We start from the raw sequence: 230,686 nt of genomic DNA on the forward strand, positions 1-230,686 counted from the left end.
CACCTGGGCGTCGAGCATGACGTCGTCCGGGAAGGGAGGCAGGTGGATCCCGAACGGGCGCAGGGCCTCGAGCCCCTCCGCGAGCGCGGCTGGCAGGTCGTTCTTGAGCACCTGCACGTTCATCTTGAGCCGCAGCACCTCGGTGCGGTCGAGCCGGCTCGCGGCCCGCTCCAGGCCATCGGTGAGGATCGCGAGGGCGTCGTCATGCCGGCCGCAGAGCGAGAGCATCAGGGCGGTCCTCTTCGCGTACTCGAGGCGGAGCGGGTACTGTGACGCCCAGGCGTCCTCCGGAAGGCGCAGGAGGCCGAGCTCGAGGTAGCGCAGCGCGGCGCCGAAGGCGGCCGAGTCCTCGGCGCGGCATGCGGCCTCGAGGCTCATGCGGGCGAGGTGCAGGCGCTCCGCGGGGTCCGACACGAGGTCGCCTGCGCTGTTCAGGTGGCCGACGACGTCGAAGAGGCTCTGGCTCTCCGAGAGGTCTAGCTTGCCCGCGAGCAGCCGGCCGATCCGGAGGTGGAAGGCGGGTCGGTCCACCTCCGGGATCATCGCGTAGGCGCCCTCCTGGACCTTGTCATGGGCGAAGCGGTAGCCGCCGCGCCCCGCGATCACGAGCCCCTCGCTCACGGCGAGATCGAGGCGGGCGTACGCGTCATCCGGCGAGCACTCGTTCACCGCGGCGAGCACGTCGAGGTCGAACCGGTTGCCGATCGCCGCGGCGAGGTTGAGCGCCTTCACCGTCGCCGGCGGCAGGCGCGCGATGGTGCGCACCATGAGGTCTGCGACGTTGTCCGTGTACCGGAGCGCGTCGATCGCGGCGAGGTCCCAGCGCCAGCCTGATCCGGCTGCGTACGCGAGGACGCCGTGGTCGTGCAGCGACCGGACGAACTCCTTGACGAAGAACGGGTTGCCGCCGGTCTTCTTCTGCACCGCATCGGCGAGCGGCCCACAGTCGCTGCGCTTGAGGCTATCCGAGAGCATCTCGATCAGGTGCGGGCGCGCGAGCGGGGCGAGGACGATGTTGCGCACGACGAGCCCGGCTTGCTTGAGCTCCTCGATCGCCAGGACGAACGGGTGCCCGGGCGATACCTCGTTGTCACGGTAAGCGCCGCAGAAGAGGAGCGCATCGAGCGAGTCGTCGGCGAGCAGCGCGCGGAGCAGCACGAGGCTCGCGGGGTCGATCCACTGAAGATCGTCGAGGAACAACACGAGCGGGTGCGCGCGCCGCGCGCACACCGAGACGAACAGCAAGAAGCACCGGTTCAGGCGGTTTTGCGCCTCGATCGGGCCGAGCGACGGGACGGGCGGCTGCGGGCCGATCACGTGGGAGAGCGACGGGATGACGTCGCAGACGACCTGCGCGTTCGGCCCGAGCGCCTCGAGGAGCGCGCTCCGAAAGCGGAGGATGCGCGCATCGCTCTCGGTGAGGATCTGCCGCACGAGGCCGTCGAACGCCTGGATCACCGCGCTGTAGGGGGCGCCGCGGTTGTATTGGTCGTATTTGCCGCTCGTGAAATAGCCCTTCTGTTGCGCGAGCGGCTTCAAGATCTCGTGCACGAGCGAGGACTTCCCGATCCCCGAGTAGCCGGAGACGATGACGATCTCACGGCTGCCCTCGAGCGTGCGCTCGAACGCGGCGGTGAGCGCCTCGATGTCCTGCTCGCGGCCGTAGAGCTTCTGGTGGATCCGGAAGAGGTCCTGACGATCGCGCTGGCCCGCGACGAAGGGCTCGATCGTCCCCGTGCCGCGCAGGGCCTCGCGGCAGCGCTCGAGGTCGGCGAGCAGGCCCTCGGCGCTCTGGTAACGCTCCTCGGCGTTCTTCGCGAGCAGCTTGAGCACGACGTCGGAAACGGCCTCGGGGATGGTCGGATCGACGCGGGACGGCGGCGCGGGCGCGAGGGCGAGGTGCGCGTGAATGAGCTCCATCGGGTCCAGGGCCTCGAAGGGGCGCTGACCCGTGAGCATCTGGTACAGGATGACGCCGAGCGCGTAGAGGTCGGTCCGGTAGTCGACGCCGCGGTTCATGCGTCCTGTCTGCTCGGGGGAGACGTAGGGCAGCACGTCGGCGATGACCGCCGGCGCGTAGAGCCGTTCGTGCGCGCGGGTGATCTCGGCGTCGACGCCGAAGCCATTGATCTTGACCGCGCCGCGCGTGCCGACGAGCACGTTCTGCGGGCGCAGATCGCGGTGGACGAGCCCGGCCGCGTGCACCGCCGCGAGACCTTCCGCGAGCGCGGCCGCGAGATCGAGCGCCTCGCCGACCGGCATCCTGCGCGACGGGCGCGCGGCGAGGATCCGCGCGAGATCGCGGCCCGGGAAGTCCTCGAGGACGACGATCAAGGAGCCGGCGAGCGCCTCGACGCCGCGCAGCGCGACGAGGCGGGGCGAGGCGAGGCGCGCGACGCGCTCGTACTGGTGCTTGAAGCGCGCGACCTCGGCGCCGGTCGATCTCTCCGCGCGCAGGACTTTCAGCAAGACCGGGACGCTGTCGCCTTCGCGGCATGCGCGGTACAGGGTGAAATCGGCGGTTTCCTCGATCTTCTCGCGGAGCAGGTAGCCTCTCTCGACGATCATCGCAAACCTTGCTCGCTCGCCCGTTGAGGCGACGCGCTGCGACCAGCCAATTTTATATTCCAAAGGGTGTGACTTGGCACCGGGGGAGTTTGGACAACGCCCAGCTCGTGCGACTCTTGGGTGTGCAGGCGCGTGAGGTCGTCAGGACACTCCGAACGCCGCCCTGGAGTCTGGACGCTCGGCGCACCCCTTGGCGGCCATCGGTCTCCTGGGAGGGGTGTTCTGCCTCTCCCGGAACTTGACGGCCAGCCCGCCGTGCTGCGTAAGGGGGTGCGTTCTGGGTTCACGTCTCCCAAAAACACCGGCGAATGTGACGGATCGCGACGTTCGCCCCCGCGAAGTCATCCCACCAGAAAAATCGATTGATAACGAGCGGCCGCCGGAAACAGCGGCGATTTCATAGTTTCCGCCTGTTTCGCCGCCGAGGGCAGCTCCGGTGTGGCCCGACGGGGCGCCCTCCGCCGCCGCGTCGCCCGCGGTGAAGGGCCGGCCGCGTCACCGGTCCCACGGGATAGCCACGCTGCACCCTCCCCGTCTGCTCTCGTTCCGCGAGGCCGACCTCAGCCGTCGTGTCGAGGGCGATGCCGTCCACGCCCATGTACAGGTCGACGGCGCCGCTCGTGGGTCGACCCAGCTGCCGTCGGTGGCCTTGCAGCTTTGCCACTCCGCGCTCGGGTACGGTGTGGTGGACTCCCGATCTGGGTTGAGCAGCGCGACCTGCACCTCGGGCTTGTAGAACGGGTGAAAGCCGATGATGACCCGGCCGTCGGGCATCTGCTCGACCCGCGCGAGGCCACGTGGCCACGACGCAGGCTTGCCGCCCGCCGACACGTAGAGAAAACGGTCGATGACGAGCGGCCGCCGGAAACGGGCGCGGTTCTCAGCCTGTGCTCGACGCCTTCCGCGCGTGGCTCGACCGCGAGGAGCTGCTCGTGCTGCCCAGGAGCTCCATCGCTGGAGCGATCGGGGTTGCGCGCACCGGCGCAGGCCGCCGTGCGGACAGGTGCATGCGTCTTGAGAGGCACGGGGGCCTCGAGTTAGGCTGAGGCATGAGGAGTCGGAGCTTTCGGAGGGTTGCGGTCGGGACTTGCGCTCGGGCCGCTATCGTGCTCGCCGCTGCCGCCGTGAGCGTCGGTTGCAGGGACGTGCCCCCGGACCTCTTCCGAGACACCGCCGGGGCGACCTCGACGAGCGCCGGCACCCACGGCGCCGGCGCGGGCTCGGGAACCGCCGGCGGCGCGGGCGGCGAGGCTGGCGGGGTCGGCGGCGGGACTGGCGGGGCTGGCGGGGCTGGCGGCGGGACTGGCGGGGCTGGCGGGGCTGGCGGGGCTGGCGGGGCTGGCGGGAACCCGGCCGGGACGACGGCGGGCAGCGGTGGAGCCGGCGGCGGGTGCGACGAGGTCGCGTGGTACTGCGACGCGGACTCCGATGGGCATGGAGACCGGAATGCCGTCGTCGAGGCGTGCGACGCGCCGTCGGGCGGCGACGATGCGTGCGGGGGTCCCTACGTCGCGTCGAGCGACGATTGCGGTCCAAATGAAGCGAACGCTCACCCTGGAGCGGAGGCCTACCATGCCGAGCCGATGGCGCCGCCAGCCCGCGGCGGGTCGGAGTTCGACTTCGACTGCGATGGAACCGCCACACCCGATCCCGAGCAGCTCTTCGGTGGAACGGGCACCCTCGAGTGTGACCGCCTCGATTGCATCCGCCCCAATCCGCCTGAAGGTTACGGCGCGGACGCCGAGTGCGGCTCCACGAGCGAGTACTATCGCTGCGATCAGTCGATCGGGGAGCGGTGCGCCCCTCGAGCGGCGGAGGCCCCCGAACGCCTGCGCTGCAGGTGAGCGGGCCAGGCAATGAAGGCGCGGTGTTGACCCGATCGTCGATGGGCGCCGACATCGGCTGACCACGACCGCTCGACGGCCCCCCGGGTCGAATTCAATCCTCCGGGGAGGCCCTCGACGGCCCCCCGGAGAGGACAGCATCGACGCCGCTCACGTCGATCTCGCCGGAGACGAGGCCGGGGAGCAGCAGATCGCGCGTCACCCTCAAATTGCGGTTCTTCAGGACGAGCCGATGCATCATGTCCACGGAATCCGTGACGATGCGATCAAACCGGCGGAGGAGCCGCGCGGGGGGCAGCGGCAGCGCGACCTGGCGGAGGACGTCCCAGCTCGCGCGCGGCATCTTCGTGCCCTGCGACGTCTGGGTCGCGTGGGCGACGAACGCGTCGCTGGAGACGCAGCAGAGGACGAGGCCGAAGTGCTCGGGCGCCTGCGCTCGCAAGACGAGGATGTCCGACGAGCACACCGCGTCGACCGGCGTCACCCCGACCTTGTGGAAATAGGGCCGGATCTTCCCGAAGAGGATGTCGCCGGCGCGCGCGCGGAGCTTCATGCTCTGCGCTTCCCCGGCGTGCCCCCATTCGCCGAGCGCGACCGAGCGCCGCGGCAGATGCTCGAGCCCGAAGCAGGGGGTCTCGGGCGCCACGGCGCTCGGATCGACGGGATCTCGCACGTCGGCCGCGAGATCACCGAGCCGAGCCACCCCCCAGCCCGCCGGCGCCTCGACGGGGGAGGACGGGACCGGCGTCGCCTCCTCGCGCCCGGGGAACCGGAGGTCGACGAACCACGCGCGGTACAGCGAGCGGGCCATCTCCTCGAGGATCCCGACGCGCTTCGCGTTGTTCTCGATGAGGTCGTCGTAGGCGGAGAGGATGTCGGCGATGCGGCGCTTGACCGCGAGCGGCGGCAGCCGCAGCGTGAGCTTCCCGGCGTCGGGCACGCGCATGTGCTCGACCGTAGCGCCCGAGCCGAGCGCCTTGATCTGGCGTTGCAGCTCATCGCCCCGGAGCGCGTAGAGGAGAAACCGGTTGTCCAGCTTCTTCGGGTCGGCCCTGTAGGAGAGGAGGCGCTGTCCCAGAAATACGGGCTCGCCCGTGCGCAGCAGGCCGACCTCGCCGAGGGGAGCCTCGCGGGTCAGGATGACATCCCCGCGCCGCGGCACCTGACGGCGCGTCCAGCGCTTGTAGACGTCTTCCGTGACGTACTTGACGTCGTCGAGCTCGATCCACCCGCCGCGCACGTTCGTCGTGCGGATCATCTTGTACGGCGTGATCTCGTCGACCGTCGGGGCCGTCTTGTTGACGCAGTCGACGATCGCCTCGCAGACGTCCGAGAGGGCGGCGCGCGGCCACTCCACGCGCGCCATCACGCCTCGAGGAGCGCCGCGACGTTCTCGGCGATCTTCGCCTCGATCTCCCGCGCCTCGCCGCTCAGCCGCGTGAGCTCCTCGTTCAGCCGCTCGAGCCGCTCCTTGAGGTCGACGTCCTCGGGGACCCGGCCGGCGACGCCCACGTAGCGGCCCGGGTTGAGGCTGAAGCCCTGCGCCTCGATCTCCCCGCGCGTCGCCGCCTTGCACAGCCCCGGCACGTCGGCGTACCCCCCGCCGGGGAAGCGCTCCTTCAGGAGCGCGCCGCTCCCGTGCAGGTCCTCCGGCTCCTCGCCGCGGTAGAGCCGCACGATGTTCGCGAGGAGCTCGATCTGCTCCGGCGCCAGGTCGCGATGGGAGCGGTCCACCTGCCGGTAGACGCGCCGCGCGTCGATGAAGAGCACCTTGTCCTCGCGCGCTCCCCTCGCCTTCCCCCGGTCGAGGAACCAGAGCGTGACGGGCAGGGTGACGGTGTAGAAGAAGTTCGAGCCGAGCGCGACCATCACGTCGACGGCGCCGGTCTGGATCAGCTTCCGCCGGAGCTCGAGCTCGCTGCCCCGGGCGTCGCTCGCGCCGTTGGCCATCACGAACCCGGCGCGACCCGAGGCGCTCAGGGCGCTGTAAAAGAGCTGGATCCAGAGGTAGTTCGCGCTGTCGACCGAGGGCATCCCGAACGGGAACCGATGTCTGTCGCCCTTGAGCCGCTGCCGGTCGACCGCGTTCTGGTTGAACGGCGGATTGGCCATCACGTAATCGAACCTGCCGACCTGATCGTGGACGTCCTCGTAATAGGCGTTCGCCTCGCGGATGTCGCCCGAGAGGCCGTGCACGGCGAGGTTCATCCGCGCGAGGCGGAGGGTCTGCGCGACCTTCTCGATCCCGTAGACCGCGATCTCGTCCGACGGCCGCTTCCGGTGCTCGGCGATGAAGTTCGCGCTCTGCACGAACATGCCCCCGGAGCCGCAGCAAGGGTCGTAGATCCTGCCGTGGTACGGCTCGATGATCTCGACGATGAGGCGCACGACCGAGGAGGGCGTGAAATACTCGCCGCCCTTCTGCAGGGTGCGCGGCGCGAAGTTGCCGAGGAAGTACTCGTAGATGCGACCGAAGACGTCGCCCTCGACGTCCTCCGGGATGGCGCCGAAGAGCTGGAGCAGCTCCTTGAGCGTCCTCGCGTCGAAGCGGCCGTACGCCTTCGGCAGGACGTCCTCGAGGTCCTCGTTCTCCGCCTCGATCGCCCTCATCGCGTCGTCGAGCGCCTCGCCGATGTCGGCCCCCTCGGGCAGCCGGAGGAGGCGGCTGAAGCGGGCGCCCTCCGGGACGAAGAGGCCCCCCCCGGCGCGGCCGTCGCCCTTGCCGGCGCCGCCCCGGCGGCGCGACGACGATCGCTGCCTCTCGGCCTCGGCGAAGCGGTGCTCGGCGTACTTCAGGAAGATCAGCGCGAGCACCGGCGTCGCGAACTCGGACGGCTGGAGGGCGGAGTTGGCCCGGAGCTGGTCGGCGGCGGCCCAGAGGCGCTTCTCGAAACCGGCGGGGAGGGGCATCAGGGCATGCTTCTACCCGAGGACGGGGGCGGGGTGCTCGCTCTCGCCGGGGCACCTCGCTGCCCGCCCGCCACGCCTCCGGCGGGCGCGGCCGGCGGCCCGGGCGGCGCCGCCAGTCCCTGGCGCGTCCCTGGCGCGTCCAGCCCTCGAGCGCCTGTCCCGTGCGGCTTCTTCGGTCCACCTGCGACGGCGATGGACATCCGGCGCGCGGCTCTGTCATCTTCCCAGATCGGCGAGGGTGCGCGGATGAGCGAGCGCGGGGGGAGCGTGTTGCGCAGGGAGGCGGCGATCGTCCCCTGGGACGAGCTGACCGAGGAGCAGAAGCAGGCCGGGCGGCAGACGCACCGGCTGCTCGTCGCCATGGCAGAGTCCGACGAGAAGGTCGACGAGCCGAGGCCGGCGTTCCTCCCGCGGCTCGACCGGGCCCGGCGGAGCCGGGTGCTGCTCATCGACGGCGGGCGGGGCTCGGGGAAGACGGCGCTGCTCGTGACGGTGCTGGAGCACTGGCGTCGGCCGTTCGTCGATGACCGCGACGGAGGCCGCGACGGCAAGCCTCCGGCCGACACGAGGCCGGACGGGGTCGACGGGCTCGACGACTGCCGCCGCCGCATCGTGCCGATCGGCCTGCTCGACCTGCACCCGCTGGCGCAGTCGACCAACCTGCTGATGCACGTGGTCGGGCGGTTCGGGCGCGTGGTGGAGGCGCTCGAGGACCGGGGCGACAAGGAGGCGGAGCCGCCGGCCTGGCACCTCGCCAGCGAGGCGACGGTGAGGTCGCGCAAGCGGTGGAAGGCGCTGATACGCGCGGTGGCGGCGGCCTGGGACGACGGCGCCGACGAGCGGCGCGCCCGGATGGACCTGGAGGCGTACACGGTCGAGCTGGAGGAGGCCGAGCGGCAGCGGCTCGACCTGGTGACCGCGTTCACGGACTTCATCGAGACGCTGGTGGCGGAGTTCGCGAAGCGGCAGGGGCCGGCGGCCAAGGGGCCGCCGCTGTTCTTGCTGGCGGTCGACGACGCGGACATGAACCCGAGCCGGTCGGTGGAGCTGCTCGACATGCTGCGGATGCTGTGGCACCCGCGGGTCGCCTTCCTGCTGACGGGGGATAGCGAGCTGTTCGAGCAGACGCTGTCGGAGCACTTCCTCGGGGAGATGCGGAAGCCGCTCCGGGGGCAGGTCATGCTCGAGCGCGAGATCGCGGTCATCGCCGGCAAGCGCCGGGCGACGGCGCTCGCGAGCGACGTGTACGAGAAGGTCATCCCGGCCGGCCACCGGTGCGCGGTGCCTCGCATCCCGCCGGCGCTGCGGCTCTCGTATGCGCGCGTCGACCTCGCCGATGCGCTCGGTGCCGTCCACGCCGAGGAGGAGCCTGGACCCACGCTCGCCTCGTACTTCCAGAGGACTCCGCAGCTCCTCGAGGCGCTCCCCGATCGACTGCGCGGTCAGATCGATCTCGCGGACATCGGCCGTCTGGTCCTCTCGGACCCAGACGCGCCCCCTGCGCGAGCAGCGAGCCGCGTCGTGGAGGCCATCTGGCGACACGCCTTGAGCATGACCTCCGCGCAGATCGAGGGCATCCACGACCAGACCGTGCACACCGACGCAGCGACGGGCGCGCTCCGGGTGAGCCTCGGCCAGAGCGTGGCGGGCATTTGGGCGTCCGATCTTCGCACGGTCGCGCGCACTCCCGAGCAGCCGGTCGGTCCCCAGGTCGTCCTGAGCGCCGTCGATCGCCTCGAGGGCGTCACGGGGAGCGGCGACTATCTCCCGCGCGAGCTGACCGCTGCCCTCATGCTCGCGGCGGACGTCGCTGCGGATCAGACGCATGGAGGCTGGAACACGAGAGATACGAGCCAGAATGGCTATGAAGGCCTCTTCGCCAAATCTCTCTATCAGGCGGTCGGCACGGCGACGTCGCTGCGCTTCGCCTGGCCGGTCCCGCAAGGCTTCTCGGTCCCGTTCTACGCGGCTTTCTCTTCCCGCTGGAAGAGGAAGCTGCTCTCCATGTCGAAGCGGAAGGCATCCTGGGAGGCGACCGAACGAGAGATCGACGAGCTCGCCCGGCATTTCCTCCATCTGGTGGTCTATCTCTGGGGCGAGTCGCGCACGCTCCGCATCGAGGCCAAAGCGCCGGGTTGGTACGACATCGCCCGGCTGGTGGTCGACCTGGGCGCCCGGGGGACCGTCGCCTGGAGGAGCTGGGCATTCATGCGGGCGGGGCTCCTCGCCGCACCCGAGTACGGCCTGCCGGCATCCTCGGCGAACAAGTGGCTGAAAGAGCTCCGGGCGGCCGCTGGCCCGCGCTGGGGCACGTTCAAGGAGGGCCTCATCGACGAGCGACGTCGCCGGGTGGAGGCGACCGGCGAGCTCAGGGTCGACAGGATCTGTCGGGACATCGACGAGACCTTCCAGGGGCACGATTGGAGGTTTGTCGTCGAGGCAGATGAAAGCGGGCTCGCGCTGGCGCGCCAGGAGAACCCGGAAGGCCTCTGAGAGCAGAGGATCTTCAGCAAAGACGCCCATGAACCCCGCAGCGCTGCCCTGACCGCTCCATGCCCCGCCCCGTCTCCCACCCACGCCTGGAAGCCGCGGCCGCCGCCTCCCCCTTCGCCTCCCCCACCGCCTTCGCCCTCCGCCTCACCGCCCTCACCCGCGACGCCGTCGGCGTTCTCGACGGCGGCCCCACCGCCACCCTCGCCGCCGCCCTCGAGGACTTCCTCCGCACCCGCGCCGCGGGCATGTCGCTCGACGTCCTCCGCCAGCTCCGCGACGCCGCCTGGTTCCCGCCCGGGCGCCTCCGCGTCCCCCTCCACGACCACCTCCGCGCCCTCGCCGGCCGGTACCTCGTCCACGCCGGCCGCCGCGTCGCCCTCCGCCCCGACGGCGACCCGGCCGAGCGCGCCGCCGCCTGGCGCTGGGTCTCCCTCGCCCTCCCCGCCGATCTCCTCGTCGGCGCCCTCTGCTCGACGAGCTCCCTGGAGCCGCCGGACGACGCCGCCCTCCTCGTCACCCCGCGCCTCGCCGAGCTGCTCCGCAAGCCGTGCGCGGAGACGCACCTCCACGTCGGCGCCGGGATCCCCTTCGGCCTCCTCTGGGCCGCGCTCATGCGCGACCTCTCGACCTCGCGCCTCAGGCTCAGGGCCGCCACCGGCGCGCCGCCGTTCGGCGACGCCGACGCCTTCACCGGCCACCTCCTCGCCGGCGCCACCGTGCGCCTCCTCCTCGCCTCCTTCCTGCGCCGCCGCGAGCACGCCGGCGCCGCCGAGACGTTCGACGCGTTCCTCCGCGCCCGGCTCCGCCACATCGCCGACGCGGTCCCCTGGGGCTTCGGCGCCCACGAGGCGCACCGCGGGCTCCTCCACGCCCTGCGCCTCGTCGAGCGGCGCGCCGCCCCGCCGCCGCTGGAGCTCGCCCGCCGCCTGTACCAGGCCCTCTCCGGTCCGCCGCACGCGCGCGGGCAGCCCTCCTCCACCGGCGAGGTCATCGCGAACGATCCCCTGTCCACCTGGCTGCCCTGGAGCCCCGGGCTCGCGCTCCCGGAGACGCGCCTGATCTGCCGGGCGCTGCGCTACCTCGCGGACGACGGCGGCGGCGACGGCGCGTTCGCGCTCGCCTTCTGGCAGTACCAGCGCATCCGCTGCATGACCCACGGCTTCCTCGTCGAGGAGCCGGGCACCGCCGGGCTCGACTGGTTCACCCGGCACTACGGGCGCATCTCCCCGCTGCGCGGGACGCTGACGGTGCTCACCTACTCGAGCGCCCTGGAGCTGCAGTCGCGCGACCTCAGCCTCGCCGCCCTCGAGGCGCGCACCTCGCCCGAGCCCGCGTGGACGAAGGTCCGCGACGAGGTCCGCGAGCTCGCCCGGCAGGCCCGCCGCTTCCGCCCGCCGCCGAGGCGCCCGCGGCCCGAGGTCGGCCTCGTCCTGCACCTCATCAAGGAGCACGAGCGCACGCTCCCGACCGGCCAGAAGCGGCTCCACGCCGACCCCGGCCACCCCGCCTTCGGCTGCCGGTTCGGGGCCTGGTTCCACGAGCGGCAGCGGCAGGCGGTGGCGATCGAGACGGCGCTCCAGCGCCACCCCGAGCTGCTCCTCGTGCTGCGCGGCATCGACGTCGCCAACGTCGAGCTCGCCGTGCCCACGTGGCCGCTCGTGCCGCTGTTCCGCCGCGTGCGCGAGGCGTCCCGCCGGGCCAGCGCGCGGCTCGGCCGCGTCCGGCCGCGCTGGGAGGCCGGGCCGATGCGCGCCACCGTGCACGCGGGCGAGGACTTCCGCCGGCTCGTGGAGGGGCTGCGCCGCATCCACGAGCCGATTGAGTTCGGCATGCTCGAGATGGGCGACCGCCTCGGCCACGCCGTCGCGCTGGGCGAGGATCCCGAGCGGTGGGCGGCCGCGGCGCGCACCGTCGCGCAGCCCGCCGAGGAGCGGCTCGACGACCTGCTCTGGGAGCTGGAGCGCTACCGGAGGCGCGAGATCGGCGCGGAGACGGGCCGGCTGGAGCACGTGCGCGGCGAGGCCGTCGCGCTGGCGCGGGAGATCTACGACGGCGACGAGCGCTTCGACCTCGACGACCTGCTCGCGGCGCGGGCGCTCCGGCACAGCGCCGCGGCGCTCGCGCGCGTGGGCTACCCGTTCTTCCGCGAGCGCCCCGTCCGGCGCGCGCCGGAGCGGCTGTTCCAGCGGTACCTGAGCGACGCCGAGGTGTTCGCCCGCGGGCAGCGGCCGGTCCACGTGGAGGCGGACGCGACCGAGGCCGCGATGCTGCGCGCGGCGCAGCGCTGGCTGCGCGGCGCGCTGGGGGCGCGCGAGATCACGGTGGAATGCAACCCGTCGAGCAACCTGCTGATCGCCGATTACCTGGCCCTGGACGAGCACGCGGCCTTCCGCCTCCAGCCGGTCGCCGGGATGACCGCGCCCGAGGGGCCGCCGGTGCTGGTGAGCGTGAACACGGACAACCCGGTGACCTTCGCCAGCTCCCTCGCCGACGAGTTCGCGCACATATACTTCGCGCTGCTCGGGCGCGACGTGCCGGCGGACGCGGCGCTCGCCTGGCTCGACAAGGCGCGGGAGAACGGGCACCTGTCGCGGTTCACGCTGCGCGCGAGCGCGGAGCCGCGGGCGCTCCTGGACCTCTCGCCGCGGCGGCGGTGAGGGTCGGCCGGCGCGGCGGCGGTGGCGAGGGTCAGCCGGCGCCGCCGCGGTGGACGCGGGGAAGGTCCGCCGGCGCCGCGCCGGAGGCGGCGTCGGTCGCGTCGTCCTCGTAGTCGAGCACCCGCTGGTGCGCCGCGAACGCCGACGGGTGCGCCCGCGCAAGGCGCGCCACGACGTCGGCCGGCCCGGCCATGTCGAGGAGGACGCCGATGCGGTGGGCGCGGCCCATCCCGCTGGTGAGCGCGCGGTTCACGGCGGGGAAATGATCGCGGACGAAGCCGTCGAAGTCGCGCGCGTCGGTGAACACGGCGGTGAGGAGCCTGGTGAGCGACGGCCTGGTCGGGGCGCGCTCGAGCCTCGTGCGCCGCGCCGGCGGCTCCGAGAGCGCGACGACGAGCGCGGCGCCGTCCGCCAGCGGGGCGAGGACGCCGAGCCAGCCGAGCGAGGCGGCCTCGTCCGTCGACCCTCCCTGCGACGTCGCGGGGAACGGACGCGACGCGTGGACGAGGGCGGCCGCGAGCCGGTCCAGCCCGGGCCGGCCTTGCAGCTCCATGTGCCGCACCAGGGCCATCGCGCGGGTCGCCGGCGGCGCGGCGCCGCCAGGGATCTCCGCCGCGGCGTCCAGCGTCAGCGCCACCGCCTCGAACGTCGCCGGATCGAGCTGGAGGAGCCGATCGTACAGCTCGTCCGCGCCCCGCTCCTCGATCGAGCCGCGCCGGATGGGGGCCGCGGGCGCGGCCGGTCCGGCGGCCTGCTCGCAAACGCGCCACGCATCGGCGAGCCGCCGATCGTCCGGGCGCCCGCGGCGCGCGACCGTCGCGAGCTCCGCGAGCTTTCCCGCGCGCTCCGCCTCGCTCACGACCGCGTGCCACACGTCCGGCGCCCCGCCCGCGCTCCCCTTGCCCAGCGGCACCCCCGCCTCCCGCGCGAGGCGGCGGGCGTCCTGGGGCGCGCCGTACGCCGCGGCCAGCGCGTCGCGCAGGGCGGCGCGCTCCAGCCGGAACCGCGGCGCGTCCCCCTCGAGCCGGGGAAAGCGCGCGGCCGGGAGCGCCATCGCCCCGTCCGGATCGAGGCCGTCGAGCGCGCCGTCGGGCCGCAGCGCGCCCCGCTCGGGGTCCCACGCCCTCGGGAACACCCGGAGCTGCGCCTTCGCCCCGCGCAGCTCGAGGCGCGCCGCGAGGTACCCGTACCCGCGCGCCCCCGGCCGGCCGCGGCCGTCCTCCCAGGCGTCCATGCCGAAGAACGACGGGCTCCGGAGGTGCAGCCGCTCGCCTTGCTCCACCGGCGGCGCCTCCTCGTGCAGGTGCCCGCTCAGGTGCGCGCAGAAGCGGCCGGCCGGGTTGATCGCGGCCTCGTACCGCCGCCGCTCGTCGGGCGCGAGCCACGCGGGCGCGTGGTGGGTCACCAGGATCGCCGCGTCGTGCCGCGCCACCCACGCGGGCGCGTCGCCGCCCGCCGCGATCAGGAGCTGGTGGGGCGAGATCGCGAGGCGCTCCTCGTAGTCGTCGCCCGTCACCTGGAGGAAGGCCGAGCACAGGCCGGCGATCCCGAGGCGGACGCCGGGCTTCTCGACCGTCGCGGTGAAGTCGCCGGGGAGCAGCCCGTGACGCAGATCCTTCAAGGCCTTCGCGTCGCGGGTGCGGCGCTTCCACCATTGCTCGAACGGCTCGAACGCCCGGTCGACGAAGCGCCGCGCGGGGCTCTCCGGATCGCCCCAGAACTCCGCCTGCACCGCGGGGTCGTCGTGCCAGCGGCGGAGCGCCCGGTGCGCGGAGGCCGTCCCCGCCGTGCGGACCAGATCGTGGTTGCCGGGCACGGCCACGAGGCACGGGTCCGAGCCGAGCTCGCGGAGGCGGGCGATCAGCTCGTCCAGCGAGCGGTCCGCCTCCTCCAGCTCCTCCGCCGAGCCGCGCATGCTCAGATCGCCCGCGACGATCACCAGATCCCACGGCCCGGCCTGCTCGTGCAGCCGGGCGAGATCGTCGAACACCGCCCTCCGGATCGGCGCCGCCGTCCACCCGGAACGGCGCAGCGTCGTGTGCAGATCCGACAGGTGGAGCCAGCCGATGGAGGTCATCGTCGCGCGGGCGCGCCCGGCCGGCGCCGGGCGCCCTCCAACGGTACCACGGCCCGCGGCGGTGCCGCGGTTTCGCGAGCCTCCCCGGATTTACCCCGCCTCTCCCGGACCTCGCGCCCGGGTCGGGCTCGCTTGGTCAGCGCACGTCCCACCCGATCGGCACGCCGCGGCCGTCGAGCTTCGCGCGTAGCGCGTGGGCGAGGGCGCGCACCCGCGTCGGCGGATCGTTGTATCGAACCGCCTCGGGAGGGGGCGGGATGCCCGCAGCCTCGTCGCGCCAGGCCTCGCGGCTGACGTCGGGCCTCGCCCACCAGCGCTCGTAGCGCAGCAGCTGGCGGCGCAGGGCGAGCGCCTCCCAGGCAGTCGGCCCAACGAGGCCAAGGAGGCGATGGATGTCCTCCTCGGCCTCCGTCTTCACGTCGAGCTCCAGGGACGGATTGATTGAATTGGGCGCTGGGAGCAGCTGCCCCAGCACACGGAGCTCGATCCGGGCGGCGAGCGCGTCGGCCTCCTCGGCTCGGGCGAACGCACCGGCCCGGAGCCGCTGATCGGCGAGCCAGACGAGGCCGCACCACTCTTTCTCGTCCTTTGGCGAGAAGGGGACAGCCTCCCCGGAGCGGCGGAGCCGCTCGACGTACCAGCGGAGCGCGAGCGCGTTGATGCCGGCCCAGAGGAGCCTCGGATCGCGCGCGAAGACATGCTCGTAATGATCGATCGCGCGCTCGATCGAGGTGCGCTCGTCGGAGTCGGCGAGCGAGGGGAAACGCCGCTCGCCGCTCGAGATGCGCCGCGGCGGACATCGCCACGCGCGCCGGCGCGAGAGCTCGTCCCCGGCTCGCTCCGGATCCGGCTCGTCGCACGGCCCCGGCGGGCCCGCGCGGGCGGGCTCGCGCGGATCGGGCCAGTCGGGATCGCACCAGCGCACCGCGACGCTGGCGAGGAGGCTGTCGACGGCTTGCGCCCGCACGGGATCCGCTGCCTTGCCCTGCTCCTCGAGCGCGTCCGCTGCGGCGCGGAAGGCATCCAACTCGCGGCCGCTCGGTTGGCCGTGGCGGTTGAGCCACGCCATGCCGGAGTCGACCGCGATCTTGTGGTGGGCGAAGCGCACGCGATCGAACTCGCGCCGCGGGTCGGCCGGCAGGTTGGCGTACACGACGAGGCTCGCCCAGTCGTGGTGCGAGCGCTGCTCCCGGAAGAGCGCCTGACGGGTGACGTGAGACGCGAGCCGAGGGTCGGTTCCGGAGAGCAGCTCGTGGTACAGCGTCTCGGCCATGACCACGGAGCCCTTCATCGAGAGCGGGAGCTGCGACGCGATGACGAGGCTCACGCCGCTCTCGTGGAGCGCGTGCGCGACGCTGCCGTTCTCGACGAGCAGCGAGCCGACGTTGCCGGCGTCGCACGACGCCAGCGTGACCACCGTCGGCACGGCGTTCCCGCCCGCGCGGAGCGCGCTCGCGAGCAAGGCGCCGGAGACCGGGACGATGTCCGTCGTCGAGCCGTCGGCGTGCAGGGCGAGCGCGTAGCGGCGCTCCCCCGTGTGCGGCTCCACGTCGTCGGTGCCGTGCGCGAGCACGTGCACGTGGGTGTAAGCGCGTTCCGCGCACGCCGCGGCGATGCTGCGGACGCTCGCCGCGGGCAGGACGGTAAGGTAGCGATCGAGCTCGTCGGCGTCCTTCCCATCCAGCGCCCAGCCGGTCCACGGTCGGAGCGCGCGGGCCAGCGCGAGCAGGTGCGCCCGGACGAGGCCCTCGGGCACGTCTGCATGGGATACGTGGGCGAACAGGATCCTCGGGTTGGTCGGCCAGGGCGGCGGGGGCGGGCGGAGGCGCCGGGTCTCACGGGTCACGATCACCGGCTTCGTGCCCTGGACCAGGCAGAGCGGCAGCCCCTCGCCGGGCAACCCGCGCGGGGTGTTCGCGAGCTCGAAGGGGAGCATCGCGAGCTCGGTCGCCGAAAGCACGAGCCTAAGGTGGATCATCTCGGCGGACGCCCGCTCGATCGCGCCGGGAAGCGCGCGCACCTGATCGAGGATCCGCGTCATGTCGCGCGCCATGTCCTCGAGCGCGCCGGCGCGCGCTGCCTCGGTGTTCAGGCCCGGAGCGCCGCCGACGCCGTACCGAAGCGCCGCGAGCCGCCGCTGGAAGTCGCGCTGATCGAGCGGCAGGAAGACGGCCTCGGCCGGGCCGTTGCCGCAGAGGGCCAGGTACGGCGTCGACGCGGAGAGGAGCTGCCCCCCCGACGGCCCCTGCCGGAGCAGCTCCAGCGTCACCGTATCGATGCCTCCGTTCATGCTCATGCGCCCGCTCCCGTCGTCGCTTTCGCGATCTGCTCGAAGCTCCCGTCGTCGTGCACCGAGCCGAGGTACCCGACGACCGCGCCGTCCGATTCCTTCACGATCTTCACGGCGTTGCGAGGCGAGCGGACGATCTCACCGAGCGCGTCGAGCGCCGCGATCGTCGGCGCCTCCAGCACCCTTCGCACGAGGGCCCAGCGGGCCTCGACCTCGACGTCTTCGCGGTGGAGTCGGACCAGGCGGATCCACGTCCCGGAGTTGAGATACCACCCCGTACCCTGGCCGCCGCGCCGGCGGGCGCAGCGCGCGATGTGCGTGTGGCCCGCGACGAGGAAGTCGATGTCCGGGCGGTAGACGCGATCGATCTCCTGATCGTCTTTCGCGAGCCTCTCGTGATGATCGAAGTCCGGGTGTGCACCCAGCCAGTCGCGGATACCGTCGCGCATCGCCTCGTCGCGCTCCAGGCCGAACAGGGCCCGCGCGATCGCGGTGGGGAGGCCCAGGAGATCGGCGCCGGTCGCCTCGCTCACGAGGTCGAGCGGCCGGCGGTCGTCGCGGAGATCGCGGAGCGTCTGCTCGAGCCTGCTCCTCGCCGAATGAGGGAGCGCCACAGGCACGCCCGGCACGTCGCCCGGAGCGCCGGCCCCGGCGCGGAGCAGCCCGCGGCTCCGGAGCGCCTCGAGGAGCGGCGTCCCCAGCGCCTCGCCTCCGGGCAGAAACGGCAGCGCGGCAGCGACGTTGAGCGGGTTCAGCGCCAGGACGATCGCGATGAGCGCGTCGGGCGACTCGGGCTTGAGCAGATCGATGAACGGGCGGCGCGCCTTGATGAAGTTCAGCACGTCGACCACGAGCCGGGTCCCGAAGTTCGGCGACCATCCGCGCTTCGCCTCTCCATAGGCCCTGTCGGCCTTCTCGATCTCCCGAGCGCTGCTCGTCGCGCTGTTCTGGAGGCGATCGCGCTCCTCGTATGCGGCGATCACCCGGTCGAGCGGCAGTTGGTCCACGTAGTTGTGCTCGTCCTGAGCGTTGCCGTGGATCACGAACACCCGCTTGCCGCCCACCTCGCACGACAGCGCCTCGGCCCGCTGCAGGCGCGTCGCGTCGATCCGCTTCTTCCTGTCGCCGACGCCGCCCGAGAGCTTCTCGACGAAGTGCTTGCTGACCCACGGAAGCGCGAGCTCGACGTCGTGGTTGCCTCGCAGCAGCACGAGGCGAGCGTGCTCGCTGTCGAGGAACGTCTTGATCGCCTCGACGATCGGCGCGACGCCGGCGAGCGCCGCGTCGAGGCAGCCGATGGCGCCGTCGGGATTGAAGTAGACGGCGTTCGGTCCGGCGATGAAGTCGACGATGTCGCCGCCGAGCACCAGCGCGACCCGCCGCGCCTCGCTCACCTGGGCGAGCGACGCGATCCACCGCGCCATGGCCTGGGTCCCGGCGAAGATCTCCCCGCCGGGAGGGCCGCCCCAGTGCAGGTCCGAGACGATGTAGACCTCGTCGTACTCCTCGTCGCTCTTCGGCTGCTCGCCCATCCCCGCTCTCCCCGGCCGAGCGAGCAGGCTAGAGGGGCGGCTTTCCGCTCGCAAGCACGGTCACGCGGCGCCCGCGCCGCCCGACTTCAGGGCGAGCGATCGCATGAACGCGATCGCTCGCGCGGTCGCGTCGTCGAGCGAGGCGCAGCGGGTCATCCAGCCCGGATAGAGCGCCATCTGCGCCCACAGGTAATTTCGTCCTTCGACGTCCGGCGCCACGTGCGCGAAGGTGCGAATGCCGCGGCCGGCGAGGAAGCCCAGCTCGCAGCGCGAGGCCAGCGCCAGGGTGGTCTCTCCGGTCGGGACGCCGCCGATGACCTTCCGGCGGGCGAGGTGGAAGATCACGCAGGACGCGCCGAGCATCCCGCGGTGCTCGCGCGCGACCAGCGCGTCGATCTCCGCCTGCCGCGCGTCGCCGTTCGACGCGTCGATGGTCGCCCAGCCGTCGTCGCTCGGCGCGAACCAGGAGAGGCCCGCCGCGGCCAGCGCCGCGATGATGCCGTCGCGCCAGTCGCCCGAGTTGCTCCCATAAACAGCGACGTAAGGCGTCGACGGGATCTCCATGGCGCGGCAGCGTCCCCGCGATGGCCGGCCGCGGCAAGCCCCTGGGGGCAGCGGCGCTGCCGCGGCGCCGCGCCGCTCCTTCGGCCCGCCGGCCGGCGCACATCACATCTCCTCGAGCTCCTTGCCCTTCGTCTCGGGGATGAACGCGACGACGAACACCAGAGAGGCCGCCGCCGCGGCGGTGTAGAGCCCGTAGGCGATGCCCAGCCCGGCCACCTTGAGCGCCGGGAACGTGGCGGTCACGAGGAAGTTCGCCAGCCATTGCGCGGCCGCCGCGATCGAGAGGGCGAGGGCGCGAATGCGGTTCTCGAACATCTCCCCGAGCAGCACCCACGTCACCGGACCCCAGGACGCCCCGAAGCAGAAGACATAGAGATTGGCCGAGAGCAGCGCGACGGGGCCGGCGGCGCCCGTCAGCACCGGGTTGCCCGCGGCGTCCTCGCCCGCGGCGCCGAACACGGCCGCCATCGCGCCGAGCGTCAGCGCCATGCCGATGGAGCCCGCGATGAGCAGCGGCCTGCGCCCGACGCGGTCGACCGTCGCGATGGCGACGAGGGTCGTCGCGATGTTGGTGACGCCGGTGATGACCGTGATGGCGAGGGAGCTCCGCTCGGAGAACCCGACCGCCTGCCAGAGGACGCTCGAGTAATAAAAGATGACGTTGATCCCCACGAGCTGCTGAAACGCCGATAGACCGACGCCGATCCAGACGATGCGGAGCGGCCCGGGGCGCCCCCGGAGGTCCGCGAGCCTCGGCCGGCGCTCGGACGAGAGCGTCCTCTGGATGTCGAGGAGCTTCTCGCCGGCGGCTCGGCCGAGGAGGCCGCGAAGCACGGCGAGCGCCTCGGTCGCGCGCCCCCTCGCCGCGAGGTAGCGCGGGGACTCGGGGATCAGCAGCGCGCCGAGCCCATAGAGGAGCGCCGGCGGGATGGCGCTCCAGAACATCCATCGCCAGGCGCTGGCGCCGAGCCAGAACGGGCTCGACGCCGAGCCGGCGGACGACGCGATGGCGTAATCGCCGAGCAGGGCGACGAAGATGCCGAGCACGATCGCGAGCTGCTGGAGCGATCCGAGGCGGCCGCGCAGGTGCGCCGGCGCGACCTCGGCGATGTACGCCGGGGCGACGACGCTGGCCGCGCCGATGGCTGCGCCGCCGAGCACCCGCCACGCGCTGAAGTCCCAGGGCGAGACCGCCGCCCCCGAGCCCGCCGCGCTCACGACGAAGGCCAGGGACGTGACCAGCATGGTCCGCGTGCGGCCGTGGCGGTCGGCCAGCCTGCCCGCGAGCACCGCGCCGGCGGCCGCGCCGAGCAGCGCCGAGGACACGGACAGGCCGACCGCGACCGTGTGCGCCGTGAACACCTTCTCCAGCGCGCCGACGGCGCCGTTGATCACGGCGGTGTCGAACCCGAAGAGGAAGCCGCCCAGCGCCGCGACGGACGCGATAAGGACGACCCGTACCGTGGACGGCGGCTTCTCACCGCGTCCGTCCCCCTGCTGCGCTGCGGGCACGCCCATGCTCGCGGTGAACCACGAAGCGTGCCGCCGGCGCCTCGACCGTCCTGAGGCGCCGCAGCGACGGACGGGCGCCGCCCGCGCGCCCGGCGCGCTGGACGGGCGCTGGACACGGGCCTCCGCGCGCGGGCGCCTGGCCGGCGGAGCGTTCCGCGGGTACACAGGCTCTTCATGACCTCGACGCTCCTTGCCTTCTGCGGCGCCGCGCTGGTGCTGGCCGTGATCCCGGGGCCGAGCACCGCCGTCATCGTGCGGCAGGCCCTGCGCGGCGGGCGCCGCGCCGCCCTCGCCGCCATCGCCGCGAACGAGCTAGGCCTCCTCTTCTGGGCGCTCGTCGCGGCGCTCGGGGCCTCCGCGCTCGTCGAGGCCTCCGCGGTCGCCTACGACGTGCTCCGCATCGCCGGCGCGGTCGTCCTCATCGCGCTCGGCGCTCAGTCCATCCTGGGTCGGCGCCGGGCCGGCGACGGCGATGCGGGATCGGGCGCCCGCGAGCCCGCTGCCGGCGGGTGGAGCGCCTTCCGCATCGGCCTCCTCACCATCCTGGCGAACCCCAAGGCGGCCGTGTTCGCCGCCTCCTTCCTGCCGCAGTTCGTGCCGGCCGGCGCGCCGACGCTGCCAGCGCTGCTCGTCCTCTCGCTGGTGTGGGTCGCCGTGGACACGGCCTGGTACCTGGCGCTCGTCCTGCTCCTCGGCCGGCTCCAGGCGGCCATGTCCGGCGGCCGCGTGCGCCGGACGCTCGAGGCGGTCTCCGGCGTGGTCCTCGTGGCGCTCGGCGTGCGGATGGTCCTGGAGCGCCCCTGAGCGGAGCGCGGCCGCTCCGCTCACCGCGCGACGAGCGGCCCTTACGGCTTGGTCACCTCGAAGGAAGCGACGTTCACCGAGCCGCCGAGCGACTGCGTGGCGTAGTTGAAGATGCCGAAGCGATAACCGAGGAAGAACTGCCAGTTCTTGTTCATGTTGAGCGTGTTGCCCAGGCTGGTGAACCGGGCGCCGTCCGTGCTGTAGGAGAAGCGCGCTTGCCCGCCCCCGCCATCCGAGCGGACGTTGGCCTCCACGCGCAGCCAGATCTTGCCGCCGGACACGTCGGCGCCGGCCACCTCGTTCCCCTTGCCCGTCGTGGTCCAGGAGGTGTTCATGTTGACCCCGCTGGTCATCACGACGCGCGTCGCCCCGTTTGCCTTCTTGACCCCGATCCACGCCGACACGTCGCGCAGGGCGGCGAGGCCGGCGACGTCGCCGTTCTGCATCTTGGTGTAGTCGAGCTCGATCGTCGCGATCGAGACCGGCCCTTCGACGCGGCGGGTCAGCGTGTTTCGAGCGGCATAGAGGTCGTCGGTCACCGTCGCCGTTTGCAGGGTCAGCCCAGCCCCGGAGGACCACTTGCTGTTGTCGGGGTTGTGGTTCCACTCCCACTCGGGCCTCAGGGTCTCTTTCGCGAAGGTGTCCTTGCTCGGCGGCGGCTTCACGCGATTCGATCCGCAAGGCAGGTCCGGGAAGGGGTACGTACCGCCCCATTTGCCGTCCACCAGGGTGACCGAGGGCCAGCCGTCGGTCCAGGTCATCGGGGCCATGACCGGGATGCGGCCAGCGGGGTACGAGTCGTTGAATCCCATGTAGTACCAATCCCCGTTTTGCGTCTCGACGACGCCGCCTTGATGCGGGGATCCGCCGGAGCCCGGAGCGCCAGCGTAGGGCAGCTTCACCGCGAAGGGCCGCAGCTCGTAGGGACCGAACGGCCCGTTCTTCGAGCGCAGCACATACTCGCCATTCGCATACTGCGTGACGAAAATGTAGTAGACTCCATCCTTCTTGATGAAGCGGGATCCCTCCAGCGGCCCCGAGATGTTCCCCGGCGTCTGGAACACGTTCTGGCTCTTGACCTGGCTGAAGCCGTCCGCGCTCAGCTGGGCCACGCTGATCGTGTTGTTGCCGTACGCCACGTACATGGTGTCGTCGTCGTCGATCAACAGCCCCATGTCGTAGTAACAACCACCTTTGTGCTTCTCCCACGGGCCCTCGGGGGACTTGGCGGTGAAGACCCAACCGCCGCCCGCGTTGTGCATGCAGCCCATCCAGTAGAAGGTCTCGTTGCTCTTCCGATACTGGAGCGTGGACGCCCAGATGCCGTTCACATAGGATCGACCCCTGGTCAGGTCGTACGACGCGTCGAAGTCGAGCACGGGAACGGAGTGTGAGACGTATTCCCAGTGGACCAGGTCGTAGGAGCGGAGCAGGGGCGCCCCAGGCGAATAGTGGAACGTGGACGCCGTGTAGTAGTAGGTGTCGTCGACGCGGATGACCTCCACGTCGGGGAGGTCTTCCCAGATGACAGGATTGGAGTAGGTGTCAGGGCAGACGGCAGGGGCGACGCCGCCGCCGCTGCCGCCGCTGCCGCCGTCGCCGCCGGCGCCCTCACCGCCGCTGCCGCCGTCGCCGCCGCTGCTGGCGCCGGCGCCGGCGCCCTCACCACCGCTGCCCGCCGGGGCGCCGGTGCTGGCCGAGCTGCTGCTGCTGGAGGTCGACGACGAAACGCCCGTACCAGAGGAGGCCGCCGCCTGCGGCTCCGGGTTGTCCTCACCGCCGCAAGCCCCGAGCAATGCCGAAACCACAAGACCAGTCACCAGGCTCGAACGAGCGTGATCCATGTTGAGCACCTACTTCATAAGTTGATTCGACACGCATGCATGGCGACGGCGATCGCCATGACGCCAAGCGGTACGGCCTGGTCGCGTGGTCGCCGTAGGTCATTCGGTGGAAGGGCCCGAGGTGCCTGCTCCACCTCCTCCTCCGTCGCCCGGCTTCGTCGAGATCCAGGGTTCCGGCGTCTATTGTTAACGTTAACACGGTGATGTCAACAAGAATTCGCCCGCGGCCGAGCCGAACTGTTAACGCTCACACGAGACCGCGTCTCACAAGGATGAATTTGCGAAGTGTAGGCGGAACGGTCGTCGACCACGCCGCCGCAGTGGTCGTGCACCCTGGACGGCTGCGGGTGCTCCTCCCACGCGAGCTCGTCCGCCGCGAGATCGATGCTGAGGAACGTCTCGTGATGGGTCTCGGTCGCCGCGCCGCCATCGATCTTCCAGCCGCCGGTGACATAGAGCGTGGGCCGCCTGCGCCGCCCGGACGGCACCCCCGTCAGGCTCGACGAGATGCCTTCGAGCCGGGCGATGCGGGGCGAGACGATCCCCGGTGAGGAGATCGTCATCCACCGGGACGGCGGCGCGTGCCGGACCTTCCTCATCGCCGCCGCGCCGCTCCGCGACGGCGAGGGGACGATCACCGGCGCCGTAGTCGCCGGCGAGGACATCAGCCCTTTGAAGGAGCTGGAGCGGATGCGCGAGGAGTGGACCAGCGTCATCGCCCATGAGCTGCGCCAGCCGATCAGCGCGATCGTCTTCAAGGCCTCCATGCTCGCGAAGCAGGCGCAGTGCAGCGACAGCGCGCGGCACATCCTGGCGAGCGCGATGCAGCTGAGCCGGATGATCAGCGATCTGCTCGACGTCTCCCGCCTCGAGTCGCGCCGGCTGGAGCTCAGCCGCGCGGAGGAGGAGCTGCCTAGGCTCTTCTCCCGCTACTACCGGACCCGAGAGGCGAAGACAGGAGGCGCCGCCGGGCTGGGCCTCGGGCTCTACATCGTGCGAGGGATCTGTCGAGGCCCATGGCGGGCGGGTCTGGACCGAGAGCGCGCACGGGAGGACGACGTTCCGGCTCGCGCTGCCGCTGCCGTAGCGCGCCGGCCTTCCGACCGGGCGCGCTGGTGACATCTCAGCGCCGCGGACAAGACGGCGCGGCGGGATTTGCCTCCGGCGCGGCGTCACCGCCTGCAACATCTCGTCGACGCGGGCTGACCCGGGGAGAGATTGCCCGCGGAGACGCGCCCTCGCTGCCTGCTCCTGGCCACGGGGGTTGCCCGTCGCAACCGCCCGCCGAGCGGGATTGTATGGATTCACGCGCTTGCCGAGCGCTGGCGCAGCCGTTGCAACGCTCGCCGGATGTCGAGACGGCCATCGGGGAGCTCGCTTCATGGAGTGTTTGCATGCGATCCGGATCGTGAACGGTGACAGCGCACCAACCCGGCTGGCCTGGAGGGGGCCGAGGAGCTCCCCTCGGCGGTCAACGCTTCCGGATCGGGACGGGCAGAGTTTCTGGAACCCACAGGCGCGAAAGGTACTGTGCACATGCACGCCGAGAACGAGGAAGCCACGAGCGTCGACGTGAGCCCACAGATCGTCTTCCAGCTCGTCAATGCCGCGGGCCCGGGGCTGACCGCCAACGTCATCTACATCACGACCGACGCGACGTACAACCAGCTCACCTTGCAGGTTGGCCTGACGTCGGGCTCGGTCACGTTGACGCCGGGGGCGATCACCGACCCGTCCACACCGCCCATGTCCGGGACCGTCTTCTACCTGGATCTCTCCCAGCTCCAGCTCTCCGCCCAGGTGCTCGCCGGATTGAAGCTCTCGGCGGACGGCTTCACCTTCAAGACCTTCCCGGCCTCCAGCGTCGTCGGCATGACGCCCACCGTCGCGAAGAGGTTGTCTGCCGGCACCTCGGGCGGCCTCTCCATCACGATCAGCGGCATGGAGGTGCCCAAGGCGCTCGGCACTCCCACGGTGCAGCTCTACGTGACGTACTACGGCGTGCCCGCCGTCCAGGGCATGTTCTCGAGCTTCCAGGTCGCGCTCGTGGCCCGCCCGGACGAGCCTTCCGGCTTCCTGCCCGACGTCCTGGCCGTGGGCCTCGATCAGAGCACGATCGTGAGCAGCGATCTCCCGCTCCGCCGCGCCGAAAACGCGATCTCCCTCCAGCTCTCGCCGGGCGCGACGGGCACGGTCGTCAACGCGGGGCCGAGCACCGTCTTCTCGGTGAGCTTCGTGTACGGCGCGACCGGGGACAGCTTCGGGTTCGGCGCCCTCACCGACGTCACGAACGCCTGCAGGATCGAGGCGAAGGCCGGCCTGAACGCGGACGGCTGGTGCATCACCGCGCACCGGAATGAACAGGCCCCATCCTGGACGCTCCAGCCGCCCGAGGGCGCGCCCATCGTCGGCAGCGGCGTGCTGGCGATCGTGGCCTTCGACTTCACCAACATCGTGACGACGTACCAGCCGGGGCCAACGGCGATGGTGATCGCGTTCGCGAACGTGCCCGGTTATGCCGACGGCGTCTACACGCTCGTGCTCAACAAGGTCCCCCACGTGGCCATCGACTCGCTGGAGGTGACGCCGAACCCCACGTACTTCCGGAACGGCAAGGCCACGGTGACGGTGTCGTGGAGAGCGCGGTACGCGACGAGCCTCACGTTGGCCTATAACGGCAAGCAGCTCGAGGTGACCGGAGAGACGCACACGCAGGTCAACCTCACCGCGGAGTCCACCGTCTTCAACCTCACCGCCACCGGCCGGGGCGGGGGCGCGGTCAACAGAGACTCTGCGCCTCAGACGGCCACGGCGCTCCCGGTCATCAACTCGTTCACGGGAGCGCCCCTCGATATCTACTGCGGGTCGGCCTCCCACGACGCGACCTTCGCGTGGGCCGTCGACATTCCGGACGGCGTCCTCGTGTCGCTCACGAGCACCGGCGACGCGTTCGGCGGACAGACGTTCAAGGCCACCGGCACGACGAACGCGACGCTCACGGGGCCGCAGGTCATCACGCTCGCGCCGAACCTCGCCACCCCGAACCCGGCGCTCACGCGGAAGCTCGTCGTGTCCGCGTTCAAACCCCAGGTGTCCACCCAGCCGCTGCCGGACGCGACGACCGACGTGGTGTTCTCGCCCACCGCGCCTTTCGTGGCGTTCCTGTCCCAGAGCCAGAACAGCATCCTCGTCATGGATACGGTGAGCTACGAGATCCAGCGGACGCTGCAGGTCGGCACCCGACCGACGTCGCTCGCCATCTCGCGGGACGGGGCGCTCCTCGTGACCACCAACAGCGACAGCAACGATGTCTCGCTCATCGCGGTGACCGCTCAGGGGACGGGGCTGCCGGCCTTCTCGGCCGCGACCTCGGTCAAGCTGCCCGCCACGCCGAGCCGCGCGGTCATCACGCCGGATCGCCAGCGCATCTTCGTGACCGTGGGTACGCAGGCCGGCGCCTCCGGACAGGTGGTGTCGCTCGTCCGGTCCGGCGAGGCGTACGTGATCGAAGGGACGGTGGACGTCGGCGCGGCGCCCGCCGGGATCAGCTTCGACGCCTCCGGGAACCGGCTCTTCGTGGCGAACTCGTCCGACGGAACCGTGTCGGTCATCGCCCTCGATCCGCGCGGGGCGCTCGGCTTCGTGGTGGAGGTCATCGGGGGGCTGCCCGGCTCGCCCGTCGACGTGGCCGCGACGTCCAGCGGCAAGCAGCTCCTCATCGCCTGTCCGCAGCAGAACGCCATCGTCGTGGTCGACCCGAACTACCCGGGCACCGCGCCTCGCAACACCGTGACCGTGGGCAATGGACCGCGGGCCATCGCCCTCACTCCGGGCGGCGGATACGCGTTCGTGGCCAACCAGTTCGACTCCACGGTGTCGCTCCTGAGCACGTGGGGCCCGCCGGCGTCCGCCGCGGCCGCGGGGGACCCCATCCCGGTCGGACAGAGCCCGTACGGCTTCGCCTACGGCATCGCCGCTTCCCAGGACGGCCTGATGGTGGCCGTCGCGACCGAGTACGCGACCGGCTTCGGCCTCATCACGCTCGGTACGTACGTCGCGGCGCCGGAGACCCTCTCGATTCCCAATCAGCCCACCGACGTGGCAGCCGCGCCCGATGGGTCCGTCGTCTTCGCATGGCACGACGCGGCGGTGCCTGCGGCCGGTCACCTTCCGCCCGGGATCCTGGTCTACAACCTCACGCACGGGCAGATCTCCGCCGTCCTCGCGAGCCAGCCGATCCTCGGGTGCGTGTTCTCGCCCGTCGCCTCGGACCAGCAAGCGATCGCGATCACGCAGGGCGCGGCGGCCCTCTCGTTGATCCGCACGACCGACCTCACGGTCACGAGCGTCGATCTCTCCTCCGCGATGAAAGGCGCTTTGCCCCTGTCGATCGCGATCTCCGGCGACGGACAGACGCTGTTCGTCCTGCTCGGCACCTCGTCGAGGCGCTACGGCCTGCTCGTGCTCACCAAGAGCAGCGGCGCGTGGACGCCGGGCCAGACGGTATCGCTCTACCAGGGCAGCGGCGCGGGCGTCGTGATGCTCCGGTCCACGCCGGATGGCTCGGCGGTGTTCGTCGTGGATCCGGCCGCGCCCGCGGTACGCGTCGTGCGGAGGGCCTCGGACGGCACGTACAGCCTCGATCCCACCGTGGTGCCCGCGGACGCGAGCGCCCTCGACGCCACGATCCTGCCCGACGGATCGACCGCGTACGTGCTCAACGCCGGCGCCCAGTACAACACCGTCACGGTGGTCGACGTGGCGACGCTCGCCGTGCGCACGGGGGCCATCCCGCAGGCGTTCGTGAACCTGCGCGGCCTCATCGCGTCGCCGGACGGCAGGCGCCTCTACGCCACGGACGCGAACGCGGCCGCGCTCCGCATCCTGGACCCCGCCTCGCTCCGGATCCTGCAGACGCTGCCCCTCAACACCGAGCCGTCCGCGGCGGCGGGGGCGGACGGCCTCGCGATCCTGCCGGACGCGTCGCGCATCTTCACGGCGAACACGCGCGGGCAGGGGAGCGGCGGGGCGGGCGCGCAGGGCAGCCTCGCCGTGATCGACGCCGTGCAGATGGGGATGTAGAGCGGCCTCGGGGCGGCGGCATAAGGGAGGAAACGATCTCCATGGGAAGCTATTCCGGCCTTTTTTTGCGGCACGATCTCGGGCAGACGCCGGGACAGGCATCCTCCGGGTGGTCCGAATCTCCGGATCTGATCGCCTACCAGGTCGACGGGGAGCCGGCGATCCAGCCGGACCTCACCCAGTTCACGTCCCCCGGGGGGTACGATAACCCGTTCAGCGCCAACGTCATCGAGAACAACCCCAATTACATCTACATCCGCGGCCTCAACACAGCGAACGGAGCGCAGCAGTCGCGCGTGTACTTCTACTACACCGAGAGCGACCTGATGAGCTGGCCGGCGAACTGGCGGAGCGACAACATCAGCGTGGCGAACGTCGCCCAGAACTGGATCGACATCGTCGCGACGAACGCCAACCAGCTCGTGGTCGGGCAGCTCCCGCTCGTGTGGGTTCCGCCGACGCTGACGGGCAGCCAGTGGGATCACTACTGCATCGTGGGATGGGCCGACAACAGCATGAGCCCGCAGCCGCCCGTCCTCCCGAGCTTCAGCAGCGTCGACGACCTCGGGCAGTTCATCATGGCCCACCCGAACATGGCCTGGCGCAACACCACCGACTACTCCTCGCCGCCTCCCGACTTCGTGTACGGCACCAACCTGACCATGCCCTCGAGCGGCGGCACGATCTACCTCTCGGTGTCGTTCTTCAACGTCCCCGGCGACGGGATCTTCTCGGTCAACTTGCAAGGCACGGACTCGTCCAACACCGTGTCGCTGCAGGGCGCGAGCGTCTCGGACTACCGGGGTGGGTACATGCCGCGCAGCGCGCTCTCCTACCCGCCCGATTTCCAGACCTCTGTCCTCGTCACGCACATACCGGGCGGGACCCCGCTCCCGGCGAACGCCAAGATCACGGTGGCCCCGCTCCTGCAAGTGGGACCCTCGCTGATGGCATTCCACCGGACGGTGAACGCGCCGAACGGCATCCCGAGCCCCTTCTTCACGACCAGCGCGAGGGACGACGACCTCAACCCCGTGCAGGTGACCGTGATGCCGGTAGGATCGCAATCGTACAACCTCAAGTTCGGCGGCGCCGGCGCGCCCGGCAAGAAGGCAGCCTGATCATGATCACCACCACCGCGAAGAGACAGGCCGCCGTCACCGGCATCGTCCTCCGCCAGAAGCTCGGCCAGGCCCCCGCGGGCCCGGCTCAGTACAGCGCATCTCCGGATCTGCTGCTCATCGGCGCGGCGGACGCGTTCGATACGACGGTGTTCACCGACCCCGCGGGCTACGACTGGTACTTCTTCCAGGCGCCCGTCATCGGCGAGCCGAACTACCTCTACGTCCGCGGCATCAACAAGAACCCCGCCGGCATCCAGAAGGCGCGCGTCTACCTCTACTTCGCGCAGAGCGACGAGATCCTGAATCCGTGGAAGTGGCAGTCCACGGGCTTCACCGTGAACGGGAACGCCCAGAGCTACCAGGACGTCAGCGCCGTGTCGCAGTGGCAGTACGTCGCGACGACGACACCCTTCCTGTGGACTCCGCCCACGCCGAGCACCTCGGGCGCGTCGTACTACCTGATCGCGTGGGTCGACAACTCCGCGAGCCCGAGCCCGCCCACCTGGCCCACGACGCCCTTCGCGAGCATGGACGCGCTCGGCGCTTACATCCAGCAGAACGGCAACATGGTCATGCTCGACACGCTCTATCGCGGCGGGTTCGTCCGTCAGTTCCCCGGACAGACCATCGCCGCGGAGGGTACCGGCGCCCAGACGAGCCCGGACATCATCGTCTTCGGCGCCGCCGCGGCGCAGGACGTGGCCGCCCTGGCCAGCCAGAGCGACTATGACGGCGGCACGCTCCGGCAGACCCTCGTCATCGGCCAGCCCAACTTCCTTTACCTCCGGGCGCTCAACACGGCGAGCGGCGCCGGCACAGCGCGCGTCTACCTGTTCTGGGCCACGACGGGCCAGCTCTCGCCGACGGGCTTCTCCGGAGCGGGGTTCACCGTGGCGGGCGTCCCCCAGAACTGGGTGGACCTCACCGCGACGGCCAGCGGACAGGTGATGGTCTCGACCGTGCCCATCGTGTGGAATCCGCCGTCGCCGCCCGCGGGCCAGTCGTACGTGCTCATCACGTACGCGGACGCGAGCGCGAGCCCGCAGCCGCCGGACTTCTCCCCGTTCGGGTACATCGACCCCGCGGGGGCGACGCAGCTCCTCGCCACGCACCCGCAGATGAGCTGGCTCTCCACCACGGCGTCGTCGCCGGCCCGGCCGACGGCGAGCGAGGTGGCGGCCATCAGCACGCCGGCCGCGGCGCACAGCTATTACGTGGGCGTGCAGCTCACGAGCATCCCCACGGACGGCGAGCTGTCCGTGTCGATCCCAGGTCCCGACGGCGCGAACACGGTCGTCGCGACGTCCATGAGCATCCCGGCGCCCGGCGCGCTCATCGCGTGGCCGGTCCAGTACCCCGCGTCCTTCCAGACGAGCGTGGTGTGGTCGTACTGGCAAGGCGCGACCGCGCCCTCGGGGTCCTTCGGGATCTCGGTGACGCTCCTCATCCTCCTCGAGCCTTGAGGGATCATGTCGACCCGCGACGAGCACAAGGCTGCTTTCCGGCAGCTCCTGGATCTCCTCCACGCGTCCCTCGACACGTGCGCGGCCGCGATCCGCGCGCTGCCGGGGGCCCCGGAGCAGGCGGCGCTGGAGGCGCACTTCGAGGTCCTCCTCGATCGGCACGCGGACCTGTACGGCATTGGCACGTACGAGAACAACGTGACCAGCGCCATCTTCTCGTCCGCCGTCCACAACGAGGCATGGATGGCGCTGGAGCACGAGGCCGAGGCCTCGCGGCCGCGCGTCACGTCCGAGGAGGAGCGGCAGGAGCTCCTCGCCAGGGCCTCCTTGCACCGGCGGCGCGCCCACGCGCTGATCGACGCCTGCCGGCGCGGCCCGCGGCTGCGGGTGCCTCGGGGCATCCCGCACGTGGATCCCTATCGCGGCGTGTACATCGCGCCGGACACCCCCGAGGTGCGCCGCCTGCTCATGTACGATCGAGAGCCGTTCATCCGCTTTCGAGACGGCGTGGTCGCGACCGTGCGCGACAGCCGGATCGCCGATCTCCAGGCCCTGGGCGCCGCGGTCATCGTGCTTTACCTCGATGGCGACGCGCTCCACGACGCCGCCGTCGAGGCGACGCAGTCCGCGGCGGGGCAGCCCGCGCTGGAGCGAGACCTCGCCGCTCGCCTCGAGTACTCCGAGCGGGAGGGCCAAGGGGTCGGTGAGCCCTTCGCCGCCCAGACGCGGCGCGCGCTGCTGCACCAGAGTCACGTGCTCCGCAACCTCGGACGCCGCGCGGCCTCGGAGCACCCTGCCGCGCACGAGGCGATGTCTCCGGTGTTGCGGGAGCACACGGCCATGCTCCTCGATGCGCTCGCCGCGTTCCCGGTCGCGCCGGCCGCGCGCGGCGGGCCGGAGGCGCTGCTGTCCGCCGTCGTGGACCAGGAGCGCCGGATGACCGCCCACGCGGCCACCTGGGCAGTTCGCGCCAGCGCGGAGGACGCCGCCGGGCTCCGCGCCCACTTCGAGGCGGCGCAACGCCCCTCCGACGCTCTCACCCCCTTGGTCCGAAACACCGCCCACTGAGGACGAACGATGCCGCCGCCCCAACGCACCGCCTCCGATCATTACCACTTCTACACGTACGACTACCCCGCCTCGGCGGCGCCGTGGACGCTGTCGCCGGCGGTGGTCACGAGGAACAACATGCAGTTCTACAGCATGCAGCAGGATCTCCAGGGGCTCGCGGACTACGCGGCCACCCGGGGCGTCCCCGGCATCCACATCTTCCGAGCCGGCGCGACCGTGCCCGACGACGTCGGCGTGGACCGGGACATGACCGTCCTGGCCTTCGGCGGTGGGTTAGGGAGGCCGGCGGCCATCATCACCGGGGGGATCCACGCGCGCGAGTGGGTCGCCCCGGCCATCGCCTACCTCATCGCGGAGTACCTCATCGTCAACTACACCGCTGCTCCGGTCGGCCGCTACCAGACCGCGATCCGGAACCTGGTGGACAACCGCCGGCTCTACTTCGTGCCGATGCTGAACCCCAACGGCAACTGGTACACGGTGTACAGCACGGCCGCGAACAGCCGCTACTGGCGCAAGAACCGCGACACGCTGCCGACCACCCAGGCGGGGTGGCTCGCCGCGCTCCAGCGCGGCGTGCCGCCGGCTCCGAATCGGCCGTTCGTGAACGTGGCGGCGACCGGGGCGAACGTGAGTTATGAGACCCCGCTCTACGCCCGGCCCCTGCCGGGGCGCAACAGCCCCTTCACCATCGTGCCGGCGGCGGTCTTCGGCGTGGACCTGAACCGCAACGCGACCACGACGTACAGCGGGTACAACACCTTCTACAACGGGCGCCCGGACAACAACACCGACCCCACGAGCGAGAGCTACTTCGGACCAAGCCGGGCGTCCGCCCTCGAGACCCGGAACATCGAGGCGACCATCGCCCACATTCGCACTAACGTGAGAGTGAACGTCGATACGACGATCGACTACCACTCCTACGCGCAGCAGATTCTCTATCCCACGGAGGCATCCGACCGCGGCTTCGTCGACGCGAGCTACAAGAGCCTGGGGCTCATCCTCCAGGCCCTCATCGCGACGTCGCTGTCGTGGTCCTGGTCGTACCAGTACGGGCTCGGCACGCCGGTCAGCCAGATCAAGTACGACGCCGTTGGCACGCTCGCCGATCACTGCGCGACCCAGGCGAACGCGCGGGCGTTCGTCATCGAGCTGGATCCGTCGGGGAATCTCGGCCTCGCCGGGTTCGAGCTGCCGGAGAACAAGATCATGGGGGTGTTCGAGAAGAACATCCGCGCGGCGCTCGCCCTCATCGCCGCGGCGGGGCAGCCCTCCCAGGCCACCGCGCGGCGGATCCTGTACCACTCCATCAACTCCGCCTCAGAGCAGGAGTTCATGGACTGGGACGTCTTCGGCCGAGGCAACCAGCTACCCCTCTAGAAAGCTCCGAGGAGATAGCCATGTCCGACGGCACCGCATCCCAACTCCTCCAGACGCTCCTGACCTCGCTGTCGCAGGCCCAGGCGGGCAACCCGAACCACGCCCTCCCGCTCACCCCGCCGACGCTCGGCGGCACCGCGGGCGCGCACCTGCTCGACGTCTTCCGGCTCCTCCAGCTCGCAGGCTTCACCCTCACGTCGAACGTGAGCTTGCCTGCCTCCGTGACGTCGAACGTGCTGGTCGTGAGCGGCCAGGGGCAGGGCCTGGCGCTCACCGTCACCTTCGAGGACCTCGGGAACGGCGACGTCGCCATCGAGACGCTCTTTCAGGCGCCCGCGCTGGCCACGATCACTGGCACGTTCGGCGCAGCGCTGCCGTCCGGGTTCTACAGCGGTATCGCCACGAGCGGGCCGTCGCCCACGGTGCAAGTGCCCGGGCTCGCCGCCACGCTGACGTTCGCCAATGCGGTTTACGGGCTGGTCGCCGTCGCGGCGCCGCAGAGCGGTCTATGGACGTACGCGCTCGTGCCCCAGATCCAGGGCGACGTGTCGCCGCCGGGCGGAGCGAAGGGCCTGGGCGTCGCGCTCTCGACCGCCACGAGCGGGTACGAGCTGAGGCCGGTGGACGGGCAGAGCTGGTCCTTCGACGACCTCGCGTGGCTCCTTCCCTCCGGGCTGGACCTGCTCGCCGCCTTCCCGGCGATCATCGGCACGACGGGGCTCGGCCTCCGGTCGTTCGGCCTCTCCCTCTGGCCGAACGCGCCTTTGCTCTCGAACGTGACGCTCGACGTCGCCGACACCTCGGATCCCGCGAAGGCCCTCTGGACCGCGGCCGGCGGGAAGATCGCGCTCACCGACGTCGTGGTCTCCCTGGGGCTCGACTACACCCAAGCGGGACAGGGCGTCGCGCTGGGCCTCTCGGGGTCCGGCTACGTCCGGGGCAACTTCGTGCTGGGCAGCCTCACCCTGGAGGCGGAGATCCCGTTTCCGCTGGACCAGGGAGTCTGGTCGATCACCGCGCGCCCGAACATCGCCTTGCCGGACCTCGGGGACATCGCGCACCTGCTCTCCGGCGGCTCGATGGACAGCCTCCTCCCAGCGGGCCTGTCGAAGGTTGGCGGATTCACGTTCCGGTATCTCCGCGTGGCCGTGGCCGCGCAAGGGTTCGCGCTCCAGGAGCTCACCTTCGCGCTCTCGTCCACGAGCCCCTGGCCGCTCCTCCCCTCGAACGGCCTCACGCTCTCGTCCCTCTGGATCCAGCTCACGATCGACGCGCAGAACGGCGTGCTCGGGACCGTGGGGGGCATGTTCGCGATCGGCGAGCAAGGGCAGGTGCTGGTGGAGTTCGGCCGGAGCGCGTCCACCGCGCCGTGGCGCCTCGACGTGATCTCGCCGGTGATCGCGCTCCCGTCGATCGGAGAGATGGCCACGCTGGCGAACGGGGCGGACCTCGGGAGCTACATCCGGGCGTCCGGCCTCGATCGGCTCCACTTCCTCATCCAGAACCTGAACCTCGGGCTCACCGTCTCGCCCACGGCGCTGACGAACCTCGGGATGACGATCGCGCTCGCCAGCGCGGCGGATCCGCTCACGCCGACCCTGGACTGGGAGGTGATCCCCGGCGTGCTCACGCTGACCGAGTTTTCGGTCGGCTTCCAGCTCGCGTGGAGCCCGTCGTTGACCGCCGTCGTGCAGGGCGCCTTCACCGCGAACGGGTTGACGTTCGAGATCGGCTTTGGAAAGGGCGGCAGCTCGGACGCGTTCGTGGCGGCGTACACCCACGGCGCAGGCACGGGCACGATCGACGTCAAGCAGCTCATCGCGACGATCTCGCCCGGCGTGGCCTCGATCCTGCCCGACGGGCTCGTCATCGACATCGCGGACGCGCTGCTCGCGTATATCAACGCGAACGGCACGAAGAAGTACCTGTTCGCGATGGACATCGCGGTCGAGCTCCCGCTGTCGAGCCTCCCGCTCGTCGGCAAGGCCCTCCCCGCGGACGCGATGGTGGGCATCAAGAACGTGAAGCTCGTGGTGACGTCCGACGCGTTCACGGCGGCGGACGTGGCGGCGGTCAATCAGCTCATGGCCGACCTCCAGGTGCCGGTGAAGCCGCTCCCGCCGACGAGCGCGGCGGCCAACGCGCAGGCCATCCCGAAGGGCTTCTCGATGGCGGCCGAGCTCGTGCTCGGCAGCCTGAGCCTCCTCGTGACGAGCCCGCCGCCCGCGCCTCCTTCCGCGCTCGCCGCGACGGCGCTCGCGGGCGCGGCCGCGCCAGGCAGCGACGTGATGTGGATCGACGTGCAGAAGGCGTTCGGTCCGGTCACCTTCCAGAAGATCGGTTTTTCGTACCAGCACGGGTCCCTGTTCGTGCTCACGAACATGGCGCTCGCATCGGGAGGCCTGAAGATCGACCTCCTCGGGCTGGGCATCGGCTCGCCGATCGCGTCGCCGCGCGTGGAGCTCACGATCCAGGGGATCGCGGTCAGCTTCCAGGAAGGACCCATCAGCATCCAGGGTGGGCTGCTCGGCACGCTGTCGCCGGTGAACTTCGTGGGCGCGCTGTCGGTGCGCGTGCCCGAGCTGGCCCTCGCGGCGTTCGCCGGATACGCGGAGTACCAGGGTCACCCGTCGTTCTTCCTGTACGGCATCCTGAACGCGCCGCTCGGCGGGATACCCGCGTTCTTCGTCACCGGGGCGGCGGTCGGGTTCGGCTATAACCGGCAGCTCGTCATCCCGGACGTGAGCGGCGTCGCGAGCTTCCCGCTGGTCGTGTGGGCGACGGGCGGGGACGACCCGCCGACGATGGACCCCACGCGGCCCATCGGCGATCAGGTGCAGGAGGTCCTCGCGCGGCTCGTGTCGTCGGGCGTGGTGGCGCCGAGCGTCGGAGATTACTGGCTCGCCGCGGGCCTCAGCTTCACGAGCTTCACCGTCGTCGACTCCTTCGCGCTCGCCACGGTCACGTTCGGGAACACCTTCGAGATCGCTCTCCTCGGGATCTCGACCCTCCAGATCCCGCCGGACGCGCCGGTCGCGGAGGTCCAGATCGCGCTCGAGGTGTCCTTCTCTCCGTCCACGGGCCTGCTCGCCATCGCCGGACACCTCACCCCGAGCTCGTACATCCTGTCGAAGGACGCGCGCCTGACGGGCGGGTTCGCCTATAACCTCTGGTTCTCGGGCGAGCACGCCGGGGAGACGGTGCTCACCTTCGGCGGTTACGACCCGAATTTCACGGTCCCGAGCTACTATCCTACCGTCCCCAGGCTCGGGCTGAGCTGGCAGGTGACCCCCGAGCTGGCCATCGTGGGCGGGCACTATTTTGCGCTCACGAACAACGTGATCATGGCCGGCGGGCAGATGAGCGCCACCTGGAGCAGCGGGCCGGTCCGCGCCTGGTTCACGGTGTGGGCGGACTTCTTGCTGCAGTTCAAGCCCTTCCACTACTTCATCGACGCGGGCATCGATCTCGGCGCATCCTTCAGCGTCAAGATCTGGTTCGTCCGCGTGTCGATCACCGTCCACGTCGGGGTGGGCATCCAGATCTGGGGACCCCCGTTCGCCGGGAAGGCGACCGTGGACCTCTCGATCATCTCGTTCACGATCTCGTTCCCCGCTTCCGCTTCGTCGCAGGACACCTCCACGACGGTGCCGTGGCGCCAGTTCGTGTCGGATGTGCTCCCCGGCCAGACGGGCGCTTCGTCGCATGCCGCGCGCCCGCGGAGCCGGTTCGCGCGGCCGGGCGCCTCGCGGCGCCTCGGCTCGGGCGTGCAGGCCGGGACGTCTCTCGGGGACCCCACGACGTCGCCGCTCGTCCGGTTCACCGTGTCCCAGGGCCTGGTCCGGGTCCTCGACGATACCCCCTCGGCGCCCGTGTACCTCGTCAATGGGGAGACGTTCCGCGGCCACGTGAAGACCATCATTCCGATCAAGACGAGCACCTTCTCGGGGCAGGTGTCGCTCGCGCCCGACAGCGAGCAGCCGCAGGACGCGCAGGGCAACGTGATCGCCCCGAACGTCGCCTTCGGCGCGGGGCCCGCTGGCATCGGCAATGCGGACTTCCAGCCCGGGCTCGCGCTCGCGGTGCAGTCCTCGGAGCTGTCCACGTTCCACGCGGTGCGCGCGCTCGTGAACGCGCCCAAGGCGTTCTGGGAGCTGAAGACCTTCGACGCGCACGGGGTCCCCGTCGTGGATCCGGCCACGGCGCTCACGTCGAGCACCATCGTGAACGCGCTCGGCGGCTACGACCTCGTGCCCGTCGTCGCGCCGCCGGACATCACCCTTCCGGTCCCGCTCGAGGCGCTGCTCTTCACGCTGGACGATGACATCCAGCCGTTCTCGTGGACGAACGCCGTCATCCCGACGAAGGACCCGTTCACCACCGAGACCGTGGCGCAGACGATCGCGACGCGGACCGTGAACACGGTGCGGAGCGCGCTCATCGCCGCCATGGCAGGGCAGGGCGTGACGGTGGATCCCAACGTGCACGTCACCTCCCTGTCGGACCCCGCGAACGACGACCTGGACGCCGCTCCGCGGCTCCGCTTGCTCGGTGAGATGCGCTCGGCATGACGAAGCGTGATGAAGGAGGAGACGCGGTGAGGAGCACGAGCACAGCCCAGAAGTACGTGACGTTCATTCAGGACGACACGCCGCCGCTCCGGACTGGCACCTACGTGGTGACGGCCGAGGAGAACATTCCGAACCAGAGCCCAGGCACCTTCTCCGCGCAGGCGACGCTGGTGGTGAGCGGCGAGCGATTCTCCCTCGCCCCGGAGGACATCGCCAGCGTGTTCCCGCCGAACCTCGCGAACGGCGAGTTCGACGGCGTGCTGCCCCACGTAATCTTGCGCCGCCGGACCCTGCCGTGGGAGCGGATGCTCAAGAACGGCGATTCGACCTACGACCAGGATCCCTGGCTCGCGGTGCTCGTGCTCGCGGACGGCGAGAACCCCATTCCCGCGGCCATGCTCGCAAAGGACCTCGTCCCCGCGGGCACGGCCATAACGGTGACGGAATCCAGCGTGACGGGGACTGGCACCCTGCCCGCGTCGATCCTCTCCTACGGCGCGGCGACCCTGAACCCGATGGGATACGGCGAGACGCCGGACGACCCGTGCACGGTGATCGACCTGCCGCTCGCCACGTGGAACAAGGTCGCGCCGTCGGCCGCCGACGTGCAGTACCTCGCGCACATCCGCGAGGTGGACACGACCGAGGGCGTCGACGGCACCACCACGACGGAGCTCTGCGCCGTGGTGATGGCGAACCGCATCCCGTCAACCACGGCGGTCACGCACGCGTTCCTCGTGTCCCTGGAGAACATGGCGGACTACCTCCCGGCGGACGACGGCGCCCAGAGCCCGTCGATCCCGGCGGGGACGACGGCCGTGCGCCTCCTTTGCTATCGCGCCTGGTCGTTCACGGCGAACGCGATGGACCAGACGCTCGAGGCGCTGCTCACGAACCTGAACCGCGCGCCCGATTCGAATGCGCTGTCCACCCTGGCCTTGCCCCTGAACGGGCCGCCTCCCAGCGCGGCCGACATCCAGCGCGCGCTGGCCAATCAGGCCCTCGGCACCCTCTCGGCGGCGGACGCCGCGGTGCTCGTCCAGCAAGCGCTGATGCTCGGCTACGTGCCCATGACTCACCACCTGCGCCACGGCGGTCAGACCGTCTCCTTCTACCGCGGACCGCTCCTGCCGGCCCCGAACCCCGCGCCGCCCAAGTCCGCCGCCCTCTACTCGGGCCCAGACGCGGCGAACGCCTACAACCCGGACACGGGCATGTTCGACGTCTCGTACGGCGCGGCGTGGCAGCTCGGCCAGCTCCTGATGCTAGAAGCCACGGGCGTGGCGAACGCGCTCTACCGGTGGAAGCTGTCCGTCATCCAGTCGGACGCCATCGCCGCGGAGGAGGCGCTGCTCCAGGCGAGGCTCGGCGGAGCGAAGCTCTTCCCGAGCTTCCTGGAGAAGCGCGCCGCCCGGGCCGCGGGCGCTGCGCCGCCGCTCCCTCCCGAGGTGCTCGACTGGCTGGCTCAGCTCGCGACGCTGACGGGCGTGCCCTTCAACTACCTCGTCCCCGACGAGCGGATGCTGCCGCCGGAGTCGATCCGCTTCTTCTACGTGGACGAAGGGTACGTGGACGCGCTGCTCGACGGCGCGTTCAGCGTGGGGCGCCGCACGGCGTCGGCGGACGCGCTGGAGACGGTGCATGCGCCGCGAATCCGGCGCGACGCGCGCCGCCACATGCGGACGCTCCGCAAGAACGACCCACGGTCGCGCGCCGCATGGCTGGCCGATCCCGCGCCGGACGCGAGCGGACCGATCACGGGCTTCCTGCTCCGGTCCGCCGCGGTCTCCGGCTGGCCGAACCTGCGTTTCCGCGGCTTCTCGGACAGCGCGCGCACCACCGAGATCCCGCGGGTGGCGGTGCGGCGCCTCTCGGACAGCGTGACGATGGCGCTGTTCCGTGGCGTGCTCGGCTCGCTGCTCGTCCAGGAGCCGCCCGAGCAGCTCCACTCCGGTGTGGAGCTCGGCCCCTCCGGCACGTACTTCACGACCTTGCGCGAGGTGAACCCTCCCACGCCGGGCCGGCAGTACACCACGAACCCGACCACCAAGGCGACGCCGTGCGATCCCTCTGGCACGCGCGCCGTCGCCTGCGTGACGACCCGGGCGGACGGGCAGACGCTCCAGGTGGCCAGCGCCGCGGCGACGATCGCGTCGCGGCTCACCGGCGACTTCGGCCAGACGCTGCCAAACGGGGTGACGTCGGCGGAGTGGGCCCTGGAGATGAGCAAGGGTGTCGTGGAAGTGGCCTTCGCGCAGGTGTCGTCATGAGGAGCATGGGTGTCGCGGGCACGACGGGTCTCATCGTCCCGCTCGACGTGGAGGCCTATTGCGTGGGCGCGGTGGACGCGCACGAGCAGACGGTCCGCTTCGCTGGGGCGACGACGACGTACGCCGAGCAGACGACCGATCCGCTCCCCGCGTTCCTCGGCGTCAACGTGTGGCGCGACTACGACCAGCCGCCGCTCTGGCCCCTGGAACAGGGCGTCCACCTGCACTGGGCCATGCCGGACGCGCTGACCCGGGCGGACTCGACGGACCTGGCCTTCCCTGCGCTGCCCAACCGCTGGCTCGTGACGCGCGTCGTCGTGTCCGGCGGGCCGCGGGCCTCGAAGAGCTGGATCGTGATGAGCGACGCCCTCTCCACCGTGCGCCCGGATGGCAAGAACGCGCCCACGTTGCCGGTGAAGGAGCCTGCTGCCGCGGCGGGCGGCCCGCCGGGTCGCGGGTTCCGGTACCTCGGCGCATGGCAGCTGTTCGATGGGAGCTGGACCGATCCAACCCCACCGCCGGGCACGAGCATCGTCGATCTGTGCGGCACTCCGATCCACGCGGCGGCCAGCGGCGACATCGCCTTCGCGGCGTTCTACCCGAACGCGCGCAACGTGTTCGGCTTCTGGGACGACCTCTCGGACGTGGACACCAGCCAGGGTGCGGTCAACCTGATGTACGTCGTCACCGGTTATTACAGCGACCCGGCGAACGACCCCGTGGCCGGAGGCAAGGACGCTGCCTCTCTGTCCGACGAGCGCGGCTGGAAGCTCCTGGCCGCCGCGAGCCCGGCGTCATACTCGCTCTACAGCGGATTCGCGCAGGACGTCGTCTGGAGCCCTTCGACGCGATACATCTCGCAACAGGGCGCGCCGCTCGCGCTCGACGTGGCCGTCGGCAACCACCCGGCGGAGGCGCTCTCTGCGTACGTGGCCGGCAAGAGCCAGCCGCAGCCGGCCGCGTTCGAGGACCTCTTGACCCTGTTCCAGCTCGGTCTCCTGAGCAGCCTCGCCGCGCCCGTGCCCGGACAGCTCGCCGCCCTCGACGAGGAGCTGCTCGCCCGTCAGTTCGGCGCCACGCCCGCCGGCACGCTGCACACCATCGTGGCTGCGGCCGACAGCGCCCCGGACGGGGCGGGGTCGGCCACGCCGCCGCCCCTGCCCATCCCCCTGGCCGACGCGCTGAACCTCCTCAACGAATACCAGGCCGAGGCGGACGAGATGGCGCGGATCGTGACCGCGTTCAAATGGCAGCTCTTCGCCGACTGGTACCGTCTCTTCCAGGTGACGCATGACAACGAGAACGAGGCATTCAACGCCTTCTCCACGCGAGCTGCCAGCTGGTCCACGACGCAGGGCCTCTCGACGGACGCGCAGAGCAAGCTGGCTGCCCAGCTCCAGGCGGTGCGCCAGATGCTGCCGGCGGGGTATGCCTTGCAGCAGGTCCCGGCGCAGGCGTCCCTCGCTCCCACCGAGCCTGTCGTGCTGCTCGCCGGCGACGCGGTCCGCCTGGCGGCGCGGTACGGAGGCGACGGCCGGTTCGACCCCGAAGGCAAGCTCGCTTGCCGCACGAACGACGCCGTGGTCACCGCGGTGACGCTGCGCAAGGTAGGCGGTGGCACCGTGACCCTGAGCGCGAGCCAGGTTGCGGCGCTCGGTCCGCCGTCGCCGAACCACCTCCCGTACGCGTCGGACATGGCCGCGCTGGTGCTCGAGGCCGTGCTCCTGAACACGCAGATCGCGGCGGCGGCGAGCGGGAACGCCGACGCGGCCCTCACGACCGCGCTGGACGCTGCCCTCAAGGGCGGCGCCCCCAGCGGCGCGTACCAGGCTTTCACCGGCACCCTACCGTCTCCGGTCGCCGTGACGTGGTGGGAAGGCGAAAATCCTTGGCTTCCTTTCCAGGTGCTGTGGACCGCGAACTACCATCCGCTGTCCCCGACGGTCACCTCCTCCGGCGCGCTCTCGCCCTATGGCCCTGCGGTCGTGACCGGCAACTTCACGCTGGATACGGACGACCCGCGGTTCATGGCATACGCGCCGAACGGGCCCGGCAGCATCGACGTGGATCCCTCCAAGGTGTCGTTCGATCCGACCCTCCCCGGCTCGGGCACGGTGGCGTACACGGGCGCCGGCGTCCTGTCCTCGAAGACGGCGGAGAACCTCGCCGATCAGATCACGAAGTACCTCGCGAGCCACGCCGACCCGACGCTGTCCGCCGTCCTGTCCGAGCTGCAGGCGACGCCGATCGCGATGCAGGCGATGACCGGCCTCAACAGCGCTCTCCTGATGCGCGCGCAGGCGCTCCAGCTCGACATCGGCGTGTCGTCCGCCGCGCCGATGCCGTTCCAGGTGGCCACGCGACAGACCGCGTCGATCATCGCCCATCGCGACGACATCCCGCCTCTCTCGCCCCTCTTCAACGGCGCCTTCTCCCCGCTGCGCGCCGGCTTCATGAAGCCGAGCCTCACGGCGCTCGACGTGTTCGGGCAGAAGCGCCCTGTCCAGATCCAGAACCTCTACATCTCTCGCACGCTCGCCACCACATACCGCGGCGAGGCCGTGCCGGGCGTCGTGACGCTGCCGCCGCGCCTCGTCCAGCCGTCGCGCCTCCTCTTCCGGTGGCTCGCAGCGGACACGGCCGAGTACGCCGAGATGAACGACCACCCCGCGACCACGCCCATCTGCGGCTTCCTCCTGCCGAGCCACCTCGTCATCGGCGTGTTCTTCTACAACGCCCTCGGCGCCCCGCTCGGCGTGCTGTCTCTGACCGGCGACAAGACGAGGGTCGTCTGGCAGGCCACCCCCGGGGACGACGCGACGGTGGACCAGGACGTGGCCACGGTCATGGCCTCACAGAACCCGCACCTCCGCGACCTCGCCGTCGCCCTCGGCGCGTCCACGCCGGCCTTCTTCGAAGCGTTCTGGACAGCCCTCGACGCCGCCGCGCGCTCGACCGCGCCGTCCACGCTCCCGAGCCAGTCCGGCTTGGCCCTCCTGGTGGGCCGCCCGGTGGCCCTGTGCCAGGCGACCCTGCGCCTCGCGCTGTCCGAGACGGTCGCATATAACCAGTCCTTCTCGACGCTCGTCGACGGCCAGACGTTCGAGGACACCGACAGCGGGATCAGCGGCCTTCGACTGCCGGTGGTGCTCGGCGACCTGAAGCAGCTCGACGACGGCCTGGTGGGCTATTTCAAACAGGGTGCCGAGGGCGCATACGACCTGTCCACCTTCTACACCGAGGCAGCGACCTTCGGAGCCAAGTCTGGCGTGGTGGTGCCGTCGATGACGAACCTCCTGCTCAGCCCCTCCGCGCCGCCAGAGGGCACGGCCCCTTCGCCTTCGCTCGGGGCGCAGAAGGTGCTGATGTTGCTCGATCCGCGCGCGGCGGTCCACGCAACCACGGGCATCTTGCCGACAGCGACCCTGTCCATCCCGCCGGATCAGTATGCGGACACGCTCGCGGATCTGGACGTGACGTTCCAGGTCAGTCCGGTGCTCCAGCCGGCGCCGGGCGTCTCTCTGCCGCTGCCCACCATCGGCGGCGCGGAGCTCTCGTTCATCGAGGAGGAGACGCTGCCGAGCGGCAAGACCTGGCGGGTGATCGCCGACATCGCCGCTCCCACTGCGGGCGCCGTCTGGCAGTACAGCCCCCAGACGCTCACCGAAGGGTGGCTCCGCGTGAACCCGACGGTGCTCCGCTTCGCGCTGACGAACGCGAGCGGCGCGCCGGTCGTCCAGTCCGGAGCCGCCGCCAGCTTGACGTTGACGGTGACCAACCTGCGGAAGGTACCGGCCACGTTCTCACCCGGGAAGATCGTGAACGAGGACGCGGCCAAACAAGGCTCGTCGATCTACATCCACTTCGGTCAGCTCGTGCCCGACGACGCGGTGTCTTCGATGTCCCTGACCGCGGCGGGGTGGACGTTCTCTGCCCTCTCGGACGACGTGCGAGGCAGCTACTGGGCGGCCACCCCCACCTCGGAGGCCGTCACGCTCGCGCCCGGGGCGAGCTTCACGGTGGCGTTGACCAACATGACCATCGCCTCGGGCATCTCGCGAGCGAAGGTGTACTTCGACTACTACGGGATCACCCCCGACGCCGACGGCGTGGACGTGTCGCAGCTGGCGGTGCGATGATGTCGCTGCGATCGGAGAGCTTCGGCTCTTCGCACGGTGAGGAATCCATGCGAGCGGCCGGCGCCGTGCGCGTGGTCGTCACCGACGCGCACGCTCCATGGTGCCGGCGTCAGCCGGCCAGGCTCGCGTCGAGGCGCCGGAGCACCACCTCGAGCCGCTCGATCGCCGCCTTCAGGTCCGCCCGGTATTCTCGATTGTCGGTGTGGACCAGCTCTTCTCGCATCCCCACGAGCCGGATCGACAGGGCTGTCCTCACGTCTGTCGCTTCGCGCTGCTCGAGCTCGAGCTGAAGCCTGGCCATATCTCTCTCCCTGGCGAGCGGCATGTCCTCAGGATCGAGGGGTGCACGGGGTACCTGGTGACGCGACGCTTCGCTGTCATCGCCACCGCGGTCGATCCTCGAGGGGCCTCGCCCAGGCGAGAAATGCCTGGGCGGGCGATGGTCCTCGCGCCGGACGCGATCTCGGCGCACGTGAGGCCGCCTGGCGACGCGAGCAGAGCGCCCCGGCGGCGTAAGGCGCCGCGCCTGGCGAGACAATTGCACGCTACGCCGAGCGCCGCCGGCGATCCCGGCGATGCCGGGATGCGATGCCGGGATGCGATGCCGGGATGGGAGAGGGAGACATGCCGTTTCGAGATCGGGCCGACGCCGGCCGCCAGCTCGCGCCGCGGCTGGCCGCCTACGCGGGGCGGGAAGACGTCACCCTCCTGTCGCTGCCGCGAGGCGGGGTGCTGGTCGGCTTCGAGATAGCGAAGCTCCTCCGGGTGCCGCTCGACGTGCTGATCGCGCGCCGGATCGTGGCGCCGGTCAACCACCGCATGACGATCGGCGCCGTCGCGAGCGGCGGCGTCCGGGTCGTGGACGAAGAGCTCTGCCGAGCGCTGGGCGTCTCGGACAAGACCGTCCAATGGCTCGCCGATGCGGAGGCCCGGGAGGTGGAGCGCCTGGAGCGCGTCTACTACGGCTGCCACAGGGCGCCTGGCATCCGCGATCGAACGCTCCTCCTCGTCGACGACGGCGTGGCGACCGGAGCGAGCATGCGCGCCGCAGTGACGGCCGTCGAGCAAGGACGACCGGCGGGCATCGTCATCGCGGTCCCCGTCGCGTCGTACGCCGCGTACGCGGAGCTCTCCCGGCGCGCGCGCGAGTTCGTTTACTGCTACATCCGGGATCCCGTCTATTCGGTCGGGCTCTGGTACGAGGACTACACGCCGGTGTCCGAGCAGGAGGTCTGCCGGTTGCTCGGCGAGGCGCTCGACCCGAGCTCGCCGCGCGCGCCGCAGGCGCCCTGAGGGGCCCCCGCGCCGGCTCGCCGGGGGCCTCCGCGTGGTATCGCTCAGGCGAGCGCGAAAAAGTGGCTTTACAGAACGCGCAAATGGTGGATCATGCGGCCGCCACGCGACTGTGGGATGGATGGCCTTCAGCGCTGCGCCGCGCGTGCTCGCGCACGTCGCTCGGGCGCGGACGAGGGGGCCTGTTAGGGAGGCGCGGACATGAAGCTGTTTCGGTTTGCGGGCGATGGAGGGCCACGGCTCGGGGTCGAGGACGAGCGGGGAGCGCGCCACGACCTCACGGCGGCGTCCCCGGAGGCGTTCGCGTCCGTCGCCTCGTGGCTCGCGCTGCCCGATCCCCTCGGCGCGGTGCGCGACGCGCGCGCCGCAGCCCGCCCCCTCCCGCCCGACGTCCCGCTGCTCGCCCCGATCGACGTGCAGGAGGTCTGGGCGGCGGGCGTCACCTACGAGCGCTCGCGCAACGCGCGCAAGGAAGAGAGCGCGGGCGGCGGCGATTTCTACGACCGCGTGTACGACGCCGAGCGCCCGGAGCTGTTCTTCAAGGCGACGCCCCGCCTGGTCGCCGGTCCGGGCGCGCCGGTGCGCATCCGGCGCGACTCGAGCTGGAACGTGCCCGAGCCGGAGCTCGCGCTCGTCGTGTCCGCGGCGGGCCGCATCGTCGGCTACACGGCGGGCAACGACGTCTCGTCGCGGTCCATCGAGGGCGACAACCCCCTCTACCTGCCGCAGGCGAAGATCTACGACGGCTGCTGCGCGCTCGGCCCCGCCATCGCGCTCGCGGACGAGCCAGGGCTGGACCTGCGCGCGCTCTCCATCCAGCTCGCGATCCGGCGCAGGGGCGAGGCGGTGTTCGCGGGGGAGACCTCGACGGCGAGGATGCGGCGCGCGCCCGAGGAGCTCGTCGCCTACCTCACGCGCGAGCTGAGCTTCCCCGCGGGCGTCGTCCTCATGACCGGGACCGGCATCGTGCCGCCCGACTCGTTCACCCTGGAGCCTGGCGACCTCGTGGAGATCACGATTCCCGGCGCCGGCACGCTGGCAAACCCGGTATCCGCAGGTTGACGAGGCGCATCGTATGAAGATCGAGACATCGAGACGTTCATCTCCGGCCCCGCGCTGAAACCATGGAATTCTTCGCCCACAACGCCGCCACCGGGGAAAAGCTCGGCGCCTACCGCGACGCCACCGCCGCCGAGATCGATGCCGCCGCGCGCGCCGCCGCGGCGGCGGCGCAGGCCTTCGCCGATCTCGCGCCGGAGCTGCGCGCCCGGTTCCTGGAGACCGCCGCCGACGAGATCATGGCGCTCGGCGAACCCCTGATCCAGACCGCGCACCGGGAGACCGGGCTGCCCGTCGCCCGCCTCGAAGGCGAACGCGGCCGCACCACCGGCCAGCTGCGCCTCTTCGCCGCGGTCGTGCGCGAGGGCTCCTGGGTCGACGCGCGGATCGATCCCGCGCTGCCGGACCGCAAGCCGCTCCCGCGCCCCGACCTGCGCCGCATGCTGCGGCCGATCGGCCCGGTCGCCGTCTTCGGCGCGAGCAATTTCCCCCTAGCGTTCTCCGTTGCGGGCGGCGATACGGCCTCCGCCCTCGCCGCAGGCAACCCGGTCGTGGTCAAGGCCCACCCGGCGCATCCCGGCACCTCCGACCTCGTGGCCTCGGCCCTGCGCTCCGCCGTCCAGAAGGCGGGCCTGCCCGCGGGCGTGTTCGGCATGGTGCACGGCGCCTCGCCCGAGGTCTCGCTCCTGCTGGTGCGCCACGAGGCGATCCAGGCGGTGGGCTTCACCGGGTCCACCCGCGCCGGCCGCGCCCTCTGCGACGCCGCGGCCGCCCGCCCGCGGCCGATCCCCGTCTTCGCCGAGATGAGCAGCATCAACCCGCTTGTCGTGCTGCCCGGCGCGCTGCGCGAGCGCCGCGACGCGATCGCCGAAGGGCTGACCAACTCGTGCACGCTCGGCGTCGGCCAGTTCTGCACCAAGCCGGGCCTGGTCCTCGGGTTGGCCTCGCCTGAATGGGATGCGTTTGCTCAGTCGGTCGCCGGCCGAGCCCGCGCCGTCGCTCCCGGCGTGATGCTGCACGCCGGTATCCAGGAGTCGTTCGACCGCTCCGTGCGGGAGCTGAGAGGCGTGGAGTGGCTGACCGACGCCGGCGCGCGCGTCGCTCGCGTCTCCGCCGCCGACTTCGCGCGGCAGCCGCACCTCGCGCACGAGATCTTCGGACCGTACGCGCTGCTCGTCACCGCATCGAGCCGCGCAGAGTTGCTTCAGCTCCTCGGCGCGCTCGAAGGCCAGCTGACCGCCACGCTCCACGGGACCGCCGAGGATCTCGCTGACGCCCAGGACCTCGTCGATGTCCTAAGCCGGGTCGCGGGCCGCCTCGTCTTCAACGGCTATCCGACGGGCGTGGAGGTGTCGCACGCCATGCACCACGGCGGGCCGTATCCGGCGAGCAGCGACGTGCGCTTCACCTCGGTTGGGACCGCGGCCATCTTCCGCTTCGCGCGCCCCGTTTGCTACCAGTCGTGTCCGCCCGCGCTGCTCCCGCCGGAGCTGCGTGACGACAATCCGTTCGGGATATCGCGCCTCGTCGACGGCCAGGCCACCCGCGCTCCCGTCGCTCCCCGCGCATGAGCCGCGATCCGGTATTCGAGTCTGGCAGCGAGGCGATCTACGCCCTGCGCACCACCGCGCCCGGGCCGTCGGGGCGCCTCCCGCTCGGGGCCGAGCAGCTGCGCGCCATGTCCAGCGGCGAGCTGTTCGGCTGGACTCAGAACGCCGGGATGGGGTGGGATCCTGCGCGCCTGCGCGGCAAGCAGTTCCTCGTGCTCAGCACGCAGGGGGGCATCCGCGCGCCCGACGGCGCGCCGATCGCGCTCGGGTATCACACGGGACACTGGGAGGTCGGGCTGCTCATGGAGGAGGCCGCCCGTACATTCACGGCCAGCGGGGGCATTCCGTTCGCCGGTTATGTCAGCGATCCGTGCGACGGGCGGACCAATGGCACCGTCGGCATGCTCGACAGCCTCCCTTACCGCAATGACGCGGCCATCGTATTTCGAAGGCTGATACGCTCGCTGCCCACGCGCCGGGGCGTGCTCGGCGTCGCCACGTGCGACAAGGGTTTGCCGGCCATGTTGATGGCGCTCGCCGGCACACCCGACCTCCCCACGGTGCTCGTGCCGGGAGGCGTCACGCTCCTCGCGGAGGAGGCGGAGGACACCGCCAAGGTCCAGACCCTCGCGGCGCGCTATGCGCGCGGGGAGGTGAGCCTCGACCACGCCGCCGAGATGGGCTGCCGCGCCTGCGGCTCCCCCGGCGGCGGCTGCCAGTTCATGGGGACGGCCGCGACGAGCCAGGTCGTGGCGGAGGCGCTCGGCCTCGCCCTCCCGCACGGTGCGCTCAGCCCGTCGGGCGCCGAGATCTGGCGCGACCTCGCCCGCCGTTCCGCGCACGCGCTCATGGCCCTCGAGCGACGCGGCGTGACCACGCGGGACATCGTCACCGACGATTCCATCCACAACGCCATGGTGCTGCACGCCGCCGTCGGCGGGTCGACGAATCTGGTGCTCCACGTGCCGGCGATCGCCCATGCGGCCGGGCTTCGACGCCCCACGGTGGACGACTGGGCGCGCATCAACGCCCTCATTCCGCGCCTCGTGGACGTGTTGCCCAACGGGCCACGACATTATGCCACGGTTCAGGTCTTCCTCGCGGGAGGCGTCCCGGAGGTCATGCTCCACCTGCGCGAGCTTGGCCTGCTGCGGCTCGGTGCGCTCACCGTCAGCGGCCGCACCTTGGGCGAAAACCTCGAATGGTGGGAGCGCAGCGAACGGCGCCGGCGCCTGCGCGACAAGCTGCAGCAGCTGGACGGCATCGACCCGGACGACGTGATCATGTCCGCCGGGAAGGCCCGCGAGCGCGGTCTCACCAGCACGGTGACCTTCTTGCGCGGCAACCTCGCGCCCGAGGGAGCGCTCGTGAAGAGCACCGCGATCGCTCCTCAGGTGATCGGACCGGACGGCGTTTATCTGCACGAAGGGCCTGCGCGCGTGTTCGGCAGCGAGGACGCGGCGATCGAGGCGATCAAGACGGGCGCCGTGCAACCGGGTGACGTGATGGTGCTGATCGGCATCGGTCCCGGTATCGGAATGCCGGAGACCTACCAGATCACCTCCGCCCTCAAGCACGTGAAGGACGGGCACCGTATCGCCCTGGTCACGGACGGTCGTTTTTCGGGCGTGTCCACCGGGGCGTGCATCGGCCACGTCAGCCCGGAGGCGTGGGCGGGTGGGCCCATCGGGCGCGTGCGCGACGGCGACCGCGTCCGGCTTCGGATCGACACGCGCAAGCTGGAGGGGACGGTGGACGTCGTGGGCGTGGAGGCCGGCGGTCTTGCCGCCCGCTTGCCCAATCCAGCCCTGAAGCCCGACGACCGCGTGAGCGCGGATACGCGGCTATGGGCTGCGCTTCAGGATGCCAGCGGCGGCAGCTGGGGTGGGTGCGTCTATGATGCGGAGCGCATCATCGGGCTCCTCGGCCGCGCCACGGCGGCGGAGCGCTAGCGCGCGGCGCCGCGGGTGTTCAGGTAGACCGCGTACAGCGAGGTCGTGCCGCAGATGAACAGGCGGTTGCGCTTGGCGCCGCCGAAGCAGACGTTGGACACCGTCTCGGGGATCAGCACCTTGCCGAGCAGCGCGCCGTCGCTCGCGTGGCAGTGCACGCCGTCGCCGGCCGACAGCCACAGGTTGCCGTGCACGTCGACGCGGAAGCCGTCGTACACCCCGACCGGGCAGGTCGCGAACACCTCGCCGCCGGTCAGCGCGCCGTTCGCGTCGACGCGGAACCTGCGCACGTGGTGCGGGCCGTCCTTCGCGTGCGTCGCGCCGGTGTCGGCGACGTACAGCAGCGACTCGTCCGGCGAGAAGGCGAGGCCGTTGGGCTGCACGAAGTCGCTCGCGACGACCGTCAGCGCGAGGGAGACCGGGTCGAGCCGGTAGACGCGCTGCGCGCCCTGCTCGTTCGGCGACGCGTCGCCCTCGTAGTCGCTGTCGATGCCGTAGCTCGGGTCGGTGAACCAGATGCTGCCGTCGGACTTCACGACCACGTCGTTCGGCGAGTTCAGCCGCTTGCCCTCGAAGTGCGACGCGAGCACCGTGCGCGAGCCGTCGTGCTCGGTGCGCGAGACGCAGCGGCCGCGGTGCTCGCACGAGACGAGGCGGCCCTGCAGGTCGACCGTGTGGCCGTTGGCGTTCATCGCGGGCTGGCGGAACACCGAGACCGAGCCGTCGGTCTCGTCCCAGCGCATCATGCGGTCGTTCGGGATGTCCGACCAGACGAGGTAGCGCCCAGCCGGGAACCACGCGGGCCCCTCCGCCCAGCGGCAGCCCGTGTACAGCTTCTCGACGTGCACGTGCGGGAGCGCGACCTTGCGGAAGCGCGGGTCGATCACCTGGAAGCTCGGCGTCAGCTCGATGACCATCGGGTCCTCAAAACACCGAAAGCCCGACACCCCCTGGGTCGTCGGGCTTTCGAGCATCTGTCCCGCGCTGCTTCTTCGATCGTTCCAGCCGCTGTCCCGGCTGTCTCAGCCAACCCCTCGGGCTGGCTGGATTCCTCAATCATCTCGGGTGGGCCATGAAGGACTTGAACCTTCAGCCAATGGATTAAGAGTCCACTGCTCTACCAATTGAGCTAATGGCCCGAGTAGTTTGTCAAACCGACGGATTCTGGAACAGTCCCCGGGATCTCGCCGGACCGCTTGCGTCGTCCGTTGAGCCCGGCACGCCCGGCCTGATTCGAACAGGCGACTTTCGGATTCGAAGTCCGACGCTCTATCCAGCTGAGCTACGGGCGCTCCTGCGCGCCCCTCGGCGGGGCTCGCGGAACGCTTCTAACCGCACCGGAGCCGATATGTCAAGGCGATGAAGCATCCCGATGCGCAATTCTCAGGCCGCCGCCCCCGCTGAACCCGGACGGGCGTCGCCCTGCGCTCGCCCGCGCCCCGCCGGCGACGGCGGCGAAAGAAGTTTTCTGCCCGCCGCGCCGCGGGGTAGGGTCCGCCCCCGTCATGCCGTTGCTTCGACCGCTCACCCGCCGTTGCTTCGCGTCCCGGGGCCCTGTCGCCGCCCTCCTGCTCGCGCTCTCGGTCGCGGCGCCGGCCCTCGGCGCCCCGGCGGGCGCGCGGCCGGCCTCGGTGGAGCAGCCGCCGGACCGGCGCCCGCAGGGCAAGCGCCCCGCCGCGCGCCGCAGCTCGACCGGCGACGAGGGCGGATCGCGCGCCGCGCGCGGCGCCGGGGCGAAGCGGACGGCCGCGGACCGCGCGAGCAAGAAGCGCGCGGCGCGGCGGGACGAGACCTCCCGCGCGGCGCGCGGCGGCACCGCCGCCGAGGCCGACGAGCGCAAGCCGCTGTCGAAGGGGGCGCCCAACCGCGGGCGGCTGAACGGCGCCGTGCGGCTCCGGTCGTCGCGGCACCTCAAGACGCGCGAGGGCGCAAGGACCTGGGGGCTGCCCGTGCTCGTGAAGGCCCTGCGGCGCGCCTCCTTCCAGGTGGCCAAGAAGCACGGCGACTCCGCGCTGCTCGTCGGAGATCTCTCGGCCAGGACGGGCGGCCGCCTCGACGGGCACAACTCCCACCAGACGGGGCGCGACGCCGACGTCGGGTTCTACGTCGTGAACTCGAAGGGCAAGACGCTGCGCATGGACCGGTTCGTGGCGTTCGACGACAAGGGCGACGCCATCGGCCTCCCCGGGGCGCGCTTCGACGACAAGCGCAACTGGGCGCTGGTCGAGGCGCTGCTCCAGGACCGCCAGGCAGGCGTCAAATACCTGTTCGTGACCGACGCGCTGCGGGCGCGGCTGCTCGCGTACGCCGCGAAGACGCGCGTCCCGGCGGAGCTCCGGAGCCGCGCCGCCGCCGCGATGATGAGCCCCAGGGACGCCGACCTGCACAACGACCACTTCCACATCCGCGTGGCGTGCCCCCCGTCGATGCGCGCCGCCTGCGTCGAGGAGTCGCTGGCGCGCCCGGCGTGCGACGCCGACGCGGCGAAGAAGCCCCTCGAGGCCACCGCGCCCGCGGCCGCGGCCGACGGCGCGGCGCACGTCGCAGCCGCGCCAGCGGCCGACGGCGCGGCGCACGTCGTAGCCGCGCCCGCCCCCCGCTGACGCCCGGCCGCGCTCAGACCGCCGGCGCGGCCCCGGGCGGCGCCGCGCCGTCCGCGAGCTCCACCACCACCGGCGCGTGATCCGAGGGGCGCTGGAGCTCCCGCGGGCGCGTGTCGATCGACACATCCGCGCAGCGCTCGGCCAGCGGGCGCGTCACCAGCGCGAGATCGATGCGGAGGCCCTTGTTGCGCCGGAACGCGCCCATCCGGTAATCCCACCAGCTGTACGCCGCCTTGGCGGGGTGACAGGCGCGGAACGCGTCGACGAGCCCCCACTCCATCAGGCGGCCCAGCGCCGCCCGCTCGTCGGGGTGGAAGAGCACCTGCCCTTCCCACTTCTTCGGCTCGGCGACGTCGATCGGCTCGGGCGCCACGTTGAAGTCGCCGCAGATCAGGAGCTGCTGATCGGGCCGGTAGCTCGCCTCGAGCTCGCGCCGGAGCCGCTCCAGCCACGCGAGCTTGTACGCGAAGGCCGGCGTCCCCACCGCCTGCCCGTTGGGCACGTAGACGTTGATGATCCGGACCCCCTCGACCGTGGCCGACAGCATCCGCCGGGCGACGTCTTCCTCGTCGCCGTCGAGGCCCTTCTTCACGTCGTCCACCGACAGCCCGAAGCGCGCGGCGATCGCGACGCCGTTGTAGGACTTCTGGCCGAAGATGATCGAGCGGTAGCCCACCTCGGAGAGCGCCGCCTCGGGGAAGCTGCCGTCCTCGACCTTCGTCTCCTGCATGCAAACGACGTCGGGCGCGGCGCGGACCAGCCAGCTCGTGAGCTGCTCGAGCCGCGTGCGGATGGAGTTCACGTTCCAGGACGCGATGCGCATAGGTCGCCTCACCGATAGTGGATGGAGAGCAGGACGAAAAGCCTGGATCCAGGCGCGGCCGCGCCGCGCGCGGGGCTCAGGCGATCGCGGACGATCACAGGGCCGCCCGGATCGCGTCGAAGAGGCCGTCCGGATCGTCGACGTGGAGCCAGTGGCCGGCGCGCGGGAGGACGTGGACCGAGAGCCAGGGCGCGCGCGCCGCGAGCGCCTCGAAGCGGGCGCGCGACTCCGGCGAGACCGACGCCGACCTGCCGCCGAGGACGACGTGGAGGCGCCGCGCGTCGACCCCGGCGCCGGCCGGCGCCGGCGGCTCCTCCAGGACGTGCCACAGATCGCGCGCGAAGTAGTCGGTGAGCAGGTCGTTCAGGACGTCGAGGTCGAGCCGGATGCGAAAGCCGTCGCCCTCGCGGCGGACGTTCATCGCCAGCCACTCGCCGATGCCGCGGCTGAAGCCGGCGGCCTGCACCGCCTCGAGGAACGCCTCGCGCGACGCGATCGGCTGCGGGATGGCGCGGAGCAGCTCGAGCACGCCGGGGCTCTCCGAGCCGCTCTCGCCGGCGGGCCTGGCGCTCGGATCGACGTCGAGGATGAAGCCGCGCTCGATCTCCGTGGGCCCCGCGCGCCGGCGATCGAGGTAGGCGAGGGCGACCTTGCCGCCGAACGAGTGGCCCATGACCCCGCGGATATCGAGGCCGAGGCGATCGCCGAGCCGGAGCAGGTCGTCGGCGGCCGCCGCGATGGTGTGGGGCGCCGGCGGGCTCTGCGACAGGCCGTGCGCCCGCAGGTCGACCAGGATGAAGCCCCACGGCCGCGCGGCGGGGCCGGGCGCGCCGCCGGTGGCCTGCGCCTCGGCGAGGCGCCGGACGAAGGTGCGCCAGTTGGCGCCGGAGCCGAAGATGCCGTGCAGCACGAGCATCCAGCGGGCAGGCGCCGCGGAGGGCGCGGAGACGAGGGCGTGGTGGGGCACGAAGGCGTCGGGTGCGTTCATGGCTCTCCGGGCGGCGCGAGCGCGCCGCCTGCGCCTAGCGCTAGCATGGACCCATGGCCAAGAAGCCCCCCATCGCGCCGTCGAATGCGGACGCCGCGGAGCGCGATGCCGCGGCGTCGCCGAGGCCCGCGCGCTTTCACGGCGCGACGCTCGCCGGGGCCGACTTCGACGACGCCGACCTGCGCGGCGCGCGCTTCCACAACGTCGCGCTCGCCGAGGCCGAGCTCGACGATGTGGACCTGCGCGGCGCGCGCTTCCACAACGTCGCGCTCACGGAGGTCGACCTCGACGACATCGACCTGCGCGGCGCCCGCCTCCACAACGTCGCGCTCGCCGAGGCCGAGCTCGACGACGTCGATCTGCGCGGCGCCCGCCTCCACAACGTCGCGCTCGCCGCCGCCTCGCTCGACGACGTGTCGCTGGCAGGCGCGCGGATCGACAACGCCGACGCGGCGGGGACGCGCTGGTCCGACGTGACCTTGCGCGGCGCTCGCCTCGAGGCGTCGGACCTCCGCGAGGTCGAGATCACCGGCTGCAAGATCGACGGGCTCACCATCGACGGCGTGCGGATCGACCGCCTGCTCGAGGACGCGAAGCGCCGAGCGAGCGCGAGCCCCACGCCGGAGGCGGCCACGAAGGAAGCAGCGCCGGGGAAGAGAAAGGCGAAGCGCCCCGCTCCCGGGCGGTGAGCGGGCGGGGCGCCTCGCGCGATCGCGGGTGGCCTACGCCTCGATCAGCCCGGTGCGGACCGCGATGCGGGTCAGCTCGACCGCGCTCTTACATCCGAGCTTCGCGTAGATGCGCACGCGGTGGGTCTCCACCGTCTTCGGGCTGATCGTGAGCCGCGCGGCCGTCTCGCGCGTCGACACGCCGGCCGCGAGCAGCCGCAGCACCTGGCGCTCGCGCGGGGTCAGCGCGTCGAGGCCGCCGGAGCCCTCGCTCGCCGGCTTGCGCATCGCGCGTACGACGGCGCCCGCGATGCTCGAGGACAGCGGCGCGCCGCCGGTCGCGATCCGGCGGATGCCCTCGATGACCTCCTCGAGCTTCGAGGTCTTCACGAGGTAGCCCTGCGCCCCCGCGCGGAGCGCCTCGGCGACGCGGAACTCGTCGTCGTAGCCGCTCAGCACGAGCAGCTTCGCCTGCGGCAGCTGCGCCCGCAGCGCCCCGAGGAGCTCGATGCCGTCCCGGTCGGGGATGTTGAGATCGACGAGCACCACGTCCGGCTTGCAGCTCGCCGTCTCGCGCAAGGCGTCGGCTGCTGTCCCGGCCTGGCCCACGACGACCATGTCGGGCTCGTCCGAGAGCGCTCGAGCGAAGCCTTCGCGGACGACGGGGTGATCGTCGATCAGATAGATGTGCAGCTTGCTAGCAGGGGTTTCCGCCATGATGACCACAGGGGGATTGGAGTGTCCTTCGGACCACAATTCGATACCCGCGAGCAGTTCAAGTCAAGCTGCTCGGGTCGTCCTGGGAGGAACCTTACAGGGGTATCAGGTGCTCAACGATCTGCAAGCAGCGGCGCGGCGGCAAGCCCAATTGATGAGGAAAACTCCGTCCTGAGCGAGTTTCGGAGCTCAGCGGAGATCTGCGCCGTGGGAAGCGTTACGCCGCGCGCCATGCGCCACGCCGCGCGCCATGCGCCATGCGCCACGCCCGGCGCCATGCGCCACGCCCCGCGCCAAGCGCCACGCCCCGCGCCAAGCGCCACGCCCCGCGCCACGCCCGCGCGACCTGCCCCATGCGGTCGCGGCGGCCGTCTGGTATCCTTTGCGCGGCTCATGCGCCGAAAAGGCCAGCGATCGAGAGAAACTGGATGAGCTCGCCGGGCCCTTCTCCGTGCCTGGCCGGCGCCTCGCCGCCCCCGCGCGCGGAGATCTTCGTCGTCGACGACGACCCGGCGCTCGTCGACTCGCTGATGGAGCTGCTCGCCGACGAGGGCTACGGCGTCCAGGGGTTCACGCGGCCGCTGGAGGCGCTCGATCGCCTCGCCCGCGGCGCGCGGCCGCGGGCGGTGCTGCTCGACTACGTGATGCCCGAGATGACGGGCGAGGAGTTCCTCGCCGCGCTCGCCGCGGCGGGCGTCGAGGTGCCCGTCCTCCTGCTCTCCGGCGTGAGCGAGCCCAGCATCCGCGGCGCCGTGGCCGGCGTGCTCGCGAAGCCGTTCGACGTCGACCGGCTCCTCGGCGTGCTCGATCGGCTGACCGCCGACGTGCAGCGCTAGCCCACCGCCGCCGCGCCCCGCCCTGATCCCGGCCTGCACAGGCGCGGCGGCACGATCCTCGCGTACCCCGGCCCCGGGGAGGAGCCGAGGATGTCGTCTCTCCAAGACAGCGCCGCCGGGCCGCCCGTCGCCGCGCGGGGCGGGCCGAGCAGCCCCGGCCTCGCGGGCGCGCCGGCGGCCGCGATCCGGCTGCCGGCCGAGCTGCACCACCGCTTCCGCTTCGTCGTCCTCGACGCGAGCGTCCTCCCGGAGGCGGCCGGCGGCCCGGAGGCGGACGGCGGCGCCGCGGCGCTGCTCGACGCGCTGCTCGCGATGGGGGTGCGCGTGGCGCTCCTCGCCCGCGAGGGCGTGCCCCACCTCGCGCGGCGGCTCGAGCGCGGCGCGCGCGCGGAGAGCGCGGCGGACCGGAGGCGGCTCTTCGTCGGCGCGCTCGAGGGCGCCGAGCTCTACGGCTTCGATCGCCGCGGCGCCGCCGTCGCGCTCGCCGCCGCGGCGCCGCCGGACGGGCGCTCCGCGCTGGCCGCGCTGCTCGCGCAGGTGATCGCGCCGCTCCGCATCGCGCCGCGCGACTGGCTCGCCATCTCGCCGGAGCCCGGCGGGGGCGCGCCGGCGGCGGGCGCGCGCGGGCTCGCAGGCGCGCGCGGGCTCGCGGGCGCGCCCGAGCTCGCGGGCGCGACCCACGCGGCGGCCGGCGCGCGGCGGCTCGGCGAGATCGTCGCGCTCCAGCGGGACCTCGACCGGGAGCTCGGCGCGCTCGCGGCGCCGCGCGACGCCGCGTGGATCGTCGAGGAGCCGGGGTTCGACGTGGCGCGCGAGCACGAGATCGAGTCGCTGCTCGCGATCGCCAACGGCTACCTCGGCTCGCGCGCGTCGCTCCCGGAGGGGTCGAGCGTGTCGCGGCCGGCGACGTTCATCGCGGGCGCGTTCGAGCCCTCGGCCGACGTGAGCCGCGTCCCGGAGCTCGTGATCGCCCCCGACTGGGGCCGGCTGAGCGTCGCCATCGAGGGCGAGCCGTTCTCGGCGGAGACGAGCGGCGTGCTGCACCACCTCCGCGCCCTCGACCTGCGGCGCGGCGTGCTGCTGCGCGAGTGCCTGCGGCGCGGCGAGGCCGGGCACCTCGCGCACGTCCACACGCTCCACGCGGCGTCGCTCGCGGACCGCCACGTCCTCGTCGAGGCGCTCAGCGTCGCCCCCATCAACTTCACCGGGACGATCCGCGTCGACGCGATCCTGAGCGGCGACGTGAAGAGCGCGAGCGGCGCGGCGCACTGGGCGCGCTTCTCGGCGGACGCGCGCGCCGAGAGCCTGCTCCTCGTCGGCCACACGCACGGCGGGCTCGAGACCGCGATGACCTCGCACCTGCGCGCGCTCCCGGGCGAGGCCGCCGAGGGCTCGCCGCCCGAGGTCCCCGACGGCGCGCGCTGCGAGCGCACCGAGGGCGCGCGCTCCATCGCCGAGCGCTGCGACATCGGCGTCCGCGTCGCCGAGCGGCTCCGCCTCTTCCGGACGACGACGCTGCACACGTCGCGCGACACCCCCGCGCCGCGCGAGGCGGGCGAGGCGCTCCAGGCGGAGCTCTCGCGCCGCGCCGCGGGCGACGTGCTCGGCGAGCACGCGCGCGCGTGGGCGGAGCGATGGCGCCGCGCCGACGTCGAGATCGACGGCGCCCCCAAGATCGAGCGGGCGCTCCGGTTCGCCCTCTACCACCTCATCGGCGCCGCCAACCCGGACGACCCGCGCTGCTCCATCGGCGCGCGCGGGCTCAGCGGCGAGGCGTACCGCGGCCACGTCTTCTGGGACACCGAGACGTTCCTCGTCCCCTTCTACACGCACTGCTACCCCGAGGCCGCGCGCGCGCTGCTCCTGTACCGGCACCGCACCCTCGCGGGCGCGCGCCGCAAGGCGAGGTCGCTCGGCTACGAGGGCGCCCTCTACGCGTGGGAGTCGGCGGACACGGGCGACGAGACGACGCCGCCGCTCCTCGTCACGCCGTTCGGCGAGGTGGTCCGGGTGCTCTCCGGCGAGCAGGAGCACCACATCAGCGCCGACGTCGCGTACGCGGCGCACGCGTACGGCCGCGCCACCGGCGATCTCGAGTTCGAGCGCGGCGAGGGGGCCGAGATCCTCGTCGAGACGGCGCGCTTCTGGGCGAGCCGCGCCGAGACCGGGCCGGACGGGCTCGCCCACATCCGCCGGGTCATCGGGCCGGACGAGTACCACGAGGCCGTCGACGACAACGCGTTCACGAACTGGATGGCGCGGTACAACCTCCGCGCCGCCGCCGCGGTCGTCCGGCGCGGCGTGGCGCGCGGCGACGTGCTCGCGGCGCTCGACCTCCGGCCCGAGGAGGTCGAGCGCTGGTGCGACGTGGCGGATCGCATGGCCCTCGGGCTCGACCCGCGCACGGGCCTCATCGAGCAGTTCGCCGGCTACTTCCGCCTCGAGCCGTTCGCGATCGCCGACTACGCCGTGCGCAGCGCGCCGATCGACGTGCTGCTCGGTCGCGCGCGGACGCAGGCCTGCCAGGTCGTGAAGCAGGCGGACGTCGTGCAGCTCGTCGCGCTGCTCTGGGGCGCGGTGCCCGCGAGCGCGCGGCGCGAGAGCTTCCTCTACTACGAGCCGCGCACCGCCCACGGGAGCTCGCTGAGCCCGGGCGCCCACGCGCTCGTCGCCGCCCGGCTCGACCTCCACGCCCACGCCGCGCGCTACTTCGACCAGACCGCCGACATCGACCTCGGCAACACGATGGGCAACGCCGCGGGGGGCGTGCACGTCGCCGCGATGGGCAGCCTCTGGCAGGCGGTCGCGTTCGGCGCCGCCGGCCTCACGCGCGTCCCGCGGAGCGCGCTCGCGGCGCGGCTCCCGCCCGCGCCGCCGTGGCCGGACGAGGACGAGGCGATCGGCGTCGAGCCGCACCTCCTGCCGGGCTGGCGTCACCTCAAGATCCCGATCTCGTGGCGAGGCCGCGCGCTCGAGATCCACGTGGAGGACGGCGCGGTGGAGGTCGCGCTCGAGGGGAGCGCGCCGCTGCCGATCGCCGCGCTCGACGCGGGCGCGGTCGCCTGCGCCGTGGTGGCCGAGCCGGGCCGGCGCTACGCGGCGCGGCGGGTCGGCGGCCGGTTCCAGACATGGGAGGAGGTCACGACATGCTGAGCGCCGTGCGCGATGGGTCTCTCGGGGAACGTGGGGCGCTGTCCGGGCCGGCTTCCGCGGCCGATCCGCCCCTCGGCGCGCGCGAGGGGGGCGACGAGCCGTCGCCGGAGAGCGGCGCGCGGAGCAGGAGCGTGCTCGTCGCGCTCCACGGCCGCCGCGCCCACCAGGGCGCCCTCGGGCTCGGGCGGCTCATCGCCGGCGCGCTCCACGCGCCGCTGCACGGGCTCCTCGTCTGCGCCGAGCCGCTCGAGGCGAGCGAGGTGCCCGCCCACCTCGGGGTCACCCCGGAGGCGCTGCAGGGCGTGGTGCTGCACGTCGCGGCGAGCGAGGATCCGCCGGGCGCGCTCGCGGCGGCGGCGAGGGGCCGCGGCGCCTCCCTCGTGGTGGTGGCCTCCGAGCCGGAGGAGGTCGTGGACGAGCGCCTCGGCGTCGGCCGGCTCGCCGCGCGCGCGCTGGAGGCCGCCGCCTGCGGGGTCGTCGTCATCGGCCCGGCGGCGCCGACGTCGTCGCGGATCGAGCGCATCCTCTTGCCGCTCGACGGGACCCCCAGCACGGCCGCCGCCATCACCCCCGCCGGAGAGCTCGCCCGCAGGCTCGGCGCCGAGCTCGACATCGTGATGGTCGGCGGCGCCTCGCCGCGGGAGGCCGACGACGCGCCGCCCGTCTCGACGCCGTTGCCCTCCGAGCCGGGCGCGATGGTGGCGCCCCTGTACGTCGATCAGCCCCAGCACGAGTGGCCCGCGTTCACCGAGGAGTTCCTGGCCCGGTTCCTGAGCGCGATCGGCCACTGCCCCCACGACGTCGCCACGCGGTTCTTCCTCGGCAAGGGCGAGCCGGCGGCGGAGATCCTGCGGCTCGCCGGGCAGCTGACGAGCGACCTCGTGGTCCTGGTCTGGCACGGGCAGCTCGAGGATCACCACGGCGGCGTCTTCCGCGACGTGCTCTGCGGCGCCCCCTGCCCGGTGATGGTCCTGCGGCGGTAGCGCGCGCTCTTCAGCGTGTTCTCCGGCGCGGCCGCGCCCCGCCGGGCGGGCTCCACGCCAGCGGGCGTCGAAAGGCGCTATGGTGCGCCGCCATGGTCGCCCGCAAGCTGCCCGCCAGCGAGTGCCGCAAGATCGTCGACCCCCAGACCTTCCGCTTCTCCACGACGGATGACGTCGCGCCGCTGTCCGCGGGCATCGGCTCGCAGGAGCGCGCCCTCGCCGCGCTCTCCTTCGGCCTCGAGATCCGCCAGCCCCGCTTCCACGTCGTCGTCGTCGGCGCGCCCGGCACCGGCCGCACGTTCTGCGCGCGCGCCGTCGCGAAGCGCATCGCCGCGAGCCGCCCCACGCCCGACGACATCCTCCTCTTGCCGAACCCCCACCGCCCGAGCGAGCCCACGGTCCTGTCGCTCCCCCCGGGCGAGGGCCGCCCGTTCGTCGCGGCGATGGAGGAGCTCCACGAGAAGCTCGTCGACGCCCTGCGCGGCGCGACCGAGGGCGAGCGCTTCAAGCAGGCGCGCGGCAAGATCCAGCGCCGGGTCAACGCCGAGGAGCGGCGGCTCGAGGAGCAGCTCAAATCCGCGGCGCGCGAGCTCGGCCTCGATCTCGTCCGCGGCGACGACGAGGTGCAGATCACCTCGCTCGACGACGCCTCGAACGCGCCCGACGGCGAGGCCCTGCACGCCATCGCCGGCTCCATCGAGGAGTTCGAGATGCGGCTCGCCACGGTGCAGGACGAGGCCGACGCCGAGCTGCGCAGCGTCGTGAAGCAGCTGCTCAGCGACGGCGTGAAGGGCTGCTTCCAGCCGGTGCGCGCGCGCTTCGAGGGGCGCGACGACATCAGCGCCTTCCTCGCGGACGTCGAGACCGTCGTCTCGAAGGAGTTCCGCCTGCTCGTCGACGAGGCGCGCGGCGAGGAGGGCGGCGCCACCCTGCCGCGCGGCGTGGTCGTCCCGACGCTGCTCACCGAGCACACGCCCGACTCCGGCGCCCCCGTCGTGGAGGTCCCCTACCCCACGCTGAGCGCCCTCTTCGGCCGCACCCACGCGCCGCCCGACTCCGGCTTCCCGCCCGAGCCGGGCTTCGCCGTCGCGGGCGCCCTCCACGAGGCGGCCGGCGGCTTCCTCATCCTGCCCGCGGGCGCGCTCCTCAAGAACGAGGCGCTCTACGAGCAGCTCAAGGCCTGCCTCCTCGCCGGCAAGTTCATCGTGCCCGAGCACAACCCGTCGTACTTCCGCGGCACCGCGGAGGAGCTGCTCTTCCCGCCCATCTCGATCGACGTGAAGGTCGTCCTCGTCACGAACCCGCAGCTCTACCAGGACCTGCACGACGCCGATCCGGAGTTCTCGCAGCTCTTCAAGGTGCAGGCGCGCTTCGAGACGACGATCTCGCTCGACCAGGCGCTGCTCACCTACCCCGCGTTCCTCGCCGGCTTCGCGCACGATCGCGGCCTGCCGCCGATCACGGCCGACGGCGTGACCGCGCTCCTCTTCCACGGCGGCCGCCTCGCGGAGAGCCAGACCAAGGTGAGCGCGCAGCTCGGGCTCATCGCCGAGGTCGCGACCGAGGCCGGCTACCGGGCCCAGCGCCGCGGCCGCAAGGTCGTCGACGGCCCCGAGGTCAACGAGGCGCTCGAGGCGGCCCGCCGCCGCGGCAGCCACTTCCGCGACCACGTGCACGAGATGCTCTCCGACGGGACGATCCGCATCGACGTCACCGGCCGGCGCGTCGGGCAGGTCAACGCGATCTCGGTCCTGTCCGACGGCCCGCAGACGTTCGGCCGCCCCTGCCGCGTGACGGCGGTCGTCTACCCGGGCCGCGAGGGCCCGGTGAACATCGCGCGCGAGGTCGAGATGTCCGGCCCGCTCCACAGCAAGGGCGTGCTCGTCCTCACGGGCTACATCGCCGCGCGGTTCGCCCAGCACCGCCCGCTCTCGTTCGGCGCCTCGCTCGTCTTCGAGCAGACCTACGAGCCCATCGAGGGCGACAGCGCCTCGTCGAGCGAGCTCTACGCGCTCCTGTCGGCGCTCTCGGGCGTCCCCATCCGGCAGGAGCTCGCCGCGACCGGCAGCATCGATCAGCAGGGGAGCATCCAGCCCGTCGGCGGCATCAACGAGAAGATCGAGGCCTTCTTCGATCTGTGCGCCGCCAAGGGCCTGACGGGCGAGCAGGGCGTGCTCATCCCGAGCGCCAACCGCGACGCGCTCATGCTGCGGGGCGACGTCATCACCGCGATCGAGGCCGGCCGCTTCCACGTGTACGAGGTGAGCTCGGTCGAGGAGGGCATCGAGATCATCACCGGCGTCCCGGCCGGCGTCGCCGACGCGGACGGGAGGTACCCGGAAGGGACCGTGTTCCATGCGGCGGACCAGCGGCTCGAGCGCTTCCACCAAGCGATCGCCGACACGATGAGAGGGGGGCCGAGCGCGGATCCCCGGGGCATGCTCCGGGGTCGCTGAGGAGGACCGATGGCCGCGAAGCGCACAGCCAAGCCGCGGGCGCCGAAGGAGCCGAAGGCCGCGCCCGCCCCCCGGGCGCGGCGGAAGAAGGCGGCGCCGGCCGCGGGCACGCGCGGCCTCGACGCCGCCGAGCTCGCCGCGGGCGCGCCCCCGCCGGACGTCGCCGCGCTCGCCGAGGCGATCCGGAGCGACGGCGGCAGCGTGCTCGCCGTCTACCGCGAGCCCGTCGGCGGCGCGTGGGCGGTCCTCGCCGGCCTGCCGCTCGATCGGGTGGAGCCGACGCCGTTCCAGCGCGACCTCTCGGAGGCGCACGTCGCGCGCCTCGGCGAGGTCATCGACAAGCTCGACTGCTTCCTCGATCCCATCATCGCCGTGCGGACCCCGCTCTCGTCGGGGCCGGGCCGGGCCGGGCCGTCCGCGCCCGGCGAGGGGAGGTACTGGACCCCGAACGGCAACCACCGCCGCGCCGCGCTCACGCGCCTCGGCGCGAAGAGCGCGGTCGCGCTCGTGCTGCCCGACGAGCGGATCGCGTACCGCATCCTCGCGCTCAACACCGAGAAGGCGCACAACATCCGCGAGAAGGCGCTCGAGGTGACGCGGATGGCGCGCTCCCTCGCCGATCTCGATCCGCGGCCGGAGCAGGAGTTCCGCCTCGAGTTCGAGGAGCCGAGCCTGCTCACCCTCGGCCTCTGCTACGAGCAGCGCCCCCGCTTCTCGGGCGGCGCCTACCAGTCGGTCCTCCGGCACATCGACCGCTTCCTCGACGAGCCGCTCCCGGAGGCGATCGAGACCCGCAGGGCGCGCGCCGAGCTCCTCCTCGCGGTCGACGACGCGGTCGCCCAGGCCGTCGACGCGCTCAAGGCGCGCGGCTTCGAGAGCCCCTACCTCAAGGCGTTCGTCGTGGCCCGCATCAACCCGCTCCGCTTCCAGAGGTCCCCGGACGCGCCGTTCGAGCCCACGCTCACCAAGATGCTGGCGTCGGCGCAGCGCTTCGATCCGGCCGCGGTCCGCCCCGACCAGGTCGCGCGCGCCGCCGGTCCGCCCGAGGAGCCCGCCGGATGATCCCGGCCGGCGCCGCGTGCGCGATCGCCGCCGTCGCCGCGCTGCTGCTCCTCCTCGGCGGCCTCGTCCGGGCGAAGCGCGCCGCGCGGCCCGCCCGCCGCGCCGAGGCCCCCGCGCCCGCCGGTCGGCGCCGCTGGGCCGCTCGTCCGGCCGCGCGCGCCGGGGAGGCTCCCGCCGCGTCGCCGCCGTCCCACCGCGGCGATCCCCGGGCCATCTACGCGTACGCCGCGCACGTCGTCGGCCAGTCGCTCGCCTTTCATGGCAGCTACCGGGCGGCGGCCGCGTCGCTGCGCGACGTCCCGCTCGACTGGACGCCGCCCGGGGTGCGCTTGCTCCTGATGAGCAACCTCGCCCAGTGGCAGCTCTGCGCGGGCGACGTCGAGGCGGCCAGGCGGCTCCTCCCGGACCTCTGCGAGGAGCGGGCGCCCGCGTCGGTGCGCCCGCTCGTGCGGGGCGCGCGCGCCGCGGTGCTCGTGCGCACGGGCGACGCCGAGGGGGCGCTCTCGCTGGTCGGCCGCTCGGACGGGGAGCGGGACGAGCCGTCCGAGGTGCGCCAGCGCTACCGCATCACCCGGGCGCACGCGCTCGCCGCCCGGGGCGAGCTCGCCGCCGCGCGCGCCGAGCTCCGCCGGGTGGTCGACGACGCCGGCATCGACGAGCTCTGCCGCTGGATCCCCGCGGGCGGGCCCGCCCGGGCTACCATGATCGAGCTCATCGACGCGGGGTGACGGACTCGCGATCTCCCGCCCTCGTCCGCCGCGCGCGGCCGGCGCGTCGCTCCCTCCGGGGCTCCCGACGAGGCGGTGAGCGCCGCGCAGCCCCGGCCACTCACGCCCTCGTCGGACCGCGCGGCGCCGCGACGCCTCGATTCTCCGGCAGATATCGAGTCGGTGGACTCGCCATCAATTCGGCAGATCGTCCGATTGTCAATCCTCATTTACCTGATTTGTCGCGCAGGAGCTCCCGTACGCTTTTTCTGGAGATCCGGCTCGATCGAGCGACCTGGTGGGCTCGTGGCGGGGATTCCGCAGGACGGTGGGGGGCGCAACGTTGCGGGCGACTGGCATCTGGTAGAAAAAGGATGCTGTACGCAAAGTGCATCGGGCCAGGTAGGCTTCTCGCGTCGGCGGGGGAGAATGCATGCCAACCTGCACGGGTGGCCAATGAGGGTGGGGGCGCCGCGGGGGGGCGTCTGCGGGTGCAGCACCGGTTCTGCCACGACCACGCGCCCGGCCGGGGCGGCTGCCCTCGTTGACGGGAGCCTGCCTGGGAGGCTCCCATGAACCGCCCAACGGACACGCCGCCTCATCGCATCCTCATCGTGGACGACAGCCCCACGTACCTGCACCAGGTCGCGGCGGCGATGCGCGACGAGGGCTACGTCGCCGTGCTGGCCCACTCCGGGGAGGAGGCGCTCGCGCGACTCGCGGCGGCGCGCGTCGACGGCATCCTGCTCGACATGGTGATGCCGGGGCTGTCGGGTCCTGCCACCTGCCTCCGCATCAAGGCGAACGCCGCGTGGCGGCCGATCCCGCTGCTCATGCTCACCGGCCGGGACGACCACAAGGCGATCCTCGACGCCCTCTCGGCCGGCGCCGACGACTTCGTCACGAAGTCGGGCGAGCTCACCGTGCTCAAGGCCCGCCTGCGCGCCCAGCTGCGCCGCAAGCACTACGAGGACGAGAACCGCAGGATGCGCGAGCTCCTCCTGCGCCGCGAGATGGAGGCGGCCGAGGCGCGCGCCGACAAGCGCCTCAAGCAGAGCGAGGAGCGGTTCCGCCTCATCGTCGAGGGCGTCCAGGACTACGCCATCTTCATGCTCGACCCCGCGGGCCGCATCGCCAGCTGGAACCCGGGCGCCGAGCGGATCAACGGCTACCGCGCCAACGAGATCATCGGCCGGCACTGCTCGGTCCTCTTCCCGCCGGAGGACGTCGAGCTCGGCAGGCCCGCCGCGGAGCTCGAGTGCACGGTGGAGGCCGGGCGCTCGGTCCAGGAGGGCTACCGCGTCCGCAAGGACGGCACGCGCTACTGGGCGAACGAGGTGATCAACGTGCTCTTCGACGAGGCCGGGCGCCTGCGCGGCTTCGCGAAGGTCACCCGCGACGTGACCGAGCGCCGCCGGGTCCACGAGGCGCAGCGCATCCTCGTCTCGGCCGGGCAGATCCTCGGCGAGTCGCTCGACTTCGAGGAGACGCTGCGGCGCGTGGTCCGCGTCGCCCTCCCCGATTTCGCGCAGATCTGCGTGCTCCTCCTGCAGGACGAGTCCGGCGCCACCGAGCGGCAGGTCACCGCCCACGCCGACCCCTCGATGGCGGCGGCCGCCGAGCTGCTCGGCAGGCTCACGGCCGACTCCTGCGCGCGCGGCATCGGCAGGGTCCTGCGCACGGCGCAGCCGGAGCTCATCCCCCGGGTGACCGACTCGTTCGTCCGGGCGATCTCCTTCGATCAGGCGCACTACGAGGCGCTGCGCTCGCTCTCGCTCGCCTCGCACCTCACCGTCCCGCTGACCGCGCGCGGCCGGACGCTGGGCACGCTCTCGTTCGCCTCGACGCACCGGCGCTACGACGCCGTCGATCTCGACCTCGCGCAGGATCTCGCGCGGCGCGCGGCCCTGGCCGTCGACAACGCCCGGCTCTACCGCGAGGCGCGGCTCGCCGTGCGCGCGCGCGACGATTTCCTCACGATCGCCTCCCACGAGCTCCGCACCCCGCTCACGCCCATGCAGCTGCAGGTCGACGGCCTCCTGCGCGCCGGCAAGCGCGGCGACCTCACCGCCGAGCGCGCGACGCCGCGGCTGGAGATGATCAAGCGCCAGGTCGAGCGGCTCGCCCGGCTCATCACGAACCTGCTCGACATCTCGCGCATCTCCGCGGGCCGCCTGCAGCTCGAGCTCGAGGACGTCGATCTCGCGGCCACCGTGAACGACGTGCTGGATCGGTTCCGCGAGGAGCTCGCCGCCGCGGGCTGTCCGGTCGATCTGTCGGCCCCGGCCTCGGTCGTCGGCCGGTGGGATCGCCTGCGCCTCGATCAGATCGTCACGAACCTCCTCTCGAACGCGATCAAGTACGGCGCCGGCAAGCGCATCGACGTCGCGGTCTCGGACCTCGGCGACCGCGCCCGCCTGGTGGTGCGGGATCGCGGCATCGGCATCGCGCCGGACCAGCAGGCCCGCATCTTCGAGCGCTTCGAGCGCGCCGTCTCCAGCGAGAACTACAGCGGCTTCGGCATGGGGCTGTGGATCGTGCGGCAGATCGCCGACGCCCTCGGCGCGACGATCGAGGTCGAGAGCCGCCCGGGCGAGGGGGCGACGTTCACCGTCGACCTGCCGAAGGTGCCCACCTGACGCGCGCCCGCGCCGCGCGCGTCACAGCGCCCGGCGCACCCGGCGGCGCTGCTCGATCATGTGCTGGGTGATCTGCTGCCGGCCCTCGGCGCGCTCCACCAGCGTCCACACGTTGTCGCCGCGCTCCCTGCCCGCGCAGTCGAGGAGCGCGTCGGCCGCCTGCTCGGCGGGGATGAGCCCGTCGTGCCGCCCCGGCAGCTCCACCACGGCGACGCGCGTGCAGAGCCCGCCCATCGTCGCGAGCATCCGGCGCACGACCTCGCGGAAGATCGCCTCGTCGAACGCGTCGCGCCGGCCGGCGCCGAACAGGACGAGCTTGTCGAAGGCCATGCGCGGCTTGCACGGGATCATCACGACCTCGCCGAGCTCGCAGGTGATCTGGCCCTGCCGCCGGAGCTCCGAGATCCGGCCGCCCAGGCGCCAGTCGCAGAGGCCGGCCACGCCGTGGGCGGGCAGCGCGTCGCTGAACGGGGCGCACGCGAGCACCTCCGAGTCGAGCTCGTCGAGGCTCTGCAGGTCGGGGGGGACGAACCGGAGCTCCACGGGTCAGACGCTGATTGCGCCCTTGCGGAAGTCGCTCTTCGCGATCTTCACGTTGACGCAGGCGGGCTTGCCGCACCGGAATGCCTCGTCCAGCGCGGGCCCGAGCTCCTCCACGCGCTCCACGAAGGCCCCGAAGCCCCCGAGCGCCTCCACCACGCGGTCGTACCGGGTGAGGTCGAGCGACGTCGCGGGCGCGCGGCCCTCGCCGTAGAGCTCGACCTGCCCGCGCCGGATCTGCGTCCAGGCCGCGTCGTTCCCGATCACGCTCACGACGGGGATGCCCTGGCGCGCCATCGCCTCGAACTCGAGCGCGTGGAACCCGAACGAGCCGTCGCCGTACACGAGGACGACATTGGCCTCGGGCCGCGCGAGCTTGGCGGCCATCGCGTAGCCCGGCCCGACGCCGAGGGTCCCGAGGGGGCCTGGGTCCATCCAGAGCTGCGGCCACTCGAGCTTCAGCACGTTCGCGGCCGTCGCCACGAAATCCCCGCCGTCGCCGATCACGATGTCGTCCTTGCCGAGCCGCTTGCCGATCTCGGCGCAGACGCGCAGCGGGTTCGGCGGGTCGCTGTCGCTCGCGATCTCGGCGAGGATCTTCGCGCGCGCGCGCTCCTCGGCCTCGCGCACGGCCGCGAGCCACGCCTCGGCGGATTTGTCGGGCACCTCGGCGAGCAGCTGCTCCAGCACGACGCCGCTGTCCCCGTCGATCCCGAGGTCGACGCGGCGGTTCCTTCCGAGCTCGCTGCCGTCGAGATCGATCTGGACGACCTTCGCGGCCGGGCCGACGGCGCGGCCGTACTCGAGCCGGAAGTCGAACGGGGTCCCGAGCACCACGCAGAGGTCGGTCTGCGCGAGGGCGAAGCGGCGCGAGCGGCTCATCAGCCCGGGGTGCGCGTGGGGCAGCGCGCCGCGGGCCATGCCGTTCAGGTAGAAGGGCGCCTTCACGGCGTCGGCGAAGCGGCACAGCGCGTCCCGCCGCGGCGACCAGCGGAGCTGGCTCCCGACGATGAACATGGGCCGCTCGGCTTCCCGCAGCATGGCCGCGGCGCGCGCGACGGCGGCCGGGTCGCCGCCGGGCCGGGCCGGGGGCGTGGGCGCGGTGGCGGGCGCGTCGTCCCCCGCGAAGCCCATCAGCAGATCGAGCGGGATCTCGAGGAAGACCGGGCCTGGCACGTTCGCCTGGGCGACGCGGAAGGCCGAGTCGACGTACTCCTGGATGCGGTCGGTCGACGGGACCGAGGCGCTCCACTTGGAGATGGGGCGCATCAGCTCGACGTGGTTCATGTCCTGCAGCGAGCCCATGTCGGCGAGGGCGCGCGGGCCGGCGCCGCCGAGGACCACCATCGGGATCCCCGCGCGCTGCGCGTTGGCGACGGCGGTCACCACGTCCGTGACGCCCGGCCCGGCGGTGACCGCGCACACCCCGGGCCTCCCGGTGACCCGCGCGTACCCGTCGGCGGCGTGGCCGGCCGTCTGCTCGTGCCGCACGTCGACGACCCGGATGCCGTCGTCCAGGCACCCGTCGTAGATCGCCTGGATGTGCCCGCCGCACAGGGTGAAGAGGTGGGTCACCCCGTGCCTCGCGAGCGCCTTCGAGACGAGCTTGCCTCCGTGCACCTGCGCCATGGGGCCGGCATATACCATGTGCGCCCCAGCGTCCTCCCGGCGAGCGGGCGATTCGTGCGCCTCCGCGGCCGCCGGCGCCGCGCGCCGGGCAAGCTGCCTCACCGGGCCGGGCGCTCGGCGCCGCGGACCTCGGCGGAGACGACCCCGGCAGCCGCGCGTGTGGCGCCGTGTTCGGACGTGCGCCCCACAGCCGCGCTGACCTCCGAACCGGCGTCCGGTGTTCACTGCGAAACGGCCAGGACGAGTCTTAGTTTAGTGTTTTTCCTAACCTCCAACGTCCTTTGAGCGCGCCGAGGCGGCAACGCACCTGCCGGCGGGTGCGCGCGCCGCCTCCTTGCCCGGAAACCACGCTATCGCCGGCGCCCGTCGTCAGGCCGCACCCGAGAGGAAGCCCACGCGCAGCGGGTGACGCTGTAAAAATACAGCGTTGCTACAGGGTCGACTCCGCCCCTGCTGGGATATCGTCGCCATCTCGGCGCGAGCAGCGCCGTGCTGGCCGCTGCCAGATGCTGTTCTCTCCGGGCGATGAAATGATATAGTTGGCTCCTTATTGCAGCTGCCACCTCCACACCGCCATCTCTCTCGGCCTCACCCCGGTGCCCCTGCCCTGCAGCCGCCGGCCTGGGAGAAGGCACCGGACCTCTCCGGGCGCGGATCGCGGCCGAGCCCGGCGCCGTCGCCGACGCTCGCCGTAACCTTCCTGCAACGTGGCGGAAACAATTCGTCCCGCGCCGAGCGCGCGCGAGAATCTGTGAGGAAGTTAACCGGTTCAGGGGGCGATGGGCACGGCGGGCGCACGGTGATTGGTGAGAAGGAGCGTATCCCGGTGGCCGTCCTGGAGGAGGCGTGCGCGGTCGTCCGCGATGACACGCGATCTCCTTTGCGTATGCGCGCCAACTTCCTTGAGGTGCAGCAACCTCGACGGCGGGAGGCGCCCTGGCGCCGGGACGGCCGTTTCGCTGGATCGATGGGGGAACGCGAGCCAATCGTGTGTGGCGCTCTCGTGGACGCTGGGTTCACTGCCTACGTCCCGAGCGGCGTCTACCACGTGCGCTTCATCTGTCCGGGTGTCCCTGATGCCCGCATCCGGGGATGGACTCCGTCCCCGGTACATCATTTCATTGACGTGCGATCGGCCAAGGCATCATCTGCCGTTGCTGCTGGGCCAACATTTCGGCCGACATCCGCGCCGCGTGGGCGGTAGTGCGCTGGCGCCTTGCTTCTCGCAGCGTTCATTTCAAATATCCTGCTCTCACAGAACGTTACCCAATACACCAAAATGACGCGTGACTGCTTACATGAGCTTGCGAGCTTGTTGTTTTCTATTTCGGGAAAGCTCTGTATCGGTTATGCGGGATAAGAGGACGCGCAATAGCGCTTCGCTGGAGTAGCATCTTCCTATGTCGGAGCCCCCTAGTAGCAGCAGTCAATTGATCCGGATACCCATCGTGCTGGCGCTCGACTGCAGCCCCGGTTTTCTGGCCCGTTGCCGCAGGGTTGCGGCGCGGGCTCGTTTCCTCGTCCGCTCGTGCGAGGCGGCGTCGGCGTGGGCGATGGCGGTCCGCCTCCGCCCGCTGGCGATCGTCCTGCCGAGCCACTTGCACGAGCGCGCGCCGCAGACGTTCGAGCTGCTCGCGGAGGACGCGGGAGCGCGCCTCGTCGTCGTGGAGTCCGAGCAGCTGCCCGCGGGCGAGCTGGAGGGGCACATCACCCACGCGATCGGCGAGGCGGCCCGCGCCCGAGGCGCCTAGCCGCGCCCCAGGGTCCCGCGCCGCGCCCGAGGCGCCTCGAACGTGCCGGAGGCGCCTCGAACGTGCCGGAGGCGCCTCGAACGTGCCGGAGGCGCCTCGAACGTGCCGGAGGCGCCTCGAACGCGACCGCCAACGCCTGGCCCCGGCCGCCGCGTGGATCGGCCGCTGCCGGGCCTCGGCGGCCGCGCGTCTCGGCCGCCGAAGGCCTCAGTCGGTGCGGACACCCGCGGTGAGGTGGAAGCCCCAGGTGTGATCGAGCGGCGGGCCGAGCTCCTCGTCGAAGGGAAGCAGCAGCCCCGCTCGGAGGAACGCGGCCTTGCGCTCGATCGCGAGGAACGGCTCGAGGGCGAGCACGTACAGATTGCGCGCGACGGCGTGCCGGATGCCCACGTTGTCGAACGTGGGCAGCGCGACGCCTTGCACGCGCAGGCCGCCGGCGATCCCGTGGCCGATCTGGACCTCGGCGGCGTGCTGGATCGCGACCTCGTACTCCTCGTTGCGGCCGAGCGGGATGTAGAGGAGCGGCTCGATCTGAAGGCGCGCGATCACCGGGCCGAGGTGGGCCTCGGCGCCGAGGCGCGCGTGGATGGGGAGGATGCTCGGGAAATACTCGTGGAGGTCCCAGTAGGCGCGGCTCGCGCCGACCGGCTCGTAGCTGCGGTGGTCGTGGGTCTGGGCCGAGAGCGTCGCCAGCCCGACGGCGCCGCCCACCGTGATCCAGAGCTTGCGGCCGGCGCGGGCGACGTGGTGGGCGCCGAGCATCACGTTGCCGAGCACGGCGTCGGTGCGCTCATCCATCGCGAGCCCGAAGGGGACGCGGACGTCGAGGAACGTCTGATCGGCGAACGGCATGCGGGCGAAGAGGGCGACCGCGAGCCCGGAGACGTCGCTGTCGCCGCCGCTGAACGCCGAGGTCTCCAGGCCGATCGCCCCGCGCTGGGCGAGCGGCACCGTCCCCCCGCCGAGCGCGCCTTCGTCGGCGGGCGCGGGCAGCGGCCCTTGCTCGGCTTCGGAGAGGGACGAGGTCCAGTCCTCCATGCTCTCCCACCGGCCGGCCCGCCGCGCGGCCGGCGTCCTGGCGGGCGGCGCGGCGTCTGCCGGCGGTTCGGCAGCTCCCGGCTCGGGCGTCGCTCCAGCCGGCCCGGGCGGCGATCCCTCCGGCGCTGGCGCATCCGCTGCCGGGGCGCCGGGCGCTGCAGGCGCGGGGCTCGCCGGCGGCTGCGGCGCGCCGGGCGCGGCAGGCGCGGGGCTCGGCGGCGGCTGCGGCGCGCCGGGCGCGGCAGGCGCGGGGCTCGCTGGCGACTGCGGCGCGCCGGGCGCTGGCTGCGGCGCACCGGGCGCCGGCGACTGCGGCGCGCCGGGCGCTGGCTGCGGCGCGGACGCTGGCGGCGTCCCCGCCCGCGCCGGAGGAGCCGGCGGCGTTCCCGCCGGCGCCGAGGCGGTGGGCGCGGGGCGCGTCGCCGGCGGAGGCGTCACGGGCTGCGCGGCGATCGGCGCGGCCGCGAGGATCGCCGTCGCCAGCCAGGGAAGCGAGGACAAGACCAGGATTCGACGTGGCATCGTGTCTCCTTGGGGCGCGCATCCTATCGCCTCGGAAGGCGCGCGCGTCTGCTCCAGCAAGCGCCGGTCGCGCTTCGCCCTCCCGCGCCCGGGCAGCGCGCCGCGACGCGGACCCGGACCGACGGCTCGAGCGCGAGGCGAGCGCCGCGCGCCCCCCGGCGGAGCTGCCCCGGCGGAGCTGCCCCGGCGGAGCGGCGGCCCGGAGGCACGCCCGGGCTCCCCGCGCGCTACAAGAGCGCCGAGAGCGCCGCCGCGAGTCGCTCGTACTGCGGCCGGTCGTTGTAGATCTGCGCCGAGATCCGGAGGGCCCGCCCCGGCGACGCGGGCCAGGGGAACACCGGCACCTCGATGCCCCATTGCGCGAAGAGCGCGTCCTGGAGCGGGTCGAGGCGCAGCGGCGACGACGGCGCGTCCGGGAGCGGCACCGTCGCGAGCGCGCCGATCATCGCGTCGGGGCTCGGCGGCGGGCAGCCGAGCGCCGTGCAGAGCAGGTCGCGCGCGGCGAGCGCCGTCGCCCGGTTGTGGGCCCGGAGCTCGGGCCAGCCGCCGGGCAGGAGCGCTCCCATCGCGCGGATCGCGTCCGCGACGCAGAGGGCCGCGCTCGGATCGGAGGTGCCCGTCCAGTCGAACTCGAGCAGGAAGCGCGACCGGTCGGTGCGCGGCGAGTTGGCGCCGTGGCTGATGCAGAGCGGGCGCACCGAGCCCTGCCGGTCGCGCCGCACATGGAGGAACGCCGCGCCCTTGGGCGCGCACATCCACTTGTGGCAGTTGCCGGTGTAATACGCCGCCCCGAGGGCGCGGAGGTCGAGCGGCAGCATGCCGGGCGCGTGCGCCCCGTCGACGAGGAGATCCACGCCGCGTCCGGCGAGCTCGGCGGACAGCGCGGCGACCGGGAACACGAGCCCCGTCGGGCTCGTCACGTGATCGATCAGCACGAGCCGCGTCCGCGGCCCCACCCGCGCGAGCACCGCCTCGACCACCTGCTCGGGCCCCTCGATCGGGAACGGCACCGGCGCGACCACGACGCGTGCCCCGGCGCGGGCCGCGACGACCTCGGCCGCGTTGCGGCAGGCGTTGTACCCGTGGTCGGTGACGCAGAGCTCGTCGCCCGGCCCGAGCGAGAGCGACCGCAGCACCGTGTTGACCCCGAAGGTCGCGTTGGGCACGAACGCGAGGTCGTCCGGGTCGGCCCCGACGAAGGCGGCGAGCTCGCCGCGCGCGGCGTCGAGCAGCGGCTCGAGCTCGCGGAGGAAGAAGCGGACCGGCTCGCGCTCGAGCTGGTCGCGGTAACGCTGCTGCGTTTCGAGCACCGCGCGCGGGCAGGCGCCGAACGAGCCGTGGTTCAGGAAGGCGACGGCCGGGTCGAGCGGCCAGAGCTCGCGCGCGGCGCCGGCGCGCGACTCCGGGAAGGCGTTCGGGTTCATGGCGGAGGTCGAGTGCCCTGGGAGGCTGAGGCGTCGGAGGGCCGGTGACAATGTCGCGCGTGGCCACGCCTCCTGTCGAGGGCGTCGAGGGCGTCGAGGGCGTCGAGGGCGTCGAGGGCCACGCGAGGCGCATCGATGGTGGATCCATGGTGGCTATATCGATCAACGTTGATTCATGGATCAATCGTGACCGCCTTCCGGCAAGGATGCAGCGCTCGGTCAACCCATCCATGATGGACGCATCCACGGTCCATCATGGACGGGTTGGCGGGCGGCGCCTCGATGGCGCCGCTCAGCGGCCCATCCAGAGCGGGGAGGCGCCGTTCATCTGGAGGGCATCCATGCGCCGCGCCGCGGGCGGGGCCGCCGCGGCCGCGCGGGCGGTCTTCCGCGCGCTCGCCACCGCCGAGGCGGCGCCGGCGATGCGCGCCTTCTCCTTGGCCGACTGCGCGCGCGCCGCCTGCTCGCGGAGCCGCTCCTCCGCCGCGGCGAGCTTCGCCTCGGCCGCGCCGAAGTCGCCGGAGCCCACGTCCTGCGCCGCGGCGAGCTGCGTCATGCCCGTCTCGATCACCGCCGCGAGCGTCTGGGTCCGCTCGTTCTCGTGCGCGGCCACCTGGGCCGGGTCGCTCGTCACCTCGTAGCGGGCCACCACCTCCTGCACGCGCGCGACGTTGCCGTTCTCGGGGTCGCGGAAGTGGAGGCGCACGCTCGCGAGCGGGTGCGAGCCGGCGGCCGGCGCGGTCACCCGCACCCGCACGAGCATCTCGCGGTGCTGCCCGCCGAACATCGTGCCGAGCAGCACGCGGACCGCGTCGCCGGACCGGTCGGCGCGCTCGTTCGGCACGCCGATCACCTCCACGCCGGGCGCCGGGACGATCTCGACGAAGGCGCCCGTCGCCGCGGTCGTCTGGAGCAGGGCGAGCTCGCGCTCGAGGACGGAGGACATCTGGCGGGCCTCGGTGAGGTGGTGAAGCCGGCCGCTGGAGCCGAGGGCGAGCGCGTTGAGCGTGCGCTCGTCGTAGTCGGCGCCCACCCCGATCGACGTGATCTGCACCCCGTGGGCGGCGCCGCGCTGGGCGAGCGCGCCGAGGAGCTCGGGCGACGACGGGCCGATGTTCGCCTGGCCGTCGGAGATGAGCACCACGCGCCGGACGGCGTGCGTCGACGGCGCCGCGGCCGCGTGCCGCTCCGCGAGCCGGAGGCCCTCGAAGAGGTTCGTGCTGCCGTCGGGGCCGAGCGCGGCGATGGCGCGCGCCACCGCGGGGCGCGTCTCGGGGCCGAGCACGGCGGGCGCCACGCGCTCCACGGCGGCGTCGGCGAACGACACGAGCGAGACCAGGTCGCCGTCGGGAAGCCCGTCGACGAACGCCTGCGCCGCGGCGCGGGCGTGGTCCATCTTCGGCCCCTGCATCGAGCCGGAGGCGTCCACGAGCAGCGCGACGGCGGCCGGCGCGCGCGCCCCGCGGCGGGCCGCGGGGACGTCGACCCACACGCCGAGCTGCGTCTCGCGCGTCCCCGGCAGCACGAAGTCGCTGGCCCCCGCGGCGCCGATCCAGACGCCGCGGCTCGCCTCGGCCCGGGATCCCGGCGCCTCGACCGCCGCAGGCGCGGCCGCCGCCGCGGCCCCGTCAGCCGCCGCGGCCCCGTCAGCCACCGCCGCGGCCCCGCCGGCCGCCGCCAGGGCCGCGGCGACCGCCGGCGCGCCCTCCTGCCGCGCCCCCGGGCCTGGCGAGACCTCCGCGGCCGCGGCGCCCGTCTCCGGAGGCGCCGCCGCGCCGGCCGCGCAGCCCAGAGCCGCAAATCCCATCAGCACTCCCGCGAGCATCGTCCGCATCGAGAAGCTCCTTCCGCCGCAAGCCCGAGCCAAGGCGCGGCCCACGGGGGACTCGCGTCCTCCGCCGCGATCTCCTCGACCCCCGCAGCGCGCGGCTTCTACGGACCTAGCCGAAAAAAGATCTCCGGGAGAGCTCGCCGCCGCGCCGCCGTCCCTCCCGGCCGGCCCGCCCCGGAGCCCCCACCGAGCACACCTCATGCGTCGCCGGCGCATCAGGCCAGGGCCCCTATCGAGATCTCGCGACCGATGCGGCTCCCCGCGTCCCTCCGCCGATGGTCCGCGTCTTGCTGATTCACGATCATGGACGGGCGATCGCCGGCGCGCGGCGCCCGGACACGATGCGCCGCCTTCGCGGCGATGCCGGAGGAGGTCGATCCGATGAAACTCGTACGAAGCAAGTCTCCAGCTCTTCTCGCCGCCTTCGCGGCGATCTTCCTGGCTGTCGCGAGCCTCTTCGCTTTGCCGGATTACACGCTCACGGGCAGCGGCGTCCGCGTGAGGACGGTCGGCACGGCCAAGATCGATGTCTATCGGATCAGCCATTACATGGAACAGCTCCCCTCCACGCGGTCCAAGCAGGCCGTCATCGAGATGGATACGGGGAAGAAGTTCGTCTGGACGATGCTGCGCGACGTCGGCCGCGAGAGCATCGTCAAGGCGCTGAAGGACGCCTATGCGATGAACGGGTACGCCGATCAGACGAAGATCGCGAGGTTCGTCTCGGCGTTCGAGGGCGACCTCAAGACGGGCGCGGAGGTCACCATCGAGTACGACGCGCGCGCGAAGACGACCACCGCCAAGGTCGCCGGCGGCGGGACCGCGACGGTGGGCGGCCTCGATTTCATGAAGGCGACCTGGAAGATCTGGTTTGGCAAGATCGACCAGCCGACGCTGAGCGACGAGCTCATCGCCAAGCTCCCCTGACGCCGGGCGCCTCGTCAGCCCGCCGGCTCAGCGCGCGGGGAGCACGCGACGAGCTCCCGCCGCCCGCGGACCGCGCCGAGACCGCTGCTCCCGCGGTCCGCCGCGACGCCGCGGCTCGGCGTCTCCTCAGCCGTGCTTGCGCTCATGCCTCTTCAGCGTCTTGTCGACCTTTTCCAGGGCTCTGAGGATGCGATCCTTGATCGGGGCTCCGCCGTTCTCTCGAGCCGTGAGCGTCGCCGTGTGGGCGGCGCAGAGGTTTTCGGCGTCATGGAAGCGAAGCGCCAGCTCCTCGGCCCATCGCCGAAATTCCAGCGCTGCCCCGGGGCGCTCCTCGAGCGCCTGCGACAGCATGGGAGAGAAGCTCAGGACGTCGTTGAGCCCCAGGAGGCGCATCGGGGACGGGAGGCGGACGTACATCAGCGTGTCGTCGACGTGGATCGTCCTCGACGCGCGGTGCAGCACGAGGACCGACGAAAAGTGCACGTTCTCGTTCGAGGAGACGAAATCGACCCCGCGCGGCACCGAGAAGTCGAGGTCGCCAGCGAACAGCGCGTGCGCCGCCGGATCTTCGATCAGCGTCTCTTCCCACGGGAGGTCCGGGAAGCGGGATAGATGGCGAAATGTGCCGTAAAGGCGCGCGTGCGGATAGTGGGCATGCATGGCCTTCGCGTGCAGCGTGTGGAAAGGGTGAACGTTGATGATGGCCTCCACGTCCCTTCCGCCATGGGTGATCTCGTCGATGTGCCGCTTCTCCTCGACCCCGAGCGTGTAGGAGTCGAGAAAGATGTACTTGCCGTTCTCGCGCCGGACGAGGGACGCGTGCGTACCGACGTCGATGATCCCGCCGATCTTGAACGATCCGCGAATGTTCCAGAAGCCGTCCGCGACCGGGATGATCCGATGGTTCATTCGAGCCTCCTTCCCTGGAAACACGCCCCGAGCGCCGCGGCTCGCTGCGGCTCGCTCATCGATGTCGTTCCGCCCGAGGGTGCGCCGGCCGAGACGAGCGCGGTGGGGCTCGGCGAACCGTCGTCCTGACCGCTGAGGAACCGCTGGCGCCGGGTCGCCGTCAATCCGAGGGCTTGTCGCGCACCACGAGCACCGACCGGCTCGTGTGGTTCACGACCTTCGCCGCAGTCGTCCCGAGCACCTTGTCGATGCCCGAATAGCCGTGCGACCCGATCACGATGAGGTCCGCGTCCTCCTCGTCGGCCGTCCGGCAGATGACCTCCCACGCGACGCCGACGTGGACCACGACCTTCGCGACGAGCTCGGGCGGCACGCCGCGCGCGAGCTGCTCGAGCTCCTCCCGGTCGCCCCGCTCCAGGATCTCGGGGACGCGCGTCGGCGACTCGTTCATCGCCTCGGCAGGCAGGCTGTGGTGCAGCCCGATGCCGCGGACGAGCACGAGCTTGCCGCCGAGCTTCTGCGCGAGATCGACGCCCTCCGCGAGGATGAACGGCGCCCGGGGAGAGCTGTCCAGTGCAACGAGGATGGTCCGGGGGTGCTTGAGGCTCATGGCGTCCGCCTTTCGTGCGGTGGCGTTCCCGGATCTCTTTAGCCGACTCCGCGCCTGGCGCGCAGCACGTCCCGCGCGGCGGCGCCCGCGCGGCGCACCACCCCGGCCGCCCGCGCAGCGGCCCGGTGCGTCCGGCGTGGATCAGGCGCGGATCGCCACGCCGTGGCCGCGGTCGTCCGTGAGGATCTCGAACGCCGCGCGCCGCGCCGTGGTCAGCGTCTCGATCCCGACCTCGCGGCCCAGGCTCTTCCGCCGCAGCGTGAGGCTGCAGGCCCCGATCTTCGTGTTCAGGCAGTGCTTCACCCCGCCGGGAGGGTTCCTGTAAGCGAGGCCCACGACGTCGGCGGCGCGCGCCGAGATCTCCCCCTCGACGCTCAGCCGATCGGTCTCGGTCCGGAAGCGCCAGGTGAAGTAGTCGAACGAGGCCTCGGCGCGGACCGCCTGGACCAGCGAGCTCAGCGCGATCTCCTCGCCCCGGTGCCGCAGGACCAGCGGCGTCATGCTCGGCGTCCAGAACGGCCCGACCTTGAGGCGGGCCGTGGCGACCTCGAGGAAGCTGTCCGGGTGGCTGTCGAACCCCGCGACCTGCCCCCAGGCGTAGAGGTCCGTGTGCTTCGTCCCCCAGTTGTGGTTCTGGCTGCCCACCCAGCCCGAGACGTCCACGTCGCGCCCCGCAGCGCGGAGGACGCCGCGGTAGACCGCCATCGGCGCGCCGACCAGCGCCTTCGCCTTGGGCAGCGGGGCGTCGTAGAGGGCCGCCGGGAGCAGCAGGAGCGGCTCCCCGCCGCCCTCATACGCGAGATCCCAGGCGATGGCGCCCTCCCCCTCGCCCGCCGCGCCGGCGAGCCGGCCCGGGCGCAGCTGGGCCCCGTCGATGTCCACCGCGAGGCCGTCGCGGGCGAAGGAGCAGCGCCCGGCGAACGGGACCTCGCGCTTGGCGACCGCGTGGCGCCCCGACTCGCCGTCGAAGTAGATGGCCCAGAGCTCGCCCTCCGCGGCGTCGGGCCGCCCGGCCGGGCTGAAGAGCGTGTAGCGGATCCAGAAGGCGAGCGGGCGCGTCGGGTGGTTCGCGCGCTGGAAGAAGCTCTCGTAGAACCCCTCCCGCTGCCCCGGCCGGTAGCGCGCGTGGTTCGCCCGCGCCCGCGTCGCCCTCGCGTCCGCCATCTAGTGCCCCCGCTTCTGCCCGCCGCTGAGGAGATCGGCGATCACCCGCTCCAGGTCGTCGAGCGAGATCGGCTTCGCGATCTTCGGGTTGTCCACCCGCTCGACGAACTCGCGCGCGCTCGGCGTGAACGCGCCGCCCGACATGAAGGCCATCTTCGGCTGGAGCTGCGGGAACCGCTCGCCGATCTCGTCGTAGAGGGCCATCCCGCTCATCTGCGGCATCAGGAGATCGCAGACGATCGCGTCGATCCGGCCGCCGCGGTCCCGCAGCAGGTCGAGCGCCTCGTGGCCGCTCTTCGCCACGAGCACCTCGTGCCGCTCCTCGAACGCGCGCGCGAACGCGTTGAGGAGCATCGGCTCGTCGTCGACGAACAGGATCGTCCCGCGCGACGACAGGCGCGGCGGCTCCGGCGGCGGGCGGAGCGCCGGCAGATCCGCGGGGTTCAGGCCCGTCAGGCGGATCGTGAAGACCGTGCCGATGCCGGGCTTGCTCGACACCGTCATGGTGCCGTGCTGCTCCTCGACGATGTTGCGCGACACCCAGAGCCCGATCCCCGGCCGCGCGCTCTCTTCCTTGGTCGTGAAGAACGGGTCGAAGATGCGCTCGACGACCTCGGGGGTCATGCCGCGCGCGTTGTCCTCCACCTCGACGTGGTGCACCCCGTCGTCGAAGCGCGCCGTCACGCGCACCAGGTTCTCGTCGCGCGGGCGGTTCGGCATCGCCTGGGCGGCGTTGATGAACAGGTTCACGAACACCTGCGAGAGCTTGCCCGGGTAGCCGACCAGCGGGGGCATCTCGCCGTAATGCCGCTCGATGCGGCAGAGCTGGCTGAGCTGCGGCCCCGTCATGCGCAGCGCGAGCTCGATCACGTCGACGAGATCGACCCGCTCGGGCTTGCGCTCGCTGCTGCTCGAGAAGAGGTTGAGGTCGGTCACGATGTCGCGCATGCGCTCGACGCCGGCGAGCGCCTCGTGGCACGACCGATCGATGAGGTCGATGGCGCGGAGCAGGTCCTCGTAGGAGCCCGACGCGACCGGGCGCGCCGCCGAGACGAGCTTGTGCGCCCCGCTCCGGATCTGCTCGAGGTTCGCCATCACCCACGCCATGGGGTTGTTGAGCTCGTGCGCGACGCTCGCCGCCACCTGGCCGATCGAGGCGAGCTTCTCGCTGTGGAGGATCTGCGCGCGGCGCGCGACCTCCTCGGTGACGTCGCGCATGAGCGCGAGCGACGCGTCCTCGCCGTAGAGCCGCGTGATCCGGACCGTCATCACCTTGGTCAGCCCGGCGCGCGTCCCGCAGCGGATGGTGGCCTCCCGAGGCGCCTCGGCCCGGGACGCGGACATCACCAGGGCGCGCAGCGCCGGCACGTCCGCCGCGACCGCGAGCGCGGTGATCGGCCGGCCGATCCACGCCTGCCGCGAGTGCCCGAAGAGCACCTCGAAGCGCACGTTCAGCCGCGTCAGCATGCCCTCCTGGTCGATCGTCGCGAGGACGTCGGACGAGAGCTCGACGATCTCGCGGTAGCGCTCCTCGGAGGCGAACAGCGAGCGCTGGGCGTACGCCTCGGCGAAGCGGTGCTCGAACTGGAGCAACAGCGCGTCGACGGCGCGGAGCACGTCGATGGAGGACGTGCCGTCCGCGTCGCCGTCGTCGTGGGTCGTGTCGAGGACGCCCGCGACCGCGGTGCGGAACTCGGAGGCGGCGATCAGCGGGCCGCTGATGGAGTACCCGGTCGCGTAACGCTGCTCGACCAGGTGCGTGATGAACTCGTCGAGCAGCGTCTCGCTGCCGTCCTCGAGGATCCTGGTGAAGGCGGCGAGCCAGGAGCGGACGTTCTCCGTCACTTCGCCGACGGGCCGGTCGGTGTACCGACCGCGCTCCGGCGGCAGCGCCAGCACGTTCTCGATCCAGTCGTCGATCAGCTCGTCCTTGTGCCGCTTGCAGAGCTCGAGCAGCCGACGGCGCGCGAGCGCCATGGAGGTCTCGGTGGGGGTCGACGGCGCGTGGACCTGCGGGCGGCGCTCGCCCTCACCGAGCTCGCGCCCGCCCCGCGACTCCGGCAGCTGCGAGCGCCGCTCGCCGTCGCCAAGGTCGCGCCCGCCCCGCGACTCCGGCAGCTGCGAGCGCCGCTCGCCATCGCCCGGCTCGCGCCCCCGCCGCGACTCGGGGAGCTGCGAGCGCCGCTCGCCCTCGCCCGGCTCGCGCCCTCGCCGCGACTCGGGGAGCTGCGAGCGCCGCTCGCCCTCGCCCAGCTCGCGCGCGCCTCGCGGCTCCGGGAGCTCGCGTTTGGCCTCCTCGTCCGCTCCCATCGCCGCTACCTGCCGCTGAGGACCTCGCAGCCCATGAACGCCCGGAGCGGCTCCGGCACGACGACCGTCCCGTCCGCCTGCTGGTACTGCTCGAGGATCGCGATCACCGTCCGCCCCACCGCGAGCGCCGATCCGTTCATCGTGTGGACCAGCCGCGGCTTCGCCTTCGGCTCCGGCCGGTAGCGGATCTGGGCGCGGCGCGCCTGGAACTCGCCGAAATTCGAGCAGCTCGAGATCTCCCGGTAGACCCCCTGGCCGGGCAGCCACACCTCGAGATCGTACGTCTTCTGCGAGCCGAAGCCGAGATCGCCGGTGCAGAGCGCGGAGACGCGGTAGTGGAGGCCGAGGCGCTTCAGCACCTCCTCCGCGTGCGCGGTGAGGAGCTCGTGCTGGCGGGGCGAGTCCTCCGGCGCCGAGAACCGCACGAGCTCGACCTTGTCGAACTGGTGCTGCCGGATGAGCCCCCGCACGTCGCGCCCGTGGCTGCCCGCCTCGCTGCGGAAGCACGGCGTGTACGCCGCGTACGCGATCGGCAGCGACGCGCCGTCGAGGATCTCGTCCGCGTGGAGGTTCGTGACCGGGACCTCGGCCGTCGGGATGAGGTAGAGGTCGTACGCCCGCTCCGGGTCGCTCTTCTGGGTCTTGAACAGGTCGTCGGCGAACTTGGGCAGGTTGCCCGTGCCGAACAGGGCCGAGTCCTTGACGAGGAACGGCGGGAGCACCTCGAGGTAGCCCTGCTCGCGCGTGTGCAGGTCGAGCATGAACGAGATCAGGGCCCGCTCCAGGCGGGCGGCCGTGCCGAGGAGCACCGTGAACCGCGCGCCCGAGAGCTTCGCCGCGCGCTCGAAGTCGAGGATGCCGAGGGCGGTGCCGATGTCCCAGTGGTTCTTCGGCGTGAACGAGAAGCTCGGCTTCTCGCCCCACGTCCTCACGACCACGTTGTCCTCGTCCCCGGCGCCGTCCGGCACCGACGGATCCGGCAGGTTGGGGACGACGGCGAGCAGCTCGGTCAGCCGCTTCTCCTGCTCCGAGACGACCTGCTCGGCCTCCTTGATCTTCGCGGAGAGGGCCTTCAGCTCGTCGCGCTTCTGCGCGAACTCCGGCGACTTCTTGTCGAGGCGCGCCATCGCGTCGTTCGCCGCGTTGCGCTCTGCCTGCCACCGCTCGAGCTCCTGGATCCTCGACCGGCGCGAGCTGACCGTGGAGGCGAAGTCGTCTCCGAGGGTGGCGGCGGCGGCGGGCGAGCGACGAGCGAGCGCCGCGCGCACCTCATCGAGGTGATCTGCGACGTGGCGGGGATCGAGCATGCCCCAGGGTCTAGCCGATGCGTGCACGCGCGTCAGCAGGCGCGACGCGCGGCGCCGCATTCGGGCGGGGGGGGCCGCGCGCCGTCCCCGCCGCTCCGCGCCGCGCCGGGCTGCGGGGAGCGGCGCGGCGAGGAGCGCTAGGCCGTGGCGCCCAGGCTGCGCAGCACGAACTGGAGGATGCCGCCGTGCTGGTAGTAGTCGACCTCGTTCGGCGTATCGATGCGCGCGGTGACCGTGAACGTCGTCGTCTTGCCGCCCTCCCCGGTCGCGACGACGTTGAGCTTCTTGCCCGGCGTGAGGTTGTCCGCGATGCCGGCGATCTCGAACACCTCGCGCCCGGTGAGCCCGAGCGTCCCGGCGTCCTCGCCCGGCGCGAACTCGAGCGGGAGCACGCCCATGCCGACCAGGTTCGACCGGTGGATGCGCTCGAAGCTCTTCGCGATGACCGCGCGCACGCCGAGCAGCTTCGTCCCCTTCGCCGCCCAGTCGCGCGACGACCCGGTGCCGTACTCGGCGCCGGCGATCACGAGCAGCGGCACGTCCTCCGCCTTGTACCGCATGGCCGCGTCGTAGATCGTCGTCTTCTCGCCGTCGGGCAGGTGCACCGTGATGCCGCCCTCCTCACCGGGGCGGAGCAGGTTCTTCAGGCGGATGTTCGCGAACGTGCCGCGCATCATCACCTCGTGGTTGCCGCGGCGGGCGCCGTACGAGTTGAAGTCGGCGGGCGCGACGCCGTGCTCGACCAGGTACTTCGCGGCCGGGCTGTTCTTGGCGATGTTGCCGGCCGGGGAGATGTGATCGGTGGTCACCGAGTCGCCGAGCAGCGCGAGCACGCGCGCGCCGCGGATGTCGCCGAGCGGCGCCGGGTCCTTCGACAGCCCCTCGAAGAACGGCGGCCTGCGCACGTACGTCGACGACTCGTCCCACACGAACGTCTGGCCGCCCGGGACCGAGAGCTTCTGCCACTCCTCGTCGCCGGCGAACACGTTCTCGTACTGCGCCTGGAACTGCTCGGGCCGCACCGCCGTGCGGATCGCCTCGTTGACCTCGGCCGAGCTCGGCCAGATGTCCTTCAGGTACACCGGCTCGCCGTTGCGATCGGTGCCGACCGGCTCCTTGAAGAGGTCGGCGTCGACGTCGCCGCGCAGCGCGTAGGCGACGACGAGCGGCGGCGAGGCGAGGAAGTTCATCCGCACGTGCTGGTTGATGCGGCCCTCGAAGTTGCGGTTGCCGGACAGGACGCTCGCCACGACGAGATCGTTGTGGCGGACCGTATCGCCGATCACGTCCGGCAGCGGCCCGGAGTTGCCGATGCACGTCGTGCAGCCGTAGCCGACCAGGTGGAAGCCGAGCGCCTCGAGGTACGGCAGGAGCCCCGCCTGCTGCAGGTAGTCCGAGACGACCTTGGACCCGGGGGCGAGCGAGGTCTTCACCCACGGCTTCACCGTGAGCCCGCGCTCGACGGCCTTCTTCGCGAGCAGGCCCGCGCCGAGCATGACCGCCGGGTTCGAGGTGTTCGTGCACGACGTGATCGCGGCGATCACGACCGAGCCGTGGCGCAGCGTGTAGCGCGTGTCGCCCTCGGTGATCTCCGCCGGGCGCATGACCTTCTCGAGCGCGGGCGCGCGCGCGGCGGCCGCGCCGCTCTCCTCCTCGAGGAACGCCTTCACCGCGGCCGGCTCGGCGGCGGCGAACTCCTTCTCGAGCATGCCCTGGAGCGAGGCGCGGAACGCGCGCTTGGCGTCGCGCAGCCGGACGCGGTCCTGCGGCCGCTTCGGGCCGGCGATCGACGGCTCGACGTCGCCCAGGTCGAGCGCGAGCGTGTCGCTGAAGACCGGATCCGGGGTGTTGTCCGTGCGGAACAGCCCCTGCTCCTTGTAGTAGGCCTCGACGAGCGCGACGAGCGAGGCGGGCCGGCCGGTGAAGCGCAGGTAGGCGATCGTCTCGTCGTCGACGGGGAAGAAGCCGATGGTGGCGCCGTACTCGGGCGCCATGTTGGCGATCGTGGCGCGGTCCGGGAGCGAGAGCGCGCTCAGGCCGGGGCCGTAGAACTCCACGAATTTCCCGACGACCTTCTTCTGCCGCAGCATCTGCGTCACCGTGAGGACGAGATCGGTCGCGGTGGCGCCCTCGGGCAGGCTGCCGTGGAGCTTGAAGCCCACGACCTCGGGGATGAGCATCGAGAGCGGCTGGCCGAGCATCGCCGCCTCGGCCTCGATGCCGCCGACGCCCCAGCCGACGACGCCGAGCCCGTTGATCATGGTGGTGTGCGAATCGGTGCCGACGAGCGTGTCCGGGTAGACCAGCGCGCCCTGCCGCATGACGGCGCCGGCGAGGTACTCCAGGTTGATCTGGTGGCAGATGCCCTGGTCGGGCGGCACCACGCGGAAGTTGGTGAACGCCTGCGCCCCCCAGCGGAGGAAGGCGTAGCGCTCCTGGTTGCGCTCGAACTCGAGCGCCGCGTTCACCTTGAGGGCCGTCGAGGACGCAAACTTGTCGACCTGGACCGAGTGGTCGATCACGAGGTCGACGGGCTGGAGCGGGTTGATCTTGAGCGAGTCGCCGCCGAGCTTCGCGAGCGCCTCGCGCATGGCCGCGAGGTCGACCACGGCCGGGACGCCGGTGAAGTCCTGGAGCAGCACGCGCGCCGGGTGGAAGGCGATCTCCTGCGAGGGGCGGGCCTTGGGGTCCCAGTTGAGGACGGCCTCCACGTGATCCTTGCGCACCACGCGCCCGTCCTCGTGCCGGAGGAGGTTCTCCAGGAGAATGCGGAGCGAGAACGGGAGCTTGTCGATCGAAGCGCCGCCTTGCGCCAGCGAGGTGAGCTTGAAGTAGGTGTACGTATCGGCTTGAACCGTCAGCGTGCTCTTCGTGCCAAAGCTGTCGACCATGCGGCCTCCTCCAACGTCCGGAGCGCCCTTGTAGGCGCGCCGATGGCGCTAATCTAGTGGTATGTGCGCGCGCTTTACCCTCGCCGTTCCGGACTTCGCATCCCTCGTCGCCATGCTGGAGGCGTACCTCGGCGCAGGCGCCGCGGACGGCGGCCCCGCTCGGGCGCTCGCCGCCGACCCGAAGGCGGCCGCGCTCTACCGGCCGCGGTACAACATCGCCCCGTCGACCGTCCACCCCGTGCTGCGGGCGCAGGGCGGCCAGCGGGAGCTCGTGGCGGCGACCTGGGGGTTCGCCGGCCGCTTCGCCGGGGGCGGCGCGGCGCCTTCGCTCCTCGCCAACGCGCGGGCCGAGGGCGCGCGGACGAAGCCGACGTTCCGCGGCGCGTTCGCGGCGCGCCGCTGCGTGGTGCCCGCGGACGGCTTCTACGAGTGGAGCGGGCCGAAGGGCGCGCGGCGGCCGACGTGGTTCCACCCTGCCGGGGGCGGGATGCTCCGCATGGCCGGGCTGTACCAGCTGGCGAAGGACCCCGACGCGGGCGACATCGACGTCCGCTTCACGATCCTGACCACCGAGGCGAGCGCCGACGTGGCGCAGGTCCACGACCGCATGCCGGTCCTCCTTGCGCCCGAGGACGTGGATCTCTGGCTGGGCGTCGGCGACGAATCGGACGCGGATCGCGTCGAGGCGCTGCTCCGGCCGGCGCCGCGCGGCTCCCTCGCGGCGCGCGCCGTCTCGACGCGGGTCAACGCGGTCGGCCACGACGACCCTGCCCTGCTGGAGGAGGTCGCGGCGGAGGCCGCCGCCCCGAAGGCCGCTGCTCCGAAGGCCAGCCCGGCGAAGGCCGCCGCCCCGAAGGCCGGCGGTACGCTCCCGCTCTTCGACCTCGATGCAGGCGCGGGACCCGCCGTCCCCTCCGGACGGACCCCGCGCCGCTGACGTTCGCCGGCGCCCGCCGGCATTCCCCGGCGTCCGCCGCGTCCGCCGGCATTCCCCGGCGTCCGCCGGCATTCCCCGGCGTCCGCCGGCATTCCCCGACGTCCGCCGTCATTCCCCGACGTCCGCCGGCATTCCCCGGCGTCCGCCGCATTCCGCGGCGCCCCCCGGTGTGCCGCGATCTCAGCGTGCGGAGGCGTTGCTCGTGCGACCGCCCTTGCGGCCCGTGCGGCTCGTCTTCGCCGGCCGGCTCGCCGGCGCCCGGCTCGTCGTCGCCCGGCCCGTCTTGCGCGCGGGCGCGGCCCGCCCGGTCTTCGCCGGCGCCGCGTCTGCCGCCTTCTTCCGTCCGGTCGTGGCCGCGGCGCCGCGGCGGCCCTTCTGGGCGCCCCGCGCCGGCTCGGCGCGCTGCGTCGGCGCGCGCTTCGCGGGCGGACGCTTGGCCGCCGCCTTGCGCGCCGCAGGCTTTGCGGCCCGCGTGCGGCGGCCGCCGGCGGCGGGCATGCTCTTCGCGACGTTCTGGCTCAGGAGCGCCTCGACGTTGCCCTCGCGCACCTGGTCGAAGCGCGCCTCCAGGCGGGCCCCGAGCTCCTCGAGGCGGTCGGCGCCCATGGCGCGCTCGGCCTGGGGCAGGAGCTCCTGCTCCTCCTCCTCGACGTGGTGTCGCACGAGCTCCTTGAGCACACCCAGCCTGGCGTGAAAGGTTTCGTCACCCGGCTCGGTGCTGAGCAATTTCTGCAACATGATCTCGACCAGGGAGTGCTCCTCGTACGAGGTCGGGATCAGGGGGGAGGCGCCGAGCGCCTCCCGGGTCGCGGGGTAGAAGAGCTCCTCCTCGATGGCCGCGTGGCCCACGAGGCTCGCCACGAGCTCGTCCCGGAGCGCGCCGATCTCGTTGGTGTCGGCCTGCGCGATGCGCTCGAAGAGCTCGTCGACTTCCCGGTGCTGCTCCTTCAATAGGTCGGTCGCCTTCATGCGGGGACTCCTCTCACGGAAAGATGAAGCGCCATCGAGGCGCTTTGCCTGTGCGGTCTGCGGCGTTTGCGCGAAGCATGCCAGGCGCCCGGCGCGCGCGGAGCGAGCGCATCACGCGCACGCCATCGCGCGAGCGGCGGGCGCGCGACGCGCACGCGCGGGCGCGGGCGTACGTCGGCCGATGGGTCGCCGATGGGTCGCCGATGGGTCGATCGCTCGATCGATCGACGCCGCCCGCGGGGAGCGCGGAGCGGGGCATGCTGCCTCGCAGCGGGGCAGATGGCGTCGCGGAGCGCGAGCGTGCGCGGCCTGCGCGATGTCGCGGACGCCCTCGCCCGCGCCCGGCGGCGGCGCGCGCCGCCGGGCGCCGTCAGCGGGTCATCGTCATCGTCGGCGCGACGCCGCGCCGGCGCGGCGTCGCGCGGGCGTCACTGCGCGCCCCATACGTTGAGCACGGCCGCCGTCTCCGCGTCGATCGTGGCCGGCTCCCGTTGCGCCGCGGGCGCGCGTACGGACAGGTCGAACGTCACGGTGCGCCGGAAGAGCGAGAGGGTGGCGAGCGGCATCACCTCGCGGCGGTTGAACGCGCAGGTCGGGTCCACGTTGAGGTCGCAGAGGAAGGGGGGGACGCCGAGCCGCCCCGAAAGCACGAGGTTGCCCCAGCGCGTGGAGTAGCGATCGCCGAGGGCGGCGATCTGGGGGTCGCGCTCGACGCCCTGGAGGCCCGAGGCGACGGCCGCCAGATCCTCCCCGAGCGGTTCGCGGGCGAACGAGAGGCCGAGGGCGGCGACGGCGGTGCGCGTGATGTCGATGATCTCGGTCGGGGCAGAGATGCGCTGGCCGGCGTAAAGATCGCCGGGAAAGTGGACATAAAGCGGGAGCGTCAGGACCGGCTCCTGGAGGTCGAGGCTCTCGGCGTAGAGCGTGCCGTCGGAGCGACCGCTGGCCAGGTCGCCGGTGACGATGAAGAGGGTCTCGTCCCACAGGCCGGCGGCCTTGAGGGTCCCGATGAGGTTGCCGAGCGCGCGGTCCTGGCCGGCGAGCGCGATGGAGAAGAGGTCGCGGATCCGGTCCCGATCGTCGGGGCTGAGGACGTCGCGGCGCCGGTTGCGCAGCCTGGCCAGGATCTGGGCGGCGCGGCGCGGCTCGATCGGGCCGGCGTAGTCGGCCGGCTTGAGGGCGTTCAGCTCCTTCGGGCCGACCTCCCAGGGCGGGTGGCCGCCGCGCGCGTGGACGAACGCGAGCAGGCGGTTGCCGGCGTCCTGGCGAACGGTCTCGCTGATCCAGGCGGCGGCGGCGTCGATCGGCGTGGTGGCCGGCTCGCCGCTGGTCGGGGGGTGCTCGAGGACGCGGGACCAGCCGGGTCCGAAGCCGAACGCCCGGAAGGTGGTGGGGACGCCGGTGAAGAACCCGGTCCGGATGCTGCTGTCGCTCGCGATGGCGCCGATGGTGGTCATGCGGGCGGGGAGGCGGGCCCCGGTGTCGGTGACGGTGTGGGCCGCCGGCGGCAGCCCGGTGAGCAGCGACGCGATCACGGCGGACACGACCGTGCTCGGGCCCCGGTGGTGATCGAACGTCGTCGCGGACGTGGCGAGCTCGGCCAGCGTCGCGAGGTGCGGCTCGGGGCGGCCGCTCCAGGGGGGCAGATCGGGCCGCTCGACCCCGTTCAGGGCGACGATCACGACGGCGCGCGCCGCGCGCACGGGCGGCGGGGGCTCCTGCGATCCGGCGAGGACGGGGTCGCCGAAGAGGATGCGGCCGCCGCGGGCCGCGGCGGTGGCGCGGAGCTCGAGGGTGATGAGGGAGCCCTCGAAGGGCGCGAGCGGCAGCTCGACGTCGGTCCAGGTCGCCTTGTCGCCGCCCTCGACATGGACGCGGTGGAGCGGGAGGGGCTCCTGGCCGTCGCGCAGGACGCGGATCTCGGCGTCGCCTTCGCCGGCGCCCAGCACGCCGACGGCCGTGCGGAGGCGGGTCACCTTGGACGGGCGGAAGGTGCACCGGACGGCGCCCGGGGCGCGCAGCGCGATGGACCGGTGCGGGACGCCCGACAGCGCCGCGGCGGGCGCGACGACGTCGCGCAGGGTCGGAGGGCCGTAGGTGGCCGGGTCCTCGTCGGGGATGCCGACGCGGACCCAGTCGATGTCGGCGAACGACTCCCCTTCGCGGAGCCGGCCGGAGAACCGGATGGTGAGGGTGTGCAGGCCGGGGTCGGCCGGGAGCGTGGTGGTCGGGGTCGAGGCGATGCGGATCTGGTCGCGCTGGAAGCGGAGGGTCCCGAGGAGCTGGTCGTCCAGCGAGATCGTGGCGTACCGGGAGGCCAGGCCGACCGCGCGGGCGGACACGAAGATGGGGCTCGCGGACGGCAGGAGGAACGTGAGCTTGATCTGCCGCTCCGAGATGCGCGCCCAGGTGGATCCGGCGTGCTCGACCGCGGTGATGCCGGTGGGCACGGTCCCCTGCCAGGCGAAGCGACCGAGGAGGGCGTTGGCGCCGGTGTCGAACAGGAGCCCCCGGTGCTCGATGTCGCAGTTGCGCAGCTCGTCCACGAGGTGCACGAGGTCGCGGGCCGGGGGCAGCGGGGTGGCTGCGGGGCTCGCGGACGCAGGCGCCGTGGCGCCGGCCGGGAGCTCGCGGGTCGACGTCTCGCACCCGGTGCAGCCGGAGAGGAGCGCGGCCGCGGCGGCGAGGAGCGCGGCGGAGGGGTGGCTGGGTCGGATCACGCGGGCGCGCACGGGGCGTGCTCTACCACGAGCGGGGATCGCGCGACGCCTTCACGGGCGTCGGGCGGCCCACGGCCGCCCCGGCGGCGGAGGCGAGCTCGACGGCGCGCGTCATTCATCTTCGTCCGCAGTCCGGAGCGCGAGCGGTCCGGAGCGCGAGCGGGTGCTTCACGTCCGTCCGCCCGGATTGGCGTGCCGGTGGGCCGGAAGGGCGTAGGGGGCGATGTCCCCGGCCGGGGACAGCGTGATCGGTCGGGGCACGGCCGAACCGGGCCCGGCCGGCCGAACTCGAGCTGGTCCCGGAAGCGCTGTCCTGCCGCGCACCCCGTGTTACGAAGAGCTCGGCCATGGCAGACCTGTACGACGAGCTCGAGTTCCCTCCGCGCGCCGAGTACCTGGACCAGTACAAGAACTACCAGGTCGACATCGCGCACTGGCAGCGGCTTGCCGGACAGTTTCAGAAGGCTTTCCGTCAGGTCTATGCGCGTCGCAGCGCCGCCGTGCTGCTCGTTCACGGGCCGCAGGGCTCGGGCAAGTCGATGTTCAGCGCGCGTCTGGCGCAGGACCACGAGCGCACGCGCGGCGGCGCCTTCGCGCCGGACCTCCGCAACAACCTCTGGCACGTGCTCGTGGCCACGGACCAGCCGGACGAGCGTGCGATCGAGGATGTGACGAGGGACACCGTGCTCAGGCTGGTCGACGAGCACAAATCGCAGAATTGGCTCGAAGAGCTGCGGGGCTTCGCCACATCGGACAGGTCCCGGGTACGGCTGATCGTCTGCGACGACATGCACAAGGACAGCATGATGCGCCCGTGGACCGAGATGTCGCCCAGGGACTTCTACGAGGCTCGCCAGGCTGGTCCCGACGCCATCCTCGCCTACCTCGCCGAGCGGCTCAACGACGCCTGCCGGCACGAGTTCCAGCGCTCGATCTTCGTGATGCTCTCGAACGACCAAGCGTGGATCGAGAAGCTGCACGGGCACCTCGAGCGCTGGTACCAGGGCCTCTCTACCGTGCTGACGCTGCCGGTACCGGAAGCGCCGACGCTGGAGAGGATCGTCCGGATGAACACGAACCGGCTGAACAAGGTGAGCTACTGGTACTGCCTCGACGCGGCACAGACAGAGCAGCGGAAGGAGGTGCGGCGCGTGCTCATGGAAGGGAGCGGTTTCACCAGCTCTTTCCATGCGGTCAGCCAGTCGCTCGATGCCGCGTCGCGGCGCATGGGTCGCCCCGGCAACCCCAACGTCTTGACGCTTGTCACCCTGGGCTCGGAGTTCGCCGAGGTGCAGACATTCCTGAACGATCGCGAGATCGATGCCGAGCCGGGACACGGGGCGAGCCCACGGCACCTCGGCGTATGGGAGATGCGCGGGCCATGGGCCTCGAAGATCGTGCGTAAGCCGAGTCGGGAGCTCCTGCGCCGCGCCCGGATGCTGGAGTCCGAGTTCATGCTGCGCTGGGTGAGCCTGGATATGGTCGGGACCTACGCGCTGCTGCAGCCGCCAGCAGCCGGCGACCTCGGCGATGAGCTCCTGCTGCTCATCCTGCGGCGGCCGTCGATCGGGACCCTGAAATCGACCGGCGATGCGTGGCGATCGGAGTGCGCCGCGCTCGACACCAGGCTCGACAATCCCCCGTTCGCCGCGGTGGAGGTGGAGAAGCTCTTCAAGGATTTCATGACGCTCGGGCAGCGCCGCAGCACATTGTATGAACCGGCCCTCCGCCACCGTGCGGGCGCGGCCAGGCTCTTCAGTCGAGGCTTCGCCGTGTACGCGTCCCTCAAGCCGGACATGATCGTGGAAGACCCTGGGCCGCCCAAGCACGGCGAGTACGCCGTCTGCGCGCTGACGAGCGCGGACTCGGACGATCCCAAGGACATCGCCGACGCGATCCGCCGCACCGGGCACAGCGTGGAGTTCACGGCCTTCCTGCGGAACAACCTGGTGGGCATCGAGGACTACCTGCGCGACAAAATCGAGCGCTACGCGGGGATGCTGGAGTCGGTCTGACGTTCGGCGCGCCCGTACCGCACGGAGAACGAGCGCCGCCTCAGCGGACATCGCCGGATCCCGAGGGCAGATCGTCCCTGCCTGCATCGCCTCCTGCCGCCTCGCTCACCGTCGCGCGTGCCCAGCAGCGTCCGGCAGCTCCTGCAGGAGGCCGCGCAGCCGCCGACATCGCCGTCGACGCCGCATCGGAGGCCTGCGCGGCGCCCGACATCGCCTCTGGCGCCGCGTCAGAAGCTTGCTCGGCCGCCGACATCCCCCCTGGCGCCGCGTCAGAAGCATGCTCGGCCGCCGACATCGCCCCTGGCGCCGCGTCAGAAGCATGCTCGGCCGCCGACATCGCCCCTGGCGCCGCCTCGCTCGGTTGACGAGCTCGATCGCTCTTCTTAGCCTCTGCGATCCTCGACGCTCGCTTGGCGCTCCGCCGGCCGCGGTCGAAGGCAGAACGAGAGGGGAATCCATGACCATCAACACCATCCATCACGACGACTCCCTCGACCATATCTGGAGCGTGCTGGTCTACGAGGAGGCGCGGCTGCTCAAGGACAAGGACGCGAGCGATCTCGCGCCCGAGGCCGGCGCGCTCGTGGAGCGCTGGGCCCAGGTGAACGCCGGGCAACGGAGCGCGTGGCGCGCCGAGATCGTCGCGCAGGCGGGCGTCGACACCGAGGACGACCTGCTCGACGACACCGTCGACGAGCTGGACAACGAGCTGCTCCGGGCCTTTCGCGACCGGGACGCGCCGCAGCGCAGGCGCTACTTCAAGAAGGCGCGCCACGAGATCGTGCGGCTCGGGCTGGAGAGCCAGCTCGAGGTGGTGCGCGCGTGGCCGGCCTCGCTGAAGTCCGAGCGCGAGGCCGCTCTCCAGGCGCTCGGCGCGCGGCTCGAGGAGGACATCGCCCGGGGCGACGTCGCGGTCGAGGAGCGGCTGCGCGCCGCCGCGGCCACCGCCGATCAGCGCGTGCGCGAGATCGTCCGGTTCGTGGACGACATCAACGCCGCGCGGCGGACACGCTACGGCCTGCTGATCCAGCGCGCGGAGGAGCGGCGGCTGCCGAAGGACTGGCCGGGCCGGTTCTTCAAGAAGAGCTCGCAGGGGTCGAAGAAGGCCAAGGCCGCCCCCGCCGTCGAGAACCCGCCGGCATAGGAGTAGCGCGATCGGTGCTGGAGCGGTTTTCGCCCGTCTCTGGCACATGCGTTACAGAGCGGCGTTCACCCGCACAGGAGACGGGTCCAGCTCGGCGTTTTCGGCGCGGAAGCGCGCTCCAGTGCGCTGAGCACCGAAAACGTCGAGATGGGCCCGTATCCGAAGCGGGTGAACGCCGCTCAGCGGCGCCAGGGCGGCGCGATGCGGAGCCGGGTGAGGCGGCCGGCCTTGACGAGCGCGAAGCGCACCCGCTCCTCGTCCCGGAGCTTCGCCCGGATCTCGTAGGCGCCGTCCTTCGGCGCGAGCGGCAGCTTGACGCTGCCGGTGCCCACCTTGCGCCCGTCCACGAAGAGCGTGTCGCCCGACCCGGCGATCACCTCCAGCATGCCGTGCCCCTCGGGGACCTTGTGCCCGGCGGCGAGCGGCAGATCCTCGGGCAGCACGGGGTTCGTGGTCGTCTCGCCCACCGGCCCGGCGGCAGCCGCGGCCGGCGCCGCCGCGGCGACGGCCGTGCCGGCGGCGCCCGGCGTGGCGGCGCCCGGCGTGGCGGCGCCGGGCGCCGCGGCGGCCGGCGGCTCCGCCGCGGGCGGGCTCGGCGGCTCGGCGGGCGGCGGGGCGCCCTGCAGCTCGTGATCGCGCGACAGCCGCGCGGCCACCGCGAAGACGAAGGCCGCCACCGCGAAGAGGACCCACATGGTCATGCGGTTGTCGCGGGCCGGCGGCGGCGGCGTGGGCACGTACGCCGACGGCCGGCGCACCCGGCGCGGCGTGGGCGACTCGTCCACGGTGGGCGCAGGGCCGGACGCCGCGCCCCGCGCCGCCAGGGGCGCGGGCGCTCGGAGCGCCGCGGGCGGCGGGGCCGGCGCCTCGACGACCGGGGGCGGCGGGAGCGAGCCGAGCGTCAGGAGCCGCTCGGGCTTCGGGACCTCGAGCGCGGGCAGCGTCGCCTCCGGCCTGCGCGGCGCCGGCGCCGGCGCCACGCCCGGCACGGCCGGCGTCACGCCGGCCGCCAGCGCCGCGGCCTCGGCCGGCGTGGTCCACGTCGCGCGCGCGCTCGCCACATCGCCTTGGAGCTCGGCGAGATCGCTCGGGATCCTGGCGCTCGCGAGCGCCCTGCGCGCGCTCGGGGCCGCGATCTCGTCCTCGCCGTCGACCGACACCGTCGGGATCGACGCCGCCGAGCCGGACGCCGGCGACGCCGACACCACCGGGATCGACGCCGCCGACCAGGACGCCGGCGCCGCCGACACCACCGGGATCGACGCTGCCGACCCGGGCGCCGACACCACCGACACCACCGGGATCGACGCCGCCGCGCCGGACGCCGGCGCCGCGGCGACCGGCGCCACCGAGCCGGGCACCACCGTGAGCTGGTCGTCGCCGAGCTCGACCGGCGCGCGCGACGACGCGGCGCCGCCCTCGCCGAGCTCCGGCGGCAGCGTCACGGCCGGCGCAGGCCGCTCCGAGGCGCGCCGCACGCCGCGGAGCGTCTCCTCCTCGCGGACCACGGCGGGGGCGAGCAGATCCTCGCCCTCGCGGCCGATCACGCGCCGCACCCAGCCGCGGGCCGCGACGTCGTTCAGCACGTCCTCGACGAGGCTCGCGGCGAACTCCCCCGACGTGATGATCGACCGCGGCGAGCTCCCCCGGGCGAGCGTCCTCAGCAGCGCCCGCGCCGGCTCGGGCGTCGCGTCGGTGGTGGCGCCCATCCCCTCCAGATCGACGATGACGCGCTCGACCTGCATCAGGGGCGGCCCGTGGAGCAGCCGCTGCGCCGCCCGGGCCGCGGCGATCGCGGGCACGAGCTGCTCCGCGAGGGTCCCCTCGAACCCGGGGCGCGGCGGGGCCCGGAGCTCGTCGTCCGGCGCGGGCGCCACCGCGAAGCGGCCCGAGCCGACGCCGAGCAGCGCCGCGAGCACCGAGGGGCCGCGGTGGAACGTCCCGTCCTGCGCCGTCCGGGTCGCGGCCGCGGGGCGGCCGTCCTTGATCAGCACCTCGTAGAGGAACGCGGCGTCGCGCACCGACACGAGCGCGTCGGGCCGGCGCGCGCACGCGAGCGACAGCAGCGTCCGCGTCGTCATGCCGTCGAGCCGCCCGCGCACCTCGCCGCCGGTCGCGATGCGCTCGGCCACGCGCCGCCTGCCCCGCAGGACCTCGTTCACCCGCTGCACGAAGGCCGCCGCGCTCGCCTCCTTGCGGAGATAACCGTCGGCCTGAGCGCCGAGCTCGCGGAGCCGCTGGAGCAGGTCCTCCTTCCAGGACAGCAGGATCACCGGCACGTCGCGCAGCGCCACGTCGCGCTTGAGCGCGCGGCACAGGGCGAAGCCGTCGAGGCGCGGCATGAGCACGTCGCTCACGACGAGGTCCGGCGTCGTCTGGTACGCGAGGTCGAGCGCCCGCGCGCCGTCGTGGGCCTCGTGCACCTTCGCGCCCGCGGCCCGGAGCACGCCGGCGAGGAACCACGTCACCGCCGGATCGTCGTCCGCGACCACGATGTCCATCGCGTCGAGCGCCGCGTCGATCGGCGCCGCGGCGCTCGCGGCCCCGCGCGCCGGCGCCTTCGCGCGGATCTCGCTGTGCAGCCGCGAGCGCTCGCCCTCGGGCGCGCCCGGCGCGGTCATCCACGGCGCGAGCGGCAGCGCGCCCTCGGGCCCGTTCGGCGTGAACCGCACGCCGCCGTGCGAGCGGATCGTCACGAGATCGCGGATGCGCGCCACCGCGCCCCAGAGCGCCGCGAGCACCTCGGCGCCGTCGCCGAGGTCCACGTGCGCCCCGCGGCTCCTCGGCTCGGCGGCGTCGCAGAGCCCGCGGCGCAGCTCCTCGGCGAGGCGCGCCCCGAGATCGTCGAGGCTGACGGCCCCGAGCGGCGCGCGCGCGGGCTGGCGGAGGCGCACGCAGCTCGCCGCGGCCTCCGCGGCGGCGCGCCGGAGCGCGTCGGGCGACGCCGGCTTCGCGAGCGCGCGCGCGGCGCCGAGCGCCACGTACGGGGCCGCGTCCTCGGGCCGCGCGAAGCGCCCGACGGCGACGACCGGGACCAGGTCGGTGAGCGGATCGGCGGCGAGCGCCTCCGCGAGCGCGCGCGCGCCCGGCAGATCCGCGTCGAGCAGGACCACGTCCGGCGCGAACGCGCGCGCGAGATCGATCGCCGTCTCGATCTCGTCGGTGCGCTCCACCTCGAACGACGGCCCGGCCCCGGCGCCCTCCGGATCGAGCGCGTCGGCGAGCGGCGCCCCGCCCACGACGAGGACGGTGATCGGCGTCTCGAGCGGCGCGGCCTCCTGGGCCTCGACGGCGCGCGCCTGCTCCGCGCTGCGCGGCGAGGACGGGCGCGCGCTCGCCTCCTCCTCGTCGTCGAGCGTGAGCGGCGCGGGGGCGAGCGCGCGGCCGTTGCTCACGCCCGCGATCCAGGTCGAGGCCTGGCCCTTCGCGCCGCCCGCGCCCGCGGCCTCCTCCTGCCCTGCGCCGGCGCTGCGCGCGCCCGCCGCGCCCGCGCGCGCGCCCTGCGCCGCCGCCGGCTCGCGCGACGCGATCACCTGCTCGCGCGACGCCATCGCTTGCTCGCGCGGCGCCGCCGCCGTCTCGCCGATCGCCGCCTGACCCCACGCGAGGGCGGGCAGCTCTTCGAGCACCTTCCCCAGGACGGCGGCGGCCTCGCCGGTGAGCCGGCCGCCGGCGGAGGCGACGAGCGCCGACTCTCCCTCGGCGAGGCGCTCGGCGACGCGCGCGAAGCGCAGGAGCCGCGCCCCGGCGCCGAGCGAGTGCAGGCGCCGCTTCAGGTCCTCGATGAGCCGCGGCGCATCGTCGTCCGCCTCGATCCGCCGGAGCGCCGCGCGGAGCTCCGCCACACGGCGACCCAGGTTCGCCACGAACTCGGCCCGTGCCCCGCCCAGCCGCTCGTGCCGAGCCTCGCCCGCTGCATTGCTCCGCGGCCCCGCGTGCTCCACCGCCGTCGATCCTACGCCCATTGGCGGTCCCGTATCACAGGAGGATCGGACACCCGAACTTCTCGGCGATCGTGCCCGCGCGGCCGCCGCGCCTGGCCCGCCGGGTCAGCCGAACTTCTCGGCGATCGTGACCGCGCGGCCGCCGCGCCTGGCCCTCCGGGTCACCTCACGGCGAGCCCAGCTCCGCGGCGATCTGCTCCCGGACCCAGGCGCCTGCGGCCCGCGTCCCGAGGGTGCCGCCGACGTCGGCCGTGCACATCCCCTGGTCGAGCGCCTGGGAGACCCAGCGCTCGATGCGGCGCTCTTCCTCGGGCCACCCGAGGTGGGCGAGCAGCAGCCCGGCGGTGAGCATCGCCGCGAACGGGTTCGCCACGTCCTTGCCGGCGAGCGGGGGCGCCGACCCGTGGACCGGCTCGAACAGCGCGACCCGCGCCGGATCGGACGCGTGCACGTTCGCGCTCGCGGCCATGCCGAGACCGCCCTGCAGCGCCGCGCCGAGGTCGGTCACGATGTCGCCGAACAGGTTGTTCGTCACGATGACCTGGAACTGCGACGGATCCTGGATGAGGTACAGGCACAGGGCGTCCACGTAGACGTGGTTCGACTGGATCTCCGGGTACTGGGCGCGCACCTCGTGGAAGACCCGCAACCACAGCTCGTGCGCGTGTCGCATCGCGTTCGACTTGTCCGCCATCGTGACCCGCGTCCGGCCGGTCGCGCGCGCGTAGTCGAAGGCCGCGCGGATGATCCGCTCGACCCCCTTCCTCGTGTTCACGTCCTCGTTGATGGCGACCTCGTCCGGGGTGCCGCGCTTGAACTGGCCGCCCATCCCGACGTAGATGCCCTCGGTGTTCTCGCGGAACACGACGAAGTCGATGTCCTTCGCCGCGCGGCCCTTGAGCGGGACGAGCCGATCGGACAGGGCCCGGACGGGCCTCACGTTGGCGTAGAGGTCGTATCCGAAGCGCATCCCGAAGAGGATGTCGCGCGCGTGCTCGAGGTTCGGCACGCGCGGATCGCCGAGCGCGCCGAGGAGCACCGCCGAGCACTCGCGCTGGATCGCCACCTGGATCTGGTTCGGGAAGGTCGTCCCGTCGCGCAGGTACCGGTCGGCGCCGAGGTCGAGGTCCCACAGGTCGATCGGCAGCCCTGCGCGCGCCTGGTAGAGCTCGAGCAGGAGCCTGGCCTCGGCGGTGACGGACGGACCGATGCCGTCGCCGCCGATGATCGCGATCTTCTTCTTCTTGCCGGCTGCCACAGGGTCGCGCTCCGGGATCAACCGAGCGCGCGTTCGACCGGCACGTACTCCAACCGGTGGGCTGCGGCGACGGGGCCGTAGGTCACGTGTCCGCCGTGGGTGTTGATGCCGAGCGCCACGGCCCGGTCCGCCTTGGCGGCGGCCGCGATGCCCTGGTTGGCGATCGCCACGGCGTAGCCGATCGTCGTGTTCGTGAGCGCCCAGGTGCTCGTGTGCGACACCGCGCCCGGCATGTTGGCGACGCAGTAGTGGACGACGCCGTGCACCTCGTAGGTCGGGTTGTCGTGGGTGGTCGGGCGGCAGGTCGCGATGCAGCCGCCCTGATCCACGGCGACGTCGACCACGACGGTCCCCTTCTCCATGCGGCGGATGTGGTCCTCGGTCACGAGCAGGGGCGCCTTGGCGCCGGGCACGAGCACCGCGCCGATCACCAGATCGGCGCGCTCGCACATCGTCTCGATGTTCTCCGCGTTCGAGTAGAGCGTCTCGATCGCGCCCCCGAAGACGTCCTCGAGGTAGCTCATCGTCTCGGCGCGCACGTCGAGCACGGTGACCTGCGCGCCCATCCCGACCGCGATGGTCGCCGCGTTCCGCCCGACCACGCCGCCGCCGAGGATCGCCACGCGGCCGCGCCGCGTGCCCGGCACGCCGCCGAGGAGCACGCCCTTGCCGCCCCGCTCCTTCTCGAGGCACGAGGCGCCGACCTGGACCGCCATCCTGCCGGCCACCTCGCTCATCGGCCGGAGCAGCGGCAGCGAGCCGTCCTCGAGCTGGATCGTCTCGTACGCGACGCCGGTCACGCCGCGCCGGGCGAGCTCCTTCGTGAGGTCGGGCTCGGCGGCCAGGTGCAGGTAGGTATAGAGGACGAGGCCCGGGCGGAAGTGGCCGTACTCCGAGGGGAGCGGCTCCTTCACCTTCACGACCATATCGGCGCTCCACGCCTCCGCCGCCGATCGCGCGATGACGGCGCCCGCGCGCGCGTAGGCCTCGTCGGACAGCCCGCTGCCCTCGCCTGCGCCGGACTCCACGAGGACCCTGTGCCCGTGGCCGACCATGGCCCGGACTCCCGCGGGCGTCATCCCGACGCGGTACTCACGTGTCTTGATCTCCCTGGGGACTCCGATAAGCACGATCGCGCTCCTCTCCTCGCCGAACTGCTGAAAGCGAGGGTGTCGGACGACGATAGCAGAAACCCGCCCTTGCAACGCTGCAAGAGCCGATACGGCGGCTATTTTCGAGGCGAGAAACCTCGGAAGATCCGTTCGAATCAACCTTCGTGTCGGCCGCTCACACCCCGGCGGCGGCCTCGAGCGCGGCGCGGACGAGCAGCGTGATCTGTCCGGGAGAGGCCAAATCGAGCGGACCCATCATCGCCTCTGCGTCGAGCAAGAGGAGCTCGAGCGCCTCGCAGTGCGCTGCCAGCGCGTCCTCCCTGGCGTCGCCGAGCCGGACGACCGCGGCCGCTCCGTGCAGGGCGAGCGCCCAGGTGGGCGCGAAGCTCTCCTCGGTGGGGAGGCCGATCAGGGCGAGCTCGACCCCGTCGCCGAGCCGGATCACGCCGAGCGGCCTCGGGAGCGCCGCGTGCGGCGGCGGCTCGGCCGGGACGTTCGCGTCCGCGATGCGGCGGACCGCGTGGGAGAGCATCGTCATGCGGCGCGCGCTCGCGGCGATGACGAGGTGCGGCGGCGGCGCGAAGCCCGGCCGGGAGAGGCGCGTCACCAGCGACCGGAGCACCGGGAAGTGCTCCGGCGGCGCGAACGGCGTGGTGAGGTCGGCGAGCGAGATGCGGCGGATCTTCCCGGCCTCCGTGAGCTCCATCAAGACCTCCAGGATCAGGAGATCCGGCGCGCCGATCTCGTCGAGCAGCTCGTCGAGGTTGTGCGGCATCTGGAGCAGCGCCGTGAGCTTCTCGGCCACGAGCGCGCGCTCCGTCGGCTCGCCGAGCGACGGCGGCGGCGCCGTCGGCGAGCGCGTCGCCTCGGGCTTGGGCGCCGTCGACTCGGCCGCGCGGAGCGTCGGCGGCGGCGGCATCGAGCCGCGGCCGCCCCGCGGCGCGCTGGCCGGCATCGCCAAGGGCGCCGGCGCCGTGATGTCGGGCACGGAGGTCGCGGCGCTCGCGTCGTCCGCCGCGAGGGCGCCGCCGGAGATCGCGACGGCGCTGAAGAGCTCGTGGCTCGGGAGCGGGGTCAGGTCGAGATCGTCGCTCGACGGCTCGGTCACCAGGAAGGCCTCGCCGGCGGGGGCGAGCTCGGCGCGGCGGCGCTGGACCTCGTCGACCTGGCGGAGCGCCTCCATCAGGAGCCGCGACGTCGGCGCGATGAGCCGGCGCGCGCTCGTCGGCTCGCCGGGGGAGAACGCGAACTGCCCGTCGCGCTCGCCGAGCAGCCGGTAGAGCGCCTTCTCCCCCTCGAGGCGGCGGTAGACGGCGTCGATCACCTCCCCTGCCGCGAGCCGGAGCTCGCCGGCGCCGGCCGGCGTGGTGATCCCGAGGACGCCGCTCCGGCGGTTCATCGCGAGCAGCTGGAGCAGGTCGACGAGCGGGACCTGCTGGAGATCGCCGCGGATCTCCTGCAGCGCCGTCGGCTTGGAGCCGCGCGGGGACGCCTCGGTGATGCGCGAGACGATGTGATCGACGTCGCTGCGCAGGACGTCGTCGGGGCCGAGCTCGCCCTCGGCGCCGTCGACGACGAACAGGATGGGGGTCTCGGCGAGGTCGGGGACGGCGGCGAACGCGTCCGCGAGCGCGCTGTCCTCGTCGAGCGCCCGCGCGGCCAGCACGACGTCGGGGCGGCGCTTGAACGCCTGCTCCACGGCCTCGAACGCGCCGTTCGCGTTGGTCACGGTGAGACCACGCGCCCTGAGCGCCGACGCGAGCGCGCCGAGCGCGTCCACGTCCGAATCGACCAACAGCACCCTTCGAGACACTGGACGGCGCCCTCCGAGTCAGCCGAAGACCCGCAGCCCGGCCGCGCGGCCGAGCCGCTCGGCGAGGAAGTCCGCGAGCAGCGGATCGGCCGCGTGGATACCCTTCACGAAGCCTCCCTGGTTCCGCCCGACGAGCGCGTACGCGCCGTGCTCCGCGAGGACGCAGAGCGCCTCGATGTCGTCGCACCCCGGCGCCGAGCGGAGGTCGAGGGCGTGCACCACCACGTCGTCGCGCGGCGACGCGAGCAGCGCCTTGACCTGCGCGCCCAGGCTGAGCCCGTCGTGGTGGGCGACAAGGATGAGCACGGCGCCCCCGCGGAGCGCGTTCCGGATCACCGAGGTCGCGAGCAGGACCGTATCGGTGACCGACAGATCGAGCGCCCGGGGCGCCGAGATCGCGGAGGGGCCCTCGGCGCTCGGGGCCTCGCGCACGAGCAGGCTGAAGATCTCGCCGATGCTCCGCCGATCTTGGGGGATGCGGTGCAGGATCGAGGACTTGGTGGCCTCGGCGCGCCGCCGGGCGATGCGCAGCAGCTGCGCGAGCCCCTGGCCGTCGTGGGGGAAGGTGGCGATGCCGACGAGCAGCCCCTTCGGCAGGTACCCGGCCCGCTTCTCGCTCCCGGCGACGCGCGAGAGCATCCGGCGATGGCAGGCGTGGGCCTCCAGCCCGGCGGTCTCGGGCATGAGCAGGTGGAACTCGTTCTCGTCGACGCGGGCCAGGATGTCCGTGTCGCGCACGGCGCGGAGCAGGTGCTCGGCGACCTGACCGGGGTTGAGCCCGTTGGCCGGGGGCGGCGGCGTGGCGCGCCAGTAGGAGAGGTCGTCCTGGCGCTCCGGCGCGGCGGTCGCGTCGGGCTCGATGACGATGGTCGCGATCGTGAACCGGCGGCCGTGCCGCTTGGCCTTGTCGATCTCCCGGCCGGCGACGTCGACGTAGTACGCGAACGAGTAGGCGCTCGACGCCGGGTCCTTCATCGCGGCGCCGCCGGTCGAGCGCTCGCGCTCGCCGAGCAGGGCGAGCGCCGTCGTCGCCTGCGTGGCGAGCAGCTTGACGAGGCCGTCGAGGAGCGGGGCGCGCCGGGACGTGGAGACGCTGCTGTCGGGGCGCCTGACCGACGGGAACGCGGAGCTGCGGCCGGGCTCCTTCTGGAGCAGGAGGTGCCCCGCGGACAGCCTGCGGAGGGCGAGCGGCACGACGATGAGCTGCTCGCGCCGGGCGAAGTCGAGGATGTCGGCCTCGCTCCCGTAGGCCGGCGCGCGATCGAGCGGCCCGGTCAGCGCCGAGCGGGTCAGCTCGGTGGAGCGCTCTCCGACCGTCAGGTACACGGCGGCCGCGGCCGCGCCGGTCGCCTCCACGAACACCTCGGCGACCTGCTGGGCGGCCGCGTTGCGGTCGCGCGCATCGGCGAGCTCGGCCACGCGGGCGATCCACCCGGCTGCCCGCGCGCTGCGCGCGGACTCCTGCTCCAGCTGCACCCGGAGGGCGCGCTCGACGAAGCGCACCCGCACCGAGCCGACCGCGTTCAGCACCTCGTCCCCGCCGAGCGGCAGGAGGAAGAGCCCTGCGCCACCGAGCGCGACCGCGTGGGCGCCCGCCTCGAGCTGCGACCGCGTCGCCAGCGCGAAGACGGTCGCCTCGGGCGCGAGCGCCTTCAGGTGGTGGACCATCGCGAGGCCGGCCCCGTCGCCGAGCCCGACGTCGATGAAGGCGACGTCGGGCGCCGCGGTCTCGGCCAGGGCGATGCCCTCCGCGAGATCGCTGGCGAGCATCAGCTCGTCCGACGTGATGACCCGCGAGAACAGCGTGTGGGTCGCCTCGTCGGCGATGACGGCGAGCACCTTGAGCGAGATCTCGTGGACCGGCGCCCGGCTCGGGCTCCAGACCCCCTCGACCGAGGCGGTCACGCGATCACCACCTCGCCCGAGAACGCCCGGCGCGCCGGGCCTTGCATGAGCAGCTCCAGGGACCCGGGGGCGACGGTGATGCGCAGCGAGCCGCCGGGCAGCACCACGCGGAGGGGCGCTCCGTAGGGGGCGCGGCCCTGCGCGCACGCCGCGGCCGCCACGGCGCAGGCGCCGGTGCCGCACGCCAGCGTCCGGCCCACGCCCCGCTCCCAGACGGTCACGTCGATGCACGCGCCCTCGGCCTGCTCGGTCGGCCGAGCGCGGCAGAACTCGACGTTGATGCCCTCGGCCGGCGTGGTCGCCACGATCGGCCCGAGCTCGTCGATCGCGTCCTCGGTGTAGGGGTCGAACGTCACCGCGTGCGGGTTGCCGACGTCCACGGTCGCGAACCGGTGCTCCGCGCCGAGCGCGGTGACCACGAGCGGCTCGCCCAGGCGGGCGCGGCCCATGCCGACGAGCACGTCGAAGCGGTCCCCGGCCCGGGTGACCTCGCAGCGTTTGTCGCCGGCGTCGGTCGCGATGGTGACCGCCTTCTGGGGCGTCCCTCGGGAGACGAGGTAGGCCGCGACGCAGCGGATGCCGTTGCCGCACATCTCCGGGCGGCTCCCGTCGGCGTTCCAGACGTGCATCGTGGGCCGCTCGCGCCGCTCGCGATCGATGACCAGCACGCCGTCGGCGCCGATCCCGAACCGGCGGTCGCAGAGGCGCCGCGCCGCCTCGGCGGTCATCGGGACCGCCTCGACGAGGATGAAGTCGTTGCCAAGACCTTCCCACTTCTCGAACCGGACGACGTTTTCCTTCATCGCTTCGCCCCGGCGAGCCGCGCTCGCGCCTCGGTCTCGTTGAGCCCGCGGACGGCGACGACCTTGCTCCTGCCGCTCGCGCCGAGGGCGATCTGGACATCGCTCTGGCGCACGTCGAGCGCGCGCGAGAGCAGCTTGACGAGCTCCGCGTTGGCGGCGCCGTCGACGGGCGGCGCGGTCAGCGACACGTCGAGCGCCCCTTCCCGCACCCCGGCGATGGCGGAGCGCGACGACTTGGGGCGCACCTGGACCGAGATGCGCACGCCTTCGGCGCGCTCGGTGATCGCGAGGCGGCTCCACGCGGCGACGGGATCGCTCTCCTCGGGTTTGCTCATCGGGCCGCCGGCATCGTAGCGTATCTCGAGCTCACGCGTGGTCCCCGCGAGGCGCGGTCAACGTCGCTCGGTCACGCCGGTCACGCCGGTCACGCAGCTTACGTCAGCTTCGGCGGCGTACGGCCACCGCGAATTTGCCGCTCGGCGCGCCGACCCGCTACTCTTTTCGGCCAGGTCGTGGGTCGGCTCGCGCAACACGATCCGGCAGGGGCGACTTGCGTCAGCGGTTCTCGATAATCACCGCTGATGCTCATTTCCGCGGTGGAGGCGTTTGCCATGGCTGATGAAGGAGAAGGGTCGGTGGCCGCCACGTCCGGCCTCGCGAGGAGGCTCTGTGCGCTCGCGCTGCTCGCGGTGTCTGGCGGCCTGCTCGCGTCTGCATGCGCCGATAACGAGAGCAGCCTGTTCGTCCGGATGCGCATGGCGCGGACGGGGGACTGCACCGTGACCTGCGGCCCTGACGAGCCGTTCTGGACCGAGGACGCGGTCGACGCCGCGTACGTGGGCAGCCACAGCGCGACGCTCCTCGTGGGCAACCAGATCGTGCAGCGCGGCGACCCGGACGTGCTCCGCACCGAGACGTCGCGCGTTCACCTCTACGAGGCGGAGGTCCGCGTCGACGACATCGAGGGCAACGCCGTGACCGAGGGCTACGTGGTCCCGATCACGGGCACCATCGACCCCGGGACGGGCAGCGATGCCGGCTACAACTGCGCCGAGGTGCTCCTGCTCGACGGCGCCACGATGGACAACCTGCGCGGCCAGGCCGCGAGGCTCGGCCGCGACGTCCAGGTGGTGGCGTCGGTGGTGGTGCGGGGCAGGACGCTGGGTGGCCAGGAGGTCGAGACCGCCGAGTGGTCCTACCCGATCCGGGTCTGCTTCGCGTGCAGCCGGTGCGTCGATGTATCGCCGGCGGCCTGCTGCGCCAGCTCCGCCAGCGAGGAGTGCGAGGACAACGAGGACGTCGAGGCGACCTGCCCCGGCCAGCGAGGGCCGCAGGACTGCCGCAACCTCGGTCAGACCTGCGCCGAGTACATCAACAGCTTCGGCCTGTAGCCGCCGCGGCCCCCTCGAGGGCTCTCTGCCAACCCGGAACGCCCACCCGGCGCGCTGGCGCGAGGCGCGGTCACCGCGCCGATGCAGCGCGCCGCACCGGGGCCGCTTCCGGTGACGGTCCCGTCAGCACATTGAAGAGATAGACGAACGGGAGGCCCAGCAGCGCGACGTCGAGCTGGGCAGCGAGGACGATCGCGGTTTCTTTGGAGGCGCCGAGCCCGAGCCGCATCTGGGCGAGCAGCCCCGTGCTCATCACGTAGGGCGAGTGGAAGTTGTAGCTGCGGGCTCCCCAGAAGACGGCGGCGGCGATCCCCGGCTCCAGCGCGTCGGCGTCGGCGCTCCACCGGCCGTAGACCCCGGTGGAGACGATCAGCGGAAACAGGTCGAGGACAGGTGCGAGCGCCGAGACACCCGCGCCGGCCTGGAGCTCGTCGAACCCGTGGGTGAGCACCTCGGCATAGGGGCCGACACCGAAGTCGTCGTTGGCGCCGCGGCCGAACAGGACATCGCCTCGCAGCCCCGCGTGAAAGGCGGTGGACTCCCACCACCGCCGCTCGAGGCCCGTGCCGGCGGCGCCGAGGGTGACGCCGACGCTCGCCTGCGGTTCGGCGCGAGCCGTGCCGTGCGCGAGAACGACCCCCAGGAGGGCGGCAACCAAGGCAGCTGGGCGGCCCGCCGTAGGCATGATGGGGCGATGCTACAGGGCGCTGCCGGGGGGCGCGCTGGAATTCTGCGATCCGCGTCGGCCTACGAGGCTGTCGAGGGTCCGCCGTCGGGTCGACGTCGGTCGGATCTCGGCGCGCGCTCCGGGTCTCCGGCCAGGTCGCGGAGCGCGTCGCTCCGGGCGAGCTGCGAGTGTGACTGTGACTCTCCGGCGGGATGAAGGAGCGCGCCTTCGGGTCTCTGGGCGCTCGTCGGCCGCGTGTGTCATCGGCAAGTCACTCCGTTCGCACGGTGCAGCCCGCTCTGCGCGCCCGGCGGGGTTCATGGTAGCGTCCGGGGGCTATGGCGCGCCGCACCGTGCAGCTACGGGTGGGGGGTCAGACCTACCGCGTGGTGACTTCCGCGAGCGATGAAGAGCTCCAGCGGCTCGCGGCTGTCGTCGACCAGAAGCTCGCCACGGTTGTGCCCGCCGGCCGCGCTATGACGCCGCAGGCCATGTTGCTGGCGGCGATCGCGCTCGCCCACGACCTGGAGCAGGAGCGGTCCCGGACGGCCATGATCGCCGGCCGTGCGCGGGATGCGTTCGGCCGGATCCTGCAGCGGGTCGACGCGGTGCTCGGCGTCGGCCCGGATTCGCCGTCTTCGGGCGAAGCGAACGGCAGCACGCCCTGAGCGTGATTCCTCATGCGCCGCGCGGTCCTACGGACTGGCCCGGCTGCCCAAGGAGATGGCATGCCTGCATCCATGGATGAAGCTCCCCGCCCGCCCGCGTCGACGCCCGAAGGGGTGAACGCCCTTCGCCACCTGCAGGACGAGCTCTCCGAGCTGGACCGCGCGGGCCTGCTGCGCACTCCTCCGGTCACCGCGGCTGGTCCGGGGATGCTGGTGCTGTGTTCGAACGACTATCTCGGGTACGCCGCTCTCCCCTGGTTGTCGGAGGGAGGCGCTGCGAGCGGCGCGGGCGCGTCCCGTCTCGTGAGCGGGACGCACGAGGCGCATTTGATGGCCGAGCGCGAGCTCGCCGCGTGGCTGGGCATGGAGGCGGCGCTCCTGTTCTCCTCGGGGTACGCGGCCAATGTCGGCACCGTCGCCGCGTTGGCCAGGCCGGGGGATGTCATCGTCTCGGATGCCCTGAACCACGCCTCGCTCATCGACGGCTGCCGCCTCTCGGGAGCGGCCATCGACGTGGTCCGCCATCTCGACGCGGAGGCGGTCGAGAGCGCTCTCGTGCGCGGCCGGGGCGCCCGCCGCCGGTGGGTCGTGACCGAATCGCTCTTCAGCATGGATGGCGACAGCCCCGACCTGCGCTACCTCCGCGAGCTGTGCGACCGTCATGACGCCGCGCTGGTGGTGGACGAGGCGCATGCCCTCGGCATCCATGGGCCGCGCGGCGCTGGCCTGTGCTCCGAGGTCGGCGTTCGCCCCGACGTCCTCATCGGCACGCTCGGCAAGTCGATCGGACTCCACGGCGCCTTCGTCGCGGGCTCCTCGACTCTGCGGACTTACCTGTGGAACCGCGCGAGGAGCTTCGTGTTCTCGACCGGCATCAGCCCCATGGTGGCGCTCGCGTCGGTGGACCGCGTCCGTCGTGCCGCCGCCGACGACGCAGGTCGGTCACGACTGGCCACGGTCACGCGCCAGCTCCGCGCTGGCCTGCACGCGCTGGGGGCCCCGCTGCTCCCGGGTTCGTCGGGCCCCATCCTCCCCTGGCTGTTGAAGTCGCCGGGTGCCGCGGTGGAGATGTCCCAGCGCCTCGCACGGGAGGGCATCCTCGTCCAGGCGATCCGCCCGCCGACGGTGCCGGCGGGTACATCGCGGCTGCGCATCACGGCGAGCGCGTCGCTCTCGGAGGCCGATGTGGAGCGTGCCCTTGCAGGATTCCGCGAGGCGCTGCGATGAGGGGCCGCCCTGTTTCACGTGAAACAGGTCAGGTCCGGATTGCCGTGGTCGGAACCGGGACCGGCGTGGGCAAGACACACGCGACCGGCGCGCTCGTCGCCGCACTGGCAGCCCGCGGCGACAAAGTCTGCGGCCTGAAGCCCATCGAGTCGGGGGTGGACGGCGTCTCGGCGAGCGATGCCGATCAGCTGGCCGCGGTCAGCTCGGTTCAGCCCGAGCCGGCGCCGTACCGCTTCCGGGAGCCGGTCTCACCGCACCTCGCGGCGCGCCGCTGCGCCAGCATCATCTCGCTCGAAATCGTGGCGTCGTGGGTCGCGAGGCAGAAGGCGCCCTGGGTGTTCATCGAGGGCGCCGGCGCGCTCCTCTCCCCTCTCGGGCCGCGGCTGACGAATGTCGATCTCGTGCGCGCGCTCGCTCCTGATGCCGTCGTGCTGGTGGGCCTCGACCGGCTGGGCATTCTTCATGAGGTTGCCAGCGCCGTGCTGGCCCTGCGCGCTTTCGCCCCCGGTTTGCCGCCGGCGCAGGTGGTGCTGAACCCGCCGGCAGCTCCCGATGCTTCGACCGGCACCAATGCGGGAGAGCTCGAAGCGCTGGGCATCGCCACAGGCGCCGTGGAGATGCCGCGTGCGGACCCCACAGCGCCGGCATCGCTCGCCGCAGCCGAGCTTGTTCTCGCGCGACTCCGTACCTGACTCCGTCCGCCATCCGGCCAGTCAGGTCACGTCCAAACGCGACCGGCTCTGCCGCTGGTTGCCGACCCGATCCCCGCTACGTCTGGTTCCAGCATCGGGGCGCGTTCCAGGCGTGCCCTTCCAGGAGTGCGCGAGGCGCGCTGCCAGGTGAGGCCGTCCTGTTTCACGTGAAACAAGCGCCGGGTGGCGGTGGTCGGAACCAGGCCCGGCGTGGGCAAGACGCACACGGGCTTCACGCTCGTCGCTGTCCCGGCAGCTCGCGGCGACGAAGTTTGCGGCCTGAAGCCCATCGGTCGGGCGTGGACGGTCTCTCGGCGAGTGACGCCGATCAGCCAGCCGCTATCGGCTCGGTTCATCTCGAGCCGATGCCTTACCGATGGGTACGCTACGGTCAGCGCGTCGCGTAGCTTTCCGGAGCGGTCTCACCGCACCTGGGACGCGCCGCCGCGCCAGCGCCGTCTCGCTGGAGGTCGTGACGGCGTGGGTCGGGCGGCAAAAGGCGACCTGGGTGCTCACCGAGTGCGCCGGCGAGCTCATCTCCCCTCTCGGGCGGACTGAGAAGCGCAGCTCTCGTGCGCGCGCTCGCTCCCGATGCTGCCGTTCTGATGGGCCTCGCGGCTGGGCATCCTCATGAGGTTGCCATGCCGGACTGACCCTGCGCGCTCGCCCCCGGGTCTGCCGCCGAAGCAAGTGCTGCTGAACCCGCCGGCAGCTCCCGATGCTTCGACCGGCACCAATGCGGGAGAGCTCGAAGCGCTGGGCATCGCCACAGGCGCCGTGGAGATGCCGCGTGCGGACCCCACAGCGCCGGCATCGCTCACCGCAGCCGAGCTTGTTCTCGCGCGACTCCGTACCTGACTCCGTCCGCCATCCGGCCAGTCAGGTCACGTCCAAACGCGACCGGCTCTGCCGCTGGTTGCCGACCCGATCCCCGCTACGTCTGGTTCCAGCATCGGGGCGCGTTCCAGGCGTGCCCTTCCAGGAGTGCGCGAGGCGCGCTGCCAGGTGAGGCCGTCCTGTTTCACGTGAAACAAGCGCCGGGTGGCGGTGGTCGGAACCAGGCCCGGCGTGGGCAAGACGCACACGGGCTTCACGCTCGTCGCTGTCCCGGCAGCTCGCGGCGACGAAGTTTGCGGCCTGAAGCCCATCGGTCGGGCGTGGACGGTCTCTCGGCGAGTGACGCCGATCAGCCAGCCGCTATCGGCTCGGTTCATCTCGAGCCGATGCCTTACCGATGGGTACGCTACGGTCAGCGCGTCGCGTAGCTTTCCGGAGCGGTCTCACCGCACCTGGGACGCGCCGCCGCGCCAGCGCCGTCTCGCTGGAGGTCGTGACGGCGTGGGTCGGGCGGCAAAAGGCGACCTGGGTGCTCACCGAGTGCGCCGGCGAGCTCATCTCCCCTCTCGGGCGGACTGAGAAGCGCAGCTCTCGTGCGCGCGCTCGCTCCCGATGCTGCCGTTCTGATGGGCCTCGCGGCTGGGCATCCTCATGAGGTTGCCATGCCGGACTGACCCTGCGCGCTCGCCCCCGGGTCTGCCGCCGGCGCAAGTGCTGCTGAACCCGCCGGCAGCTCCCGATGCTCCGACCGGCGCAAGAAGGCGGGAGAGCTCGAAACACCCAGCATCACCACAGGCACGGTGGCGATGCCGCGCCGCGTGCGGAACCAACAGCACCGGCATCGTCCCTGAAGCCGAGCTCATCCTGACGCGCCACCGTACCTAGCTCCGCTCGCCGGAGGCTGGCCAGGACACGTCCGAACGCGACTTGCTCTGCGGCCAGCTGTGAACCCGACCCGACTCTCGCTCCGTCTTGGCCCAGCGCCAGGGCGCATTCCAACCGTGCCCTTGCAAGGGGTGCGCGAGGCGCTGCGAGGACAGGCTCTCCCTGTTTCACGTGAAACGGCTGCGGGTGGCGGTAGTCGGAACCGGGATCGGCGTGGGCAAGACGCACACGATGGTCACGCTCGTCGGTGCGCTGGCAGCTCGCCGCGACGAAGTTTGCAGCCTGAATCCCATCGCGTACGGCGTGGACGGCCTCCAGGCGCGCGACGCCGATCAGCTGGCCGCCGTCAGCTCGGTTCAGATCGAGCCGGCGTCGTGCCGATCGGGCACCTCACGGCGAGTGCATCGCGGCGCTTCTCGGAACCGGTCGCATCCCACCTGGCGGCGCGCCGCTGCGCCAGCGCCGTCTTGCTGAAGGTCGTGACCGCGTCGGTGGGAAGCCAAAGGGTGCCCCGGGGCCTGCAACGAGAGCGGCGGCGCTCTCGTTGAAGACCCCGGCGCGGGCACCGACGAACGCAGAGCTGGTGTGCGCGCTCGCTCGTGATTCCGTCGTGCTGACCTGTCTCTGCCCCTGCGCATCCTTCAAGAGGTTGACCACGCCGTGTTACCCCGCCGGCGCTCGCCCTGGTTGGCAACCGGCGCAGGTAGCGCTGAATTCACCGCCAGCTCCCGATGCTTCGACAAGCACCGACGCGGGAGAGATCGCGCCGCGAGCTTCGGCCCAACCCCAGCCGCTCCCCGTCTGGAGAGGTCGCGCCGTGAGCTTCGGCCCCACCCCAGTCGCGCCCCGTCTGGAGAGGTCGCGCCGTGAGCTTCGGCCCCACCCCAGTCGCGCCCCGTCTGGAGAGATCGCGCCGCGAGCTTCGACCCAACCCCAGTCACGCCCCGTCTGGTTCCTGTCTCAGGCGCGTTCCCAGAGTCGCTGGCCCACACGGTTGCCGAGCTCGTCACAAGCCTGCCGGAGAGGAGGCTGGCCGGGTCTTGAGGGAGAGCTGCTGGGCGAGCCCCAGGACCGCGCTGTGATCGTCTTCGCCCAGCGGACGTTGCAGCGCTACGGGCCTGAGAGAGCGTTACGAGTGCGTAGAGGAACAGGTGAACCGAGCGGTTTGCTCGACGTCGCGCTCTATCCCGGAGCGCGGCTGCTCCGAGCCGATCGCGCCCTACTCTTAGCATCACGCAAGGTGCCCGCGAGCGGCGCGCCGTCGCGCTCGACAGGGTCGCCGGGCGACATTCTCTGCTCGGTGCTGACCAGCACGTCGTTCCTGGGACCCACGAACGCACGCCACGGCAGGGCGCACGGCGAACGGCGACGGCAGCCTCGTACCTTGCCTTGCACCGGCGGTCGCTCACCTGCCGCTGCGACGTGCAGGCGCAGGCGTGGCGTGTACGCTCGGCGAGCCGGCAGAACGTGTCGGCGCAGGCCGTGCCGCCGACAGCGAGAATGCGCAGTGCCGAGCTCGCGCAGCTCGGCGACGAGATGGCACGGATGCTCGGATGGACGACGGCTCCGGTCGGGAGCGGTCGCGAGGTGGCTCAGGTCGCGTCGGCGACGACGCGACCGCGCTCCAGCACGACACGCGCGGCAGCTCGATGCCGGAAGACCTCCGGCTCGTGCGAGACCACAACCACGGCGGCGCCCCGCGCCACCTCGGCTTCCACCACCGTGAGCAGCCGCGCGACACCGGACCGATCCAGGCCGGTCGTGGGCTCGTCCAGCAGCACCAAGGAAGGCTGATGCACAAGCGCCCGCGCGAGCGCGATGCGCTGCCGCTGGCCACGCGAGCACGTCCGCAGCGGGCGAACCGCGAAGCTCCCGAGCTCGAAGCGCTCCTCCGCTCGACGCCACGCTTCCTGCGCATCGAGCCCGTGGAAGCTGGCCGCCAGCTCGACGTTCTGCTGGCCGGAAAGGTCCGGGTACGCCAGCGACTCGTGAGACAGCCAGCCGATGGTGCCTCGAACCCGCCCCGTGTCGTCCCCGAGCGGCTCGTAGCTGACGTCGCCCGACGTCGGGCGAATCACGGTGCCCAGGATCCCGAGCAGCGTCGACTTGCCCGACCCGTTCGCCCCTTCGATGAGCGTCAACCGGCCCGATTCGATGGTCGCGGTCACGCCCCGCAGCGCCGCCGTCGTTCCGTACGTCTTCACGACGCCACGCGCCACCACGCGCTCGATCGCATCCACTGCGCTCACCTCGCTCCTGCGCTCACACCCGTGTCAGCTCTTGTCGCCGCCCCGCGCGCGACCCTCACCGCGGACGACCGTGGGCATGTCCTCCGGGAACGCAGGCGGATCAACCACCGTCGCCTCATTGTCGTCCGAGAGCTCCGCCCCCCTGAGCGGGCCCAACGAAGGGATCGTCGGCCGATCCTCCGTCTCGTCGTCCCGAGACGGCCCGTCCACCACCTCGGCGACCGGCTCGCTCCGCCTGCGCACCGCCCCAGCGTCGCTCGCCGCCCCCGAAGCCCGCGTCGACCACGCGCCGTGACGCAGCGCAAGCCCCTTCCCGCCGTCAGCGACCTGAGCACCCTTCCTCGCCACCTCGGGCGCTGAGCGGCCGCTCGCGGCGACGATCCGACCGGGCTCGCCGGCGTCCTGCTCGCTTCCCAGCCGCGCGAACATCATCGTCCCGTCGTCGTTCCGCTCCTCGATGAGGCTCTGCACCGCGACGCGCTCCACCCGGCGCTTCTGCGACACGGGTACCTCGTTCTTGAACCGCCGCAGCGCCTCCTGGAACTCACGGGCGCTCTGGAAACGCTCGTCGCGCTCCTTCGCCAGGGCGCGATCCACCAGGCGCGAAAGCCCCGGCGGGATCGTGGGATCGAGCTCCGTGACCGGGCGGTGCCAGAGCGTCAGGATCTGGACGAGCAGCGCATTGTAGTTGCGCGCGACGAACGGGCGCTGGCCGGTCAGCGCCTCGTAGAGGATCACGCCCACCGCCCACAGATCGAGCCGGTGGTCAAGCTCGACATCGCCTCGAGCCTGCTCGGGCGCCATGTAGTACGGCGTTCCCATCACCATGCCGGTGCGGGTCAGATCCATCGTCCCATCCATGCCGGACGCCTGGGAGATGCCGAAATCGAGCAGCTTGGCAACCGGCAACATGCCGGCGCGCTCCGAGAGGAAGATGTTCTCCGGCTTCAGGTCGCGGTGAACGATGCCCCGCTCGTGCGCGGTCACCAGCGCGGAGAGGACCTGCAGCATGATGTCCACGAGCTCGCTCGGCGGTACGGGCCCCCAGCGCTCGATCCGCTGCGCCAGCGTCTCACCGTGGAGGCGCTCCATCACAAGGTAGGGGCTGCCGTCAGGGAGCCACCCCATGTCGTAGACCTCGCAGATGTTCGGATGACCGATCCGCCCCGCCACCCGCGCCTCGTGCTCCAGCCTCGAGATCGCCTCGCGCTGCTGCGTCTCCCGCGGGTGCATCACCTTGACGGCGACCAGCCGCCCGATCTGGAGGTGCTCGGCCTCGTACACCGCGCCCATGCCCCCCTCCCCGATGATCGCGGTGACCCCGTACTTGTCGCCGATCACATGCCCGAGCAGCGAACGCCCCGACGACGCGCTCGCCGCGTCTCTCCTCGGCCACGCCTCGACCCGCGCATCGCCGCGGCTGGACAACGGCCCGCGCGGCGGCGTGGATCGCGCCTCGGGACGCGGCGTCGGCGCGCTGCGCGCCGACGAGCTCGGTCCCACGCCAGGCGAGCCCCTCGGCGACGGCGGCGCTGATCTCGGCGGCGGCGGCGCTGATCTCGGCGGCGGCGGCGCTGATCTCGGCGGCGGCGGCGCTGATCTCGGCGGCGGCGGCGCTGATCTCGGCGGCGGCGGCGCTGATCTCGGCGGCGGCGGCGCTGATCTCGGCGACGGCGGCGCTCCCCGCGACGGCTGCGGTGCAGCAGGTCGGGGGACAGGCTGCAGCGGAGCCGCCACGACGCGCCGGCCCCCACGGGAAGACGAGGGTGCCTCGCGCGATGCGATGACGAGACCGGTCGACGGGCACACGATCGCCGCAACGTCGTGGTGGCTACCGCAGTGGATGCACCGCACCGAACTCAAGTACGTACATTTTGCAATACTCCATCCAGGTGCCGCTCGGAACTGCACAGCGCATCAGGTGAGAGCGTGACCGGCCGCGCTCGGTTGTACATTCCCGAGCACCCCCTGGTGGATCTTGGGGATAACCCCCTCGACAACCCTGGGGGCAAAACGGGGGAGACACGCCGCCCGCCAGCTGTCCCCCGTCCTCCTACCCCTGAGCACGGTCCATTTACCCCAGGGCGCTCGCTTCTAACTGCTCGGATTCATTGAGCAATCTGAGTTATCCCCGCCCTCCACAGCGCCTACGACGAAGACGATGTCTTTATCTATCTATTTCATGGAAAGAAGAGGCGTCCCGCAAGGTCACCGGAGCGCTCATTTCCCGCCCACGCCCGGGCAATAACCCTGCTAAAGGGAGCGGCTCCGGAGTCGGCTATGGACCTTGTGATCCCCAAGAAAGATCTGCTTCGCCTCGTCGCGCGCTGCCAAGGCGTGGCGGATAAGAAAAGCGCCATGCCTGCGCTCGCCAACGTCCTGCTCGCCGCCGATGGCAACGCCGTCCGCGTCGCCGCGACCGACCTGTACCTCGGGGTCACCGGCCAGACCCACGCGGACATCAAGACCGGCGGCACCGTCGCGGTCCCCGCCAGGGACCTGCTCGAACGCGTGAAGGCCATGCCCGATGGCCCGATCCAGATCACCACCACCGAGGGCGCGCACACGTCGCTCAAGGCCGTGGGATCGCCCCGGCGCTACACCCTCCCCGGCCTCCCCGGCTCGGAGTTCCCGCAGCTGCCCGCGCCGTCGCGCGACGCGCCCTCGCTGGAGCTCCCCGTCGAGCAGCTCGCGCTCCTGATCGCCAGGACGCACTTCTCGATCTCCACCGACGAGACGCGCGCCCATGTCAACAGCGCCCTGTTCGAGTGGGCCGGCGACCGCGTCCGGATGGTCACCACCGACGGCCACCGCCTGTCCAAGATGGAGGCGACCGTCTCCGGCAGCTCCGCCACCGCCACCATGCTCATCCCCCTCAAGGCGATCACCGAGCTCCGCCGCCTCGCCGAGGAGGCGCGCGCCGAGAAGGAGACCCCCATGGTCGCCATCACCCAGAGCGGGCCGAACGCCTTCTTCAACATCGCCGGGATGCAGTTCTCGGTGAAGCTCGTCGACGCGCAGTTCCCCCCCTACCAGCAGGTCATCCCGTCCGTCACCGAGCGCTCGGTCCGCGCGCCCCGCGTCCAGTTCGCCGAGGCCCTCCGCGCCATCGCGCTCGCCGCCAACGACCGCACCGGCGGCGTCAAGCTGTCGATCGCGCCGGGGACCCTCCGGATCACCAGCGAGAGCCCGGACACCGGCGCCGGCTTCGACGAGGTGGCCGTCGACTACGCCGGGCCCGAGGTCACGATCGGCTTCAACGCCAAGTACTTCCTCGACGTGCTCGGCTCCATCGACGACGAGGAGGTCATCCTCGGCATCTCCGGGGAGCTCGACCCCGCCGTGCTCCGGCCCGGCAGCGAGTCGAACCAGCAGAGCTACGTCGCCGTCATCATGCCGATGCGGATTTGAGCGCGCCCGACGACGAGCGACGGGAACGCCTCCCGAGCCTCCTGCTCGAGCGGCTCCACGTGCGCGAGTTCCGGAACCTCGGCCGCATCGACGTCGAGCCGGCGCCGCGCCTCAACGTCATCGCCGGCAACAACGGTCAAGGCAAGACGAGCCTCCTCGAAGCGATCTACTTCGCGGCCACCTCGAGGAGCTTCCGCACCCACCGCGCGGCGGAGCTCGTGCGCCACGGCGCCGACGTCGCGAGCGCGCGCGCGCGCTTCATCGAGCGCAGGGACGCGCTGCCGCCCCTCGCGCGCGAGCAGACCGCCGCCGTGGAGCAGAAGCGGTGCGTGGTGCGGATCGACGGCAACCGGCCCCCGAGCCTGTCGAGCTTCGCGACGCGCTCGCCCGTCGTCGCCTTCCACACCGAGGAGCTCGCGCTGTCTACCGGGCCCGCGAGCGCGCGGCGCACGCTGCTGGATCGGCTGGCGCTCTTCATGGACCCGCAGAGCGCCGACCACCGCGCCCGGTACGCGCAGGCGCTCCGCGCGCGGCACGAGCTGCTCCACCGCGGCGGGGGCGCGTCGCCGCAGGGGGGCGCCGAGCTCGACGCGTTCGAGGAGCTCTGCGCCCTGCACGGCGCGGCGCTGACCCGCGCCCGCGCGGCCGCCGTCGAGGCGCTCGCGCCGGAGCTCGCCCACGCCTTCGCCCGCATCGCGGCGCCCGACCTGACCCTCGCCGCGCGCTACGCGCCTGGCGGCGCCAGCGACGCCGCGCAGGCGCGCGAGGCGCTGCGCGAGCACCGCCGGCGCGACGCCCACCGGCCGAGCGCAGGCTTCGGCCCCCACCGGGACGACCTGGTGCTCGAGCTCGACGGCCACCCCGCCCGCGTGGTCGCCTCCCAGGGGCAACACCGGGCCCTCACCCTCTCGCTCAAGGCGGCTGAAACCGCCGCCATTGCGTCCGTCCGGGGTGTAGAGCCCATTCTCCTGCTCGACGACGTGTCCAGCGAGCTCGACCCCGACCGGACGGCCGCGCTGTTCACGTTCCTCGGCATGGCGCGCGGACAGGTGTTCCTGACGACCACGCGGCGCGATCTCATCGTCACGCCGGGCGTACCCGCGTCGGCGCGGCGCGATTTTCACGTCGAAGGCGGCGCGCTCAGCTGACGTGCGCCGCGGGGGCGGACGCGGCGCGGCGGGGGCGCGGCGAGGCCTGCCGCGGCCGCCCCGAGACGCGTTGATCCCGCCCCGCAGGGCACGAGTTGGGATGCTCCGGACGCGCCCGCGCCAGGCGTCGAAAATACGGTGTTACGAGGCTTCCGGACTCGGCGAAACGCTTGCCCGAGCGGCTGATTTCGGCTACATTTCCGCAGTCTTTACGGGGCATCGACGAGCGGTCCGCGCATGAACGCTCGTGCCCTCGGAATCGATCCGGCGCCGCGGCTGCCGCGACCGGGTCCCACCAGACGAGCTGCCCATCGCGCCGGCCCCTCCACTGCAAGAACTCCGGCAATCCGAGCGGTCTCCGCCGCTCTGCGCCCCCCGGTGAGAGGCGGCGGGCGCGCCCACCAGGACCGAGATGACGGAACCCACCCTGAGCCAGCCGACCGACCTCACCAAGGCGTCGTACGACGCCCACAGCATCACGGCGCTCGAAGGCCTCGAAGCGGTGCGCAAGCGCCCCGGCATGTACATCGGCGATGTGCACGACGGATCGGGGCTGCACCACCTGGTCTGGGAGGCCGTGGACAACGCCGTCGACGAGCACCTCGCCGGCGCCTGCACGGAGATCAGGGTCACCGTCCACTTCGACGGCTCGGTGTCGATCGAGGACAACGGCCGCGGGATCCCGGTCGGGATGCACGCGAAGGGCGTCAGCGCCGCCGAGGTCGTCATGACCGTCCTCCACGCCGGCGGAAAGTTCGACAACTCCAGCTACAAGGTCTCTGCGGGCCTGCACGGCGTCGGCGTGAGCGCGGTGAACGCCGTCTCCGAGTGGCTCAAGGTCGAGATCAAGCGCGAAGGAAAGCTCTGGTTCCAGGAGTACGGCCGGGGCGTGCCGAGGGCGCCGCTCAAGGCGATCGGCGTGACGGACAAGACGGGGACGAAGATCACCTTCAAGCCCGACCCGATCATCTTCAGCACGGTCGAGTTCAGCTTCGACGTCCTGGCGAGCCGCCTGCGCGAGCTCGCGTTCCTGAACGCCGGGCTCATCATCCACCTCGACGACCAGCGCCCCGACGGGAGGGCCGAAGCCTACGAGTACAAGGGGGGTATCGCGGAGTTCGTGGCGCTCCTCAACAAGACCAAGGAGCCGATTCACGACGAGGTGATCAGCTTCGTGTCGCAGCACGAGCTCGGCGCGGGGGGCGAGGCCGGGAACGGCCGCGCGAGCTCGGCGCCGCCGGTCGGCGTGGAGGTCGCGCTGCAGTGGAACGGCTCCTACACGGAGGCGATCTTCTGTTACACGAACAACGTCCACAACAGGGACGGCGGCACGCACCTCACCGGGCTCCGCGCCGCGCTCACGAAGACGATCAACAACTACGGGAGCGCGCACAACCTCTTCAAGGAGCTGAAGCAGGGCCTGCAGGGCGAGGACGCGCGCGAGGGCCTGACGTGCGTGCTCAGCATCAAGCACCCGGACCCGTCGTTCGACTCGCAGACGAAATCCAAGCTCGTCTCCAGCGAGGTCAAGGGCATCGTCGAGGCGGCCGTCAGCGACAAGCTCGCGCAGTACTTCGAGGAGAACCCGCAGAGCGCGAAGAAGATCATCGAGAAGGCGGTCGTCGCGGCCAAGGCGCGCGAGGCGGCCCGCAAGGCCCGCGAGGTGATCCGCAAGGGCTCGCTCGACGTGACGTCGCTCTCCGGCAAGCTCGCCGACTGCCAGTCCAAGGACCCGGAGAAGAGCGAGATCTACATCGTCGAGGGCGAGAGCGCCGGCGGCAGCGCCAAGATGGGGCGCGACCGGCACTTCCAGGCGATCCTGCCGCTGAAGGGCAAGATCCTGAACGTCGAGCGGGCGCGGCTCGACCGGATGCTGAGCTCCGCCGAGGTCGGCACGCTGATCACCGCCCTCGGCTGCGGGATCAACGACGCCGGCGGCTTCGAGATCGACAAGCTCCGCTACCACAAGATCATCCTGATGACGGACGCCGACGTCGACGGCTCCCACATCCGCACGCTGCTCTTGACCTTCTTCTTCCGGCAGATGCCCGAGATCATGGAGAAGGGGTATCTGTTCATCGCGCAGCCGCCGCTCTACCGCGTGCGCAAGGGCAAGCGGGACCTGTACCTGAAGGACCAGGCCGCGCTCGACGAGTTCCTCGTGGGCAACGCCGTGGACGGGCTCGAGATCGTCGCGAGCGGCGCGCAGACGGGCATCGCGGGGCAGCCGCTCTACCGCCTCGCGCAGCGGCTGAAGCGGTTCCGCGCCGTGCTGTCGAACATCGACAAGCGCTGTGACGCGCGGATCGTGGCGGCGGTGCTCCGGTCGAGCGGGCTCGGGCGCGACGACCTGCGGGAGACCAAGAAGGTCGCCGCGGCCGCCGACGAGCTCCGGGCCTACCTGAAGCAGCGCTACCCGGACCTGTTCCCGCTCACGCTGTCGACGCCGCGCGACACCGAGCACGGGACGAGCCGGATCGAGGTCGTGCCGCGCCCTGGCGCGAGCGCGCGAAAGAGCGTCATCGACTGGGATCTGGTGGGCTCGCCGGAGTACCAGGAGGCCTGGTCGATCGAGCAGGACCTGCGCTCCATCGGCGCGCCCCCCTACCGGGCCCGCACCTCGAGCGGCGAGGAGACCATCGAGAACGGCGAGGCGCTCGTCGACTACATCGAAGAGCGGGGCAAGAAGGGTATCGCGATCAGCCGTTACAAGGGTCTCGGCGAGATGAACGCCGACGAGCTCTGGGAAACGACGATGAACCCGGACGCGCGGACCCTCCTCCAGGTCCGCATCGACGATGCGGTGAAGACGGACGAGCTCTTCACGATCCTCATGGGGGATCAGGTCGAGCCGCGGCGCAACTTCATCGAGCAGAACGCGCTCAACGTGAAGAACCTCGACATCTGAGCCTGTGTCCGGGGCGCGCGGCGGACGGAGCCCGCGCCCGCTTCAGCCGAGGACCTCACCGCGCACGGTGGGGTTGACGCGGCGCTGAGGCTGCATCGATCGACCGATGCGTTCGCTCGGTATCTCTGGCAAGACGCTTGCTTGGCCGGCCCCTTGCTAGCGATGGCACACGCCTTAGCTTCGAGGTGCCATGAGAATCGAGCGAATGACGACGAAGGCCCAGGAGGCCATACGAGAGGCTGTCGATTTCGGCAGCCGCCGGGGAAATCCCGAACTCTATCCCGAGCACATCGTGCGGGCGATCGTCGGCCAGGACGGCGGCCTCGGCGCTCCGCTGGTGCAGAAGGCAGGCGCCGATCCCGCGGGGCTCCTGCGCCTGCTCGACGCGAAGATCGACACCTACCCTCGCGTGAGCGGCGGCGCCGAGCCGAACCTGTCGAGGCGCGCGCTCGCGGTCCTGCAGAAGGCCGAAGACGAGGCGAAGGCGCTCAAGGACGAGTACATCTCGACAGAGCACGTCCTGCTCGCCGGGACGAAGACCGACAAGGAGATCCAGTCGATCTTCGAGCGAGCGGGGCTGTCGTACGACAAGCTCCTCGCGTCGCTCGCGGCCGTGCGGGGCAATCAGCGCGTGACGGACCGGGACCCCGAGGGGAAGTTCCAGGCGCTCGAGAAGTACACCCGCGATCTCACGAAGCTCGCCCGACAGGGCAAGATCGACCCGGTGATCGGCCGAGACGAGGAGATCCGGCGCGTGATCCAGGTGCTGTCGCGCCGCACCAAGAACAACCCGGTGCTCATCGGTGAGCCCGGCGTCGGCAAGACGGCCATCGTCGAGGGCCTCGCGCACCGCATCGTCGCGGGCGACGTGCCCGAGTCGCTCAAGGACAAGACCATCGCCGCGCTCGACCTCGCCGCCATGGTCGCAGGCTCGAAGTTCCGCGGCGAGTTCGAGGACCGGCTCAAGGCGGTGCTCAAGGAGATCGAGGGCTCGAACGGGCGCATCATCCTGTTCATCGACGAGCTCCACACGCTGGTCGGCGCCGGCGCGGCCGAGGGCGCCATGGACGCGGCCAACATGCTGAAGCCCGCGCTCGCGCGCGGCGAGCTCCGGTGCATCGGCGCGACCACCCTCGACGAGTACCGGAAGCGGATCGAGAAGGACGCGGCGCTGGAGCGGCGCTTCCAGCAGGTGCTCGTCGCGCAGCCCACCGTCGAGGACACGATCGCCATCCTGCGCGGCCTGAAGGAGAAGTACGAGGTCCACCACGGCATCCGCATCCAGGACGCCGCGCTCGTGGGCGCCGCGGTGCTGTCGAACCGGTACATCACCGAGCGGTTCCTGCCCGACAAGGCGATCGACCTCATCGACGAGGCGGCGTCGAAGATCCGCATGGAGATCGACAGCCTGCCCACGCCGATCGACCAGGTGGAGCGCGATCTGCTCAAGCTGCAGATGGAGGAGCAGGCGCTCAAGCGCGAGAGCGACAAGGCGAGCAAGGCGCGCCTCGACGAGGTGCGGCGCGAGATCGCCGAGCTCCAGGGGCAGCGCGACGCGATGCGGGCGCAGTGGATGCGGGAGAAGGAGCTCATCTCCGAGCTGCGCCAGCTCAAGCCGCAGATCGAGGAGCTCAGGCTCGAGGAGGAGCGCCTGAAGCGCGCCGGCGATCTCGGGCGCGCCGCGGAGATCCATTACGGCAAGATCCCGGAGATCGAGAAGAAGCTCGAGTCGATCCGCACGACCCTCGCCCAGGTGCAGTCGAAGCAAAGCTACCTGAAGGAGGAGGTCACCGACGAGGACATCGCCGCGGTCGTCTCGAAGTGGACCGGTATCCCGGTGTCCAAGATGCTCGAGAGCGAGATGCAGAAGCTCCTGCGCCTCGAGGAGGAGCTGCGGCGGCGCGTGGTCGGGCAAGAGGACGCGCTCCGCGCGGTGTCGAACGCCATCCGGCGCTCGAGGGCCGGCCTCGGCGACGAGCGGCGGCCGATCGGGTCGTTCCTGTTCCTCGGGCCGACCGGCGTCGGCAAGACCGAGCTCGCGCGCGCGCTCGCCGAGATCCTCTTCGACGACGAGCGGGCCATGGTGCGGCTCGACATGAGCGAGTACGGGGAGCGGCACGCGGTGGCTCGCCTGATCGGCGCGCCGCCCGGGTACGTCGGCTACGAGGAGGGCGGCCAGCTCACGGAGCCGGTGCGCCGGCGGCCGTACAGCGTGGTGCTGTTCGACGAGATCGAGAAGGCGCACCCGGACATCTGGAACACGCTCCTCCAGGTGCTCGACGACGGGCGCCTGACGGATGGACAGGGACACACGGTCGATTTCAAGAACACGATCATCATCCTGACATCCAACCTCGGGACGCCCGCGGCCGCGGCGATCGAGGAGCGGGCGAACCTGCCGGCCGACGAGAAGGCGGAGCTCGTGCGGAGGGCCGTCATCGAGGAGGTGCGGAAGCACTTCCGCCCGGAGTTCCTGAATCGCCTGGACGACCTCATCGTGTTCCGGCGGCTGGCGCGCGAGCAGATGGAGAAGATCGTGGATATCCAGCTCGATCTGCTGCGAAAGCGCCTGGATCGACGCGGGCTCCTGTTCACGATCTCGTCCGACGCGAAGGGCTACCTCATCGATCAGGGGTGGGATCCGCAGTACGGCGCGAGGCCGCTGAAGCGCGCCATCCAGCGGAGCATCGAGGACGAGCTCGCGAAGCGGATCCTCGGCGGGGAGTTCAAGCAGGGCGACACGGTGCGGATCGACCGCGGGGACGGCGCGCTCACGTTCACGCGCGCTGCGCCGAACTGACGCTCGTCAGCCCGCGCCCGCGTCAGCGCTCGGGGAGGTTGCCGGCGATGCGGCGGAGGAGGTCCAGGACGGCGTAGGCGGCGCCGAGCTGGACCTCCTCGCGATCCCCCGAGAACACGCGGTCGCGCACGACGAGGCCGCCAGGGTGCGACACGGCCCAGTAGCACAGGCCGACCGGCTTGGTCGCCGTGCCGCCCGTCGGGCCGGCGATGCCCGTGACCGAGATGGCGACGTCGACCTCGCAGAGGCGGCGGACGCCCTGGGCCATCTCGGCGGCGACCTCGGCCGACACCGCGCCGTGGCCGCGCAGGGTGTCCTCCGCGACGCCGAGCAGCCGCGTCTTGGCGCTGTTCGCGTAGGTGACCGCGGCGCCGACCAGGTAGTCGCTCGCCGGGTAGCTGGTGAGCAGGTGGGAGATCAGCCCGCCGGTGCACGACTCCGACACGGCGAGCCGCCAGCCCCGGGCGCGCACGGAGCGCCCGACCATCTCCGGGAAGGCGTCGTCCCCCTCCCCGTACACGGCCGTGCCGAGCCGCTCGCGGACATCGGCCGTCGCCCTCAAGGCCAGCTCGTGCGCCATCGACTGCGTGGCGGCGCGGGCGTGGACCTTCACGTCCACCTCCGGGTAGTGGACGCGATAGCCGAGCGTGATGCCGGGATAGGCCTCCTCCACCCCCTTCAGGAGCTCGCCCGCCGTGGACTCGGGGAGGCCGTAGGTGCGGAGGCGGACCTGGAAGGTGTTGTTCGGAGCCGCCGGCCGCACGCGCGGCAAGACCTGCTCGGTGAACATGGCCTTCATCTCCCGCGGCACGCCCGGGAGGAAGAAGACCGTGGACTCGCCGAGGTGGATCCCGAAGCCGGGCGCGGTGCCAGAGGGGTTCGGCAGGATCTCCGACCCGGCGGGGACCTCGGCCTGCTTCTCGTGGCCCGCGTTCATCGTCTTGCCGCGGCTCTCGACGCGGCGGCGGATGGCGAGCAGCGTGCTCTCGTCGCGCACGAGGTCGGTGCCCGTCGCGCGCGCGGCGGCGAGCGCGGTGAGGTCGTCGGTCGTCGGGCCCAGGCCGCCGGTGGCGATCACCAGCCGGTGCGCGCTCGCGAGCTTCTGGACGGCGGCGACGATGCGATCCACGTCGTCGTCGACGGTGAGGGACTCGCTGACCGTGAAGCCCGCTGCGGTGAGCTCGGCAGCGAGCCAGGCCGCGTTGGTGTTGAGGATCTCGCCCCGGGTGAGCTCGGTCCCGATCGAGAGAAGCGCGACAGTCATTGGGAAGGGGGACTGTAACCCAATCCGGAGCCGACGGAGCGCGTTTCCGGACGGTTTTGCGGTCGTTTGGGCGCGGTTGTCGCCGTTCGCGTGCCATCCCTCCTCCCTCCGCTAGCTCCCCCTCTCCGCTAGCTCCCCCTCTCCGCTGCCTCCCCCTCTGCCCTCCTCTCCCCTCCCCTCCGACACCGCCGTGAGCGGCGCGGCGCGCGCTCATGGCGGATAGGCGCACCGGAATCCGAGATCGGGCGAACGGGTGGATACGGGGACGAGCCGCCGATTCCAGGTGCGTAGCGCCGAGGCCGCCTCGTCGGCCCACGATCCGCCGTGAGTTCCCGACATCCCGTCGTCGGATCGATCGGGCGCCGCCCACTCGGCGACATTGCCGGCCAGGTCGAACACGCGCCCGCCCGCGTGCACGGCGGCGCCGTCAGGGCGCGAGCCCGCGAGCTCAGCGCCCGTCGCGCCCCATCCGCACGGCCCCGCGCGCAGGCCGAAGGCGACGCGACGGCAGACCGCGCCGGTGTCCCCCCACGGGTACCGCCGGCTCGACGGGCCCGCCGCGGCGAAGGCCAGCTGGTTGCGCGAGGGGAGCGATCCGCCCGCGAAGGCGCAATACCGGGCGGACTCTTCCAGCGTGACGCCCGTCACCGGGACGCCGGGCTCGCCGCGCAGCGGCAGCGCCGCGCAGGCGCCGGCCGCGACGCAGGCCGCGTAGCGCTGCTCGGTGACCTCGAACGCGTCGAGCGAGAACGCCTGGACGAACACCTCGCGCGCCTCGACGACGCCCTGCGCCTCCCAGTCGCTCGGCCCGAGCCGCAGCGTCCCGGCGGCGACGCGCACGGTCGCGCCCGGCGCGACGCAGCCGGCGGGGGTCGCCGAGAGGCCCGCGCCGCATCGGCTCGGCGCGCCCGCGCAGCGGCCGGCGTCGTCGAGGCGCTGGCCTTCGCCGCAACATCGCGGGCCGAGCGCGACCATCCCCGGCGCGCAGCGCGCCGGCGGCCCGGCCCGGTGGCGAGCGAGCGCCGTGATGCCGACGATCAGGAGGGCCGCGCCCGCGGACAGGCCGGCCTTCCAGCCGAGCCTCCGTCCGGCGCTCGGCGTTGCCCCCACCTCAGGGCGGCGGCGATGCGGCAGCGTCCGCCTTCCGCCGCACGCCGGACGGCTCCCGCGCGCCGGCGGTCTTCCCGCGCGCCGGCGTGGCCTCGATCATGCTCACGATGCGCGCGAGCGCGTCGAGGAGCGCCGTCCGGACCCGGTCGTACGTCTTCGGGCCGACGTCGCCCCGCTTCCGCGCGCGCTCGAGCTCGACGAACTCGTCGAGCAGCGCGTCGCGCGCCTCGAGCAGCTCTCGCCGCTCCTCCTCGTCGGGCCCGCGATCGTCCTCGCGCCGGCGGACGAAGTTCAGCGCGGCCCCGCCGATCACGGCCGCGCCGGCGAGGACGAGCGCGACCCAGCGGCCCACGCCGGGCGTCGGCAGCCCGCCCAGCGTGATCTCGATGGTCCTCAGCCCGCCCTCCGCGCGGTTGCCCGCCTTCTCGGTGATCAGGATCTTCTTGCCGTCCCGGTTCTGGGTGCGCTGCGCCGCCGGGAAGCCGGCGACGTTCAGCGTCATGGACTTCGACGCCTCGGCCATCACCCGCAGCTGGGCCATGCGCGGCGGCAGCTCGATGCGGATCGTCTGGCGCTCGTCCTGGCTGAGCGGGACCTGCCAGCGGAACTGCCCTTCGTGGCGGCCGGGGCTCACGGTGCCGCGCAGCGCGACGCCGGTGCCCTTCACCTCCTCGAAGCGCATCTCGTCCATGCCCTCGCTCTTGTTGAACGCCTTGTAGTCCGGCGGGAGGGCGAACGTCTCGTTGGGGAGCCAGGCGACGCGTCCGAGGTTGTAGACCTGGAACAGCTGCTCGACCGAGATGGAGTCCTGCCGGAGCTGGAGGTAGATGATGCCCTGCGACCCGACCAGCAGGCCGTTCACGTCCGGCGTGGCCTCGTAGACGTGGAGCACGGCGCGCTTTCCGGCCTCGGCGCTGAGCCCGAAATGCGGGAGCGAGAACGTCCCGCCGTTGCGCGTGACCGAGATGCCGTAGCTCGTGCCGCCGCCAATCGTGAGGTTCTCGAGCCGGACGGTGCCCGCGTCGTCGGTCTCCCGCGTCACGCGCTCGCGCGATTCGCCCTTCGTCACCGAGCTCTGCAGGATGTCGACGTCGACGGCGACGCGAGGGATGGGCTGCCCGTTCGCGTCCTGCACGGTGAGCGCGATGGCGCCGGGCGGAAGGCCGGCATCTTCCTGGACGGTGTCGTCGGGCGCCTCGAACAGGCCGGTCAGCTCCTCGGCGGCGCGCCGGGATGCCGCGCCTCCCGCGGGCGGCTTGCCCACGGGAGGGTGGCCGGAAGGCAGCTCCTGCCCGACCTCGGGATGACCCGGCGGGAGGGCGCCAGCGGCGTCGGGCGCGCCCGCGTCCGCCGCAGCCGTCGAGGCCGCAGCGGGGCTCGCGCTGCCGGCAGCGGCGGCGGCGGCCGGCGGCTTCGCCGCGCTCGGCGCCGTCGTCTTCGCGTCCTGCTTCGGCGCCGCGGCCTGCGCGGGAGCCGCCTTGGGGGCCGCCGGCTGCGCCTGCGCCGCCGGCTGCGCCGGGGTCGCGGCGGCCGCCGCGGGCTGCGCCGGGGCCGCGGGCTGCGCCTGCGCCGCCGGGGCCGCGGTCATGCTCAGCGAGGCGATCGCGGCCAGCGCGGTGTACCTGGACCAGCGCATCACGACGCCCTCCTGCTGTCGCTCTCGTCGACGCCGGCCGCGGCCTCCTCCGCCGCAGCCTGCTCGGCCAGAGGCGCGCCGGGCGCGCACTTCGTCCCGCACTTCTTGCAAAACACCGCGTCCTCGTCGTTCAGCGTGCCGCAGGCCGCGCACGCGAGCGCCGGCGCCGCCGCGCCCTCCGCCGTCGCCTCGGCCTCGTCGCGCTCGCCCACCGCCGGCTCCGGAGCGCGCTCCTGCTCCGGCGGCTTGGCCCTGGCGCGCCTCCGCTTCGCCGGCCTCGCCTCCGAGGCGGCGCCGGCGCCCGCAACCTCGCCCTCGGCGGCGCCCGCGGCCTCGCCCTCGGCGACCTCGCCCTGCTCCGGCGCCTCCACGCCGCCGTCGTCCTGGAGCCCGGCGCGCCGGAGGTGCCTCGCCACGAGCGCGGCGACCTGCTCGCGCCGCGGCTGCGCGTCGGCGTCCAGCACGCGGAGCAGCCGCTTCGCCTCGGCGCGGTACTTCGCGACGAGATCGGCGTAGTCCTCGTCGCTGATCTTGCCGACGCTCCGCTCGAACTCCAGGTCCTTGAGCGCGCGCAGGACGGCCTGCTTCTGCTCCTCCTCGGCGCGCGGCGCGCCGATCGCGTACGCGTCGGCGCCGCTCAGCGGGGTCTCCCCGAGCAGCACCCGGAGGCTCGCCCAGAAGATGGCGATCACCGCGACGAGCGCGCCGCCCGCGAGCACGAGGATCGCCGCGGGCGGCCCCGCGACGAGCCCCGCGACGCCGGCGCCCGCGAGCGCCGCGAGCGGCACCCCGAAGCGAGCGTAGTGCACGATCTGCCGCTCGAGCGGCGAGCCAGAGCCCCGGCTCGCGGCCTCGTGGGCCGTGGCCGAGGCGGCGCTTTTGGCGGAGGTTTCGGCGCTCATTCGCGGTCTTCGCGGTCGAGGTTCTTCAGCTCCTCGTCGAGCTTGTCGTCGTAATCGTCGCGCCCGCCGGGGACAACGCCCTTCGGGGAGCGCTCGACGGCGGCGCGCGCCTCGTCGCTGCGCCGCTTCCATCGGCGCAGCGTGACGATGACGACGCCGGCGCCGGCCATGATGGCGGCGAGCGGGAAGAGGTAGAGCAGCCGCTGGCTGCCCTTGTTCGGCGGCACGGCCAGCGCCTCCGCGCCGAAGCGCTCGGCGTAGGCGGCCTGGATGGCCTCGATCGACAGCCCCGACGCGAGCGCCTCGCGGAGCTGGTCGCGGCGCTCGTGCGCGGTGCCGCAGGTGCACGTCCCGAGGGTCTCGCGCGGGCAGCCGCACGTGCAGATCAGGCTCCAGAAGAGCTTGCGCTCGGTCTCGTTCTGGATGCCGACGGTGCCCGAGCGCTGCATCCCCTCCCCGAGCTGCTGGCCGTGGGCGAACTCCGGCGAGCGCAGCAGGACGACGAGGGCGATGAGGCCCGCGGCGAGGAGGGTGATCCCGTGGATGAGGTGTCGTGTGCGGCTCATTCGAAGGCTGGCTGCCTCGGCTCGGCAGGGGTCGGGAGCATTGCACCGATCGCGGGCGCCCGCCCGGGATCAACCGACGCGCCGGACGCGGGGGCGCCGGCCTCGCCGTCCGCGCCCCCCGGCGCGCTCAGGATCGGCGGCCCGAGCCGCTCCTGGATGGGGTGCCCGTAGGCCTGCGACGGGCCGCCGGCGAGCAGGAAGGCGAACACGACCGACGCCGTGACCGACCCCGCCGCCCGGACATAGCCGAACGCGCCGGCCTCCTCGAGGGCGATGTCGGGCCACATCGCGATGAGCGCCCCGAGGACGAGGATCCCCGCGCCGAACCACATGAACGAGATCAGGTTGTTCACGTGCAGCTGGAAGGAGGCGACCTTCGTCTGCGGGTTCGCCATCCCGATGATCACGTAGAGGTCGTTCTTGAGCGTGATGTGGCGGGCGACCTCGGTCGACGGCGCCTCCGGGGTGGCCTTGTAGATGTACTTCGCCGGGCTGATCCGGCCGACCGGCGCGCCGTGGCGCTCGACGTCGAGGTCGGCGAAGACCATCCGCTTCTCGCTGTCGACCTCCATGCGCGGGCCGGCGTAGACGAGGCGGTACTCCTCGATCTGCACGGCCTCGCCCGGGCGGAGGCTGATCTCCTTGTCGACGCCCCACGCGCGGCCGGCGAACCCGATGAACATCACCGCGATGCCGACGTGCACGATGTAGCCGCCGTAGCGGCGCCGCGACCTGGCGACCAGGTTGTAGAAGGAAGCGAAGAGCGACTCGCCCCCGCGCTTCTGCCGCGCCGCGATGCCGCGGGCGAACTCCTGGATGACGACGGCGATGTTGAACGCGGCGATCGCGACCGTGAAGAACGGGTAGGTCGACGCGAGCTTCGCGAGCGCGTCGCCGAGCTGGCCGGGGTAGATCGGGTCGACGGCGACGAACGGGGCGAAGCCGACCTTCTTGCCGAGCGCGAGGTGGAGCGCCGCGGTGACGGCCGTGGCCAGCACCGGCCAGCGGAAGCTCCTCCGGAACAGCTCCGGCGACGTCTTCCGCCACCCGAGCAGCGGCGCGACGCCCATCAGGAAGAAGACCACGAGCGCGACCGGCGGGAGCCACATGTTGTAGAACGTGGGCCCCAGCGTCGACTTCTGATCGAGCAGCCACTCGCTGATGCGCGGCCACACGGTCGCGACCGCGATGAAGATCATGATGCTGAAGAGGCCCCAGTTGTTGAAGAGGAACGCGGCCTCGCGCGACAGGAGCGACTCGAACTGACCGTCGCTGCGCAGCCGCGGCAGGCGGTAGACGATGAGCGCGGTGCACGTCGCCAGGATCACGGCCATGAAGCCGACGAACCAGATGCCGATGCCGGACTGGGCAAAGGAATGCACGCTCGCGATGAGGCCCGACCGCGTGAGCCAGGTGCCGAAGATGGTCAGGAAGAACGTCCCGCAGATGAGCGAGACGTTCCACACCTTCAGCATGCCGCGGCGCTCCTGGATCATCGTCGAGTGCACGTAGGCGCTCGCCGTGAGCCACGGGAGGAACGCGGCGTTCTCGACCGGATCCCACGCCCACGGGCCGCCCCAGCCGAGCTCCTCGTACGCCCAGAGCATCCCGAGCACGTTGCCGATCGAGAGGAACAGCCAGGAGAAGAGCATCCACTTCCGCGTCGCCACGATCCACTCGCTGTCGAGCCGGCCCGTGGCGAGCGCGGCGATCGCGAAGGCGAACGGGACCGCCGCGCTCGTGAAGCCGACGTAGAGGCTCGGCGGGTGGATGATCATGTAGAAGTTGCGCAGCTGGTAGTTCAGCCCGTTGCCGTCGATCGGGGCGCCCGCGACGCTCGTGCGGAACGGGTTCACCGCGAAGATCATCAGCGCCGCGAAGAAGATGAGGACGCTCATCAGGGTGGCGATGACGTACGGCTGGAGCTCCAGGTACCGGCGCCGCAGCCAGTAGACGCAGCCGCCGGAGAACACCGCGGTCAGGAACATCCACCAGAGCAGCGAGCCGTCCTGCCCGCCCCAGAGCGCCGCGATGAGGTACGGCGTGGTCATCGACCGGTCGCTGTACTGGGCGACGTAGGCGATGCGGAAATCGTGGCTGACGAAGGCGTACGCCAGCACCAGCACGCCGAGCCCGACCAGCGCGATGGTGCCGTACGCGCCGAGCCGCGCCGCCTGGAGCAGCCGCGGCCGCCCGCGCGCCGACGCGAGCGCCACCGCGAAGGTGTACGCCGCGGTGACCAGAATGGCGTAGAGGACGCCGGTCCCGAACTCAGGAAGAGATTGCCACATCGTCGTGGCCGCAAGCTTAGGCTTGCCCGGCGCGCGGGGCCAGCGCACCGCGCCCGCCGATTCGGCCATCGCTGCCGCGGAACCACGCCGCGGCGCGCGCGGCGCTCGCGACCGCCTGCCCCGTCCTCGGCCCGGCGCTTTTTCTGGCGGGGCTGCACCCTGCCCCGCCGACCCCGGTCCGCGCTCGTCGACGCCGACCCCCGCGCGCTCGCCGCCGACGCCCACGCGCACGCCGCCGGCCCGCGCTCGTCCCTCCCGGCGTGACCCCGATGTGACGGAGCATGCATTACGGCGTCACCGCCGTCGTCGCTCGCGCCTTCGCCTGCGCCGTGCGTCATGTCGAGCGCTCCGGAAGAGCTTCGTTTCAGCCTCGGCGTTGAGAACGGCGCACTATACTCCGAGCATGGCGATCGCTGCCGACGCTGGCCGCCCGACCGATCTCATCTACGACTGGAACGAGGTGGGCCGCGTCGGGCGGGTCATCCCGAAGGAGATCGGCTTCTTCGACGAGACCCTGCGCGACGGCCTGCAGAACCCCTCCGTCGCCGACCCGAACATCGAGAGCAAGCTCAAGCTGCTCCACCTCATGGCCAAGGTCGGCATCCACGTCGCCGATATCGGCCTGCCCGGCAGCTCGCAGCGGGCCTTCGAGGACGTGCTCCGGATGTGCAAGGAGGTGGCGGACAACCGCCTGCCGCTCCGCGTCGCCTGCGCAGGCCGCACGGTCGTCTCGGACATCACGCCGATGATCGAGATCTCCCAGCGCGCGGGGATCCCGGTCGAGATCTACGCCTTCATCGGCTCGAGCCCGATCCGCCAGCTCGCGGAGGCGTGGGACGTCGACCTCATCGCCCAGCGCAGCGCCGCCGCGATCGACGCGGGCGTGAAGGCCGGGCTGCCGGTCGCCTACGTCACGGAAGACACGACGCGCTCGCGCCCCGAGGTGCTGGCGACGCTCTTCAAGGTCGCCATCGACCACGGCGCGTCCCGGCTGTGCCTGTGCGACACCGTGGGGCACGCGACGCCCGATGGGGTGCGCAACCTCATCAACTTCACGCGCGCCATCGTCGCGGGGGCCGGGGCGTCGGTCGGCATCGACTGGCACGGCCACAACGACCGCGGGCTCGCGCTCGAGAACGCGATCTGGGCGCTCCAGTTCGGCGCGGACCGGGTGCACGGCACCGCCCTCGGCATCGGCGAGCGCGTCGGCAACGCCGCCATGGAGCTCATCCTGCTCAACATGAAGCTCCTCGGTCTCCTCGAGCACCAGGACCTCACCCACCTCCTCGAGTACTGCACGACGGCCGCGCAGGCGGTCGGCTGGGAGGTCCCCATCAATTATCCCCTGGTCGGACGCGACGCCTTCCGCACGGCCACCGGCGTGCACGCGGCCGCCATCATCAAGGCCGAGGCGAAGGGCGACGCCTGGATGGCCGACCGGATCTACTCCGGCGTCCCCGCCGGCATGTTCGGCCGCAAGCAGGAGATCTGCGTGGGCTACATGTCCGGCGCCTCCAACGTGAACTACTGGCTCAGGCAGCGGAAGATCGAGCCCTCGAAGGAGCTCGTCGACGCCATCCTCGCCAAGGCCAAGGCCACCGACCACATCCTCGGCGAGGAGGAGATCCTGGCCGTCATCGAGCAGCACCACGGCCATCAGGCCTGACCCCGCGGCGCCGGCCGGGGCCCTTTCCCGCCGGCCGGGCCAGACCCCACCGGCCGGGAACGGCCCCCGGGCGTTCGGCGTTTCGGCGGATCCGGAGTAGAGATCCACGCCGTGGCCGAGCAGGACAAGCAACCCGCAGCGGAAGCCGACCGGCCCGAGCGCCGGTCGCGGCTCGATACCGTCCTGGCCGCGATCGCCGCGCTGGTCTGCTTCCTCGCCGCGACCACGCTGCGCGATCTGGGCCCGCGGTTCCTGCCGCAGGCGCCGATCCCCGCGCCGCCGGTGCCCGCCTGGGTCGAAGGGCGCGCGGCCGATCTCACCGCCACCGTGCGCGACGAGCAGGGGCGCCCGCTCCCGGACGCGACGGTGCGCGTCTTCGCGCTGCGCGAGGACCGCGCCTACTTCGCCGGCGAGCAGAGGACCGATCCGGCCGGCGAGGCGCGCTTCGCCGGCCTGCCTTCCGGGGAGACGTGGGTCCTCGCGTACGGCGCGGAGCGGGCCCGCGCCTCGGCGCGCCTCGCCCTCGAGCCGGGCCCCCGCGCCGTCGACCTCGTGCTGCGGCCCGCGAAGGTGCTGGACGTGCAGGTCGTCGACGAGGCCGAGCGCCCGATCGACGGCGCCGAGGTCACGGTCGCGACCGCCGATCCCCTCCCCTTCGTGGCGACGACCGCCGAGGGGGGGCGCGCGCGGTTCGAGCGGCTCGGCGCGGCGCCCTACGTCGTCCGCGCGTCGGCGCTCGGCTTCGAGGACACCGTGCGGACGGGCGTCGTGCCGGGGCCGGTGCCGCTCCGGCTCCGGATGGATCGGCTCGGCGCGCTCACGGTCCGCGTGGTGGACGCGGCGGGGCAGCCCGTCGACGGCGCGACCGTGCTCGCCGCTGGCACCGGCCTGTGGCCGGCGCGCAGCACGACCACCGACGCGACCGGCGCCGCGCGGATCGCCGGGCTCCGCGACGGGGTGTACGACCTCAAGGCGCGGCGCGGGGCGGCCGTGAGCGCGACCGCGCTCGCCGTGCCCGTGAAGCGCGGCGAGGGCAAGGAGGTGAAGCTCGTCCTCGGGCCCGGCCGCCACGTGCGGGTCCTCGTGACCGACGGCGACGGCGAGGCCGCGCCGGCCGTGAAGGGCGCGAACGTCGTGCTCGTCGAGCAGGGGCTGTCGGCGTTCCCGCTGCACGGGCGCACGGGCGACGACGGGTCCGTGACGCTCGGGCCGATCGCGCCGGGCTACGCGAGCGCCTCGGCCCTGGCGGCCGGCTTCGTGCCAAGGAACGCGGTGCAGGTCGAGGCCGACGCCTCCGAGGTCCGCATCCCGCTGCTCCGCGGCGGCGCGCTCGTGGGCGAGGTCGTCGACGATCGCGGCTACCCGGTCCCGGGCGCGACCATCGAGATCATCGGGGCCGACGCCGAGGGGATGCCCATCGACGAGACCACCGCGATGTCCGAGTTCAGGGACGAGCACTTCGAGCGCGCCCTGCCCGGCCCGGCGCCGCTGATCCCGGCGGGAGAGCTCGGGGTGATGCCCGGCCCCATCCCGGACCTGCCGCGCGGCGACGCGATCCTCCCGGTCGCCGCGGCGCCGTCGGGCGACCCGTGGGTCACGCGCGCCGACGGCACCTTCCGGGCCGAGCCCGTCACCCCGGGGCGCGTCCACGCGATCGTCCGGCACCCGGAGTACGTGGAGACGCCCAGCGAGGTCGTGACGCTCCCGCCGGGCGGCGAGGCCCACGTGCGCGTGGTGATGCGCCAGGGCGGCCTGCTCGAGGGCCGCGTCCTCGAGGAGGACCGCAGGCCGGTCGCCGGCGCGCGCGTCGAGCTGGCCGCGACCGCGGGCTCGCTCGAGCGGGTGACGTACTCCGCCGACGACGGCACGTTCGCGTTCGCCGCGGTCCCCGACGAGGTGCTCGTCTCGGTGTCCCGACCCGAGTCGCCCGGGGACGTCGTGGCGCGCCTCGTCGTCGCGGTCCCGGAGCGCGATCGCAAGGAGATCGAGGTCGTCCTCCCGAAGGTGCGCGAGGCCGTGGCCATCCGCGTCACCGACGATCGCGGCTACCCGCTCGACCGCGCCGAGGTGCGCGTCCTCTCGCTCGACGTCGCCGTCCCGCTCCGGAAGACGCTCTTCACGGACGACGGCGGCGACGCGCTGCTGCCCGACGCCGCCGGCCTCCCGCTCCGGATCAGCCTCGTGCGCTCCGGCAGGGCCCCGCGCGTCGAGCAGGTCGACGCCGCGCCGAAGGAGCTGCGGCTCGAGATGCGCGCCGCGCTCAAGGCCACCGGCACCGTGACCGGGCGCGGCGGGCGCGAGCGGCTCGAGGGCGCGCGGATCACCCTGTTCTCTCCGACCGGGCCGCGCCGCGCCACGAGCGACGCGGAGGGCGCCTTCACGCTCGGGGACCTCGCGCCGGGGCAGTTCCGCGTGACGGTGACCCGCGACGGGTTCGCGCCGGCCACGCTGCGGGTCACCCTCGCCGGCGACCCGGATCGCCCGGCGGACCTCGGGCGCATCGACCTGTTCGAGGCCGGAGAGGTCGCCGGCCAGGTCGTCGATCCGCGCGGGGATCCGGTCGCCGGGGTCCGCGTCGCGCGCGACCGCGTGCCGACGTACCTGCCGCTCGGCCCGCTGCCGCCGGGCGTCGTGCTCACCGACCGCGACGGGCGGTTCCAGCTCGGCGGCCTGCCCGAGGGCACGGCGGTGCTCGAGGCGTACAGCGCGGATCTCGGGCGCGCCGAGTCGCAGCCGGTGCAGGTGCGGGCCGGCAGGACGACCGAGCGGGTCCGGATCGCGCTGCCGGGCGACGGCGCGCGGCAGGACCCGAAGGGCGCCGGGAGCCTGGCGGTGACGCTCGGCGAGGAGCGCCGGACCGTGACCGTGGTGTCGGTGCCCCCGGCGAGCGAGGCGGAGGAGGCCGGCATCGAGCCCGGCGATCGGCTCCTGTCCGTGAACGGCGTCGAGGTGCGCTCCATTGAGGAGGCGCGGCGGCGGCTGACCGGGCCGCTGTCGGAGGACGTCGTGGTGCTGCTCGCGCGCGACGGCGAGCGCGGCGAGGCGCGGTGGCTCACGCGGGTGCGGCGGGAGCGGGTGCGGCGCTAGGCGGCCGGGAGCGCGGCGAGGCGGCGGGCGCTGCCCGATCTCAGTTCTTCGCCTTGGCCAGCACGATCGCGCGGCCGTCGCCGATCTCCCAGCGCAGCGTCTGATCCGTGGCGAAGCGGAACTGCGCCTCGTCGAGCCCGCCCTCGGGGCGGAGGAACGCGACGGTCACCTGATCGCCCTCGGCCTTGGTCACCTTGAAGGTGCCGCTGCGCGGCGTCTCCGCGGGCAGGGTCACCGTCACCTTGGCGCCGTTGAACTCGAGCGCCGTCCCCTTGACCCACCCGGTCGCCTTCGTGAGCTGCTCCACGGGCGCGTTCTCGATGGACTCGCCGTACCAGCGCCCCTGAAGACGATCGCGAGGGGTCTTCGAGCAGCCCGACACGGCGGTCAGCGCCATCGCCAGGGCCAGAGCGGTCATGATGCGGTTCTGCATGGGCCTTCCTTCGGGGACTCGAGCGCCCCCGGTGTGGAAAATCCTACGAAGAATGGAACACAATGGTCAACAATGTGGGATGTTTCTGCACACTTACCGACTCGTGGGCCAGGCTTCGGGGGCGGACACCGCGGCTTCTGGGGCGGGTGAGTTCGCGCTATAGGGTTCCGCCCGAGGAGCGGCGCGGGGCGCGCTCCCTCACGGCGCGACGACCTTGAGCACGCTGTTCTACGAGAAGCGCCTCGTCCCCCTCGAGCGGACGCGGCTCCTGGACTCCATCGTCGAGCGGGCGGCCGACCGATCCGAGGGGCCGCCCGTGATCGTCTTCGATCTCGACGGCACCCTCATGGACAACCGGCCGCGGGTGGTCGCGATCCTCCACGAGCTCGCGGAGGAGTGGCGCCGCAAGCACCCGCACGTCGCCGCCCTCCTCGAGCGCGCGTCGCCCGAGGGCATCGTGTACGGGTTCCAGGACAACCTGCGCCGGCTCGGCGTCGACGACGAGTCGCTCCACCTGCACGCGTTCGAGTTCTGGAAGGCCCGCTTCTTCAACGATCCGCACATCCGGCACGACGTCGAGGTGCCCGGCGCGAGCCAGTACGCGCGCGAGTGCCATGCGGCGGGGGCGACGCTCGTGTACCTCACCGGGCGCGACCTCCCGAACATGGCGCTCGGCTCGTTCGCGAGCCTGCGCGACCTCGGCTTTCCCATCGGGGTCATCGGCACGGAGCTCGTCGTGAAGCCGCGGTTCGAGATGCCCGACACCGAGTTCAAGCGGAGCGTCGCCCCGCAGCTCTCGCGGCTCGGGCGCGTCATCGCGGCGTTCGACAACGAGGCGGCGAACTGCAACCTGCTCGTGGACTGCCACCCCCGCTGCACCGCGGTCTTCCTGGACACGCAGTGCGCGCCCGACCCGCCGCCGCTCGACCCGCGGGTGCAGGTGATCCACACCTTCGAGCGGGAGCCGTGATCCACGCGCGCATCGCCGCCATCGGCCTGCTGCTCGCCCCCGCCGGGTGCGAGCCGTCGCGCCAGCAGCCCGCCGACCTCGTGGAGGCCGGGGCGAGCCCGAACGCGAGGATCCTCCCCGCGCCGCTCGCGAACGAGGCGCCGGACCTGCTCGACGCGTCCACGGTCGAGGCCAGCGCGAAGCTCGTGTCCGACGACTACGGCCGGCTGATCATGTCCGAGGCGAGCCAGCAGTCGCCGCTGCCGCTTGCGCCGGCGACTCCCCTGCCCGACGACGCGCTCTCGGCCCGCGAGCTCTCCGGCGTCACGCTCGGGGCGGCCTTCCGCTGGCGCGACGTGCCGCAGCCCCCCAAGGCGCCCGAGGTGGCGGCCGCCGGCGTCCACGCGGCGCAGCGGCTCACCGACCTGTCGTGGAAGGTCGATCTCACGGAGACGGGCCGCATGCGGGTCCAGTTCACGTCGCGCGCGCTCCCGCTGCCGCCCGGCTCCGAGCTCCGCGCCCGCCACGACGTCTACGGGGAGATCCTGCTCTGGCCGGCCTCGGCCCAGTACCGGGTCGTGCCGCCGGGCGCGCTCCGCACGCTGCTCGGCGAGCGGCGCGTCGATGTCACGCCGCTGTCGGCCGGCTCGGCGCGCCCGGTCGGCGAGGGCAAGCGGCTCGAGGTCGACGTCCGCAAGGTCGAGGTGCACGCGAGCCTCGGCGCGCTGTACCTGGAGCTCGGCAGGATGCCGGAGGCCGGCGACGGGGGGCCCCTGCTTTGCCGGGCGCTCCTGGAGATCCTCGGCGTCGATCCGAAGTCGCCCGAATGCGTGGCCGGCGAGGTGCCGCTCTACGCGAGCTATGCCTGGCAGAGCGGCGGCGGCGGCGTCGCGTTCGAGGTCACGTCGGCGGTCCGGCGCACCGACCTGCTCTCGACCGACCTGCTCATGCCGCCCCCGAGCTCGGCGTACACCGCCGCGGGGCTCCCGTCGGCGCAGGGCGGCGTCTTCCTGACGCGCGACGAGCTCGCGGCCATCCGGACCGACCCGCTCCCGCTGCCCGCGAGCGTCGACCCGGGCGCGCCCGGCGAGGGCTTCGTCGCGGTCAACCAGACCGACGCGCTGTACTACCTGCTCGTCGACGGCATCCCCGCGGTCGCGGTGCCTCCGATGAGCGAGCGCTACGTCGCCGGCCCCCAGCGCGGGCGCTACGTCGTCCAGTGGCGCACGTTCCTCGGCGAGAGCATCGACCCGCCGCAGACGGTCGAGATGCCGGCGCGCCTCGTGCGCAGCGGCGCCGACGCGGGCGCGGCGGGCGGCGACTGAGCGGGAGCGGCGGGCGGCGGGCGGCGGCTGAGCGGGCGCGGCGGACGGCGCTAGCTGCCGGGCGTCGTCTCGGGGCTCGACAGGAGCCCGGCGATGTCGTCCGGGATCCGCGTCAGCGTGAGGTTCGAGCCGAGGCACGCGAGGAGGATGTCGCCGTCGCAGATCACGTCCTCGCCCCGGAGGATGCGGTAGCTGAAGCGCGCGGTCACCCGCTGGACCTCGCGGCAGGTCGTCTCGACCACGAGCTCGTCGCCGAAGCGCGCCGCCTTGCGGTACTTGATCCGCAGCTCCGCGACCGCGAGGTGGAGGTCGCGCCGCACCATCTCCTCGTAGGAGACCCCGCGGCGCTTCAGCCAGTCGATGCGGCCGGCCTCCAAGTAGACGACGTAGTTCGCGTGGTGGACGATGCCCATCAGATCCGTCTCGCAGAAGCGGACGGTCAGCGGGGTGCGCGAGGTGAGGTGCGGGGGCGCGTCGGGCGGAGGGAGGGGCTGCATCGCGAGCGGCGCGGAGACTAACCCACTTTCGACCCGGCGGGCGGGGCGGCCGCGCGACCTGGGATCCGCGCGTCCGGAGGCGGCCGGCGGCGCGCGGGGGGCGAGGGCGCGCCTCGGCGCTGGTGGCGGGGGCGCCGCGATGGTAGCGCGGCCCCATGGCGAATGTCCGGACGCTGCTGTCCGCCGAGCAGATCGGCGCCCGCGTGCGCGACCTCGGCGCGCAGATCACCAAGGACTACGCGGAGCGGCGGCTCGTGCTCGTCTCCGTGCTCAAGGGGAGCTTCGTCTTCACCGCCGACCTCGCGCGCCACATCGACCTGCCGGTGCGCATCGAGTTCCTCGGCGTGCGCAGCTACGGCGAGGGCACGGACTCGACCGGCGTCGTCCAGATCACGCAGGACCTGACGCGGCCGATCGAGGGCGAGGACATCCTCCTCGTCGAGGACATCGTCGACACGGGCCTCACGATCTCGCACCTGCTCCAGCTCTTCCGCACGAGGATGCCGAGCAGCGTGAAGGTCTGCGCGCTCCTGCACAAGCCGGCCCGCGCGCGGGTCGAGGTGCCGATCGACTACCTGGGCTTCACGATCGAGGACAAGTTCGTCGTCGGCTACGGGCTCGACTGGGCCGAGCGCTATCGGAACCTGCCGTTCATCGGCGTTGTGGAGGCGACGTGAGCAAGCGGCTGCTGATGCTCGAGAAGATGACCCGGGAAGGGTCGAAGGACCCGTTCCACTGGTACGCGCTCGCGCTGGAGTACTCCGGGCAGGGCCGCCACGACGACGCGCTCGCCACGTTCACCGCGCTCCGGGCGATCGACCCGAGCTACGTGCCGATGTACCTCATGTGCGGGACGATGCTGGTGAAGGCCGGCCGCCTCGACGAGGGGCGCGCCTGGCTCAGCGACGGCATCGGGGCCGCGCGCAGCAAGGGAGATCAGCACGCGCTGAGCGAGCTCCAGCAGGCGCTCGCCGGGGCGGGCGACGGCGACGCGTGACGCGGTGAAGGCGCCGGGCCCGGCGCCGCGCCTCAGCCGCCCTCTCCCCCGCCCTCGCCGCGGATCCGGCGGAGGCGCTCGCCGATCGTCCGCTCGTAGCCGCGGTCCGTCGGCTCGTAGAACCGGGTTCCGACGAGCGGCTCGGGCAGGTAGGCCTCGCCCATCGCGACGCCGCCAGGCTCGTCGTGCGCGTAGCGGTAGCCCTCGCCGTAGCCCTCGTCGCGCATCAGCCGCGTGACGGCGTTGCGCAGCGTGAGCGGGACCGGCAGCGCGCCGTGCTCGCGCACGGCCGCCTGCGCCGAGTGCCAGGCCGATTTGCACGCGTTCGATTTCGGGGCCGTGGCGAGGTACAGCGCCGCCTGCGTGAGCGGGTAAAGCCCCTCCGGCATGCCCATGCGCCGGAACGCGGCGTCCGCCGCGACGGCGACCTCCAGGGCGCGCGGGTCGGCGTTTCCGATGTCCTCGGAGGCGAAGATCATCATCCGGCGCAGCAGGAAGAGCGGGTCGTCGCCGGCCTCGATCATGCGCATCAACCAGTAGACGGCGGCGTCGGGATCGGAGCCGCGCATCGACTTGATGAAGGCGCTGATGACGTTGTAGTGCTCCTCGCCGGCCTTGTCGTAGAGCAGCGTCTTGTGCTCGCTCGCGCCGGCGATGAGCTCGCGCGTGATGGTGGTCGCGCCCGCGCGCGCGGCCTCGTCCGCGGCGATCTCCAGCGTGGTGAGCGCCCTGCGGGCGTCGCCCTGCGCGAGCGCCGCGATCGCCGCGAGCGCGTCGTCGTCGGCCGAGACCGCGCCGGAGAGCCCGGCCGGCGACTCGAGGGCGCGGCGCAGGAGCTCGACGAGCTCCGCGGCGTCGAGGCCCTGGAGGCGGAAGACCTTGCACCGGGACAGGAGCGGCGCGTTCACCGCGAACGACGGGTTCTCGGTGGTCGCCCCGATGAGGGTGATCGTCCCGTCCTCGACGTGCGGGAGGAACGCGTCCTGCTGGGCCTTGTTGAAGCGGTGGATCTCGTCGACGAACAGGATGGTGCGCTTGCCCTCGTACGAGCGCGCGGCGCGCGCCTGGGCGAGGATCTCGCGGAGCTCCGGCACGCCGCCGAGCACGGCGTTGAAGGGGACGAAGCGGGCGTTGGTCGTGTGCGCGACGACGCGCGCCAGCGTCGTCTTGCCGGCGCCCGGCGGGCCCCAGAGGATCATCGAGGGGATCCGGTCGGCCGCGATGGCGCGCGCGAGCAGCTTGCCCTCGCCGAGGAGGTGGCCCTGGCCGATCATGTCCGCGAGCGAGCGCGGGCGCATGCGCTCGGCGAGGGGCACCGCGGCCCGGAGCTCCGGCTCGCGCTGCCGGGCGGCGTCGAAGAGGGTCGGCTCGTCGCCCGCGGGCCGCCGCCGCGCGCCGCCGCCGCCGCGCGCGGCGCTCATTCGAAGACCGACCTCGCGCCGGCGGGGCGCTCCGAGAGCAGGACCTCCACGGCGCGGCGCGCGATCGCCGGATCGCGCCCGACCCACCGCACGGTGCCCGCGCCGTCGACGACGAACGTGAGGGGGACCTGCGCGACGCCGTAGGTCCCGGTGAGCCGCTGGCCGAGATCCGCGACGATGGGGAACGTCGCGCCGAGCTCGTACGCGGCGGCCTCGGCGGCGGCCTCCGAGTCGTCGACGTTCACGCCGATCACGGCCACCCCGTCCGCCTTGCGGTCGCGCCAGAGCTCGTCGAGCGCCGGCAGGGTCCGGCTGCACGACGCGCACCAGGACGCCCAGAAGTCGATCACGGTGACCCGCGTCCTCCGGGTGCCGGGCACGCCCACGGTGACCGCCGCCGTCGACTCCGCGTGGAACTCCGGCGCGGAGCTGCCCACGAGCGGGTGGCGCACCGAGGCGGGCATCGCGCCCGGCCCGCACCCGAGCGCGAGCGTCGCGCAGGCCGCGGCGCTCGCGAGGGCGCCGGCGCGGCCAGCCGAGCCGAGGCGCGCCAGGGCGGAGCGCGCGGACGCCGCGAGCGTCGCGCGGACGCCGCCGACGACGCTGACCGAGGAGGGCTTGTTCGCCGCCTTCGCCTGGAGCACGCGGGGAGTTTAACGTCCCGGCGCGCCATGTCCGAGGGGCGCAGGGCGAAAAAGAGCGCGCGGTGGGCGGAAGGAGCGGCCGCTGCGGTCGGCGCGGAGACCGGCTCGATGGATCGCGGCCGCGCCGGAGGGACCGGGAGCGCGCCGCGCGCGAGGCGCCGGCGTTACCCGCGGGCCCCGAAGATGGCGGTGCCGACGCGGACGAGCGTGGCGCCTTCGGCGACGGCTGCCTCGAAGTCGTGCGACATGCCCATCGAGAGCTCGGGCAGCACCTCGTGGCCACCGTGCGCGTCGCGCAGGGCGCGCAGCTGCGCGAAGAACGGGAGGACGTCGGCCGGGTCCTCGAGGAACGGCGCGATGGTCATGAGGCCGATGGGCCGGAGGTGCGCGCACCGGGCGACGGCGGCGACGAGCGGCGCCAGGTCGCCGGGCGCGCAGCCGCCCTTCGAGGCCTCGCCGCCGACGTTCACCTCGAGCAGGACGTCGAGCGTGCGGCCGAGCGCGGCGGCGCGCCGGTCGAGCTCCACGGCGAGCTCGTCGCGATCCACGGAGTGCACGACCTGCGCGACGCGCGCGACGACCTTCGCCTTGTTTCGCTGGAGCTGGCCGATGGCGTGCCACACGATCCCGTCGAGGTCGGCGAGCGCCTCGGCCTTCTCGACCAGCTCCTGCGCGTAGTTCTCCCCGAAATCGCGCTGCCCGGCCGCGTAGGCGGCGCGGATGGCCTCCGCGGGCTTGCCCTTGGACACGGCGATGAGCCGGACCTCACCGGGCGCGCGTCCGGCGCGCGCCGTGGCGCTCGCGATCCGTCGCCGCACCTCTTCGAGCCGCGGCGCGATGTTCTCCAGGTCTTCAGAAATCACGCCGCACGATACCGCGAGCTGCCGCCTCGGACACGAGGGCGCGCCCCTGCGCCGGACGCGGCAGCGCGGGCCGCGGCGGAGGCCGGCGCGCCATGCCGGATCCCACCGCCCGAGCGGCGTGCCAGAGTGTGCCTGAGGACCGCGACGATCGCCGGTCAATCCCTGTGATTTCAGGGGTTTTCACGTGGCATGTGGATTGCCATACTTCCGCGTACCCGCCATGCGAAGCCTGCTGTTGCTTACCCTGCTCCTCGCGGTTGGATGCACGTTCAATCCGCAGCCTGAACCGCCGTTCCAGGACGAGGACCCCTCGCCGCCGGGGGCGACCGTCACCGGGGCCGGCAGCACGGGGGCAGGGGGCAACGGAGCTGGCGCTAGCGCTGGCTCTGGCGCTGGCGCTCCGGATCCGGCATCGGGCAGCGGAGGCGGGGGCGGCGCCGGCGAAGCGGGCAGCTCCACGAGCACGGGCAGCGGTGATGGCGGCGGTGGCGGCGCCGGCGGCGCTGGCGGCGAGGGCGGTGCCGGCGGCGCTGGCGGCGAGGGCGGCGAGGGTGGTGCTGGCGGCGCTGGCGGCGCTGGCGGCGCCGGGGGCGGTGACGGCGGCGCCGGTGGTGGCGCTGGCGGCCAGGGCGGCGAGACCTGCGGCGACGGGGGCGCTGGAGGTGTGGACTGCGGCTGAGCAAGCGCGCAGCCCGACCTTGACGGCGGCGCCCGCTCCGCGCAGACGCGAGCGGAAGCAGACGGCTCATCGCGCTCGACACCGCGCTCCCGCGGACGAGAGGGCGCTGCGCAAGCGGCAGGGGATTGCGCAGGGTGCTATTGAGGGGAGAGCTTATGCGCAAGCTTGTCGTCCTTCTGATGGGGCTGGTGCTCGCGGGTTGTGGCTTCAACCCACAACCCGAGCCGCCTCTCTCGGGTATCGGGTGCGCGGACTGCGAAGGCGCCAGCGAGACCGGGCCCGGAGGGGGAAGCGACACGGGTGGAACCGATGGGGATGACGGCAGGGGCGGCAGCGGCCTCACCCCCGGTGGGGTCGGCTCGGGCAACGCTGCCGCGACCGGCGCTGGCAGCACCGGTGGGACCGGGACCGGTGGCGCGACCGGCGCGGATAACCCTGTCGGCGCCGGTGGTGCAGGCGGCGCGAGCGGCGAAGCTGGCGCGGGCGGCACGGGCGGCACCGGTGGCGAAGGCGGCGCGGGCGGCACCGGTGGCGAAGGCGGCACGGGCGGCACCGGTGGCGAAGGCGGCACGGGCGGCGCGGGCGGCGAGGCTGGCGCGGGCGGCACCGGCGGCGCGCTCGGCCAGGGCGGCGGGTGAGGCGACCGATGGGCCAGGCGCCCTCATGCCGAGCGCTCGATGCCGCCTCGTAACCCGACGGCGGCGCTGATCTCCCGGGTACGGCCGGGAGACGTTTCCTGAACGCCTTCGCCCTGCGACGCCTCGGTCGCGCGGCTCAGATCCCGGGTCGGCGCGGCCGCGTGTACTCGTCGAGCATGTTCGCGACGAGCTCGGCGAGCAGGCTGTCCGCCACGCGAAGGCGGCGCGACATCTCGCGGGCGATGTTCAGCACGAGGAGGGTGTACGACTTGAGGTCGCGCCGGTAGAGCGCGTCGAGATCGTGGGCGGTGACGCGCATCAAGCGCGACGGGGCGATCGCTCGCACGGTCGCCGAGCGGGGCATCACGTCGAGGATCGACATCTCGCCGAACCAGTCGCTCGGCCCCAGGACCGCGACCCTCGCCTCGACGTCGCGCTTCGAGCGCTTGAGCACTTCCATCTCGCCCGCGAGCAGCACGAACATCTCGCGGCCGCTGTCGCCTTCGCGGAAGGCGACGGCCCCCGGCTGCAGCTCGAGCAGCTCCAGCGTGTCGGCGAGCCCCTGGAGGACGTGATCGCCCAGGCCGCCGAACAGGCCGATCTCGCGCAGCTGCGCGACCAGCTCACCGTCGCGGCTCACGGGGATGCACCGAGGGCGCCTGCGGCGACCATCACGTCGGCCGACCCGACAACGCCTGCCACCACCTCGCCAACGTATCCGCCTTCTCGCATCGCTCCACCTCGCGGCTCCGAGCCGATGTAGCTCGCACAGAGCGTACGCCGCAACATGAGGACGTCAACGCTCGCCCTCGCGGCGAGCGCGGGCCGTCCAGCCGGCGCTCTCGCTGCGGCCTCGTCGCCGCGCGATGCCCGCCCGGAGCGCCGTCGCCTCGTCGAGCCGCCTCGCGCCGCGCTCGTCGAGCCGCCTCGCGCCGCGCTCGTCGAGCCGCCGTCGCGCCGCGCTCGTCGAGCCGCCGTCGCGCCGCGCTCGTCGAGCCGCCGTCGCGCCGCGCTCCGCCCGGACGCTGCGCTGCCGCCGTGCGCGCCTGGCGCGAGCCGTATCAGAGATCCTTGGTGAACACGATCCGCGGGCGCCCAGGCCCGGCGTAGTCCTCGACCTCGGCCGCCGACCAGCCGACCGCCGCGTGGAAGCGCACGGAGCCCTCGTTGCCCAGGGTCGTGATCGCCTTGAGCTGCCGGCAGCCCTCGCGGCGGCAGTCCTCCTCGAACGCTGCATAGAGCATCCTGCCGACGCCGCGCCGGCGGTAGTCGGGATGAATGCCGACGAGGTGCACGTACCCGATCGCCGCGTCCGGGCACCTGAACCCGAGCAGGAAGCCGACGAGCAGCCCGCGATCCTCGACGACGCGGGCAAGCCGCCCGAGCTCGTAGAAGAAGATCGGATGCGCGAGCGCGCTGGTCGGGCCTGCCCACCACCGATCGATCTCGCCCACGATCCGGTCGTAGTCGGGCTTCGTCAGCGGCCGTGTCTCCATGCATCACCTCACTCGAACGGTTCGGGATCCTGCCTTCGGTCTGCAGCGCCGCCGCGCAGGGCACGGGCGCCTCGCGCAGACCTGCGCAGCCTAGCAGCCGCGCCGGCCTCCTCGTAAGCACGCTCGTCGGTGCCCCGCTAGCCGCCACGCGTCACGCCTGCTAGCGCTACCCTGTGCGTCACGACAAAATCATCGTCGCTCCGTCGATCCTGTCGGCTGACTTCGGTCGTCTCGCGGAGGAAGTGCGGGCCGCCGAGGCCGCCGGGGCCGACTGGATCCACGTCGACGTGATGGATGGCCGGTTTGTGCCAAACATTACGATCGGACCTCTGGTCGTTCGCGCGGTCCGCGCCGCGACGCGTCTTCCGCTCGACGTGCACCTGATGATCGTGGAGCCCGAGCGCTACGTGGACGAGTTCGCGGCCGCCGGCGCCGATCGGATCTCGGTCCACGTCGAGGCGTCGCCGCACCTGCACCGGACGATCCATCAGATCCGGGAGGCTGGCGCGCGCCCCGGCGTCGTGCTGAACCCTCACACCTCGGAAGAGTCGATCCGGCACGTGCTGCCCGATCTCGATCTGATTCTGGTGATGAGCGTCAACCCCGGGTTCGGCGGCCAGCGGTTCATCCCGGGATCGCTCTCCAAGCTGCGGAGCCTGCGCCAGGCGATCGACCAGGCGGGCCTCGACATCGCGCTCGAGGTCGACGGCGGCATCGCTCCGTCGACGTCCGGGCAGGTCGTCGCCGCCGGGGCGAGGGCGCTCGTCGCCGGCTCGGCCGTGTTCGGCGCCGCGGCGCCGGGCGAGGAGCTGTCGTTCGACGCGCGCGTGGCGCGATACGCCGAGGCGATCCGGGCGCTCCGCGCGCCCGCCGCGGAGCAGCTGTGACCCAGCCCGAAGTCCGAGCGGCGGCGGCGCGGGGGCTCGCGGCGGCGCGGGGGTCCGCGGCGGCGGCGCGGGGGCCCGCGGCGGCGGCGACGCTCCTCGGGGCGGCGCTCCTCGGGACGGCCGCGCTGGCTGGCTGCGCGCAGCCGGCTGCGCCTGCGGCGCGGCCGGGCGCGCAGACCTCGGACGCGGCGCGCCCTGCGCCGCCTGTCGCGCCTCCGCCGTCCGGGGGCGCAGATCCGGCCGGCGAGGGCGAGCTCGACGACGACGCGGCCCGGCTGACCCAGGACGAGGTCGCGCGCGTGCTCGCCCGCGTGGCGAAGGCGCGCGGCCTGCCGGTGCTCCGCGAGGTGCGGAGCCGCGTGCTCACGCGCGGCGAGATCCTGGCGCGGGTGCGCGCGCACGTGGAGCGCGAGATCCCCGAGGGCGTGCTGGATCACCAGCGCGAGGTGCTCGCGGCGCTCGAGCTCATCCCGGCCGACTACGACTTCACCGCCGGGATGTACCGCCTGCTCGAGGGCCGCATCGCGGGCTTCTACGAGCCAGAGGACGCGACGATGTACCTCGTCGACGATCTCAGCGAGACCGAGGCCGAGGAGACGCTGGCGCACGAGCTCGTCCACGCGCTCCAGGACCAGAGCTTCTCGCTCGGGAGGCTCCTGCGCTTCAAGGCGGGCGACAGCGATCGCCTCGCGGCCACGCACGCGCTCGTCGAGGGCGAGGCGATGAGCGCGATGTTCGATGTGCTGGTCGGCTCGGCGTTCCAGATGGACGAGTCGACGCTCCGGAAGCTCGTGGCGATGTCGACGGCGCTGTCGTCCGTGGGCGACACGCCGCTCGCGCTGCAGGAGTCGCTGGGCGCGCCTTACACGGACGGCTTCGCGTTCGTGCAGGCGCTGCGCCGGGACGGCGGCTGGGCCTCCGTGGACGCGATCTGGCGCGCGCTGCCGGAGACCACCGAGCAGCTGCTGCACCCGGAGAAGCTCGCCGCGCGCGAGCCCGCCGTCGAGGTGGCGGTGCCGACCGCCGCGGCGCTCGGTCCAGGGTTCCGCGTCGTCTTCGACGACGTGATGGGCGAGCAGGCGCTGCGCATCACGTTCGCGGCCTACGCGCACCGCGAGGCGGCCATCGGCGCGGCGGCCGGGTGGGGCGGGGACCGGTATGCGGTGGTGCAGCGGGACGATCCGCAGGACCCGACGCGCCGAGCGTTCGCGCTCGCGTGGCGGCTGCGGTTCGACCGCGCGGCCGACGCGGCGGAGGCGGGGAAGGTGCTCGAGCGCCGCTTCGGCAAGGCGTGCCAGCAGCGCGCGTCGCTCGGGCCGCTCGCGTGGACGGCGCGCGGGAGCGACGTGGCGATCGTCGCCGGGCCGTACGAGCGGCGCGGGGGAGGGGAGGTCAGTGCGGCGGGGACCTGCGCGGGGGCGAAGGCGTGGCTGGCGGAGGTGATGAAGGGCGGGGTAGGCGGGGTAGGGGAGCAGGCGGGGGGCGCCACGGGTGGAGCGGCGACGGCGGAGCAGGGACGGAGGTAGGGGGAGCGCGTGAGGGGCGGGGAGGGGGAGGGGAGACGCCGATGTGGAGGTGGAGCTCTGCCGGATGCGCGCTGGTCGAGCTCAGGGGCGCCCACGGACAGGCGGCGGTGCGCCGTGAGGGCGGCGTTGACAGGCGGCGCGGGAACGGGCACAAAAGCAAGTCGTTCTGAGTATTTGGAGGAGTGGCCGAGCGGTCGAAGGCAGCGGTTTTGAAAACCGCCGTTGGGGCAACTCAACCAGGGGTTCGAATCCCTTCTCCTCCGCTGAAATCTGCTGTGAGTTCCGGCATTTACCGCGGTCGTGGGGTGGGACGGGAGGGGACAGCGGCGGACAGGACTGGACCCGAGATTTGGCAAACTTTTGGCAGGGTGCCCCCTTGTCCGGCGCCCGCTCCGGGACCGTTCCTGTGCCTGAGCCGCTCGAGTCGGACCCCCTGCGAGTTCGACGGCGAACGTACGCGGCGCTCCTGCCCATCGGTCCCCTCGCTTGCCGTACCAGTAACCCGTGCCCGATCGTAAGGGGACGTGTTCGGCGCTCCAGCCTCCCACCATGTTCGGCCGCTTCGTCCCCCCGGGAAAGCAGCGGCGTGGATGTTATCCCGCAGTCGGTGTGGCGCCCCCGGACTGAACTCCTGCAACCACCGCGGGAGGTTGGCGCGAAGCCCCTCCGGCGAGCTTGTGGAGGTCGCCTACGAGTACGAGACGGAGGACCTACGCCAGAGCAAGGTCATCGCCCGCGTGATCTCGGGCGCGAACGCGATGATTGGTCCTCCCCCGGTTCCGCGGACAGTCTCACTATGCCGCGCGCGCGGTCACGTAGGTCTTCAATTCGAACTCGATCGGGCTCATGTAGGCGAGCCGTGAGTGCCGTCGTTTCAGGTTGTAGAAGTTCTCGATGTAGTCTCCGATCGATGCGATGGCGGCCGCTCGCGTCGGGTAGCGCTCGTGCTCGACCAGCTCCGCCTTCAGCGTCGCGAAGAAGCTCTCGGCCACGGCGTTGTCCCAGCAGTCGCCGGCGCGGCTCATGCTCGGGATGAGCCCGTGGGCCCCGAGCACGAGCCGGTAGTCGTCGCTGGCGTAGGGGCTGCCACGATCCGAGTGGTGCACCAGCCCAGGCGCCGGCCGCCGCGTTCCCAAGGCGAACGCGAGCGCGGTGAGCGCCAGGGCGCGATCGTTGAACGCGCTCGCGGCCCAGCCGACCACGCGGCGCGAGAACAGGTCCAGGATCACGGCCAAGTACAGCCAGCCCTCGCCGGTGGGAATGTACGTCACGTCCGTCACCCAGACTTGGTTGGGCGCTCGAGCATCGAATTTCCGCTCGATCACATTCGGGGCGATCGGGCCGTTGTGCCGCGAGTCGGTGGTGCGGCGGAAGCGCCGCTTCCTCCGAGCCGCGAGCCTCTGAGCGCGCATCAGCCGCTCGACCCGTTTCTTGCCGACACGCATGCCGCGAGCACGCAGCTCCGCGTGGATGCGCGGACTGCCGTAGCGGCCACGGCTCTTGTGGTGCACGGCCCTGATCTGCACGCTCAGTTGAGCGTCGGACTTGGCCCGCGCGGACTCCGAGCGCTTGGCCCACGCGTAGTAGCCGCTGCGCGAGACCAGCAGCACCGCGCACAGCACCAGCACCGGGTAGTGCGCCTTCTCCGCGTCGATGAACTCGAACCTCACTCGTTTTCCTTCGCGAAGAAGGCCGCCGCTTTTTTTAAGATCTCGCGCTCCATCTCCAGCCGCTTCACGTCGCGGCGCAGCCGCTGCAGTTCCTCACGCTCCGGCGTCGTCAGCGCCCCCGGCGGGCCGTGGCCCGCGTCGGTGTCCGCGCGCTTGATCCAGTCGCGCAGCGCCGTCTCGGTCAGGTCGAGGTCCTTCGCCACCTGGCCGATGCTCCGGTCGCTCGCCTTCGCCAGCCGTACCGCCTCCGCCTTGAACTCGGGCGTGAACGCCCTCCTCTTTCTCCGTCCCATCCCTGCCTCCTGGTGCCGTCGGGGGTGTCGACGGAAGCGGGGGAGGACCACCCCTGCAGTTCCGTCGAGGCTCAGGCCTCGCAGCCAGTCTGTAAGAACGGATACCCGATGCACGGGCCGCCGTGGCGAGACCGCGCAGGGCTCTCGCGGCCAGGGCTGGTACGCTCGCACGAGCTCCTCCACGATCGGTTTGCAACCGGGCAGACGCCTTCGAGCGTTCCATTACACCTGCCGTCCCGTGAGGACAGGCTCGTGAACTCTTTGGGCGCCTGCGGTCACGCAGTTCCTCCGGCTGCCACAGGGCAACTCGGCCAGCTCAAGCATATCGAGCGCCTGGACCTGAGCTTCGATGCTCGGTCCGGAATGCTCGTATGCCAAGCTGAGCGCCTTCAGGTGCAGGATCTCGTGACGCGTGCTCGCGCGCTCGCGGTAACGTGCCACCTGAAGCCAGCAAATCGCGTGAAGTCACCTGCGCAACGCCTGCCGCGGGTCATCGGGGGAATCGGGCCGGTACCTGCTCGCCTCGATCGCCTGTGAGCCGCCGAGGAGCACGATCTACAGAGATCCTGGCGGTCCTCACAAGGCGCTCAACGGTCGTCCCAGCGGCTCGACGCCGCGGCCGGCCGCGCCGGCCTCGCGTGCACGGCAAGGTACTCGCCGGACCTGTCCGCTTGCCGGACACCTGTCCGTCGGCGTGCGCGGCGAGCGGGCGGTGCGCCTGTGTGGACAAAGCTGCGCTAGAACAAGTAAATGCCCGTCCTCGTATCACTGAACCTTCGGCCAGCATGACACGCGCGCGCGGCATGTGATTTACAAACGTGCGGCTTGAACACACCCCGGCACGATGAGGGCGGCACGTCAACGATCTGGAACTGGGCCAACGTGTGAATCCGCTGCTTGCTGGTTGTTTTTCGTGAGAGGGGGGCAACTTTGAAGTTTGTTCATTGTGCAGACGTTCACCTCGACAGCCCTCTGCGAGGGCTGAGCGCCTATGACGGCGCGCCGGTTGAATCGCTCCGCGGCGCCACGCGCAGAGGGTTTGAAAATCTGGTCAACCTGTGCATCGAGGAAGAAGCGGACTTCCTCGTCATCGCTGGCGACCTCTACGACGGCGAATGGCTCGATTTCAATACGGGGCTCTACTTCGCCAAGCAGATGGCGCGCCTCGGGCAGCGCGGCATCTCCGCGTACGTGGTACGCGGCAACCACGACGCAGAGAGCAAGATCACCCAGAGACTGTCTCCGCCCGATAACGTCCATATCTTCGGCTGGAAGAAGGCGGAGACGGTCACCATCGAGCGGCTCAAGGTAGCGCTGCACGGCCAGAGCTTCGCGAAGCGGGATACGCTCGAGAACCTCGCCGCGAGCTACCCGACGCCGAGAAAAGGCTGGTTCAATATAGGAGTGCTCCACACCGCGCTCGATGGACGCGAGGGACACTCGGGCTATGCGCCCTGCGCGCTCGATCACCTGCGCGCCCGCGGCTACGACTACTGGGCGCTCGGCCACGTTCACAAGCGCGAGGTGCTCTGCGAGGATCCGTGGGTGGTCTTCCCCGGCAACGTGCAGGGTCGCCATGTGCGCGAGTCGGGGGCCAAGGGGTGCACGGTCGTGAGCGTCGATGACGACCAGGTCATCACGGAGCACCGCGCGGTCGACGTGCTCCGCTGGGCCTGTGTGCTCGTCGACGCCTCCGGCGCGGGAACGCCGGAGGACGTGCTCGACCGCGTCCGTGACGCGATCCGTCGCGAGCGCGAGGAGGCCGATGGGCGCTTTCTCGCGGCCCGGATACGGATCGAGGGCCGCTGCGACGCACATGACGCCGTCCTGCGGCACCCGGACCTGTGGAAGCACCAGGTCCGCGCCGCCGGGGTCGAGGCGGGCCAGGACGACGTGTGGGTCGAGAAAGTGGAGACTGCTACCCAGCCGCTCCGCGACCTCGACCAAGTCCGAAGGCGTGACGACGCCATCGGCGAGCTGCTGCGCTCGGTCCGCGAGGTCGTTGAAGACCCGGGCGCAATCGGCGCGCTGGTCGAGGAGATCGACAAGCTCCTGAGCAAGCTGCCCCATGACGTGCGCGAGGCGATGGCGCTGTCCGACCTGCGCGACCCCGAGCAAGCCCGCATGCTGATCGACGACGCCGAGCAGCTGCTCCTCGCGCGCATCGATGCCTGGGGCGCGGCGCCGTGAGGCTCATCGAGCTCCACCTCAAGGCGTTCGGACCGTTCACCGAGCGGACGCTGACCTTCGGTGGCAAGACAGGCGTCGTGCACGTGGTGTACGGCCGGAACGAGGCCGGGAAGACCTCGACGCTTCGCGCGCTCGGCGATCTGCTCTTCGGGTTCCCACACCTCTCGCCGGCCGCGTTCCTGCACGACGAGCGGACGCTCCGCGTGGGGGCCGCCATCGAGAGCGACTCCGGCACCACGCTCCGTTTCCTCCGCCGCAAAGGACGCGTGAAGACGCTCCTCGACCCCGAGGAAGGTGTCCTCGACGACGGCGCCCTGAAGCCGTTCCTCGGAGCCCTGGAGCGCCCCTTCTTCGAGCGGATCTTCGGCCTCGATCACGAGCAGCTCCGCGAGGGAGGCGAAGCGCTGCTCAAGGACGGTGGGGACGCAGGGCTCGGCCTCTTCGAGGCGGGCGCGGGGCTCGCCGGCTTGCGCAAGGTGCTGGAGGAGATCGACGGCGACGCGGGCAAGCTGTTCCGCCCCCGAGGCCAGAACCAGCTCATCAACGAGGCGCTGAAGCGGCTCGCCGAGGTGCGCAAGGAGCTCAAGCTGCGCGCGCTCTCGGGCGACGAGTGGCGGACGGTCCGCGACGAGCTCACAGGTGTCCGGGTGCAGCTCGAGAACGTCAGCAAGCGCGTGCAGGAGCTCTGGGCGGAGCGGGAGAGGCTACACCGGATCCAGCGCAACCTGCTGCCGCTCTCGGAGCGGAGCACGCTGCTCGCGGAGCTTACGTCCCTCGCTCTCGTGCCCGATCTCCCCGACGACGCGCCGGCGCAGCGGCAAGAGGCGGAGTCGTCGCTCGGGGAGGCCAGACGGCGGCTCACCGGGGCCGAGGAGGAGATCGTGCGCCTCTCGGGGCAGCGCGACGCGATCACCCCACGCGAGGCCGTTCTGAGGCATGTTGACGCGATCGAGCGGCTCGCGCGCCAGCGGGGCGACATCGAGAGCAAGCTCGCCGATCTCCCGAAGCGCGAGGCCGAGCTGCGCCAGGTACGGACGGAGATCACACGCCTGCTCGCGCAGGCGGGCTTCAAGGCGAAGGACGCCGAGGTGCGCGAGATCCTGCCCCGGCGCCCCGAGGTCGCCGCCATTCGCGAGATGATCCGCGAGCAGCAGCGGCTCGGCGCAGAGCACGAGCAGGCCCGCAAGACGGTCGAGGGCTACGAGGTCGAGCTGCGCACGGCCGAGGGGGCCCTGGCGCGCTCGGTCGAGCCGAGGGACACGGCGCCGCTCGCCGCCGCCGTGAGTGAGGCGCTGAAGCTCGGAGATCCCGGCAAGGGCCTCCGTGCCGCGCAGACGGAGGCGGCGACCGCCAGCGAGGCGCTCGCGCAGGCGCTGCGCAAGCTGGCCTTCTGGACGTCCGGCGACGTGGAGCTCGAGGCGCTCCCGGTCCCTCCGGACGCGATCATCGACCGCTTCGCCAGCGCGTTCCGTGACGCGCATGAGCAGAAGATACGGGCGCGCGGCGCGCTCGACGATGCGCGCCGGGAGCTCGAGCGCGCCGAGGCCGAGCTGACCCGCTTCGATGCCGCCGGCGAGATCCCGACGGCGGAGGCCGTGCGCAGCGCCCGCCGGCGCCGCGACCGGGGCTTTCGACTCCTGCGCCGCGGGTTCATCGACGGCCGGGAGGACATCGTCGCGGAGGCTGCGGCCTTCGCGCCCGGCCTGCCGCTCGCCGACGCGTACGAGGACAGCGTCGCGGCCGCCGACGAGCTGGCCGATACGCTGCGCGCCGAGGCAGCGCGCGTGGAGCGCCATCGCTCGCTCGTCGCGGAGGTCGCGCGCCGGCGCGATCTGGTCGCAGCGCAGGAGGGCGAGCTCCGGGCGGTCGAGGCAAGCGCGACACGGACCGAGGAGGAATGGCGCGCGCTCTGGCCGTCGCTCGGCTTCGCGCCGCAACCGCCGGACGAGATGCTCAAATGGATCGCGCAACGCGCGCGAGTCCTCGAGCGCCGTGCCACCGCGCGCGCGCGACAGGACGCGCTCCGCGAGCTGGAGGAGGCACACTCGAGCGCACGGCGGTCGATCGGCCGAGCGCTCATGCTCGTCGGCGAGGAGGGCGCGGGCGGCGACGAGGACCTCGCCGCGCTTCTTGCGCGCGCGCAGCGCCTCGTCGAGCAGAGCGCTGCAGAGCGGAGCGAGCGAAAGTCGCTGCTCCAGACGATCGACAGCCTGCGCTCCAAGCGCGACGCCGCGCGGCAAAGCTATGCCTACAAGGAGGCGCAGCTCGAAGGGTGGCGCGAGCGCTGGGGCCTGTTTGCGAACAGGTTCGGACGCGGCGTCACCGTCATGCCCGCGGAGATGGAGGCGATCCTGGATCTCTGCGACGAGACAAGCCGCAAGCTCGATGACGCGGACACGCTCGAGCATCGCATCCGCCGTATCGGGGAGGACAGGATTGCGTTCGAGCGAGCCGTGGGCGCATGCGTCACGGCCGCCGCCCCCGAGATCACGGGGCTAGACGCCGTAGCCGCGGCCGATCGCCTCGCGAAGGTGCTCGCCTCGGCGCGGGGCGACGAGGAGCGGCGCGCGGGCCTGGAGGCCGAGATCGCACACCACGAGCGCATCGTCGACGAGTGCCGCGCGGCCATCGCGCGCCACACCGCCAAGCTCGAGGAGCTCTGCCGAAGCGCGTGCTGCTCCACGCTCGACGACCTCCGCGCGATCGAGCGCACGTGGCAGCAGCGGCGCGACGTGGAGCGCCGGCTTGGCAGCGTCGAGCGGCACCTCCTCGCCGGGGGCGGGGGGCGCTCGCTTCAAGATCTCGCCGCCGAGGCCGCGGGCACGAACGGCGACACGCTGCCTGGGCTGATCCAGGAGCGGGAGGAGGAGGCAAAGCAGCTCGACGCCGAGAAGACGGAGCTCGCGCGCAAGGAAGGTGAGCTGCGCACCCGGTTCGACGCGATGAGCGGCGGCGACCAGGCCGCGCTGGCCGCCCAGAGCGCCCAGGCCGAGATCACGAAGATCCACGAGGGGGCGGAGCAATGGATCCGGCTGACGCTCGCGAGCGCGCTGCTCCAGCGTGGGATCGAGCGCTATCGAGAGAAGAACCAGGGACCGATCCTCGGCCGTGCTAGCGCCCTCTTCGAGCGCCTGACGCTGAGCTCGTTCGCGCGCCTGGTCGTCGAGTTCGGGAAGGACGACGAGCCGGTCCTCCTCGGCGTTCGAGCGGATGGCAAGAGCGTGGGTGTCGAGGGAATGAGCGATGGCACTCGGGATCAGCTCTTCTTCGCGCTTCGGCTGGCCGTCGTCGAGCAGTATGTCAGCCGGAATGAGCGCCTCCCCTTCGTCGCGGACGACATCTTGATTCACTTCGACGACCCTCGATCCGAGGCAGCCCTCCGCATCCTCGGCGACCTCGCGGAACGCACGCAAGTGCTCTACTTCACCCACCACGAGCACATGGTCGAGACAGCGAGGCGGGCGCTCGGCTCCGAGCGGCTCGTCGTGCACACGCTTTGAGGCAGGCATGGCAATCCAAGAGCAGTCGACGGTCACTGTCGAGCTCGAGCATACCCGGACCTTGACGTTCGCCCTCGAGCAGGCGGGAGTGCCTGTCGTCTCTTCCGTGCAGATCCGGAACAGCGGCTCGGCGCCCCTCGAAGGTGCGGTGCTCACCATTGAGCTCGCCCCGGAGCTCGGCGTGCCGGTGCAGGTCCCAGTGCCGACTGTGCACGGCGGCGAGTCCATCGACCTCGGAATCGTGGATCTCCCCTTGCCACCGGAGCGACTGCGCGCCGTCACCGAAGCCGAACGTGCCCGGATCGCATGGAAGCTGGTCGCCGGGGGACAGGCTCTCGCTGGAGGCTCCGGCGCCATCGACGTACTCGCGTACAACGAGTGGCCCGGGCTGCGCGCGCCTCCGGCGCTGCTCGCGATGTTCGTCACGCCGAACCATCCAGTCGTCATGCTCCTGCTCCGCCAGGTTCGCGACCGACTCGGCCGGGCCACGGGCAACAACGCGCTCGACGGCTACCAGAGCCGCTCCACAGCCCGCGTCACGGCCATGGTCACCGCGCTCTACGAGACGCTCCAGAGCTTCGGCATCTCGTATGCCGAGATGCCAGCGAGCTTCGAGGAGGTGGGGCAGAAGGTCCGCTTCCCCGATCGCATCCTGGAGGACCAGCTCGCGAACTGCCTCGATATGACGCTGCTCGCCGTGGCGTGCCTCGAGCAGATGGGCCTCCGGCCGTTGATCGTCACCGTCCACGGTCACGCCTTCCCGGGCGTGTGGCTCGTGGATGACCGCTTCCCGGAATGCGTGGTGAACGACGCGGCCCGGCTGCGCACGACCGTGGCGCTCGAGCAGCTCCTCTTTTTCGACTCGAGCACCATCATCCACTCACCGGCACCCCGTTTCGAGCGCGCAAAGGCGGTCGCGATCGACTACCTGTCACGCGACGAGGAATTCGTCTTTGCCGTCGACGTCCGAGTCGCCCGCATGGATCGCTACCGGCCGCTCCCTCTCCGCGACCTCATGCGCACCGCCTCGGCGCAACCTGCCGTCGCGGCGGCCCCGGGTCGAGTTACCGAGGAAGCCCGGACCCTGCTGCTCGAGGCGGCGCAGATGCCGCTCGAGGAACCCGCACCTGTCGTTGCGCCGCGTCCAGCCGATCCCGTCAGCGCACGACTCAAGCAGTGGCGCGACCGCCTGCTCGATCTCTCGCTCCGCAACCGGCTCTTGAACTTCCGGGCCGATATCAAGGGATCGATCCCGCTCGAGGTTCCGGACGCGGCGGCCTTTGAGGACGCGCTGGCCGAAGAGAAGGCCTTCGACCTGTTCCCGCGGCCGTCCGACGGCCGGGACGCGCGCGACGCCAAGCTCGCCAAGGTGCGCTCCGACGACGCGGAGCTCCACGCGCGCCTGTGCGAGGACCTGAAGAAGGGCATCGTGCATAGCCCGCTGTCGGAGGTAGAGCTTCGGGCCCGGGCCGTTCACCTCGATCGCAGCGCGCGAACGGATCTGGAGGAGGGCGGCGCCAACACGCTTTACGCTGCGATCGGGTTCCTGCGCTGGTACGAGTCCGAATCCAGCGACAAGCCTCGCTTCGCGCCGCTCCTGCTCGTGCCGGTGGGGCTCGAATACCAGCGGACGACGAGGCGCCTCCGCCTGCGCGGCCTGCCGGAGGAGGCAGTACCGAACGTCACGCTCGCCGAGAAGCTACATCGTGATTTCGCCGTCGATCTCGGCGCTCTCGCGAACCTTGACGCGGATGAGCACGGGCGCGACGTCCCGGCGATGTTTCGCGCCGTGCGCCAGGCCATCCAGCGGATGCCGCGCTGGGAGGTGAGCGAGGAGGTCCACCTCGGGCTCTTCACGTTCACCAAATTCCTGATGTGGCGCGATCTGGGGGACAACGCCGCGGCGGTCCTGGAAAATCCCGTCGTGCGCCACATCGCTTCCGGCGCGCAGACGGCTTTCCCCAACGCCGCGCCCGCGATGGATCCGCGCGCGCTCGACGACGCCGTGCCGCCGGCGCGCCTGCCCGTCGTCGTGGACGCCGACTCGACGCAGATGGCCGCGATCACCTCGGCGCTCGCCGGGCGCTGCTTCGTGCTCCAGGGTCCGCCGGGGACCGGCAAGTCGCAGACGATCACCAACCTCATCGCCGCGGCGATGGCGGAGGGCCGCACCGTGCTCTTCGTCTCGGAGAAGATGGCCGCGCTCGACGTGGTGAAGCGGCGCCTCGATCAGGCGGGCCTCGGCGACTTCTGCCTCGAACTGCATAGCCACAAGGCGCAGAAGAAGCAGATCATCGAGTCGTTCGGGAAGAGCCTATCACGCGCTGCAATGACAGCGCCGTCGGCCTGGGAGCAGCGCTCGGCAGAGCTCGCGAAATTGCGAGCAGAGCTCAACGCCTACACGCGTGCGCTCCACGCGCCACGCCCGCTCGGACGCAGCTTCTACCAGGCGAGCGCGCGCCTCCTCGCCCTGGCCAGCGCGCCGAAGATCCCCGTCGCCTTCGCCAACATCATGTCCGCGACCGACGTACAGCTCCGTGGGCTGCTCGAAGCGGCGAACGCCTACGCGGTAGCATCCCGCGATGTGGACCCGATCACCGCGCATCCGTACCGGGACGCACGGCTCATGGAATGGTCGGCGCAAGGCGAGCAGGCCCTACGCGCAGAGGTGGAAGGCGCGATCCGGGCCGTTGGGGCGGTTGACGCGACCGCGCGGCAGCTTGCATCCCTCCTCGGCGTTCCCATGGCGGAGTCGCTCACCGGGATCGACGAGCTTGTGCAGCTCGGGGCCGCGGCCGCGAGCGGCCCTGTGCCCCCTTTGCTCATCGACGAAGCGGGCAGCGCAGATCTGCGTCGGCGGATGCAAGAGTGGATCGGGCGGACGCGGACGCTCGCGGAGTGGCGGTTGCGGCTCGGGAAGCGCTGGCAGGACTCCGTCTACCAGCTGGACCTCGCGGCTCTCGAGGCCCTGTTCAAGCGCTGGGCGCAGAGCTTCTTCCTGTTCGCGCTCCTGTTCCTGTGGGGCGCACGCTCGCGGCTCAAGCCGGTGGCGCGCGGCGTGCTGCCGCCCAATCAAGAGATCTCCAGCGATCTCGCCCTCGCGCGCGCTGCGCTGGGCAACGCGGAGCAGATCGAGCGCGACCGAGCGGGGCTGGTCCACGCCTTCGGCGGCTGCTGGACGGGGAACGACCACGATGATCCTGCCCCTGTGCTTGCGCGGGCCGATGCGTTCCGCACGGCGCTCCGCCGCTACCGTGCCTCCTCCTCGGCTCCGCTCGACCGGGTCGTCGCTCTCACCGACCCCGCGCTCTCCCCGGAGCGCCGCAACGTCGTTGCCGCGCAAGCCCAGGCCCTGTCCGGCGCGATCACCACGCTGCGCACGCACGTGCAGGCCGTAGTTGCGGGGATCGCCCCCTTCGGCGGTGTGTGGCCCGATGACACCCGCCCGGGCTACCTGCACATTGCGCACGAGCTCCTGTCTCGCTGGCATCAGGGTTTTGGCGCGTTCCGGTCTTTTTGTCTTTACCGGAAGCAGGCGGCGCAGTTCACGCAGTGGGGTGCCGGGCCCATCGTCGCGGCACACCAGGCCGGCACGCTCCGCTCGGGCGATGTGGTCGCGTGCACCGAGCGTTCGTTCTTGCAGGCCTGGGTGGACGCCGTACGCGACGCCGAGCCCGCGCTCCGGACATTCGACGGGCCGAACCGCCACCGACTGGTAGAGCGCTTCCGGGGCGCCGACGAGGAGCACATCCAGCTCGGCCGTCAGCGCGTCGCCGAGATCCTCCAGGCGCGGCTGCCGCAGGTGGACGGCGCTCTCTCGGAGGCGTCGGAGACGGGCAGGCTCCAGCGCGAGCTGCGCAAGAAGGCCCGACACCTGCCGATCCGGCGGCTTCTTGGCGAGATGCCGAACCTGTCGACGCGCCTCAAGCCCTGCTTTCTCATGAGCCCGCTTTCCGTGGCGCAGTACCTCCCGGCGGACGGGCGACGTTTCGATCTTGTGGTGTTCGACGAGGCGTCGCAGATCTGCACCCACGACGCGATCGGCGCCATCGCCAGGGGTAGGCAGGTGGTGATCGTGGGCGACTCGCGGCAGCTCCCGCCGACGAACTTCTTCCAGCGCGGGGTCGCCGACGACGCCCCGGTGGACGACAACGACGTCGAGGAGCTCGAGAGCATCCTCGACGAGGCCGTCGCCGCCGGATTGCCACAGCAGATGCTCGGCTGGCATTACCGCAGCCGGCATGAAGCGCTCATCGATTTCAGCAATCAGCACTACTACGAGGGGCACCTGAACGTGTTCCCGGCGGCGCACGGCCGCGTGCCCGAGCTCGGTGTCGAGTGGCACCCCGTACCCGGTGGTGTGTACGACAAGAGCAAGTCGCGTACGAACCGTGCGGAGGCCGAGGCGCTGGTCGCCAATCTCGTGAGCGCCCTCCGCGGCACGCCGCCGGGCGAGCGGAGCTTCGGGATCGTTACCTTCAGCCTGGCGCAACAGCTCCTCATCCAGGATCTGCTCGACGAGGCGCGCGGGAAAAGCGCGGACATCGAGGCGCACTTCGCGAGCAGCCTCACGGAGCCAGTCTTCATCAAGAACCTGGAGAACGTGCAGGGCGACGAGCGAGACGAGATCCTGTTCAGCGTAGGGTACGGCCCGGATGAGTCCGGGCGCGTCTGGATGAACTTTGGCCCCCTCAACCGCAGCGGCGGCGAGCGCCGTCTGAACGTCGCCATCACGCGCGCGCGGATGAAGCTGCGCGTGTTCTCCACGCTGACGCATGAGCAGATCGACCTCACGCGGACGAACGCGACCGGCGCGCGGCATCTGAAGGCATTTCTTCGCTATGTCGCGGAGCGCGGCAGCTCGACGCAGCAGCGCCCGGTGCTGCGCAGCGGCGACTTCGACAGCGACTTCGAGCGCGAGGTGTACGAAGCTCTGCTCGCCAAGGGGTATCGGGTGGACTGCCAGGTCGGGTGCGGCTCGTACCGCATCGATCTCGCGGTGGTGCATCCCGAGCGGCCGGGCGTCTACCTGCTGGGCATCGAGTGCGACGGTGCCAGCTACCATTCGGCGGCGACCGCACGCGATCGCGATCGGCTCCGGCAGCAAGTGCTGAAAGGGCTCGGATGGAAGCTGCATCGAGTCTGGTCTTCCGACTGGTGGTTCCAGCGCTCTCGCGAGCTCGAGCGGCTCGAAGAGGCGGTACGGCGCGCTCTGGAAGAAGGCAGCAGGGCGCCGGTCCCACGTCCACCGGTAGCCATTGCCGCAGCGCCTCTCCAGGAGGCGCGGACACCCACGCCGCCTGTTGCGAGCGTCAACACGAGTCCCAACCTGACACCGAAGCCTCCGCCGGTCACACCCTACGTGAAGGCGGAGCTCACGCCTGCTCCATTCGGTGTGGACGCGATCTATAGCGGAGCTGGAGCTCGGGAGCTGCGCGCGCGCCTACTCGGCATCCTCGCGGTTGAGGCGCCTATCCACCTCGACGAGCTCTCGCGGCGGATCGCTGCATGCTTCGGAGGCACACGGATCACCGATCGCCTGCGGAACCACCTTATCGAGCACATCCGTGGCACCCCGGGCATGGCTGTGATGCGGGGCGATTTCGTATGGCGCGCTGATCAGGCATACGACACGTGGTCCACGTTTCGAGGACCTGCGAGCACTGGAGAGCCGCGCCCTGCGGAGGTCGTGCCGCCCGAGGAGATCGCAGCAGCTGCCGCCTGGCTGCTCTCGCGTAGCCTCTCCACCACCCGTGACGACTTGATCCGGGAGACCGCGCGCCTGTTCGGAATTCAGCGAGCGGGGGCGAAGGTCAGCGAGCGGATCGCCGTTGGGATCGAGCTCCTGAGGCAGTCCGGGCGCTGCGCGATGGAGGGGGAGCGGATCGAGTGGCGAGGTCGCTGAGGACAAACGGTTCACGCAAATCTGGAGCAGATGCGCGACGCGAGAGTGTGCGATGAGCGCCCTCTGGCTCAAGTCATCAGGCGGCTCCGCCCCATCTGCCTCTCCACGGTATGACCCGGGAACCCGGCGTACGGTCCACACGGAGCGTAGTCGTGTTGCGCGTGGCTATTTGCGGATGCTCCATGGAGAGCTTCCTCGATCATAATGAGGACTAGCTAGCTGACGAACGTAGGCTACTGAGGGCACCTTCAGTCTCCACCTTCGGACGGCGACGAAGCCGAAGCGGTCCCATTGGCACTTTCAGTGTTACTGGCCGCGTCTGGATTTCCCTACGAAAGCCAGCGCTTGGGTCGAAGAAGTACCAGACATTGAACTTCCATTCGCTCCGGCGAGTGTCCGCACGCAGATCCGACCATCTCAGGTGCTCGGCTAACGTTTTTCGAACCTCTTGCTTGTATGGCGGCGTTGCGTTGTTCTGCCAGTCGGCCATCGTGGCACCCAGGAGCAGGTCAGCCAACTGAATGCCAGGCGTCAAGCGCGAATCGCGGGTCTCGAGGCTTTTCAGTGGTGCGAGCCCGAGCTCCTTTTTGAGCGTGTTGCCGACGATCTTGAATGCCGCCTCATCAGCGTTCTTATAGCTTGAAGGAAGCGGATCGACTTGTAGCGGCGCAACCTTCGCGCGAGCGCGGCCGAGGACTCTTGCGCGGCGAGGTCGGCGAGCATGTCGCTCGCGGTCGAGAAGCGGACCGTGTGGCCGCGGACGACGGCCTGGTGGGCGAGGTTCTTGAGGATCATGGTCTTGCCGACACCGTTGGGGCCGACGAGCACGGCGTTGTGGCCGGTGGCGAGGAAACCCAGGCCGAAGAGCTCGTCGACGGCCTCGCGGTCGATCTTCTTGGGCCAGGACCAGTCGAAGTCGGTCATGGGCTTGAAGGCGGCAACGCGCGAGTTCTTCAGGCGACGTTCGAGGCTGCGCTTGTGGCGCTCGCGCTCCTCGATGGCCAGCACCTCGCGAAGCCAGGGCTTGTCGGCGAGCTGCTCCCAGCAGGCGAGCAGGCCAAAGAGGCCGAGGCTCTTGAGGCGGTCTTTGGTCTCGGTGGGCGTCAGGTCGGTCATGGCGTCGAGTCCTTCTTCAGGGCGTCGTAGGTAGCGAGGGAATGCGGCGTGACGACGAGGTCGGCGTGCTGGCCGCGGGTGACGGGGGGCGGGGCCGACGGTGCCCCGTGCCCGTGCCTGAGCCGCTCGAGTCGGACCCCTGCGAGTTCGGCGGCGAGCGTACGCGGCGCTCCTGCCCATCGATCCCCTCGCTTGCCGTACCAGAACCCGTGCCCGATCGTGAGGGGACGTGTTCGGCGCTCCAGCCTCCCACGATGTTCGGCCGTGACGTCCGCCCGGGAAAGCAGCGGCGTGGATGTTATGCGGCGGTCGCAGGACAAGGATTCGCCAGAGCGGCCTAATCACCTGCAGGAGGACGTCCACGTCGCGAAGCTGCCCCCGGAGGCCAAGCGCGTCGTGAAGGGCACGCCGCTCGAGAGCAAGAGGGAGCTGCTCGCGCTCGCGCGGCTGCCGAAGGAGAAGCTGGCGATGACGGCGCGCGTGGTGGCCTCGGGCGAGGGCGCGACCGTGGCGGAAGCTATGCAGAAGCCACACGGCGAGGGGAAGGTGTCGGTGCAGTCGAGCCACGCGCGCGGTGGGGGTCTTACCGCACCGACCCGCCGTCGTTGCCGTCGTCGCGCGCACGGTGACGAAGGTCCCCGAGCGGTGCTGGTCGTGTGACGCCCGGGCCTGCACGCCTGCAACGACCGCGGGAGGTTGGCGCGGAGCCCCTCCGGCGAGCTCGTGGAGGTCACCTACGAGTACGAGACGGGGGACCTACGCCAAATCAAGCTCATCGACCACGCCATCTCGGGCGCGAATGTGATGATCGAAGCCCTCGGCGCGATGCCACCGAGCGAGGAACGCGCGAGGCTCGTCCGCGAAGCGGTGGACGTTATCAGGAAGGGGCTCCGGACCCTCAACGGGATCGTCAGCCCGATGTTCGAGCGCGTGCGACGCGCCGCATGACCGGATCCGCGCGGAGCGAGTCACGTCGCTCGACCTCCACATGGCGCGTCCCGACCTGCGGCGTCGTGCTCAGTGCGCCGAGCAAGGGCATCCTCCCCGCCCCTGATCGCGGTCGCGACGGCGCGCTGCTCGCCGCCCGCCACGCCCTCTACCAGCGGGCCCGCCGCAGGACGCCCTGGCGCTGGACCGGCCAGACCCGCAACTGGACGCGCATCGGCACCGTGACCCTCAACCCACACACGCACGAGGCTCAAGCACTCACGACGATGTGACCGAATCAACGGACAACTACCTTGACACCCATCGGCAGGTCCGCCGACGTCCGACGCTACCGCCTTCGGCGCGCCTCTCCGTCGGCGATGGCGTCAGCGACGCGCGCGAGCACCCAGGCGCGGTGGGTATCCATGAAGAAGTGCCCCGCGTCGATCTCGCGGACGGGGGCGCCGCCGCGTACGAGCTCGCTCCACTTCGCCGCCTCGCCCGCGGGAAGGGCCGCGTCGCGGAGCGCGCGAAGGACCGTGACCGGCAGGTCCAGGGGCTCACCGTCGACGTGGACGTGCGTCTCGATCGCTTCCATGTCGGCGCGCATGGGTGGAAGCGCGAGCTCCATGAGATCGCGATCACTTAGGAGGGACCACGGTGTCCCGTATTGCTGGTGCAATGCGGCGAGGAGCTCGGGCTCGGGCAGCGCGTACAAGTTCGTGTGCACGTGGGGCAGGTGTGGTGGGCGACGCGCGGCGACGACGAGCGCGATCGGCGGCGCGCCCAACGCGGAGAGGCGCCGCGCGAGCTCGAAGGCGACGAGCGATCCGAAGCTGTGGCCGTAGAGCGCGAGCGGCGCTGGGGGAAGCGCACCGAGCGCCGCGACAATAGCGTCGACGATCGGCGCGATGCGCGTGAGCGGACGCTCGCGCAGGCGCGACTGACGCGCGGGGAGCTGCACGGCCCGGACCTCGACGTCGGCGGGGAGACCCGACGGCCAGGCGCGAAACAGCGTCGCGCTCGCCCCGGCGTAGGGGCAGCAGACGAGACGGACGCGCGGCGACGATAACGCGCGGTACGCGGGGAGCCAGAGCGACGGCTCCGGGCGTGCGGCGATCGAGGACGATGCAGCAACCACAATGGCCTCTGCCCGCGCGGTGCGCGAGCGTCAAACTGTAAATCGTCGAATCGTGAGTTGATGTCGCCGCTACGCAGGGGCCGACATGACGAACGTCCAGTACAAGATCTCGCGCTCGACGAGGCACCGGTATGTCTTCGAGCTCGGCGTCACGAAGAAGTCCTCGGCGGTGCCCTCGAACGTCTCGGCAGTCTCTTCGGTCACGAGCATCTGCCACGCGGAGAGGAGCGCCTTCGACTTCAAGAACGCGTTGATGTTCGTTGCGTCCTGCGAGCGACGATCGATCGCCCGCACGACGTTCGCCGTGATGTCTTGCGTGCTCGCGATGCGGAAGCCCGCCGCCTCGAACGTTCGCCCGAGCTCGGGCATGTCTTGCGCGGGGCGCAAGTCCGTGAGGAGGACGACGCCGCCCGGCCGTAGAACACGCTTCAACTCGGACGCGAACGTGTCGATCGAGTCGTAGCAATGCGACGACTCGACATTGAGCACGGCGTCGAAGCTGCGGTCGGTGAACGGGAGGTTGAGCGCGTCACCGACCTGGTAGCTAAGACCCGGAGCTTTGTGCGCACGGCGCGCGAACTCGACCGCGTTCTCGGCGAGGTCCATCCCGATCATGCGCCTTGGGCGGTGGTAGCGCGCGACGTACCAACTGCCGCCACCGCGCCCGCTGCCGACCTCGAGGACATCCTTCCCCTCGAGCGGCGCCTTGGTCGCGAGGTGGTGATAGAGCTGGAGCGACGAACGGCCCGCTTCGTCCTCCGGCCGTAGCACGGGGGCGACATCGTCGGCCGCGATCGGCTCGTAGCCGTGGTTCAGGAAGCGCCAGTCGAGCATGTCTCGTCCGGAGATCTCGTGCCCACGGATGTTGAGCCACTTTTCGCTTCCGGAGAGGAAATTGTACCACTTACGCCACTGCGCTTGCGACGCTTTGAACTGGGCTGAATCCACGAGAGCTCCATTGCGTTGATTGCGGCGCGTTCGGCCGCGAACGTGCGCGGCGCGCGCCGCTCGGCTACAAATTGCGGCAGACACGCTTGCAGGCGCCGTCGCCCGTGTCCGGCTCGAGCGCGATGCAGCTCGCCAGCGCGCGGTACTTCTCGACGGAGTCGGGGTGCGCGCGCTCGCATGCGGCGCACGCCCCGGTGCTCGCGCACGTGTCGGGGCCGATGCCGATGATACACGTGAAGAGGAGCTCGCAGTCGGACGGCCCCTCGTTCGAAGACGCGAAGCACTCCGTCATCTCCGCGCAGCAGCGCGTCGCGATGCAGGTATCGCACGCTCTGCATGGCGGGTCCTCGAGCGTGACCGTCTCGAAGATGGGGCACGACGTGGCGACGGCGCACGTCTCCGTGTCCTCCCCGCTCGCGTCCGCGTCTCCAACGCCCGCGTCCGCGCTCGGGTCGACGCCCGGGTCTTCGGCGGAACGCACGCACGTGGGCGCGCTCACCAGCGTGCACACGGCCACCAAGGCGCTCGCCACGGCGGGCGGCGCCGGCGCACGGATTAGCTTGAACATGTTCGATGGCTCTTCGCGGCGTTCGTCGCCGCTGATCCACTACTACGAGGGAGAGCGTCGAAGGGTGTCGCGTCGCGCGTCGGATTTCGACCCGCGGATGGCTCGCGTGGGGCGCGCGCTCGCGGTCCGCGTCGCGGCGACACCGACGGGACAGCGCAGCGTTAGTAGCGTCGGTGCGGGCCGAAAGCGGTATGCAACTCCCTGAGGAGACCCTATGAGCGACAACGGCGACGACGCGTACGCGATGCCGCGAACGCGGCTGGACGCGGTGGGCCTGCGCCCGAAGATGCGGCGGGGCTCGCTCCTTCTCGCTTGCGCCGCGGCGCTCGTGGGCGTGCTCGGCACGATGGGCGGTTGCGGTTCGGAGGATGCGGTGGAGCCGGCCGACCCCGGCGCCGAGTCGCGCGCCGCGAAGGCCGAGCACGGGTTCAGAGTGTCGCCCGTCACCGTGTCGACCGAGGGCCTCACCCCCGCCCAGCGCGAGCAGGTCGGCTACGGCAGCTACCTCGTCAACGCGGTCGCAGACTGCAACTCGTGCCACGTCAAGTTCACGCCGACGGGCGCCTATGACGTCGCGTACTACTCGAGCCCAAGATACTTCCTGGGCGGCGGCCTGCCGCTCCCCTTCCCGCCAGCGGAGCAGGAGCTGTACGGCACCGTCGTCTTCGCGACGAACCTGACGCCCGATCCGACGAACGGCATGGACTACACCGAGGACGAGTTCGTCGAAGCGATGCGCACAGGCAAGGAGAAGTCGACCGGGGAAACGATGTATTTCATGCCCTGGCGCACGGCGTACCGCTGGATGACGACCGAGGACCTCAAGGCGATGTACGCGTACTTGACGCGCATCCCGCCGCTCGAGAGCGTCGTCGGCGCGGACCAGAAAACGAAGAGCACGCCGCTCCCGGTCCCCGCGAAGTACGACATGGGCGACGTCGAGCGGCCGCTCCCGCCCGACTCAGAGCCCGACAGAGACGGCAGCGCGCGTGGGCTCGCAATTCAGCCCCTCGCGGAGCCCGCGGGCCTGCGCGACATGACCGAGGAAGCGCGGCGTCAGTACGGGCGCGGCAGCTACCTCGTGAACGCCGTCGCCGGCTGCAACACGTGCCACGGCAACTCCGGCGCGGTCGCGACCCCGCCAGGCAACAAGCTCGACACGGCAAACTACCTCGCCGGCGGGCGCGTCTTCTTCATCGGCGACGGGCTGGACGCGACGTACGGCGTCCGCCGCACGATGGGCGCGAACCTCATCGGTGAAGAGAACGGCTACAAGGCTCCGTTCGAGACGTTCTTCTCGGTGATGACGGAGGGGAAGCAAGTCGATCAGCCTGGGGCGCCCGTCGTCGGCTACCCGATGCGCTGGAACGCGTTCCGCAACATGACGCGCGACGATCTCGAGGCGGTCTACGCGTACATCACGAAGGCGCCGCGGCAGACCGGGGCGAGCGACAAGAGGACGCAGGAGCACGTCCCGGCGTGCCAGGCCGATGCGGACTGCGCGTCGGGATCGTGCAACGTGGAAGCGCACGAGTGCGTCGGGACGGCATGCGCGGTCGACTCCGATTGCCCCGCCTGCCAGGTGTGCACGAGCGAGAAGTGCGCCTCACCGCCGGCGGAGTCGTCCTGCGTGACGCGCGGGATCTGAGCCGACACCACGGATGAGCGACGTTCGCCGAGCGCGGCGCTCTCCTGCCTCACGAGCGCGCCTCGCTCGCGCACGACAAGCGTCGGATCCGTCGCGCCGACGCGGCGCGCTGACTCGCGCCCTCGCGCGCCCTGGCGCGCTTGCCCATGGAACTTCGAACGCACGGATCTTTCATGTCGCACACCACGGACACGGGCGGCGCGCCGGCGCGGCCGAACGAGGGCTCGATTCACGACTGGCTGCGCGCGAAGCTCGGCGAGCTCCTCGGGGTGCCGCCGGCCGAGGTCGATTTCGGCGTTCGCTTTCGTGAGCTCGGGCTCGCCTCTCTCCAGGTCACGACGCTCGTCGCCCGGCTGTCGGCGCACCTCGGACGCGCGCTCGCGCCGACGTTGCCTTGGCAGCACCCGACCCCGAGCGCCCTCGCGCGGCACCTCGAAGGCGCGACGCTCGATGAACACCCGCACGCGGCCGACGGGGCGAAGGCGCGCTCGCGCGGCACGAGCGCGCCCGCCGCGAACGAGCCCATCGCCGTGGTGGGAATGAGCTGCCGTTTGCCCGGCGGCGCGACGTCGCCAGCGGCGTTCTGGGAGCTCCTCTGCGAAGGCCGCCACGGGATCCGCGAGGTCCCCGCCGAGCGCTGGGACATCGAGGCCTTCGTCCACGACGACGTCGCGGCGCCCGGAAAGATGACGACGCGCTGGGGCGGCTTCCTCGACCGGGTCGACGGCTTCGATCCTGGATTTTTCGGGATGTCGCCGCGCGAAGCGCAGCAGATCGACCCCCAGCAGCGCCTCGTCCTCGAGCTTGCGTGGGAGGCGATCGAAGACGCGCGCGTCGATCCGGTCCGCCTCCGAGGTCGCGACGTCGGAGTCTTCGTCGGCGCGATGGGCAGCGACTACGCGAAGCTCACCGCGACGGAGCCGCGCCTCATCGATCAGCACACGGCGCCGGGCGTCGACACGTCGATCCTCTCGGGGCGCGTGAGCTACCAGCTCGGCTTGCAAGGGACGAGCGTCACCGTGAACACGGCGTGCTCCTCGTCGCTCGTCGCGGTCCACCTCGCGTGCCAGAGCCTCCGCTCGGGCGAGAGCACGATGGCGCTCGCGGGCGGCGTGCACCTCGTACTGTCGCCGCACGGCACCGTCGGGATGACGAAGTTCGGCGCGATGAACCCGGCGGGCCAGTGCCGCGCGTTCGACGCGTCGGCGAACGGGTACGTACGCGGCGAAGGCGGCGGCATCGTCGTCCTCAAGCCGCTCCGCGCGGCGCTCGCCGACGGCGACCGCGTCTATTGCGTCATCCGCGGGAGCGCGTCGAACAACGACGGCTTCTCGAACGGGCTCACGGCGCCGAACCCGAAGGCACAAGAGGAGATGCTTGCGCGCGCGTACGAAAACGCGGGCGTGGAGCCCGGCTCGATCGACTACGTCGAAGCCCACGGGCCTGGGACGATCCTCGGCGATCCCATCGAGGCCGGCGCGCTCGGCGCCGTGCTCGGGCCGAGCCACTCGGCCGATCGCCCGCTTCGCATCGGGTCGGTGAAGACGAACCTCGGCCACCTCGAGCCCGCGGCGGGGATCGCGGGGCTCCTCAAGGTCGCGCTGTCGCTGCATCACGGCCTCTTGCCCGCGAGCTTGAACTACGAAGCGCCGAACCCGCACATCGCGTTCGACGCGTGGCGCCTCGCGGTGCAGACGCAGCTCGACGCTTGGCCGTCGTCAGGCGGGCCCGCGCGCGCGGGGATCAGCTCGTTCGGCTTCGGCGGGACCAACTGCCACGTCGTGGTCGAGGAGGCGCCCGGGAGCCGCGCGCTCCTCTTGCCCATCGGCGCCGAGAGCGCCGAGGAGCTGCGCGCGCGCGTCGCGGCGATCGTCCCCGTGGCGCGGCGCCTCCGCGGCCCGCGCGAGGCCGCGGCGATGTGCCGCCTCGTGGCGCGCTGCTGGGGCAGCGGCGGCGCATGTCGCGTCGCGATCGTCGCGCGCTCGGCCGGCGAGCTCACCCGAAAGCTCGAGGAGGCGCTCGCGACGGAGGCCTCGCCTCTCCCGATCACGTCGCCGAGGCCGCGCCTCGCGTTCGTGCTGCCCGGGCACGGCTCGCAGTGGATCGGCATGGCGCGCACGCTCCTCGCGGAGCAGCCGATTTTCCGCGCCGAGATCGAGGCGTGCGACCGCGTCGTCCTGACGCATCGCGGCATCTCGATCGTGACGGAGCTGCTCGCGGACGAGGGCGCCTCGCGGATCGAGGACATCGACGTCATCCAGCTCGCGCTGTTCGCCGTCGAGGTCGCCCTCGCGGCGCTCCTCGGCGCGTGGGGCGTCGCGCCCGAGGTGCTCATCGGGCACAGCTTCGGCGAGATCACCGCCGCGTACCTCGCCGGCGTCCTCTCGCGCGAGGACGCGCTCCTCGTGCTCGCCGAGAGATCGCGCCTCGTGCGCGACGCTGGGGCCGACGGCGGCGCGATGCTCGCCGTGACCGGCGCGGATGACGCGGCGATCGACGCGGTCGTCGCGCAGATCGAGGGGCTGTCGATCGGCGTCTACAACAGCCCGGGGTCGATCGTGCTCTCGGGCGCGCGCTCGGCGATCGCCCAGGCCGAGGCGGAGCTCGCGCGCGGCGGCGTGCGGGTCGATCGCGTGAAGGTCAGCTACGCGTCGCACAGCCCGCAGATGGATCCGCTCGTCGCGCCGCTGCGGGCGTGCCTCGACGCGGTCTCGCCGCGCCCCGCGCGCGTGCCGCTCCGCTCGACGACGCGCGACGCATGGCTCGCGGGCCCCGAGTGCGGCGCCGACCACTGGGCGCAGAACCTGCGCGCTCCCGTGCTCTTCCGACGAGGGATCGAGGCCATCGCGCGCGAGGCGCCGACGGTGTTCGTCGAGCCGAGCCCGCACCCGGTGCTCGTCAAGTCCATCGAGCGCACGGTGCAGGCGTGCGGCGCGAGCGCTCGAGCGCTCCCGTCGTGCTTTCGCGGCGAGGACGAACGCGAGGGCCTCTACGCCTGCCTGGCGGCGCTCTTCGCGCTCGGCTTCCAGCCGGCGTGGGGCGCGGCGCTCGGGCGCGGCGAGGCCGACGCGCTCGCCCCCGCAGCGGAACGCGCGCTCGCCGACGTCCTTGGCGCGCCGCTCGGCGCGGACCGTGGGGCGCCTGACAGGCCGCCCGCGCCGATCCCGTTCGTGCTCTCGGCGAAGAGCGACGCGGCGCTGCGCGCGCAGGCGGCGCGGCTCCACGCCCACGTGCTCACCTCGCGCGACCTCGCGCTCCCGGACCTCGCGTACTCGCTCGCGACGACGCGGACCGGCTTCGACCGGCGCGCGGCGGTCGTCGCGGACGATCGCGCCACGCTGCTCGCGGGGCTCGAGGCGCTCGCCGAAGGATCGGGGACCCGCGATACCGTCGTGGGTTCCGCTGTCCCCGAAGGCGGGATCGTCTTCGTCTTCCCGGGGCAGGGCTCGCAATGGGCGAAGATGGCGGCGGCGCTCCTCGACACGTCGGCCGTCTTCCGCGCCGAGATCGACGCGTGTGAGCGCGCCCTCGCGCCGCATGTGGACTTCTCGCTCCTCGCGGTGCTCCGCGGCGAGGGCGAGGCCGCGGCGCTCCTCGAGCGCGTCGACGTCGTCCAGCCGGTGCTCTTCGCCGTCATGGTGGCGCTCGCCGCGACGTGGCGCTCGATGGGCGTCGAGCCCGACGCCGTCGTCGGACACAGCCAGGGAGAGATCGCCGCGGCTTACGTCGCGGGTGCGCTCTCGCTCGGGGACGCCGCGAAGGTCGTCGCGCTGCGCGCGCGTGCCCTCACGCGGCTCGCGGGCCGCGGGGCGATGGCGGCGATCGAGCTCGGGGTGAGCGAGGTCGAGGCGCGCCTCGAGGGGCTCGTCGGCCGCGTGTCGATCGCCGCGATCAACGGCCCGCGCGCGACGCTCGTCGCGGGCGACAACGACGCCGTCGACGCGCTCGTCCGCGGGCTCTCGGCGGCGCAGATCTTCGCGCGCAAGATCCGCGTCGACTACGCGTCGCACTCCGCCCACGTCGAGGCGATCGAGGGCGCGCTCGTCGCGGGGCTCGCCGACATCGCGCCGCGCGCGAGCGTCGTGCCGCTCTACTCCGCCGTCTCGGGCGCGAGGCTCGACGGTGCGGCCCTCGACGCCGCGCACTGGTACCGGAACCTCCGCGAGACCGTCCGCTTCGAGGCGGCGACACGCGCGCTCCTCGCCGATGGCCATCGCTTCTTCGTGGAGGTCAGCCCGCACCCGGTGCTCACCCTCGCTCTCCAGGAGACCATCGGCGCGTCCGGCGCCTCGGCCGCCGTCGTCGCGACGCTCCGCCGCGAAGAGGGGACCGTCGCGCGCATGGTCCTGTCGCTCGCGGAGCTCGCCACGCGCGGGCGCGCTCTCGGCGCGAAGGCGCTCTTCGGCGGGGCGCGCCGCGTACCCCTGCCCACGTACGCCTTTCAGCGCGAGCGCTGCTGGCTCGACGCGCCGCGCGGCCCCGACGCCGACGTCAAGGCGGCCGGGCTCTCGGCCGCCGATCACCCGCTGCTCGGCGCGGCCGTCGCGGTCGCCGACTCGGGTGCGTACCTGTTGACGGGGCGCTTGTCGCTCGGGGCTCACCCCTTCCTCGCCGGGCACGCGGTGTTCGGCGCGCCGATCCTCCCGGGCACCGCGTTCCTCGAGCTTGCGCTCGTCGCCGCGCACGGCGTGGGGCTCGATCGCGTCGAGGAGCTCACCCTCGAGGCGCCGCTCGCGCTGCCCGCGACCGGAGGCGTCGCCGTGCAGATCCACGTCGGACCGCCCGACGCGCGCGGCGCGCGGTCGTTCGCGCTGCACGCGCGCGACGACGCCGCCGCGCCCGACGCGCCCTGGACGCGAAACGCGCGCGGGATCCTCGGCGCGCGCGCTGCCGCGCCCGCGGTCGACCTCGGCGAGTGGCCGCCGCCCGGGGCCGAGCCGATCGCGATCGACGGGCTCTACGATCGCCTCGCCGAGGCGGGGCTCGCGTATGGGCCTGATTTTCGAGGGCTGCGCGGCGTGTGGAGGCGCGGCGCCGAGCTCTTCGCCGACGTCGCCCTCCCCGACGCGGCGGCGCGCGAGGCGCCTCGCTTCGCGCTCCACCCGGCGCTCCTCGATGCGGCGCTCCACGCGCTCTTCGCCGAGGACGCGTCGAGAGGCGACGCGCGCGTGCGGATGCCGCTCTCGTGGTCGGGCGCGTCGCTCGACGCAGTGCACGCCTCGTCGCTCCGCGTGCGCTTCGCGCCAGGAGCGGACGACAGCGTGTCGCTCGCGATCGCGGACGCCGAAGGGAACCCGCTCGCGTCGATCGACGCGCTCGCGATGCGCGCCGCGTCGGAAGGGGCGCTCCGCTCTGCGCTGCGCGCGCGCGCCGAGACGCTCTACTGCGTGACGTGGACCGCGGCGCCGGGCGACGCCGGCGTCACCGATCCGCGCGGCGCGTGGGCGCTCGTGGGGAGCGACGTCGCGCTCGCGGAGGCGCTCGGATCGCGCGCGCACGTGACGACGTACGCCGATTGGGCGACGCTCGCCGACGCGCTCGCGGGCGGCGCCCAGCCGCCGGTCGCCATCGTCGTCCGCTGCGCTTCGCACGACACGACGCGCGACGTCGCCGCAGCGGCGCACGACGCGACGGCGCGCGCCCTCGCGCTCGTCACGGCGTGGCTCGCCGACGAGCGCCTCGCGACGTGCGCGCTCGCCGTCGTCACCGAGAGCGCCATCGCGACGCGCGCCGGCGAGGACGTCGCGGACCTCGCGCACGCGCCGCTCTGGGGGCTCCTCCGCACGGCGCAGACCGAGAACCCGGACCGCGCGCTCGTGCTCGTCGACGTCGACGATACGATCGCGTCGCGCGGCGCTCTCGCCGGGGCGCTCGACGCGGCCCTCGCCGCGGGTGAGCCGCAGATCGCGCTCCGCGAGGGCCGGCGCCTCACGCCGAGCCTCGCACGCGCGGGCCGCGCGGAGGTCGCGGCTCGCCGCGCGCTCCCCGCGGACGGGACCGTCCTCATCACCGGCGGGACGGGCACGCTCGGCGCGCTCTTCGCGCGTCACCTCGTGCGGGAGCACGGGGCCGCGCATCTGCTCCTCACGTCGCGGAGCGGTCGCGCCGCCCCCGGGGCCGACGCGCTTGCGCGCGAGCTCGAGGCGGAGGGCGCCTCGGTGACGATCGCCGCGTGCGACGTCGCCGATCGCGCCGCGCTCGCGGAGCTCCTCGCGTCGATCCCGCGCGAGCGGCCGCTCGCCGCGGTCGTGCACGCAGCGGGCGCGCTCGACGACGGCGTCGTGACGTCCCTCACCGCGCCGCGGCTCGCGTCCGTCTTGCGCGCCAAGGTCGACGCGGCGGTTCACCTCCACGAGCTGACGCGCGAGATGGATCTCGCAGAGTTCGTCCTTTTTTCGTCGGTCGCGGGCGTGCTCGGGACGCCAGGACAGGCGAGCTACGCCGCGGCCAACGCGTTCCTCGACGCGCTCGCCCACCACCGCAAGGCGCGAGGCCTCGCCGCGCTCGCGCTCGACTGGGGCTACTGGGCCGAGCGGACCGGGCTCACCGCGCACCTCGGCGACGCGGACCTCGCGCGGCTCGCGCGCGGCGGGCTCCGGCCGCTCGCGAGGGACGAAGGGCTCGCGCTCTTCGACGCCGCCCTCGGCCGCGCGGAGGCCGCCCTCGTGCCCGCGTCGTTCGACGTGGCCGCGCTCCGCGCGCGGGGGGGCGGGCCGCTCCTCCGGAGCCTCGCCGGCGCGAAGGACGCTCGTCCCGTCGCGGCGAACGCGAAGACCGCAGCGACGCTCGCGCAGCGCGTCGCGCGGCTCTCGCCCGAGGATCGCGAGCGCGCGCTCCTCGACGTCGTGCGCCCGGAGATCGGCGTTGTCCTCGGGCTCGGGGCGTCGCGGGACCTCGACGTGCACCGGCCGCTCCGCGAGCTCGGGCTCGACTCGCTCATGGCCGTGGAGCTGCGAAATCGGCTCGCGGCGGCCGCGGGGCTGCGCCTCCCGACGACGCTCCTCTTCGATCATCCCACGCCGGCCGCGCTCGCGCGCTTCCTCGCGGGCGAGCTCCTCGGGGGCGGCGAGGCGCGCGACGTGTCGCGCGCGCGCGCGCGCGCGCCATCGACCGGCGACGCGATCGCCATCGTGTCGATGAGCTGCCGCTTCCCCGGCGGCGTGTACACGCCGGAGGATCTCTGGGCGCTCCTGCGCGACGGGCGCGACGCGATCGCCAGCTTCCCCGAAGGGCGCGGCTGGGACACGGGCACGCTGTACGATCCGGACCCGGACGCGCTCGGGAAGAGCTACACGCGGCAAGGGGGCTTCCTCTACGACGCGGACTGCTTCGACCCTGGGTTCTTCGGGGTGAGCCCGCGCGAGGCTCTCGCGATCGATCCCCAGCAGCGCCTGCTCGTCGAGACCGCCTGGGAGGCGATCGAGCGCGCCGGGATCACGCCCGCGTCGCTCCACGGGACGGACACGGGCGTCTTCGTCGGCGTGATGTATGGCGACTACGGCGGGCGCCTCGCGCAGGCGCCGTGCGAGCTCGAAGGTTACGTCGTCACGGGCAGCGCGGCGAGCGTCGCATCGGGCCGGATCGCGTACACGCTCGGGCTCGAGGGGCCCGCGGTCACCGTCGACACGGCGTGCAGCTCGTCGCTGGTTGCGCTCCACCTCGCGTGCAAGGCGCTCCTTCAGGGCGAATGCGCGCTCGCCCTCGCGGGCGGCGTGACGGTGATGGCGACGCCGGCGACGTTCATCGAGTTCAGCCGGCTGCGCGCCGTCGCGCCCGATGGGAGATGCAAGTCCTTCTCGGCCGACGCGAACGGCGCCGGGTGGAGCGAAGGCGCGGGCATGCTGCTCCTCGAACGCCTCTCGGACGCCCGACGAAACGGGCATCCCGTGCTCGCCGTGCTGAGCGGCTCGGCGGTCAACCAAGACGGCAAGAGCCAGGGGCTCACGGCGCCGAACGGGCCGGCGCAGGAGCGCGTCATTCGTATGGCGCTCGCGCAAGCGGGGCTCGCGCCGCGCGACGTCGACGCCGTGGAGGCGCACGGCACGGGCACGACGCTCGGCGATCCGATCGAGGCGCGGGCGATCATGGCGACCTACGGGGAGGGACGCCCGAGCGACCGGCCGCTCTTGCTCGGGAGCCTCAAGTCGAACATCGGCCACACGCAGGCGGCCGCGGGCGTGGCCGGCGTCATCAAGATGGTGCTCGCGCTCGAGCACGGCGAGCTCCCGAAGACGCTCCACGCGGCGCGACCGTCGCCGCACGTCGACTGGTCGGCGGGGACAGTTCGCCTCCTGACCGAGGCGGCGCCGTGGAGGCCGAACGGGGTTCCTCGGCGCGCGGGGGTGTCGTCGTTCGGGATTTCGGGCACGAACGCGCATGTCATCATCGAGGAGGCGCCGGGGGACGCGGACGCGTCCGCGAGCGCGGCGACGGCGGAGGCGTCTGCTGGGCGCGAGCTGCCGTTCGTGCTGTCGGCGAAGACGGAGGCGGCGCTCCGCGCGCAGGCCAGACGCCTCCACGCCCACGTCGCCGCGAACGGCGAGCTTTCGCTCGCCGACCTGGCGTTTTCCCTCGCGACCACGCGGTCGCATTTCGACGAGCGCGCCGCCGTCGTCGCGTCCGACCGCGACGCGCTGCTTCACGGGCTCGACGCCCTCGCGCGCGGAGAGCCCGCGCCCGAGGCGGTCGCTGCGTCGACAGTTTCCTCGGGGAAGCTCGTCTTCGTCTTCCCCGGACAGGGCTCGCAGTGGCCCGAGATGGCCTCCGCCCTGCTCGACTCCGAGCCCGTCTTCCGCGAGCAGCTGCTCGCCTGCGAGGGCGCCCTGGCCCCCCACGTCGACTGGTCGCTGCTCACCGTCCTGCGCCACGGCCGCGACGGCGACGCTTCGCTCGACCGCGTCGACGTGGTCCAGCCCGTGCTGTTCGCGGTCATGGTGGCCCTCGCCGCCATGTGGCGCGCGATGGGCGTCGAGCCCGACGCCGTTGTCGGACACAGCCAGGGCGAGATCGCCGCCGCGTACGTCGCGGGCGCGCTCTCGCTCGAAGACGCCGCCAAGGTCGTCGCGCTCCGCGCCCGCGCCATCACCAGGCTCGCCGGACGCGGGGCCATGGCGGCCATCGAGCTGCCCGCCAGCGAGCTCGACCGCTACCTGGATGGGCTCGACGGCCGCGTCGGCATCGCCGCCATCAACAGCCCGCGCACCACGCTCGTCGCCGGAGACGTCGCCGCCGTGGACGCGCTCGTCAGCGCGCTCTCCGCCGCCCAGATCTTCGCCCGCAAGGTGCGCGTCGACTACGCGTCGCACTCCGAGCACGTCGCCGCCATCGAGAACGAGCTGCTCGGCGACCTCGGCGGCATCAGCCCGCGCGCCAGCGCCCTGCCCATCTACTCCGCCGTCACCGGCGAGAAGCTCGATGGCCAGGCGCTCGACGCGGCGCACTGGTACCGAAACCTACGCCAGACCGTCCGCTTCGAAGACGCCACGCGCGCTCTGCTCGCCGACCAGCACCGCTTCTTCGTCGAGGTCAGCCCACACCCCGTGCTCTCCCTCGCGCTGCGCGAGACCATCGACGACGCCGGCCTTTCTGCCGCCGTCGTGCCGACCCTCCGTCGCGACGAGGGACACCGCGCGCGCTTCCTCCTCTCGCTCGCCGAGCTGCACGCGCGGGGGCACCGCGTGGTGTGGAGCGCCCTGTTCGACGCCCATCGACCCCGCCGCGTTCCCCTGCCCACGTACGCGTTCCAGCGCGAGCGCTTCTGGCTCGATGCCCCTCGCGCCCGCGCCGACGTCGCCGCCGCCGGGCTCGCGTCCGCCGAGCATCCGCTGCTCAAGGCCTCGGTCGCGCTGGCGGGCTCGGACGGGTACCTGTTCACCGGACGCCTCTCGCTGGCCGAGCACCCGTGGCTGGCGGGGCACGCGGTCTTCGGCGAGCCCATCCTCCCAGGCACCGCCTTCCTCGACCTCGCGCTCGCGGCCGCACACCGCGTCGGCCTCGATGCCGTCGACGAGCTCACCCTCGAAGCCCCCCTCGCGCTCCCCGCGACCGGCGGCGTGGTCGTGCAGATGGCGCTCGGGGCCACCGACGACGACGGGCGGCGCTCGCTCACCGTGCACGCGCGGCCGGACGACGCGGGCGACGACGCGGCGTGGACGCTCCATGCGCGCGGTCAGGTCGGATCGCGAAGCGCGCGCGCCGATGCGGCGACCGCGTACGACCTCCGTGCGTGGCCGCCGCCGGGGGCCGTCTCGGTCGCGATCGATGCGCTGTACGATCGCCTCGCGCGCGCCGGGCTCGCGTATGGGCCGGATTTTCGCGGATTGTGCCGCGTCTGGCGGCGCGGCGACGAGCTCTTCGCCGAGGTCGTGCTCCCGGAGGCGACGGCGCGTGACGCCGCGCGGTTCGGCGTCCATCCGGCGCTCCTCGACGCCGCGCTCCACCCGCTGCTCCTCCAGGTCGGCGACGCCACGGGGGTCGTCATGCCGTTCGCGTGGAGCGGCGCCGTACTTCACGCGGTCGGCGCGTCGACGCTGCGCGTGCGTCTCGCGCGACGCGGCGGCGGGGACGGCGCGAGCGCGGACGAAGGCGCGAACGCGACGATATCGATCGACGTCGCCGATGCGGCGGGCGCGGCGGTCGCGACGATCGAGGCGCTCGCCGTCCGCGCCGTCTCGAAGGGAGCGGCGGCGCGGCGCGGCGCGCGCGAAGACGCGCTCTTCCACGTCGCGTGGACCGAGCTCGCGCGCGCGGCCGACGAGCGCGGCGCGGGCTTCGCGCCGGGGGCACCTTGGGCGATTCTCGACGACGGCCGCGCGTTCGCGCGGGCGCTCGCTGGCGCGGTCGGCTCGGACGCGACGAGCTACGACGACATCGGCGCGATCGCGGGCGCGCCCTCCACGCGACCCGCGCCTGCCGTCGTGATCGCGCCGTGCGCCGACGACGCGGCGAACGCGGACGCGCGCGGCATCGTCGAGGCCGCGCACGTGGCCACGGCGCGCGCGCTCGCGCTCCTTCACGCGTGGCTCGCGGAGCCGCGCCTCGCGACGTCGGCGCTCGTCATCGTCACGCGCCACGCCGTCGCGACGTCCGCCGACGAGGACGTCAAAGACCTCGCGCACGCGCCTGTGTGGGGGCTCGTGCGCGCGGCGCAGACGGAGCATCCCGATCGCGCGATCGTGCTCGTGGACATCGATGGCGGCGACGCGTCGCTCTCCGCCCTCGCGACGGCGCTCGACGTGAGCGAGCCGCAGCTCGCGCTGCGCGAGGGGCGGCGCCTGGTTCCGCGCCTGGGTCGGCTGGGCGGCGACGACGCGCTCGTGCCGCCGAGCGCTGCGGCGTACCGGCTCCACGTCGCGGCCAAGGGCACGATCGAGAGCCTCGCGCTGGTGCCCCACGAGGAGGCGACGAGGCCGCTCGCCGAGGGGCAGATCCGCGTCGCGGTGCGGGCGGCGGGGCTCAATTTCCGCGACGCGCTCGACGCGCTCGGCATGTACCCCGGCGACCCCGGGCCCCTCGGCGCCGAGGGGGCGGGCGTCGTGCTCGAGGTCGGCCCGGGCGTGACGGAGCTCGCCCCAGGCGACCGCGTGATGGGCCTGCTCAGCGCGGCGTTCGGGCCCATCGCGCTCGCCGATCACCGCATGGTGAGCCGCATCCCCGCGGGGCTGTCGTTCATCGAGGCGGCGAGCATCCCGGTCGTCTTTCTGACCGCGTACTACGGGCTGGTCGACCTCGGCCGCCTCCGCCCCGGCGAGCGCGTGCTGGTTCATGCCGCCGCCGGCGGGGTCGGCATCGCCGCCGTCCAGCTCGCCCGCCACCTCGGCGCAGAGGTCTTCGCCACCGCGAGCCCGCCCAAGTGGGCCACCCTCCGCGCCCTCGGCCTGGACGACGACCACATCGCCTCCTCGCGCTCGGCCGACTTCGAAGCGCACTTTCGCCGCACCAGCGGCGGGCGCGGGGTCGACGTGGTGCTCGATTCGCTCGCCCGCGAGCTGGTCGATGCCTCGCTGCGCCTGGTCGCCCTCGCGCCCGACGGGCGCTTCGTCGAGATGGGCAAGAGCGACATCCGCGACCCTGTGGCCGTGGCCGCGTCGCACCCGAGCGTCGCGTACCGCGCGTTCGACCTCGCCGAGGCGGGCCCCGAGCGCATCCAGGCGATGCTCGCCGAGCTGGTCGCCCTGTTCGAGCGCGGTGTTCTGCGCGTGCCGCCCATCACCCCGTGCGACCTCCGCCGGGCGCCGCAGGCCTTCCGCGCCCTGGCCCAGGCCCGCCTCGTGGGAAAGGTGGTGCTGACCATCCCGCGCGCCCTCGACCCGCGCGGCTCCGTCCTCGTCACGGGAGGCACCGGCACCCTCGGCGCGCTGGTGGCGCGCCACCTCGTCCAGCGGCACGGCGTGCGCAGCCTGGTGCTCTCTTCGCGACGAGGCCCGGCGGCGCCCGGCGCGGACGACCTCCGCCGCGAGCTCGAAGCCGCAGGCGCCTCGGTCGCGATTGTGGCCTGCGACGCGGGCGATCGCCTGGCCCTCGAGCGCCTGCTCGCCGGCATCCCCGCCGACCGCCCCCTCACCGCGGTCGTCCACGCCGCCGGGACCCTCGACGACGGCGTCCTCACCTCGCTCACCCCAGAGCGCCTGCGCTCCGTCATGAGCGCGAAGGTCGACGCCGCCGCGCACCTCGACGAGCTCACCCGCCCGCTCGATCTGTCCGCCTTCGTCCTCTTCGCGTCGGTCGCCGGCGTGCTCGGGACGCCGGGGCAGGCGAACTACGCCGCGGCGAACACGTTCCTCGATGCGCTCGCGCACCAGCGGCGGTCGCGCGGCCTGCCCGCGGTGTCGCTCGACTGGGGGTACTGGGCCGAGAGGACCGGGCTCACCGCGCATCTCGCCGAGACCGACGTCGCGCGGATGGAGCGCATCGGGCTTCGCCCGATGGCGTCGGACGTGGGGCTCGCGCTCTTCGACGCCGCGCTCGCGCACGTCGACGCCGCGCTCGTCGCGGCGCCGTTCGACCTCGGCACGCTCCGCGCCCACGTGGTCGCGCCGATCCTCCGCGGCCTCGCGCGGGCCGCAGCGCCGCGGCTCAAGGCCGCGACCAACGCTGCCTCGGAGGCCACGCTCGCCCAGCGCGTCCGCGCGCTGGCGCCCGCGGATCGCATGCGCGCGCTCGTGGACACCGTGCGCGCCGAGGTGGGCGTCGTCCTCGCGCTGCCCGCGTCGAAGGCCGTCGCGCCGCAGCGCCCCCTCAAGGAGCTCGGGCTCGACTCGCTGACGGCCGTCGAGCTGCGAAACCGCCTCGCCGCGCTCGCGGGGATCCGCCTGCCCGCCACGCTCCTCTTCGATTACCCGACGCTCGACGCGCTCGCGGCGATGCTCCTCGCAAAGCTCGTGGACGACGAGCCCGCGTCGCCTCCCCCGCTCGTCGTGGAGCTCGATCGCCTCGAGCACGCGCTCGGGACGCCCGAAGGGGACGACGCGACGCGCGCCCTCGTCGCGACGCGCCTGCGATCGCTCCTCGCGCGATGGAGCGTCGGGACACACGGCAACGGAACGAGCGCCGTCTCGAAGGATTTCGAGGCTGCGACCGATGAGGAGCTCTTCGCCCAGTTCGACGCTGGATTCGGGGGACCGAGCCAATGAGCACGACCGAAGAGAAGCTGCGTGCGTACCTCAAACAGGCGATGAGCGAGCTGCGCCAGACGCACGAGCGTCTGCGCGTCGTCGAAGAGAGCAAGAGCGAGCCGATCGCGATCGTCGCGATGGCCTGCCGCTTCCCGGGAGGCGTTCGATCGCCCGAGGATCTCTGGGCGCTCCTCGTGGACGGCAAGGACGCGATCTCGCCGTTCCCCGAGAGCCGCGGGTGGAACCTCGACGCGCTCGCCGGCGGCGGCGCGGCGCGCGAGGGCGGCTTCGTGGAGGACGCCGACCTCTTCGATCCGGCGTTCTTCTCGATCAGCCCGCGCGAGGCGCGCGACATGGATCCGCAGCAGCGCGTGCTGCTCGAGATCGCGTGGGAGACGATCGAGCGCGCGGGGATCGATCCCGCATCGCTGAGCGGCACGAACGCCGGCGTCTTCGTCGGGGTGATGCAGGGCGACTACAGGAGCTCGGCGCCGCGCGCGACGCGCGGTCACGACGGGTACGCCGTCACGGGGCGGGTCGCCAGCGTCGCGTCCGGGCGGATCGCGTACACGCTCGGCCTCGGCGGGCCGGCGATCAGCGTCGACACGGCGTGCAGCTCGTCGCTCGTCACCCTCCACCTCGCCGCGCGCGCCCTCCGCGAAGACGAGTGCTCTCTCGCGCTCGCCGGCGGCGTCACGATCATGGCGACGCCAGACGTCTTCGTCGAGCTCGGCACGCAGCACGCCGGCGCGCCCGACGGGCGATGCAAATCATTCGCGGCCGGAGCGGACGGCGCGGGCTGGGCGGAAGGCGCCGGGATGCTGCTCCTCGAGCGCCTCTCGGACGCGCGCAAGAACGGCCACCCCGTCCTCGCCGTGCTCCGAGGCTCGGCGATCAACCAGGACGGCAAGAGCCAGGGGCTCACCGCGCCGAACGGCCCTGCGCAGGAGCGCGTCATTCGCGCGGCGCTCGCGAGCGCGCGCCTCGCGGCGAGCGACGTACACGCCGTCGAGGCGCACGGCACCGGCACGACGCTCGGTGATCCGATCGAGGCGCAGGCGCTCCTCGCGACGTACGGCCAGGCGCGCTCGAAGGAACATCCGCTCTGGCTCGGAAGCCTCAAGTCGAACGTCGGGCACACGCAGGCCGCCGCGGGGATCGGCGGCGTCATCAAGATGGTGCTCGCGCTGCGCCACGGTCTCCTGCCGAAGACGCTGCACGCCGCGAGCCCGTCGCCGCACGTCGACTGGTCGCCGGGGACGGTGCGCCTCCTGACCGACTCGGTGCCGTGGGAGCCGAACGGGTCTCCTCGGCGGGCGGGCGTCTCGTCGTTCGGCATCTCGGGCACCAACGCCCACGTCATCCTCGAAGAGGCACCGGCGGATGAGGCGCCTCCGGCCCCGGACGCGCGCTCCCATGCCGGCGCTCTGCCCTTCCTGCTCTCGGCGAAGACCGAAGCCGCGCTGCGGGCGCAAGCAACGCGCCTCCACGCGCACGTCGCGCGCGATCCCGACGTCGCCCTCGTCGACGTCGCGGCGTCGCTCGCGACCACGCGGTCGCATTTCGAGCGTCGCGCCGCCGTCGTGGCAGACGATCGCGCCGCGCTGCTCTCGGCGCTCGCGGCGCTCGCGGAGGGGCGCGCGGGGGCAGGAACGGCCGCGGGCGAGGCGCTCCCGTCGGGCAAGGTCGCCTTCGTCTTCCCCGGCCAGGGCTCGCAGTGGCCATCGATGGCGCGCGCTCTGCTGGCCTGCTCGCCCGTCTTTCAGGCCGAGATCGAGGCGTGCGAGCGCGCCCTGGCGCCGCACGTCGACTGGTCGCTCCTCGCCGTGCTCGGCGGCGACGAAGCGCACGCCGCGCCCATGCTCGAGCGCGTCGACGTGGTGCAGCCCGTGCTGTTCGCCGTCATGGTCGCCCTCGCCGCCACCTGGCGCGCCGCCGGAGTCACGCCCGACGCCGTCGTCGGCCACAGCCAGGGCGAGATCGCGGCCGCCTACGTCGCCGGCGCGCTCTCGCTCGAAGACGCCGCCAGGGTCGTCGCGCTCCGCTCGCGCGCCATCACGAAGCTCGCTGGACGCGGCGCCATGGCGGCCGTCGAGCTCACCACCGCCGACCTCGAGGCGCGCCTTGGGCCCTTCGGCGGACGCCTCGCGATAGCGGCGATCAACAGCCCTCACGCGGCCCTCGTCTCCGGAGACCCCGACGCCATCGACGAGCTCGTCGCAGACCTGAGCGGGGCGCAGCTGTTCGCCCGCAAGGTCCGCGTCGACTACGCCTCCCACTCCGCCCACGTGGAGGCCATCGAGCGGACGCTGCTGGAGGCGCTCGACGGCATCGCGCCGCGCCCGGCGACCGTGCCGCTGTACTCCGCGGTCACGGGCGAGAGGCTTGATGGCGAGGCCCTCGACGCCGCCTACTGGTACCGAAACCTGCGCCACACCGTCCGCTTCGAGCAGGCCACGCGCGCCCTGCTCGACGACGGCCACCGCTTCTTCGTCGAGGTCAGCCCTCACCCCGTGCTGACCGTCGCCCTGCGCGACACCATCGACGCCTCGGGACATGACGCGGTCGCGTGCGCGTCCCTTCGGCGCGACGAAGGAGACCTCGCGCGCTTCAACCTCTCGCTCGCCGAGCTCCACACGCGAGGCCTCGCCGTCGACTGGCGCGCCTTCTTCGCCCCCTTCGCGCCGCGCACCGTCGCGCTCCCGACCTACGCGTTCCAGCGCGAGCGCTTCTGGCTCGATGCGCCCGAGGCGCGCCCCGGCGACGCGACACGCTCGGCGGCGAGCGCCGCCGACGACGCGCTCTGGCAGGCGATCGACCGCTGCGACGTCGACGCGCTCGCCGAGACGCTCGGCGTCCGGGGAGACGAGGCGCGCGCCGCGATCACCGCCGTCGCTCCGGCGCTCTCGACGTGGCGGCAGCGGCGGCACGCCCAGAGCACGGCCGACGCGTGGCGGTACCGCGTCGTGTGGAAGTCGACGAGCGCGCCGCGAGACGCCAGCGTCGAAGGGACGTGGCTCGCGCTCACGCCGGCGGCCGGAGGCGAGCTCGCCCGCGCCGTGACCGCCGCGCTCGCCGCTCGCGGCGCGGCGGTCGTCACCGTCGACGTGGCGCACGACGACGCCGATCGCGGTCGCCTCGCGACGCGCCTGCGCGCGGCGATCGCCGACGGCGTCACCGTGCGAGGCGTGCTGTCGTTCGCGGCGCTCGACGAGACGCCGCTGCCCACGCACGCGGCGGTGCCGACCGGGCTCGCGCTCACGCTCGCCCTGGCGCAGGCGCTCGGCGACGCAGGGATCGCCGCGCCGCTGTGGCTGTTCACGCGCGGCGCCGTCTCGATCGGGAGCGCCGACCGGCTCACGCGTCCTGCGCAGGCGATGACGTGGGGCCTCGGGCGCGTCGTCGGCCTCGAGCACCCCGAGCGCTGGGGCGGCCTTGTCGACGTCGGAGAGGCGCTCGGCGCGGGGAGCGCGCTCGGCGCGAGGGGGCTCGCGCACCTCGTCGCGTGGATCGCGCAGCGCGGCGACGAGGACCAGGTCGCGCTCCGTCCCGCTGGTCTCTTCGCGCGGCGGCTCGTGCGCGCGCCGCTCGGCGAGGCCCCGGCGATCCGCAAGCTCGCGCCGCGTGGGGCCATCCTCGTGACGGGCGGCACCGGCGCGATCGGCGCGCACGTCGCGCGCTGGCTCGCCGAGCACGGCGCCGAGCACGTCGTCCTCACGAGCCGGCGCGGCGCCGCCGCCCCGGGAGCCGAGGCGCTGCGCGGCGAGCTCACCGCGCGCGGCGCGCGCGTGACGATCGCTGCGTGCGACGTCGCCGACCGCGAGGCGATCGCGGCGCTCGTGCGCGACGTCGAGGCCGAGGGGCCCGTGACGGCCGTCTTCCACGCCGGCGGCGTCGGCCCGCAGGCGGCGATCGCGGCGACCGACATCGCCGATCTCGCCGACGCGGTCGCCGGAAAGGCCGCGGGGGCTCGGCACCTCGACGAGCTCTTCGGCGATCGCGCGCTCGACGCGTTCGTGCTGTTTTCGTCGGGCGCGGGCGTCTGGGGTGGCGGGCAGCAGGGCGCGTACGCGGCCGCGAACGCGTACCTGGACGCGCTCGCAGAAGAGCGGCGCGCGCGCGGGCTCGCGGCGACGTCCGTCGCGTGGGGCGCCTGGGCCGGCGGAGGCATGCTCGCGGAGAACGCCGAGGCGGACGCGCGCCTCCGACGCATGGGCTTTTCGCCGATGGCGCCGCCGCTCGCCGTCGCCGCGCTCGCGCGCGCCCTCGAGCACGATGAGACGAGCGTCGCCGTCGCGGACATCGACTGGGCGCGCTTCGCCCCGTCGTTCGCGTCGGCGCGCCCGCGTCCCCTCATCGGTGAGATCGCCGAGGCCCGTCACGCCCTCGACGCGCTCGCGGAGCCGGCGGCGGCGCCGCACGGCGAGCCTCCGTTGCTTGCGGCCCTCCGCGCGCTCGACGAGGTCGATCGCCTCCCGCACCTCGTGGCGCTCGTGCTCGCGGAGACGGCCGCCGTGCTCGGGCACGCGGACGCCTCGCGGATCGAGCCTCATCGCGGCTTCTTCGAGCTCGGGCTCGACTCGCTCATGTCCGTCGAGCTGCGCCGCCGCCTTCGACGAGCGACCGGCGTGGCGCTCCCCGCGACGGTCACGTTCGACCACCCGTCGCCCCGCCGCGTCGCGATGTTCTTGCGCGACACGCTGGCCCACGCGCTCGGCGAGGTGCGCCCCGAGCGCGACGCCGGCGCGCCCGAGAGGGCGCGCGCGCCCCTCGACGAGCCGATCGCGATCGTCGGGATCGGCCTGCGCCTCCCCGGCGGCGTGGCTGACACGGACGGGCTCTTCCGGTTCCTCGAAGAGGAGCGCGACGCCGTGGGCCCGATCCCCGCGGCGCGCTGGGACGCGGACGCGGCGTACGATCCCGACCCGAACGCGCCCGGAAAGAGCTACGTCCGACGCGCAGCGCTCCTCGATCGCGTCGATCTCTTCGACGCGGCTTTCTTCGGCATCAGCCCGCGCGAGGCGAAGCACATCGATCCTCAGCACCGCATCTTGCTGGAGACGGCGTGGCAGGCGCTCGAGGCCGCGGGGATCGTGCCGGAATCGCTGCGAGACACGCAGACCGGCGTCTTCGTCGGAGCGGGCGCGAGCGACTACGCCGCGCTCCGCGGCGCCCTCGAGGAGGCCGAGGCGTACGACTTCATGGGGACGATCTCGTCGTTCGCCGCGGGGCGCCTCGCCTTCACGCTCGGCCTCCAAGGGCCGGCGCTCTCTGTCGACACCGCGTGCTCGTCGTCGCTCGTCGCGCTCCACCTTTCGTGCCAGTCGCTGCGCCGCGGCGAGTGCGATCTCGCGCTCGCCGCGGGGGTCCAGGTGATGGCGCACGCCGAGCCGTTCGTGCTCCTCTCACGGACGCGCGCGCTCGCGCCCGACGGCCGCTCGAAGACGTTCTCGGCGAACGCCGACGGCTACGGCCGCGGCGAAGGCGCCGTCGTGCTCGCGCTCGAGCGCCTCAGCGACGCGCGCGCGCGCCGGCATCCGGTGCTCGCGGTCGTGCGCGGGAGCGCCGTCAACCACGACGGCGCGTCGAGCGGGATCACGACGCCGAACGGGACGGCGCAGCAGAAGGTGATCCGCGCCGCGCTCTCCGACGCGCGGCTCACGCCGGCGGACGTCGACGTCGTCGAGTGCCACGGCACGGGGACGTCGCTCGGCGATCCGATCGAGGTGAACGCGCTCGCGGCGGTGTACGCCGAAGGGCGGCCGGCCGAGAGCCCGCTCCTCGTCGGCGCGCTGAAGACGACCCTCGGGCACCTCGAGTTCGCGGCCGGGCTCGCCGGCGTGGCGAAGATGGTGGCCGCGCTGACGCACGGGGTGGTCCCGGCGACGCCGCACACGAGCCCGCCGAACCCGCACATCGACTGGGACGCGATCCCGATCCAGGTGGCCGACAAGGCGCGCCCGTGGCCGCCGCGCGGGCGCCCGCGCCGCGCCGGTGTCACGGCGATCGGGCTCTCGGGAACCAACGCGCACGTGATACTCGAAGAGGCGCCGTCGCCCGCGGAGCCCGAGGTGGACGCGCAGGGCAACGCCGGCGCGGGCGATTCGGCGCTGCTGTTCCTTCTGTCGGCGAAGACCGACGACGCGCTGCGCGCGCAAGCGGATCGCCTTCGCGCGCACCTCGCCGCCGCCCCCGACCTCGCGCTCGCCGACGTCGCGCTGTCTCTCGCGACGACGCGCTCGCACTTCGAACGCCGCGCCGCGATAGTCGCGAAGGACCGCGACGCCCTGCTCACGGCCCTCGACGCGCTCGCGCGCGGCGCTCCGGCGCCGGAAGCTCGAACCGGCGACGCAGCTTGCAGCGGAAAGGTCGCCTTCGTCTTCCCCGGCCAGGGCTCGCAGTGGCCCGAGATGGCCGCGTCCCTCCTCGAGACCGACGCGGTCTTCCGCGAGCAGATCGAGGCGTGCGAGCGCGCGCTCGCGCCGCACGTCGCGTGGTCCCTCGGCGCGGTGCTCCGCGGAGAGGCCGTCGGGGGCGAGACCGCCGCGCCGCTCGACCGGGTCGACGTCGTCCAGCCCGTCCTCTTCGCCGTCATGGTCGCGCTCGCCGCGTCGTGGCGCGCCATGGGCGTCGAGCCCGACGCCGTCGTCGGACACAGCCAGGGCGAGATCGCCGCCGCGTACGTCGCGGGCGCGCTCTCGCTCGAAGACGCCGCGAAGGTCGTCGCCCTCCGCGCGCGCGCCATCACCAAGATCGCCGGGCGCGGCGCGATGGCCGCGGTCGAGCTGAGCGCCGACGAGCTCGAAGCGCGCCTCGCCGCCTTCGACGGACGGGTCTCGATCGCCGCGATCAACAGCCCGCGCGCGACGCTCGTAGCCGGCGACGTCGACGCGATCGACGCGCTCGTCGGCGACCTCGGCGCCGCGCAGATCTTCGCGCGCAAGGTGCGCGTCGACTACGCGTCGCACTCCGCGCACGTCGAGGCCATCGAGGCCGACCTCGCGACCGAGCTCGCGGGGATCACGCCACGCGCGTGCGTCGTGCCGCTCTACTCCGCCGTCACGGGCGCGAAGCTCGACGGGACCGCGCTCGACGCGGCCTACTGGTACCGAAACCTCCGGCAGACGGTGCGCTTCGAAGACGCGACGCGGGCGCTGCTCGCCGACCAGCACCGCTTCTTCGTCGAGGTGAGCCCGCACCCCGTGCTCGGCCTCGCGCTCGGAGAGACGAGCGAAGCGGCCGGCGCGAGCGCCGCCGTCGTCGGCACGCTCCGGCGCGACGAAGGTGATCGCGCGCGCCTCCTCCTCGCGCTCGCCGAGCTCCACGCCCGCGGGCGCGAGCACGACTGGGAGGCGTTCTTCGAGCCTCTCGGCGCCCGCCGCGTCGCGCTGCCGACGTACGCGTTCCAGCGCGAGCGCTTCTGGCTCGAGCCGGAGGTGGCGCGCTCCGCCGACGTCGCGTCGGCCGGGCTCACCCCCGCGGATCATCCGCTCCTCAGGGCCAGCGTCGCCCTCGCCGACGCGGACGGGTTCCTCTTCACGGGTCGCCTCGCGCTCGCGGAGCAGCCTTGGCTCGGGGGCCACGAGGTCTTCGGCGCGCGCGTCTTGCCGGGTACCGCGTTCCTCGAGCTCGCGATCGCGGCGGCCCATCGCGCCGGGCTCGAGCGCGTCGAGGAGCTCACGCTCGAAGCGCCGCTCGCGCTGCCTCCGAAGGGCGGCGTCGCGGTGCAGATCGCGATCGGCGCCCCCGACGAGACGGGGCGGCGGAGCATGACGATTCATGCGCGGCCCGACGCCGGTCCAGACGAGCGCGCGCCGCACGAAGGCGCGTGGACGCGGCACGCGAGCGGGACCGTCGCGCCGAAGGCCGAGCAGGCCGCGTTCGATCTGCGCGCGTGGCCGCCTCCCCTCGCCACCCCGATCACGACCGACGGCTTCTACGACCGCATCACGGACGCGGGCATCGCGTACGGCGGGGAGTTTCGAGGGCTGCGCGCGGCATACCGCGGCGGCGGCGACGTCTTCGCCGAGGTCGCGCTGCCAGAAGGAGCGGAGGGCGACGCGCATCGCTTCGGGCTCCACCCCGCGCTGCTCGACGCCGCGCTGCAGGCCCTCGTGCTCGAGATCCCCGCGGGCTCCGCGCGCGTGGCGATGCCGTTCGCGTGGTCCGGCGTGACGCTCCACGCCGTCGGCGCGAGCGCGGCTCGCGTGCGCCTCACGCGGCGCGACGACGAGACCGTCGCGATCGCGATCGCCGACGCGGCGGGCGCGCCGGTCGCGTCGATCGACGGGCTCGCGATGCGCGCGACGTCGCCAGAGCAGGTCCGCGCCGCGGTCGGCGTGGGGCGCGACGCGATCGCGCGCGAGGCGCTCTTCCGCGTCGACTGGACCGAGCTGCCCTCCCCCACGGGCGCGCGCGGCGCAGGCCCCTGGGCGATCCTCGGCGGCGACGACGCGCTCGCGCGCGCCTTCGCGGGCGCGGGGATCGCCGTCGAAGCGCACCGTGACGTGGCCTCGATGGCCGGCGCGCTCGCCCGCGGCGCCGCGCCGCCGAGCGTCGTCGTCGCGCCGTACGCGAGCTCCGACGCGGGCGGCTCCGCGGCGCGCGCGCACGAGGCCGCCGCGAGCGCGCTCGCGCTCCTCGAGGCGTGGCTCGCCGACGAGCGCTTCGCGCCGTGCGCGCTCGTCGTGCTCACGACGCGCGCGATCGCCACGCGCCCCGACGAAGACGTCCGCGACCTCGCGCACGCGCCTCTCTGGGGGCTCGTCCGCGCGGCGCAGGCCGAGCGCCCGGACCGCGCGATCTTCGTCGTCGACACCGACGGCGAAGGCGCGTCGCACCGCGCGCTCGCGACGGCCCTCGACGGGGCGGAGCCGCAGCTCGCGCTCCGCGGCGGACGGAGGCTCGCCCCTCGCCTCGCGCGCGCCACGACGGCCGCCGCCCCCGCGCCGCGCGCGCTCGACCCGAACGGGACGGTGCTCGTCACGGGCGGTACCGGCACGCTCGGCGCGCTCGTCGCGCGCCACCTCGTCGAAGGGCACGGGATCACGAACCTGCTCCTCACCTCGCGGACGGGGTCGGACGCCCCTGGCGCCGAGGCGCTCCGGCGCGACCTCGAGGCCCGAGGCGCGCGCGTGACGATCGCCGCGTGCGACGTCGCGAGCCGCCCCGCGCTCGACGCGCTCGTCGGGTCGATCCCGCGCGAGCACCCGCTCACGGCGATCGTCCACGCCGCCGGCGCGACCGCGGACGGTGTCATCGGCGCCCTCACGCGCGATGAGCTCGCGGTCGTCTTCCGCGCGAAGGTCGACGGCGCGCTTCATCTCCACGAGATCACGCGCGAGCGCGATCTCGCGGCGTTCGTCCTGTTCTCGTCGGCCTCGGGCGTGATCGGCGGCCCTGGGATGGCGAACTACGCGGCGGCGAACACGTTCCTCGACGCGCTCGCGCAGCGGCGGCGAGCGCTCGGCCTGCCCGCGTCGTCGCTCGCCTGGGGCTACTGGGATCAGAGCACCGGGATGAGCGCGCGCGTGGGCCCCGCGCTGCGCGCGCGCATGGCACGCGGCGGTCTCCGCGCGCTCTCGGCGGAGGACGGGCTCGCCCTCTTCGACGTCGCGCTCTCGCACCCGGACGCCTCGCTCGTCCCCGCGCGCTTCGCGGCGATCGCCGACGGGACGGACGCGCTGTCGCCGCTCCTCCGCGGGCTCGCGCGCCCGAGGGCCGCGCGTCGCGCCGGCGGCGCGGGGGCGGCGCAGGCCGCGCTCGCGCCGGAGCGGATCGCCGGCCTCTCCGAGGCCGAGCGCGAACGCGCAGTCGCCGACGTGGTGCGCGGCGAGATCGCCGCCGTCCTTGGCTACCGCACGCCGAGCGAGCTCGACGTGGACCGTCCGCTCCGTGAAATCGGGCTCGACTCGCTCATGGCCCTCGAGCTCCGAAGGAGGCTCGCCGCCGCCTCGCAGCGGGCGCTCCCCGCGACCCTCCTCTTCAACCACCCGACGCCCGCCGCGCTCGTGCGCGTCCTCCTCGCCGAGATGGCCGCGCACGCGAAGGCCCCGCCGCCCGCCGCGGGCGACGAGATCGATCGCCTCGAAGACGCGCTCTCCGCGGCCCACGCGAACGCGGCGATCCGCGATCGCCTCACGGCGCGCCTCCAAGCGCTCCTCTCGACGTGGGACCGCGAGCGCGACGCCGCGGCGGACGGCGACCTCGCGGACCGCGTGCGCGCGGCGAGCGACGACGAGCTCCTGAGCATGTTCGACCGAGAGTTCACGACCAACGCAGGGACCGCCTCATGACCACCATGGAAGCCGAGCTCCGGAAGCGCCTCGAGCAAGCGATCGTCGAGCTGAACCAGCGCCGTCAGAGCCTCGCGCTCGCGACCGAGAAGGCGCACGAGCCGATCGCGATCGTCGCGATGAGCTGCCGCTTCCCGGGCGGCGTCGCGACGCCCGAAGATCTCTGGCGTCTCCTCGAGGGGGGGCACGACGCGATCTCCCCGTTCCCGGACGACCGCGGCTGGGACCTCGGCGCCCTCCACGCGCGCGCGGGGGCCGGGAACGCGTGCGCGCGCGGAGGCGGGTTCCTCCGCGACGCCGACAGGTTCGACGCGAGCTTCTTCGGGCTGAGCCCGCGCGAGACGCTGGCGCTCGATCCGCAGCAGCGCGTGCTCCTCGAGATCGCGTGGGAAGCCATCGAGCGCGCGGGGATCGACCCGACGACCCTCCACGGCACGCAGACCGGCGTCTTCGCCGGCGTGATGTACAACAGCTACGCCGCGCAGCACCTCCACGCGCCCGACGATCGCGACGGCTACGTCGTGACGGGCACCGCGCCGAGCGTCGCGTCCGGCCGGATCGCGTACGTGCTCGGCCTCGAAGGCCCCGCGATCAGCATCGACACGGCGTGCAGCTCGTCGCTCGTCGCCGTGCACCTCGCCTGCCACGCCTTGCGTCAGGGCGAGTGCGCGCTCGCGCTCGCCGGCGGCGTCACCGTGATGGCGACGCCCGGGCTCTTCCATGAGTTCGGGCCGCAGCACGCGGGCTCTCCCGACGGCCGCTGCAGATCGTTCTCGGCCGACGCGAACGGCGCGGGCTGGGCGGAGGGCGCGGGCATGGTGCTCCTCGAGCGCCTCTCCGACGCGCAGAAGAACGGGCGCCCGATCTTGGCCGTCCTGCGCGGGTCGGCGATCAACCAGGACGGGAAGAGCCAAGGGCTCACCGCGCCGAACGGCCTCGCGCAAGAGCGCGTCATCCGGTCGGCGCTCGCGAGCGCGCGCGTCTCGGCGCACGAGATCGACGCCGTCGAGGCGCACGGGACGGGGACGAGCCTCGGCGACCCGATCGAGGCGCAGGCGCTCCTCGCGACTTACGGCAAGGCCCGCGCGGAGGGCGGCCCGGTGTGGCTCGGGAGCCTCAAGTCGAACATCGGACACACGCAGGCGGCGGCAGGGATCGCCGGGATCCTCAAGATGGTGCTCGCGCTCGAGCACGGGCTCCTGCCGAAGACGCTCCACGTGAGCGCGCCCTCGCCGCACGTCGATTGGTCCGCGGGGACCGTCCGCCTGCTGACGGATGCCGCCCCGTGGCCTCGCGGCGAGCGACCGCGCCGCGCGGCGGTCTCGTCCTTCGGCATCTCGGGCACCAACGCGCACGTCATCGTCGAAGAGGCGCCCGTGCCCGCGGCGTCCGCCGCCGCGGCGATCGAGCCGGCGCCGCGCGCCCCCGGAGCGCTCCCCTTCGTGCTGTCCGCGAAGAGCGACGCGGCGCTCCGCGGGCAAGCGGCCAAGCTCTACGCGCACCTGGCGGCCGCGCCCGACGTCCCGCTCGTCGACCTCGCGTTCTCGCTCGCCACGACGCGCGCGCAGCTCGACCATCGAGCGGCCCTCGTCGCGCACGACCGCGCGACGCTCCTCGGCGCGCTCGACGCGCTCGCGCACGGGCGCTCGACCCCCGGCGCCGCCCTGGGTCGCGGCGCGCTCGGCGGGAAGCTCGCCGTCCTCTTCACGGGGCAAGGAAGCCAGCGCGCCGAGATGGGCCGCGGCCTCTACGCCGCGTTCCCCGCGTTCCGCGACGCGTTCGACGCAGCCTGCAGCCACCTCGATCGCGCCCTCGAACGGCCGGTCCGCGATGTCGTCTTCGCGCCGCGAGAGACGGAGCTCGCCCGGCTGCTCGACGAGACCCTCTACACGCAGACGGCGCTCTTCGCCGTCGAGGTGGCGCTCTTCCGCCTTCTCGAGGCGTGGGGGATCACGCCCCACGCGCTCCTCGGCCACTCCGTCGGCGAGCTCGTCGCGGCGCACGTCGCCGGCGTCCTGTCGCTCGAGGACGCGTGCACGCTCGTCGCCGCGCGCGCGCGCCTCATGCAAGACCTGCCGGCGCGCGACGCCGCGATGGTCACCGTGCACGCGTCCGAGGACGAAGCGCGCGCCGAGATCGCCGCGGGCCCGGGCGGCGTCGCGATCGCCGCGATCAACGCGCCGGCGTCCGTCGTCCTCTCGGGCGACGCCCGCGCGGTGCTCGCCGTGACGGGGCGCTTCGAGGCGCTCGGGCGCAAGACGACGCGCCTCCGCGTGAGCCACGCGTTCCACTCGCACCACATGGATCCGATGCTCGACGCGTTCCGCCGCGTCGCCGAAGGGCTCCGCTTCCACCCGCCGCGCATTCCGATCGTCTCGAACGTGACAGGAGAGCGCGCGCGCGACGAGGATATCTGCTCGCCGAGCTACTGGGTCCGCCACGCGCGAGACGCGGTGCGCTTCGCCGATGGGCTGGGAGTTCTCCGGAGCATGGGGGTTTCCACGTTCCTCGAGGTCGGCCCGCACGGCGTCCTCTCCGCGCTCGGGCAAAGCGCGCGCGCGGCCGATGTCGGCGACGAGCACGCGTTCGTCCCGTCGCTCCGCGCCGACCGCCCCGACGTCGACGCCATGGCGAACGCGCTCGCCGCGCTCTTCGTCCGCGGGCAACGCGTCGACTGGGCGGCGTTGTTCGCGCCGTTCCGGCCGCGTAGCGTCCGGCTGCCGACGTACGCCTTTCAGCGCGAGCGCTTCTGGCTCGACGCTGCGCGCGCCTCCGCCGCTGCCCCCGTCACCTCCGAAGAGACACGCTTCTGGCAGGCGGTCGAGCAGCGCGACGTCGAGGCGCTCGCGGCGGCGCTCCGCGTCGACGGCGAGGGTCGGGCATCGCTCGCGGCGCTGCTCCCGGCGCTCGCGGCGTGGCGGCGCGAGCGTCACGAGCAGGGTACGGTGGACGCGTGGCGCTACCGCGTCGTCTGGAGGACGCTCGAAGCGCCGCCCGCCGGCGACGTCGCCGGGCGGTGGCTCATCGTGGCGCGCGACGGCGTGGCAGAAGACGTCGCGGCGAGCTTCGCGCGCCTCCTTGAAGCGCGCGGCGCCGAGGTTGTTCACCTGCGCCTCGGCGGCGATGACGCGAGGCGCGAGCGCACCGCCGCGCGCATCCGCGAGGCGATCGGGGATGCCGGCTCGGTCCGCGGCGTGCTGTCCCTCGCCGCGCTCGACGACGGGACGCGCGGGCGGGACGCGTCGCTGCCCGCGGGGCTCGCGCTCACCCTCGGCCTCGTGCAGGCCTTGGGCGACGTCGGCGTCGCGGCGCCTCTGTGGCTCGTCACGCGCGGCGCGGTCTCGACGGGGCGCGCGGACCTGCTCGGACGCGCGACGGACGCGATGATCTGGGGCCTCGGCCGCGTCGTGGGGCTCGAGCACCCGGAGCGCTGGGGCGGGCTCGTCGACCTCGCCAGCGGCGTCGACGCGACCGCGCTCGACCGCCTCGCGCCGTTCCTCGCGTCCCGCGACGGCGAGGACCAGCTCGCGGTCCGCCCGACAGGCATCTTCGCGCGGAGGCTCGTCCGTGCGCCCCTCGGCGACGCTCCGCCCGCGCGCACCTTCACGCCGCGCGGCACCTCCCTCGTCACCGGCGGAACCGGCGCCCTCGGCGCGCACGTCGCGCGCTTCCTCGTCGGGCGCGGCGCAGAGCACCTCGTCCTCGTGAGCCGCCGGGGCGAAGACGCCCCGGGCGCCGGCGCGCTCCGCGCCGAGCTCGAGGCGCTCGGCGCGCGCGTGACGCTCGCCGCCTGCGACGTCGCCGATCGCGCCTCGGTCGCAGCTCTGCTCGCCCGCCTCGACGCGCAAGGCGACCCCGTCCGCGCCGTCGTCCACGCGGGCGGCGTCGTCGCGCAGGCGGCCCTCGCGTCCACCGATCTGGACGGCGTCCGCGCCGTCATCGCCGCAAAGGTCCTCGGCGCGCTCCACCTGCACGAGCTGCTCGGGGACCGCGAGCTCGACGCCTTCGTCCTCTTCGCCTCCGGCGCGGGCGTCTGGGGCAGCGGGCAGCAAGGCGCGTACGCCGCCGGCAACGCGTTCCTCGACGCGCTCGCCGAGGTGCGCCGCGCCGCCGGTCTCACGGCGACGTCGATCGCGTGGGGCGCCTGGGCGGGCGGCGGGATGCTCGCCGATCACGCCGACGCCGAGGAGCACCTCCGGCGGCGCGGCCTCGCGCCGATGGCCCCAGCGCTCGCGGTCGTCGCGCTCGCGGGGGCCCTCGATCACGACGAGACCACCATCACCGTCGCCGACATCGACTGGGCGCGCTTCGCCCCCGCGTTCGCCTCCGCGAGGTCGCGCCCGCTCCTCTTCGATCTGCCCGACGCGCGCGACGCGCTGGAGCCCACGTCCGAACCCGCCGGCGCACGGGCCGCAGGCGAAGACAGGGCGCTCCGCGACGCGCTGAGGCTTCTCTCGGACGCCGAGCGCGCGCACCGCCTCGTCGCGCTCGTCGTCGCCGAGACCGCCGCCGTCCTCGGGCACGCCGACGCGTCGGCGATCGATCCTCACAAGGGCTTCTTCGATCTCGGCCTCGACTCGCTCGTCGCCGTCGAGCTCGTCCGGCGGCTCCACGCGCGCACCGGCGTCAAGCTCCCTGCGACGCTCGCGTTCGACCACCCGACCCCGGACGCGCTCGCGCGGCACCTCGACGCGGAGCTCGCGGCCGACGGAGGCGCCGAGGACGCGGTCTTCGCCGCGCTCGACACGCTCGCGTGGCGCCTGGCGGCGATCACCCGAGACGACCCGCGGCGCGCCGCGGTGGGCGCGCGCCTGCGCGGGCTCGTGTCGCGCTGGACGAGCGCCGAGGCCGGGACGGACGAGGTCGAGGCCGAAGATCTCGGCGCGATCAGCGACGACGAGCTGCTCGCGGTGATCGAGCGCGAGCTCGACGGAGAACCTCGCGCGGCCTTGATCTGAGGCGCGCCAGCGCAGAGCGCGAGGAGGCCGCCGCGGTGGAGGGCGCTCTCGCGCTGCAACGGCATCGGACGGGCAAGGAGGTGAACAGGCCGCGCCAGGCGAGGGGTCAGGGGCCAGGGGCCTGCGCGCGCGGCGGGGTGTGGAGGCTGGGCCCCCGCCCCGCGTGGGCCGCGCGACACCATTTGCCTCCTTCGCCGCTACTGGATCACCGGGACCGCTCGCGCGAGCCGCGGCGACTTCGCGACCTTGTCGCTCGCGCGCGCTTCGCGTTCGCGCGGCGCGTGTTGGCCTCTTTTTCGGCGTGGGCCCCGTGGCTCACGGCCCCGCGGGCTCCGGTCGAGCCCGACACTCGATGGGACCATCGATGACCGGCGAGAAGAATCTGCGTGCGTATCTCGAGGGGCTCACCACGTCGCTCCGCCAAGCTCGCCGGCGGCTTTCGGACATCGAGGGCAAGCAACGCGAGCCGATCGCCATCGTCGGCCTCGGGCTCCGCCTCCCCGGCGGCGCGGTCGATCCCGAGAGCCTCGGGAGCTTCCTCGAGCGCGGCGTCGACGCTGTGGCGCCGATCCCTGCGAGCCGCTGGGACGCGGACGCGATCTACGACCCCGACCCGAACGCCATCGGCAAGAGCTACGTGCGAAGCGCGGCGCTCCTCGACCGCGTCGACCTCTTCGACGCCGCCTTCTTCGGCATCAGCCCGCGCGAGGCGAAGCACGTCGATCCGCAGCACCGCCTCTTGCTCGAGACCGCGTGGCAAGCCCTCGAGGAGGCGGGGATCGTCCCCGCTTCGCTGAAGGACACGAAGACGGGCGTCTTCGTCGGCGCGGGCGCGAGCGAGTACGCGACGCTGCGGGGCGACGCGGAGAAGGCCGACGCGTACGCGACGATGGGCACGTCGACGTCCTTCGCGGCGGGCCGGCTGGCGTTCACGCTCGGCGTGCAGGGGCCTGCGCTCTCGGTCGACACGGCGTGCTCGTCGTCGCTCGTCGCGCTCCACCTCGCCTGCCAGTCGCTGCGGCGCGACGAGTGCGACCTCGCCCTCGCCGCCGGCGTGCAGGTGATGGCGTCGCCCGAGCCGTTCGTGCTCATCTCGCGCACGCGCGCGCTCGCGCCCGACGGCCGCTCGAAGACGTTCTCCGCGAGCGCCGACGGCTACGGGCGCGGCGAGGGCGTCGTCGTCCTCGCGCTCGAGCGCCTCCGTGACGCGCGCGCGAACGGGCACCCGGTCCTCGCCGTGATCCGTGGCAGCGCGATCAACCACGACGGCACGTCGAGCGGAATCACCGCGCCCAACGGCAGCTCGCAGCAGAAGGTCCTCCGCGCGGCTCTCGAAGACGCCGGGCTCGCTCCGACCGACGTCGACGTCGTCGAGTGCCACGGCACGGGCACGTCGCTCGGGGACCCCGTCGAGGTCCACGCGGTCGCGGCCGTGTACGGCGAGGATCGCCCCGCCGAGCGTCCGCTCCTCCTCGGCGCCGTGAAGACGAACATCGGCCACCTCGAGGCCGCCGCCGGGCTCGCTGGCGTCGCGAAGGTCGTCGCTGCGCTGCGACGCGCAACGCTCCCGCCGACGCTCCACACGCACCCGCCGAACCCGCACGTCGCGTGGGAGACGCTCCCGCTTCGCGTCGTCGATGCGGCGCAGCGCTGGGACCGCCGCGCCGACGGAGCGCCACGGCGCGCCGGGGTCTCAGCGTTCGGCTTCTCGGGCACGAACGCGCACGTCATCGTCGAGGAAGCGCCGGCGCCCGAAGGCGCGACGGCGCCCCAGGCCGAGCGCGCGTGCGCCCACGCGTCGCCGCTCCCCGTCGTGATCTCGGCGAAGACGGAGGGCGCGCTCCGCGGGCAGGCGGAGAGGCTCCACGCGCACCTCGCCGCGCGCCCCGAGCTCGCGCTCGCCGACATCGCCGCGTCGCTCGCGACGACGCGCTCGCACTTCGAGCATCGCGCGGTCGTCGTCGCGCACGACCGCGAGGCGGTCCTCACGGCGCTCGATGGCCTCGCGCGAGGGGCGAACGCGAGCCCGCCACCGGGCACGCTCGTGGGCGGGGACGCGCCGAAGGGGAGGCTCGCCATCCTGTTCACGGGGCAAGGCGGGCAGCGCGCGGCGATGGGACACGGGCTCTACCAGGCGTTCCCGGTGTTCCGAGACGCGCTCGATGCAGTCTGCGCACACCTCGATCGCGATCTCGATCGCCCGCTCCGCGAGGTCCTCTTCGCGCCGAAGGGCTCGGAGCTCGCGAGGCTCCTCGACGAGACCGTCTTCACGCAGACCGCGCTCTTCGCGCTCGAGGTTGCGCTCTTCCGGCTCGTCGAGGCGTGGGGCGTCGCGCCCGACGCGCTCCTGGGCCACTCCGTCGGCGAGATCACCGCCGCGCACGTCGCGGGCGTGCTCTCGCTCGAAGATGCGTGCACCCTCGTGTCGGCGCGCGCGCGCCTCATGCAAGCCTTGCCCGCGCGCGACGCGGCGATGGTCGCGATCGCCGCCTCCGAGGGCGAGGTCGCGGCGGTGATCGCCGCGCGCGGAGAAGGCGGGGCGCGCGCGACGATCGCTGCGATCAACGGTCCGTCGTCGACGGTGGTCGCGGGTGACCGAGACGCCGTCCTCGACGTCGCCGCCCGCTTCGAAGCGCTCGGGCGCAAGACGTCGCGCCTCCGCGTGAGCCACGCGTTCCACTCGCACCACATGGACGGGATGCTCGACGCCTTCCGCCGCGTCGCCGAGGGGCTCACGTTCCACCCGCCGCGGATCCCGATCGTGTCGAACGTGACCGGCCAGCGCGCTGGCGACGGGGAGCTCTGCTCGGCCGACTACTGGGTCCGACACGCGCGGAGCGCCGTCCGCTTCGCCGATGGCCTGGGAACCCTGCACACCGAGCGGGTCTCCACGTTCCTCGAGCTCGGGCCGCACGGCGTCCTCTCGGCGCTCGGGCAGAGCGCGCTCGAGGCCGACGCGCCGAGCCGCGCGCTCTTCGTGCCCACGCTCCGCGCCGATCGAGACGACGGGGACGCGCTCGTCACGGCGCTCGGCGCGCTCCACGCGCGCGGTCACCGGGTCGACTGGAGGGCGTTCTTCGCGCCCCTCGGCGCGCGCCGCGTGCCGCTACCGACGTACGCGTTCCAGCGCGAGCGCTTCTGGGTCGACGACGCCCCGCCCGAGCCCCGCGAGGCTGCGCAGCCCGCGCCGGACGAGGCGCGCTTCTGGCGCGCGATCGAGGAGAGCAACGTCGACATGCTGCGCGACGCCCTCGGCGTCGCGCCCGAGGGGGAGGAGCGTGCGGCGCTCTCCACGCTGCTCCCGGCGCTCTCCGCGTGGCGGCGAAAGGGACAGGTGCTCGGCCTCGTCGACGCGTGGCGCTACCGCGTCGCGTGGAGGCCGATCGCGGCCACGTCGCGCGGCGACGCCTCCGGGACGTGGCTCGTCGTCCGCGCGGCGGGCGCGTACGACGGCGTCGTCGAGAGCGTCGTGCGCGCGCTCGAGGGGCGCGGCGGCGACGTCGTCACGTTGGGCCTGGGGGCCGACGCGTGCGCGCGCGCGGAGCTCGCGGCGCGCCTGCGGGAGGCCGTCGCAGGGCGCGGGGCGCTCCGCGGCGTGCTCTCGTTCGTGGGGCTCGACGACGGGCCCTCGACGTCGCAGCCGGCGGTGCCCGCGGGGCTCGCGCGCACGCTCACGCTCGTGCAGGCGCTCGGCGACGCGGCGCTCGACGCGCGCGTGTGGCTCTTCTCGCGCGGCGCGGTCTCCGTCTCCCGGGCCGACGCGATCGTGAGCCCGGCGCAGGCGGCGACGTGGGGGCTCGCGCGCGTGGTGTCGCTCGAGCACCCGGAGCGCCTCGGCGGGGCGGTCGACCTCGCGTCGAGCCTCGGCGCGTCCGGAGCGCTGGACGCAGCGGCGATCGACCACCTCATCGCCGCGCTCGGCGGCGCGCTCGCGGGCGAGGACGAGCTCGCCCTGCGCCCGGAGGGGCTCTTCGCGCGACGCCTCGTGCGCGCTCCCCTCGGCGAGGCGCCGCGGCCGCGCGCGCCTCGAGGCACCGTCCTTGTCACGGGAGGCACGGGGGCGCTCGGCGCGCACGTCGCGCGGCTCTTCGCGCAGCGGGGCGCGAAGCACCTCGTCCTCACGAGCCGGCGAGGGCCCGACGCGCCCTCCGCGCGCGCGCTCCACGACGAGCTCACCGCTCTCGGTGCGCGCGTGACGATCGCCGCGTGCGACGTCGGCGATCGAGCGGCGCTCGAGGAGCTCTTCGCGGCGATGCCGGCGGACGCGCCGCTCTCGACGGTCGTGCACGCCGCGGGCGTGCTCGACGACGGCGTGCTCGACGCGCTGACGCCGGAGCGGCTCGACGCGGTCTTCCGCGCGAAGGCGCTCGCCGCGCGCCACCTCGACGAGCTCACGCGGTCGCGCGATCTCGACGCGTTCGTCCTGTTCTCGTCGGCGTCGGGCGTCTTCGGCAGCGCCGGGCAAGGCAGCTACGCCGCGGCGAACGCGTACCTCGACGCGCTCGCGGAGGCGCGGCGCGCACGCGGCGTCACGGCGACGTCGATCGCGTGGGGCGCGTGGGCAGGCGGCGGGATGCTCGAAGACGCGGTCGCGTCGGACCTCCGGCGCTCGGGCCTCTCGCCGATGCGGCCCGAGGTCGCCACCGCGGCGCTCGCGCACGCGCTCGACCACGACGACGTCGTCGTGACGATCGCCGACATCGACTGGGCGCGCTTCGCGCCGTCGTTCGCCTCCGTCCGCGAGCGCCCGTTCGTCTCCGAGCTCCCCGAGGCGAAGCGCGCGCAGGGCGCGCTCGCCGCGAACCCGGCGCGCCCGGACGAGAGCGCGCTGCTCACGGCGCTCCGCGCGCAGAGCGACGACGATCGCCTCCGCCACCTCGTCGGCCTCGTGCTCGGCGAGACCGCGGCCGTGCTCGGACACGCGGACGCATCGCGCGTCGACGCGCACAAGGGGTTCTTCGATCTCGGCCTCGACTCGCTCATGGCGGTCGAGCTTCGCCTGCGCCTGCAAAAGGCGACGGGCATCCGCCTGCCGTCGACCATCATGTTCGATCAGCCGTCGCCCGAGCGCGTCGCGACGTTCCTGCGCGACGCGCTCGCGCGCACGCTCGGCGAACGCGGAGACGTGGACGCGGCGCTCGTCGCGCGGACGCGCCACGACGGCGAGCCGGTCGCGATCGTCGGCCTCAGCCTCCGCTTGCCGGGCGGCACCGGGGATCTCGCGGGGCTCTGGGACCTGCTCGAGCGCGGCGTCGATGCGGTCGGCCCGATCCCCGCGAGCCGCTGGGACGCGGACGCCGCGTACGACCCAGATCCGGACGCGAAGGGAAAGAGCTACGTGCGGAGCGCGGCGCTCCTCGACCGCGTCGACCTCTTCGACGCCGCCTTCTTCGGCATCAGCCCGCGCGAGGCGAAGCACGTCGATCCGCAGCACCGCCTCCTGCTCGAGGCCGCGTGGCAAGCCCTCGAGGAGGCGGGGGTCGTCCCCGCGTCGCTGAGGGGCTCGAAGACGGGCGTCTTCGTCGGCGCCGGAGCGAGCGACTACGCGCTCCTGCAACGCGACTCCGACGAAGACGACGCGTACGCGGCGATGGGGACCGCGTCCGCGTTCGCGGCGGGGCGGCTCGCGTTCACCCTCGGGCTCGAGGGGCCGGCGCTGTCGGTCGATACGGCGTGCTCTTCGTCGCTCGTCGCGCTCCACCTCGCGTGCCAGTCGCTGCGCCAGGGCGAGTGCGACCTCGCGCTCGCCGCGGGCGCGCAGGTGATGGCGTCGCCGGAGGCGTTCGTCCTGCTCTCGCGCACGCGCGCCCTCGCGCCCGACGGGCGATCGAAGACGTTCTCCGCGAACGCCGACGGGTTCGGCCGCGGAGAGGGCGTCGTCGTCCTCGCGCTCGAGCGCCTCAGCGACGCGCGCGCGAACGGCCGGCCGGTGCTCGCGGTCGTCCGCGGCTCGGCGATGAACCACGACGGCGCGTCGAGCGGGATCACTGTCCCAAACGGGACGGCGCAGCAAAAGGTCCTGCGCGGCGCGCTGGACGACGCCGGCCTCGCCCCCGCGGAGATCGACGCCGTCGAGTGCCACGGCACCGGCACGGCCCTCGGCGACCCGATCGAGGTGAACGCGCTCGCCGCCGTCTACGGCGAGGGGCGCCCGGCAGATCGCCCGCTCCTCGTCGGGGCGATCAAGACGAACATCGGCCACCTGGAGGCGGCGGCCGGGCTCGCGGGTGTCGCGAAGGTGGTCGCGGCGCTGCGCAACGGCGCGCTGCCCGCGACGCTGCACACGAGCCCGTTGAACCCGCACCTGGCGTGGGACGAGCTACCCGTGCGCGTCATCGACGGCGCGCGCCCGTGGCTGCGGCGGGCGGAGGACACCCCACGACGCGCAGGAGTCTCCGCATTCGGGCTCTCGGGCACGAACGCGCACGTCATCATCGAGGAGGCGCCGGGGGACGCGGACGCCTCCGCAAGCGCGGCGACGGCGGAGGCGTCTGCTGGGCGCGAGCTGCCGTTCGTGCTGTCGGCGAAGACGGAGGCGGCGCTCCGCGCGCAGGCCAGACGCCTCCACGCCCACGTCGCCGCGAACGGCGAGCTTTCGCTCGCCGACCTGGCGTTTTCCCTCGCGACCACGCGGTCGCATTTCGACGAGCGCGCCGCCGTCGTCGCGTCCGACCGCGACGCGCTGCTTCACGGGCTCGACGCCCTCGCGCGCGGAGAGCCCGCGCCCGAGGCGGTCGCTGCGTCGACAGTTTCCTCGGGGAAGCTCGTCTTCGTCTTCCCCGGACAGGGCTCGCAGTGGCCCGAGATGGCCTCCGCCCTGCTCGACTCCGAGCCCGTCTTCCGCGAGCAGCTGCTCGCCTGCGAGGGCGCCCTGGCCCCCCACGTCGACTGGTCGCTGCTCACCGTCCTGCGCCACGGCCGCGACGGCGACGCTTCGCTCGACCGCGTCGACGTGGTCCAGCCCGTGCTGTTCGCGGTCATGGTGGCCCTCGCCGCCATGTGGCGCGCGATGGGCGTCGAGCCCGACGCCGTTGCCGGACACAGCCAGGGCGAGATCGCCGCCGCGTACGTCGCGGGCGCGCTCTCGCTCGAAGACGCCGCCAAGGTCGTCGCGCTCCGCGCCCGCGCCATCACCAGGCTCGCCGGACGCGGGGCCATGGCGGCCATCGAGCTGCCCGCCAGCGAGCTCGACCGCTACCTGGATGGGCTCGACGGCCGCGTCGGCATCGCCGCCATCAACAGCCCGCGCACCACGCTCGTCGCCGGAGACGTCGCCGCCGTGGACGCGCTCGTCAGCGCGCTCTCCGCCGCCCAGATCTTCGCCCGCAAGGTGCGCGTCGACTACGCGTCGCACTCCGAGCACGTCGCCGCCATCGAGAACGAGCTGCTCGGCGACCTCGGCGGCATCAGCCCGCGCGCCAGCGCCCTGCCCATCTACTCCGCCGTCACCGGCGAGAAGCTCGATGGCCAGGCGCTCGACGCGGCGCACTGGTACCGAAACCTACGCCAGACCGTCCGCTTCGAAGACGCCACGCGCGCTCTGCTCGCCGACCAGCACCGCTTCTTCGTCGAGGTCAGCCCACACCCCGTGCTCTCCCTCGCGCTGCGCGAGACCATCGACGACGCCGGCCTTTCTGCCGCCGTCGTGCCGACCCTCCGTCGCGACGAGGGACACCGCGCGCGCTTTCTGCTCTCGCTCGCCGAGCTGCACGCGCGGGGACACCGCGTGGTGTGGAGCGCCCTGTTCGACGCGCATCGACCCCGCCGCGTCCCGCTGCCCACGTACGCGTTCCAGCGCGAGCGCTTCTGGCTCGATGCCCCTCGCGCCCGCGCCGACGTCGCCGCCGCCGGGCTCGCGTCCGCCGAGCATCCGCTGCTCAAGGCCTCGGTCGCGCTGGCGGGCTCGGACGGGTACCTGTTCACCGGACGCCTCTCGCTGGCCGAGCACCCGTGGCTGGCGGGGCACGCGGTCTTCGGCGAGCCCATCCTCCCAGGCACCGCCTTCCTCGACCTCGCGCTCGCGGCCGCACACCGCGTCGGCCTCGATGCCGTCGACGAGCTCACCCTCGAAGCCCCCCTCGCGCTCCCCGCGACCGGCGGCGTGGTCGTGCAGATGGCGCTCGGGGCCACCGACGACGACGGGCGGCGCTCGCTCACCGTGCACGCGCGGCCGGACGACGCGGGCGATGACGCGCCGTGGACGCGGCACGCGACGGGCGCGCTCGGGCCGCGCGCCGCGGGCGCGTCGCTCGACGTCGGCGCGTTTCCGCCCGGAGACGCCGCGCCGCTCGCGACGGCCGGGCTCTACGATCGCCTCGCGCGCGCCGGGCTCGCGTACGGCACGGATTTCCAGGGGCTCCGCGCGGTGTGGAAGCGCGGCGACGAGCTCTTCGCCGAGGTCGTGCTCCCGGAGGCGACGGCGCGCGACGCCGCCCGGTTCGGGCTGCACCCCGCCGCGCTCGACGCCGCGCTCCACGCGCTCGCCGCAGAGGTTCTGGACGGCGGCGAGAAGGCGCACGTGGCGATGCCGTTCTCGTGGAGCGGCGTGTCGCTCCACGCCGTCGGCGCGTCGACGCTGCACGTGCGGATCGCGCGTAAGGGCGGCGACACCGTGGCGCTCGCGATCGCCGACGCTGCCGGGCAGAAGGTGGCGAGCGTCGACGCGCTCGCGCTGCGCCCCGCGTCGGCTACCCGCGTGCGCGGGGCGAAGCCGCGAACGGGGCCGGTGCACGACGCGCTCCTCCGCGTCGATTGGATCGAGCTGCCGAGCGGCCCGGAGGGCGCGGCGCCTCGGGCGTGGGCGATCCTGGGGAGCGACGCGCGCCTCGCGAGCGCGCTCGAGGCGGCCGGAGCTCACGTCACGCGGCACCGCGACCCTGGCGCGTGGATCGATGCAATCGGCGGCGGCGGGGCTCCGGAGGTGGTCGCCGTCCTCGCGTGCACGACGCGCCCTGATGCGCCGAGCGGCGCCCTCGCGGCCACGCACGGCGCCGCGGCGGACGCGCTCGCAGCGCTCCAGGCGTGGCTCGCCGAAGAGCGCCTCGCGTCGTGCGCGCTCGTGGTGCTGACCGAGCGCGCCGTGGCCACGCGGCCCGACGAAGACGTGCTCGATCTCGTCCACGCGCCGGTGTGGGGCCTCGTGCGCGCGGCGCAGGTCGAGAACCCGGATCGCGCGTTGCTCCTCGTCGACGTCGACGCCGACGACGCTTCGCGAGCCGCGCTCCCCGCGCTCGTCGCCGCCGCGGTCGCGCGCGCCGCCGACGCGAGCGAGCCGCAGCTCGCGCTGCGCGAGGGGCGGCGCCTGGTTCCGCGCCTGGGTCGGCTGGGCGGCGACGACGCGCTCGTGCCGCCGAGCGCTGCGGCGTACCGGCTCCACGTCGCGGCCAAGGGCACGATCGAGAGCCTCGCGCTGGTGCCCCACGAGGAGGCGACGAGGCCGCTCGCCGAGGGGCAGATCCGCGTCGCGGTGCGGGCGGCGGGGCTGAACTTCCGCGACGCGCTCGACGCGCTCGGCATGTACCCCGGCGACCCCGGGCCCCTCGGCGCCGAGGGGGCGGGCGTCGTGCTCGAGGTCGGCCCGGGCGTGACGGAGCTCGCCCCAGGCGACCGCGTGATGGGCCTGCTCAGCGCGGCGTTCGGGCCCATCGCGCTCGCCGATCACCGCATGGTGAGCCGCATCCCCGCGGGGCTGTCGTTCATCGAGGCGGCGAGCATCCCGGTCGTCTTTCTGACCGCGTACTACGGGCTGGTCGATCTCGGCCGCCTGCGCCCCGGCGAGCGCGTGCTGGTTCATGCCGCCGCCGGCGGGGTCGGCATCGCCGCCGTCCAGCTCGCCCGCCACCTCGGCGCAGAGGTCTTCGCCACCGCGAGCCCGCCCAAGTGGGCCACCCTCCGCGCCCTCGGCCTGGACGACGACCACATCGCCTCCTCGCGCTCGGCCGACTTCGAAGCGCACTTTCGCCGCACCAGCGGCGGGCGCGGGGTCGACGTGGTGCTCGATTCGCTCGCCCGCGAGCTGGTCGATGCCTCGCTGCGCCTGGTCGCCCTCGCGCCCGACGGGCGCTTCGTCGAGATGGGCAAGAGCGACGTCCGCGACCCTGTGGCCGTGGCCGCGTCGCACCCGAGCGTCGCGTACCGCGCGTTCGACCTCGCCGAGGCGGGCCCCGAGCGCATCCAGGCGATGCTCGCCGAGCTGGTCGCCCTGTTCGAGCGCGGTGTTCTGCGCGTGCCGCCTATCACCCCGTGCGACCTCCGCCGGGCGCCGCAGGCCTTCCGCGCCCTGGCCCAGGCCCGCCTCGTGGGAAAGGTGGTGCTGACCATCCCGCGCGCCCTCGACCCGCGCGGCTCCGTCCTCGTCACGGGAGGCACCGGCACCCTCGGCGCGCTGGTGGCGCGCCACCTCGTCCAGCGGCACGGCGTGCGCAGCCTGGTGCTCTCTTCGCGAAGAGGCCCGGCCGCGCCCGGCGCGGACGACCTCCGCCGCGAGCTCGAAGCCGCAGGCGCCTCGGTCGCGATTGTGGCCTGCGACGCGGGCGATCGCCTGGCCCTCGAGCGCCTGCTCGCCGGCATCCCCGCCGACCGTCCCCTCACCGCGGTCGTCCACGCCGCCGGGACCCTCGACGACGGCGTCCTCACCTCGCTCACCCCAGAGCGCCTGCGCTCCGTCATGAGCGCGAAGGTCGACGCCGCCGCGCACCTCGACGAGCTCACCCGCCCGCTCGATCTGTCCGCCTTCGTCCTCTTCGCGTCGCTCTCGGGCGTGCTCGGGAGCCCAGGGCAGGCGAACTACGCCGCGGCGAACACGTTCCTCGACGCGCTCGCGCACCAGCGGCGGTCGCGCGGCCTGCCCGCGGTGTCGCTCGACTGGGGGTACTGGGCCGAGAGGACCGGGCTCACCGCGCACCTCGGAGACACGGATCTCCAGCGCATGGCGCGCGGTGGGCTCCGTCCGCTCACGACCGACGACGGGCTCGCGCTCTTCGACGCCGCGCTCGCGCACGTCGACGCCGCGCTCGTCGCGGCGCCGTTCGACCCCGTCGCGCTTCGCGCCCACGCGGTCGCGCCGATCCTCCGCGGCCTCGTGCGCGCCGGCGCCGCGCGGCGCAAGCTCGCGAACAACGCGGCGTCCGCGGCGCCCCTCGCGCAGCGCCTCGCCGGCCTCGCGCCGAAGGAGCGCGAGCGCGCGATGATCGACGTCGTCCGCCCGGAGATCGGCGTCGTCCTCGGCCTGCCCCCGTCGCGTCACCTCGACGGCGACCGCCCGCTGAAGGAGCTCGGGCTCGACTCGCTCATGGCGGTCGAGCTGCGAAACCGCCTCGCCGCGATCGTGGGGACGCGCCTGCCCGCCACGCTGCTCTTCGATTATCCGACGCCGACGGCGCTCGCGCGCTTCCTCGCGACGGCGCTCGTGGGGCGAGGCGACGCGGCCGCCGCACCGAGCGCGGCACGCGCAGCTTCCGCAGGCGCGTCCGACGACGCGATCGCGATCGTCGCCATGGCCTGCCGCTTCCCGGGCGGCGTCCTCACGCCCGAGGACCTCTTTCGGCTCCTCCGCGAGGGGGGCGACGCGATCTCCGCGTTCCCCGAGAACCGTGGCTGGGATCTCGACGCGCTCTCGGACGGCGCGGCCCGCCAGGGAGGCTTCCTCCACGACGCCGATCTCTTCGACGCGGCGTTCTTCGGGATCAGCCCGCGCGAGACGCTCGCGCTCGACCCGCAGCAGCGCCTCCTCCTCGAGATGACGTGGGAGGCGCTCGAGCGCGCCGGCATCATCCCCGCGTCGCTCCACGGCTCGAAGAGCGGCGTCTTCGTCGGCGTCTTCGGGAGCGACTACGTCGCGCGCCTCCTCCACGGCCCGAGCGGCGCGCAGGCGATGGAGTCGCTGCGCGGGTACATCGGCACCGGGAGCGCCTCGAGCGTCGCGTCGGGGCGTATCGCGTACGCCCTCGGCCTCGAAGGCCCGGCGATCAGCGTCGACACGGCGTGCAGCTCGTCGCTCGTCGCGCTCCACCTCGCCTGCCACGCCATCCGTCGAGGCGAGTGCTCGCTCGCGCTCGCCGGCGGCGTGACCGTGATGGCGACCCCCGGGATCTTCGGCGAGTTCAGCGCGCAGCACGCGGGCGCGCCGGACGGGCGGTGCAAGTCGTTCTCGGCGGACGCGAACGGCGCGGGCTGGTCGGAAGGCGCTGGGATAGTGCTCCTCGAGCGCCTGTCGGACGCCCGGAAGAACGGGCACCCCGTGCTCGCGATCGTGCGCGGATCGGCCGTCAACCAGGACGGCAAGAGCCAAGGGCTAACGGCGCCGAACGGCCCCGCGCAAGAGCGCGTGATCCGGGACGCGCTCGCGAGCGCGGGGCTCGCCCCCGCGGACGTCGATGCCGTCGAGGCGCACGGCACCGGCACGACGCTCGGCGATCCCATCGAGGCGCGCGCGCTCTTCGCGACGTACGGCGCGGCGCACGCGAAGGATCGCCCGCTGTGGCTCGGGAGCCTCAAGTCGAACCTCGGGCACACGCAGGCCGCCGCGGGGATCGGCGGCGTCATCAAGATGGTGCTCGCGCTGCAGAGCGGCGTCCTCCCGAGGACGCTCCACGCCGCGAGCCCGTCGCAGCACATCGATTGGTCGTCCGGCGCGATCCGCCTCTTGACCGAGGAGGTACCGTGGAAGCCGGGCGGGTCTCCTCGGCGCGCGGCGGTGTCGTCGTTCGGGATCTCCGGCACCAACGCGCACGTGGTCCTTGAGGAAGCGCCGCCCGCGGCGGCCGGCGACGACCAGGCCGCGGAGCCCGCCCGCGCGCCTCTCGCGCCGCCGGTGCCGGTGCTCCTCTCGGCGAAGAGCGACGCGGCGCTCCGCGCTCAGGCGGGCAAGCTCCACGCATACCTCGCCGAGCACGAGGACGTCGCCCTCGTCGACGTCGCGGCGTCGCTCGCGACCACGCGGTCGCATTTCGAGCGTCGCGCCGCCGTCGTGGCAGACGATCGCGCCGCGCTGCTCTCGGCGCTCGCGGCGCTCGCGGAGGGGCGCGCGGGGGCAGGAACGGTCGCGGGCGAGGCGCTCCCGCCGGGCAAGGTCGCCTTCGTCTTCCCCGGCCAGGGCTCGCAGTGGCCATCGATGGCGCGCGCTCTGCTGGCCTGCTCACCCGTCTTTCGGGCCGAGATCGAGGCGTGCGAGCGCGCCCTGGCGCCGCACGTCGACTGGTCGCTCCTCGCCGTGCTCGGCGGCGACGAAGCGCACGCCGCGCCCATGCTCGAGCGCGTCGACGTGGTGCAGCCCGTGCTGTTCGCCGTCATGGTCGCCCTCGCCGCCACCTGGCGCGCCGCCGGAGTCACGCCCGACGCCGTCGTCGGCCACAGCCAGGGCGAGATCGCGGCCGCCTACGTCGCCGGCGCGCTCTCGCTCGAAGACGCCGCCAGGGTCGTCGCGCTCCGCTCGCGCGCCATCACGAAGCTCGCTGGACGCGGCGCCATGGCCGCCGTCGAGCTCACCACCGCCGACCTCGAGGCGCGCCTTGGGCCCTTCGGCGGACGCCTCGCGATAGCGGCGATCAACAGCCCTCATGCGGCCCTCGTCTCCGGAGACCCCCACGCCATCGACGAGCTCGTCGCAGACCTGAGCGGGGCGCAGCTGTTCGCCCGCAAGGTCCGCGTCGACTACGCCTCCCACTCCGCCCACGTGGAGGCCATCGAGCGGACGCTGCTGGAGGCGCTCGACGGCATCGCGCCGCGCCCGGCGACCGTGCCGCTGTACTCCGCGGTCACGGGCGAGAGGCTTGATGGCGAGGCCCTCGGCGCCGCCCACTGGTACCGAAACCTGCGCCACACCGTCCACTTCGAGCACGCCACCCGCGCCCTGCTCGACGACGGCCACCACTTCTTCGTCGAGGTCAGCCCTCACCCCGTGCTGACCGTCGCCCTGCGCGACACCATCGACGCCTCGGGACACGACGCGGTCGCGTGCGCGTCCCTTCGGCGCGACGAAGGAGATCTCGCGCGCTTCAATCTCTCGCTCGCCGAGCTCCACACGCGAGGCCTCGCCGTCGACTGGCGCGCCTTCTTCGCCCCCTTCGCGCCGCGCACCGTCGCGCTCCCGACCTACGCGTTCCAGCGCGAGCGCTTCTGGCTCGATGCTCCGAAAGCGAGCGGCGTCATCCCCGCCGCTGCGTCGCCGGCGGAGGCGCGCTTCTGGAGCGCGGTGGAGGACGGCGACGTGGCGACCGTGACCGACGCGCTCGACGTCGGCGACGACGAGCGCCGCGCGGCGCTCGCGACCCTCCTCCCGACGCTCGCGACGTGGCGGCGCGCGCGCCGCGCGCAGAGCACGATCGACGCGTGGCGCTACCGCGTCGCGTGGAGAGCCCTCACCGCGCCGCCGAAGGGTGACGTCGCCGGGACGTGGCTCGTGGTCGCGCCCGAGGTCGCCGGCGCGCTCGCGGACGGCGTCGCACGCGCGCTCGAGGCACGCGGGGCGCGCGGCGTGCTCGTGCCCGTCGACGCCGAGGATGCGGCGCGTACGCCGCTCGCGGGGCGCCTCCGTGCTGCCGCGGGCGGCGAGGCGATCCGCGGGGTGATCTCGTTCGCGGCGCTCGACGAGCGCCCGGCGCCGCTCGAGCCCTCCGTGCCCCTCGGGCTCGCCGTCTCGCTCGGCCTCGTGCAGGCGCTCGCCGACGCGGCGATCGACGCGCCGCTCTGGCTCGTCACGCGCGGGGCCGTCGCGGTCGGGGCATCCGAGCGCGTCACGCGCCCGCTCCAGGCGATGACGTGGGGCCTCGGGCGCGTCGTCGCCCTCGAGCACCCCGAGCGCTGGGGCGGGCTCGTCGATCTCGGCGAGGAGAGCGCGCCCGACGCGAACGGCGCGCGCGACGCGAACGTGCACGATCGGCTCGCCGACCTCGTGGCGCGCCGTGACGACGAGGACCAGCTCGCGTTGCGCGCCGCGGGGACCTACGTGCGGCGCCTCGTCCGCGCCCCGCACGACGGCGCGCGCGCCCCCGCGTTCGCGCCGCGTGGGACGGCGCTCGTCACGGGCGGGACCGGCGCGCTCGGCGCGCACGTTGCCCGCTGGCTCGCGCGGATCGGCGCCGAGCACATCGTGCTCGCGAGCCGCCGCGGAGCCGCGGCCCCCGGCGCGGCCGCGCTCGCCGAGGAGCTCTCGGCGCTCGGCGCGCGCGTGACGCTGGCTGCGTGCGACGTCGCCGATCGTGAGGCGGTCGCGGCGCTCGTACGCGACGTCGAGGCCGGCGGCGCGACGGTGCGCGCCGTGTTCCACGCGGGCGGTGCGATGCACGAGGCGCCGGTCGCCGCCATGCGCGTCGAGGAGCTCGCCGACGCGATCGCCGCGAAGGCCCGCGGCGCGCAGCACCTCCACGACGTCTTCGCGCAGCGCCCGCTCGACGCGTTCGTCCTCTTCTCGTCGGGAGCGGGTGTGTGGGGCGGTGGGCGGCAAGGCGCGTACGCCGCGGCGAACGCGTTCCTCGACGCGCTCGCCGAGGCGCGTCGCGCGGATGGCCTCGCGGCGACCTCGATCGCGTGGGGCGCGTGGGCGGGCGGCGGGATGCTCGCGACCGACGCCGAGCGGCGCTTGAAGCACCGCGGCGTCGCGCCGATGGATCCGGAGCTCGCCGTCGCGGCCCTCGCGCACGCGCTCGATCACGCCGAGACGTGCCTCGCCGTCGCTGACGTCGACTGGGCGCGCTTCGCCCCGTCGTTCGCCTCGGCGCGTCCTCGCCCGCTCCTCGACGAGCTCGCGGAGGCGCGATCGGCGCTCGACGCGCTGCGCGAGCCACCGGACGACGCGCGCACGGCCGCCGGTCCCGAGCCCGCAAGCACGCTGAGGGCCACGCTCGCGGCGCTCCCGGAGGGCGAGCGCCACCGCCACCTCCTCGCGCTCGTGCGGACGGAGACGGCGGCGGTGCTCGGGCACGCGGACGCGTCGCGCGTCGAGCCGAACCGCGGGTTCTTTGACCTCGGGCTCGACTCGCTCATGTCCGTCGAGCTCCGCAGGCGCGTCCAGCGCGCGACCGGCATCAAGCTCCCGGCGACGCTCGCGTTCGACCACCCGACGCCGAGCGCGCTCGCGAGCAAGGTGCTCGCCGCGATCGTCCTCCACGACGCGACCCCGCGCGCCTCGCCCGCCGCGGAGCTCGAGCGCCTCGAGGGGATGCTCTCGGCGATCTACGCGGACGAAGCGCTCCGCGACGACCTCACGGCGCGCCTCCGCGCCTTCCTGGACAAGCGCGCGGTCCGCACCGAACGCCCCGACGACGCCGCGTTCGCCGAGAAGCTCGGCTCCGCGAGCGCCGACGAACTCATTCGCCTGATCGATCAGAAGCTCGGAGATCGCATCGATGTCGACCGTTACTAACGACACGCTCACGGAGTACTTGCGGCGCCTCACTCAAGAGCTCCACAGGAGCGAGACGCGCCTGCGTGCGACGGAAGAGAGGCGACATGAGCCGATCGCCATCGTCGGCCTCGGGCTCCGCCTCCCGGGCGGGATCCACGACCGCGACACGCTCTGGACGCTCCTCGAGGAGGGCCGCGACGCCATCGCGCCGATCCCCGCGAGCCGCTGGAACGCGGACGCGACGTACGACCCCGATCCGGACGCCGTCGGCAAGAGCTACGTGCGCGACGCCGCCATGCTCGATCGCGTCGACCTCTTCGACGCCGACTTCTTCGGGATCAGCCCGCGCGAGGCGAAGTACGTCGACCCGCAGCACCGCCTCTTGCTCGAGACGTCGTGGCAAGCGCTCGAGGACGCGGGGATTGTGCCGGCATCGCTGCGAGACTCGAAGACCGGCGTCTTCGTCGGCACGGGCGCGAGCGACTACGCGTTCCTCCAGAGCGATCGCGACGCCTCGGAGGCGTACGCGTTCATGGGGATGATCTCGTCGTTCGCGGCGGGCCGCCTCGCGTTCACGCTCGGGCTCCAAGGCCCCGCGCTGTCGATCGACACGGCGTGCTCCTCGTCGCTCGTCGCGCTCCACCTCGCGTGCCAGTCGCTGCGTCAAGGCGAGTGCGACCTCGCGCTCGCCGCGGGTGTGCAGGTCATGTCGTCGCCGGAGGTGTTCGTGCTGCTCTCGCGCACGCGCGCGCTCGCGAGCGACGGGCGATCGAAGACGTTCTCGGCGAACGCCGACGGCTATGGCCGCGGCGAAGGCGTCGTCGTCCTGGCCGTCGAGCGCCTCCGCGACGCGCGCGCGAAAGGGCACCCGATCCTCGCGGTGATCCGCGGCAGCGCGGTGAACCACGACGGCACGTCGAGCGGGATCACGGTCCCGAACGGGCCCGCGCAGCAGAAGGTGCTCCGCGCCGCGCTCGACGACGCGCGGCTCGTCCCCGCCGACGTCGACGTCGTCGAGTGCCACGGCACGGGGACCTCCATCGGCGATCCCATCGAAGTGAACGCCCTCGCCGCCGTCTACGGCGAGGGGCGCCCCAAGGACCGCCCGCTGTTCCTGGGCGCGCTGAAGACCAACATCGGGCACCTCGAGTTCGCGTCGGGCCTCGCCGGCGTCGCGAAGATGGTCGCCTCCATGCGCCACGCGACCCTCCCCGCGACGCTGCACACGAGCCCGCTCAACCCGCTCGTCGACTGGGACGCGCTCCCCGTGCGCGTCGTCGACGCCGCGCGCCCGTGGACGCGCCGCGACGACGGCGCCCCCCGGCGCGCCGGCGTCACGGCGATCGGCCTCTCCGGCACCAACGCGCATGTGATCGTCGAGGAGGCGCCCGCCGAGCCCGAGCCCACGACGCCCGACGCCGCGCCCGCGCTTCCGGCCGTGCCCGTTCTCCTCTCGGGCAAGACCGACGAGGCGCTGCGCGCGCAGGCAGCGCGCCTCCACGCGCACCTCGCGGGGCGCCCCGACGCGCGGCTCGTCGACATCGCGGCGTCGCTCGCGACGACGCGCACGCACTTCGATCGACGCGCGGCAGTCGTCGCGGCGGATCGCGACGAGCTCCTCGGCGCGCTCGACGCGCTTGCGCGCGGCGAGGCAGGCCCGGGGTCGGTCGTCGCGAGCGCGATCCCCGCCGGCAGGGTCGTGTTCGTGTTCCCCGGCCAAGGCTCGCAGTGGGTCGGGATGGCGCGCGCGCTCCTCGCGTCGTCGGCGGTCTTCCGCGACGAGATCGCGGCCTGCGAGCGCGCGCTCGCGCCGCACGTCGCCTGGTCGCTCGGCGCCGTTCTCCGGGGCGACGGCGACGAGGCGACGCTCCTCGGCCGCGTCGACGTCGTGCAGCCGGTCCTCTTCGCCGTCATGGTCGCCCTCGCCGCGCTCTGGCGCTCGATCGGCGTCACGCCCGACGCCGTCGTCGGGCACAGCCAAGGCGAGATCGCCGCCGCCTACGTCGCCGGCGCCCTCTCGCTCGAAGACGCCGCCAAGGTCGTCGCGCTGCGCGCACGAGCGCTCACGAAGATCGCGGGGCGCGGGGCGATGGCCGCCGTCGAGCTCGGCGCACGCGACACCGAGGCGCGCCTCGCGCCGTTCGGCGACGCCATCGCGATCGCGGCGATCAACAGCCCGCGCGCCACGCTCGTCGCGGGCGACACGGACGCGATCGACGCGCTCGTCCGCGACCTCGGGGCCGCGCAGATCTTCGCGCGGAAGGTGCGTGTCGACTACGCGTCGCACTCCGCGCACGTCGAGGCGATCGAGCGCGAGCTCCTCGCGGATCTCGCGGGGATCGAGCCGCGCGCGGGCGCTGTGCCGCTCTACTCCGCGGTGACGGGCGCGAAGCTCGACGGGAGCCGCCTCGACGCCGCGCATTGGTTCCAGAACCTGCGCTCGACCGTCCGCTTCGAGGACGCCACGCGCGCGCTCCACGACGACGGCCACCGCTTCTTCGTCGAGGTGAGCCCGCACCCCGTGCTCGCCCTCGCGCTCGACGAGACGCTCTCGTCGCTCGGCGGCGATGCGGCCGTGGTGTCCTCGCTCCGCCGCGACGAAGGCGACCTCGAGCGCTTCCTCCTCTCGGCAGGCGAGCTCCACGCGCGCGGGCACGCCATCGACTGGGGTGCGTTCTTCGCTCCGCTCGGGGCGCGCCGCGTGACGTTGCCGACGTACGCGTTCCAGCGCGAGCGGTTCTGGCTCGACGCAGGCGACGCGGCGGACGATGAGGACGCGGCGCCGGGAGCGTCCACCGAGGAGACCGCGTTCTGGCAAGCCATCGAGCGCGGCGACGTCGCGGCGCTCTCGGACGCGCTCCACGTCGCCGACAGCGGGCGGCGCTCCGCCCTCGAGAGCCTCATGCCGGCCCTGTCGGCGTGGCGGCGGAGCCGCCGAGAGCAGAGCGCCGTGGGCGCGTGGCGCTACCGCGTCGAATGGAGACCCGTGAGCGCCGCGTCACGCGGCGACGTCGCGGGGACGTGGCTCGTCGTGGCCCCGGCCGGCGTCGCCAGCGATCTCGCGAGCGCCCTCGCGGCGGCGCTCACCGAGCGCGGCGCCGACGTCGTCCCGCTCGCGCTCGAGGCGAGCGACATCACCGCACACGACGCCGCGTCGCGCCTCCGTGACGCGATCGCGGGCCGGCCGGCGATCCGCGGCGTCCTCACCCTCACGCCGCTCGACACCGCGCCGCTCGACGGCCGGCCCGCGGTGCCCGCGGGTCTCGCGCGCTCGCTCGCCCTCGTCCAGGCGCTCGCCGAGCTCGCCATCGAAGCGCCCATCTGGATCGTCACGCGCGGCGCGGTCGCGATCGGCCGATCCGACCGGATCGAGAGCCCCGTGCAAGCGATGGCGTGGGGCCTCGGGCGCGTCGTCTCGCTCGAGCAGCCGGAGCGCTGGGGCGGGCTCGTCGATCTCCCCCGCGCGCACGCCGACGGCGCGCTGGATGCGACGGCCATCGAGCGCCTCGTCGCCGCGCTCGGGAGCCGCGAGGGCGAGGACGAGCTCGCGCTCCGCCCGACGGGCCTCTTCGCACGGAGGCTCGCGCGCGCGCCTCTCGGCGACGCTCCCGCGCAGCGCTTCGAGCCGCGCGGGACCGTCCTCGTCACGGGCGGCACGGGAGCGCTCGGCGCGCACGTGGCGCGATGGCTCGCGCGTCACGGCGCCGCGCACCTCGTGCTCGCGAGCCGCCGCGGAGCCGACGCCCCGGGCGCCGAGGCGCTCCGCGCGGAGCTCACGGAGCTCGGCGCCCGCGTGACGATCGCGGCGTGCGACGTCGCGGACCGCGCGGCGATCGAAGCGCTCTTCGCGGCTCTCCCGGCCGAAGAGCCGCTCACGGCCATCTTCCACACGGCGGGCGTGATCGACGATGGCGTCCTGGGATCGCTCACGCCGGAGCGCCTCGAGACCGTCCTCCACGGCAAGGCCGACGCCGCGCGGACGCTGCACGAGCTCACGAAGACGCGCGACCTCGCGGCGTTCGTCCTCTTCTCGTCGGCGGCGGGCGTCTTCGGGAACGCGGGCCAGGCGAGCTACGCCGCCGCGAACGCCTTCCTGGACGCGCTCGCGGAGGAGCGCCGCGCGCTCGGGCTCCGCGCGACGTCCGTCGCGTGGGGCGCGTGGGCCGGAGCCGGGATGCTCACCTTCGACGTCGCGCAGGGCCTCCGCCGCGGAGGTTTCGCGGCGATGGAGCCCGAGATCGCCGTCGCGGCGCTCGCCAGCGCGCTCGATCGCGACGAGACCCACGTGACCATCGCGTCGATCGACTGGGCGCGCTTCGCGCCGTCGTACGCCTCGGCGCGCCAGCGCCCGCTCATCGCCGATCTGCCGGACGCGCGCCGCGCGCTCGACGCGCAGCCGAGCGCGTCGACCGAGCACGACGAGACCGCGCTCGTCGCGACCCTGCGCGCGCTCTCGGGCGAAGCTCGCCTCCGCCACCTCGTCTCCCTCGTCCTCGCGCAGACGGCGGCGGTGCTCGGCCACGCCGATCGGTCGCGCCTCGACCCGCAGCGAGGCTTCTTCGACCTCGGGCTCGACTCGCTCATGGCCGTCGAGCTTCGCCGGCGCCTCCAGAAGGCGACCGGCGTCAAGCTCCCGGCGACCATCACGTTCGATCGCCCGTCGCCGCACCGACTCGCTGGCTTCCTTCTCGACGCGCTCCCCCTCGGCGGGGCCCCCCCGAGCACCGATGCCCGCCCGCGCGCCGCCCACGCGGACGCGAGCGACGAGCCCATCGCGATCGTCGGCGTCGGCCTGCGCCTCCCAGGCGGGGTCGACGACGTCGACGCGCTCTTCCGCCTGCTCGAGGACGAGCGCGACGCGGTCGCTCCGATCCCGGCGAGCCGCTGGGACGTCGGCGCCGTGTTCGATCCGGACCCCGAAGCGAAGGGGAAGACGTACGTCCGCCACGCGGCGATGCTCGACCGCGTCGACCTCTTCGACGCGGGCTTCTTCGGCATCAGCCCGCGCGAGGCGAGGCACGTCGACCCGCAGCACCGCCTCTTGCTCGAGACCGCGTGGCAAGCGCTCGAGGCGGCGACGATCGTCCCCGCGTCGCTCCGCGACTCGACCACCGGCGTCTTCGTCGGCGCGGGCGCGAGCGACTACGCCGTGCTCCAGAGCAGCGCCGAGGACGCCGAGGCCTACGCCGCGATGGGCACCGCCGCCTCGTTCGCGGCAGGTCGGCTGGCGTTCACGCTCGGCCTCCAAGGGCCCGCGCTCTCGATCGACACCGCGTGCTCGTCGTCGCTCGTCGCGCTCCACCTCGCGTGCCAGTCGCTGCGGCAAGGCGAGTGCGACCTCGCGCTCGCCGCCGGCGTCCAGGTGATGGCCTCGCCCGAGGTCTTCGTGATCCTCTCGCGCACGCGCGCCCTCGCTCCGGACGGGCGATCGAAGACGTTCTCGGCCAACGCCGACGGGTTCGGCCGCGGCGAAGGCGTCGTCGTCCTCGCCCTCGAGCGCCTCCGGGACGCGCGCGCCAACGGCCACCCGGTCCTCGCCGTCGTCCGCGGCACCGCGGTCAATCACGACGGCGCGTCGAGCGGCATCACCGCGCCCAACGGCTCCGCGCAGCAGAAGGTCCTCCGCGCCGCCCTCGACGACGCCCGCCTCGCTCCCACCGACGTCGACGTCGTCGAGTGCCACGGCACCGGCACCTCCCTCGGCGATCCCATCGAGGTCCAGGCCCTCGCGGCCGTCTACGGCGAAGGGCGCGCCCCCGAGCGCCCGCTCCGCCTCGGCGCGGTGAAGACCAACATCGGCCACCTCGAGTTCGCGTCGGGCCTCGCCGGCGTCGTCAAGATCATGGCGTCGCTCCGCCACGGGACGCTCCCCGCGACGATCCACACCAACCCGCGCAACCCGCACATCGACTGGGACGCGCTCCCCGTCCGCGTCGTCGACGCGGCCGAGCCGTGGGAGCGGAGCGCCGACGGATCTCCGAGGCGCGCGGGGGTCTCCGCGTTCGGGCTCTCCGGCACGAACGCGCACGTCATCGTCGAAGAGGCGCCCGACCCCGACGCCCCGAAGCCCGCGCGCGGCGCGCTGCCCCTCTCGGGCGCGCTCCCCTTCGTGCTCTCGGCGAAGAGCGACGCGGCCCTCCGCGCGCAAGCCGCGGCGCTCCGCGATCAGCTCGCGAGGACACCCGACGCGGCGCTCGTCGACGTCGCCGCGGCGCTCGCCACGACGCGCTCGCAATTTGACCACCGCGCCGCGATCGCCGCGAGCGATCACGGGACGCTGGTCGCGGCGCTCGAGGGCCTCGCCGCGGGCGTCGCGGCGCCAGGCACGTTCGTCGCCAAGGGCGCCGCCGACAAGCTCGCCTTCCTCTTCACGGGCCAGGGCGCGCAGCGCGCTGCGATGGGGCGCGGCCTGTACGACGCGTTCCCCGTCTTCCGCGACGCGCTGGATGCCGTCGCGAGCCACTTCGATCGCGAGCTCGATCGCCCGCTCCGCGACGTCCTCTTCGCGCCGAAGGGCTCGGAGCTCGCGAGCCTCCTCGACCGGACCGAGTTCACGCAGCCGGCGCTCTTCGCCCTCGAAGTCGCGCTCTTCCGCCTCGTCGAGGCGTGGGGCGTCACGCCCGACGTGCTCCTGGGGCACTCCGTCGGCGAGCTCGCCGCCGCGCACGTCGCGGGCGTCCTCTCGCTCGCCGACGCGTGCACGCTCGTCGCCGCGCGCGCGCGCCTCATGCAGGCCCTGCCCGCGCGCGACGGCGCGATGGTCACGGTGCACGCGACGGAGGCCGAGGTGCTCGCCGCGCTCGAGGGGCGGGACGGACGCGCCGAGATCGCCGCGATCAACGCGCCCTCGTCGACGGTGATCGCCGGCGATGTCGACGCCGTGCTGGGCGTCGCCGCGCACTTCGAAGCGCGCGGGCGCAAGGCGACCCGCCTCCGCGTGAGCCACGCGTTCCACTCACACCACATGGACCCCATGCTCGACGCGTTCCGCCGCGTCGCAGAAGGGCTCACGTTCCATCCGCCGCGCATCCCCATCGTCTCCAACGTCACGGGGAGGCTCGCGACGGACGAGCTCCGGTCGCCCGACTACTGGGTCCGCCACGTGCGAAGCGCCGTCCGCTTCGCCGACGGCATCAATACGCTGGAAGCCGACGGCGTTTGTTCGTTCTTCGAGCTCGGGCCGCACGGCGTCCTCTCGGCGCTCGGCGAGAGCGCGCTGGCGAACGCGCAGCGCGAGGTCGCCTTCGTCCCCGCGCTCCGCGACGGCCGCGCCGACGTCGACGCGCTCACGGCGGCTCTCTCGTCGCTCCACGTGCGCGGACATCGCGTCGATTGGGCGGCGTTCTTCGGCCCGTTCGACCCGCAGAAGGTCGCGCTCCCGACCTACGCGTTCCAGCGCGAGCGCTTCTGGCTCGAAGCCCCCGCGGGAGCGACGCGCGACGAGGCCGCGCCCGCCGCGCCCGAAGACGCCGCGTTCTGGCGCGCGGTCGACGCGGGGGACGTGGGCGCGCTCGGCGCGACGCTGAACGCCTCGGGCGAGGACCACCTCTCGGCCCTCGCGACGCTGCTCCCCGCGCTCTCGGCGTGGCGGCGCGCCCGCGACGAGCGGAGCCTCGTCGACGCGCTCCGCTACCGCGTCGTGTGGAAGCCGCTCACGCCGACCGCGGCGCGCGACGTCGCGGGGACGTGGCTCCTCGTCACGCTCGCGGGAGCCGAGGACGCGCTCGCGCGTGAGCTCGAGAGGGCCCTGACCGCGCGCGGCGCCGAGGTGATCGCGATGCCGATCGCGCCGGCAGAGGCCGATCGCGTGCGCCTCGCCGTGCGCGTGCAGGGAGCTCTCGCGGACGCGGGCGAGCTCCGCGGCATCGTGTCCTTCGCCGCGCTCGACGAGACCACGCTCGCGACGCACGCGGCGCTGCCCGCGGGGCTCGCGCTGACGCTCCGCCTCGTGCAGGCGCTCGGGGACATGGGCATCGAGGCGCCGCTGTGGCTCGTCACGCGCGGCGCGGTCTCGACGGGGCGCTCCGATCGGCTGGCGAGCGCGGCGCAATCGATGACGTGGGGTCTCGGCCGCGTCGCTGGGCTCGAGCACCCCGAGCGCTGGGGCGGGCTCGTCGACGTCGCCGACGGCGACACGATCGACGCGAGGGCGCTCGACCGCCTCGTCACGCTCCTCGCGTCCCGCGACGGCGAGGACCAGCTCGCGCTCCGCCCGACAGGCATCTTCGCGCGGAGGCTCGTCCGTGCGCCCCTCGGCGACGCTCCGCCCGCGCGCACCTTCACGCCGCGCGGCACCTCCCTCGTCACCGGCGGAACCGGCGCCCTCGGCGCGCACGTCGCGCGTTTCCTCGCCGGGCGCGGCGCAGAGCACCTCGTCCTCGTGAGCCGCCGGGGCGAGGACGCCCCGGGCGCCGGCGCGCTCCGCGCCGAGCTCGAGGCGCTCGGCGCGCGCGTGACGCTCGCCGCCTGCGACGTCGCCGATCGCGCCTCGGTCGCAGCTCTGCTCGCCCGCCTCGACGCGCAAGGCGACCCCGTCCGCGCCGTCGTCCACGCGGGCGGCGTCGTCGCGCAGGCGGCCCTCGCGTCCACCGATCTCGACGGTGTCCAGGCCGTCGTCGCCGCAAAGGTCCTCGGCGCGCTCCATCTGCACGAGCTGCTCGGAGACCGCGAGCTCGACGCCTTCGTCCTCTTCGCCTCCGGCGCGGGCGTCTGGGGCAGCGGGCAGCAAGGCGCGTACGCCGCCGGCAACGCGTTCCTCGACGCGCTCGCCGAGGTGCGCCGCGCCGCCGGTCTCACGGCGACGTCGATCGCGTGGGGCGCCTGGGCGGGCGCCGGGATGCTCGCCGATCACGCCGACGCCGACGCCGAGGTCGAGCTCCGGAAGCGCGGCCTCGTGCCGATGGCCCCGGCGCTCGCGATCGCCGCGCTCGCGCAGGCCCTCGATCACGGCGAGACCGCGGTCACGGTCGCCAGCGTCGATTGGGCGCGCTTCGCCCCCGCGTTCGCCTCCGCGAGGCCGCGCCCGCTCCTCCTCGATCTCCCCGAGGCGCAGCGCGCAATCGAGGCCCCGCCGGAGCCCGCCGGGGCTGACGGCGCGAGCGCGGACCGCGCGCTCGTCGAGGCGCTGCGGCCGCTCTCCGAGGCCGACCGCGCGCGCCACCTCGTGGAGCTCGTCGTCGCCGAGACCGCCGCCGTCCTCGGGCACGCCGACGCGTCGGCGATCGATCCTCACAAGGGCTTCTTCGATCTCGGCCTCGACTCGCTCGTCGCCGTCGAGCTCCTCCGCAAGCTCCGCGCGCGCACCGGCGTCGAGCTCCCCGCGACGGTCACGTTCGATCACCCATCCCCGCACCGCCTCGCGACGTACGTGCGCGAGGCGCTGCCGCTCGACGCGCCCCTCGCGCCGGCCGACGCGACGACAGCGCGCTCGTCGAGCGCGCACGCCGCGATCGACGAGCCGATCGCGATCGTCGGCCTCGGGCTCCGCCTCCCCGGCGGCGTCGAGGATCGCGAGGGCCTCTGGTCGTTCCTCGAGCAAGGGCGCGACGGCGTCGGCCCGATCCCGAAGGACCGCTGGGACGCGGACACGATCTACGATCCGGATCCCGAGGCCAAGGGAAAGAGCTATGTGCGCGAGGCCGCGCTGCTCGATCGCGTCGACCTCTTCGACGCGTCGTTCTTCGGCATCAGCCCGCGCGAGGCGAAGCAGGTCGATCCGCAGCACCGCCTCCTGCTCGAGACCGCGTGGCAAGCGCTCGAAGAGGCGACGATCGTCCCCGCGTCGCTCAAGGACACGAGCACCGGCGTCTTCGTCGGGATCGGCTTGAGCGACTACGCCCTCATGCAAGGCAGCGCCGAAGAGACCGACGCATACGCCGCGATGGGCACGCTCTCGTCGTTCGCGGCGGGGCGCCTGGCGTTCACGCTCGGCCTGCAAGGCCCCGCGCTCTCGATCGACACGGCCTGCTCGTCGTCGCTCGTCGCGCTCCACCTCGCGTGCCAGTCGCTGCGGAAGGGCGAGTGCGACCTCGCGCTCGCGGGCGGCGTCCAGGTGATGACGCTCGCCGAGCCGTTCGTGCTCCTCTCGCGCACGCGGGCGCTCGCGGCCGACGGTCGGTCGAAGACGTTCTCGGCGCACGCCGACGGCTACGGGCGCGGCGAGGGCGTGGTCGTGTTGGCGCTCGAGCGGCTGCGGGACGCGGAGGCGAGAGGCCGCCGGGTGCTTGCGGTCGTCCGCGGGACGGCGGTCAACCACGACGGCGCGTCGAGCGGCATCACGGCGCCGAACGGCACCTCGCAGCAGAAGGTGCTCCGTGCCGCGCTCGGGGACGCGGGCCTCGCGCCGGCCGACGTGGACGTCGTCGAGTGCCACGGCACCGGCACGGCGCTGGGCGATCCGATCGAGGTCCAGGCGCTCGCGGCCGTCTACGGCGAGGGGCGCGCGGCCGAGCGGCCGCTCCTGCTCGGCGCCGTGAAGAGCAACATCGGCCACCTCGAAGCCGCCTCCGGCCTCGCCGGCGTCGCCAAGATCGTGACGGCGCTCGAGCATGGCGCGCTCCCCGCGACCATCCACTCGCGCCCGCGCAACCCGCACGTCGACTGGGACGCGCTCCACGTCCGCGTCGTCGACGCGGCCGAGCTGTGGGCTCGCCGCGACGAGGAGACCCCGAGGCGCGCCGGAGTCTCCGCGTTCGGCCTCTCGGGCACGAACGCCCACGCCATCATCGAAGAGGCGCCGCGCGCGCGTCGAGGCGCCGCCGCCGCGGACGAGCCCCCGCCGGCCGTGCCCGTGGTGCTCTCTGCGAAGAGCGAGCGCGCCCTGCGCGCGCAAGCCGAGCGCCTCCGCGCGCATGTCACGGGGCGCCCTGGCGACGCGCTCGTCGACGTCGCCGCGTCGCTCGCCACGACGCGCTCGCACTTCGAGCACCGCGCGGCGATCGTCGCGCGCGATCTCGGCGCCCTCGAGGACGCCCTCGCCGGACTCGCCGAAGGACGTTCGCCGGCGGGCACCGTCGTCTCACGGACCACGGGCGGCAAGCTGGCGCTCCTGTTCACGGGCCAGGGCGGGCAGCGCGCCGCGATGGGTCGTGGCCTGTACGGCGCGTTTTCCGTCTTCCGCGACGCCTTCGACGCAGCGTGCAGCTACCTCGATCGCGAGCTCGAGCACCCCCTGCGCGACGTGGTCTTCGCGCCGCGCGGCTCCGAGCTGGCCGCGCTGCTCGACGAGACGCTGTACACGCAGACCTCGCTGTTCGCCCTCGAGGTCGCGCTCTTCCGCCTGGTCGAGGCCTGGGGAGTCACCCCCCACGTCCTGCTGGGCCACTCGATCGGCGAGCTGGTGGCGGCCCACGTCGCGGGCGTGCTCTCGCTGGAGGACGCCTGCACCCTCGTCGCGGCGCGCGCGCGCCTGATGCACGGCTTGCCGCGGCGCGACGCCGCCATGGTCGCCGTCCACGCCTGCGAGCGCGAGGTCCTGGACGCGCTCGACGCGATGGACGCGGTGGACGGGCGCGCGTCGATCGCGGCCGTCAACGCGCCGTCCTCCACCGTGGTGGCCGGGGACCGAGAGGCTGTGCTCGCGGTGGCCGCCCGCTTCGAGGCCCTCGGCCGGAAGACCTCGCGCCTGCGCGTCAGCCACGCGTTCCATTCGCACCACCTCGACCCGATGCTGGAAGCGTTCCGGCGCGTGGCCGAAGGGCTGAGGTTCGAGCCGCCGCGCATCCCGATCGTCTCGAACGTCACCGGGGCGCGGGCGTCGAACGACGACCTGTGCACGGCCGACTACTGGGTGCGCCACGCACGCGGCGCGGTCCGCTTCGCGGACGGACTGGAGACTCTCCGCGCCGACGGGGTTTCCACCTTCCTGGAGCTCGGGCCCCACGCGGTGCTCTGCGCGCTCGGGCACGAGGCGCTCGGGAGCGAGGCGGTCGCGTTCCTGCCCGCCCTGCGCGAGGGCCGCGATGACGTCGACACCCTCACCGCGGCGCTCGGCGCGCTGCACGCGCGTGGCCATCACGTCGACTGGGACGCCTTCTTCGCCCCGTTCAACGCGGGCCGCGTCGCCCTGCCCACGTACGCCTTCCAGCGCGAGCGCTTCTGGCTCGACATGCCCAAGGCGAAGAGCTCGCGCGCGGCCGCCGCCGACGACGCCGGCCGCTACCCCCTCGCCGGCACGCGGCTGGATCTGCCGGACGGCTCTGCCGTCCACACGCTCGACATCGGTCCCGGCGCGCAGCCGTACCTCGCGGATCACTCCGTTTACGGGCGCATCGTCGTCCCGGGCGCGTTCCACCTGGCCGTCCTCCTCGCGGTCGCCGAGTCGCACTGGCCCGATAGCCCCCTCGAGCTGCGCGACGTCGAGTTCGTCCGCGCGCTCACGTTCGAAGATCCCTCGGAGACCGTCGCGGTGCGCGTGCACCTCACGCCGGCAGGCGGTGATGGCAAAGGCTTCCACGCCACGGTCGCGACGCAGACCGAAGGCGCGTGGACCACGCACGCGACCGCGACGCTCGGCGCGGCGCCGCCGAGCGCGCTCGCACGGCACCCCCGCGCGGCGCACGAGCCTCTCGCGGGTGACGAGCCGTCGCGCGCCGTCGCTCGCCTGATGGCATCGTTCGAGGCGTTCAACGTCGAGTGGGGCCCGAAGTGGCGCTGGCTCCGGCAGACGACGCACGCCGGCGACCGGACGGGCGTCGGCTACCTCGCCGCGCCCGACGGCGTCCCGACCGACGACGCGCCGCTCCCCGGCGGCCTCGTGGACAACGCGTTCGCCGTCGTCGGCAGCGCCGTCACGGGGCTGCCCGCCCACGACAATCGCTCGACGAGCAACGTCCCGCCGCTGCCTTTCTCGATCGAGCGCCTCGTCTGGTACGGACGCGCCGAGACGCCCTGCTGGGCCGACTTCGTCATGCGCGGCGAGATCACGCCGGACGCCGACCGCTACATCGGCGACATCACGCTCTGGTCACGTGAAGGCGCGTCGAGTGAAGGAGCGTCGCGCGAGGGTACCCCCATCGCGACGATCGAGGGCCTCGCGTTCCGCAGAGCCCCCGCCGACAAGTTCCTCCCCGAGCTGCCCGCCCGCAACCTCTACGCCCTCACCTGGCCCGAGCAGCCCGCCGCCTCGCGCCCGCCGCGCGGCAGGTGGGCTCTTCTCGGAGAGGACTCGCTCGGCGTCGCGACGGGCATCGCCGCCGACGCCTACCCCGACGTCGATGCCTTGCGCGACGCCCTGGGCCGCGGCGCGCCGTGCCCCGACACGGTGGCCGTCTGCCTGGCGGCCGCGCACGGCCCCTCCGACACCGACGAAACCGAGCTCGTTTCCTCGGTCCACACCGCCGCCGCCCGCGCCCTCGCGTTGCTCAACGCCTGGCTGTCCGACGAGCGCCTGGCCTCCTCGACGCTCGTGCTGCTCACCCAGCGCGCGGTCGCAACCTGCGCCGGCGAGGATGTGCTCGACCTCGCGTCCGCTGCGCTGTGGGGGCTCGTCCGCTCCGCGCAGGCTGAAAACCGCGACCGCGCCATCTTGCTCGTCGACCTCGACGGCTCCGACGCCTCGCGACGCGCCTTGCCCTACGCGGTCGGAGGCGCGCTCGACGACGCCGAGCTGCAGCTCGCGCTGCGCGACGGACGCCGCCTCGCTCCGCGCCTCGCCCGCGTCGCCGCACCCACCGCCGCGACGGCCAGCGCCGTCACCAGCACGAGCGCCACGCCGCGCGCGCTCGATCCGGAAGGCACCGTCCTCGTCACCGGAGGCACCGGCACCCTCGGCGCTCTCGTGGCGCGTCGCCTCGTCGAGCGGCACGGCGTCAAGCACCTGGTGCTGCTCTCCCGCCGGGGCGCGGAAGCTCCCGGCGCATCCGACCTCGCCGCGGAGCTCCAGGCACGCGGCGCCTCCGTCGTCGTCGCCGCCGCGGACGCTGCCGATCGCGCCGCCCTCGAGCGGGTGCTGCTCGCCATCCCGCACGACAGGCCGCTGACCGCCGTCGTGCACGCCGCAGGCACACTGGACGACGGCGTGCTCTCCTCGATGACGCCGGCGCGCCTGAGCGCGGTGCTCCAGGCCAAGGTCGACGCGGCCGTCAACCTCGACGAGCAGACGCGCCGCAGCCCGCTGCGCGCCTTCGTCCTGTTCTCGTCGCTCTCCGGGGTGCTCGGGAGCCCCGCCCAGTCCAACTACGCCGCCGCCAACGCCTTCCTCGACGCGCTCGCCCACCGGCGGGCCGCGCGCGGTCTGCCCGCGGTCGCGCTCGACTGGGGGTACTGGGCCCAGACCTCCGGGCTCACGAAGCACCTGGAGCAGGCCGACCTCCGTCGCATCGCGCGCGGCGGGCTCAGGCCCCTCGCCTCGGACGAAGCGCTGGCGCTGTTCGACCTGGCGCTCGCCCAGGACGCGCCGTGCCTGGTGCCCGCAGCGTTCGACGCCGACGCGCTCCGGAAGAGCGGCGACGCGCTCTCCGCGCTGCTCCGAGGCCTGGTCAGCGGCCCCCGCGCCCGCGCGCAGCGCGCGAGCGGCGCGGGCGACGCCTCCGCGCTGAAGCTCCGGCTCGCCTCGCTCGCTCCCCCGGAGCGCCACCGGATGCTCCTCGACGTCGTGCGGGCCGACGTCGCGACCGTCCTCGGCGTCGCCTCTCCCCTCGACATCGAGCCCGGACGACCTCTCCAGGAGCTCGGCCTCGACTCCCTCATGGCCATCGAGCTCAGAAACAGGCTCGCGGCCGCCACGGGGCTCAGGCTGAGCGCGACGCTCCTCTTCGATCACCCCACGCCGGAGGCGCTCGCGAAGCTCGTCTCCGGCAAGCTGCTCCACGACGAGGCCGCCCCGCCGAGCACGAGCGCGGCGGAGATCGACCGGCTCGAGGGCGCCCTCGCGAGCGCGTACGCAAACGAAGCGATCCGCGACGAGCTCACGGTGCGCATGAAGGCGATCCTCTCGAAGTGGATGGCCGCCCGTGAGCCTTCGCCCGACGACGGGCTCGCGAGCCGCCTCGACACCGCGAACGACGACGAGCTGTTCCGCATGATCGACCATGTCCGCGCGGAGGCCGCTACATGAGCGCGCCGCCTGGAACCGAAGCGAAGCTCCGCGACTACCTGAAGCAGCTCACGCTCGACCTTCAGCGGAGCCAGACGCGCCTGCACGCGGCCGAGAGCAAGGCATACGAGCCGATCGCGATCGTGGCGATGAGCTGCCGCTTCCCCGGCGGCGCGCGCTCGCCCGAGGATCTCTGGCAGCTCCTCGAAGGTGGACGCGACGCCGTCTCCGGCTTCCCCGCGAGCCGCGGATGGAGCGTCGAGCCGCGTGTCGACCCGCGCGCCGACGTGACGGGGAAGACGCCCGCGCTTGAAGGGGGCTTCCTCGAAGGCGCGGAGCTCTTCGACGCGGCGTTCTTCGGGGTGAGCCCGCGCGAGGCGCTCGAGATGGATCCGCAGCAGCGGCTCTTGCTCGAGACGACGTGGGAGGCGATCGAGCGGGCGGAGATCGACCCCGCGTCGCTCCAGGGCTCGCAGACCGGCGTCTTCGTCGGCGTCATGTACAACAACTACGCGAGCCATCACCTTGGCGGCGACGGCGACGCGTCGGGGTACGTGAGCTTCGCGAGCTCGGCGAGCGTCGCGTCGGGCAGGATCGCGTACACCTTCGGCTTCCACGGGCCCACGGTCACCGTGGACACGGCGTGCAGCTCGTCGCTCGTCGCCGTTCATCTCGCGTGCCAGGCGTTGCGAAGCGGCGAGTGCGCCCTCGCCCTCGCCGGCGGCGTCACGGTGATGGCCACGCGCGAGGCGTTCGACGCGCTGTCGTTCGCCGGCTCTCCCGACGGCCGCTGCAAGTCGTTCTCCGCCGACGCCAACGGGGCCGGCTGGTCGGAAGGCGCGGGCATGGTCCTGCTCGAGCGCCTGTCCGACGCGCAGCGCAACGGCCACCCGATCCTCGCCGTCATCCGCGGCTCCGCGGTCAACCAGGACGGCAAGAGCCAGGGGCTCACCGCGCCCAACGGGCCTGCGCAGGAGCGCGTCATCCGCCAGGCGCTCGCCGCCGCGCGCCTGGAGACGCACGACATCGACGCGGTGGAAGCCCACGGCACGGGCACGCCGCTCGGCGATCCGATCGAGGCGAACGCGCTGCTGGCCACCTACGGGGTCGGCCGCCCTGCCGAGCGACCGCTGTGGCTCGGCAGCCTCAAGTCCAACCTCGGGCACACGCAGGCCGCCGCGGGCGTCGGCGGGATCATCAAGACCGTCCTCGCCCTGCGAAACTGGCTGCTGCCCAGGACACTGCACGCCCACGCTCCGTCGCCACACGTCGATTGGGCCGCGGGCGGCCTGCGGCTGCTCGCGGACGCGGTTCCGTGGACGAAGAACGGACGGGTGCGCCGCGCGGCGGTCTCGTCGTTCGGCCTGTCCGGCACCAACGCGCACGTGATCGTCGAAGAGGCGCCGCGCGCCGACCGGGACGAGGCGAGCCCGGCGCCGAGCGGGCGCGACCAGGCGCTGCCGGTGCTCCTGTCCGCGAAGACCGAGGACGCGCTGCGCGCGCAGGCCGCTCGCCTGCACGCCCACCTCGCCGGCGACCCGGGCGCCTCGCTGGTCGACGTGGCCGCCTCGCTCGCCACCACGCGCGCCCACTTCGACCACCGCGCCGCCTTCGTGGC

116 protein-coding genes, 3 tRNA genes and 2 pseudogenes (2 of these 121 cut by a window edge) are annotated in these 230,686 nt (G+C 73.0%); 64 read left to right on the forward strand and 57 right to left on the reverse strand.

The window, feature by feature from the left end; all coding sequences use genetic code 11:
- Positions 1-2,568 carry the start of an AAA family ATPase gene (locus WME98_RS18065; protein WP_437952412.1) on the reverse strand. 2,985 nt of this gene lie to the left of the window's left edge, so only the first 2,568 of its 5,553 coding nucleotides appear in the window; the start codon lies at positions 2,566-2,568; its stop codon lies off the left edge, out of view.
- Between the two features lie 1,124 nt (positions 2,569-3,692).
- On the opposite strand from WME98_RS18065, the gene WME98_RS18070 reads away from it, so the two are divergent.
- Positions 3,693-4,412: a hypothetical protein gene (locus WME98_RS18070; protein ID WP_437952413.1), complete on the forward strand. Its 720-nt coding sequence runs from the start codon at positions 3,693-3,695 to the stop codon at positions 4,410-4,412.
- Positions 4,413-4,506: 94 nt separating this feature from the next.
- On the opposite strand, the gene WME98_RS18075 is transcribed toward WME98_RS18070, so the two are convergent.
- Positions 4,507-5,778 (reverse strand): restriction endonuclease subunit S, encoded by a 1,272-nt coding sequence (locus WME98_RS18075; protein ID WP_437952414.1) that lies wholly within the window; start codon positions 5,776-5,778, stop codon positions 4,507-4,509.
- Positions 5,778-7,322: a type I restriction-modification system subunit M gene (locus WME98_RS18080; protein ID WP_437952415.1), complete on the reverse strand. Its 1,545-nt coding sequence runs from the start codon at positions 7,320-7,322 to the stop codon at positions 5,778-5,780. Before WME98_RS18080 ends, WME98_RS18075 begins: the two co-directional genes overlap by 1 nt.
- Positions 7,323-7,568: 246 nt before the next feature.
- On the opposite strand from WME98_RS18080, the gene WME98_RS18085 reads away from it, so the two are divergent.
- On the forward strand, positions 7,569-9,815 hold the full coding sequence (locus tag WME98_RS18085) for a hypothetical protein (protein ID WP_437952416.1): 2,247 nt from the start codon (positions 7,569-7,571) through the stop codon (positions 9,813-9,815).
- 59 nt (positions 9,816-9,874) lie between these two features.
- Positions 9,875-12,472, forward strand: coding sequence for a hypothetical protein (locus WME98_RS18090; RefSeq protein ID WP_437952417.1), 2,598 nt, complete (start codon positions 9,875-9,877; stop codon positions 12,470-12,472).
- A 31-nt stretch (positions 12,473-12,503) separates the two neighbouring features.
- Here the strand turns inward: WME98_RS18090 and WME98_RS18095 are convergent, their stop codons facing one another.
- The 5 genes from WME98_RS18095 to WME98_RS18115 form a co-directional block, all read right to left on the reverse strand.
- Positions 12,504-14,549 carry a metallophosphoesterase gene (locus tag WME98_RS18095; protein ID WP_437952418.1) on the reverse strand — a complete coding sequence of 682 codons (2,046 nt, stop codon included), beginning with the start codon at positions 14,547-14,549 and terminating at the stop codon, positions 12,504-12,506.
- A 136-nt stretch (positions 14,550-14,685) separates the two neighbouring features.
- On the reverse strand, positions 14,686-16,845 hold the full coding sequence (locus WME98_RS18100) for a CHAT domain-containing protein (protein ID WP_437952419.1): 2,160 nt from the start codon (positions 16,843-16,845) through the stop codon (positions 14,686-14,688).
- Positions 16,842-18,371, reverse strand: a complete 1,530-nt coding sequence (locus tag WME98_RS18105) for a metallophosphoesterase (RefSeq protein ID WP_437952420.1) — start codon at positions 18,369-18,371, stop codon at positions 16,842-16,844. The genes WME98_RS18100 and WME98_RS18105 overlap by 4 nt, the downstream gene beginning before the upstream one ends.
- A 60-nt stretch (positions 18,372-18,431) precedes the next feature.
- Positions 18,432-18,935 carry a hypothetical protein gene (locus tag WME98_RS18110; protein WP_437952421.1) on the reverse strand — a complete coding sequence of 168 codons (504 nt, stop codon included), beginning with the start codon at positions 18,933-18,935 and terminating at the stop codon, positions 18,432-18,434.
- A 102-nt stretch (positions 18,936-19,037) separates the two neighbouring features.
- Positions 19,038-20,453 (reverse strand): sugar porter family MFS transporter, encoded by a 1,416-nt coding sequence (locus tag WME98_RS18115; protein ID WP_437952422.1) that lies wholly within the window; start codon positions 20,451-20,453, stop codon positions 19,038-19,040.
- A gap of 168 nt (positions 20,454-20,621) precedes the next feature.
- On the opposite strand from WME98_RS18115, the gene WME98_RS18120 reads away from it, so the two are divergent.
- Positions 20,622-21,251: a LysE family translocator gene (locus WME98_RS18120; protein ID WP_437952423.1), complete on the forward strand. Its 630-nt coding sequence runs from the start codon at positions 20,622-20,624 to the stop codon at positions 21,249-21,251.
- Positions 21,252-21,292: 41 nt separating this feature from the next.
- Here WME98_RS18120 and WME98_RS18125 read toward each other — a convergent pair whose 3' ends face one another.
- Positions 21,293-23,095, reverse strand: a complete 1,803-nt coding sequence (locus WME98_RS18125; protein ID WP_437952424.1) for a glycoside hydrolase family 43 protein — start codon at positions 23,093-23,095, stop codon at positions 21,293-21,295.
- 507 nt (positions 23,096-23,602) lie between these two features.
- On the opposite strand from WME98_RS18125, the gene WME98_RS18130 reads away from it, so the two are divergent.
- From WME98_RS18130 to WME98_RS18170, 9 genes are all read left to right on the forward strand, one after another.
- The gene (locus WME98_RS18130; RefSeq protein ID WP_437952425.1) at positions 23,603-24,214 is read left to right on the forward strand and encodes a histidine kinase dimerization/phospho-acceptor domain-containing protein; all 612 of its coding nucleotides are present in this window, start codon (positions 23,603-23,605) and stop codon (positions 24,212-24,214) included.
- Positions 24,215-24,631: 417 nt separating this feature from the next.
- The gene (locus WME98_RS18135; protein WP_437952426.1) at positions 24,632-28,177 is read left to right on the forward strand and encodes a beta-propeller fold lactonase family protein; all 3,546 of its coding nucleotides are present in this window, start codon (positions 24,632-24,634) and stop codon (positions 28,175-28,177) included.
- Positions 28,178-28,218: 41 nt separating this feature from the next.
- Positions 28,219-29,298 carry a hypothetical protein gene (locus WME98_RS18140; protein ID WP_437952427.1) on the forward strand — a complete coding sequence of 360 codons (1,080 nt, stop codon included), beginning with the start codon at positions 28,219-28,221 and terminating at the stop codon, positions 29,296-29,298.
- Positions 29,299-29,300: 2 nt separating this feature from the next.
- Positions 29,301-30,764, forward strand: a complete 1,464-nt coding sequence (locus WME98_RS18145; RefSeq protein WP_437952428.1) for a hypothetical protein — start codon at positions 29,301-29,303, stop codon at positions 30,762-30,764.
- Between the two features lie 6 nt (positions 30,765-30,770).
- The gene (locus WME98_RS18150) at positions 30,771-31,832 is read left to right on the forward strand and encodes a hypothetical protein (RefSeq protein WP_437952429.1); all 1,062 of its coding nucleotides are present in this window, start codon (positions 30,771-30,773) and stop codon (positions 31,830-31,832) included.
- A gap of 9 nt (positions 31,833-31,841) precedes the next feature.
- Positions 31,842-33,218 (forward strand): M14 family zinc carboxypeptidase, encoded by a 1,377-nt coding sequence (locus WME98_RS18155; protein ID WP_437952430.1) that lies wholly within the window; start codon positions 31,842-31,844, stop codon positions 33,216-33,218.
- A gap of 20 nt (positions 33,219-33,238) precedes the next feature.
- Complete coding sequence (locus WME98_RS18160; protein WP_437952431.1) at positions 33,239-37,789, forward strand: DUF6603 domain-containing protein; 4,551 nt, start codon at positions 33,239-33,241, stop codon at positions 37,787-37,789.
- Complete coding sequence (locus tag WME98_RS18165; RefSeq protein ID WP_437952432.1) at positions 37,786-40,059, forward strand: hypothetical protein; 2,274 nt, start codon at positions 37,786-37,788, stop codon at positions 40,057-40,059. The genes WME98_RS18160 and WME98_RS18165 overlap by 4 nt, the downstream gene beginning before the upstream one ends.
- Positions 40,056-44,198, forward strand: a complete 4,143-nt coding sequence (locus WME98_RS18170) for a hypothetical protein (RefSeq protein ID WP_437952433.1) — start codon at positions 40,056-40,058, stop codon at positions 44,196-44,198. The genes WME98_RS18165 and WME98_RS18170 overlap by 4 nt, the downstream gene beginning before the upstream one ends.
- A 109-nt stretch (positions 44,199-44,307) precedes the next feature.
- Here WME98_RS18170 and WME98_RS18175 read toward each other — a convergent pair whose 3' ends face one another.
- Positions 44,308-44,499 carry a hypothetical protein gene (locus WME98_RS18175; RefSeq protein ID WP_437952434.1) on the reverse strand — a complete coding sequence of 64 codons (192 nt, stop codon included), beginning with the start codon at positions 44,497-44,499 and terminating at the stop codon, positions 44,308-44,310.
- 323 nt (positions 44,500-44,822) lie between these two features.
- Here WME98_RS18175 and WME98_RS18180 point away from each other — a divergent pair, with 323 nt between their 5' ends.
- From WME98_RS18180 to WME98_RS18195, 4 genes are all read left to right on the forward strand, one after another.
- Positions 44,823-45,491: a phosphoribosyltransferase gene (locus WME98_RS18180; RefSeq protein ID WP_437952435.1), complete on the forward strand. Its 669-nt coding sequence runs from the start codon at positions 44,823-44,825 to the stop codon at positions 45,489-45,491.
- A 201-nt stretch (positions 45,492-45,692) separates the two neighbouring features.
- Positions 45,693-46,553, forward strand: a complete 861-nt coding sequence (locus tag WME98_RS18185; RefSeq protein WP_437952436.1) for a fumarylacetoacetate hydrolase family protein — start codon at positions 45,693-45,695, stop codon at positions 46,551-46,553.
- Positions 46,554-46,615: 62 nt separating this feature from the next.
- Entirely contained in the window at positions 46,616-48,121 is a 1,506-nt protein-coding gene (locus WME98_RS18190; RefSeq protein WP_437952437.1) for an aldehyde dehydrogenase (NADP(+)), read from the forward strand.
- Positions 48,118-50,052, forward strand: coding sequence for a YjhG/YagF family D-xylonate dehydratase (locus WME98_RS18195; RefSeq protein WP_437952438.1), 1,935 nt, complete (start codon positions 48,118-48,120; stop codon positions 50,050-50,052). The genes WME98_RS18190 and WME98_RS18195 overlap by 4 nt, the downstream gene beginning before the upstream one ends.
- On the opposite strand, the gene WME98_RS18200 is transcribed toward WME98_RS18195, so the two are convergent.
- The 3 genes from WME98_RS18200 to WME98_RS18210 all read right to left on the reverse strand — a co-directional run bounded on the left by WME98_RS18200 (position 50,049) and on the right by WME98_RS18210 (position 51,344).
- Positions 50,049-50,969, reverse strand: a complete 921-nt coding sequence (locus WME98_RS18200) for an SMP-30/gluconolactonase/LRE family protein (protein WP_437334382.1) — start codon at positions 50,967-50,969, stop codon at positions 50,049-50,051. The genes WME98_RS18195 and WME98_RS18200 overlap by 4 nt on opposite strands.
- A 149-nt stretch (positions 50,970-51,118) precedes the next feature.
- Positions 51,119-51,191: transfer RNA gene (locus WME98_RS18205), tRNA-Lys, on the reverse strand.
- 79 nt (positions 51,192-51,270) lie between these two features.
- Positions 51,271-51,344, reverse strand: a tRNA-Arg gene (locus WME98_RS18210).
- Positions 51,345-51,557: 213 nt separating this feature from the next.
- Between WME98_RS18210 and WME98_RS18215 the strand changes: the two genes are divergently transcribed.
- Positions 51,558-52,655: a penicillin-insensitive murein endopeptidase gene (locus WME98_RS18215; protein ID WP_437952439.1), complete on the forward strand. Its 1,098-nt coding sequence runs from the start codon at positions 51,558-51,560 to the stop codon at positions 52,653-52,655.
- Between the two features lie 13 nt (positions 52,656-52,668).
- Here the strand turns inward: WME98_RS18215 and xth are convergent, their stop codons facing one another.
- Positions 52,669-53,478, reverse strand: a complete 810-nt coding sequence (gene xth, locus WME98_RS18220; RefSeq protein WP_437952440.1) for an exodeoxyribonuclease III — start codon at positions 53,476-53,478, stop codon at positions 52,669-52,671.
- 94 nt (positions 53,479-53,572) lie between these two features.
- Positions 53,573-54,466: an alpha/beta fold hydrolase gene (locus WME98_RS18225; RefSeq protein ID WP_437952441.1), complete on the reverse strand. Its 894-nt coding sequence runs from the start codon at positions 54,464-54,466 to the stop codon at positions 53,573-53,575.
- Between the two features lie 53 nt (positions 54,467-54,519).
- Here WME98_RS18225 and WME98_RS18230 point away from each other — a divergent pair, with 53 nt between their 5' ends.
- On the forward strand, positions 54,520-55,155 hold the full coding sequence (locus WME98_RS18230) for a pentapeptide repeat-containing protein (RefSeq protein ID WP_437952442.1): 636 nt from the start codon (positions 54,520-54,522) through the stop codon (positions 55,153-55,155).
- A 33-nt stretch (positions 55,156-55,188) separates the two neighbouring features.
- On the opposite strand, the gene WME98_RS18235 is transcribed toward WME98_RS18230, so the two are convergent.
- The gene (locus WME98_RS18235) at positions 55,189-55,851 is read right to left on the reverse strand and encodes a response regulator (protein ID WP_044970202.1); all 663 of its coding nucleotides are present in this window, start codon (positions 55,849-55,851) and stop codon (positions 55,189-55,191) included.
- A 428-nt stretch (positions 55,852-56,279) separates the two neighbouring features.
- Between WME98_RS18235 and WME98_RS18240 the strand changes: the two genes are divergently transcribed.
- The 7 genes from WME98_RS18240 (at position 56,280) to WME98_RS18270 (ending at position 67,687) form a co-directional block, all read left to right on the forward strand.
- Positions 56,280-56,687, forward strand: a complete 408-nt coding sequence (locus WME98_RS18240) for a response regulator (protein WP_061628008.1) — start codon at positions 56,280-56,282, stop codon at positions 56,685-56,687.
- Positions 56,688-56,777: 90 nt separating this feature from the next.
- Positions 56,778-59,840 (forward strand): glycoside hydrolase family 65 protein, encoded by a 3,063-nt coding sequence (locus WME98_RS18245; RefSeq protein ID WP_437952443.1) that lies wholly within the window; start codon positions 56,778-56,780, stop codon positions 59,838-59,840.
- On the forward strand, positions 59,834-60,823 hold the full coding sequence (locus WME98_RS18250; protein ID WP_437952444.1) for a universal stress protein: 990 nt from the start codon (positions 59,834-59,836) through the stop codon (positions 60,821-60,823). Before WME98_RS18245 ends, WME98_RS18250 begins: the two co-directional genes overlap by 7 nt.
- A gap of 92 nt (positions 60,824-60,915) precedes the next feature.
- The gene (locus WME98_RS18255; protein WP_437952445.1) at positions 60,916-63,279 is read left to right on the forward strand and encodes an AAA family ATPase; all 2,364 of its coding nucleotides are present in this window, start codon (positions 60,916-60,918) and stop codon (positions 63,277-63,279) included.
- A 9-nt stretch (positions 63,280-63,288) separates the two neighbouring features.
- Positions 63,289-64,341 (forward strand): chromosome partitioning protein ParB, encoded by a 1,053-nt coding sequence (locus WME98_RS18260; protein ID WP_437334390.1) that lies wholly within the window; start codon positions 63,289-63,291, stop codon positions 64,339-64,341.
- Positions 64,338-65,069, forward strand: a complete 732-nt coding sequence (locus WME98_RS18265; protein ID WP_437952446.1) for a hypothetical protein — start codon at positions 64,338-64,340, stop codon at positions 65,067-65,069. Before WME98_RS18260 ends, WME98_RS18265 begins: the two co-directional genes overlap by 4 nt.
- Positions 65,070-65,620: 551 nt before the next feature.
- Positions 65,621-67,687: an ATP-binding protein gene (locus WME98_RS18270; RefSeq protein WP_437952447.1), complete on the forward strand. Its 2,067-nt coding sequence runs from the start codon at positions 65,621-65,623 to the stop codon at positions 67,685-67,687.
- 21 nt (positions 67,688-67,708) lie between these two features.
- On the opposite strand, the gene WME98_RS18275 is transcribed toward WME98_RS18270, so the two are convergent.
- Both WME98_RS18275 and WME98_RS18280 read right to left on the reverse strand, forming a co-directional pair.
- Positions 67,709-68,230, reverse strand: a complete 522-nt coding sequence (locus tag WME98_RS18275) for a M17 family peptidase N-terminal domain-containing protein (RefSeq protein ID WP_061623693.1) — start codon at positions 68,228-68,230, stop codon at positions 67,709-67,711.
- Between the two features lie 3 nt (positions 68,231-68,233).
- Positions 68,234-69,874, reverse strand: a complete 1,641-nt coding sequence (locus WME98_RS18280) for a thiamine pyrophosphate-binding protein (RefSeq protein WP_437952448.1) — start codon at positions 69,872-69,874, stop codon at positions 68,234-68,236.
- A gap of 1,412 nt (positions 69,875-71,286) precedes the next feature.
- Between WME98_RS18280 and WME98_RS18285 the strand changes: the two genes are divergently transcribed.
- Positions 71,287-71,607 carry a hypothetical protein gene (locus WME98_RS18285; RefSeq protein ID WP_437952449.1) on the forward strand — a complete coding sequence of 107 codons (321 nt, stop codon included), beginning with the start codon at positions 71,287-71,289 and terminating at the stop codon, positions 71,605-71,607.
- A 207-nt stretch (positions 71,608-71,814) separates the two neighbouring features.
- Here the strand turns inward: WME98_RS18285 and WME98_RS18290 are convergent, their stop codons facing one another.
- The 3 genes from WME98_RS18290 to WME98_RS18300 all read right to left on the reverse strand — a co-directional run bounded on the left by WME98_RS18290 (position 71,815) and on the right by WME98_RS18300 (position 76,425).
- Positions 71,815-73,167 carry a hypothetical protein gene (locus WME98_RS18290; protein ID WP_437952450.1) on the reverse strand — a complete coding sequence of 451 codons (1,353 nt, stop codon included), beginning with the start codon at positions 73,165-73,167 and terminating at the stop codon, positions 71,815-71,817.
- A gap of 227 nt (positions 73,168-73,394) precedes the next feature.
- Positions 73,395-74,591, reverse strand: a complete 1,197-nt coding sequence (locus tag WME98_RS18295) for an aminotransferase class V-fold PLP-dependent enzyme (RefSeq protein ID WP_437952451.1) — start codon at positions 74,589-74,591, stop codon at positions 73,395-73,397.
- A gap of 292 nt (positions 74,592-74,883) precedes the next feature.
- Positions 74,884-76,425, reverse strand: a complete 1,542-nt coding sequence (locus WME98_RS18300; RefSeq protein ID WP_437952452.1) for a vWA domain-containing protein — start codon at positions 76,423-76,425, stop codon at positions 74,884-74,886.
- Between the two features lie 378 nt (positions 76,426-76,803).
- Here WME98_RS18300 and WME98_RS18305 point away from each other — a divergent pair, with 378 nt between their 5' ends.
- Positions 76,804-77,349 carry a chalcone isomerase family protein gene (locus tag WME98_RS18305; RefSeq protein ID WP_437952453.1) on the forward strand — a complete coding sequence of 182 codons (546 nt, stop codon included), beginning with the start codon at positions 76,804-76,806 and terminating at the stop codon, positions 77,347-77,349.
- 126 nt (positions 77,350-77,475) lie between these two features.
- Here WME98_RS18305 and WME98_RS18310 read toward each other — a convergent pair whose 3' ends face one another.
- From WME98_RS18310 to acnA, 6 genes are all read right to left on the reverse strand, one after another.
- Complete coding sequence (locus tag WME98_RS18310; RefSeq protein ID WP_437952454.1) at positions 77,476-78,258, reverse strand: hypothetical protein; 783 nt, start codon at positions 78,256-78,258, stop codon at positions 77,476-77,478.
- A 160-nt stretch (positions 78,259-78,418) separates the two neighbouring features.
- Positions 78,419-78,868 (reverse strand): universal stress protein, encoded by a 450-nt coding sequence (locus WME98_RS18315; RefSeq protein ID WP_061625298.1) that lies wholly within the window; start codon positions 78,866-78,868, stop codon positions 78,419-78,421.
- Between the two features lie 141 nt (positions 78,869-79,009).
- Positions 79,010-80,032, reverse strand: coding sequence for a hypothetical protein (locus WME98_RS18320; RefSeq protein WP_437952455.1), 1,023 nt, complete (start codon positions 80,030-80,032; stop codon positions 79,010-79,012).
- Positions 80,033-82,342, reverse strand: coding sequence for an ATP-binding protein (locus WME98_RS18325; protein WP_437952456.1), 2,310 nt, complete (start codon positions 82,340-82,342; stop codon positions 80,033-80,035).
- 5 nt (positions 82,343-82,347) lie between these two features.
- Positions 82,348-83,649, reverse strand: a complete 1,302-nt coding sequence (gene serS / locus WME98_RS18330; protein ID WP_437952457.1) for a serine--tRNA ligase — start codon at positions 83,647-83,649, stop codon at positions 82,348-82,350.
- 137 nt (positions 83,650-83,786) lie between these two features.
- Positions 83,787-86,540 (reverse strand): aconitate hydratase AcnA, encoded by a 2,754-nt coding sequence (acnA, locus tag WME98_RS18335; RefSeq protein ID WP_437952458.1) that lies wholly within the window; start codon positions 86,538-86,540, stop codon positions 83,787-83,789.
- A gap of 61 nt (positions 86,541-86,601) precedes the next feature.
- Between acnA and WME98_RS18340 the strand changes: the two genes are divergently transcribed.
- Positions 86,602-87,477 (forward strand): SOS response-associated peptidase, encoded by an 876-nt coding sequence (locus tag WME98_RS18340; RefSeq protein WP_437952459.1) that lies wholly within the window; start codon positions 86,602-86,604, stop codon positions 87,475-87,477.
- Between the two features lie 180 nt (positions 87,478-87,657).
- Here the strand turns inward: WME98_RS18340 and WME98_RS18345 are convergent, their stop codons facing one another.
- The gene (locus WME98_RS18345) at positions 87,658-88,446 is read right to left on the reverse strand and encodes a hemerythrin domain-containing protein (protein ID WP_437952460.1); all 789 of its coding nucleotides are present in this window, start codon (positions 88,444-88,446) and stop codon (positions 87,658-87,660) included.
- 428 nt (positions 88,447-88,874) lie between these two features.
- Positions 88,875-91,166: a sulfatase-like hydrolase/transferase gene (locus WME98_RS18350; protein ID WP_437952461.1), complete on the reverse strand. Its 2,292-nt coding sequence runs from the start codon at positions 91,164-91,166 to the stop codon at positions 88,875-88,877.
- A gap of 347 nt (positions 91,167-91,513) precedes the next feature.
- Here WME98_RS18350 and WME98_RS18355 point away from each other — a divergent pair, with 347 nt between their 5' ends.
- On the forward strand, positions 91,514-93,181 hold the full coding sequence (locus WME98_RS18355) for a hypothetical protein (protein WP_437952462.1): 1,668 nt from the start codon (positions 91,514-91,516) through the stop codon (positions 93,179-93,181).
- Positions 93,182-93,638: 457 nt separating this feature from the next.
- Positions 93,639-94,325 carry a hypothetical protein gene (locus WME98_RS18360; RefSeq protein ID WP_061629665.1) on the forward strand — a complete coding sequence of 229 codons (687 nt, stop codon included), beginning with the start codon at positions 93,639-93,641 and terminating at the stop codon, positions 94,323-94,325.
- Positions 94,326-94,504: 179 nt separating this feature from the next.
- On the opposite strand, the gene WME98_RS18365 is transcribed toward WME98_RS18360, so the two are convergent.
- From WME98_RS18365 to WME98_RS18395, 7 genes are all read right to left on the reverse strand, one after another.
- The gene (locus WME98_RS18365; protein ID WP_437952463.1) at positions 94,505-98,269 is read right to left on the reverse strand and encodes a response regulator; all 3,765 of its coding nucleotides are present in this window, start codon (positions 98,267-98,269) and stop codon (positions 94,505-94,507) included.
- A gap of 166 nt (positions 98,270-98,435) precedes the next feature.
- Entirely contained in the window at positions 98,436-99,527 is a 1,092-nt protein-coding gene (locus tag WME98_RS18370) for an isocitrate/isopropylmalate dehydrogenase family protein (RefSeq protein ID WP_148314520.1), read from the reverse strand.
- Between the two features lie 17 nt (positions 99,528-99,544).
- Positions 99,545-100,657, reverse strand: a complete 1,113-nt coding sequence (ald, locus tag WME98_RS18375) for an alanine dehydrogenase (protein WP_437334406.1) — start codon at positions 100,655-100,657, stop codon at positions 99,545-99,547.
- A gap of 157 nt (positions 100,658-100,814) precedes the next feature.
- On the reverse strand, positions 100,815-102,440 hold the full coding sequence (locus WME98_RS18380; RefSeq protein WP_437952464.1) for a DUF4388 domain-containing protein: 1,626 nt from the start codon (positions 102,438-102,440) through the stop codon (positions 100,815-100,817).
- A 30-nt stretch (positions 102,441-102,470) separates the two neighbouring features.
- On the reverse strand, positions 102,471-104,357 hold the full coding sequence (locus WME98_RS18385) for a diguanylate cyclase domain-containing protein (protein ID WP_437952465.1): 1,887 nt from the start codon (positions 104,355-104,357) through the stop codon (positions 102,471-102,473).
- A complete protein-coding gene (gene dapF, locus WME98_RS18390; RefSeq protein ID WP_061623284.1) occupies positions 104,354-105,160 on the reverse strand; it encodes a diaminopimelate epimerase in 807 nt (268 codons plus the stop codon). Before dapF ends, WME98_RS18385 begins: the two co-directional genes overlap by 4 nt.
- The gene (locus WME98_RS18395) at positions 105,157-105,495 is read right to left on the reverse strand and encodes a DUF167 domain-containing protein (RefSeq protein ID WP_437952466.1); all 339 of its coding nucleotides are present in this window, start codon (positions 105,493-105,495) and stop codon (positions 105,157-105,159) included. The genes dapF and WME98_RS18395 overlap by 4 nt, the downstream gene beginning before the upstream one ends.
- 276 nt (positions 105,496-105,771) lie before the next feature.
- Between WME98_RS18395 and WME98_RS18400 the strand changes: the two genes are divergently transcribed.
- Complete coding sequence (locus WME98_RS18400; RefSeq protein WP_437952467.1) at positions 105,772-106,551, forward strand: hypothetical protein; 780 nt, start codon at positions 105,772-105,774, stop codon at positions 106,549-106,551.
- Positions 106,552-106,621: 70 nt separating this feature from the next.
- Here the strand turns inward: WME98_RS18400 and WME98_RS18405 are convergent, their stop codons facing one another.
- Entirely contained in the window at positions 106,622-107,236 is a 615-nt protein-coding gene (locus tag WME98_RS18405) for a hypothetical protein (RefSeq protein WP_437952468.1), read from the reverse strand.
- A 320-nt stretch (positions 107,237-107,556) separates the two neighbouring features.
- Here WME98_RS18405 and zapA point away from each other — a divergent pair, with 320 nt between their 5' ends.
- The 3 genes from zapA to bioD all read left to right on the forward strand — a co-directional run bounded on the left by zapA (position 107,557) and on the right by bioD (position 109,805).
- Positions 107,557-107,886, forward strand: coding sequence for a cell division protein ZapA (zapA, locus tag WME98_RS18410; protein ID WP_061623287.1), 330 nt, complete (start codon positions 107,557-107,559; stop codon positions 107,884-107,886).
- 60 nt (positions 107,887-107,946) lie between these two features.
- Positions 107,947-109,113, forward strand: coding sequence for an aminotransferase class I/II-fold pyridoxal phosphate-dependent enzyme (locus WME98_RS18415; RefSeq protein WP_437952469.1), 1,167 nt, complete (start codon positions 107,947-107,949; stop codon positions 109,111-109,113).
- 65 nt (positions 109,114-109,178) lie between these two features.
- Positions 109,179-109,805, forward strand: a complete 627-nt coding sequence (gene bioD, locus WME98_RS18420; RefSeq protein ID WP_437952470.1) for an ATP-dependent dethiobiotin synthetase BioD — start codon at positions 109,179-109,181, stop codon at positions 109,803-109,805.
- 3,314 nt (positions 109,806-113,119) lie between these two features.
- Here bioD and WME98_RS18425 read toward each other — a convergent pair.
- Both WME98_RS18425 and WME98_RS18430 read right to left on the reverse strand, forming a co-directional pair.
- The gene (locus WME98_RS18425; RefSeq protein WP_437952471.1) at positions 113,120-113,776 is read right to left on the reverse strand and encodes an ATP-binding cassette domain-containing protein; all 657 of its coding nucleotides are present in this window, start codon (positions 113,774-113,776) and stop codon (positions 113,120-113,122) included.
- A gap of 24 nt (positions 113,777-113,800) precedes the next feature.
- A complete protein-coding gene (locus WME98_RS18430) occupies positions 113,801-115,117 on the reverse strand; it encodes a serine/threonine-protein kinase (RefSeq protein ID WP_437952472.1) in 1,317 nt (438 codons plus the stop codon).
- On the opposite strand from WME98_RS18430, the gene WME98_RS18435 reads away from it, so the two are divergent.
- The 5 genes from WME98_RS18435 (at position 115,092) to clpB (ending at position 124,043) form a co-directional block, all read left to right on the forward strand.
- A complete protein-coding gene (locus WME98_RS18435; protein WP_437952473.1) occupies positions 115,092-115,709 on the forward strand; it encodes a hypothetical protein in 618 nt (205 codons plus the stop codon). The genes WME98_RS18430 and WME98_RS18435 overlap by 26 nt on opposite strands.
- 347 nt (positions 115,710-116,056) lie before the next feature.
- Complete coding sequence (dnaN, locus tag WME98_RS18440) at positions 116,057-117,187, forward strand: DNA polymerase III subunit beta (protein WP_437334417.1); 1,131 nt, start codon at positions 116,057-116,059, stop codon at positions 117,185-117,187.
- Positions 117,184-118,335 carry a DNA replication/repair protein RecF gene (gene recF, locus WME98_RS18445; RefSeq protein ID WP_437952474.1) on the forward strand — a complete coding sequence of 384 codons (1,152 nt, stop codon included), beginning with the start codon at positions 117,184-117,186 and terminating at the stop codon, positions 118,333-118,335. The genes dnaN and recF overlap by 4 nt, the downstream gene beginning before the upstream one ends.
- A gap of 412 nt (positions 118,336-118,747) precedes the next feature.
- A complete protein-coding gene (gene gyrB, locus WME98_RS18450) occupies positions 118,748-121,243 on the forward strand; it encodes a DNA topoisomerase (ATP-hydrolyzing) subunit B (protein ID WP_437952475.1) in 2,496 nt (831 codons plus the stop codon).
- Positions 121,244-121,433: 190 nt separating this feature from the next.
- Positions 121,434-124,043, forward strand: a complete 2,610-nt coding sequence (gene clpB, locus WME98_RS18455; RefSeq protein WP_437952476.1) for an ATP-dependent chaperone ClpB — start codon at positions 121,434-121,436, stop codon at positions 124,041-124,043.
- A 22-nt stretch (positions 124,044-124,065) separates the two neighbouring features.
- Here the strand turns inward: clpB and WME98_RS18460 are convergent, their stop codons facing one another.
- The 6 genes from WME98_RS18460 to WME98_RS18485 all read right to left on the reverse strand — a co-directional run bounded on the left by WME98_RS18460 (position 124,066) and on the right by WME98_RS18485 (position 131,812).
- Positions 124,066-125,307 (reverse strand): CinA family nicotinamide mononucleotide deamidase-related protein, encoded by a 1,242-nt coding sequence (locus WME98_RS18460; RefSeq protein WP_437952477.1) that lies wholly within the window; start codon positions 125,305-125,307, stop codon positions 124,066-124,068.
- Between the two features lie 210 nt (positions 125,308-125,517).
- Entirely contained in the window at positions 125,518-126,417 is a 900-nt protein-coding gene (locus WME98_RS18465) for a formylglycine-generating enzyme family protein (RefSeq protein ID WP_437952478.1), read from the reverse strand.
- Position 126,418: 1 nt separating this feature from the next.
- Positions 126,419-128,053, reverse strand: coding sequence for a carboxypeptidase-like regulatory domain-containing protein (locus tag WME98_RS18470; RefSeq protein WP_437952479.1), 1,635 nt, complete (start codon positions 128,051-128,053; stop codon positions 126,419-126,421).
- Positions 128,053-128,955, reverse strand: a complete 903-nt coding sequence (locus tag WME98_RS18475) for a hypothetical protein (protein WP_437952480.1) — start codon at positions 128,953-128,955, stop codon at positions 128,053-128,055. The genes WME98_RS18470 and WME98_RS18475 overlap by 1 nt, the downstream gene beginning before the upstream one ends.
- A complete protein-coding gene (locus WME98_RS18480; RefSeq protein ID WP_437952481.1) occupies positions 128,952-129,521 on the reverse strand; it encodes a cytochrome c-type biogenesis protein in 570 nt (189 codons plus the stop codon). Before WME98_RS18480 ends, WME98_RS18475 begins: the two co-directional genes overlap by 4 nt.
- Complete coding sequence (locus WME98_RS18485) at positions 129,518-131,812, reverse strand: heme lyase CcmF/NrfE family subunit (RefSeq protein ID WP_437952482.1); 2,295 nt, start codon at positions 131,810-131,812, stop codon at positions 129,518-129,520. Before WME98_RS18485 ends, WME98_RS18480 begins: the two co-directional genes overlap by 4 nt.
- Positions 131,813-132,215: 403 nt before the next feature.
- Here WME98_RS18485 and WME98_RS18490 point away from each other — a divergent pair, with 403 nt between their 5' ends.
- Positions 132,216-133,478 carry a LeuA family protein gene (locus tag WME98_RS18490; RefSeq protein WP_437334427.1) on the forward strand — a complete coding sequence of 421 codons (1,263 nt, stop codon included), beginning with the start codon at positions 132,216-132,218 and terminating at the stop codon, positions 133,476-133,478.
- 111 nt (positions 133,479-133,589) lie between these two features.
- Positions 133,590-136,565: a carboxypeptidase regulatory-like domain-containing protein gene (locus WME98_RS18495; RefSeq protein ID WP_437952483.1), complete on the forward strand. Its 2,976-nt coding sequence runs from the start codon at positions 133,590-133,592 to the stop codon at positions 136,563-136,565.
- Between the two features lie 40 nt (positions 136,566-136,605).
- Here the strand turns inward: WME98_RS18495 and WME98_RS18500 are convergent, their stop codons facing one another.
- Positions 136,606-136,998, reverse strand: coding sequence for a hypothetical protein (locus WME98_RS18500; protein ID WP_061623681.1), 393 nt, complete (start codon positions 136,996-136,998; stop codon positions 136,606-136,608).
- A gap of 214 nt (positions 136,999-137,212) precedes the next feature.
- On the opposite strand from WME98_RS18500, the gene WME98_RS18505 reads away from it, so the two are divergent.
- Both WME98_RS18505 and WME98_RS18510 read left to right on the forward strand, forming a co-directional pair.
- Positions 137,213-137,968: an HAD family hydrolase gene (locus tag WME98_RS18505; protein ID WP_437952484.1), complete on the forward strand. Its 756-nt coding sequence runs from the start codon at positions 137,213-137,215 to the stop codon at positions 137,966-137,968.
- Positions 137,965-139,272, forward strand: a complete 1,308-nt coding sequence (locus WME98_RS18510; protein ID WP_437952485.1) for a hypothetical protein — start codon at positions 137,965-137,967, stop codon at positions 139,270-139,272. Before WME98_RS18505 ends, WME98_RS18510 begins: the two co-directional genes overlap by 4 nt.
- A gap of 50 nt (positions 139,273-139,322) precedes the next feature.
- Here WME98_RS18510 and WME98_RS18515 read toward each other — a convergent pair whose 3' ends face one another.
- Positions 139,323-139,769: an acyl-CoA thioesterase gene (locus WME98_RS18515; RefSeq protein WP_061623678.1), complete on the reverse strand. Its 447-nt coding sequence runs from the start codon at positions 139,767-139,769 to the stop codon at positions 139,323-139,325.
- A 155-nt stretch (positions 139,770-139,924) separates the two neighbouring features.
- Between WME98_RS18515 and hpt the strand changes: the two genes are divergently transcribed.
- Both hpt and WME98_RS18525 read left to right on the forward strand, forming a co-directional pair.
- The gene (gene hpt / locus WME98_RS18520) at positions 139,925-140,446 is read left to right on the forward strand and encodes a hypoxanthine phosphoribosyltransferase (protein WP_061622783.1); all 522 of its coding nucleotides are present in this window, start codon (positions 139,925-139,927) and stop codon (positions 140,444-140,446) included.
- Positions 140,443-140,766 (forward strand): tetratricopeptide repeat protein, encoded by a 324-nt coding sequence (locus WME98_RS18525; RefSeq protein WP_437952486.1) that lies wholly within the window; start codon positions 140,443-140,445, stop codon positions 140,764-140,766. Before hpt ends, WME98_RS18525 begins: the two co-directional genes overlap by 4 nt.
- Before the next feature lie 32 nt (positions 140,767-140,798).
- Here WME98_RS18525 and WME98_RS18530 read toward each other — a convergent pair whose 3' ends face one another.
- The 3 genes from WME98_RS18530 to WME98_RS18540 all read right to left on the reverse strand — a co-directional run bounded on the left by WME98_RS18530 (position 140,799) and on the right by WME98_RS18540 (position 143,694).
- Positions 140,799-142,187: a replication-associated recombination protein A gene (locus WME98_RS18530; RefSeq protein WP_437952487.1), complete on the reverse strand. Its 1,389-nt coding sequence runs from the start codon at positions 142,185-142,187 to the stop codon at positions 140,799-140,801.
- The gene (locus WME98_RS18535) at positions 142,184-142,831 is read right to left on the reverse strand and encodes a TlpA family protein disulfide reductase (protein WP_437334432.1); all 648 of its coding nucleotides are present in this window, start codon (positions 142,829-142,831) and stop codon (positions 142,184-142,186) included. Before WME98_RS18535 ends, WME98_RS18530 begins: the two co-directional genes overlap by 4 nt.
- A 164-nt stretch (positions 142,832-142,995) precedes the next feature.
- Complete coding sequence (locus WME98_RS18540) at positions 142,996-143,694, reverse strand: YggS family pyridoxal phosphate-dependent enzyme (RefSeq protein ID WP_437952488.1); 699 nt, start codon at positions 143,692-143,694, stop codon at positions 142,996-142,998.
- A 220-nt stretch (positions 143,695-143,914) separates the two neighbouring features.
- Here WME98_RS18540 and WME98_RS18545 point away from each other — a divergent pair, with 220 nt between their 5' ends.
- Entirely contained in the window at positions 143,915-144,373 is a 459-nt protein-coding gene (locus tag WME98_RS18545; protein ID WP_437952489.1) for a hypothetical protein, read from the forward strand.
- A gap of 155 nt (positions 144,374-144,528) precedes the next feature.
- A complete protein-coding gene (locus tag WME98_RS18550) occupies positions 144,529-145,011 on the forward strand; it encodes a hypothetical protein (RefSeq protein WP_437952490.1) in 483 nt (160 codons plus the stop codon).
- A gap of 136 nt (positions 145,012-145,147) precedes the next feature.
- On the opposite strand, the gene WME98_RS18555 is transcribed toward WME98_RS18550, so the two are convergent.
- Both WME98_RS18555 and WME98_RS18560 read right to left on the reverse strand, forming a co-directional pair.
- On the reverse strand, positions 145,148-145,651 hold the full coding sequence (locus tag WME98_RS18555; RefSeq protein WP_437937069.1) for a cyclic nucleotide-binding domain-containing protein: 504 nt from the start codon (positions 145,649-145,651) through the stop codon (positions 145,148-145,150).
- A gap of 421 nt (positions 145,652-146,072) precedes the next feature.
- On the reverse strand, positions 146,073-146,507 hold the full coding sequence (locus WME98_RS18560; protein ID WP_020741352.1) for a GNAT family N-acetyltransferase: 435 nt from the start codon (positions 146,505-146,507) through the stop codon (positions 146,073-146,075).
- A gap of 173 nt (positions 146,508-146,680) precedes the next feature.
- Between WME98_RS18560 and rpe the strand changes: the two genes are divergently transcribed.
- The 3 genes from rpe to WME98_RS18575 all read left to right on the forward strand — a co-directional run bounded on the left by rpe (position 146,681) and on the right by WME98_RS18575 (position 149,183).
- Positions 146,681-147,394 (forward strand): ribulose-phosphate 3-epimerase, encoded by a 714-nt coding sequence (gene rpe / locus WME98_RS18565; protein ID WP_437952491.1) that lies wholly within the window; start codon positions 146,681-146,683, stop codon positions 147,392-147,394.
- Complete coding sequence (locus WME98_RS18570; protein WP_437952492.1) at positions 147,391-148,920, forward strand: hypothetical protein; 1,530 nt, start codon at positions 147,391-147,393, stop codon at positions 148,918-148,920. The genes rpe and WME98_RS18570 overlap by 4 nt, the downstream gene beginning before the upstream one ends.
- 176 nt (positions 148,921-149,096) lie before the next feature.
- Positions 149,097-149,183: transfer RNA gene (locus WME98_RS18575), tRNA-Ser, on the forward strand.
- A gap of 531 nt (positions 149,184-149,714) precedes the next feature.
- Here the strand turns inward: WME98_RS18575 and WME98_RS18580 are convergent.
- A protein-coding gene (locus WME98_RS18580; RefSeq protein WP_437950749.1) for an IS3 family transposase occupies positions 149,715-150,883 on the reverse strand; the annotation gives its coding sequence in 2 pieces (ribosomal slippage) (positions 149,715-150,631 and positions 150,631-150,883; 1,170 coding nt in all).
- Between the two features lie 897 nt (positions 150,884-151,780).
- Between WME98_RS18580 and WME98_RS18585 the strand changes: the two genes are divergently transcribed.
- The 3 genes from WME98_RS18585 to WME98_RS18595 are packed head-to-tail and all read left to right on the forward strand — an operon-like array spanning position 151,781 to position 162,478.
- Positions 151,781-153,073: a metallophosphoesterase family protein gene (locus tag WME98_RS18585; protein WP_437952493.1), complete on the forward strand. Its 1,293-nt coding sequence runs from the start codon at positions 151,781-151,783 to the stop codon at positions 153,071-153,073.
- The gene (locus tag WME98_RS18590; protein ID WP_437952494.1) at positions 153,070-156,573 is read left to right on the forward strand and encodes an AAA family ATPase; all 3,504 of its coding nucleotides are present in this window, start codon (positions 153,070-153,072) and stop codon (positions 156,571-156,573) included. Before WME98_RS18585 ends, WME98_RS18590 begins: the two co-directional genes overlap by 4 nt.
- Before the next feature lie 7 nt (positions 156,574-156,580).
- Positions 156,581-162,478 carry a DUF3320 domain-containing protein gene (locus WME98_RS18595; RefSeq protein ID WP_437952495.1) on the forward strand — a complete coding sequence of 1,966 codons (5,898 nt, stop codon included), beginning with the start codon at positions 156,581-156,583 and terminating at the stop codon, positions 162,476-162,478.
- A 561-nt stretch (positions 162,479-163,039) separates the two neighbouring features.
- On the opposite strand, the gene WME98_RS18600 is transcribed toward WME98_RS18595, so the two are convergent.
- Positions 163,040-163,594: an ATP-binding protein gene (locus WME98_RS18600; protein WP_437952496.1), complete on the reverse strand. Its 555-nt coding sequence runs from the start codon at positions 163,592-163,594 to the stop codon at positions 163,040-163,042.
- Between the two features lie 264 nt (positions 163,595-163,858).
- Here WME98_RS18600 and WME98_RS18605 point away from each other — a divergent pair, with 264 nt between their 5' ends.
- The 3 genes from WME98_RS18605 (at position 163,859) to WME98_RS18615 (ending at position 164,814) form a co-directional block, all read left to right on the forward strand.
- On the forward strand, positions 163,859-164,254 hold the full coding sequence (locus WME98_RS18605; protein ID WP_437952497.1) for a hypothetical protein: 396 nt from the start codon (positions 163,859-163,861) through the stop codon (positions 164,252-164,254).
- A gap of 63 nt (positions 164,255-164,317) precedes the next feature.
- Positions 164,318-164,542: a hypothetical protein gene (locus WME98_RS18610; RefSeq protein WP_437952498.1), complete on the forward strand. Its 225-nt coding sequence runs from the start codon at positions 164,318-164,320 to the stop codon at positions 164,540-164,542.
- Positions 164,539-164,814, forward strand: coding sequence for a hypothetical protein (locus WME98_RS18615; RefSeq protein ID WP_437954180.1), 276 nt, complete (start codon positions 164,539-164,541; stop codon positions 164,812-164,814). The genes WME98_RS18610 and WME98_RS18615 overlap by 4 nt, the downstream gene beginning before the upstream one ends.
- 56 nt (positions 164,815-164,870) lie before the next feature.
- Here WME98_RS18615 and WME98_RS18620 read toward each other — a convergent pair whose 3' ends face one another.
- The 3 genes from WME98_RS18620 to WME98_RS18630 all read right to left on the reverse strand — a co-directional run bounded on the left by WME98_RS18620 (position 164,871) and on the right by WME98_RS18630 (position 167,178).
- Positions 164,871-165,662 carry a thioesterase II family protein gene (locus WME98_RS18620; RefSeq protein ID WP_437952499.1) on the reverse strand — a complete coding sequence of 264 codons (792 nt, stop codon included), beginning with the start codon at positions 165,660-165,662 and terminating at the stop codon, positions 164,871-164,873.
- 69 nt (positions 165,663-165,731) lie between these two features.
- Entirely contained in the window at positions 165,732-166,610 is an 879-nt protein-coding gene (locus WME98_RS18625) for a class I SAM-dependent methyltransferase (protein WP_437952500.1), read from the reverse strand.
- A gap of 64 nt (positions 166,611-166,674) precedes the next feature.
- On the reverse strand, positions 166,675-167,178 hold the full coding sequence (locus WME98_RS18630) for a hypothetical protein (protein ID WP_437952501.1): 504 nt from the start codon (positions 167,176-167,178) through the stop codon (positions 166,675-166,677).
- A gap of 214 nt (positions 167,179-167,392) precedes the next feature.
- On the opposite strand from WME98_RS18630, the gene WME98_RS18635 reads away from it, so the two are divergent.
- From WME98_RS18635 to WME98_RS18665, 7 genes and pseudogenes are all read left to right on the forward strand, one after another.
- The gene (locus WME98_RS18635; protein ID WP_437952502.1) at positions 167,393-168,826 is read left to right on the forward strand and encodes a cytochrome C; all 1,434 of its coding nucleotides are present in this window, start codon (positions 167,393-167,395) and stop codon (positions 168,824-168,826) included.
- A 173-nt stretch (positions 168,827-168,999) separates the two neighbouring features.
- On the forward strand, positions 169,000-182,457 hold the full coding sequence (locus tag WME98_RS18640; RefSeq protein ID WP_437952503.1) for an SDR family NAD(P)-dependent oxidoreductase: 13,458 nt from the start codon (positions 169,000-169,002) through the stop codon (positions 182,455-182,457).
- A gap of 71 nt (positions 182,458-182,528) precedes the next feature.
- Positions 182,529-192,734 (forward strand): type I polyketide synthase, encoded by a 10,206-nt coding sequence (locus tag WME98_RS18645; RefSeq protein ID WP_437954003.1) that lies wholly within the window; start codon positions 182,529-182,531, stop codon positions 192,732-192,734.
- Positions 192,735-192,832: 98 nt separating this feature from the next.
- A pseudogene (locus WME98_RS18650) lies at positions 192,833-197,692 on the forward strand (type I polyketide synthase); the annotation flags it as partial.
- A gap of 364 nt (positions 197,693-198,056) precedes the next feature.
- Entirely contained in the window at positions 198,057-214,052 is a 15,996-nt protein-coding gene (locus tag WME98_RS18655; RefSeq protein WP_437952504.1) for a type I polyketide synthase, read from the forward strand.
- Entirely contained in the window at positions 214,036-229,089 is a 15,054-nt protein-coding gene (locus WME98_RS18660; protein ID WP_437952505.1) for a type I polyketide synthase, read from the forward strand. Before WME98_RS18655 ends, WME98_RS18660 begins: the two co-directional genes overlap by 17 nt.
- Positions 229,090-229,196: 107 nt before the next feature.
- Positions 229,197-230,686: pseudogene (locus WME98_RS18665) on the forward strand (type I polyketide synthase); its annotated part runs 8,908 nt beyond the window's last position; the annotation flags it as partial.

It is taken from the genome of Sorangium sp. So ce296, from assembly GCF_051529605.1.
GTDB classification, from domain to species: domain Bacteria; phylum Myxococcota_A; class Polyangia; order Polyangiales; family Polyangiaceae; genus Sorangium; species Sorangium cellulosum_D.

Coding starts and splice junctions, on each gene's coding strand:
- WME98_RS18485 (WP_437952482.1), bottom strand. CDS start 131,812: ATGTGGCAATCTCTTCCTGAGTTCGGGACCGGCGTCCTCTACGCCATT.
- WME98_RS18160 (WP_437952431.1), top strand. CDS start 33,239: ATGTCCGACGGCACCGCATCCCAACTCCTCCAGACGCTCCTGACCTCG.
- zapA (WP_061623287.1), top strand. CDS start 107,557: ATGGCGCGCCGCACCGTGCAGCTACGGGTGGGGGGTCAGACCTACCGC.
- WME98_RS18085 (WP_437952416.1), top strand. CDS start 7,569: ATGAGCGAGCGCGGGGGGAGCGTGTTGCGCAGGGAGGCGGCGATCGTC.
- WME98_RS18600 (WP_437952496.1), bottom strand. CDS start 163,594: ATGACCGACCTGACGCCCACCGAGACCAAAGACCGCCTCAAGAGCCTC.
- WME98_RS18165 (WP_437952432.1), top strand. CDS start 37,786: ATGACGAAGCGTGATGAAGGAGGAGACGCGGTGAGGAGCACGAGCACA.
- WME98_RS18095 (WP_437952418.1), bottom strand. CDS start 14,549: ATGACCTCCATCGGCTGGCTCCACCTGTCGGATCTGCACACGACGCTG.
- WME98_RS18080 (WP_437952415.1), bottom strand. CDS start 7,322: ATGCCCCTCCCCGCCGGTTTCGAGAAGCGCCTCTGGGCCGCCGCCGAC.
- WME98_RS18200 (WP_437334382.1), bottom strand. CDS start 50,969: ATGGTCATCGAGCTGACGCCGAGCTTCCAGGTGATCGACCCGCGCTTC.
- WME98_RS18305 (WP_437952453.1), top strand. CDS start 76,804: ATGAAACTCGTACGAAGCAAGTCTCCAGCTCTTCTCGCCGCCTTCGCG.
- WME98_RS18290 (WP_437952450.1), bottom strand. CDS start 73,167: ATGCCACGTCGAATCCTGGTCTTGTCCTCGCTTCCCTGGCTGGCGACG.
- WME98_RS18545 (WP_437952489.1), top strand. CDS start 143,915: ATGCGAAGCCTGCTGTTGCTTACCCTGCTCCTCGCGGTTGGATGCACG.
- WME98_RS18500 (WP_061623681.1), bottom strand. CDS start 136,998: ATGCAGAACCGCATCATGACCGCTCTGGCCCTGGCGATGGCGCTGACC.
- WME98_RS18170 (WP_437952433.1), top strand. CDS start 40,056: ATGAGGAGCATGGGTGTCGCGGGCACGACGGGTCTCATCGTCCCGCTC.
- WME98_RS18460 (WP_437952477.1), bottom strand. CDS start 125,307: ATGACTGTCGCGCTTCTCTCGATCGGGACCGAGCTCACCCGGGGCGAG.
- WME98_RS18135 (WP_437952426.1), top strand. CDS start 24,632: ATGCACGCCGAGAACGAGGAAGCCACGAGCGTCGACGTGAGCCCACAG.
- WME98_RS18270 (WP_437952447.1), top strand. CDS start 65,621: ATGAACCGCCCAACGGACACGCCGCCTCATCGCATCCTCATCGTGGAC.
- WME98_RS18155 (WP_437952430.1), top strand. CDS start 31,842: ATGCCGCCGCCCCAACGCACCGCCTCCGATCATTACCACTTCTACACG.
- WME98_RS18245 (WP_437952443.1), top strand. CDS start 56,778: ATGTCGTCTCTCCAAGACAGCGCCGCCGGGCCGCCCGTCGCCGCGCGG.
- WME98_RS18475 (WP_437952480.1), bottom strand. CDS start 128,955: ATGAGCGCCGAAACCTCCGCCAAAAGCGCCGCCTCGGCCACGGCCCAC.
- WME98_RS18325 (WP_437952456.1), bottom strand. CDS start 82,342: ATGGGAGCGGACGAGGAGGCCAAACGCGAGCTCCCGGAGCCGCGAGGC.
- WME98_RS18480 (WP_437952481.1), bottom strand. CDS start 129,521: ATGAGCCGCACACGACACCTCATCCACGGGATCACCCTCCTCGCCGCG.
- WME98_RS18090 (WP_437952417.1), top strand. CDS start 9,875: ATGCCCCGCCCCGTCTCCCACCCACGCCTGGAAGCCGCGGCCGCCGCC.
- WME98_RS18655 (WP_437952504.1), top strand. CDS start 198,057: ATGACCGGCGAGAAGAATCTGCGTGCGTATCTCGAGGGGCTCACCACG.
- WME98_RS18075 (WP_437952414.1), bottom strand. CDS start 5,778: ATGGCGCGCGTGGAGTGGCCGCGCGCCGCCCTCTCGGACGTCTGCGAG.
- WME98_RS18215 (WP_437952439.1), top strand. CDS start 51,558: ATGCCGTTGCTTCGACCGCTCACCCGCCGTTGCTTCGCGTCCCGGGGC.
- dnaN (WP_437334417.1), top strand. CDS start 116,057: ATGGACCTTGTGATCCCCAAGAAAGATCTGCTTCGCCTCGTCGCGCGC.
- WME98_RS18255 (WP_437952445.1), top strand. CDS start 60,916: ATGGTCGCCCGCAAGCTGCCCGCCAGCGAGTGCCGCAAGATCGTCGAC.
- WME98_RS18195 (WP_437952438.1), top strand. CDS start 48,118: ATGAGCCGCGATCCGGTATTCGAGTCTGGCAGCGAGGCGATCTACGCC.
- WME98_RS18265 (WP_437952446.1), top strand. CDS start 64,338: ATGATCCCGGCCGGCGCCGCGTGCGCGATCGCCGCCGTCGCCGCGCTG.
- WME98_RS18240 (WP_061628008.1), top strand. CDS start 56,280: ATGAGCTCGCCGGGCCCTTCTCCGTGCCTGGCCGGCGCCTCGCCGCCC.
- xth (WP_437952440.1), bottom strand. CDS start 53,478: ATGCGCATCGCGTCCTGGAACGTGAACTCCATCCGCACGCGGCTCGAG.
- WME98_RS18355 (WP_437952462.1), top strand. CDS start 91,514: ATGGCAGACCTGTACGACGAGCTCGAGTTCCCTCCGCGCGCCGAGTAC.
- acnA (WP_437952458.1), bottom strand. CDS start 86,540: ATGGTCGACAGCTTTGGCACGAAGAGCACGCTGACGGTTCAAGCCGAT.
- WME98_RS18225 (WP_437952441.1), bottom strand. CDS start 54,466: ATGAACGCACCCGACGCCTTCGTGCCCCACCACGCCCTCGTCTCCGCG.
- WME98_RS18175 (WP_437952434.1), bottom strand. CDS start 44,499: ATGGCCAGGCTTCAGCTCGAGCTCGAGCAGCGCGAAGCGACAGACGTG.
- WME98_RS18550 (WP_437952490.1), top strand. CDS start 144,529: ATGCGCAAGCTTGTCGTCCTTCTGATGGGGCTGGTGCTCGCGGGTTGT.
- WME98_RS18295 (WP_437952451.1), bottom strand. CDS start 74,591: ATGAACCCGAACGCCTTCCCGGAGTCGCGCGCCGGCGCCGCGCGCGAG.
- WME98_RS18140 (WP_437952427.1), top strand. CDS start 28,219: ATGGGAAGCTATTCCGGCCTTTTTTTGCGGCACGATCTCGGGCAGACG.
- WME98_RS18635 (WP_437952502.1), top strand. CDS start 167,393: ATGAGCGACAACGGCGACGACGCGTACGCGATGCCGCGAACGCGGCTG.
- WME98_RS18105 (WP_437952420.1), bottom strand. CDS start 18,371: ATGGGCGAGCAGCCGAAGAGCGACGAGGAGTACGACGAGGTCTACATC.
- WME98_RS18150 (WP_437952429.1), top strand. CDS start 30,771: ATGTCGACCCGCGACGAGCACAAGGCTGCTTTCCGGCAGCTCCTGGAT.
- hpt (WP_061622783.1), top strand. CDS start 139,925: ATGGCGAATGTCCGGACGCTGCTGTCCGCCGAGCAGATCGGCGCCCGC.
- WME98_RS18115 (WP_437952422.1), bottom strand. CDS start 20,453: ATGGGCGTGCCCGCAGCGCAGCAGGGGGACGGACGCGGTGAGAAGCCG.
- clpB (WP_437952476.1), top strand. CDS start 121,434: ATGAGAATCGAGCGAATGACGACGAAGGCCCAGGAGGCCATACGAGAG.
- WME98_RS18235 (WP_044970202.1), bottom strand. CDS start 55,851: ATGGCGGAAACCCCTGCTAGCAAGCTGCACATCTATCTGATCGACGAT.
- WME98_RS18280 (WP_437952448.1), bottom strand. CDS start 69,874: ATGGTATATGCCGGCCCCATGGCGCAGGTGCACGGAGGCAAGCTCGTC.
- WME98_RS18100 (WP_437952419.1), bottom strand. CDS start 16,845: ATGAGCATGAACGGAGGCATCGATACGGTGACGCTGGAGCTGCTCCGG.
- WME98_RS18630 (WP_437952501.1), bottom strand. CDS start 167,178: ATGTTCAAGCTAATCCGTGCGCCGGCGCCGCCCGCCGTGGCGAGCGCC.
- WME98_RS18260 (WP_437334390.1), top strand. CDS start 63,289: ATGGCCGCGAAGCGCACAGCCAAGCCGCGGGCGCCGAAGGAGCCGAAG.
- dapF (WP_061623284.1), bottom strand. CDS start 105,160: ATGAAGGAAAACGTCGTCCGGTTCGAGAAGTGGGAAGGTCTTGGCAAC.
- WME98_RS18250 (WP_437952444.1), top strand. CDS start 59,834: ATGCTGAGCGCCGTGCGCGATGGGTCTCTCGGGGAACGTGGGGCGCTG.
- serS (WP_437952457.1), bottom strand. CDS start 83,649: ATGCTCGATCCCCGCCACGTCGCAGATCACCTCGATGAGGTGCGCGCG.
- WME98_RS18125 (WP_437952424.1), bottom strand. CDS start 23,095: ATGGATCACGCTCGTTCGAGCCTGGTGACTGGTCTTGTGGTTTCGGCA.
- WME98_RS18400 (WP_437952467.1), top strand. CDS start 105,772: ATGGCTGATGAAGGAGAAGGGTCGGTGGCCGCCACGTCCGGCCTCGCG.
- WME98_RS18615 (WP_437954180.1), top strand. CDS start 164,539: ATGACCGGATCCGCGCGGAGCGAGTCACGTCGCTCGACCTCCACATGG.
- WME98_RS18145 (WP_437952428.1), top strand. CDS start 29,301: ATGATCACCACCACCGCGAAGAGACAGGCCGCCGTCACCGGCATCGTC.
- WME98_RS18120 (WP_437952423.1), top strand. CDS start 20,622: ATGACCTCGACGCTCCTTGCCTTCTGCGGCGCCGCGCTGGTGCTGGCC.
- WME98_RS18405 (WP_437952468.1), bottom strand. CDS start 107,236: ATGCCTACGGCGGGCCGCCCAGCTGCCTTGGTTGCCGCCCTCCTGGGG.
- WME98_RS18360 (WP_061629665.1), top strand. CDS start 93,639: ATGACCATCAACACCATCCATCACGACGACTCCCTCGACCATATCTGG.
- WME98_RS18315 (WP_061625298.1), bottom strand. CDS start 78,868: ATGAGCCTCAAGCACCCCCGGACCATCCTCGTTGCACTGGACAGCTCT.
- WME98_RS18110 (WP_437952421.1), bottom strand. CDS start 18,935: ATGGAGATCCCGTCGACGCCTTACGTCGCTGTTTATGGGAGCAACTCG.
- WME98_RS18185 (WP_437952436.1), top strand. CDS start 45,693: ATGAAGCTGTTTCGGTTTGCGGGCGATGGAGGGCCACGGCTCGGGGTC.
- WME98_RS18395 (WP_437952466.1), bottom strand. CDS start 105,495: ATGAGCAAACCCGAGGAGAGCGATCCCGTCGCCGCGTGGAGCCGCCTC.
- WME98_RS18530 (WP_437952487.1), bottom strand. CDS start 142,187: ATGAGCGCCGCGCGCGGCGGCGGCGGCGCGCGGCGGCGGCCCGCGGGC.
- WME98_RS18320 (WP_437952455.1), bottom strand. CDS start 80,032: ATGGCGGACGCGAGGGCGACGCGGGCGCGGGCGAACCACGCGCGCTAC.
- WME98_RS18595 (WP_437952495.1), top strand. CDS start 156,581: ATGGCAATCCAAGAGCAGTCGACGGTCACTGTCGAGCTCGAGCATACC.
- WME98_RS18515 (WP_061623678.1), bottom strand. CDS start 139,769: ATGCAGCCCCTCCCTCCGCCCGACGCGCCCCCGCACCTCACCTCGCGC.
- WME98_RS18415 (WP_437952469.1), top strand. CDS start 107,947: ATGCCTGCATCCATGGATGAAGCTCCCCGCCCGCCCGCGTCGACGCCC.
- gyrB (WP_437952475.1), top strand. CDS start 118,748: ATGACGGAACCCACCCTGAGCCAGCCGACCGACCTCACCAAGGCGTCG.
- WME98_RS18660 (WP_437952505.1), top strand. CDS start 214,036: ATGTCGACCGTTACTAACGACACGCTCACGGAGTACTTGCGGCGCCTC.
- WME98_RS18490 (WP_437334427.1), top strand. CDS start 132,216: ATGGCGATCGCTGCCGACGCTGGCCGCCCGACCGATCTCATCTACGAC.
- WME98_RS18470 (WP_437952479.1), bottom strand. CDS start 128,053: ATGCGCTGGTCCAGGTACACCGCGCTGGCCGCGATCGCCTCGCTGAGC.
- WME98_RS18310 (WP_437952454.1), bottom strand. CDS start 78,258: ATGAACCATCGGATCATCCCGGTCGCGGACGGCTTCTGGAACATTCGC.
- WME98_RS18340 (WP_437952459.1), top strand. CDS start 86,602: ATGTGCGCGCGCTTTACCCTCGCCGTTCCGGACTTCGCATCCCTCGTC.
- WME98_RS18640 (WP_437952503.1), top strand. CDS start 169,000: ATGTCGCACACCACGGACACGGGCGGCGCGCCGGCGCGGCCGAACGAG.
- WME98_RS18230 (WP_437952442.1), top strand. CDS start 54,520: ATGGCCAAGAAGCCCCCCATCGCGCCGTCGAATGCGGACGCCGCGGAG.
- WME98_RS18190 (WP_437952437.1), top strand. CDS start 46,616: ATGGAATTCTTCGCCCACAACGCCGCCACCGGGGAAAAGCTCGGCGCC.
- WME98_RS18560 (WP_020741352.1), bottom strand. CDS start 146,507: ATGGAGACACGGCCGCTGACGAAGCCCGACTACGACCGGATCGTGGGC.
- WME98_RS18130 (WP_437952425.1), top strand. CDS start 23,603: ATGCCTTCGAGCCGGGCGATGCGGGGCGAGACGATCCCCGGTGAGGAG.
- WME98_RS18180 (WP_437952435.1), top strand. CDS start 44,823: ATGCCGTTTCGAGATCGGGCCGACGCCGGCCGCCAGCTCGCGCCGCGG.
- WME98_RS18345 (WP_437952460.1), bottom strand. CDS start 88,446: ATGAAGGCGACCGACCTATTGAAGGAGCAGCACCGGGAAGTCGACGAG.
- WME98_RS18300 (WP_437952452.1), bottom strand. CDS start 76,425: ATGCGGACGATGCTCGCGGGAGTGCTGATGGGATTTGCGGCTCTGGGC.